General features: G+C 50.3%; 202 protein-coding genes, 2 tRNA genes, 1 pseudogene and 1 riboswitch (2 of these 206 running past the window's edge). Of the genes and pseudogenes, 91 read left to right on the forward strand and 114 right to left on the reverse strand.

Annotated elements, in window-relative coordinates; genetic code table 11:
• The 6 genes in view from AACU19_RS08200 to hyaA are tightly spaced (at most 18 nt apart) and all read right to left on the reverse strand, a layout consistent with a single transcriptional unit that may run on beyond the window.
• A protein-coding gene (locus AACU19_RS08200) for a hydrogenase expression/formation protein (RefSeq protein ID WP_105278077.1) crosses the window boundary here: on the reverse strand, nucleotides 1-414 show its 5' portion. Its footprint begins 444 nt before the window's first position; the window shows 414 of its 858 coding nt (coding positions 1-414); it begins with the start codon at nucleotides 412-414; its stop codon lies off the left edge, out of view.
• Nucleotides 411-809: a hydrogenase-1 operon protein HyaE gene (gene hyaE, locus AACU19_RS08205; RefSeq protein ID WP_000063963.1), complete on the reverse strand. Its 399-nt coding sequence runs from the start codon at nucleotides 807-809 to the stop codon at nucleotides 411-413. Before hyaE ends, AACU19_RS08200 begins: the two co-directional genes overlap by 4 nt.
• Nucleotides 806-1,393 carry a hydrogenase 1 maturation protease gene (hyaD, locus tag AACU19_RS08210; protein ID WP_000003634.1) on the reverse strand — a complete coding sequence of 196 codons (588 nt, stop codon included), beginning with the start codon at nucleotides 1,391-1,393 and terminating at the stop codon, nucleotides 806-808. Before hyaD ends, hyaE begins: the two co-directional genes overlap by 4 nt.
• Nucleotides 1,390-2,097 carry a Ni/Fe-hydrogenase b-type cytochrome subunit gene (gene hyaC / locus AACU19_RS08215; RefSeq protein ID WP_001186429.1) on the reverse strand — a complete coding sequence of 236 codons (708 nt, stop codon included), beginning with the start codon at nucleotides 2,095-2,097 and terminating at the stop codon, nucleotides 1,390-1,392. The genes hyaD and hyaC overlap by 4 nt, the downstream gene beginning before the upstream one ends.
• Before the next feature lie 18 nt (nucleotides 2,098-2,115).
• Nucleotides 2,116-3,909, reverse strand: coding sequence for a Ni/Fe-hydrogenase large subunit (gene hyaB, locus AACU19_RS08220; protein ID WP_105278078.1), 1,794 nt, complete (start codon nucleotides 3,907-3,909; stop codon nucleotides 2,116-2,118).
• Complete coding sequence (gene hyaA, locus AACU19_RS08225; protein WP_001058323.1) at nucleotides 3,906-5,024, reverse strand: hydrogenase 1 small subunit; 1,119 nt, start codon at nucleotides 5,022-5,024, stop codon at nucleotides 3,906-3,908. Before hyaA ends, hyaB begins: the two co-directional genes overlap by 4 nt.
• A gap of 425 nt (nucleotides 5,025-5,449) precedes the next feature.
• On the opposite strand from hyaA, the gene AACU19_RS08230 reads away from it, so the two are divergent.
• The 3 genes from AACU19_RS08230 to tusE all read left to right on the forward strand — a co-directional run bounded on the left by AACU19_RS08230 (nucleotide 5,450) and on the right by tusE (nucleotide 6,823).
• Nucleotides 5,450-5,537, forward strand: a tRNA-Ser gene (locus AACU19_RS08230).
• 206 nt (nucleotides 5,538-5,743) lie between these two features.
• Nucleotides 5,744-6,403 (forward strand): FtsH protease modulator YccA, encoded by a 660-nt coding sequence (gene yccA, locus AACU19_RS08235; RefSeq protein WP_000375136.1) that lies wholly within the window; start codon nucleotides 5,744-5,746, stop codon nucleotides 6,401-6,403.
• Nucleotides 6,404-6,493: 90 nt separating this feature from the next.
• The gene (tusE, locus tag AACU19_RS08240) at nucleotides 6,494-6,823 is read left to right on the forward strand and encodes a sulfurtransferase TusE (RefSeq protein ID WP_000904443.1); all 330 of its coding nucleotides are present in this window, start codon (nucleotides 6,494-6,496) and stop codon (nucleotides 6,821-6,823) included.
• On the opposite strand, the gene yccX is transcribed toward tusE, so the two are convergent.
• Nucleotides 6,820-7,098 (reverse strand): acylphosphatase, encoded by a 279-nt coding sequence (gene yccX / locus AACU19_RS08245; RefSeq protein WP_000048228.1) that lies wholly within the window; start codon nucleotides 7,096-7,098, stop codon nucleotides 6,820-6,822. The two genes, tusE and yccX, sit on opposite strands and share 4 nt — an antisense overlap.
• A gap of 94 nt (nucleotides 7,099-7,192) precedes the next feature.
• On the opposite strand from yccX, the gene rlmI reads away from it, so the two are divergent.
• Both rlmI and hspQ read left to right on the forward strand, forming a co-directional pair.
• Nucleotides 7,193-8,383, forward strand: coding sequence for a 23S rRNA (cytosine(1962)-C(5))-methyltransferase RlmI (rlmI, locus tag AACU19_RS08250; protein ID WP_039020488.1), 1,191 nt, complete (start codon nucleotides 7,193-7,195; stop codon nucleotides 8,381-8,383).
• A gap of 57 nt (nucleotides 8,384-8,440) precedes the next feature.
• The gene (hspQ, locus tag AACU19_RS08255) at nucleotides 8,441-8,758 is read left to right on the forward strand and encodes a heat shock protein HspQ (protein WP_001295356.1); all 318 of its coding nucleotides are present in this window, start codon (nucleotides 8,441-8,443) and stop codon (nucleotides 8,756-8,758) included.
• Nucleotides 8,759-8,802: 44 nt separating this feature from the next.
• On the opposite strand, the gene AACU19_RS08260 is transcribed toward hspQ, so the two are convergent.
• The gene (locus AACU19_RS08260; protein WP_000665218.1) at nucleotides 8,803-9,216 is read right to left on the reverse strand and encodes a CoA-binding protein; all 414 of its coding nucleotides are present in this window, start codon (nucleotides 9,214-9,216) and stop codon (nucleotides 8,803-8,805) included.
• A 172-nt stretch (nucleotides 9,217-9,388) separates the two neighbouring features.
• On the opposite strand from AACU19_RS08260, the gene AACU19_RS08265 reads away from it, so the two are divergent.
• Both AACU19_RS08265 and mgsA read left to right on the forward strand, forming a co-directional pair.
• Nucleotides 9,389-10,051 carry a DUF2057 family protein gene (locus AACU19_RS08265; RefSeq protein WP_000847791.1) on the forward strand — a complete coding sequence of 221 codons (663 nt, stop codon included), beginning with the start codon at nucleotides 9,389-9,391 and terminating at the stop codon, nucleotides 10,049-10,051.
• A 95-nt stretch (nucleotides 10,052-10,146) separates the two neighbouring features.
• On the forward strand, nucleotides 10,147-10,605 hold the full coding sequence (gene mgsA, locus AACU19_RS08270) for a methylglyoxal synthase (RefSeq protein ID WP_000424181.1): 459 nt from the start codon (nucleotides 10,147-10,149) through the stop codon (nucleotides 10,603-10,605).
• A gap of 31 nt (nucleotides 10,606-10,636) precedes the next feature.
• Here mgsA and helD read toward each other — a convergent pair whose 3' ends face one another.
• Nucleotides 10,637-12,691 carry a DNA helicase IV gene (gene helD, locus AACU19_RS08275; protein WP_105278079.1) on the reverse strand — a complete coding sequence of 685 codons (2,055 nt, stop codon included), beginning with the start codon at nucleotides 12,689-12,691 and terminating at the stop codon, nucleotides 10,637-10,639.
• Between the two features lie 122 nt (nucleotides 12,692-12,813).
• On the opposite strand from helD, the gene AACU19_RS08280 reads away from it, so the two are divergent.
• Together AACU19_RS08280 and yccS are read left to right on the forward strand one after the other, a co-directional pair.
• Nucleotides 12,814-13,260 (forward strand): YccF domain-containing protein, encoded by a 447-nt coding sequence (locus tag AACU19_RS08280; protein WP_001261235.1) that lies wholly within the window; start codon nucleotides 12,814-12,816, stop codon nucleotides 13,258-13,260.
• A gap of 9 nt (nucleotides 13,261-13,269) precedes the next feature.
• Entirely contained in the window at nucleotides 13,270-15,432 is a 2,163-nt protein-coding gene (gene yccS, locus AACU19_RS08285; protein WP_000875038.1) for a YccS family putative transporter, read from the forward strand.
• Here yccS and sxy read toward each other — a convergent pair.
• Nucleotides 15,395-16,024, reverse strand: coding sequence for a CRP-S regulon transcriptional coactivator Sxy (gene sxy / locus AACU19_RS08290; protein ID WP_000839153.1), 630 nt, complete (start codon nucleotides 16,022-16,024; stop codon nucleotides 15,395-15,397). The genes yccS and sxy overlap by 38 nt on opposite strands.
• Nucleotides 16,025-16,242: 218 nt before the next feature.
• Between sxy and sulA the strand changes: the two genes are divergently transcribed.
• Both sulA and ompA read left to right on the forward strand, forming a co-directional pair.
• A complete protein-coding gene (gene sulA, locus AACU19_RS08295; RefSeq protein ID WP_000288710.1) occupies nucleotides 16,243-16,752 on the forward strand; it encodes an SOS-induced cell division inhibitor SulA in 510 nt (169 codons plus the stop codon).
• Between the two features lie 356 nt (nucleotides 16,753-17,108).
• On the forward strand, nucleotides 17,109-18,161 hold the full coding sequence (gene ompA / locus AACU19_RS08300) for a porin OmpA (RefSeq protein WP_000750415.1): 1,053 nt from the start codon (nucleotides 17,109-17,111) through the stop codon (nucleotides 18,159-18,161).
• 75 nt (nucleotides 18,162-18,236) lie between these two features.
• On the opposite strand, the gene matP is transcribed toward ompA, so the two are convergent.
• Nucleotides 18,237-18,689 carry a macrodomain Ter protein MatP gene (gene matP, locus AACU19_RS08305; RefSeq protein ID WP_000877161.1) on the reverse strand — a complete coding sequence of 151 codons (453 nt, stop codon included), beginning with the start codon at nucleotides 18,687-18,689 and terminating at the stop codon, nucleotides 18,237-18,239.
• 185 nt (nucleotides 18,690-18,874) lie between these two features.
• Here matP and AACU19_RS08310 point away from each other — a divergent pair, with 185 nt between their 5' ends.
• A complete protein-coding gene (locus AACU19_RS08310; protein WP_105278080.1) occupies nucleotides 18,875-20,635 on the forward strand; it encodes an AAA family ATPase in 1,761 nt (586 codons plus the stop codon).
• A gap of 68 nt (nucleotides 20,636-20,703) precedes the next feature.
• On the forward strand, nucleotides 20,704-21,222 hold the full coding sequence (gene fabA / locus AACU19_RS08315; RefSeq protein ID WP_000227927.1) for a bifunctional 3-hydroxydecanoyl-ACP dehydratase/trans-2-decenoyl-ACP isomerase: 519 nt from the start codon (nucleotides 20,704-20,706) through the stop codon (nucleotides 21,220-21,222).
• 69 nt (nucleotides 21,223-21,291) lie between these two features.
• Here the strand turns inward: fabA and rmf are convergent, their stop codons facing one another.
• The 6 genes from rmf to rlmKL form a co-directional block, all read right to left on the reverse strand.
• Nucleotides 21,292-21,459, reverse strand: a complete 168-nt coding sequence (gene rmf, locus AACU19_RS08320; protein ID WP_000828648.1) for a ribosome modulation factor — start codon at nucleotides 21,457-21,459, stop codon at nucleotides 21,292-21,294.
• Between the two features lie 255 nt (nucleotides 21,460-21,714).
• Complete coding sequence (gene pqiC / locus AACU19_RS08325) at nucleotides 21,715-22,278, reverse strand: membrane integrity-associated transporter subunit PqiC (RefSeq protein ID WP_001602136.1); 564 nt, start codon at nucleotides 22,276-22,278, stop codon at nucleotides 21,715-21,717.
• A complete protein-coding gene (gene pqiB / locus AACU19_RS08330) occupies nucleotides 22,275-23,915 on the reverse strand; it encodes an intermembrane transport protein PqiB (protein ID WP_000445539.1) in 1,641 nt (546 codons plus the stop codon). Before pqiB ends, pqiC begins: the two co-directional genes overlap by 4 nt.
• Before the next feature lie 4 nt (nucleotides 23,916-23,919).
• Nucleotides 23,920-25,173, reverse strand: a complete 1,254-nt coding sequence (pqiA, locus tag AACU19_RS08335) for a membrane integrity-associated transporter subunit PqiA (RefSeq protein ID WP_032302809.1) — start codon at nucleotides 25,171-25,173, stop codon at nucleotides 23,920-23,922.
• Between the two features lie 129 nt (nucleotides 25,174-25,302).
• Complete coding sequence (locus tag AACU19_RS08340) at nucleotides 25,303-27,210, reverse strand: ABC transporter ATP-binding protein (RefSeq protein ID WP_032183876.1); 1,908 nt, start codon at nucleotides 27,208-27,210, stop codon at nucleotides 25,303-25,305.
• An 11-nt stretch (nucleotides 27,211-27,221) separates the two neighbouring features.
• Nucleotides 27,222-29,330 (reverse strand): bifunctional 23S rRNA (guanine(2069)-N(7))-methyltransferase RlmK/23S rRNA (guanine(2445)-N(2))-methyltransferase RlmL, encoded by a 2,109-nt coding sequence (gene rlmKL / locus AACU19_RS08345; RefSeq protein WP_001086495.1) that lies wholly within the window; start codon nucleotides 29,328-29,330, stop codon nucleotides 27,222-27,224.
• Between the two features lie 97 nt (nucleotides 29,331-29,427).
• Between rlmKL and ycbX the strand changes: the two genes are divergently transcribed.
• Complete coding sequence (gene ycbX, locus AACU19_RS08350; RefSeq protein WP_000224279.1) at nucleotides 29,428-30,537, forward strand: 6-N-hydroxylaminopurine resistance protein YcbX; 1,110 nt, start codon at nucleotides 29,428-29,430, stop codon at nucleotides 30,535-30,537.
• Here the strand turns inward: ycbX and zapC are convergent.
• Together zapC and pyrD are read right to left on the reverse strand one after the other, a co-directional pair.
• Nucleotides 30,534-31,076 carry a cell division protein ZapC gene (gene zapC, locus AACU19_RS08355; RefSeq protein WP_001295353.1) on the reverse strand — a complete coding sequence of 181 codons (543 nt, stop codon included), beginning with the start codon at nucleotides 31,074-31,076 and terminating at the stop codon, nucleotides 30,534-30,536. The genes ycbX and zapC overlap by 4 nt on opposite strands.
• A 173-nt stretch (nucleotides 31,077-31,249) precedes the next feature.
• The gene (gene pyrD, locus AACU19_RS08360) at nucleotides 31,250-32,260 is read right to left on the reverse strand and encodes a quinone-dependent dihydroorotate dehydrogenase (protein ID WP_001354889.1); all 1,011 of its coding nucleotides are present in this window, start codon (nucleotides 32,258-32,260) and stop codon (nucleotides 31,250-31,252) included.
• Between the two features lie 236 nt (nucleotides 32,261-32,496).
• On the opposite strand from pyrD, the gene ssuE reads away from it, so the two are divergent.
• The 5 genes from ssuE to ssuB are packed head-to-tail and all read left to right on the forward strand — an operon-like array spanning nucleotide 32,497 to nucleotide 36,732.
• Nucleotides 32,497-33,072 (forward strand): NADPH-dependent FMN reductase, encoded by a 576-nt coding sequence (ssuE, locus tag AACU19_RS08365; protein ID WP_105278081.1) that lies wholly within the window; start codon nucleotides 32,497-32,499, stop codon nucleotides 33,070-33,072.
• Nucleotides 33,065-34,024: an aliphatic sulfonate ABC transporter substrate-binding protein SsuA gene (ssuA, locus tag AACU19_RS08370; protein WP_088541654.1), complete on the forward strand. Its 960-nt coding sequence runs from the start codon at nucleotides 33,065-33,067 to the stop codon at nucleotides 34,022-34,024. Before ssuE ends, ssuA begins: the two co-directional genes overlap by 8 nt.
• The gene (ssuD, locus tag AACU19_RS08375; protein ID WP_105278082.1) at nucleotides 34,021-35,166 is read left to right on the forward strand and encodes an FMNH2-dependent alkanesulfonate monooxygenase; all 1,146 of its coding nucleotides are present in this window, start codon (nucleotides 34,021-34,023) and stop codon (nucleotides 35,164-35,166) included. The genes ssuA and ssuD overlap by 4 nt, the downstream gene beginning before the upstream one ends.
• Nucleotides 35,167-35,176: 10 nt before the next feature.
• The gene (gene ssuC, locus AACU19_RS08380; RefSeq protein WP_105278083.1) at nucleotides 35,177-35,968 is read left to right on the forward strand and encodes an aliphatic sulfonate ABC transporter permease SsuC; all 792 of its coding nucleotides are present in this window, start codon (nucleotides 35,177-35,179) and stop codon (nucleotides 35,966-35,968) included.
• The gene (gene ssuB / locus AACU19_RS08385; RefSeq protein ID WP_105278084.1) at nucleotides 35,965-36,732 is read left to right on the forward strand and encodes an aliphatic sulfonates ABC transporter ATP-binding protein; all 768 of its coding nucleotides are present in this window, start codon (nucleotides 35,965-35,967) and stop codon (nucleotides 36,730-36,732) included. Before ssuC ends, ssuB begins: the two co-directional genes overlap by 4 nt.
• Nucleotides 36,733-36,937: 205 nt before the next feature.
• On the opposite strand, the gene pepN is transcribed toward ssuB, so the two are convergent.
• Nucleotides 36,938-39,550: an aminopeptidase N gene (gene pepN / locus AACU19_RS08390; RefSeq protein ID WP_105278085.1), complete on the reverse strand. Its 2,613-nt coding sequence runs from the start codon at nucleotides 39,548-39,550 to the stop codon at nucleotides 36,938-36,940.
• A 265-nt stretch (nucleotides 39,551-39,815) separates the two neighbouring features.
• Between pepN and pncB the strand changes: the two genes are divergently transcribed.
• The 4 genes from pncB to aspC all read left to right on the forward strand — a co-directional run bounded on the left by pncB (nucleotide 39,816) and on the right by aspC (nucleotide 45,652).
• A complete protein-coding gene (pncB, locus tag AACU19_RS08395) occupies nucleotides 39,816-41,018 on the forward strand; it encodes a nicotinate phosphoribosyltransferase (protein ID WP_105278086.1) in 1,203 nt (400 codons plus the stop codon).
• Between the two features lie 168 nt (nucleotides 41,019-41,186).
• The gene (gene asnS / locus AACU19_RS08400; protein WP_000117877.1) at nucleotides 41,187-42,587 is read left to right on the forward strand and encodes an asparagine--tRNA ligase; all 1,401 of its coding nucleotides are present in this window, start codon (nucleotides 41,187-41,189) and stop codon (nucleotides 42,585-42,587) included.
• Between the two features lie 601 nt (nucleotides 42,588-43,188).
• Complete coding sequence (ompF, locus tag AACU19_RS08405; protein WP_000977917.1) at nucleotides 43,189-44,277, forward strand: porin OmpF; 1,089 nt, start codon at nucleotides 43,189-43,191, stop codon at nucleotides 44,275-44,277.
• Between the two features lie 184 nt (nucleotides 44,278-44,461).
• Nucleotides 44,462-45,652, forward strand: coding sequence for an aspartate transaminase (gene aspC, locus AACU19_RS08410; protein ID WP_000462687.1), 1,191 nt, complete (start codon nucleotides 44,462-44,464; stop codon nucleotides 45,650-45,652).
• A 49-nt stretch (nucleotides 45,653-45,701) separates the two neighbouring features.
• Here aspC and gloC read toward each other — a convergent pair whose 3' ends face one another.
• The 7 genes from gloC to cmoM form a co-directional block, all read right to left on the reverse strand.
• The gene (gloC, locus tag AACU19_RS08415) at nucleotides 45,702-46,349 is read right to left on the reverse strand and encodes a hydroxyacylglutathione hydrolase GloC (protein ID WP_105278087.1); all 648 of its coding nucleotides are present in this window, start codon (nucleotides 46,347-46,349) and stop codon (nucleotides 45,702-45,704) included.
• Between the two features lie 26 nt (nucleotides 46,350-46,375).
• Nucleotides 46,376-46,924, reverse strand: coding sequence for a YcbK family protein (locus AACU19_RS08420; protein WP_001295932.1), 549 nt, complete (start codon nucleotides 46,922-46,924; stop codon nucleotides 46,376-46,378).
• A gap of 180 nt (nucleotides 46,925-47,104) precedes the next feature.
• Nucleotides 47,105-48,952: a L,D-transpeptidase gene (ldtD, locus tag AACU19_RS08425; protein WP_105278088.1), complete on the reverse strand. Its 1,848-nt coding sequence runs from the start codon at nucleotides 48,950-48,952 to the stop codon at nucleotides 47,105-47,107.
• Nucleotides 48,953-49,212: 260 nt separating this feature from the next.
• Entirely contained in the window at nucleotides 49,213-53,673 is a 4,461-nt protein-coding gene (gene mukB / locus AACU19_RS08430) for a chromosome partition protein MukB (RefSeq protein ID WP_105278089.1), read from the reverse strand.
• Nucleotides 53,673-54,377: a chromosome partition protein MukE gene (gene mukE, locus AACU19_RS08435; RefSeq protein ID WP_001295347.1), complete on the reverse strand. Its 705-nt coding sequence runs from the start codon at nucleotides 54,375-54,377 to the stop codon at nucleotides 53,673-53,675. The genes mukB and mukE overlap by 1 nt, the downstream gene beginning before the upstream one ends.
• Entirely contained in the window at nucleotides 54,358-55,680 is a 1,323-nt protein-coding gene (gene mukF / locus AACU19_RS08440) for a chromosome partition protein MukF (protein ID WP_001288850.1), read from the reverse strand. The genes mukE and mukF overlap by 20 nt, the downstream gene beginning before the upstream one ends.
• Complete coding sequence (cmoM, locus tag AACU19_RS08445) at nucleotides 55,677-56,462, reverse strand: tRNA uridine 5-oxyacetic acid(34) methyltransferase CmoM (RefSeq protein WP_001360537.1); 786 nt, start codon at nucleotides 56,460-56,462, stop codon at nucleotides 55,677-55,679. The genes mukF and cmoM overlap by 4 nt, the downstream gene beginning before the upstream one ends.
• A 135-nt stretch (nucleotides 56,463-56,597) precedes the next feature.
• On the opposite strand from cmoM, the gene elyC reads away from it, so the two are divergent.
• Nucleotides 56,598-57,377: an envelope biogenesis factor ElyC gene (gene elyC, locus AACU19_RS08450; protein WP_032183863.1), complete on the forward strand. Its 780-nt coding sequence runs from the start codon at nucleotides 56,598-56,600 to the stop codon at nucleotides 57,375-57,377.
• On the opposite strand, the gene AACU19_RS08455 is transcribed toward elyC, so the two are convergent.
• The 14 genes from AACU19_RS08455 to AACU19_RS08520 all read right to left on the reverse strand — a co-directional run bounded on the left by AACU19_RS08455 (nucleotide 57,354) and on the right by AACU19_RS08520 (nucleotide 73,236).
• The gene (locus AACU19_RS08455; RefSeq protein ID WP_000436900.1) at nucleotides 57,354-58,247 is read right to left on the reverse strand and encodes a YcbJ family phosphotransferase; all 894 of its coding nucleotides are present in this window, start codon (nucleotides 58,245-58,247) and stop codon (nucleotides 57,354-57,356) included. The genes elyC and AACU19_RS08455 overlap by 24 nt on opposite strands.
• Nucleotides 58,248-58,400: 153 nt before the next feature.
• Complete coding sequence (gene kdsB, locus AACU19_RS08460; protein ID WP_000011610.1) at nucleotides 58,401-59,147, reverse strand: 3-deoxy-manno-octulosonate cytidylyltransferase; 747 nt, start codon at nucleotides 59,145-59,147, stop codon at nucleotides 58,401-58,403.
• Complete coding sequence (ycaR, locus tag AACU19_RS08465; RefSeq protein WP_000350058.1) at nucleotides 59,144-59,326, reverse strand: protein YcaR; 183 nt, start codon at nucleotides 59,324-59,326, stop codon at nucleotides 59,144-59,146. The genes kdsB and ycaR overlap by 4 nt, the downstream gene beginning before the upstream one ends.
• Nucleotides 59,327-59,377: 51 nt before the next feature.
• On the reverse strand, nucleotides 59,378-60,610 hold the full coding sequence (ycaQ, locus tag AACU19_RS08470) for a crosslink repair DNA glycosylase YcaQ (protein WP_105278090.1): 1,233 nt from the start codon (nucleotides 60,608-60,610) through the stop codon (nucleotides 59,378-59,380).
• Nucleotides 60,611-60,646: 36 nt separating this feature from the next.
• On the reverse strand, nucleotides 60,647-61,633 hold the full coding sequence (gene lpxK / locus AACU19_RS08475; protein ID WP_105278091.1) for a tetraacyldisaccharide 4'-kinase: 987 nt from the start codon (nucleotides 61,631-61,633) through the stop codon (nucleotides 60,647-60,649).
• Nucleotides 61,630-63,378 (reverse strand): lipid A ABC transporter ATP-binding protein/permease MsbA, encoded by a 1,749-nt coding sequence (msbA, locus tag AACU19_RS08480; RefSeq protein WP_000551273.1) that lies wholly within the window; start codon nucleotides 63,376-63,378, stop codon nucleotides 61,630-61,632. Before msbA ends, lpxK begins: the two co-directional genes overlap by 4 nt.
• A gap of 36 nt (nucleotides 63,379-63,414) precedes the next feature.
• Nucleotides 63,415-65,679: a ComEC family protein gene (locus AACU19_RS08485; protein WP_105278092.1), complete on the reverse strand. Its 2,265-nt coding sequence runs from the start codon at nucleotides 65,677-65,679 to the stop codon at nucleotides 63,415-63,417.
• A gap of 206 nt (nucleotides 65,680-65,885) precedes the next feature.
• Entirely contained in the window at nucleotides 65,886-66,170 is a 285-nt protein-coding gene (gene ihfB, locus AACU19_RS08490; protein WP_000167336.1) for an integration host factor subunit beta, read from the reverse strand.
• A gap of 159 nt (nucleotides 66,171-66,329) precedes the next feature.
• On the reverse strand, nucleotides 66,330-68,003 hold the full coding sequence (rpsA, locus tag AACU19_RS08495) for a 30S ribosomal protein S1 (protein WP_000140327.1): 1,674 nt from the start codon (nucleotides 68,001-68,003) through the stop codon (nucleotides 66,330-66,332).
• Between the two features lie 110 nt (nucleotides 68,004-68,113).
• Entirely contained in the window at nucleotides 68,114-68,797 is a 684-nt protein-coding gene (cmk, locus tag AACU19_RS08500; RefSeq protein WP_000125016.1) for a (d)CMP kinase, read from the reverse strand.
• A gap of 172 nt (nucleotides 68,798-68,969) precedes the next feature.
• Nucleotides 68,970-69,734: a metallopeptidase YcaL gene (gene ycaL / locus AACU19_RS08505; protein ID WP_001353317.1), complete on the reverse strand. Its 765-nt coding sequence runs from the start codon at nucleotides 69,732-69,734 to the stop codon at nucleotides 68,970-68,972.
• A gap of 168 nt (nucleotides 69,735-69,902) precedes the next feature.
• Nucleotides 69,903-71,186: a 3-phosphoshikimate 1-carboxyvinyltransferase gene (gene aroA / locus AACU19_RS08510; protein WP_000445247.1), complete on the reverse strand. Its 1,284-nt coding sequence runs from the start codon at nucleotides 71,184-71,186 to the stop codon at nucleotides 69,903-69,905.
• Between the two features lie 70 nt (nucleotides 71,187-71,256).
• A complete protein-coding gene (gene serC / locus AACU19_RS08515) occupies nucleotides 71,257-72,345 on the reverse strand; it encodes a 3-phosphoserine/phosphohydroxythreonine transaminase (protein WP_000057129.1) in 1,089 nt (362 codons plus the stop codon).
• 198 nt (nucleotides 72,346-72,543) lie between these two features.
• Nucleotides 72,544-73,236, reverse strand: a complete 693-nt coding sequence (locus tag AACU19_RS08520) for a DUF421 domain-containing protein (RefSeq protein ID WP_000642852.1) — start codon at nucleotides 73,234-73,236, stop codon at nucleotides 72,544-72,546.
• A gap of 129 nt (nucleotides 73,237-73,365) precedes the next feature.
• Between AACU19_RS08520 and ycaO the strand changes: the two genes are divergently transcribed.
• The 4 genes from ycaO (at nucleotide 73,366) to pflA (ending at nucleotide 79,657) form a co-directional block, all read left to right on the forward strand.
• Entirely contained in the window at nucleotides 73,366-75,126 is a 1,761-nt protein-coding gene (ycaO, locus tag AACU19_RS08525) for a 30S ribosomal protein S12 methylthiotransferase accessory factor YcaO (RefSeq protein ID WP_105278093.1), read from the forward strand.
• 404 nt (nucleotides 75,127-75,530) lie between these two features.
• On the forward strand, nucleotides 75,531-76,388 hold the full coding sequence (focA, locus tag AACU19_RS08530; protein WP_000642546.1) for a formate transporter FocA: 858 nt from the start codon (nucleotides 75,531-75,533) through the stop codon (nucleotides 76,386-76,388).
• A 54-nt stretch (nucleotides 76,389-76,442) separates the two neighbouring features.
• Nucleotides 76,443-78,725 (forward strand): formate C-acetyltransferase, encoded by a 2,283-nt coding sequence (gene pflB, locus AACU19_RS08535; protein ID WP_001292814.1) that lies wholly within the window; start codon nucleotides 76,443-76,445, stop codon nucleotides 78,723-78,725.
• A 191-nt stretch (nucleotides 78,726-78,916) separates the two neighbouring features.
• Nucleotides 78,917-79,657 (forward strand): pyruvate formate lyase 1-activating protein, encoded by a 741-nt coding sequence (gene pflA / locus AACU19_RS08540; RefSeq protein WP_000111043.1) that lies wholly within the window; start codon nucleotides 78,917-78,919, stop codon nucleotides 79,655-79,657.
• 81 nt (nucleotides 79,658-79,738) lie between these two features.
• On the opposite strand, the gene AACU19_RS08545 is transcribed toward pflA, so the two are convergent.
• Nucleotides 79,739-80,329 (reverse strand): NAD(P)H oxidoreductase, encoded by a 591-nt coding sequence (locus tag AACU19_RS08545; RefSeq protein WP_105278094.1) that lies wholly within the window; start codon nucleotides 80,327-80,329, stop codon nucleotides 79,739-79,741.
• A 99-nt stretch (nucleotides 80,330-80,428) separates the two neighbouring features.
• Here AACU19_RS08545 and AACU19_RS08550 point away from each other — a divergent pair, with 99 nt between their 5' ends.
• Nucleotides 80,429-81,337 carry a LysR family transcriptional regulator gene (locus AACU19_RS08550; RefSeq protein WP_001242673.1) on the forward strand — a complete coding sequence of 303 codons (909 nt, stop codon included), beginning with the start codon at nucleotides 80,429-80,431 and terminating at the stop codon, nucleotides 81,335-81,337.
• Here the strand turns inward: AACU19_RS08550 and AACU19_RS08555 are convergent, their stop codons facing one another.
• On the reverse strand, nucleotides 81,338-82,768 hold the full coding sequence (locus tag AACU19_RS08555) for an APC family permease (protein ID WP_105278095.1): 1,431 nt from the start codon (nucleotides 82,766-82,768) through the stop codon (nucleotides 81,338-81,340).
• Between the two features lie 209 nt (nucleotides 82,769-82,977).
• Entirely contained in the window at nucleotides 82,978-84,126 is a 1,149-nt protein-coding gene (locus tag AACU19_RS08560; RefSeq protein ID WP_088541639.1) for an MFS transporter, read from the reverse strand.
• 314 nt (nucleotides 84,127-84,440) lie between these two features.
• Here AACU19_RS08560 and ycaC point away from each other — a divergent pair, with 314 nt between their 5' ends.
• Nucleotides 84,441-85,067, forward strand: a complete 627-nt coding sequence (ycaC, locus tag AACU19_RS08565) for an isochorismate family cysteine hydrolase YcaC (protein ID WP_000165876.1) — start codon at nucleotides 84,441-84,443, stop codon at nucleotides 85,065-85,067.
• Between the two features lie 35 nt (nucleotides 85,068-85,102).
• Here the strand turns inward: ycaC and dmsC are convergent, their stop codons facing one another.
• From dmsC to lrp, 8 genes are all read right to left on the reverse strand, one after another.
• Nucleotides 85,103-85,966: a dimethyl sulfoxide reductase anchor subunit DmsC gene (dmsC, locus tag AACU19_RS08570; protein ID WP_105278096.1), complete on the reverse strand. Its 864-nt coding sequence runs from the start codon at nucleotides 85,964-85,966 to the stop codon at nucleotides 85,103-85,105.
• A 1-nt stretch (nucleotide 85,967) separates the two neighbouring features.
• Nucleotides 85,968-86,585, reverse strand: a complete 618-nt coding sequence (dmsB, locus tag AACU19_RS08575) for a dimethylsulfoxide reductase iron-sulfur subunit DmsB (RefSeq protein ID WP_105278097.1) — start codon at nucleotides 86,583-86,585, stop codon at nucleotides 85,968-85,970.
• Nucleotides 86,586-86,595: 10 nt separating this feature from the next.
• On the reverse strand, nucleotides 86,596-89,040 hold the full coding sequence (dmsA, locus tag AACU19_RS08580; protein ID WP_000850333.1) for a dimethylsulfoxide reductase subunit A: 2,445 nt from the start codon (nucleotides 89,038-89,040) through the stop codon (nucleotides 86,596-86,598).
• A gap of 238 nt (nucleotides 89,041-89,278) precedes the next feature.
• Complete coding sequence (serS, locus tag AACU19_RS08585) at nucleotides 89,279-90,571, reverse strand: serine--tRNA ligase (RefSeq protein ID WP_000886683.1); 1,293 nt, start codon at nucleotides 90,569-90,571, stop codon at nucleotides 89,279-89,281.
• Nucleotides 90,572-90,661: 90 nt separating this feature from the next.
• Entirely contained in the window at nucleotides 90,662-92,005 is a 1,344-nt protein-coding gene (rarA, locus tag AACU19_RS08590) for a replication-associated recombination protein RarA (RefSeq protein WP_000067755.1), read from the reverse strand.
• Nucleotides 92,006-92,015: 10 nt separating this feature from the next.
• Entirely contained in the window at nucleotides 92,016-92,627 is a 612-nt protein-coding gene (gene lolA, locus AACU19_RS08595; protein ID WP_001295343.1) for an outer membrane lipoprotein chaperone LolA, read from the reverse strand.
• Nucleotides 92,628-92,785: 158 nt separating this feature from the next.
• Nucleotides 92,786-96,931 (reverse strand): DNA translocase FtsK, encoded by a 4,146-nt coding sequence (ftsK, locus tag AACU19_RS08600; protein ID WP_105278098.1) that lies wholly within the window; start codon nucleotides 96,929-96,931, stop codon nucleotides 92,786-92,788.
• Between the two features lie 134 nt (nucleotides 96,932-97,065).
• On the reverse strand, nucleotides 97,066-97,560 hold the full coding sequence (gene lrp, locus AACU19_RS08605; protein ID WP_000228473.1) for a leucine-responsive transcriptional regulator Lrp: 495 nt from the start codon (nucleotides 97,558-97,560) through the stop codon (nucleotides 97,066-97,068).
• 544 nt (nucleotides 97,561-98,104) lie between these two features.
• Between lrp and trxB the strand changes: the two genes are divergently transcribed.
• The 6 genes from trxB (at nucleotide 98,105) to AACU19_RS08635 (ending at nucleotide 104,264) form a co-directional block, all read left to right on the forward strand.
• Complete coding sequence (gene trxB / locus AACU19_RS08610) at nucleotides 98,105-99,070, forward strand: thioredoxin-disulfide reductase (RefSeq protein ID WP_105278099.1); 966 nt, start codon at nucleotides 98,105-98,107, stop codon at nucleotides 99,068-99,070.
• A gap of 122 nt (nucleotides 99,071-99,192) precedes the next feature.
• Complete coding sequence (cydD, locus tag AACU19_RS08615) at nucleotides 99,193-100,959, forward strand: heme ABC transporter permease/ATP-binding protein CydD (protein WP_105278100.1); 1,767 nt, start codon at nucleotides 99,193-99,195, stop codon at nucleotides 100,957-100,959.
• Nucleotides 100,960-102,681, forward strand: a complete 1,722-nt coding sequence (gene cydC, locus AACU19_RS08620) for a heme ABC transporter ATP-binding protein/permease CydC (protein WP_105278101.1) — start codon at nucleotides 100,960-100,962, stop codon at nucleotides 102,679-102,681. It begins immediately after the preceding gene.
• A gap of 41 nt (nucleotides 102,682-102,722) precedes the next feature.
• Nucleotides 102,723-103,427: a leucyl/phenylalanyl-tRNA--protein transferase gene (aat, locus tag AACU19_RS08625; protein WP_032183842.1), complete on the forward strand. Its 705-nt coding sequence runs from the start codon at nucleotides 102,723-102,725 to the stop codon at nucleotides 103,425-103,427.
• Nucleotides 103,428-103,711: 284 nt separating this feature from the next.
• Nucleotides 103,712-103,930 carry a translation initiation factor IF-1 gene (gene infA, locus AACU19_RS08630; protein WP_001040187.1) on the forward strand — a complete coding sequence of 73 codons (219 nt, stop codon included), beginning with the start codon at nucleotides 103,712-103,714 and terminating at the stop codon, nucleotides 103,928-103,930.
• Nucleotides 103,931-104,176: 246 nt separating this feature from the next.
• Nucleotides 104,177-104,264 (forward strand) — tRNA-Ser (locus tag AACU19_RS08635).
• A 343-nt stretch (nucleotides 104,265-104,607) separates the two neighbouring features.
• On the opposite strand, the gene clpA is transcribed toward AACU19_RS08635, so the two are convergent.
• The 3 genes from clpA to yljB all read right to left on the reverse strand — a co-directional run bounded on the left by clpA (nucleotide 104,608) and on the right by yljB (nucleotide 107,408).
• Nucleotides 104,608-106,884: an ATP-dependent Clp protease ATP-binding subunit ClpA gene (gene clpA, locus AACU19_RS08640; protein WP_105278102.1), complete on the reverse strand. Its 2,277-nt coding sequence runs from the start codon at nucleotides 106,882-106,884 to the stop codon at nucleotides 104,608-104,610.
• A 30-nt stretch (nucleotides 106,885-106,914) separates the two neighbouring features.
• Nucleotides 106,915-107,235, reverse strand: coding sequence for an ATP-dependent Clp protease adapter ClpS (clpS, locus tag AACU19_RS08645; RefSeq protein ID WP_000520781.1), 321 nt, complete (start codon nucleotides 107,233-107,235; stop codon nucleotides 106,915-106,917).
• Between the two features lie 98 nt (nucleotides 107,236-107,333).
• Complete coding sequence (gene yljB, locus AACU19_RS08650) at nucleotides 107,334-107,408, reverse strand: protein YljB (protein WP_001406719.1); 75 nt, start codon at nucleotides 107,406-107,408, stop codon at nucleotides 107,334-107,336.
• A 149-nt stretch (nucleotides 107,409-107,557) separates the two neighbouring features.
• On the opposite strand from yljB, the gene cspD reads away from it, so the two are divergent.
• Nucleotides 107,558-107,782 (forward strand): cold shock-like protein CspD, encoded by a 225-nt coding sequence (gene cspD, locus AACU19_RS08655; RefSeq protein WP_000410785.1) that lies wholly within the window; start codon nucleotides 107,558-107,560, stop codon nucleotides 107,780-107,782.
• Between the two features lie 72 nt (nucleotides 107,783-107,854).
• On the opposite strand, the gene macB is transcribed toward cspD, so the two are convergent.
• The gene (gene macB, locus AACU19_RS08660) at nucleotides 107,855-109,801 is read right to left on the reverse strand and encodes a macrolide ABC transporter ATP-binding protein/permease MacB (RefSeq protein ID WP_039020462.1); all 1,947 of its coding nucleotides are present in this window, start codon (nucleotides 109,799-109,801) and stop codon (nucleotides 107,855-107,857) included.
• The gene (gene macA, locus AACU19_RS08665; protein WP_000746460.1) at nucleotides 109,798-110,913 is read right to left on the reverse strand and encodes a macrolide transporter subunit MacA; all 1,116 of its coding nucleotides are present in this window, start codon (nucleotides 110,911-110,913) and stop codon (nucleotides 109,798-109,800) included. The genes macB and macA overlap by 4 nt, the downstream gene beginning before the upstream one ends.
• Before the next feature lie 150 nt (nucleotides 110,914-111,063).
• Between macA and AACU19_RS08670 the strand changes: the two genes are divergently transcribed.
• On the forward strand, nucleotides 111,064-112,020 hold the full coding sequence (locus AACU19_RS08670; RefSeq protein ID WP_138983876.1) for a VirK/YbjX family protein: 957 nt from the start codon (nucleotides 111,064-111,066) through the stop codon (nucleotides 112,018-112,020).
• On the opposite strand, the gene AACU19_RS08675 is transcribed toward AACU19_RS08670, so the two are convergent.
• A complete protein-coding gene (locus AACU19_RS08675; RefSeq protein ID WP_000599806.1) occupies nucleotides 112,017-113,675 on the reverse strand; it encodes an ATP-dependent endonuclease in 1,659 nt (552 codons plus the stop codon). The two genes, AACU19_RS08670 and AACU19_RS08675, sit on opposite strands and share 4 nt — an antisense overlap.
• A 425-nt stretch (nucleotides 113,676-114,100) precedes the next feature.
• Between AACU19_RS08675 and aqpZ the strand changes: the two genes are divergently transcribed.
• On the forward strand, nucleotides 114,101-114,796 hold the full coding sequence (gene aqpZ, locus AACU19_RS08680; RefSeq protein ID WP_001354877.1) for an aquaporin Z: 696 nt from the start codon (nucleotides 114,101-114,103) through the stop codon (nucleotides 114,794-114,796).
• Nucleotides 114,797-115,261: 465 nt separating this feature from the next.
• Here the strand turns inward: aqpZ and AACU19_RS08685 are convergent, their stop codons facing one another.
• The gene (locus AACU19_RS08685) at nucleotides 115,262-116,287 is read right to left on the reverse strand and encodes an IS110 family transposase (RefSeq protein WP_000868863.1); all 1,026 of its coding nucleotides are present in this window, start codon (nucleotides 116,285-116,287) and stop codon (nucleotides 115,262-115,264) included.
• 338 nt (nucleotides 116,288-116,625) lie between these two features.
• On the opposite strand from AACU19_RS08685, the gene lysO reads away from it, so the two are divergent.
• From lysO to AACU19_RS08720, 7 genes are all read left to right on the forward strand, one after another.
• Nucleotides 116,626-117,525 (forward strand): L-lysine exporter LysO, encoded by a 900-nt coding sequence (gene lysO, locus AACU19_RS08690; RefSeq protein ID WP_000491128.1) that lies wholly within the window; start codon nucleotides 116,626-116,628, stop codon nucleotides 117,523-117,525.
• Nucleotides 117,526-117,668: 143 nt separating this feature from the next.
• Entirely contained in the window at nucleotides 117,669-119,321 is a 1,653-nt protein-coding gene (gene hcp / locus AACU19_RS08695) for a hydroxylamine reductase (RefSeq protein ID WP_105278103.1), read from the forward strand.
• 11 nt (nucleotides 119,322-119,332) lie between these two features.
• Nucleotides 119,333-120,301 (forward strand): NADH oxidoreductase, encoded by a 969-nt coding sequence (gene hcr / locus AACU19_RS08700; RefSeq protein ID WP_105278104.1) that lies wholly within the window; start codon nucleotides 119,333-119,335, stop codon nucleotides 120,299-120,301.
• A 132-nt stretch (nucleotides 120,302-120,433) separates the two neighbouring features.
• Nucleotides 120,434-122,152, forward strand: a complete 1,719-nt coding sequence (gene poxB / locus AACU19_RS08705; protein ID WP_105278105.1) for a ubiquinone-dependent pyruvate dehydrogenase — start codon at nucleotides 120,434-120,436, stop codon at nucleotides 122,150-122,152.
• 37 nt (nucleotides 122,153-122,189) lie between these two features.
• On the forward strand, nucleotides 122,190-123,191 hold the full coding sequence (ltaE, locus tag AACU19_RS08710) for a low-specificity L-threonine aldolase (RefSeq protein ID WP_000566406.1): 1,002 nt from the start codon (nucleotides 122,190-122,192) through the stop codon (nucleotides 123,189-123,191).
• 10 nt (nucleotides 123,192-123,201) lie between these two features.
• Nucleotides 123,202-124,632 carry an SDR family oxidoreductase gene (locus AACU19_RS08715; protein ID WP_105278106.1) on the forward strand — a complete coding sequence of 477 codons (1,431 nt, stop codon included), beginning with the start codon at nucleotides 123,202-123,204 and terminating at the stop codon, nucleotides 124,630-124,632.
• A 98-nt stretch (nucleotides 124,633-124,730) separates the two neighbouring features.
• Nucleotides 124,731-125,744, forward strand: a complete 1,014-nt coding sequence (locus AACU19_RS08720; protein WP_024256718.1) for an NAD-dependent epimerase/dehydratase family protein — start codon at nucleotides 124,731-124,733, stop codon at nucleotides 125,742-125,744.
• On the opposite strand, the gene amiD is transcribed toward AACU19_RS08720, so the two are convergent.
• The 3 genes and pseudogenes from amiD to AACU19_RS08735 all read right to left on the reverse strand — a co-directional run bounded on the left by amiD (nucleotide 125,741) and on the right by AACU19_RS08735 (nucleotide 128,902).
• Entirely contained in the window at nucleotides 125,741-126,571 is an 831-nt protein-coding gene (gene amiD / locus AACU19_RS08725; RefSeq protein WP_039020451.1) for an N-acetylmuramoyl-L-alanine amidase AmiD, read from the reverse strand. The genes AACU19_RS08720 and amiD overlap by 4 nt on opposite strands.
• Nucleotides 126,568-126,891, reverse strand: a complete 324-nt coding sequence (locus AACU19_RS08730) for a heavy metal-binding domain-containing protein (protein ID WP_001160732.1) — start codon at nucleotides 126,889-126,891, stop codon at nucleotides 126,568-126,570. The genes amiD and AACU19_RS08730 overlap by 4 nt, the downstream gene beginning before the upstream one ends.
• Nucleotides 126,892-127,100: 209 nt before the next feature.
• Nucleotides 127,101-128,902 (reverse strand): annotated as a pseudogene (locus AACU19_RS08735) (pentapeptide repeat-containing protein).
• Between the two features lie 621 nt (nucleotides 128,903-129,523).
• Between AACU19_RS08735 and AACU19_RS08740 the strand changes: the two are divergent.
• The 6 genes from AACU19_RS08740 (at nucleotide 129,524) to artJ (ending at nucleotide 134,147) form a co-directional block, all read left to right on the forward strand.
• Nucleotides 129,524-130,039, forward strand: coding sequence for a lipoprotein (locus tag AACU19_RS08740; protein ID WP_001270657.1), 516 nt, complete (start codon nucleotides 129,524-129,526; stop codon nucleotides 130,037-130,039).
• Between the two features lie 217 nt (nucleotides 130,040-130,256).
• Nucleotides 130,257-130,985 carry an arginine ABC transporter ATP-binding protein ArtP gene (gene artP / locus AACU19_RS08745; RefSeq protein ID WP_046081564.1) on the forward strand — a complete coding sequence of 243 codons (729 nt, stop codon included), beginning with the start codon at nucleotides 130,257-130,259 and terminating at the stop codon, nucleotides 130,983-130,985.
• Between the two features lie 17 nt (nucleotides 130,986-131,002).
• On the forward strand, nucleotides 131,003-131,734 hold the full coding sequence (gene artI / locus AACU19_RS08750) for an arginine ABC transporter substrate-binding protein ArtI (protein ID WP_000756580.1): 732 nt from the start codon (nucleotides 131,003-131,005) through the stop codon (nucleotides 131,732-131,734).
• Between the two features lie 6 nt (nucleotides 131,735-131,740).
• Nucleotides 131,741-132,457 carry an arginine ABC transporter permease ArtQ gene (gene artQ, locus AACU19_RS08755; RefSeq protein WP_039020450.1) on the forward strand — a complete coding sequence of 239 codons (717 nt, stop codon included), beginning with the start codon at nucleotides 131,741-131,743 and terminating at the stop codon, nucleotides 132,455-132,457.
• On the forward strand, nucleotides 132,457-133,125 hold the full coding sequence (artM, locus tag AACU19_RS08760; protein WP_000895400.1) for an arginine ABC transporter permease ArtM: 669 nt from the start codon (nucleotides 132,457-132,459) through the stop codon (nucleotides 133,123-133,125). The genes artQ and artM overlap by 1 nt, the downstream gene beginning before the upstream one ends.
• A gap of 290 nt (nucleotides 133,126-133,415) precedes the next feature.
• Entirely contained in the window at nucleotides 133,416-134,147 is a 732-nt protein-coding gene (gene artJ, locus AACU19_RS08765; protein WP_001354873.1) for an arginine ABC transporter substrate-binding protein ArtJ, read from the forward strand.
• Nucleotides 134,148-134,321: 174 nt separating this feature from the next.
• Here artJ and rlmC read toward each other — a convergent pair whose 3' ends face one another.
• From rlmC to AACU19_RS08815, 10 genes are all read right to left on the reverse strand, one after another.
• Nucleotides 134,322-135,449: a 23S rRNA (uracil(747)-C(5))-methyltransferase RlmC gene (gene rlmC, locus AACU19_RS08770; RefSeq protein ID WP_001149690.1), complete on the reverse strand. Its 1,128-nt coding sequence runs from the start codon at nucleotides 135,447-135,449 to the stop codon at nucleotides 134,322-134,324.
• Nucleotides 135,450-135,489: 40 nt separating this feature from the next.
• Complete coding sequence (locus tag AACU19_RS08775) at nucleotides 135,490-135,978, reverse strand: YbjO family protein (RefSeq protein WP_000389258.1); 489 nt, start codon at nucleotides 135,976-135,978, stop codon at nucleotides 135,490-135,492.
• Nucleotides 135,979-136,037: 59 nt separating this feature from the next.
• Nucleotides 136,038-136,883: a putrescine ABC transporter permease PotI gene (gene potI / locus AACU19_RS08780; RefSeq protein WP_001061668.1), complete on the reverse strand. Its 846-nt coding sequence runs from the start codon at nucleotides 136,881-136,883 to the stop codon at nucleotides 136,038-136,040.
• Nucleotides 136,880-137,833, reverse strand: a complete 954-nt coding sequence (gene potH / locus AACU19_RS08785) for a putrescine ABC transporter permease PotH (protein WP_000105436.1) — start codon at nucleotides 137,831-137,833, stop codon at nucleotides 136,880-136,882. Before potH ends, potI begins: the two co-directional genes overlap by 4 nt.
• A 9-nt stretch (nucleotides 137,834-137,842) precedes the next feature.
• Nucleotides 137,843-138,976 carry a putrescine ABC transporter ATP-binding subunit PotG gene (gene potG / locus AACU19_RS08790; RefSeq protein WP_000995995.1) on the reverse strand — a complete coding sequence of 378 codons (1,134 nt, stop codon included), beginning with the start codon at nucleotides 138,974-138,976 and terminating at the stop codon, nucleotides 137,843-137,845.
• A gap of 94 nt (nucleotides 138,977-139,070) precedes the next feature.
• Nucleotides 139,071-140,183 (reverse strand): spermidine/putrescine ABC transporter substrate-binding protein PotF, encoded by a 1,113-nt coding sequence (gene potF, locus AACU19_RS08795; protein WP_000126076.1) that lies wholly within the window; start codon nucleotides 140,181-140,183, stop codon nucleotides 139,071-139,073.
• Between the two features lie 350 nt (nucleotides 140,184-140,533).
• Nucleotides 140,534-141,010 carry a YbjN domain-containing protein gene (locus tag AACU19_RS08800; RefSeq protein WP_000203025.1) on the reverse strand — a complete coding sequence of 159 codons (477 nt, stop codon included), beginning with the start codon at nucleotides 141,008-141,010 and terminating at the stop codon, nucleotides 140,534-140,536.
• Nucleotides 141,011-141,097: 87 nt separating this feature from the next.
• Complete coding sequence (gene rimK, locus AACU19_RS08805; protein ID WP_000684325.1) at nucleotides 141,098-142,000, reverse strand: 30S ribosomal protein S6--L-glutamate ligase; 903 nt, start codon at nucleotides 141,998-142,000, stop codon at nucleotides 141,098-141,100.
• Nucleotides 142,001-142,060: 60 nt separating this feature from the next.
• The gene (gene nfsA / locus AACU19_RS08810; RefSeq protein WP_000189133.1) at nucleotides 142,061-142,783 is read right to left on the reverse strand and encodes a nitroreductase NfsA; all 723 of its coding nucleotides are present in this window, start codon (nucleotides 142,781-142,783) and stop codon (nucleotides 142,061-142,063) included.
• The gene (locus tag AACU19_RS08815) at nucleotides 142,767-143,054 is read right to left on the reverse strand and encodes a DUF1418 family protein (RefSeq protein ID WP_001201580.1); all 288 of its coding nucleotides are present in this window, start codon (nucleotides 143,052-143,054) and stop codon (nucleotides 142,767-142,769) included. Before AACU19_RS08815 ends, nfsA begins: the two co-directional genes overlap by 17 nt.
• Before the next feature lie 159 nt (nucleotides 143,055-143,213).
• On the opposite strand from AACU19_RS08815, the gene grxA reads away from it, so the two are divergent.
• Entirely contained in the window at nucleotides 143,214-143,471 is a 258-nt protein-coding gene (gene grxA / locus AACU19_RS08820; RefSeq protein WP_001195228.1) for a glutaredoxin 1, read from the forward strand.
• A 29-nt stretch (nucleotides 143,472-143,500) separates the two neighbouring features.
• Here the strand turns inward: grxA and AACU19_RS08825 are convergent, their stop codons facing one another.
• A complete protein-coding gene (locus AACU19_RS08825) occupies nucleotides 143,501-143,878 on the reverse strand; it encodes an inner membrane protein YbjM (protein ID WP_000681110.1) in 378 nt (125 codons plus the stop codon).
• Nucleotides 143,879-144,147: 269 nt separating this feature from the next.
• On the opposite strand from AACU19_RS08825, the gene AACU19_RS08830 reads away from it, so the two are divergent.
• Entirely contained in the window at nucleotides 144,148-145,833 is a 1,686-nt protein-coding gene (locus AACU19_RS08830; protein ID WP_001024876.1) for an aspartate:alanine antiporter, read from the forward strand.
• Nucleotides 145,834-146,007: 174 nt separating this feature from the next.
• Here AACU19_RS08830 and rcdA read toward each other — a convergent pair whose 3' ends face one another.
• Entirely contained in the window at nucleotides 146,008-146,544 is a 537-nt protein-coding gene (rcdA, locus tag AACU19_RS08835) for a DNA-binding transcriptional regulator RcdA (protein ID WP_001295289.1), read from the reverse strand.
• Nucleotides 146,545-146,627: 83 nt separating this feature from the next.
• Here rcdA and AACU19_RS08840 point away from each other — a divergent pair, with 83 nt between their 5' ends.
• The 3 genes from AACU19_RS08840 to ybjH all read left to right on the forward strand — a co-directional run bounded on the left by AACU19_RS08840 (nucleotide 146,628) and on the right by ybjH (nucleotide 149,021).
• Entirely contained in the window at nucleotides 146,628-147,836 is a 1,209-nt protein-coding gene (locus AACU19_RS08840) for an MFS transporter (RefSeq protein ID WP_000217860.1), read from the forward strand.
• Entirely contained in the window at nucleotides 147,836-148,651 is an 816-nt protein-coding gene (gene ybjI, locus AACU19_RS08845) for a 5-amino-6-(5-phospho-D-ribitylamino)uracil phosphatase (protein WP_001353328.1), read from the forward strand. Before AACU19_RS08840 ends, ybjI begins: the two co-directional genes overlap by 1 nt.
• 85 nt (nucleotides 148,652-148,736) lie before the next feature.
• Nucleotides 148,737-149,021 (forward strand): protein YbjH, encoded by a 285-nt coding sequence (gene ybjH, locus AACU19_RS08850; RefSeq protein ID WP_000605918.1) that lies wholly within the window; start codon nucleotides 148,737-148,739, stop codon nucleotides 149,019-149,021.
• A gap of 40 nt (nucleotides 149,022-149,061) precedes the next feature.
• On the opposite strand, the gene mdfA is transcribed toward ybjH, so the two are convergent.
• Entirely contained in the window at nucleotides 149,062-150,294 is a 1,233-nt protein-coding gene (gene mdfA / locus AACU19_RS08855) for a multidrug efflux MFS transporter MdfA (protein ID WP_001353329.1), read from the reverse strand.
• 285 nt (nucleotides 150,295-150,579) lie between these two features.
• On the opposite strand from mdfA, the gene ybjG reads away from it, so the two are divergent.
• Together ybjG and deoR are read left to right on the forward strand one after the other, a co-directional pair.
• A complete protein-coding gene (ybjG, locus tag AACU19_RS08860; protein WP_000892317.1) occupies nucleotides 150,580-151,176 on the forward strand; it encodes an undecaprenyl-diphosphate phosphatase in 597 nt (198 codons plus the stop codon).
• Nucleotides 151,177-151,233: 57 nt separating this feature from the next.
• Nucleotides 151,234-151,992, forward strand: a complete 759-nt coding sequence (deoR, locus tag AACU19_RS08865) for a DNA-binding transcriptional repressor DeoR (protein WP_000450121.1) — start codon at nucleotides 151,234-151,236, stop codon at nucleotides 151,990-151,992.
• Nucleotides 151,993-152,038: 46 nt separating this feature from the next.
• On the opposite strand, the gene dacC is transcribed toward deoR, so the two are convergent.
• On the reverse strand, nucleotides 152,039-153,241 hold the full coding sequence (gene dacC / locus AACU19_RS08870) for a serine-type D-Ala-D-Ala carboxypeptidase (RefSeq protein ID WP_000195961.1): 1,203 nt from the start codon (nucleotides 153,239-153,241) through the stop codon (nucleotides 152,039-152,041).
• Between the two features lie 246 nt (nucleotides 153,242-153,487).
• Between dacC and gstB the strand changes: the two genes are divergently transcribed.
• Entirely contained in the window at nucleotides 153,488-154,114 is a 627-nt protein-coding gene (gene gstB / locus AACU19_RS08875) for a glutathione S-transferase GstB (RefSeq protein ID WP_000631897.1), read from the forward strand.
• Here the strand turns inward: gstB and yliI are convergent.
• Both yliI and bssR read right to left on the reverse strand, forming a co-directional pair.
• Entirely contained in the window at nucleotides 154,111-155,226 is a 1,116-nt protein-coding gene (gene yliI, locus AACU19_RS08880; protein ID WP_105278107.1) for an aldose sugar dehydrogenase YliI, read from the reverse strand. The genes gstB and yliI overlap by 4 nt on opposite strands.
• A gap of 110 nt (nucleotides 155,227-155,336) precedes the next feature.
• On the reverse strand, nucleotides 155,337-155,720 hold the full coding sequence (bssR, locus tag AACU19_RS08885; RefSeq protein WP_105278108.1) for a biofilm formation regulator BssR: 384 nt from the start codon (nucleotides 155,718-155,720) through the stop codon (nucleotides 155,337-155,339).
• Nucleotides 155,721-155,932: 212 nt separating this feature from the next.
• Between bssR and rimO the strand changes: the two genes are divergently transcribed.
• On the forward strand, nucleotides 155,933-157,258 hold the full coding sequence (gene rimO / locus AACU19_RS08890) for a 30S ribosomal protein S12 methylthiotransferase RimO (RefSeq protein WP_000049367.1): 1,326 nt from the start codon (nucleotides 155,933-155,935) through the stop codon (nucleotides 157,256-157,258).
• A gap of 46 nt (nucleotides 157,259-157,304) precedes the next feature.
• Here rimO and AACU19_RS08895 read toward each other — a convergent pair whose 3' ends face one another.
• The 7 genes from AACU19_RS08895 to iaaA form a co-directional block, all read right to left on the reverse strand.
• Nucleotides 157,305-158,633 carry a GGDEF domain-containing protein gene (locus AACU19_RS08895; RefSeq protein WP_105278109.1) on the reverse strand — a complete coding sequence of 443 codons (1,329 nt, stop codon included), beginning with the start codon at nucleotides 158,631-158,633 and terminating at the stop codon, nucleotides 157,305-157,307.
• Between the two features lie 7 nt (nucleotides 158,634-158,640).
• A complete protein-coding gene (locus tag AACU19_RS08900; RefSeq protein ID WP_105278110.1) occupies nucleotides 158,641-160,989 on the reverse strand; it encodes a sensor domain-containing phosphodiesterase in 2,349 nt (782 codons plus the stop codon).
• A 177-nt stretch (nucleotides 160,990-161,166) separates the two neighbouring features.
• A complete protein-coding gene (gene gsiD, locus AACU19_RS08905; RefSeq protein WP_105278111.1) occupies nucleotides 161,167-162,078 on the reverse strand; it encodes a glutathione ABC transporter permease GsiD in 912 nt (303 codons plus the stop codon).
• A 2-nt stretch (nucleotides 162,079-162,080) separates the two neighbouring features.
• Nucleotides 162,081-163,001: a glutathione ABC transporter permease GsiC gene (gene gsiC / locus AACU19_RS08910; protein WP_000936027.1), complete on the reverse strand. Its 921-nt coding sequence runs from the start codon at nucleotides 162,999-163,001 to the stop codon at nucleotides 162,081-162,083.
• A gap of 17 nt (nucleotides 163,002-163,018) precedes the next feature.
• Nucleotides 163,019-164,557 (reverse strand): glutathione ABC transporter substrate-binding protein GsiB, encoded by a 1,539-nt coding sequence (gene gsiB, locus AACU19_RS08915; protein ID WP_105278112.1) that lies wholly within the window; start codon nucleotides 164,555-164,557, stop codon nucleotides 163,019-163,021.
• 19 nt (nucleotides 164,558-164,576) lie between these two features.
• The gene (gene gsiA, locus AACU19_RS08920; RefSeq protein WP_105278113.1) at nucleotides 164,577-166,448 is read right to left on the reverse strand and encodes a glutathione ABC transporter ATP-binding protein GsiA; all 1,872 of its coding nucleotides are present in this window, start codon (nucleotides 166,446-166,448) and stop codon (nucleotides 164,577-164,579) included.
• Nucleotides 166,435-167,400 (reverse strand): beta-aspartyl-peptidase, encoded by a 966-nt coding sequence (gene iaaA / locus AACU19_RS08925; protein WP_000513792.1) that lies wholly within the window; start codon nucleotides 167,398-167,400, stop codon nucleotides 166,435-166,437. The genes gsiA and iaaA overlap by 14 nt, the downstream gene beginning before the upstream one ends.
• A gap of 203 nt (nucleotides 167,401-167,603) precedes the next feature.
• Here iaaA and moeA point away from each other — a divergent pair, with 203 nt between their 5' ends.
• Entirely contained in the window at nucleotides 167,604-168,839 is a 1,236-nt protein-coding gene (moeA, locus tag AACU19_RS08930; RefSeq protein ID WP_105278114.1) for a molybdopterin molybdotransferase MoeA, read from the forward strand.
• On the forward strand, nucleotides 168,839-169,588 hold the full coding sequence (moeB, locus tag AACU19_RS08935) for a molybdopterin-synthase adenylyltransferase MoeB (RefSeq protein ID WP_105278115.1): 750 nt from the start codon (nucleotides 168,839-168,841) through the stop codon (nucleotides 169,586-169,588). The genes moeA and moeB overlap by 1 nt, the downstream gene beginning before the upstream one ends.
• Before the next feature lie 87 nt (nucleotides 169,589-169,675).
• Here the strand turns inward: moeB and fsa are convergent, their stop codons facing one another.
• Nucleotides 169,676-170,338: a fructose-6-phosphate aldolase gene (fsa, locus tag AACU19_RS08940; RefSeq protein WP_105278116.1), complete on the reverse strand. Its 663-nt coding sequence runs from the start codon at nucleotides 170,336-170,338 to the stop codon at nucleotides 169,676-169,678.
• 130 nt (nucleotides 170,339-170,468) lie between these two features.
• On the opposite strand from fsa, the gene AACU19_RS08945 reads away from it, so the two are divergent.
• The 4 genes from AACU19_RS08945 to AACU19_RS08960 all read left to right on the forward strand — a co-directional run bounded on the left by AACU19_RS08945 (nucleotide 170,469) and on the right by AACU19_RS08960 (nucleotide 176,178).
• Nucleotides 170,469-171,368, forward strand: a complete 900-nt coding sequence (locus AACU19_RS08945; RefSeq protein WP_105278117.1) for a glycyl-radical enzyme activating protein — start codon at nucleotides 170,469-170,471, stop codon at nucleotides 171,366-171,368.
• 5 nt (nucleotides 171,369-171,373) lie between these two features.
• Nucleotides 171,374-173,806: a glycyl radical protein gene (locus tag AACU19_RS08950; protein ID WP_000209386.1), complete on the forward strand. Its 2,433-nt coding sequence runs from the start codon at nucleotides 171,374-171,376 to the stop codon at nucleotides 173,804-173,806.
• Nucleotides 173,807-173,951: 145 nt separating this feature from the next.
• Nucleotides 173,952-174,767, forward strand: coding sequence for a sugar-phosphatase YbiV (gene ybiV, locus AACU19_RS08955; protein WP_039020430.1), 816 nt, complete (start codon nucleotides 173,952-173,954; stop codon nucleotides 174,765-174,767).
• Nucleotides 174,768-174,918: 151 nt separating this feature from the next.
• Complete coding sequence (locus tag AACU19_RS08960) at nucleotides 174,919-176,178, forward strand: DUF1479 domain-containing protein (protein WP_100734016.1); 1,260 nt, start codon at nucleotides 174,919-174,921, stop codon at nucleotides 176,176-176,178.
• A gap of 249 nt (nucleotides 176,179-176,427) precedes the next feature.
• Here the strand turns inward: AACU19_RS08960 and AACU19_RS08965 are convergent, their stop codons facing one another.
• Entirely contained in the window at nucleotides 176,428-178,020 is a 1,593-nt protein-coding gene (locus AACU19_RS08965) for an ABC-F family ATPase (RefSeq protein ID WP_000961458.1), read from the reverse strand.
• A gap of 218 nt (nucleotides 178,021-178,238) precedes the next feature.
• Here AACU19_RS08965 and ldtB point away from each other — a divergent pair, with 218 nt between their 5' ends.
• Complete coding sequence (gene ldtB / locus AACU19_RS08970; RefSeq protein WP_001056376.1) at nucleotides 178,239-179,159, forward strand: L,D-transpeptidase; 921 nt, start codon at nucleotides 178,239-178,241, stop codon at nucleotides 179,157-179,159.
• 57 nt (nucleotides 179,160-179,216) lie between these two features.
• Here ldtB and AACU19_RS08975 read toward each other — a convergent pair whose 3' ends face one another.
• Both AACU19_RS08975 and mntR read right to left on the reverse strand, forming a co-directional pair.
• Nucleotides 179,217-180,335: an anion transporter gene (locus AACU19_RS08975; RefSeq protein ID WP_105278119.1), complete on the reverse strand. Its 1,119-nt coding sequence runs from the start codon at nucleotides 180,333-180,335 to the stop codon at nucleotides 179,217-179,219.
• Entirely contained in the window at nucleotides 180,332-180,799 is a 468-nt protein-coding gene (gene mntR, locus AACU19_RS08980; RefSeq protein ID WP_000091016.1) for a manganese-binding transcriptional regulator MntR, read from the reverse strand. The genes AACU19_RS08975 and mntR overlap by 4 nt, the downstream gene beginning before the upstream one ends.
• A gap of 185 nt (nucleotides 180,800-180,984) precedes the next feature.
• On the opposite strand from mntR, the gene mntS reads away from it, so the two are divergent.
• Both mntS and opgE read left to right on the forward strand, forming a co-directional pair.
• On the forward strand, nucleotides 180,985-181,113 hold the full coding sequence (mntS, locus tag AACU19_RS08985; protein WP_039021128.1) for a manganase accumulation protein MntS: 129 nt from the start codon (nucleotides 180,985-180,987) through the stop codon (nucleotides 181,111-181,113).
• A 269-nt stretch (nucleotides 181,114-181,382) separates the two neighbouring features.
• Entirely contained in the window at nucleotides 181,383-182,966 is a 1,584-nt protein-coding gene (gene opgE / locus AACU19_RS08990) for a phosphoethanolamine transferase (protein WP_039021129.1), read from the forward strand.
• A 48-nt stretch (nucleotides 182,967-183,014) separates the two neighbouring features.
• On the opposite strand, the gene ompX is transcribed toward opgE, so the two are convergent.
• Entirely contained in the window at nucleotides 183,015-183,530 is a 516-nt protein-coding gene (gene ompX / locus AACU19_RS08995) for an outer membrane protein OmpX (RefSeq protein ID WP_001295296.1), read from the reverse strand.
• A gap of 52 nt (nucleotides 183,531-183,582) precedes the next feature.
• Entirely contained in the window at nucleotides 183,583-183,648 is a 66-nt protein-coding gene (locus AACU19_RS09000) for a protein YliM (protein WP_120795379.1), read from the reverse strand.
• Between the two features lie 234 nt (nucleotides 183,649-183,882).
• Here AACU19_RS09000 and rhtA point away from each other — a divergent pair, with 234 nt between their 5' ends.
• The 6 genes from rhtA (at nucleotide 183,883) to ybiO (ending at nucleotide 190,582) form a co-directional block, all read left to right on the forward strand.
• A complete protein-coding gene (rhtA, locus tag AACU19_RS09005) occupies nucleotides 183,883-184,770 on the forward strand; it encodes a threonine/homoserine exporter RhtA (RefSeq protein WP_001295297.1) in 888 nt (295 codons plus the stop codon).
• Between the two features lie 298 nt (nucleotides 184,771-185,068).
• The gene (gene dps, locus AACU19_RS09010) at nucleotides 185,069-185,572 is read left to right on the forward strand and encodes a DNA starvation/stationary phase protection protein Dps (protein ID WP_000100800.1); all 504 of its coding nucleotides are present in this window, start codon (nucleotides 185,069-185,071) and stop codon (nucleotides 185,570-185,572) included.
• A gap of 403 nt (nucleotides 185,573-185,975) precedes the next feature.
• Nucleotides 185,976-186,722, forward strand: a complete 747-nt coding sequence (gene glnH, locus AACU19_RS09015) for a glutamine ABC transporter substrate-binding protein GlnH (RefSeq protein ID WP_000843866.1) — start codon at nucleotides 185,976-185,978, stop codon at nucleotides 186,720-186,722.
• Between the two features lie 139 nt (nucleotides 186,723-186,861).
• Nucleotides 186,862-187,521: a glutamine ABC transporter permease GlnP gene (gene glnP, locus AACU19_RS09020; protein ID WP_001159065.1), complete on the forward strand. Its 660-nt coding sequence runs from the start codon at nucleotides 186,862-186,864 to the stop codon at nucleotides 187,519-187,521.
• Entirely contained in the window at nucleotides 187,518-188,240 is a 723-nt protein-coding gene (gene glnQ / locus AACU19_RS09025; protein ID WP_000569080.1) for a glutamine ABC transporter ATP-binding protein GlnQ, read from the forward strand. Before glnP ends, glnQ begins: the two co-directional genes overlap by 4 nt.
• Nucleotides 188,241-188,356: 116 nt before the next feature.
• Nucleotides 188,357-190,582 carry a mechanosensitive channel protein gene (gene ybiO, locus AACU19_RS09030; protein WP_105278120.1) on the forward strand — a complete coding sequence of 742 codons (2,226 nt, stop codon included), beginning with the start codon at nucleotides 188,357-188,359 and terminating at the stop codon, nucleotides 190,580-190,582.
• On the opposite strand, the gene rlmF is transcribed toward ybiO, so the two are convergent.
• Entirely contained in the window at nucleotides 190,579-191,505 is a 927-nt protein-coding gene (rlmF, locus tag AACU19_RS09035; RefSeq protein ID WP_039021130.1) for a 23S rRNA (adenine(1618)-N(6))-methyltransferase RlmF, read from the reverse strand. The two genes, ybiO and rlmF, sit on opposite strands and share 4 nt — an antisense overlap.
• Before the next feature lie 275 nt (nucleotides 191,506-191,780).
• On the opposite strand from rlmF, the gene mcbA reads away from it, so the two are divergent.
• The 5 genes from mcbA to ybiJ all read left to right on the forward strand — a co-directional run bounded on the left by mcbA (nucleotide 191,781) and on the right by ybiJ (nucleotide 196,172).
• Nucleotides 191,781-192,041: a DUF1471 family periplasmic protein McbA gene (gene mcbA / locus AACU19_RS09040; RefSeq protein WP_000710619.1), complete on the forward strand. Its 261-nt coding sequence runs from the start codon at nucleotides 191,781-191,783 to the stop codon at nucleotides 192,039-192,041.
• 264 nt (nucleotides 192,042-192,305) lie between these two features.
• Entirely contained in the window at nucleotides 192,306-194,588 is a 2,283-nt protein-coding gene (locus tag AACU19_RS09045) for a catecholate siderophore receptor Fiu (RefSeq protein ID WP_105278121.1), read from the forward strand.
• A 41-nt stretch (nucleotides 194,589-194,629) separates the two neighbouring features.
• Nucleotides 194,630-195,307: a PKHD-type hydroxylase YbiX gene (gene ybiX / locus AACU19_RS09050; protein WP_000990144.1), complete on the forward strand. Its 678-nt coding sequence runs from the start codon at nucleotides 194,630-194,632 to the stop codon at nucleotides 195,305-195,307.
• 73 nt (nucleotides 195,308-195,380) lie between these two features.
• Nucleotides 195,381-195,647, forward strand: coding sequence for a C4-type zinc finger protein YbiI (gene ybiI / locus AACU19_RS09055; protein WP_105278122.1), 267 nt, complete (start codon nucleotides 195,381-195,383; stop codon nucleotides 195,645-195,647).
• Between the two features lie 264 nt (nucleotides 195,648-195,911).
• Nucleotides 195,912-196,172: a DUF1471 family protein YbiJ gene (gene ybiJ / locus AACU19_RS09060; RefSeq protein ID WP_000849301.1), complete on the forward strand. Its 261-nt coding sequence runs from the start codon at nucleotides 195,912-195,914 to the stop codon at nucleotides 196,170-196,172.
• A 228-nt stretch (nucleotides 196,173-196,400) separates the two neighbouring features.
• On the opposite strand, the gene hcxB is transcribed toward ybiJ, so the two are convergent.
• From hcxB to rhlE, 5 genes are all read right to left on the reverse strand, one after another.
• On the reverse strand, nucleotides 196,401-197,486 hold the full coding sequence (hcxB, locus tag AACU19_RS09065) for a hydroxycarboxylate dehydrogenase HcXB (RefSeq protein WP_105278123.1): 1,086 nt from the start codon (nucleotides 197,484-197,486) through the stop codon (nucleotides 196,401-196,403).
• 140 nt (nucleotides 197,487-197,626) lie between these two features.
• Nucleotides 197,627-198,589 (reverse strand): DNA-binding protein YbiB, encoded by a 963-nt coding sequence (ybiB, locus tag AACU19_RS09070; RefSeq protein ID WP_105278124.1) that lies wholly within the window; start codon nucleotides 198,587-198,589, stop codon nucleotides 197,627-197,629.
• A 27-nt stretch (nucleotides 198,590-198,616) separates the two neighbouring features.
• The gene (gene dinG, locus AACU19_RS09075) at nucleotides 198,617-200,767 is read right to left on the reverse strand and encodes an ATP-dependent DNA helicase DinG (protein WP_105278125.1); all 2,151 of its coding nucleotides are present in this window, start codon (nucleotides 200,765-200,767) and stop codon (nucleotides 198,617-198,619) included.
• Nucleotides 200,768-201,050: 283 nt separating this feature from the next.
• Nucleotides 201,051-203,063, reverse strand: a complete 2,013-nt coding sequence (locus tag AACU19_RS09080; protein ID WP_105278126.1) for a type III effector — start codon at nucleotides 203,061-203,063, stop codon at nucleotides 201,051-201,053.
• Between the two features lie 607 nt (nucleotides 203,064-203,670).
• On the reverse strand, nucleotides 203,671-205,032 hold the full coding sequence (gene rhlE / locus AACU19_RS09085; RefSeq protein ID WP_046081809.1) for an ATP-dependent RNA helicase RhlE: 1,362 nt from the start codon (nucleotides 205,030-205,032) through the stop codon (nucleotides 203,671-203,673).
• A 228-nt stretch (nucleotides 205,033-205,260) separates the two neighbouring features.
• On the opposite strand from rhlE, the gene cecR reads away from it, so the two are divergent.
• Genes cecR through AACU19_RS09110 form a run of 5 tightly spaced genes read left to right on the forward strand, consistent with a single transcriptional unit; the run spans nucleotide 205,261 to nucleotide 210,902 of the window.
• Nucleotides 205,261-205,932, forward strand: coding sequence for a DNA-binding transcriptional regulator CecR (cecR, locus tag AACU19_RS09090; RefSeq protein WP_105278273.1), 672 nt, complete (start codon nucleotides 205,261-205,263; stop codon nucleotides 205,930-205,932).
• Between the two features lie 2 nt (nucleotides 205,933-205,934).
• Nucleotides 205,935-206,930 (forward strand): secretion protein HlyD, encoded by a 996-nt coding sequence (gene hlyD, locus AACU19_RS09095; RefSeq protein WP_001296990.1) that lies wholly within the window; start codon nucleotides 205,935-205,937, stop codon nucleotides 206,928-206,930.
• Nucleotides 206,923-208,659: an ATP-binding cassette domain-containing protein gene (locus AACU19_RS09100; RefSeq protein WP_105278127.1), complete on the forward strand. Its 1,737-nt coding sequence runs from the start codon at nucleotides 206,923-206,925 to the stop codon at nucleotides 208,657-208,659. The genes hlyD and AACU19_RS09100 overlap by 8 nt, the downstream gene beginning before the upstream one ends.
• Nucleotides 208,652-209,785, forward strand: coding sequence for an ABC transporter permease (locus AACU19_RS09105; protein ID WP_000070131.1), 1,134 nt, complete (start codon nucleotides 208,652-208,654; stop codon nucleotides 209,783-209,785). The genes AACU19_RS09100 and AACU19_RS09105 overlap by 8 nt, the downstream gene beginning before the upstream one ends.
• Before the next feature lie 10 nt (nucleotides 209,786-209,795).
• Nucleotides 209,796-210,902 carry an ABC transporter permease gene (locus tag AACU19_RS09110; RefSeq protein WP_000469031.1) on the forward strand — a complete coding sequence of 369 codons (1,107 nt, stop codon included), beginning with the start codon at nucleotides 209,796-209,798 and terminating at the stop codon, nucleotides 210,900-210,902.
• Here the strand turns inward: AACU19_RS09110 and AACU19_RS09115 are convergent.
• Nucleotides 210,864-211,274 carry a YbhQ family protein gene (locus AACU19_RS09115; RefSeq protein WP_000871982.1) on the reverse strand — a complete coding sequence of 137 codons (411 nt, stop codon included), beginning with the start codon at nucleotides 211,272-211,274 and terminating at the stop codon, nucleotides 210,864-210,866. The two genes, AACU19_RS09110 and AACU19_RS09115, sit on opposite strands and share 39 nt — an antisense overlap.
• 132 nt (nucleotides 211,275-211,406) lie before the next feature.
• Between AACU19_RS09115 and AACU19_RS09120 the strand changes: the two genes are divergently transcribed.
• Genes AACU19_RS09120 through AACU19_RS09130 form a run of 3 tightly spaced genes read left to right on the forward strand, consistent with a single transcriptional unit; the run spans nucleotide 211,407 to nucleotide 214,362 of the window.
• Nucleotides 211,407-212,168 carry an endonuclease/exonuclease/phosphatase family protein gene (locus AACU19_RS09120; RefSeq protein WP_046081814.1) on the forward strand — a complete coding sequence of 254 codons (762 nt, stop codon included), beginning with the start codon at nucleotides 211,407-211,409 and terminating at the stop codon, nucleotides 212,166-212,168.
• Nucleotides 212,165-213,406, forward strand: coding sequence for a cardiolipin synthase ClsB (gene clsB / locus AACU19_RS09125; RefSeq protein ID WP_105278128.1), 1,242 nt, complete (start codon nucleotides 212,165-212,167; stop codon nucleotides 213,404-213,406). Before AACU19_RS09120 ends, clsB begins: the two co-directional genes overlap by 4 nt.
• The gene (locus tag AACU19_RS09130; RefSeq protein ID WP_105278129.1) at nucleotides 213,406-214,362 is read left to right on the forward strand and encodes a lysylphosphatidylglycerol synthase domain-containing protein; all 957 of its coding nucleotides are present in this window, start codon (nucleotides 213,406-213,408) and stop codon (nucleotides 214,360-214,362) included. The genes clsB and AACU19_RS09130 overlap by 1 nt, the downstream gene beginning before the upstream one ends.
• 3 nt (nucleotides 214,363-214,365) lie before the next feature.
• Here the strand turns inward: AACU19_RS09130 and AACU19_RS09135 are convergent, their stop codons facing one another.
• The 11 genes from AACU19_RS09135 to moaA form a co-directional block, all read right to left on the reverse strand.
• Nucleotides 214,366-214,587, reverse strand: coding sequence for a hypothetical protein (locus AACU19_RS09135; protein ID WP_088541621.1), 222 nt, complete (start codon nucleotides 214,585-214,587; stop codon nucleotides 214,366-214,368).
• 13 nt (nucleotides 214,588-214,600) lie between these two features.
• Nucleotides 214,601-214,957, reverse strand: a complete 357-nt coding sequence (locus tag AACU19_RS09140; RefSeq protein WP_088541620.1) for a DUF3969 family protein — start codon at nucleotides 214,955-214,957, stop codon at nucleotides 214,601-214,603.
• Nucleotides 214,958-214,965: 8 nt separating this feature from the next.
• Complete coding sequence (locus AACU19_RS09145) at nucleotides 214,966-215,664, reverse strand: hypothetical protein (protein WP_105278274.1); 699 nt, start codon at nucleotides 215,662-215,664, stop codon at nucleotides 214,966-214,968.
• Nucleotides 215,665-215,687: 23 nt separating this feature from the next.
• A complete protein-coding gene (locus AACU19_RS09150) occupies nucleotides 215,688-216,401 on the reverse strand; it encodes a Bax inhibitor-1/YccA family protein (protein WP_105278130.1) in 714 nt (237 codons plus the stop codon).
• Nucleotides 216,402-216,469: 68 nt separating this feature from the next.
• On the reverse strand, nucleotides 216,470-217,210 hold the full coding sequence (locus AACU19_RS09155) for a Bax inhibitor-1 family protein (protein ID WP_241232088.1): 741 nt from the start codon (nucleotides 217,208-217,210) through the stop codon (nucleotides 216,470-216,472).
• 108 nt (nucleotides 217,211-217,318) lie between these two features.
• On the reverse strand, nucleotides 217,319-218,023 hold the full coding sequence (locus AACU19_RS09160; protein WP_105278131.1) for a Bax inhibitor-1/YccA family protein: 705 nt from the start codon (nucleotides 218,021-218,023) through the stop codon (nucleotides 217,319-217,321).
• Between the two features lie 136 nt (nucleotides 218,024-218,159).
• On the reverse strand, nucleotides 218,160-218,612 hold the full coding sequence (gene moaE, locus AACU19_RS09165) for a molybdopterin synthase catalytic subunit MoaE (protein ID WP_000852287.1): 453 nt from the start codon (nucleotides 218,610-218,612) through the stop codon (nucleotides 218,160-218,162).
• Nucleotide 218,613: 1 nt separating this feature from the next.
• The gene (moaD, locus tag AACU19_RS09170; RefSeq protein ID WP_000598604.1) at nucleotides 218,614-218,859 is read right to left on the reverse strand and encodes a molybdopterin synthase sulfur carrier subunit; all 246 of its coding nucleotides are present in this window, start codon (nucleotides 218,857-218,859) and stop codon (nucleotides 218,614-218,616) included.
• A complete protein-coding gene (gene moaC / locus AACU19_RS09175) occupies nucleotides 218,852-219,337 on the reverse strand; it encodes a cyclic pyranopterin monophosphate synthase MoaC (protein ID WP_000080885.1) in 486 nt (161 codons plus the stop codon). The genes moaD and moaC overlap by 8 nt, the downstream gene beginning before the upstream one ends.
• 2 nt (nucleotides 219,338-219,339) lie before the next feature.
• Nucleotides 219,340-219,852 carry a molybdenum cofactor biosynthesis protein B gene (gene moaB, locus AACU19_RS09180; RefSeq protein ID WP_032183780.1) on the reverse strand — a complete coding sequence of 171 codons (513 nt, stop codon included), beginning with the start codon at nucleotides 219,850-219,852 and terminating at the stop codon, nucleotides 219,340-219,342.
• Nucleotides 219,853-219,873: 21 nt separating this feature from the next.
• The gene (moaA, locus tag AACU19_RS09185) at nucleotides 219,874-220,863 is read right to left on the reverse strand and encodes a GTP 3',8-cyclase MoaA (RefSeq protein WP_105278132.1); all 990 of its coding nucleotides are present in this window, start codon (nucleotides 220,861-220,863) and stop codon (nucleotides 219,874-219,876) included.
• Nucleotides 220,851-220,995, reverse strand: a riboswitch (molybdenum cofactor riboswitch). It overlaps the preceding gene by 13 nt.
• Nucleotides 220,996-221,260: 265 nt before the next feature.
• On the opposite strand from moaA, the gene yvcK reads away from it, so the two are divergent.
• Nucleotides 221,261-222,169: a uridine diphosphate-N-acetylglucosamine-binding protein YvcK gene (gene yvcK, locus AACU19_RS09190; RefSeq protein ID WP_001246025.1), complete on the forward strand. Its 909-nt coding sequence runs from the start codon at nucleotides 221,261-221,263 to the stop codon at nucleotides 222,167-222,169.
• 175 nt (nucleotides 222,170-222,344) lie between these two features.
• On the opposite strand, the gene AACU19_RS09195 is transcribed toward yvcK, so the two are convergent.
• Both AACU19_RS09195 and AACU19_RS09200 read right to left on the reverse strand, forming a co-directional pair.
• Nucleotides 222,345-224,300, reverse strand: a complete 1,956-nt coding sequence (locus AACU19_RS09195; protein ID WP_241957761.1) for a pentapeptide repeat-containing protein — start codon at nucleotides 224,298-224,300, stop codon at nucleotides 222,345-222,347.
• A gap of 71 nt (nucleotides 224,301-224,371) precedes the next feature.
• Nucleotides 224,372-224,641, reverse strand: a complete 270-nt coding sequence (locus tag AACU19_RS09200; protein WP_241957762.1) for a hypothetical protein — start codon at nucleotides 224,639-224,641, stop codon at nucleotides 224,372-224,374.
• Between the two features lie 483 nt (nucleotides 224,642-225,124).
• Between AACU19_RS09200 and AACU19_RS09205 the strand changes: the two genes are divergently transcribed.
• Nucleotides 225,125-226,777, forward strand: coding sequence for a hypothetical protein (locus tag AACU19_RS09205; protein ID WP_039021611.1), 1,653 nt, complete (start codon nucleotides 225,125-225,127; stop codon nucleotides 226,775-226,777).
• A gap of 158 nt (nucleotides 226,778-226,935) precedes the next feature.
• Here the strand turns inward: AACU19_RS09205 and uvrB are convergent, their stop codons facing one another.
• The 3 genes from uvrB to bioC all read right to left on the reverse strand — a co-directional run.
• A complete protein-coding gene (gene uvrB / locus AACU19_RS09210; RefSeq protein WP_000042543.1) occupies nucleotides 226,936-228,957 on the reverse strand; it encodes an excinuclease ABC subunit UvrB in 2,022 nt (673 codons plus the stop codon).
• Nucleotides 228,958-229,535: 578 nt separating this feature from the next.
• Nucleotides 229,536-230,213 (reverse strand): dethiobiotin synthase, encoded by a 678-nt coding sequence (bioD, locus tag AACU19_RS09215; RefSeq protein ID WP_105278133.1) that lies wholly within the window; start codon nucleotides 230,211-230,213, stop codon nucleotides 229,536-229,538.
• Nucleotides 230,206-230,686, reverse strand: the 3' portion of a protein-coding gene (gene bioC / locus AACU19_RS09220) for a malonyl-ACP O-methyltransferase BioC (RefSeq protein WP_000246779.1). 275 nt of this gene lie beyond the right edge of the window; only the last 481 of its 756 coding nucleotides appear in the window; its start codon lies beyond the right edge, outside the window; it ends in the stop codon at nucleotides 230,206-230,208. The genes bioD and bioC overlap by 8 nt, the downstream gene beginning before the upstream one ends.

The following is a 230,686-nucleotide window of genomic DNA, read 5'->3' on the forward strand; positions in this document are numbered from 1 at the left end:
CGCGCAGCCTGCCTCCAGTTTGTCCTCCAGCAACTGTTCATCGCGACGTCTGCGTACCCGCCATAATCCGCAGAAGATCGCCTCCTGTATTTCACTTTCACTGTCGTCAGCCTGCTGAATGCGCACTGACACTTCCCCTTCCCCGAGAAGCGTATTGATAAAGTGACGATCGTCGGCGTTGAGATTGAACAGATCGACTGCCAGCACCTCACCCAGCGGCGGCTGGCGTTCGCTTAGTTGATGTTGTAACTCGTTTAATAGCGCAATCACCTGCGGGCTATGAGCACATTGCTCCAGGGCCGCCATACTCGGTTCATCATTCACCTGACAGGTAATCGGCAGTGGATTCATGCTAAAACTGTCATCGTTCGGTTGCGTTCCGGGTCCCAGTAGATGGAAAAAAGTTTCGCTCATGAGGCACGCTCCTGTTGCGGTTCGACAAGCCCGCGCATCAGGTTTATCAGTTCCGCCCACGGGTGAATACCATTCAGCACGCCGCGATAGCTACCACCGGTAAACACCAGTGTGGCGGGAAAACGAAATACGCCAAAACGATCGCCGATGGCTTCGCTTTGCTCAAGGTCGGCAATCGCTACCTGCCATGTATAATCAGGAAACTCGCGCAGTAATTCGCCAATCATTACCGGATTATCGCTAACCTCTGGCGTGCGTTTCGGGTCACTGCTTAATAACACCACACCGTCTGGCGCTTGCGTAAGCCAGTCGTCAAGACGGGATTCACTGATCGGCGTCCAGCCGCGCGCCAGCATACGTTGCCACAACGCATCAAATGGCGTGTCGTTGCTCATTCCTGCTCCTCCAGCGTCATCCGGTACTGGCGCAAGCGAACGCCTTCGTAGTTTTCCATCGACAGACAGTCATAATTGAGACAGCGCGATTCATTAGCCGGTTGCGGCTCAATTCCCCACGCAGCCAGTTGCGCCAGCGCCCCCTGTTCCGCGGCGGGCAGTTGCTCCCGAGCCAGTTCGCTCAGGCTACCGCCGTAGTCGTCGAGCATCGCGGGTTGCAGGCCGACGAGGGCAATATGTGCTGGCAGATTTCCGCGGATATCTGCCAGCGCCAGTACTTCGGAGAAACTGTTCTGGTGCAGGCTCATTTTCTTCGCGCTGAGATAGGCCGGAATGCGTTCTCCGGCATACGTTCGTAGCGTTCCGGGTTCCAGCCCGTAATCAATGGCGTCGAGAATCAGCAAGTGGCTGGCGCTTTCGACATACCCCAGCAAGTTCAGTCCCTGAGTGCCGCCATCAACAATCTCGACTTCATCGGGCCAGTGGTAATGGGCATACAACCGTTCCGCCACCCGCACGCCGAAGCCTTCATCGGCCCACAGCAGATTGCCCAGCCCCATTACCACCACGCGTTGCTCGCTCATGAACGCTCCTTGTTACTTATTTTGCCAAATTTGTGGCTACGGTAGCCGTTGACCATGGTGGAGATCACTGTGTCGTCGGACATGATGTCTTCACGCAGCGCCATGTAGACATGACCGATCACAAACGCGCCAATCAGCCACATCCCCAGCCGATGCCAGCTGTGAATGTCCATTGAGTTGCCGCCCGTCCAGTAGAAAAATTCCACCACATAACGGAACGGCGCAAAAATAGCGTACTGGCTGTGTTCGCTGTACAGCGCAAAGCCGGTGACGATCATAAAGACCGACATCAGGAAATAGCCGAACATCGCCGCCTGGGCGATGGGGTTATGACCTATATCGGCACTCGGACGTTTTGCCAGAAACAGATACCAGCGGATTTCATACCACACGCCCTGCCACCAGCTTTTACGCCATACCGGCACGATAAACAGCTCGCGTGAGTAGCGATTGCCGACAAAAGCCCAGTAGATCCGCATCAGCAAGACCACGGTAAAAACCATCCCGGCGCTGAAGTGAATTAACCTGATGTAGCCCATATAAAACAGATACGTCGCCTCACCGCTGACCGAAGGCAGCGGCTTGCCGATAAAGTAACCGGTGACCATCAACACCGCCATGCATAACACCGTCAGCCAGTGCCAGATCCGCACTGGCGCTTCGAAGACATAGTGACTGACAACGTTGTCGCTTTTCTGTTGCATGATGATTCTCCTTCGCTGTTAACGCACCTGCACGGAGATCAGCTCGCTACCGTCGTCACCCAGCACATGAGTTGAACAGGCGAGGCACGGGTCAAAGCTGTGCAGAGTACGCAGGATCTCCAGCGGTTGCTCGGGGATCGCCATTTTGGTGTTCATCAGCGCCGCTTCATAAGCGCCAATCTGCCCTTTGGGATCGCGCGGGCTGGCGTTCCAGGTGGTCGGCACCACGCACTGGTAGAGATCTATCTTGCCATCGCGAATGGCAGCCCAGTGGCCTAACGCCCCGCGCGGCGCTTCGGTAAAACCGACACCACGGCACTCTGTCGGCCAGGTTGCAGGTTCCCATTTTTCCGTGGAGGCGGTGGCAAGATTGCCGTTTTTCAGGTTGGTCATCAGCTTGTCGAAGAAATACTGCAACTTACCTGCGGCCCACTGCGCTTCGTGCGCGCGGCACAAAATGCGGCCCAACGTTGACTGGATGCCGGAAAGCGGCAGGTTCAACGCCGACATCATGCGATCGACCGACTCAACGGTCGCAGCATCGCCTTTGTGATAAGCGATCAATGTGCGTGCCAGCGGCCCCACTTCCATCGCGTTACCGCGCCAGCGTGGCGCTTTGATCCACGAGTAGCGTTCCTGTTCATTCAGCTGCTGAATGTTGGTATCGCTGCCTTTGACATCGCCGGGGTTGTACCACGGGTCGGTAATACCATCGAACGGATGACGCCCGACCTGATCGTTGGGATAACGATACCAGGCGTGATCGACAAACTCCTGCACCTGCTGCGGATCAACCAAATCCACTGGCAGCAAATTGTTGAAGTCGCCGTTAATCACCGCGCCGCCAGGCATTAGCAGACTTTTCTCGCCAAAGTCGTTGGCAATATCCGGGAACGCCCCGTAACTAAGGACACATTTATCAGAAAGACCAGTGCCGATTTCGCTCCACGGTTTGTTGAACTGACCGATGGCTAAAGCGTCGGGGATCATCACGTTATTAATGAAATCCGCCGTGCGGGTAATGATCGACTGCACCAGATTCAGGCGCTCCATATTGACCGCCCCGACCGCGCCACTTTCGTCAATGTTGATAGCGCACGGCATCCCGCCAACAATCCAGTTTGGATGTGGGTTTTTACCACCAAAGACCGCGTGGATTTTGACAATTTCACGCTGGAAATCGAGAGCTTCAAGATAGTGAGCAAAGCCCATCAAGTTGGCTTCTGGCGGCAGTTTGTACTGCGGGTGCCCCCAGTAACCGTTACGGAAGATCCCCAACTGGCCGCCTTCAACGAATTTCTTCAGGCGGTTTTGTACGTCGAAGAAATAGCCAGGTGATGATTTCGGCCATGAGGAGAGACTTTGCGCCAGTTCGGAGGTTTTCCGCGGATCGGCTTTCAGCGCATCTAACACATCGATCCAGTCCATCCCGGCAAGCTGATAAAAGTGCACCAGATGATCGTGGCACCAGAGCGTCGCCAGCATAATGTTGCGGATGATATTAGCGTTGTCCGGCACTTTAATGCCGATAGCATCTTCGATGGCATAGACCGAAGCCAGAGCGTGTACGCCGGTACAGACGCCGCAGATACGTTCCACGAACGCCCACGCATCGCGCGGGTCGCGCCCTTGCAGAATGATCTCGAGCCCGCGAAACATGGTGCCGCAGGAGACGGCATTGGTGATCACATTCTGATCGTTAATATTCACTTCACAGCGCATGTGGCCTTCAATGCGCGTAATCGGGTCGACCACCAGGCGGCGTCCGGCATTGTTGATGGTGTATCCCTGAGTTTCGTACTGAGTGCTCATGCCTGTTTATCCTCATTGCCTGGCTGATGTTCGGTTTCTGTAGGTTGCTGGTTATGACGTCTGCGCTGATCAACGGCGCTGGCGACCGCATGTACACCAACAGCCGCAGCCACCACGCCAAGCGCGGTTAAGCCGACGGTATCAGCGGTGGAATGGGTACCCATTTGTGGAATATCGACTACGCGGCTGTAGAATGAACCGCGATCCCAGAAACCATTTTCCGCACAGCCCAGGCAGCCGTGACCAGACTGGATTGGGAAAGAAACGCCATCATTCCAGCGTGTGGAGGAACAGGCGTTATAGGTGGTAGGCCCTTTGCAGCCCATTTTGTACAGGCAGTAACCTTTGCGGGCAGCGTCATCATCCCAGCTCTGCACGAACTCTCCGGCGTCGAAGTGGGCGCGGCGATAGCATTTATCGTGGATACGTTGACCATAGAACATCAGTGGACGCCCCATTCTGTCGACATCCGGCAAGCGATCAAAGGTCACCATGTAGGTAATGATGGCGCTCATCACATCCGGGATCGGCGGGCAGCCCGGCACTTTAATGATCGGTTTGTCGGTGATCACTTTGTCGATTGGTGTGGCCTGCGTTGGATTGGGCCGCGCGGCCTGCACGCAGCCCCAGGACGCGCAGGTTCCCCAGGCGATAATCGCACTGGCTCCGGCGGCGGCGCGTTTGAGTTTTTCAATAAACGGTCGACCACTGCTGATACAGAACATCCCCTGCTCGCCCAGCGGTGGATTACCTTCTACTGCGAGGATATATTTGCCATTGTATTGCGTGATGATGTCTTCAAAGACTTCTTCTGCCTGGGTTCCGGCGGCAGCCATCAGGGTATCGTCGTAATCGAGGGAAATCAGGGAAAGGATGACGTCCTTCGCCAGTGGGTGAGCGGAGCGGATAAAAGATTCGGTACAGCAGGTGCATTCAAGACCGTGGATCCACACCACAGGAATGCGCGGTTTATTCTCCAGCGCCCAAGCAATCTTCGGAGCCATTCCCGCGCCTAATCCCAGCGAGGTGGCAGCCAGACTGCAATATTTGAGAAAGCTGCGCCGGGTAACGCCCTGACGCCGCATGGCCTGGTAAAATGTTTCCTCGTTATTCATATCGCACGTCTCTTCTCCTTGCGACACCGGCAGGACACCGGGCGCTTATGGTCGGCAAGCGACGTCCCTGTAGCAAGGCAAACCATCGCTTCACGTGAGATGCTGAAAACGAAAGCTCATCCTTCTGCACTGGCGCACGTCGCCAGATAGTATTGTTAATAAAGCGTAGTGAAACTTTTGCACAAAACAATACAAACTGTGTGGATTTATCTTTTAGCGATAAAAATGGACCTATTTTTCTTTTGCCGGGCATTGGGGACGTTTAGCCAGTTGCTAAACGAGTAAAAGAGAAGGAATTCATGGTGATGAAATGATCAAACTGCTGTTATTTCACGCTATCAATGCGGTTTTGGCTGTTTTTCAGGCAAACGAACAAATTAGGGGTTTACACGCCGCATCGGGATGTTTATAGTGCGCGTCATTCCGGAAGTGTGGCCGAGCGGTTGAAGGCACCGGTCTTGAAAACCGGCGACCCGAAAGGGTTCCAGAGTTCGAATCTCTGCGCTTCCGCCAAATAAGATAAGGGGTTAGCTAAATGCTAACCCCTTTTTCTTTTGCCTGTCGAAATTCTCAGGGCGTTATATTTGCTTAATGACCTGATAATCCGCTGTTAAACCTGTTCCAGATCAAATGCGTAAAGATGGGTAAAACTTCTGGGTGCCCTTACGCATTATCATTATGCTGCTTAATTAATTACATCTGTCATAGAGAGTGACTCAATGGATCGTATTGTTAGTTCTTCACATGACCGTACATCGCTGCTTAGCACCCATAAGGTGCTGCGTAATACCTATTTTCTGCTGAGCCTGACGCTGGCCTTTTCGGCGATTACCGCAACTGCCAGTACGGTGCTGATGCTGCCATCTCCGGGTCTGATTCTGACGCTGGTGGGTATGTATGGTTTGATGTTCCTGACCTATAAAACGGCGAATAAGCCGACCGGAATTATCTCCGCATTCGCCTTTACCGGTTTTCTGGGTTATATCCTCGGACCAATTCTGAATACCTATCTGTCTGCCGGAATGGGTGACGTAATCGCTATGGCACTGGGCGGAACGGCGTTAGTGTTCTTCTGCTGCTCTGCGTATGTGCTGACCACCCGCAAAGATATGTCGTTCCTTGGCGGTATGCTGATGGCGGGTATTGTGGTGGTGCTGATTGGTATGGTTGCTAATATCTTCCTGCAGCTGCCTGCCCTGCATCTGGCGATCAGCGCGGTCTTCATTCTGATCTCCTCTGGCGCTATCTTGTTTGAAACCAGCAACATCATTCATGGCGGTGAAACGAACTATATTCGTGCCACGGTTAGCCTGTATGTTTCGCTGTACAACATCTTCGTCAGCCTGCTGAGCATTCTGGGCTTCGCCAGCCGCGATTAATCTCACCCGCTAACACTTTCATAGCCTCGCTTTATGCGGGGCTTTGTTTTTTGTTACACTGCCGCCAGTCTGATTAAGGTAGTAATAATTATGCTGATCTTCGAAGGTAAAGAGATAGAAACGGATACCGAAGGCTATCTCAAAGAAAGCAGCCAGTGGAGTGAGCCGCTGGCAGTGGTGATTGCAGAGAACGAAGGGATTACGCTGTCACCAGAACACTGGGAAGTGGTGCGTTTTGTGCGTGATTTCTATCTGGAATTCAATACTTCTCCGGCGATTCGTATGCTGGTAAAAGCGATGGCGAATAAATTTGGCGAAGAAAAAGGTAACAGCCGCTATTTATACCGACTGTTTCCGAAAGGTCCGGCTAAGCAAGCCACCAAAATTGCTGGCCTGCCAAAACCGGTAAAATGTATCTAACGAATACGAAAATCGGTTAATTCCCCCGAGGGATGATGCGGCTCGCTGAGCACCCGTTCCACACGTGCAGAACGCGGGCCGCCACTCTTTAACCACTGCATTAATTTTTCCACCTGCCCTTCTTCACCGCAGGCAACCACTTCCACGCTGCCATCGTCAAGATTTTTGGCGTAGCCGCTTAACCCGAGTTTTTTCGCTTCGTACTGCGTGGTATAGCGAAATCCTACGCCCTGAACTCGCCCGTAAACCCAGGCAATTATGCAGACTTTCGACATTGCTGCTCTCCTTATCCTTAATGGACGCGTTGCAAATCCATGGAAAACTCCGGACAATGACGCCCATTTCTTTGCATCGACAGAAAAGTAAATTATGAGTGTACGTTTAGTGTTAGCCAAAGGGCGCGAAAAATCATTACTTCGTCGCCATCCGTGGGTCTTTTCCGGGGCCGTTGCCCGCATGGAAGGTAAAGCCAGCCTCGGTGAAACCATCGATATTGTTGATCATCAGGGAAAATGGTTAGCACGCGGCGCTTATTCGCCAGCTTCGCAAATCCGGGCGCGCGTCTGGACGTTTGACCCCTCTGAATCCATTGACATTGCTTTTTTTACCCGCCGTTTGCAACAAGCGCAAAAATGGCGTGACTGGCTGGCGCAAAAAGATGGCCTCGACAGCTATCGTTTAATCGCCGGAGAATCTGATGGCCTGCCGGGTATTACTATCGATCGTTTCGGTAATTTTCTGGTACTGCAACTGCTGAGTGCTGGGGCAGAATATCAGCGCGCAGCATTAATTAGTGCCCTGCAAACGCTGTACCCGGAATGTGCAATTTACGATCGCAGCGACGTTGCGGTACGTAAAAAAGAAGGGATGGAACTGACCCAGGGCCCCGTTACCGGAGAGCTACCGCCTGCCCTGCTGCCGATTGAAGAACACGGCATGAAGCTGCTGGTGGACATACAGCACGGGCACAAAACGGGCTACTACCTGGACCAGCGTGACAGCCGCCTGGCTACCCGCCGCTACGTTGAAAATAAACGCGTACTTAACTGTTTCTCCTATACCGGTGGTTTCGCCGTATCGGCATTGATGGGCGGTTGCAGCCAGGTTGTCAGCGTTGATACCTCCCAGGAAGCGCTGGATATTGCACGGCAGAATGTTGAGCTGAACAAACTGGATCTGAGCAAGGCTGAGTTTGTCCGTGATGATGTCTTTAAATTGCTGCGTACTTATCGCGATCGCGGTGAAAAATTTGACGTTATCGTGATGGACCCGCCGAAGTTTGTTGAGAATAAAAGCCAGTTGATGGGCGCGTGTCGTGGCTATAAAGACATCAACATGCTGGCGATTCAGTTGCTGAATGAAGGCGGAGTTCTCCTGACTTTCTCCTGTTCCGGTCTGATGACCAGCGATTTATTTCAGAAAATCATCGCGGATGCCGCAATTGATGCCGGTCGTGATGTACAATTTATAGAGCAGTTCCGTCAGGCAGCCGATCATCCGGTGATCGCTACCTACCCGGAAGGGCTATATCTGAAAGGGTTTGCCTGTCGCGTCATGTAACTTGAAATGTGGAATTTTACCCTTATATCAAAGGTAAAGATTTCCCGGGAGGTGACTATGATTGCCAGCAAATTCGGTATCGGCCAGCAGGTCCGCCATTCCCTGTTAGGTTATCTCGGAGTGGTCGTGGATATCGACCCGGTTTATTCGCTCTCTGAACCGTCGCCTGATGAGCTGGCGGTGAATGACGAGCTTCGCGCCGCTCCGTGGTATCACGTGGTGATGGAGGACGATAACGGCCTACCGGTTCATACCTACCTGGCTGAAGCCCAGCTAAGTAGCGAATTGCAGGATGAACATCCTGAACAGCCATCCATGGATGAGCTGGCGCAGACCATCCGCAAACAACTTCAGGCCCCGCGTCTGCGTAACTAATCCCTGAACAAATCCCCGGAAGGTTTTGGCCTTCCGGGGATTTTTTATTTGGCCAGGCCCAGGCGAGGGATCTCAATAGCCGGGCAGCGATCCATCACCACATTTAACCCGGCATCCCGTGCCAGTACTGCCGCTTGCTCATTAATCACCCCCAGTTGCATCCAGAGGGTTTTCGCGCCAATGGCGATCGCTTCCTGCGCCACGCCCCACGCCGCTTCTGAATTACGGAAAACATCGACCATATCGACTTTTTCCGGAACTTCTGCCAGCGTGCCATATCCCTGCTGGCCCAGCAGCGTTTTGCCGGCAACTTTTGGTGAAACCGGAATGACGTGATACCCCTGGTCGAGTAGATATTTCATCACGCGATAGCTGGGACGATCGGGTTTGTCGCTTGCCCCCACCAGCGCAATGGTGTGAGTGGACGTTAAAATGCCTGCAATATCGGTTTCTTTCATTATTTCCTCCAGACTGTTTAACAAAGTGTACGACAAAGCCGACATGCCAACCATGCAGCTAATACGAATGAATGAGAGCAAAAGCGGGAATTATGTCTATATGTTAGTAAGTATGATTAAAGAAAAATTTTGACACATTATTATTCGGGCGGTCTTTTGACAGGAGCTACCTATGAAAACCGGCATCGTGACCACCTTGATTGCATTATGTTTGCCGGTATCCGTTTTTGCCACCACGCTGCGGCTTTCAACCGATGTCGATCTTCTGGTACTCGACGGCAAGAAGGTTTCCAGCTCTCTGCTGCGCGGTGCGGACAGCATTGAACTGGATAATGGACCACATCAGTTAGTGTTTCGCGTTGAGAAGACGATTCATCTTTCCAATAGTGAAGAACGGCTGTATATCTCCCCACCACTAGTGGTCAGTTTTAATACCCAGCTCATCAACCAGGTCAATTTTCGCCTGCCTCGCCTGGAGAATGAGCGGGAAGCTAACCATTTTGATGCCGCGCCGCGCCTTGAATTGTTGGATGGCGATGCGACGCCGATTCCGGTAAAGCTGGATATTCTCGCCATTACCTCAACGGCAAAAACGATTGATTATGAGGTCGAGGTTGAACGTTATAACAAATCCGCGAAACGCGCTTCACTACCGCAATTTGCCACGATGATGGCAGATGACAGTACGCTGCTTTCGGGTGTTTCCGAGCTGGATGCTATTCCACCGCAGTCTCAGGTGCTCACAGAACAACGGCTGAAGTATTGGTTTAAACTGGCTGACCCACAAACGCGAAATACTTTTCTGCAATGGGCGGAAAAACAACCATCTTCCTGAGATTTTTGTGCCTGTGCGCAGGCTTTTTCGGTCTTTCTCTTGCAGCGATAAGTGCTTACAGTAATCTGTAGGAAAGTTAACTACGGATGTACATTATGGAACTGACGACACGTACTTTACCTGCGCGGAAACATATTGCGCTGGTGGCACACGATCACTGCAAACAAATGCTGATGAGCTGGGTGGAACGGCATCAACCGTTACTGGAACAACACGTACTGTATGCAACAGGCACTACCGGTAACTTAATTTCCCGCGCGACCGGCATGAACGTCAACGCGATGTTGAGTGGCCCAATGGGGGGGGACCAGCAGGTTGGCGCATTGATCTCAGAAGGTAAAATTGATGTATTGATTTTCTTCTGGGACCCACTAAATGCCGTGCCGCACGATCCTGACGTGAAAGCCTTGCTGCGTCTGGCGACGGTATGGAACATTCCGGTTGCCACCAACGTGGCAACGGCAGACTTCATTATCCAGTCACCGCATTTCAACGACGCGGTCGATATTCTGATCCCCGATTATCAGCGTTATCTCGCGGACCGTCTGAAGTAATATTACACAGGTGGCAAACGCCACCTGTTTCCTACGGTTTTCTCGCCACCGGCACATCCAGATTTTTCAGTATTTCGACAAAGGGAGAGGGATTCTCTTTGTTAAACAATGCCCATACCCGATGGCGTGCCCGGGTCAGCGCCACGTACATTAACCGCCGTTCTTCAGCGTCCGGAAAATCCTCAACCGGGGGTAGTAGCGCCTCTTCCATAATCGACTCCCGCGCCGCAGCCGGAAAACCATCACTCCCCTCCTGCAAGCCAACGATGATGACGTAATCCGCCTGTTGCCCTTTGCTGGCATGAATGGTCATAAAATCGATTTGCAACTTCGGCCAGCGTGTTGCCGCTTTTTCCAGGCTGGCAGGCCTCATGTGATGGTAACGCGCCAGGATCAGAATGCGCTCTTCCGGTTTGGCATAACCAGAGAGCTTATCCAGCAAAGCATCAAGCTGGTTCTCATCCAATAACGTGACGGCCTTTTTATCTCCATTGGTTAAGCTGTTTAGCTGCTTTTTCAGCTGGCCAGGGTTCTGCTGAATAAAACGGTTTGCCACCTCACCGATACGACTGTTAAAACGGTAAGTCGTGTCTAAATCACAGCGATCGCCTTCACCAAAGTTTTCATGGAAAGCGGTGGTGAGCGACATTTGCGCCCCGCTGAAACGGTAAATCGCCTGCCAATCATCGCCAACGGCGAACAACGTCGTTTGACTGTTTTGCTTGCGTAATGCCGCTAACAACGCTGCACGCTGCGGCGAGATATCCTGAAATTCATCAACCAGAATATGCTTCCACGGGCTGATAAAGCGACCTTTCTCCAGAATCACAATCGCCTGGTGAATAAGGCCGGAAAAATCGACAGCGTTTTCTGCCCTCAGCGCACCTTTCCAGGCTTTTAATAACGGGGCCATCAACTTGATACGTTTACTGAACAAGTCGCGAATCTCTTCAGGTGCATTGGCAATCATTTCTGCCTGTGCACCGCCGTGCATTCGCATCAGACTTACCCAGCGATCGAGGCGAGAAGCAAGACGACGCTGTAATTTCTCATCATCCCAGAAGTTACCTTCTGGCACTGACCACTGCATTTCTTCCGTCAGCCATTGCCGCCAGCCCTTCGCCTGCGCTTTCTTTTCGCTGCATTGCTTACGCCACTCAGCAATAAAGAGTTCATGACGGGCAGCGGTATCATTTTCTAGTTTGCTGACTGTCGGAACTTTTTTGCTGCCCTGCTGAATAATATGCAGCGCCAGCGCATGAAATGTGCGTGCGGTAATGTCTTCGGTATGTAGTCGTTCTCGGATACGCTCGTCCATCTCTTCAGCTGCTTTGCGACCAAACGCCAGCAATAAAATTTGCTCAGGGGACGCTTCACCACGCGCCAGCAACCAGCCTGCACGGGCCACCAGCACCGACGTTTTTCCGCTTCCTGCACCGGCCAGCACTAACAGAGAATGCTCGCCGTTAACGACTGCCCGGGCCTGCGCCGGATTCAGCGGTGAAGACTCAACCTGACGGAAAAAATCCACATACTCGGTAAGCATAGCTTCGGTATACGCCTGATTATGCTGCAACCGAGCGCCTTCAATATCTTTTAACCAGGCCTGACATTTACGCCACGCCTCACGGCAGTTATCGAATTCTTCCAGTCGGTTGACCGGCAACGGCAACGCCAACAAAGCCTGGCGGATTTGTTGCTGCACGCCAGAAGTTTGCTCACGCGTCAGCCATTTATTTTCTCCGGTACGCGTGGCAATCAAATCCAGTTGCTGGCGTAAAACACCAGCCGCAATTTCGCTCATCTCCCCACTCCACCGCCGCCAGTGAGCATCAAGATGATGGTAAAAACGCTGCGTCTCGCCCCATTCGGTGCCGTGCAGACGCACCACTTTTTCGTCCGGCAGTACAAATTCCAGCTCGCCCCATACCAGACCGCGCTTACAGTGAATTGCCAGTAATTGATTGAAAGGAATAAGGTATTCGTGGCGATCGCCGGAGACTTTAATCCCGGCATTGAGGATCATCGCCCGATCGTAAGGGTGCTGTGCCAGACGTTTTCCAAGCGTTGTCGCTTTCAGTTCCATGACTCTGTAGATCCACACGAAATGATTTCTTATCAGTGTAACCGTCAGAGAAAACGTGCTCCAGCCCAAAAAAACGTTACAATTGCCGCCCATTACTGAAAACCACAGTAAAGCGAGGTTTTATGCGTACCGTTTTGAACATTCTGAACTTTGTGCTTGGCGGATTTGCCACCACTCTGGGCTGGCTGTTGGCGACTTTGGTCAGTATTGTGCTGATTTTTACCTTACCGCTGACACGATCCTGCTGGGAGATCACTAAACTTTCTCTGGTGCCTTATGGCAATGAAGCTATTCATGTCGATGAACTCAACCCGGCTGGCAAAAATGTGCTGCTGAATACTGGCGGTACGGTATTGAATATTTTCTGGCTGATTTTCTTTGGCTGGTGGTTATGCCTGATGCACATTGCAACGGGCATCGCACAATGTATTTCCATCATTGGCATTCCTGTCGGCATTGCGAACTTTAAAATTGCCGCTATTGCACTATGGCCGGTCGGTCGTCGCGTGGTATCGGTAGAAACAGCGCAAGCTGCGCGTGAAGCCAATGCACGTCGTCGTTTTGAATAATCCACTAATATGGCCTTTATGCTAAGTCCTTTGCTCAAACGCTATACCTGGAACAGCGCCTGGCTGTATTACGCGCGTATTTTTATTGCGCTTTGTGGAACCACAGCGTTTCCGTGGTGGCTGGGTGATGTAAAACTGACGATTCCGCTGACGCTGGGGATGGTGGCAGCGGCGCTGACCGATCTCGATGACCGGCTGGCGGGACGTTTGCGTAACCTCATCATTACGCTGTTCTGCTTTTTTATCGCCTCGGCCTCAGTAGAATTGCTGTTTCCCTGGCCCTGGCTATTTGCAATTGGTTTAACGCTCTCTACCAGCGGCTTCATTTTGCTCGGCGGTCTGGGTCAACGCTATGCAACAATTGCCTTCGGTGCGTTACTGATCGCCATTTACACTATGTTGGGGACGTCACTGTATGAGCACTGGTATCAGCAGCCGATGTATCTGCTGGCCGGTGCCGTCTGGTACAACGTCCTGACACTTATTGGTCATCTACTGTTCCCGGTCCGCCCGCTGCAGGACAACCTGGCGCGTTGCTATGAACAACTGGCGCGTTACCTTGAGCTCAAGTCACGCATGTTTGATCCTGATATTGAAGATGAAAGCCAGGCACCGCTGTACGATTTGGCTCTCGCCAACGGTCAGCTGATGGCGACATTGAATCAGACGAAACTCTCGCTGCTGACCCGCTTACGTGGCGATCGTGGTCAACGGGGAACGCGTCGCACGCTGCATTATTACTTTGTCGCGCAGGATATTCACGAGCGTGCCAGCTCTTCTCATATTCAGTATCAAACATTGCGTGAACATTTTCGCCACAGCGACGTGCTGTTCCGTTTTCAGCGACTGATGTCGATGCAGGGCCAGGCGTGCCAGCAACTGTCACGCTGTATTTTGCTGCGTCAGCCTTATCAACATGATCCGCATTTTGAGCGCGCTTTTACGCATATTGATGCTGCGCTGGAGCGGATGCGCGATAACGGCGCGCCTGCCGATTTACTCAAAACACTGGGATTTTTGCTGAACAATTTACGCGCTATTGATGCCCAACTGGCAACAATTGAATCAGAACAGGCCCAGGCACTGCCCCATAATAATGACGAAAATGAGCTCGCTGATGACAGCCCGCACGGATTGAGTGATATCTGGCTGCGTCTTAGCCGTCACTTCACACCGGAATCCGCCCTCTTCCGTCATGCGGTAAGAATGTCGCTGGTGTTGTGCTTCGGCTACGCCATCATTCAGATAACCGGAATGCATCACGGGTATTGGATCTTGCTGACAAGTTTGTTTGTCTGCCAGCCAAACTATAACGCCACGCGCCACCGCCTGAAGTTAAGGATTATTGGTACGCTGGTAGGTATCGCCATTGGCATTCCTGTGCTGTGGTTTGTGCCGTCACTGGAAGGGCAGCTGGTGCTGCTGGTTATTACCGGCGTGCTCTTTTTTGCCTTCCGTAACGTGCAATATGCCCATGCAACGATGTTCATCACACTTTTGGTGCTATTGTGTTTTAACTTGCTGGGTGAAGGTTTTGAAGTGGCGTTACCTCGCGTAATCGATACGCTGATTGGTTGTGCCATTGCGTGGGCGGCGGTGAGCTACATCTGGCCTGACTGGAAGTTTCGCAATCTGCCGCGCATGCTCGAACGTGCCACCGAGGCCAACTGTCGCTATCTCGATGCCATACTGGAGCAATACCATCAGGGGCGTGATAACCGTCTGGCGTATCGTATTGCCCGCCGCGATGCACACAACCGTGATGCTGAACTGGCGTCGGTGGTATCAAATATGTCCAGCGAGCCGAACGTTACCCCGCAAATTCGCGAGGCCGCGTTTCGGTTGCTGTGCCTTAACCATACGTTTACCAGCTATATCTCAGCCCTCGGTGCTCACCGGGAGCAGTTAACTAATCCTGAAATTCTGGCGTTTCTTGATGACGCAGTTTGCTATGTTGATGACGCGCTACATCATCAACCTGCTGATGAAGAACGCGTCAATCAGGCATTAGCTGACCTGAAACAGCGGATGCAGCAACTTGAACCACGGGCAGACAGCAAAGAACCTCTGGTCGTACAACAAGTCGGGTTATTGATTGCATTACTGCCAGAGATTGGTCGTCTGCAACGCCAGATTACTCAAGTTCCGCAGGAAACTCCTGTTTCGGCGTAAGAGAGTCAGCCCATTCTGCAAGCTCCTGGCGGCGTGCCACCGGGAGCGCAGCTTCATGAATGCCGATAATGGCCCCTTCAAGCATAAACAGAATCTTTTCTGTCACCAGACTATTTTGCTGCCGCAGTCGCAACCAACACATTTTTGCCCCAAGTATACGTAACGCCCGTACATCCTTAATCCCCACCTCCCCGAGTATCGCTTCCAGATGAAAAGACATATTGGGCAAATCTTTCAGTCTTTCCCGGGTATTGCGCGTGCTTTTCTCTTTCAGCGCTGCATCGAGAGAATATTTCGACAGACGCACCAGCTTCAGTTGATTTCGCCATAGACTTTCATCAACCCGATAGTAATTGAGGGTAACGGATCGGCCACACTTTTTATATGTCAGCCAGACAGGCGGATGTTTTACACAGTACTGTGCACTTTGCTCACAAGCCCGAAGATACAACTCACCATCAGAAACCATCGCAAACACCGTGTCGTCAACGGTCAGGCTGTAACTACCAAACAATGATCGGTATTCAATTGTGCCCAACGTTGCCAGGTATTCTTGTGATTTATAGATCCGCTTATAGGAGAGGCTTTTCATAAAATTCCTTTTAAAATCATAACATAAAAGAATGATTCACATTAACGGATCCGTTAACTACGAAAATAGGCAACTTATTCTTAAGGGGCAAGATTAATTTATGTTTTCCCGTCACTAACGACAAAATTTGCGAGGCTCTTTCCGAAAATAGGGTTGATCTTTGTCGTCACTGGATGTACTGTACATCCATACAGTAACTCACAGGGGCTGGATTGATTATGTACACTTCAGGCTATGCACATCGTTCTTCGTCGTTCTCATCCGCAGCAAGTAAAATTGCGCGTGTCTCTACGGAAAACACTACAGCCGGGCTTATCAGTGAAGTTGTCTATCGCGAAGATCAGCCCATGATGACGCAACTTCTACTGTTGCCATTGTTACAGCAACTCGGTCAGCAATCGCGCTGGCAACTCTGGTTAACACCGCAACAAAAACTGAGTCGGGAATGGGTTCAGGCATCTGGGCTACCCTTAACGAAAGTGATGCAGATTAGCCAGCTCTCCCCTTGCCACACTGTGGAGTCAATGGTTCGCGCTTTACGCACGGGCAATTACAGTGTGGTGATCGGTTGGTTGGCAGATGATTTGACTGAAGAAGAGCATGCTGAACTTGTTGATGCGGCAAATGAAGGTAACGCTATGGGGTTTATTATGCGTCCGGTAAGCGCATCCTCTCACGCAACGAGACAACTTTCCGGGCTAAAAATTCACTCTAATTTGTATCATTAAGTAAATTTAGGATTAATCCTGGAACTTTTTTTGTCGCCCAGCCAATGCTTTCAGTCGTGACTAATTTTCCTTGCAGAGGCTTGTCTGAAGCGGTTTCCGCGATTTTCTTCTGTAAATTGTCGCTGACAAAAAAGATTAAACGTACCTTATACAAGACTTTTTTTTCATATGCCTGACGGAGTTCACACTTGTAAGTTTTCAACTACGTTGTAGACTTTACATCGCCAGGGGTGCTCGGCATAAGCCGAAGATATCGGTAGAGTTAATATTGAGCAGATCCCCCGGTGAAGGATTTAACCGTGTTATCTCGTTGGAGATATTCATGGCGTATTTTGGATGATAACGAGGCGCAAAAAATGAAAAAGACAGCTATCGCGATTGCAGTGGCACTGGCTGGTTTCGCTACCGTAGCGCAGGCCGCTCCGAAAGATAACACCTGGTACACTGGTGCTAAACTGGGCTGGTCCCAGTACCATGACACTGGTTTCATCAACAACAATGGTCCGACCCACGAAAACCAACTGGGCGCTGGTGCTTTTGGTGGTTACCAGGTTAACCCGTATGTTGGCTTTGAAATGGGTTATGACTGGTTAGGTCGTATGCCATACAAAGGCGACAACATCAATGGCGCATATAAAGCTCAGGGCGTTCAACTGACCGCCAAACTGGGTTACCCAATCACTGACGATCTGGACATCTACACTCGTCTGGGTGGTATGGTATGGCGTGCAGACACCAAGGCTAACGTACCTGGTGGCGCATCCTTTAAAGACCACGATACCGGTGTTTCTCCGGTCTTCGCTGGCGGTGTTGAGTACGCGATCACTCCTGAAATCGCTACCCGTCTGGAATACCAGTGGACCAACAACATCGGTGACGCACACACCATCGGTACTCGTCCGGACAACGGCCTGCTGAGCCTGGGTGTTTCCTACCGTTTCGGTCAGGGCGAAGCAGCTCCAGTAGTTGCTCCGGCACCAGCTCCGGCACCGGAAGTACAGACCAAGCACTTCACTCTGAAGTCTGACGTTCTGTTCAACTTCAACAAAGCAACCCTGAAACCGGAAGGTCAGGCTGCTCTGGATCAGCTGTACAGCCAGCTGAGCAACCTGGATCCGAAAGATGGTTCCGTAGTTGTTCTGGGTTACACTGACCGCATCGGTTCTGACGCTTACAACCAGGGTCTGTCCGAGCGTCGTGCTCAGTCCGTTGTTGATTACCTGATCTCTAAAGGTATCCCGGCAGACAAAATCTCTGCACGTGGTATGGGTGAATCCAACCCGGTTACTGGCAACACCTGTGACAACGTGAAACAGCGTGCTGCGCTGATCGACTGCCTGGCTCCGGATCGTCGCGTAGAGATCGAAGTTAAAGGCATCAAAGACGTTGTAACTCAGCCGCAGGCTTAAGTTATCGTCTGATAGAAAAACCCCGCAGCTGCGGGGTTTTTTTCGCCTTGCGTAAATTGAACTGACTCTCGACAGTTATTCCTTACCCAGTAATGCCTGCAGATCCTGCTTCAAAGAAGACATTTTATTCGCGTATTTCTCTTTGTTTTCCGCATCTTCAATCAGCTGAACAATCGTTTCGGAAAGTGTTTTACCGCGACGCTGCGCAAGACCAGCCAGACGTTGCCAGACAATAAATTCCAGATCGATCGATTTTTTGCGCGTATGCTGGTGTTCCGCATTAAAATGGCGCTTTCGTCTGGCCCGAATGGTCTGCTTCATGCGATTGACCAGTTCCGGATTCATATGCTTGTCAATCCAGCCATTTACCAGCACGGGTTCATTTTCCAGCGAGAGCAACACATCGACGGCTTCCTGGGCGGCACTGGCTTCTATGTAACGGGTGATTAACTCCCCTTCGCGGTGCTTCTTCACCAGATACTTCCATTTCCAACCGCTTTCAAGATTTTCAAGTTGTTGATATTTCATAGCGATCTCAATGTTACCGTGTAACTCTTTACAGAATATCAGCTTTTTAGGCCAGTGAAGAAAAGAATCTCCATCCTGTGAGCTTTAACGCCCATGCCAGGAGTATTGTCGGTGCTTTCTACGTGTGCTGCAGTGCCGGTTACGGTATAATCGCGGCTTTGACAACAGACTAAAAAACATCAACTTTGACCATTACGAAACTTGCATGGCGTGACCTGGTTCCTGATACCGATAGCTATCAGGAAATATTTGCTCAGCCACATTTGATTGACGAAAACGATCCTTTATTCAGTGATACTCAACCGCGACTGCAATTTGCGCTGGAGCAGTTGCTGCATACGCGAGCATCCTCCTCTTTTATGCTGGCGAAGGCCCCGGAAGAGTCTGAGTATCTGAATCTTATTGCCGATGCCGCGCGTGCGCTACAAAGCGATGCAGGCCAACTGGTGGGCGGTCACTATGAGGTTTCCGGCCACACCATCCGCTTACGTAACGCAGTGAGTGCAGATGATAATTTTGCGACTTTAACGCAAGTTGTCGCTGCCGACTGGGTAGAAGCGGAACAACTCTTTGGCTGCCTGCGCCAGTTTAATGGTGACATTACCCTGCAGCCAGGTCTGGTGCATCAGGCAAATGGCGGTATTCTCATCATCTCTTTGCGTACACTGCTGGCGCAACCTCTGCTGTGGATGCGGCTGAAAAATATCGTTAACCGCGAGCGTTTTGACTGGGTTGCGTTTGATGAGTCCCGCCCTCTCCCCGTCTCTGTGCCTTCGATGCCATTGAAGCTGAAAGTCATTCTGGTAGGCGAACGCGAATCATTAGCTGATTTCCAGGAGATGGAGCCAGAGCTTGCTGAGCAGGCTATTTATAGCGAATTTGAAGATACTCTGCAGATTGTCGATGCGGAGTCAGTAAACCAGTGGTGTCGTTGGGTGACATTTACCGCCAGACATAACCACTTACCTGCACCGGGAGCGGATGCCTGGCCGGTACTTATTCGCGAAGCCGCACGCTACACCGGTGAACAAGAAACACTGCCGCTTAGCCCGCAGTGGATCCTCCGCCAGTGTAAAGAGGTCGCCTCACTGTGTGATGGCGACACCTTCTCCGGCGAGCAGCTAAACTTAATGTTACAGCAGCGTGAATGGCGCGAAGGTTTCCTCGCTGAACGCATGCAGGATGAGATCCTTCAGGAGCAAATCCTGATTGAAACCGAAGGCGAACGCATCGGGCAAATTAACGCCCTTTCGGTCATTGAATTTCCGGGTCATCCGCGCGCTTTTGGCGAACCTTCTCGCATTAGCTGCGTTGTACATATTGGCGATGGTGAATTCACTGACATCGAACGCAAAGCGGAGCTTGGCGGCAATATCCATGCGAAAGGGATGATGATCATGCAGGCGTTCCTGATGTCGGAACTTCAGCTTGAGCAACAGATCCCCTTCTCAGCATCGCTGACATTTGAGCAGTCATATAGCGAAGTGGATGGCGATAGTGCCTCAATGGCTGAACTCTGCGCCCTGATAAGCGCCCTCGCCGATGTGCCGGTGAATCAGAGTATTGCTATCACAGGTTCAGTCGATCAATTCGGTCGCGCCCAGCCAGTCGGTGGTTTAAATGAGAAAATCGAAGGCTTCTTTGCTATTTGCCAGCAACGTGAGTTAACGGGGAAACAAGGTGTCATTATCCCCACTGCTAACGTTCGCCATTTAAGTCTTCACAGTGAACTGGTGAAAGCAGTAGAGGAAGGCAAATTCACCATCTGGGCAGTAGACGATGTGACTGAAGCACTGCCGTTATTATTAAATCTGGTGTGGGATGGCGAGGGCCAAACGACGCTGATGCAAACTATCCAGGAACGTATCGCGCAAGCATCGCAACAGGAAGGACGTCATCGTTTTCCATGGCCATTACGTTGGCTGAACTGGTTTATTCCGAACTGATCGGACTTGTTCAGCGTACACGTGTTAGCTATCCTGCGTGCTTCAATAAAATAAGGCTTACAGAGAACATGGTAGATAAACGCGAATCCTATACAAAAGAAGACCTTCTTGCCTCTGGTCGCGGTGAACTGTTTGGCGCTAAAGGCCCGCAATTGCCAGCACCGAACATGCTGATGATGGACCGTGTCGTCAAAATGACCGAAACGGGGGGGAACTTCGACAAAGGGTATGTTGAAGCAGAACTGGATATCAATCCGGATCTGTGGTTCTTCGGATGCCACTTCATTGGCGATCCGGTTATGCCGGGATGCCTGGGCCTGGACGCAATGTGGCAGCTGGTAGGGTTCTACCTCGGCTGGCTGGGCGGCGAAGGTAAAGGCCGCGCACTGGGTGTTGGCGAAGTGAAATTCACTGGTCAGGTTCTGCCGACAGCAAAAAAAGTGACCTACCGTATTCACTTTAAACGCATTGTTAATCGTCGTCTGATTATGGGTCTGGCAGATGGCGAAGTGCTGGTTGATGGTCGTCTGATCTATACCGCCAGCGACCTGAAAGTCGGTCTGTTCCAGGATACGTCTGCCTTCTGATTGAAATCAGACAGAGTATAAAAAGGCGAAACCTCCGCATTGCGGAGGTTTCTTTTTAAAGAGACAGAATCAGGCCATTACTACCCTGTCCGCCATGGCTTCTCGCCAGCCTCCCAGCCATTGTGACCTTTGATTCAGCGTCTGATAGGGACACATTTCTTTTGAGCGTCCGGCGATGCCGGCCTGATAACCACGTTGATGTGCCCGTTCCAGGCGATCTCGTTTTTGTCTCTTCATGCCTCGTTTCCCTCATACTGGTTTCTGGTGGAAAAGAAAACAGTGATTACTAAATGTGCAATCACAGTTAAGCAATACCGCGAATCATAACTGCCGTCAATGCGCAAAATTCACGCCACTGTCATATTTGTGAGCTACACGGGCATGTCGGTTGTACAAAAAATGTGAAGAGGAACAACTTTTTCCGCACGTTAGAAACAAAAAAACCGCCTCAGGCAACATACCGGAGACGGTTATATTTACAAATCTTTATGATTACGGTAGACGCTTTATCTCTTGCGCAATAGAAGCGGCTTCCTGACTCCAGATACTGGCCAGCACTTTAACCATTTCATCGTAACCATCCTGAGTTTGCACCCCTTCCAGACGGAACGGACGTTTGATCAGTTGTCCCTGGTGGTTCAACAGCCACTCACCACTGACAATGACCTTGCCATCATAGCGACCGTTAAACTCTGTTACGGTAACATTGAGCGTGTCCTGGGCGCTTCCCAGAGGCTGGGAGGCAACCACCCAGCCGGGCAGTTGCGTGCTCAGGTTGGCAACCAGGGTGTTGCGCAACTGTTGATCCAGCGGGCTGGCCCACAAGTTGTTGTTGGCAATCACATACTTCACATCACTGGTTTGATAAACCACACCATTCCCCGCCAAATAGTCAGGAACAGCGACCTGCTCTACCCATAACAGGCGATTACCCTGGCTGGCGGTACTTTGTGTACCGCTCTGCACCACAGGTAACTGGTAATAGTTTTTATTGATCTCGCCGGAGCTGCATCCGGCCAGCCACAGTGCCGCAATCGTCACTAGCCACTTTTTCATTGTTTCGCCCTCTTCGGCTCTGGATCTTTTTTGTCCTTCGCTTCAAATACCAGCGCGTTACTCTTCTCGTTGAGCGTTTTCAGCACCGGCTGCAGTTCACGCAACACCTGATCAAGGCGCTGCATATCCGCCACCATCTTGTTGTAGGCTGCGGAGCCAGGCTGGAAGCCCTGCATACTGCGATTCAACTCACGTAATGTTGACTGCATATCGGTCGGCAACTGCTGCATCGACTGGCTGGCGAGGATCTTGTTCATGCTATCCAGTGTCGTTTGCAGGTTTTTCATGGTGCGCTGACTTTCAGAAAGCGTACTGGTCGCCTGCTCAATCATCGGATTCAATGGCAGTTTGTTGATTTTATCCAACGCTTCCATCAGACGCTGCTGGATTTGCGCCAGGCCGCCGCTAACGGTCGGGATAATCTGATAACCATTAAACTCACGAATACCGGTAATAGCAGGGCTATTTGGATAGAAATCGAGATCAACATACAGTGCGCCAGTGACCAGATTTCCGGTCTTCAGCGATCCGCGTAAACCACGTTTCAACAATTCGCCAAGGTGCTCAACAACATCCGCATTTTCACCAAGCTGCATTTTCAGCCGCTCTGGTTCGATACGAATCAGTACCGGAATACGGTAATCATCGTTAAATGTCTGACGCATATTCGGCGCAAAGAATGGCACTTTGCTTACGGTACCCAGGCGAATACCCCTGAATTCTACCGGAGCTCCCGGTTGCAGACCGCGTACCGAATCTTTAAAGAACATCAGATAATCAATGTGATCGGTGTACAACGAATCCTGAATGCTCTTCTGATCATCATACAAAACGAAAGCTGTTTTCGGTGCCACTGGCTGCCCTAAATCCAGACCTTCCGGCACATCAAAGCTGACACCGCCACTAAGCAGCGTTGTCAATGAGCCCATCTCCACACGCATTCCCGCTGACGTCAAATCAACCGCAATGCCACTATCTTTCCAGAAGCGAACATTGCTGGTCACCAATCGGTCATAAGGTGCATTGATGAACAGTTGATAGCTGATATTGCGTTTTTGCGTATCGAAGGTGCTGGTTTCAACCGAACCTACCCGATAGCCACGGAACAGCACGGGATCTCCTGGCGAGAGCTGCCCGGCTTTTTTGCTATCGAGAATCACACGGATACCTTTCGCATCAGGCGGGGCCAACGGTGGCGAGTCCAGCAAATCGTATTTATCCATTTTGCTGCCTTTCGCGCCTGGCTGCAGTTCGATATAAACCCCAGACAGCAGCGTTCCCAGGCCGCTAATCCCTTCTCGACCAATCTGCGGTTTCACCACCCAAAAGACGGTATCTTTATGCAGCAATTTTTCCATACCGGAATTCAGCCGCGCTTTGATTTCAACGTGCGTCAAATCATCAGCCAGTGTGGCGCTTTCAACCACGCCGACGTCAACGCTACGGCTTTTAATGGTGGTTTTACCACCTTCTATTCCTTCCGCATTCGCGGTGATCAGGGTCACTTCCGGCCCCTGATGGCTGTAATGATAAAAAAGAACCCAGGCCCCAATGAGCGCCGTGACGATAGGAAATATCCACACGGGAGACCAGTTCTTCACTTTCTGGATTTTGGCTTCCCCATTATTAGATTCCATACTGTCAGGACTCCTCATGCTCTGATTCAGGTTGACGATCCCACGACAAACGCGGGTCAAACGTCATAGCAGAAAACATTGTCATTATGACGACTAAAGCAAACATTAATGCACCCATTGCCGGATAAATACTCATTAAACCTCCCATACGCACCAGCGCCGAGAGCACCGCGATAACGAAAACGTCAATCATCGACCAGCGGCCTACAAACTCAACAACTTCATAAATCAAATGCATTCTTTCACTGTCGCGCTTGCCATGCCCTTTGGCATCCCAACACAACCACGCGATGGCGATCATCTTTAACGTTGGCACCATAATACTGGCCAGAAAGATAACCGCAGCGACGGGATAAGAGCCTTCGCTCCATAACAGAATAACCCCGGCGAGAATCGTCGACGGCATCTTCGAGCCTAATAAATCCGTCACCATGATGGGCAAAATATTAGCCGGAAGATACAACATGATGGACGTAACAAGCAGTGCGAGTGTCCACTGCAGGCTGTTTCTACGACGAACATACCCTTTGGTACTACAGCGCGGACACACAGGTTCATCAGCAGGAAGGATTGCCGTGCAACAGGAGCACGAACGCAGCCCCTGGCGTATCCCCGTGACGCCCGGTTTTAGCGGCTGGCGCAGTTCTGGCATTGGGGCGATATCGTCCCATAACCAGCGACGATCAACGCACTGAAAGGCGCGCAGTTGCAGGATACAAAATAAACACCAGGGGAGAAAGCTGCTGCCTACACCAATGCTGCCGTAGGCCATCAGTTTAACGAAACTCACCAGCACACCCGCGAGGAAAATCTCCGCCATTCCCCATGTTTTGAGTTGAAAAAGCACCCGTGCCAGTTGCTCTTTTAAACGGACCGGTAATTGTGCGCGATTAACCAGTAACAGAATAGTTATCAGGCAAAACGCGGGAACCAGTTGCACAAACAACAGGAAAAAGGTGCCGAGGCTGGCGTAGTCCTCAGAAAAAAGCACGCCGGGAATTTCCAGTAATGTAATTTCACTGGTGACTCCCGCAACGTTCATATTCACAAAAGGAAACAAGTTGGACAGCAACAGCATGAACAGTGCAGCCAACGCATAGGCGGTAGGACGCTGCCGAGGGGCATCCCACGCCACGGTTAACGTTGTGCCACACCGGGGACATGCCGCTTTCTGACCATGCTCAAGGCGCGGTAACGCCACCAGCATGTCACACTGCGAGCACAGGATGTGCTTCGCGGCATGATGATGTTCGCACATTGGTACTCCTTAATGATGCGCTATTTTACAGATGACGAACAAAGTGTTGGTTTTCATGCCTGATAAACCCAGTGCATCAGGCAATTTTACCGTAGTCAGCTGTCTCTGTTTAAATCGACTATTTTGCGATCAGCCACCATTTTTTAACGCTTCAAGATACTCCCAGCGTTCAAAGGCTTGCTCCAGCTCCTGCTCTGCAGCAGCCATATCGGCGAGCACTTTTTGTGTCTGCTCATGCGGCTGACTGAAGAAGGAAGCATCCGCCACCTGCGTCTGTAGGGCTTCCAGCTTCGCCTCCAGATCTTCGAGCAATTGCGGTAGCTGCTCCAGTTCGCGCTGCAATTTATAGCTTAGTTTGCTACTGCTGCGTTTTACAGTTTCTGCTTTTGGCACGGCGGTTTCTTCGGTTTTTTTCACCGCAGGCTGTTTGAGCGCCACATACTGTTCTTGCTGACCACGGGCATCATGATAACCGCCGACATAACGACCAATTTTACCGCCGCCTTCGAAGATCCAGCATTCTGTAACCGTGTTATCGACAAACTGACGATCGTGGCTCACCAGCAATACCGTGCCCTGGTAGCTGTCGATCAGTTCTTCCAGCAATTCCAGCGTTTCGACATCAAGGTCGTTGGTCGGTTCGTCAAGAATCAATAAGTTGCTTGGTTTGAGGAACAAACGCGCCAGCAGCAAGCGGTTACGCTCACCGCCAGATAGCGCACGTACCGGCGTCATCGCCCGTTTCGGATGGAACAGGAAGTCCTGCAAATAACCCAGTACATGGCGTGGTTTGCCATTAACCATCACCTCTTGTTTGCCTTCGGCCAGGTTATCCATCACCGTTTTATCGGGATCCAGTTCCGCGCGGTGCTGATCGAAATAAGCCACTTCCAGTTTGGTGCCAACGTGAATACGCCCGCTGTCCGCCTGAAGCTGACCGAGCATCAGTTTCAGCAGCGTGGTTTTGCCGCATCCATTCGGACCAATCAGGGCAATTTTGTCGCCACGTAGAACCTGGGCAGAAAAATCTTTCACCAGTTGCTTACCGTCGACCTGGTAGCAAACGTCTTCCATTTCGAAAACGATCTTACCGGAGCGGCTGGCCTCTTCCACCTGCATCTTCGCCGTCCCCATAACCTCACGGCGCTGGCTACGTTCACGGCGCATTGCTTTCAGGGCGCGTACGCGGCCTTCATTACGGGTACGGCGCGCTTTGATCCCCTGGCGGATCCACACCTCTTCCTGCGCAAGTTTGCGATCAAATTCGGCGTTTTGCAGCTCTTCCACGCGCAGGGCTTCTTCCTTTTCTAGCAGATACTGGTCGTAATTCCCCGGATAGGTCACCAGCTTGCCGCGATCCAGATCAACAATGCGCGTCGCCATGTTGCGAATAAATGAACGGTCGTGGGAGATGAAAATAATCGTCCCATTGAAAGTTTTGAGGAATCCTTCCAGCCAGTCGATGGTTTCGATATCAAGGTGGTTAGTCGGTTCGTCGAGCAACAACACGCGCGGATTGCTCACCAGTGCGCGTCCTAATGCCGCTTTACGCAACCAGCCGCCGGAAAGCGACGACAGCGCAACGTTAGGATCTAACCCCAGTTGCGCCAGCACTTCGTTAATGCGGTTTTCCAGCTGCCACAGGTTGTGGTGATCCAACTGTTCCTGAACCTTCGCCAGTTCGTTGAGATTTTTCTCGCTCGGGTCGTTCATCACCAGGCGCGAAATATCGTGATAGCGTTTCAGGTATTCCGCTTGTTCTTCAATGCCTTCGGCAACGAAATCATAAACGCTACCCTCAACGTTACGCGGCGGATCCTGTTGCAGACGAGCGACAATCAAATCTTGCTCGTAAATAATGCGACCGTCATCCAGCCCTTGTTCACGGTTGAGGATTTTCATTAACGTCGATTTGCCTGCGCCGTTACGGCCTACCAGACAAACACGTTCGTTATCTTCGATATGCAGTTCTGCGTTATCGAGAAGCGGCGCGTCGCTGAACGACAGCCATGCGCCATGCATACTGATTAATGACATTACTATTCCTTTCAGGCTGCGGTAATCAGCCAGCAGTTGTGGATCTGGCGGTTACGGGCGAAATCCTGGGAGAGCGTTTTTTGCGTAATTTCTTGTGCTTTCAGTCCCAGTTTTGCCAGTCCGTCAAGATCCATACGGAAGCCACGTTTGTTGTTCGAGAACATGATCGTCCCACCAGCACGCAGCAGACGTTTCAAATCTTTCATCAGCGCCAGATGATCGCGCTGAACATCAAACGCATCTTCCATTCGTTTTGAGTTAGAGAAGGTTGGCGGATCGATAAAGATCAGATCGAACTGTTCATTTGCCTCACGCAGCCACGCCAGGCAATCGGCCTGAATCAGGCGATGCGCACGCCCGGTTAGGCCATTCAGACGCAGGTTGCGTTCTGCCCACTCCAGATAAGTACGCGACATATCCACGGTGGTAGTGCTGCGTGCACCGCCTAATCCCGCGTGCACGGTGGCGCTGCCGGTATAAGAGAACAGGTTGAGGAAATCTTTGCCTTTGCTCATCTGACCGAGCATACGACGGGCGATACGGTGATCGAGGAACAGACCGGTATCGAGGTAATCCGTCAGGTTCACCCACAAGTGAGCGTTATATTCGGTGACTTCGAGAAACTCGCCCTTCTCGCCCAGTTTCTGGTACTGATTTTTGCCCTTCTGGCGTTCACGGGTTTTCAGCACCAGTTTGTTTGGCGCAATCCCCAGTACAGAAATGGTTGCAGCGATAATATCGAACAGACGCTGACGCGCTTTGTGCGCATCAATCGTTTTTGGCGGCGCATACTCCTGCACTACCACCCAGTCGGCATAACGGTCAACGGCAACGTTATACTCCGGCAGATCGGCATCATACAGGCGATAACATTCAATCCCTTCCTGACGTGCCCACTTCTCGAATTTTTTGAGGTTCTTACGCAGGCGGTTGGCGTAGTCTTCCGCTACCATTGCCGGTTTGCTGTCTGGTGTGCTTTCGGCAACGTGATAATTTTTCTGTACGCAGTCCAGCGGGCCGTTTTTCGCCTTGTACTGTTTGTCTGCACGCAGCTGCAGGCAGCTTAGCAGATCCGGCGAGGCACTAAACAAAGAGAGATTCCAGCCACCGAACTGGTTTTTCATGATTCGGCCCAGCAGGCTATGCAGTGCAATCAGCGCCGGTTCGCTGTCCAGACGTTCACCGTATGGCGGATTGCTCAACACTGTACCGTACGGCCCTTTCGGCAGCGGGTTAGTCAGTTGCGCGACATCTTTCACCTCAAAGGTGATCAGTTCACCAATCCCCGCAAGACGGGCGTTAGTGCGCGCACGTTGAATCACCCGGGCGTCGCTGTCCGAACCGTAAAAATGAGAGCTGTACTCCGCCAGGCCTTTACGGGCGCGAGCTTGCGCTTCCGCTTTCACTTCCTGCCAGATAGCTTCATCATGCTGCGCCCAGCCGCTAAAGCCCCAACGCCCACGGTGCAAGCCTGGTGCGCGATCGGTCGCCAGCATCGCCGCTTCAATCAGCAACGTACCGGAACCACACATTGGATCGAGCAGCGGTGTTCCTGGCTGCCAGCCGGATCGCATCACAATCGCGGCTGCCAGGGTTTCTTTGATCGGTGCAATACCGGCACGATCGCGATAGCCACGCAGATGCAAGCCATCACCACTGAGATCAAGGGCAATATTGGCAGTTTCTTTATGCAGCCAGACGTTAACGCGGATATCCGGCGCATCGCGATCAACATTTGGACGCGGCAGATTTTTCCGCGTGAAAGCATCGACGATCGCGTCTTTCACTTTCATCGCGCCGTACTGGCTGTTGCGAATGGTGTCATTTAAACCACTGAAATGGACAGCGAAGGTCGCGCCAGGATTAAACATCTCTGTCCAGTTGATCGCCTGAACGCCGAGATAGAGGTCTAAATCACTGTAAACCTTACACTCGCCCAGCGGCAACATAATACGCGAGGCCAGGCGGCTCCACATCAGGCTCTGGTAAACAAGCCGTGTGTCGCCCTTAAAATGGACCCCACCCTGAACCACCTGGCATTCAACGGCCCCCAGGTTTTCCAGTTCAGTTTTTAACAGCTCTTCCAGCCCACGGGCCGTACTGGCAAACAGAGAATTCATATCGTCACTTTTACTCTAAGAAAATTGTTGCGCATTATAGCTAATAAGCGCGTCATGTCATAAAGTTGAGGGCTTATTTTCATTTGAGGACCGCACCGTGGCGACATTAACCCGGCTTTTTATTCATCCTGTTAAATCGATGCGCGGCATTGGTCTTACACATGCTCTGGCAGATGTCAGTGGTCTGGCCTTCGATCGCATCTTTATGATCACGGAACCTGACGGTACGTTTATTACCGCTCGCCAGTTTCCCCAGATGGTACGGTTTACTCCTTCACCTGTGCATGATGGCTTGCATCTCACCGCACCAGATGGCAGTAGCGCATATGTTCGTTTTGCTGATTTCGCCACACAAGACGCACCAACCGAAGTTTGGGGCACACATTTTACCGCGCGAATTGCGCCAGACGCGATCAACAAATGGTTAAGTGGATTTTTCTCCCGCGAAGTGCAATTGCGCTGGGTGGGGCCACAAATGACCCGGCGCGTGAAACGCCACAACACTGTACCTCTGTCATTTGCTGATGGCTATCCTTACCTTCTTGCTAACGAAGCCTCGTTACGTGATCTCCAACAACGTTGTCCGGCCAGTGTAAAAATGGAGCAATTCCGCCCCAATCTGGTGGTTTCCGGCGCGTCAGCCTGGGAAGAAGATAGCTGGAAAGTGATTCGTATTGGTGATGTGGTGTTTGATGTGGTTAAGCCTTGCAGCCGCTGTATTTTCACCACCGTCAGTCCGGAAAAAGGACAAAAGCATCCGGCAGGTGAACCATTAAAAACATTGCAATCTTTCCGAACAGCCCAGGATAACGGCGATGTCGATTTTGGTCAGAATTTAATTGCCCGTAATAGTGGCGTGATTCGCGTTGGCGATGAGGTGGAAATTCTTGCAACGGCTCCGGCGAAAGTTTACGGCGCAGCTGCCGTGGACGATACCGTCGACGCCGCGCAGCAACCGGACGCAAATGTAGATATTGACTGGCAAGGGCAGGCATTTCGTGGAAATAACCAACAGGTTCTGCTGGAGCAATTAGAAAATCGGGGAATTCGTATCCCTTATTCTTGCCGCGCGGGCATTTGTGGAAGCTGCCGTGTTCAGCTTTTAGAAGGCGAAGTCACACCGCTCAAAAAATCAGCAATCAGCAATGATGGCACCATTCTTTGCTGTAGTTGTGTGCCGAAGACTGCGCTTAAACTAGCGCGTTAAACTGCCTGTTCGAGGCTGAAACTGTCAACATTAACCTGCGGTTTCAGCCTGTCATTCATGATTTTGATGGCGTCCCCCAACTGCATCGCGCGACCAGCAATAACAACGCAGGGTTGCGCCAACAGGCATAGTGCGGCATTTTCGCCAGATTCAACGACCAGCAAATTGACTTGCTCGTGAGTGTCGCTCAACCAAACGCAGGCCGCATCGCCCGGCATGGGCACCCACATTTCACCATGGGAAACAAAATGCCAGCTTTTCGGCATTTGCGGTTTGAGATAACGAATTGCTACCAGCGCATTAAGCACCAGTTCGGCTTTTTGTTCTTTAGATAAATTAAAATCGCGGCATTTTTCTTCAAATGAGAAATAGAGCGCGGCGTCGTCAACGCAAAAGCCTGCGGGAGAAAAGGCATCTGGAGTCAACATTTTGCGCGCAAAACGTGAGCGAAATAGCATACCATTGGCTAAATCGAGCATCATTCGATCGTGCTCTTCATCGTAATACCAACGCCAGTTATCGTCTGGTTTAATTCGCATTTGCCTCTCCCCTACCCTAAAAAACCGCAGCAACACAATCCATTGTCGCTTCGCTTAATAACCTCAACAATAAAAGTACAAAATGTCTAAATAAGCAACAGCGATGAATATAAAACAACCAGGGCTTAAAATAAAGCCCTGATTATCTTATAAAGAGAAATTCAAAGAAATAATTAGATATGGTTAACGATTTCTTTAATCAGCGGCGGTCCTTTAAAAATAAAACCAGAATAAATTTGCACCAGTGAGGCCCCCGCAGCAATCTTTTCACGCGCAGCGATAACCGAGTCAATGCCGCCAACACCGATGATCGGTAAGCGACCGTTTAATTCCTGAGACAAACGGCGAATAATTTCGGTGCTTTTTAACTGTAGCGGACGACCACTTAAGCCACCGGTTTGATCACAATTTTTCATTCCCTGAACCAGAGAACGATCGAGCGTGGTATTGGTTGCAATAACGCCATCAATATTATGGCGAACTAAACTATCGGCAACCTGGATCAATTCTTCTTCAGAAAGATCCGGCGCGATCTTCACTGCGATCGGCACATATTTATGGTGCATCGCTTGCAAATCATTTTGCTTATTTTTAATCGCGGTTAAGAGATCATCCAGCGCTTCGCCATATTGCAGTGTGCGTAATCCTGGGGTATTCGGCGATGAAATATTGATGGCGATATATCCCGCATAGGCATAGATTTTTTCCATACAAATCAGATAGTCATCTTTACCCTGCTCCACCGGCGTATCTTTATTTTTGCCGATATTAATCCCCAGAACACCATCGTAATGAGCTTTTTTTACGTTCTCAACGAGGTTATCAACGCCGAGATTATTAAAGCCCATACGGTTGATCAAACCTTCGGCATCTACCAGACGAAAGAGACGCGGCTTGTCATTACCTGGCTGTGGACGTGGCGTGACGGTACCGATCTCGATAGATCCAAACCCCATCGCGCCTAACGCGTCAATGCACTCCCCGTCTTTATCAAGACCGGCTGCCAGACCAAGCGGATTTTTAAACGTCAGGCCCATGCAGTTAACAGGTTTCGCAGGCACTTTCTGCCGCACCAGTGCTTCAAACGGTGTTCCTGTAATACGGCGTAATTGCTGAAAAGTAAACTCATGAGCGCGCTCTGGATCGAGCTGGAAAAGGGCTTTACGAACGAAGGGGTAGTACATGAACTCTCCTAGATTCCCGGTGTGCAAACCGGGGGCGTATTATGTGCGAGTTCGGACCAAAAGGGAATTGACCTACGGCAATAAATAGCAAACGTTTTCTTATTGCGCTTTTTTTATGCTTTTTTTGGCTTTGCTTCGTCAGATAAATCATTTCGACTCGCGGACGCCCTCTGTCAGACTGACCAAATTGTTATCAATTTTAACAAAACAAGAACAATTGGTTATAAGGAGAGAGTATGCGTGTCATCACCCTGGCGGGTAGTCCTCGCTTTCCTTCTCGCTCCAGCTCCTTGCTGGAATATGCGCGGGAAAAACTGAATGGCCTGGATGTAGAGGTTTATCACTGGAATCTGCAAAACTTCGCCCCGGAAGATCTGCTTTATGCTCGTTTCGATAGTCCGGCACTCAAGACCTTCACCGAACAGCTGCAACAGGCTGATGGACTGATAGTCGCTACACCTGTGTATAAAGCCGCCTATTCCGGTGCGCTGAAAACCCTGCTCGACCTGCTGCCAGAGCGCGCTTTGCAAGGCAAAGTGGTGCTGCCGCTGGCGACGGGCGGCACGGTGGCTCACCTTTTGGCGGTCGATTACGCCCTTAAACCGGTTTTAAGCGCACTGAAAGCCCAGGAGATCCTGCACGGCGTGTATGCCGATGACTCACAGGTGATTGATTACCACCACAAACCCCAGTTCACGCCAAATCTGCAAACCCGTCTTGATACCGCGCTAGAAACTTTCTGGCAGGCACTTCACCGCCGTGATGTTCAGGTTCCTGACCTTCTTTCTCTGCGAGGTAATGCCCATGCGTAACATCATTAAACTGGCGCTGGCGGGATTACTCAGCGTCTCCACACTTGCGATTGCCGCAGAGTCTTCGCCAGAGGCGTTAAGGATTGGCTATCAGAAAAGCAATATCAGTTCGGTACTGGCGAAAAATTACCAAATGCTGGAAAAACGCTATCCGCAAACAAAAATCTCCTGGGTGGAGTTCCCCGCGGGTCCGCAAATGTTGGAAGCGTTAAACGTTGGCAGTATTGATCTCGGCAGTACCGGAGATATTCCGCCAATCTTTGCTCAGGCTGCCGGAGCTGATTTGCTGTACGTGGGCGTCGAACCGCCGAAGCCAAAAGCCGAAGTGATTCTGGTGGCAGATAACAGTCCGATCAAAACCGTAGCCGATCTTAAAGGTCACAAAGTTGCCTTTCAGAAAGGTTCCAGCTCGCACAATCTTTTACTACGCGCACTACGCCAGGCCGGGCTTAAATTCACGGATATCCAGCCCACTTACCTGACGCCTGCCGATGCCCGCGCCGCGTTCCAGCAAGGTAACGTCGACGCATGGGCTATCTGGGATCCCTACTACTCCGCTGCGTTATTACAGGGCGGCGTGCGGGTGCTGAAAGACGGCACCGATCTTAATCAAACCGGCTCGTTTTACCTGGCAGCTCGTCCCTATGCAGAAAAAAACGGCGCATTTATTCAGGGTGTACTGGCAACCTTTAGTGAGGCCGATGCGTTAACCCGCAGCCAGCGCGAGCAAAGCATCGCTTTACTGGCAAAAACGATGGGCTTACCAACGCCGGTGATTGCCTCTTATTTAGATCATCGCCCCCCTACCACCATCAAACCGGTTAACGCCGAGGTTGCCGCCTTACAGCAGCAAACGGCAGATCTGTTTTATGAAAACCGTCTGGTACCGAAAAAAGTCGATATCCGCCAGCGCATCTGGCAGCCCACTCAACTGGAAGGAAAACAATTATGAGTCTGTATATGTTCTGGTTTTTACCGACCCACGGAGACGGACATTACCTGGGATCGGAAGAAGGTTCACGCCCGGTTGATCACGGTTATCTGCAACAAATTGCGCAAGCGGCGGATCGTCTGGGCTATACCGGTGTGCTAATTCCCACAGGGCGCTCGTGTGAAGATGCGTGGCTGGTGGCAGCGTCGATGATCCCTGTGACGCAACGGTTGAAGTTTCTTGTTGCCCTGCGCCCCAGCGTAACCTCACCTACCGTTGCTGCCCGCCAGGCCGCCACGCTGGATCGTCTCTCTAACGGACGCGCGTTGTTTAATCTGGTCACAGGCAGCGATCCGCAAGAGCTGGCAGGCGACGGCGTATTCCTCGATCATTGCGAGCGTTACGAAGCCTCGTCTGAATTTACACAGGTCTGGCGGCGCTTATTGCAGGGCGAAACCGTCGATTTTAACGGTAAACATATACATGTACGCGGAGCAAAACTGCTCTTCCCGCCAATTCAACAGCCCTATCCTCCGCTTTACTTTGGCGGATCGTCAGATGTTGCCCAGGATCTGGCCGCTGAACAGGTTGATCTTTATCTCACCTGGGGCGAACCGCCTGAACTGGTAAAAGAGAAGATCGCGCAAGTGCGGGCGAAAGCTGCCGCACATGGACGCAAAATTCGTTTCGGTATTCGCCTGCATGTGATTGTCCGCGAAACCAACGACGAAGCGTGGCAGGCCGCTGAACGCTTAATCTCCCATCTTGATGATGAGACCATCGCTAAAGCACAAGCCGCGTTTGCCCGCACGGATTCCGTGGGGCAACAGCGAATGGCGGCGCTACATAACGGCAAGCGCGACAATCTGGAGATCAGCCCCAATTTATGGGCGGGCGTTGGCTTAGTGCGCGGCGGTGCCGGGACGGCGTTGGTGGGCGATGGTCCTACGGTCGCCGCGCGAATCAACGAATACGCTGCACTTGGCATCGACAGTTTTGTGCTTTCGGGCTACCCGCATCTGGAAGAAGCGTATCGGGTCGGCGAGTTACTGTTCCCACATCTGGATGTCGCCATCCCGGAAATTCCCCAGCCACAACCGCTGAATCCGCAAGGCGAAGCGGTGGCGAATGATTTTATCCCCCGTAACGTCGCGCAAAGCTAAGGAAGAAATAATGGCAACGCCAGTCAAGAAGTGGTTATTGCGCGTTGCCCCCTGGTTTTTACCGGTGGGCATCATGGCGGTGTGGCAACTGGCCTCCTCAGTTGGCTGGCTGTCGACGCGTATTTTGCCCTCTCCGGAAGGGGTGGTAATGGCGTTCTGGACGCTCTCCGCCAGCGGCGAATTGTGGCAACATCTGGCGATCAGCTCCTGGCGGGCGCTGATTGGTTTTTCAATTGGCGGATCGCTGGGGTTGATTCTGGGACTGATAAGCGGACTGTCGCGCTGGGGAGAGAGGCTGCTGGATACCTCAATTCAGATGTTGCGCAACGTGCCGCATCTGGCGCTGATCCCGCTGGTGATTTTGTGGTTTGGCATTGATGAATCCGCAAAAATCTTTCTGGTGGCGCTCGGCACGCTATTCCCCATTTATATCAACACCTGGCACGGCATCCGTAATATCGATCGCGGTCTGGTGGAAATGGCGCGTAGCTATGGATTATCCGGCATACCGCTGTTTATCCATGTGATCCTGCCTGGTGCCCTGCCCTCAATTATGGTCGGCGTACGTTTTGCGTTGGGCCTGATGTGGCTGACGCTGATTGTTGCCGAAACCATTTCTGCCAATTCCGGCATTGGTTATCTGGCGATGAATGCGCGGGAGTTTTTGCAAACGGATGTGGTGGTAGTCGCCATTATTCTCTACGCCCTGCTCGGCAAACTTGCTGACGTCAGCGCGCAGCTGTTAGAGCGCCTCTGGCTGCGCTGGAATCCGGCTTATCATTTGAAGGAGGCCACGGTATGAATACTGCTCGTCTGAACCAGGGCACACCCTTGTTACTCAATGCAGTAAGCAAACATTACGCAGAAAATATCGTTCTGAACCAACTGGATTTACATATTCCGGCAGGTCAGTTTGTGGCGGTGGTGGGCCGCAGCGGTGGTGGCAAAAGTACCCTGCTGCGCCTGCTGGCAGGTCTGGAAACGCCAACCGCAGGCGATGTGTTAGCGGGTACCACACCGCTGGCTGAGATTAAGGAAGACACGCGAATGATGTTTCAGGATGCGCGTCTGCTGCCATGGAAATCAGTGATTGATAACGTTGGGCTGGGCCTTAAAGGCCAGTGGCGCGATGCGGCGTGTCGGGCGCTGGCTGCGGTAGGACTGGAGAATCGCGCGGAGGAATGGCCTGCCGCACTTTCTGGCGGGCAGAAACAGCGTGTGGCGCTGGCAAGAGCGTTGATTCATCGACCGGGTTTATTATTGCTTGATGAACCGCTCGGGGCGCTGGACGCCTTAACGCGACTGGAGATGCAGGATTTGATTGTGTCACTTTGGCAGGAGCACGGCTTTACCGTACTGTTGGTGACGCATGATGTGAGCGAAGCGGTAGCAATGGCGGACCGGGTGTTGTTAATTGAAGAGGGAAAAATTGGTCTGGATTTGACGGTGGATATCCCCCGTCCGCGCCGGTTAGGGTCGGTGCGATTAGCGGAGCTGGAAGCGGAAGTGTTGCAACGGGTGATGCAGCGTGGGCACTCTGAACAACCGATTCGGCGTCATGGTTAATATGCCGGATGTGGCGCACAAAACCAGCGGTTTCAACGGATTGTAGGCCTGATAAGACGCGTCAAGCGTCGCATCAGGCATTTGGGCACGGCTGCAGGATGCGGCGTGAACGCCTTATCCAGCCTACAAAACCAGCATTTTCAACGGACTTGTAGGCCTGATAAGACGCGTCAAGCGTCGCATCCGGCATTTGGGCTCAAAAGTATCAAGCCAGTGCTTTAGTTATCTTCTCGTACAGATCGCCAGAGAGATTTTCCAGCCCTTTCAACTGCTCCAGCGCCGCGCGCATTTTCTCCTGACGTTTGGCATCGTAACGCTTCAGGCGAATCAGCGGTTCAATCAGACGTGAAGCCACCTGCGGGTTACGGCTGTTGAGGTCGGTAAGCATTTCCACCAGGAACTGGTAACCGCTGCCATCTTCGGCATGGAACGCTGCCGGGTTGCTGCCCGCAAACGCGCCAATCAACGAACGAATGCGGTTCGGGTTGCTCATGGTAAATGAGCGATGCTGCAACAGACCACGCACCGTCTCCAGCACATTCGCCGCCGGGCTGGTGGCTTGCAGGATAAACCATTTATCCATCACCAGACCATCCTGATGCCACTTGTCGTCGTACTCCTGCATCAGCGCGTCACGGCATGGCAGCTGTGCAGCAACCGCCGCAGAAAGCGCGGCCAGCGCATCGGTCATATTGTTTGCTTCATGGAACTGCTTGCTTACCAGCACGTCAGCCAGATGCGTTTCACCAAAAGCGAGGAAGCGCAGGCAGGCATTTCGCAGAGTGCGTTTTGCAATATCTTCATGCTCAACGCGATACTCGTTCTGGTAATTCGCGTTGTAAATAGCCAGCAGCTCATCCGCCAGTTCAGTCGCCAGAGTACGGGTGAGTGCTTCACGCACTTCGGCAATAGCAATCGGATCGATGATATCGAACAGTTCTGCCATTTCATTGACGGATGGCAGCGTCAGAATTTCTGCCGCCAGTGCCGGGTCAATCTTCTCATCCAGCAGCACCGCGCGGAAAGCATCGGCAACGTGTGCGGGTAAAGACAATGGTTGACCTTGCTGATGACGGGCGACGTTCAGTTTGATGTAGGTTGCCAGCAGGCTTTGTGCCGCATCCCAGCGGGAGAAATCATTACGCGCATGACGCATCAGGAAGGTCAGTTGCTGATCGCTCCACTTATATTCCAGTTTCACTGGCGCAGAGAATTCACACAGCAGTGCGGGCACCGGCTGGAAGTAGACATTATCAAAGACAAAGGTCTGTTCCCCCTGGGTGACGTTCAGTACCGAATTCACCGGATGACCGCCTTTCTGCAACGGGATCACTTTGCCTTCGTTATCATACAGTTCGATGGCAAACGGAATATGCAGCGGCTGTTTTTCTGCCTGATCCGGCGTAGCAGGCGTGCGCTGGCTGATGGTCAGGGTGTACTGCTCGGTTTCCGGATTATAGTCGTCTTTGACGGTCACAACCGGCGTACCGGACTGGCTGTACCAACGGCGGAAATGGGAGAGATCGACATTTGACGCATCTTCCATCGCCTGAACAAAGTCGTCGCAGGTTGCCGCACTGCCATCATGGCGCTCGAAATAGAGCTGCATCCCTTTCTGGAAGTTTTCTTCGCCCAGCAGAGTGTGGATCATGCGAATCACTTCCGCGCCCTTCTCATAAACGGTCAGGGTGTAGAAGTTGTTCATTTCAATAACCATATCCGGGCGGATCGGGTGCGCCATCGGGCTGGCGTCTTCCGCAAACTGCAATCCGCGCATGGTGCGCACGTTGTTGATACGGTTTACCGCGCGGGAACCAAGGTCAGAGCTGAATTCCTGATCGCGGAACACGGTTAAACCTTCTTTCAGGCTGAGCTGGAACCAGTCGCGACAGGTCACACGGTTACCGGTCCAGTTGTGGAAATATTCGTGACCAATAACGCGCTCAATATCGAGATAATCTTTATCGGTCGCGGTATCGGTGCGCGCCAGTACATACTTAGAGTTAAAGATGTTAAGACCTTTATTCTCCATTGCGCCCATATTGAAGAAATCCACCGCGACTATCATATAGATGTCGAGGTCATACTCCAGACCGAAGCGTTCTTCATCCCACTTCATGGAATTTTTCAGCGAGGTCATCGCCCACGGCGCACGATCAAGATTGCCGCGATCGACGTACAGCTCCAGCGCTACTTCGCGACCAGAACGCGTGGTGAAGGTGTCGCGCAGCACGTCGAAGTCGCCTGCCACCAGCGCAAACAGGTAGCACGGTTTCGGGAACGGGTCCTGCCACTGTACCCAGTGACGTCCGTTTTCCAGTTCGCCTTGCGCAACGCGGTTACCGTTGGAAAGCAGGAAGGGATATTTGGTTTTATCGGCAATAATTTTGGTGGTAAAACGCGCCAGCACGTCCGGGCGGTCGAGATAATACGTAATATGGCGGAAACCTTCGGCTTCACACTGGGTGCAAAGCGCATCGCCTGACTGATAAAGCCCTTCCAGCGCGGTATTCGTCGCCGGGCTAATTTCATTAACGATCTTGAGCGTAAAACGCTCCGGCAAATTACTGATGACCAGTGCGCCCTCTTCTTCTTCCCAGGCGGTCCATGGCTCATCATTAATATGAACAGAAACCAGTTTGAGATCTTCGCCATTGAGACGAAGCGGAGCATCTGATGCACCATGACGGACAGCCTGGCTGACCGCGGTAACGACCGTCTTTTGCGCGTCCAGGTCAAAGGTCAAGTCAATATCAGTAATCTGGTAATCCGGCGCACGATAATCGTGACGGTATTTGGCTTGTGGCTGTTGAGTCATAAATAACCTTTAGCATCTTTTATAGAGTCTGGTGTTCAGTCTATTCCTGTTGCGTAAATCGCGCTATGCAGAATCTTCATCTTTTCAGGTACAAACGCCTTTATTGCTACATTTTTATAACATACGCAGCGCAATACCATCGACCAGAAAGGTGACATATGGTGTGATCGGGGTTCAATAAATTACGAAACAAGGTATACTCCAGCAGTTCCTGAAGATGTTTATTGTACTAAACGCTCCTGTACGAGGACGCTACTGCGCACCTATGACACAATTCGCTTCTCCTGTTCTGCACTCGTTGCTGGATACAGATGCTTATAAGTTGCATATGCAGCAAGCCGTGTTTCATCACTATTACGATGTGCATGTCGCGGCGGAGTTTCGTTGCCGAGGTGACGATCTGCTGGGTATTTATGCCGATGCTATTCGTGAACAGGTTCAGGCGATGCAGCACCTGCGCCTGCAGGATGATGAATATCAGTGGCTCTCTGCCCTGCCTTTCTTTAAGGCCGACTATCTTAACTGGCTACGCGAATTCCGCTTTAACCCGGAACAAGTCACCGTGTCCAATGATAATGGCAAGCTGGATATTCGTTTAAGCGGCCCGTGGCGCGAAGTTATCCTCTGGGAAGTTCCTTTGCTGGCGGTTATCAGTGAAATGGTGCATCGCTATCGCTCACCGCAGGCTGACGTCGCGCAAGCCCTCGACACGCTGGAAAGCAAATTAGTCGACTTCTCGACATTAACCGCCGATCTTGATATGTCGCGCTTCCATCTGATGGATTTTGGCACCCGCCGACGTTTTTCTCGCGAAGTACAAGAAACCATCGTGAAACGTCTGCAACAGGAATCCTGGTTCGTAGGCACCAGCAACTACGATCTGGCGCGTCGGCTTTCCCTCACGCCAATGGGAACACAAGCACACGAATGGTTCCAGGCGCATCAGCAAATCAGTCCGGATCTTGCCAACAGCCAGCGAGCTGCACTTGCTGCCTGGCTGGAAGAGTATCCTGACCAACTTGGCATTGCGTTAACCGACTGTATTACCATGGATGCTTTCCTGCGAGATTTCGGCGTAGAATTTGCCAGCCGCTATCAGGGCTTGCGTCATGACTCCGGCGACCCGGTTGAATGGGGTGAAAAAGCCATTGCACATTATGAGAAGCTGGGAATTGATCCACAGAGTAAAACGCTGGTTTTCTCTGACAATCTGGATTTACGCAAAGCGGTTGAGCTATACCGCCATTTCTCTTCCCGCGTGCAATTAAGTTTTGGTATTGGGACTCGCCTGACCTGCGATATCCCCCAGGTAAAACCCCTGAATATTGTCATTAAGTTGGTTGAGTGTAACGGTAAACCGGTGGCGAAACTTTCTGACAGCCCTGGCAAAACTATCTGCCACGATAAAGCGTTTGTTCGGGCGCTGCGCAAAGCGTTCGACCTTCCGCATATTAAAAAAGCCAGTTAATATCATCAGGGAGCTAATCGGCTCCCTTTTTTTACCTTTAATTCCGAAATCTTTCGCTGCATTTGCGAATTCTGCTTGTCTGATTGCAGATGCCAGGTAACATAGGTATCCCCCCATTTACGGGTGGACAAGTGTTTATTTTTTCCGACTATTAACAGAGAGAATATTATGAGCGTTGTGCCTGTAGCCGACGTACTCCAGGGCCGCGTAGCCGTTGACAGCGAAGTCACCGTGCGCGGATGGGTACGTACCCGCCGAGATTCAAAAGCTGGCATCTCCTTCCTCGCCGTTTATGACGGTTCCTGCTTTGATCCTGTACAGGCTGTCATCAATAATTCTCTGCCCAATTACAATGAAGACGTTCTGCGTCTGACCACCGGTTGCTCGGTCATTGTGACGGGTAAAGTCGTGGCGTCGCCAGGACAGGGGCAACAATTTGAAATTCAGGCCAGCAAGGTTGAAGTTGCTGGTTGGGTTGAAGATCCAGACACTTACCCGATGGCGGCAAAACGCCACAGCATTGAGTATCTGCGTGAAGTCGCTCACCTGCGTCCGCGCACAAACCTGATTGGTGCCGTCGCGCGCGTTCGCCATACGCTGGCGCAGGCGCTGCATCGCTTCTTTAACGAGCAGGGATTCTTCTGGGTTTCAACGCCACTGATTACTGCGTCTGATACCGAAGGGGCTGGCGAAATGTTCCGCGTTTCTACGCTGGATCTGGAAAACCTGCCGCGTAACGATCAGGGCAAAGTGGATTTCGACAAAGACTTCTTTGGTAAAGAGTCTTTCCTGACCGTATCTGGCCAGTTGAACGGTGAAACCTACGCTTGCGCATTGTCCAAAATTTATACCTTCGGCCCGACTTTCCGTGCTGAAAACTCCAACACCAGCCGTCACCTGGCGGAATTCTGGATGCTGGAGCCGGAAGTGGCGTTTGCTAACCTGAACGATATCGCGGGTCTGGCTGAAGCCATGCTGAAATATGTCTTCAAAGCGGTTCTCGAAGAACGCGCTGACGACATGAAATTCTTCGCTGAACGCGTAGATAAAGATGCCGTTTCACGTCTGGAACGTTTTATTGAGGCCGACTTCGCTCAGGTGGATTACACCGACGCAGTGACCATTCTCGAAAACTGCGGCAAGAAGTTTGAAAACCCGGTTTACTGGGGCGTTGATCTCTCTTCTGAGCATGAACGTTATCTGGCGGAAGAACACTTTAAAGCACCGGTGGTGGTTAAAAACTATCCGAAAGACATTAAAGCGTTCTATATGCGCCTTAACGAAGACGGTAAAACCGTTGCGGCTATGGATGTTCTGGCTCCGGGCATCGGTGAAATCATTGGTGGTTCTCAGCGTGAAGAGCGTCTGGACGTGCTGGACGAGCGTATGCTGGAAATGGGCCTGAATAAAGAAGATTACTGGTGGTATCGCGATCTGCGTCGCTACGGTACTGTTCCGCATTCCGGTTTCGGTCTTGGTTTTGAACGCCTGATTGCTTACGTAACTGGCGTGCAAAACGTGCGTGATGTGATTCCGTTCCCACGTACTCCGCGTAACGCCAGCTTCTAATTTAGCGTCTTCAAGAGCCAGCACCCGCTGGCTCTTTTTTTATCCTTTCTGTCAAGTTATCGGTTTGTTAAGTCAAGCAATCTATTTGCAACCCCGCCATAACGATCATCCTGTTACGGAATATTACACCGCAACATTTGCGCACAAAAAATAATCCGCATTCTTATTGCGGATTAGTTTTTTCTTAGCTGATAGCACAATTTTCATACTATTTTTTGGCGTTCTGGATATCTGAACGAGGATTTAGTGCCAGGTCGATAAAGTTTCCATCAGAAACAAAATTTCCTTTTAGTTAATTTAAATATAAGGAAATCATATAAATAGATAAAAATTGCTGTAAATATCATCACGCTTCTAAGGAAATATGACGGTGTTCACAAAGTTCCTTAAATTTTACTTTTAGTTACATATTTTTTCTTTTTGAAACCAAATCTTTATCTTTGTAGCACTTTCACGGTAGCGAAACGTTAGTTTGAATGGAAAGATGCCTGCAGACACATAAAGACACCAAACTCTCATCAATAGTTCCGTAAATTTTTATTGACAGAACTTATTGACGGCAGTGGCAGGTGTCATAAAAAAACCATGAGGGTAATAAATAATGATGAAGCGCAATATTCTGGCAGTGATCGTCCCTGCTCTGTTAGTAGCAGGTACTGCAAACGCTGCAGAAATTTATAACAAAGATGGCAACAAAGTAGATCTGTACGGTAAAGCTGTCGGTCTGCATTATTTCTCCAAGGGTAACGGTGAAAACAGTTACGGTGGCAATGGCGACATGACCTATGCCCGTCTTGGTTTTAAAGGGGAAACTCAAATCAATTCCGATCTGACCGGTTATGGTCAGTGGGAATATAACTTCCAGGGTAACAACTCTGAAGGCGCTGACGCTCAAACTGGTAACAAAACGCGTCTGGCATTCGCGGGTCTTAAATACGCTGACGTTGGTTCTTTCGATTACGGCCGTAACTACGGTGTGGTTTATGATGCACTGGGTTACACCGATATGCTGCCAGAATTTGGTGGTGATACTGCATACAGCGATGACTTCTTCGTTGGTCGTGTTGGCGGCGTTGCTACCTATCGTAACTCCAACTTCTTTGGTCTGGTTGATGGCCTGAACTTCGCTGTTCAGTACCTGGGTAAAAACGAGCGTGACACTGCACGCCGCTCTAACGGCGACGGTGTTGGCGGTTCTATCAGCTACGAATACGAAGGCTTTGGTATCGTTGGTGCATATGGCGCCGCTGACCGTACCAACCTGCAAGAAGCTCAACCTCTTGGCAACGGTAAAAAAGCTGAACAGTGGGCTACTGGTCTGAAGTATGACGCGAACAACATCTACCTGGCAGCGAACTACGGTGAAACCCGTAACGCTACGCCGATCACTAATAAATTTACAAACATCAGCGGCTTCGCCAACAAAACGCAAGATGTTCTGTTAGTTGCGCAATACCAGTTCGATTTCGGTCTGCGTCCGTCCATCGCTTACACCAAATCTAAAGCGAAAGACGTAGAAGGTATCGGTGATGTTGATCTGGTGAACTACTTTGAAGTGGGCGCAACCTACTACTTCAACAAAAACATGTCCACCTATGTTGACTACATCATCAACCAGATCGATTCTGACAACAAACTGGGCGTAGGTTCAGACGACACCGTTGCTGTGGGTATCGTTTACCAGTTCTAATAGCACACCTCTTTGTTAAATGCCGAAAAAACAGGACTTTGGTCCTGTTTTTTTTATGCCTTCCAGAGCAATCTCACGTCTTGCAAAAACAGCCTGCGTTTTCATCAGTAATAGTTGGAATTTTGTAAATCTCCCGTTACCCTGATAGCGGACTTCCCTTCTGTAACCATAATGGAACCTCGTCATGTTTGAGAACATAACCGCCGCTCCTGCCGACCCGATTCTGGGCCTGGCCGATCTGTTTCGTGCCGATGAACGTCCCGGCAAAATTAACCTCGGGATTGGTGTCTATAAAGATGAGACGGGCAAAACCCCGGTACTGACCAGCGTGAAAAAGGCTGAACAGTATCTGCTCGAAAATGAAACCACCAAAAATTACCTCGGCATTGACGGCATCCCTGAATTTGGTCGCTGCACTCAGGAACTGCTGTTTGGTAAAGGTAGCGCCCTGATCAATGACAAACGTGCTCGCACGGCACAGACTCCGGGTGGCACTGGCGCACTACGCGTGGCTGCCGATTTCCTGGCAAAAAATACCAGCGTTAAGCGTGTGTGGGTGAGCAACCCAAGCTGGCCGAACCATAAGAGCGTCTTTAACTCTGCAGGTCTGGAAGTTCGTGAATACGCTTATTATGATGCGGAAAATCACACCCTTGACTTCGATGCACTGATTAACAGCCTGAACGAAGCTCAGGCTGGCGACGTAGTGCTGTTCCATGGCTGCTGCCATAACCCAACCGGTATCGACCCTACGCTGGAACAATGGCAGACACTGGCACAACTTTCCGTTGAGAAAGGCTGGTTACCGCTGTTTGACTTCGCGTACCAGGGGTTTGCCCGTGGTCTGGAAGAAGATGCTGAAGGACTGCGCGCTTTCGCGGCTATGCATAAAGAGCTGATTGTTGCCAGTTCCTACTCTAAAAACTTTGGCCTGTACAACGAGCGTGTTGGCGCTTGTACTCTGGTTGCTGCTGACAGTGAGACCGTTGATCGCGCATTCAGCCAAATGAAAGCGGCGATTCGCGCTAACTACTCTAACCCACCAGCACACGGCGCTTCTGTTGTTGCCACCATCCTGAGCAACGATGCGTTACGTGCGATTTGGGAACAAGAGCTGACTGATATGCGCCAGCGTATTCAGCGTATGCGTCAGTTGTTCGTCAATACGCTGCAGGAAAAAGGCGCAAACCGCGACTTCAGCTTTATCATCAAACAGAACGGCATGTTCTCCTTCAGTGGCCTGACAAAAGAACAAGTGCTGCGTCTGCGCGAAGAGTTTGGCGTGTATGCTGTTGCTTCTGGTCGCGTAAACGTGGCTGGGATGACACCAGATAATATGGCTCCGCTGTGCGAAGCGATTGTGGCAGTGCTGTAAACGTTAAAAACAATGAAGCCCGCTGAAAAGCGGGCTTTTTTACGCGCCTTTACCAGACGGGCATTTCGTCTTGCAGGAAGGGATTATGCAGGCGCTCATAACCAAGTGTGGATAATGGTCCGTGACCCGGAATAAATGTCACATCATCCCCCATTGGCAGCAATTTATCTTTGATTGAAGAAATCAGTTGATTATGATCGCCACGCGGGAAGTCACTGCGCCCTACTCCACCTTTGAAAATAACGTCGCCAGAAATCAGCAGCCTTGCCCGCTCATCAAAAAACACGACATGACCCGGCGTATGCCCAGGGCAATGTAACACCTGTAAAGTCACATTCCCTATGCTGATGGTATCGCCTTCGTTCAGCCAACGATCTGGCGTCAGCGGCTGGCACTCTTCCAGACCAAACATACGACTTTGCGCAGGCAAGCCTTGCAGCCAGAACTCATCTTCTTTTTCCGGGCCAAAAACCGGCACGCCGTAATGTTGCGCCAGTTCCGCCGCTGCGCCAACGTGGTCCAGATGACCATGAGTCAGCAGGATCTGCATCAGTGTCAGGCCGCTGGCATCAACTTCCTGTTTGATTTTTTCCGCATCGCCGCCAGGATCGACCAGTGCGGCCAGACGGGTTTGTTCACACCAGATCAATGAACAGTTCTGGGAGAATGCGGTGACCGGAATAATACGATAGTTCATACTGCCCCTGTTTCGTTAAGCGATTACTACCAGTGCCGTGCTGGCCCGGTATCAATATGCACAAAGTTACTACGTGGGTAATATCCTACACCACCTGCGCGCATAGATAACGCGGCTTTGCGAATATTGCTTAACGCGATACCTTCAATATGGAAATCCATCGCCTGCCCTTTCGTGTGATAGCTTTTCTTCGCTACTCCACGGCTGCGGGCACGTAGTTCATTGTTGGTATCAATGGAGCGATAACCGGAAATGAGTTGCACCGGTTTGCGGGTGCCTAACAACCCTTGCAGGCGATACAACTGATCGAATAATCCTGGGTCGATGGACTTTATTTTGTTCGCGCGGTAATCGCGGAAAAAATGGTTAAGTTTTGCCAATTCTTCCTGAATATAGCCTCTGCCATCGAAAAACTCCGCTTTGATTGACTCTCCGGTATGGAGATTATTGAGTGTCAAAATACGCGGGCGTGGGGTAGAGAGTGTTGCAAACGCCGGGGTCGGCAGGATGGCGGCACCGAGTGCAACGCCACCAAGCGCCAGCAGTTTGCGGCGATTAGCGTCGAATTTGTCCATGATAATCAAGTCTACAGGTCAATGTTATCGTTTATATGCACTTCTGGCGCACAAGAGGCACCTTAACCGCCCGTAAAGCAGACGTCAAGATGACTCAACCCCAGCAGTGACGGGGGCTGCAGAGAAGCGCCCCCGATCATGCTAATTATTACGACAACTGATTTCCCCGAACTGCTTCATTTACCTGATTAATTGTTCCGCTTTCGATACGATTTGCGAGCTGGATCGCGCAGGCAGATCATAATTGTAAATATCTGTACGATACTGGGTACGACCATCTGCACCAACAAAGGCCGTCAGATAGAAGAGATTCACCGGAATCGACTGCCGAATATTGACGTAACGCGTATCGCCCTGCTTCAGCGCATCAGAAATACGTTTGTCATTCCAGCCTGCATCCTGCAACAGCATATTCGCCAGATCGGAAGCTTTATTCACTCGTACACAGCCTGAGCTCAATGCGCGTGTATCACGCTTGAACAGATTATGGTTCGGCGTGTCATGCAAATAAATGGCCTCTGAACTCGGCATATTGAATTTATAGCGCCCCAGCGAGTTCCGTGGGCCTGGAGCCTGCTGGAAGCGGAACGGTAAATTCGAGGCCGTGATTGTAGACCAGTCAACCTGCCATGGGTCAATCGCTTCTCTGCTGTTCCAGCCGCGCATCACCGTATAGCCATGGCTTTCGAGATACCCAGGATCATTGCGCACTTTCGGCAGAATATCTTTGCGTGCCAGAGTTGGTGGTACGTTCCACGGCGGGTTTACCACCACGTTGTTAAGGGCACTACTCATCATCGGCGTTTTGCGATCGGGGCGACCGACAATGACTCGCGAATCCAGCACCTGATTGCCGTTCTGATAGTAGACCAGCGAATAGGCCGGAATGTTAACCATGATCCCGGTAGAAAGCTCTGTTGGCAGCAAGCGCAATCGCTGGATGTTGAGTGCCAACACGCCAGCACGCTGGGCGGGCGTTACGTTTAACCAGTCACGCGTTGCCGGGCCAATAGCACCATCTGCCCCCAATCCTTGCCATGCCTGAAAACGTTTAACGGCTTCCACCAGTTCATTATCGTAGGCGGCACGAACGACAGGCGCAGGTTTACTACGAGACGTAGTTTGCTGGTCCATCGGCTTAGTTTCTGCTGTTTCAACAGTAACAGCGGATGGGCTGACTACCGCGTCAGTTGGCGTGTCATCGCCAGGTAGAGTAATTTTCGGCCCCCCGTCCAGCATGCCTGTACGCTGCAATATTTCGCGCAACGCCGGTACGTCGTTACTCCACTGCCCTGGGCGCAACGTTGCTTTGCCGGTCAGTTGGGGCCACGGTTTGGTGTCACTGAGTAAGGCCAGTAACGATTCATGCATCGCCGCATATTGCGGATGCTGCGGTGCCAGTCCTGCAACAAACGTCGGCAATTGACCTTTATCCAGCGCCAGCTGCCATTGGTTAATCACCGAGAGCGGCGGCGTGGAAAGCGCATAAGGTTTACTGCTGTATAGCCAGCGAGTGCCTTTGACCGGAATATTTGCAATGAAATGGAGATAGCCCATCATCGCATCAGAGAGCACCACATCGCGTGCCATCCCGTTAATACCAGGATCGGTCAGCAACTCTACCCATTTATTAAACTGCGGCTGGAAACCGGCAATCGCCACCTCTGCCAGCTGTTGCTGGAAGGCTTTAACAGCATCACGGTTTTCCCACATGGGTTGCATATCGCGTGCGGCATACAACAGTTGAAGCTGGTTAAGATAAACCGGCTTATAGCCTGCAGGTAATTGAGATTCGATTTGCGTGCGGGCTTTTTCTGCCGCACCTTCAGGCAATGGCTGGATCCCCGCCATTATTGCCGTGACCTGCGCCTGCGGCAGTGCCTCGCCCTGTTCGCTGACAGCCACCGGGCTGTCGCCAGGGATTACTTCAGGCTCATCGGCCTGAGCATTGAACAGTGGAGCGAATGTTACGGCCACGCACAAACTGATTGCCGACAGCCGACGACCACACATCATATTAAGCAACATCCCTTGCCCCCTGTTTTTATCATACTCTGAATAGCCAGGCTGTTATTTTACGACTTGCCTGTACAACGCCAATACTCACGAAAGTATGACGAGCAAGCCTGTTACTCATCAGGCTTATCTTCAGTATATAAACGCCGATACGTTTTTACATAACCTAATGTAAAGAAGTTTAAAGAAAAGCGCGCCAGAATGTGGCACTTTTTTAGTGCAGAAACGGAGTTTTCAGAAACAGGAAAGGCGGCATCGCTGCCGCCTCAATCTTAACTCGCCTGGGAAGGCGCTTCGTCAGTTCCTGGAAGCGTTTCAGGGAGTTGCGGTGCAAAACCACGCAGACCGACTACGTGAACGTGTTCGGTATTCTGGAAGACTTTACGCACCAGTTTATAGGTGGTGCCTTTTTCCGGGCTGATATTTTCCGGCGCTGCGATGATGAGCTGCATTTGCAAACGCTCACACAATTCAAACAGCGTGGCGATGGAACGGGCATCCAGTCGCGCTGCTTCATCAAGGAACAGCAGACGGCAAGGAGAGATATCTTTACCGCGCAAGCGGCGAGATTCATCTTCCCAACTCTGTACCACCATCACCAGAATCGACATACCGGTACCAATAGCCTCACCGGTCGACAATGCACCAGATTCCGCGCGCAACCAGCCATCGGAACCACGGTTAACCTCAACTTCCATTTCAAGATAGTTACGGTAATCCAGCAGTTCTTCACCGATGGTCTGCGGCGTGCGCTGCCCCATATCAATCTGCGGATTAAGGCGCTGATACAGTTTCGCCAGCGCTTCCGAGAAGGTCAGACGGTTGCTGTTAAACAGATCCTGATGTTGTTCGTGCTGTTCAGAGAGTACATCCAGCAGCATGGCGTGCGTTTCACGCACGTTCACGTTGAGGCGCACGCTGTTCACCTGGCCAAACGATACGCTCTGCAAGCCCTGGTTGAGCATACGGATACGGTTCTGCTCGCGCTGAATGGTTTTGCGAATAATGTTCGCCACGCTGCGGGAACTGATCGCCAGTTTCTGTTCGCGGGAGGTTAACTCTTCAGTCAGACGGCTAAGTTCGATCTCCATCTGCTCGATAGCTTCAACCGGATCATCGGTACGAATAATATCCTGACGAATACGCTCGCGCAGATGCTGATAAACCGCCACGAAGAACTGAATTTTACGTTCCGGACGTTTTGGATCTTCCGACATACGCAGCACGTCGCGCAGATGTTCGTTATCCGCTACCGCGAGACGCAACGCACCCAACGCCTTATCCGACATGGAACGCAAATCATCAGCGGAGAGATAAGCCAGCTCACGACGGTGTAAGCGGCGCTCAACACCGTTATCTTTCACCATGCGCATCACTGCACACCAGCCCGCTTTCGCGGTCACTACCTGCTCGCGCATCTCAAAGTAATCACGCTCCAGCTTGCGCAGTTTGCGGGTCAGGTTGTCCATCTCCGCTTCGCAGAAGGTAAGCGCTTTTTCCAGTTGGTTGCGGCGTGAACGGTTATTGCTCAGTTGCGCGTGCAACTCGTCACGGCGAATACGCGCCCGCTCTTCTGCCCCGCTATCAGCACGCACGCCGATATCCTGCAATTCACGTTGCAGATCGTTGAGTAGCTCTTTTTTGGTGTCGTAAGAACTTTTCAGCGAAGCCAGCACCTGGTTGTACTGACTCAACTGCGCTGCGTGTCCGCGCAACGCTTCACGAGCGCGGGTACGCTCCGCTTCCGCCTGTTCCAGACGTTCACGCAGTTTTTCGTTGAGATCGCTGTTACCGCTAAGCATTTCTGCCGAGTCAGAGTAGCTAAAGTGCGCACGACGCTGCACCACTTCCGTCAGGGCAAACGCCTGCTGACGGGCATCGCGCTGCATCTGCTGAGAGTACGCGTAATCTTCTTTTAACTGTTCGAACTGTTCCGGGTCGCTCTGCAATACCGAAACGATCGGTTCCAGTTTCGCCAGTTGATTGCCAAACTGCTGAACAAAACGCGCGGCTTCCTGGGCTTCATCCAGACGTTCGCGGATTTCATCGACGCGATCTGCCAGGCTGTCATCAGCCAGCAGGTTAAGACGCGGCAGAATGCGGTTCAGGGCCGTAACGCCCTCTTTCGCCTGCTCAAACTGAATACGCTGCTGCTGGTTATCATTTTCATGATTACTCAACGCCCGCTCCAGTTCGACGCGACGGCTGTTCAGTTGACGGATTTCTGCTTCCGGGTCAGACTCAAACGCCACCGCCAGATGACTACCTATAAAGCGGCTGAACGCCTGATGCAGACGCTGGGTTTTCTGTACATCAAAAGAGAGTGTGGCGAAGCGTTCGGAAAGCACTTCACGTTCGGCATGGAGGCTTTCGATGCGGCTTTCGCGAGCAGCACGACCAAACAGCGGCACTTCCGGGAAACGTGAATAACGCCACTGACGATCGGCGATTTTCACCACTACCGCTTTTTCCAGCTCATCAACGCTGAACACGCTGTCATCGAATGACTGCGGATCCCCTTCGATCAGATAGAGATCTTCCGGGCAATCGGTCAAGCCTTCCAGGTGTTCGGTTACCTGTGACAGATCTGACACCACGATGGCGTGGCGTGACGGGCCATACAGTGCTGAGAAGTACGGCGCATCTTCCAGGCTAACGTCGTCATAAATTTCTGACAGCAACACGCCGCCAAAACGCTCCGCCAGCGCATTCAGACGCTGGTCTTCAGAGCCGCCTGGCTGGCTTAAACGTTCGATCTCTTCATCGACGGCGTTTTTGCGTGCGCCAACTTCGTCACGTTCAACAATGGCTTCGCGCTCACGCTCCAGCAACTGTTGCAGATATTCGGTGACGTCCTGGCTTGAGGAGAATTCTTCGCCGCACTGTTCGCTCAACTGGTTGAGACTGTTTTGCGCTGCCAGCCAAACCGGCGCACGCTGCATCAAACTCTGAATGCGAGACTGCAGCTGTTCCTGCTCCTGGCGCAGTGCCATCCGCTCTTCTCGGGCGTTAGAGACGCTATCGGAAAGAGAGGCAATGCGTGCTTCCAGCTCCTGATGCAGAGCTTCCAGTTCATCAATATCAAAATTCTTGCCCTGACGTTTGCAGAAATCTGCCAGCAGACGCTCAGCTTCTTGCTGTTCACGCAGACGCTGTTCCAGTTCGCTTAAGCGCATCCGCAACGGCTGAACCTGCTCTGCCAGGTGACGCTGATCGACCCCTTCGCGCAATAGTTCGCGAGCGACATCCCACGCCTCGTTACGCGCCAGCGGGCCGTTGATTGCCACCACCAGCTGATAAGCCTGCTCAAACTGGCTGTGCGCGGTTTGCGCCATGCTCATTTTCTGCTCAAGAGAGAGCATTTTTTCGGTCGCTTCCAGCTCTTTCGCCTGGAAGGTTTCCAGCCATTCGGCGGCGCTGTCGGCGGTTAAGTCCGGCAGATGGCACAGTTCTTTGGCACGATTAAGCGCAGCAATCGCCTGGTTGTACTGGATCGCGCGCGTTTGCTGGACGTCCAGCGCCTGCTGGTAGTCAGCAAGCTGGCTTTTCAGCTCGTCCACTTCCAGCTCGGCAGCTTCCGCACGAGCCTCGTTCTCTTCCTGGCGTTCGATGGCTTCTGCCACCACTTCGTTTTGCTCTTCCAGACGGATCTGCAGCTCATCGAGATCCGCTTCGTAGCGTTCGATCTTCTCCTGCTGACGTAGTGCGGTTTGCACCAGGTTCAGGTGATCGCTGGCCGCCTGATAATCCGCTTCCAGATCGCCTTCGGCACCATTGTGCTCAGCCAGCTCACGCGCCATATCGACATGCTTGTACTGCTCTGCCGCCAGTTGCTGACGCGAAGTGTGAAGCTCACGACGAAACTCCAGCGCTTTATCCAGGTGAACACGGCGCTCGTTGGCGTGGCGCATGTAGTCCGCCGCCACGTAGTTAGTCGCTTCGCTGATCAGATGCTTGAACAAGTCACGGTCAGACTGGGTAACACGAATCGCTTCCAGCGTCATACGGTTTTCACGCAGCGCCGCTTCCATGTCCTGAAACGCTTTACGCACGCCGCTATTTTCTGGCAACAGGTAGTCGCGCAGAGAACGGGTGATGGCGCTGGAAATCCCGCCGTACAGCGAAGCTTCAATCAGACGATAGAATTTACTACGATCAGACGCTGAGCGCAGACGACGTGCGATGATGCCCAGATCGAACATCAGCGAGTGGTAATCGGTAATAGAGTTGAACTGCTTAAACTGCACGCCTTCCATCGCTTCGAGCTTGTCTTTCAGCTCGTTAAGCGGCAGCACGCGCGCCTGACGTTCATTCAGAGTTTCGGTCACCAGTTGTGTCGGCTGCACCGACATCGGCAAGCCCTGAATGGCAAATGGTTTGATATCAACTTTACGATCGCGCCCGGCAACCTGTTGCAGACGCACACCGACCACTACACGCTGGTGGCGCGAGTTAATGGTGTCGAGCATCGAATAACAGACACCCGCTTTCAGCTTACCGTGCAGACCTTTATCGCGCGAACCGCTGGTGGCCCCGGCTTCCGTAGTGTTACGGAAATGCAGCAGGGTCAGGTCGGGGATAAGCGCCGTAACGAACGCCGCCATGGTGGTGGATTTACCCGCCCCGTTACCGCCAGAAAGCGTCGTGACCAGCTCGTCAAGGTCAAAAGTTCGGGCAAAAAAGCCGTTCCAGTTAATCAGCGTCAGTGAGCGAAATTTACCGCGTTCAATCATTATTCTTCCTCTCCGCTATCTGGCTGATTCTCTTCGGTTTCATCGTTGAGTTGCAGATGATTTTCAATCGGCATTGCTTCGCCATCACGAATCAGGCGACGCTGTGCTTCACGGGGATCGTCGCCAGCACGCACATCGGCTCCGAAGCGGAACACCGATTCGGTAATGCGGAACTTGCTGCTGTCGTGGCCCATAAACCACACCATGCCTAAACGACGCAGACGGTTGAGCGAAGAACGTACTTTCTCCTGCAACTTCTGCCGGTCAACGTCTGAACCGGTTGAACGGTTGTTCACCAGTTTCAGCAGTTTCGCTTCATCGGCCAGGGTGAGCAGTTCATCGTACAGTTCCTGCTGGGTGAAAATCCCCTCATTCGCCAGCCGTTCCGGGCTGAGATAAAGATAACAGAGGATTTTCCCGACCATCATATCCAGTTCCGACAAGACGGAACGAGGGATCAGCGTGGTGGAACGTGGGCGTAAATAGAAGAACCCCTCCGGTGCGCGAATAAGCTCAACGTTATAACGCGCGTAAAATTCTTCCAGATATTCCTGAAAATCCATCAGGAATGCATGATTATCCAGTTCGTCAAGGCCAATATGGCGGCCTGAACGTAAGGCGCTATCCAGCGCCGGAAATAACGGATTCGCCAGCGCCTGCGCCAGCTTAACCGGCATCACTTGTTCAATATTTGTCGATGACATGCGCCTGTACCTTGGCTCCGTAATCATTAATCGGCTGCCATTTCGCTGGCAGTCCGGTGAAATCTGCTTGCGCTACGCCAAGACGTACCGCCTGATCAATAACAATGCGCGCAACGTCAAAGTGACGTGCACGCGGATACTGTGACAGATATTCGCGTACCACCAGACCAAGATCCAACGGCACTTGTCTGGTTTTGTACACGGCAAGTTGTTCTTCGATGATCGCCGCCAGCTGTTCGCGGATCTCGTTAAACTCTTCGTACTCCAGATCCTCAGGAAGTTCCCCAGTCACTTCTTCATCGCGCAGTGCCATCTCTTCGTCACGCATATCCAGCAGACGATCGGCATTGGCATAAGTTAGCGCCCACGGTTCATCAAAATAGGTTTGTACCGACTGACGTAACCGCTGAGCAAAGACGCGGTTTTTATCCATATCGATAGCGGTACGAATAAATTTGTGTACGTGGCGGTCGTAGCCAATCCATAAGTCGATGGATTGCTGGCCCCAGCTGATAATACGGTCAAGTTTGCTTTGCAGATCGAACACCAGACGATCGACGAAATGCAGATCATCATGAGTCATCGTCGCATCCTGAATGCGTAACAGATTAGCCTGCAATTTATCACCTGCCGCTTCCAACGTATCCTGCAATTCACGCAGCGTTCCGGAAGTTTCCGAAAGCAACAATTCACAGCTGGAAATCGCCGCCCGCCAGTCTTTGTTCAACAACTGGGCGATATCATCCTTCACCTGCTGCTGCTGTTCATCCATCAGACGTTGAGTCAGGTCGATACTGTCGAAAATTTCTGCTACCGAATATTTCAGTGGCGCATAGACATTACGGTGCCAGTGAAACTCATCACCGCCCTCTTCGGCGGCATCTGCCGCGCGTTTCAGTTCGCCCGCCACAATCGACAACTGCATAGAAAGGCGCAGCGTCGAAAACTCGCGCTGACGGATGTAGTAATCGGTAATACCGATGCCAAGCGGCGTCAGACGGTAAATTGCGTTCCCTTCAGCCTGCTCGCTGGTAAAGCGGTTCAGCAGACGTTGACGAACCATGTCGTTGATCGCGTTGTTGGCGCGTACGCCGATGGTTTCGCTGGTTTGCTCAAACGCATCACTCACATGGCGGAATGCATCCACCAGCTCGCCTTCACTCATCTCACCATCCAGACGCTCGCCGTTCAGCGTGGCAACCGCCAGCAGAAAAGAGAGTCGGTCTACCGGCAGCGAGATGGAGAAGTCATTTTTTCTGGCCCAGGCAACCAGTTCGGGGACTGTCTGGGAAAATTCACTCATACTTTATCCTTGCTCTGCGGTTTGCGCGCGGTGACATGAATATAACGCCCCAGGGTAATATACGGTTCCTGACGGCAATAACGCGTTTCTAATTCAAGTAATGCTTCATAGCAGTCGCGCTGCTGGTGCTTCTCGCGCAGGTAATCATGAAACACGCGAACGCCGGTCTTACCCATAATTTGCCAACCAGCTTCTTCCAGCCACAGATAAACCTGCGCCGGGTCGCGTGGATAATCTGGCGAAAGCGTCCGTTTTTTCTTTTTCGGCATTCCCGCCTGCACGTAATCAAAATTCCCTGCAACCATGTTATGCATCAGCAAGCCGTGCGCATTGTAGAACATTAACGACAACACACCGCCTGGACGCAACACTGACCACAGGGTCTGCAATACGCTGCGGGGATCGGCCACCCACTCGAGCACCGCATGGAACAATATCAGATCAACGGGCGTTTCCAAATGCGAAGCAACATCCTGAGCGGCGCAATGTATAAATTGCATGTTGTCGCTCACACCTTTTGCTTCTGCCGCCTGTTTTGCGCGGTCGATCATCTGCGCTGAAAGATCGCATAAAATGACCTGATGCCCACGCTCGGCCATTTTGATTGCGGTCTGCCCTTCTCCACCGCCAGCATCCAGCACACGCAGTTTTTGCGAGCCCATTTCCGCCAGCACGCGATCGAGATCCTGCCACAGAATAGCCTGTCGAAGCTGCCCTTTGGTGGTGCCGTAAATGTTACGGGAAAACTTTTCCGCAATATCATCAAAATTGCGATCCTGCATTGCTTTCTCCACCGGTTGGCTAAGACGTTTTCTGATAAAGACGCTATTTTGTCACAGCCACGGCGAGAATGAACCCGTCTGGTGTAATATCGCTGGCGATCCCTTGCTATATGGTCAAAAAAGGAACCAGAAAGGATGCTTTTTACACTGAAAAAAGTGATTGGCGGTATGCTGCTGCCACTTCCGCTGATGTTGTTGATTATTGGCGCTGGCCTGGCGCTGCTGTGGTTTAGCCGTTTTCAAAAAACCGGGAAGATTTTTATTAGCCTTGGGTGGCTGGCGCTCTTGTTATTGAGTTTGCAACCGATAGCCGACCGCCTGCTGCGTCCCATCGAAAGCACCTATCCGACATGGAATAATTCGCAAAAAGTGGACTATATCGTGGTACTCGGAGGTGGTTATACCTGGAACCCACAATGGGCACCGAGCTCGAATTTAATCAATAACAGTCTGCCACGTCTGAATGAGGGTATTCGCTTATGGCGCGAAAATCCGGGATCAAAGCTGATCTTCACGGGAGGCGTAGCAAAAACCAATACGGTGAGTACAGCCGAAGTAGGTGCAAGAGTTGCGCAATCGCTGGGTGTCCCTCGCGAGCAAATTATCACCCTGGATTTGCCAAAAGATACCGAAGAAGAAGCTGCGGCAGTGAAACAGGCGATTGGTGACGCCCCTTTCCTGCTGGTAACCTCCGCATCACATCTGCCGCGCGCGATGATCTTTTTTCAGCAGGAAGGGTTAAATCCGCTGCCAGCCCCGGCGAACCAGTTGGCCATCGACTCGCCGCTTAATCCGTGGGAACGAGCAATCCCTTCTCCAGTCTGGTTAATGCATAGCGATCGTGTTGGCTATGAAACGCTTGGCCGCATCTGGCAGTGGCTGAAAGGTTCGTCAGGCGAGCCACGGCAAGAGTGATTTTGATGCCAGATCGAAGTTACGCCGACTAAATCGTCCGGTGTTGACCAGTTGCGCAACTTCATCCCATAACACATACAACCAACGCCGCCAGATGAACGACTCCGCCACTGGCGCGCGTTGCAGATAACTCCAGAGCAAATCTTCCGCCAGAGAATTATCCATTAGTCGGAACAGTTCGTATTCTCGCGGTGCCCAAAGCATTAGTCCCGGTCCGACCATCGCCAGTAACTGATCGCTGCGCGAATCTTTCAGCATGCTGCGTAAACAGAAGTTACCGTGAATCAGCACACAATTGTCGTTAAAGCCTTCAAATAATGCCGGGAGACATTCACGGGTGCGAAACAGGATCCGCTTATCTTGCATCGTTAGACCGGTGTTATTGAACTGATTGAGCGTAGTCCATAGCACTTCAACATGTTGCCGGTACCATGAGGGCCAGAAATTTTCCTGAGTATTGTCGACCGCGCCGACGCAACCACGACTGTCCTGACGGTGCCAGGCCAGTAAGGCTTCAACGATTTGGTCTTTGAGTTGTTCCCAGCGTTCTGGTGTTCGGGCTGGTGCCTCCACCGAAACACCACGCATTCGCTCCAGTAGCAGGACATCGGGGCCGGGGTGTTCTTCATGCGTCATCACACCATAAATAGTCGGCATACGGACAGTCCCACTTCTTGCCAGCATGGTGGTTTTCCATGCCAGTTGTCGGGCTTTTCCGGGCGCACTAAAGCTTCTTGCCATTAACGGCATTGGGTTTCCCTGGCTGTCATACAAAGCCCACAACGCCGTATCCGCTTTTTCATTGACGCACTCAATACGACTGAGTTTTTCGCCCAGTAAATGGCTTAATTCGGCACGCAGCTGTTCCATTCAGATTACCCTCATAAAAGCTACTGCTTTCATAATGAGCGCCAATATAAAAGATGTCACCTGAATGAGATCAATTGTTGAAAAGAAAAATTGAGGAAAATCGTAACGGTACGACACTCCTCCCAAAATTGGCTGGAGTGTCGTGAAGTGAAATTAGCGCATTTCAGCGCGAACGCGCTCGAGATCTTCAGGGGTATCCACTCCTGTACCAGGAACTTCCTGAGCAACAGCAACGTGGATTTTTTCGCCGTACCACAGAACACGAAGCTGCTCTAACATTTCGATATGTTCTAACGGACTTGGCTGCCAGGTAACATAACGACGGATAAAGCCTGCACGGTAGCCATAAATACCAAGATGACGCAGGAAGTTATCGCCTACGGTTTCAAGGTCTTTTGCAAAACGATCACGATCCCACGGAATGGTGGCGCGAGAGAAGTACAGTGCGTACCCTTCGGCGTCGAGAACCACTTTCACCGCATTCGGGTTAAACGCTTCTTCCGCATTGTGGATTGGCACCGCCAGAGTCGCCATACCCACCTGACGCTGAGCGAGGTTATCAGCAACCTGACGAATGATTGTCGCAGGGATCATCGGTTCATCACCCTGCACATTAACGATCACCGTGTCGTCGCTGAATGCGCATTTTTCGACAACTTCCGCCAAACGTTCTGTACCTGACTGATGATCGGCGCGCGTCATACATACTTCGCCGCCAGCGGCTTCAACAGCGCGGGCAACATCCTCATGATCGGTTGCCACGATGATGCGCTCGGCACCTGATTCGCGCGCGCGTTCAAGAACATGAACAATCATGGGTTTGCCGTTAATATCAACCAATGGTTTACCGGGCAGACGCGTGGACGCGTAGCGCGCGGGAATAATGACCACAAAACTCATGATTTACTCTCATCAGCAGTCAGCACGCGGGCTTCCGTTTCCAGCAACACTGGAATGCCATCGCGCAGCGGGAAAGCCAGGTTGTCCAGTTTGCAAATAAGCTCTTGTTTTTCCTGGTTATACCAAAGTTTTCCGTTGCAAACCGGGCAGGCAATGATTTCAAGCAGACGATGATCCATAGTTCCTCCAGATGGATCGGGTTATGAATGCATAAATCTTATCATAATCATTTATGCGACGGGGTCTATTTCCCAGCCGGCGCGGCAATCAGTAAAGAGGCCTTGCGGGCAGCGTCCTAATGTCACCTGCGTTGCCTGCTGCCAGTTAGCGAAATCAGTAATCGCCTGACGTAACCCTTTTTGCAGCGTTGTCGTTGGTTTAATGCCTTCCTGTAACCACAGAGAGATAACTTCAAGGATGCCTGTCCGGCGATGCATTTTGGCATCCATTCGCCCAACTAATTGCCCACGATGTAATAACGGCAGAACAAAATAGCCATACTGGCGTTTCGGCGCTGGGGTATAGCACTCCAGCCGGTAGCTAAAATCAAAAAGCTGCTCCGCGCGTTTGCGATCCCAGACAACAGGATCAAAAGGCGAAAGTACCGCGCTGTGCGTTGCAGTGAGCTTTCCGGCGAGCGCGCGTTCGAGTAGCGGCAGCAAATCAGCATGCAGCCAAAGATTGCCCAATTTTTCAACATGCACAGCAATGATTTGCTGCTGTTCAGTCCTCGCTTCGCGCCAAGCCGCCAGTGCCGGACGTTTCAGCCGATAGTAATCTGCCAGCCACTGTTCGCGGAATATGCCCAGGCTACGCGCACTGTTATCCAGCATGATGATTTCTGCTTCTGTTTGCGAAACGAGATCGCGCTCATCATCCCAGTCAGGCATGACACGGTGGGTTAAATCATAAACGCGCTGGAAGTTGCGCCGTTCAATCACCATCACCTTTCCGGCAGTAAATAAACCTTCCAGATGCCGTTTATGCGGCTTCCATTCCCACCAGCCGCTTGCACCTTTACGAGAATGCTCGAAATCGGCTGAACGTACCGGCCCCTTATCATGAATATGTTGAATTAACTGTGCAATTTCTGCCGCATGTTCCTGCATCCAGGCGTCTTTGTATTTCCAGCCCATTTTTTCAGGTGTCAGCATGCGGTGGCGAATAAGACGAAAATCGCTACGTGGCATAAAGCAGGCTTCATGCGCCCAGTATTCCATTAATTCGCCACGCGCCAGAGACTCATCCAACCACTGCGCAGGATAATTTCCCAGACGACTGAAAAGCACCAGATATGGGCTACGGGCAACAATATTGATGGTATCAATTTGCAGCAAGGACATGCGGGAAATCGTTGCCAGAATATCTTCCAACGACGCTCGACGGCGGGGTTTGTTTAACAGGCCTTGCGAAGCAAGGTGAAGATTACGCGCATCAGCAAGGGAGAGGTGCGGCAGCGACATTCATGACTCCATCAATCGAACGCTGCCGCGGCGTAACTAGTTGCCAGAAGCCAGCGAGGTTAGTTGCGCAAGCAGTTTCGCTGGTTCATCGCCTGAAAGCTGTGCGTCAACAGGCAAATACCACCAATTTTCATCTGCAAAGGCCCGGCATTTCACCGCATCTTTTTCAGTCATTACTAGCGTTTGCCCGTCGCTTACCAACGCGCTGACATCCTTATAATTCAAAGACTGATGATCGGCCAGTGGTACACATTTTTCCGGTTGTACGCCGCACATCTTCAGCGTGGCAAAAAAGCGCGGCGGATGCCCAATCCCCGCCATCGCCACCACATGTTCAAGTTGAGCAACGTCACAACGCGTACCGGTACGTAAATTCACCGCCTGCCCCGGCAGCAGATGCATGGGGATTTCACCGCTGCGGGGGACACCGCCGTTGACGATTACCGCATCAACCGACTTTAAGCGCCCCGCTCGCTCACGCATTGGCCCCGCCGGCAACCACCAGCCATTGCCAAAGCGACGCACGCCATCAATAACGACGATTTCCACATCACGCGCCAGATGATAATGCTGTAAACCGTCGTCGGTTACGATGATCTGCACATCAGGGTGTTGCGCCAGAATGGCTTTTACCGCATCAGAACGCACGGGAGAAACCGCAACAGGCGCGCCAGTGCGTTGATAAATCAACACAGGTTCATCACCCGCCTGTGCTGTGGTGGTATCTACCGACAATAACAGCGGATAAGATTCAGCCTTACCGCCATATCCCCGGGACACGACTCCCACGCGAATACCGCGCTGTTGCAACTTTTCCACCAGCCAGACAACGACCGGAGTTTTTCCGTTGCCGCCAGCGGTGAGATTACCAACCACGACAACCGGTACGGGGGCACGCCAGGCGCGCTTCAATTTTAATTTATAGCAAAGACGGATCGCGCCACTTATCAGGCCATACAACCAGGAGAGTGGCAGCAATAGCCGCCACAAAGGGGATTCACCAGACCAGATTTTTTCGATCATTGGCCAAACTGCATTTTGTGAAGTTGCGCGTAAACGCCACGGTGCTCAAGCAAATCGTTATGCGTACCGCGTTCCACAATGACACCATCTTCGACGACCACGATTTCGTCTGCTTTTTCAATAGTAGACAAACGGTGGGCAATCACCAGAGAGGTACGGTTTTTCTGCAACTCATCCAGTGCCGCCTGAATCGCACGTTCAGATTCGGTATCCAGCGCCGAGGTAGCTTCGTCCAGAATCAGAATCGGGCTATCACGCAACAAGGCTCGAGCGATGGCAATACGCTGACGCTGACCGCCAGAGAGCAGCACGCCGTTTTCACCAATCACTGTATCGAGACCGTTATCCATCTTATTGATGAAGTCCATGGCGTAGGCCATACGCGCCGCTTCTTCAATTTGCTCACGGCTGTACTGTTCTGTCCGTGCGTAAGCAATGTTGTTGGCAACCGTATCGTTAAACAGATGGACATTCTGCGACACCAGAGCAACCTGGTTACGTAAAGACGCCAGGGTATACTCGCGCAGATCGTGACCATCCATCAGGATTTCGCCTTCATCAATATCGTAAAAACGTGTGATTAGGCTGGCGATGGTTGATTTACCTGAACCAGAGCGTCCAACCAGAGCGACCGTTTTTCCTGCCGGAATTTTCAGGTTGATGTTACGCAATGCGGGTACATCACGTCCCGGATAAGTAAAGGTGACATTGCGGAATTCTACGTCACCAGTCGCACGTTCGAGCACACGCTTACCTTCGTCTTTCTCCTGCTCACTGTCCAGAATGGTAAACAGCGTCTGACAAGCCGCCATACCGCGCTGGAATTGGGCGTTAACGTTGGTCAGCGATTTCAGCGGACGCATCAGCGCAATCATTGAAGAGAAAACAACGGTAATCGTACCGGCAGTCAGGCTATCCATGACGCTAGGGAAGCTCGCCGCATACAGAACAAACGCCAGCGCTAAAGAGGCGATCAGCTGAATGATCGGATCAGAGATAGAAGAGGCTGAAACCATTTTCATCCCCTGAAGACGCATTCGGTTACTGACTTTATCGAAGCGTTTGGTCTCCACCTCCTGACCACCAAAAATCAATACTTCTTTGTGGCCCTTCAGCATCTGTTCTGCGCTGGTGGTCACCTGCCCCATGGTGTTCTGCATGTTTTTACTGATGTTGCGAAAACGCTTCGATACAACGCGAATCGCAATCGAAACAATCGGTGCCAGCACAATCAAAATGATCGACAGTTGCCAACTGTAATAGAACATCATGATGAACAGGCCGATGATCGACGCACCTTCACGCACAACAGTAATCAGTGCGCCGGAAGAAGAAGAAGCAACCTGTTCGGAATCGTAGGTGATACGCGACAACAGCGTACCCGTTGACTGTTTGTCAAAAAATGAAACGGGCATTCCCATCATGTGACCAAACAGGCGGCGACGCATGGTCATTACCACCTTTCCTGATACCCAGGAGATACAGTAGCTGGAAACATAGCTGGTGATACCACGCAAAATCATCAGCCCGATCACCACCAGCGGCATCCACACCAGCACGGAGCGATCTGTTTTACCAAAGCCATCATCAAGAAGTGGCTTAAGGAGCGATAACATGAAGGTATCGCTGGCTGCGTTGAGGATTAACGCTACGCCCGCCACGATCAGACCCGCTTTAAAAGGCGCAATGGTTGGCCACAGTCGGCGGAACGTCTGCCACGTAGAGAGATCTTTGTCGTTATGCATTCAAAAAACCAGCATTTGTTGAAATAGCCGCATATTCTACCCGTTATCCACTGGCACGCCAAACCACTGATGATACCAACGAGGTAAAATTTGCTCTCTGAGGCTGCTAATCCGCCAGCCTTGCGCTGAAAAATTGACCGTTATTTGACCCTGATGTGGAGTATCAAGCCACTTATAACCCTGTTGTTGATAGCGATGTTTAACTTTGCTTGAGGGCAGTCGCCATGCGTTATAGCGCGATGCCGATGCGAGTGCCACTTTTCCATTCACTCGCTGAATTAATGGCAACGATGATGAGGTATTACTGCCATGGTGAGGTACCTGAAGTAATGTTGCCTGCATTTGCTGCCAGTAACGGCTTAGCATCTTTTGTTCAGCGGGGGCTTCAATATCACCGGTTAGGAGAATGCTATTCGTCCCGTCATCAACCTTAACCACACAGGAATGGTTATTTCCTTTATCGTTGCTACCTTGTAAAGGCCAGTGCACGCTGAAACGCAATCCTTGCCATTGCCACGCTTCGCCACGCACACAGGGCTGATGATGTTCCCAGCTTAAAGGGCTTCTGACCCATAACGTCGGCCAGGCTCGTAATATCGAGTCCAGCCCTCCCCGATGATCCAGATGTTCATGACTAAGAATGACGCCTTCTGGTTCAAGATTATGCCAGCGTGGCCAGGGGATAATCAGTTGTTGCCCACTATCCCCCTCCGGCCAGGCCAGTCCGGTGTCATAGAGAATCGCTTTACCGTTTCTGGCTATCACCATTGCCAGCCCTTGCCCGACATCAAGCATGTACACCTGCCACGCGTCAGGCCGAGGTTTTTGCCACAGCGGCCAGCACATCAGCAAGCCTCCAGCCACACACATTGCCGGCAACACTCGCCAGGCGTTTAATCGCCATACCACCAGTAAGAACCATGGGGAAAATGTTAGCCATTGCCAACGTTCAGCAATGTTGATCCACCCTTCCGGCAAACTCTTTAACCCCCAGAAAAGTAAAGCCAAAGACCGGTCGGCAAGAAACCATAACCCTTGTTCCAGAATAAACGGCCCGCTTAAATGCACAACCATCGCGGCGAGAATCAACGGAACCGTGATAAATGTCACCAGGGGAATTGCAAAAAGATTTGCAATAAACGAGGTCAGACTAATGCCATGAAATATGACAATTTGCACGGGCATAAGCAGGAGGGTGATTCCCAGTTGCAGATGGATGAGGGAAACAACCGCGCGCAATGCTGGCGGCAGCTGCCACTCCGGACAGGGAAACCACTGATACCAAAAAATCAGCGCCGCTACCGCAGCGGCAGAGAGCCATAAACTTTGCGAAAGAATGGCAACAGGATCCATCAGCAAAATTGCCGCCAGACAACATATCCATACATCCCAGCCACTCCATTGTCGTCCACTTAACTTAAGCATTCCCCAAATGGCAAGCGCCACCACGGTACGCAATGCAGGAGGCTGCATTCCCGTTAGCCAGGCGTAAAAAGCAGCACAGCAGATTCCACCAATTAATGGCATTTGCCAGTGGATCCAGCACCCAGGCAGAAAAACTTGCCCACCGCGAATGAGTCCTGCAGCCAGCAACGCCGCAAAAGCGATGTGCAATCCTGATATCGCCATTAAATGCGCCGTTCCAGTATCACGCATGATATTTTTGATTTCTTTGGGGACGGATAACCGTTCCCCCATACCTAATCCAAGAATAACCGCGTTCCACATATAGGGTTGCAGCGTTGTTTGTAGTGACGCCAGATACTGTGCACGCAGGCTACAATTCGGTTCAATGACACTTGCCTGCAGAAAACGGCCGGTGAGCGGTTGATGCTGGGCAATGGCATAACGCTGGCTATCAAAGCCGCCATCATTAAGTTGGCCATGAACTGCACGAACTTTGAGTTTCATTGACCATACTTGTCCGGCACAAACCGCTTGCGGAAGATATTCGCCATACAGTACGAGGCCTGGCGCAGGGAATATACGTCGACCTTGTAGATGAGTAATTTGACCGTAATGAGTGGTCATGCCGTCAGTAGCAGTGATCTCAACTATTGCATCCTGCGTCGCGCCAGTTAAGGTTTCTCCTGCCCACAAAATTTGCTTTGCCGCTAATATGCCCCAAAGAAAAAACAGCAGCGTCAGCGCGATATAACGGACGGCTTTAACAGGAATAAATGCCAGTACGCAGGCGAAGACTGTCAGAAACGCAAGGGTTAATGTCCCAGGCAATTGGGGCAAAATCAACAACGGAAAAATTCCGCAAATTATGCTTACGCCGACTGTCGTTATTTTCATGCACCTCTCCCTGTTTATGGAAAGTGTGCAACTTATTTGAACGGCTGTCTGGTGGTAGTTTTATGTTCCCCGAGGTGCGTTCAGAAGAATTTAACGAGAAAGTGAAAACTGCTCAAAACTCTGCGAGGCAGCTTCCAGTTTCAGATTAGAGAAATGAAAAAAGCACCCGACAGGTGCTTTTCTCGCGTTCAAGTTTGGGTAAAAACTTAACCGTAAATATTGGCGCGATCGCGCAGTTCTTTACCTGGTTTAAAGTGAGGAACGTATTTTCCTTCCAGTTCTACTTTATCGCCAGTCTTCGGATTACGTCCGGTACGTGGTGCGCGGTAGTGCAAAGAGAAACTGCCGAAACCGCGGATTTCAATACGCTCGCCCTGCGCAAGAGTCGAGGCCATATGCTCCAGCATCTCTTTTACTGCATCTTCAACCGTCTTGGCGGGAATGTGCGATTGCTGGGTGGCAAGTCTTTCTATCAATTCTGACTTGGTCATGATTCCTCCGGTTCCTTAAAGGCAAATTAAGCGGCTGCTGTTGCTGCATTGATTAAGGGCGGCCGTAGCCGCCCTTAGTGCTTGATTACAGGACGAAACCTGCAATCTGTCAAGTAAACTCAACAAACTTCGGAATAAAAATCCCGAAGAGTCAGAGAATTACTCGCCTTTAGCTGCTTTGAAAGCTTCAGCCATTGCGTTGTTGGAGAAGTTTGCATCTTCCTGTTTGTTAACAGTTGCGATTGCATCTTTCTCATCAGCTTCGTCTTTCGCACGAACAGACAGGCTGATTGCGCGGTTCTTACGATCAACGCCGGTGAATTTAGCTTCAACTTCGTCGCCAACGCTCAGAACCAGGGTAGCGTCTTCAACGCGGTCACGGGATGCTTCAGAAGCACGCAGGTAACCTTCTACGCCGTCAGCCAGTTCTACGGTTGCGCCTTTAGCGTCAACTGCAGTTACTTTACCGGTTACGATAGCGCCTTTCTTGTTCAGAGCAACCCAGTTGTTGAACGGATCTTCTGCGAGCTGTTTAACGCCCAGGGAGATACGTTCACGTTCTGCGTCAACCTGCAGAACAACTGCAGCGATTTCGTCGCCTTTTTTGTATTCACGAACTGCTTCTTCGCCTGCAACGTTCCAGGAGATGTCAGACAGGTGAACCAGGCCGTCGATGCCGCCGTCCAGGCCGATGAAGATACCGAAGTCAGTGATAGACTTGATTTTACCTTCAACACGGTCGCCCTTGTTGTGGGTTTCCGCGAACTGCTGCCACGGATTAGCTTTGCACTGTTTCAGACCCAGGGAGATACGACGACGTTCTTCGTCGATATCCAGAACCATAACTTCCACTACATCGCCAACGTTAACAACTTTGGACGGGTGGATGTTTTTGTTGGTCCAATCCATTTCGGAAACGTGTACCAGGCCTTCAACGCCTTCTTCGATTTCAACGAAGCAGCCGTAGTCGGTCAGGTTGGTCACGCGACCAGTCAGTTTGGTACCTTCCGGATAACGTTTAGCGATAGCTACCCACGGATCTTCGCCCAGCTGTTTCAGGCCCAGGGATACACGGGTACGTTCGCGGTCGAACTTCAGCACTTTAACAGTGATTTCGTCGCCCACGTTGACGATTTCGCTCGGATGCTTAACGCGTTTCCAGGCCATATCAGTGATGTGCAGCAGGCCGTCAACGCCGCCCAGATCAACGAATGCACCGTAGTCAGTGAGGTTCTTAACGATACCTTTAACTTCCATGCCTTCCTGCAGGTTTTCCAGCAGCTGATCGCGCTCTGCGCTGTTTTCGGATTCGATAACGGCACGACGAGAAACAACAACGTTGTTGCGCTTCTGATCCAGCTTGATTACTTTGAATTCAAGCTCTTTGCCTTCCAGGTGCAGAGTGTCACGCACCGGACGAACGTCTACCAGAGAACCTGGCAGGAACGCACGAATACCGTTCAGCTCAACAGTGAAGCCGCCCTTAACTTTGCCGTTGATAACACCGGTAACAGTTTCAGCATCTTCGTAAGCTTTTTCCAGCGTGATCCAGGCTTCGTGACGTTTAGCTTTCTCACGGGACAGCAGAGTTTCACCGAAGCCGTCTTCTACTGCGTCCAGAGCAACGTCAACTTCGTCACCTACCTGGATTTCCAGCTCGCCCTGGGCGTTTTTGAACTGCTCAGCCGGGATGGCGGACTCAGATTTCAGACCAGCGTCAACCAGTACTACGTCTTTGTCGATAGCAACAACAACGCCACGAACGATAGAACCCGGGCGGGTTTCGATTTCTTTTAAGGACTCTTCAAAGAGTTGAGCAAAAGATTCAGTCATGTTTAATCTTCAGGTTTATATTTAACGTCCACCTGGCTCCATGCCGGATGGGGTTGTTTAACATACCCGCTGTCATTCCATTGCAACGGGGGTACTGCAAATTCGGTCGCTTATGCGAGAGCCAATTTCTGGCGCGCGTATTGTAGCGCTTTTTCAATCACTTGCTCAATGCTTAAGGTGGTGGAATCCAACACTAAAGCATCGGCTGCCGGAACCAGTGGCGCTACCGCTCGGTTACGATCGCGGTCGTCGCGTTCTTTGATCTCGGCCAAAAGGCGCTCAAAGTTAACACTAAAGCCCTTCTCCTGCAACTGTAGCATGCGGCGATGCGCACGTTCTTCCGAGGAGGCGTCAAGGAAAATTTTCACTGGCGCATCAGGGAATACCACCGTTCCCATATCGCGGCCATCGGCAATCAAGCCTGGTAATTCGCGAAACGCGCGTTGGCGACGCAATAATGCTTCACGAACGCGTGGGAATGCCGCGACTTGTGAAGCAGCATTCGCCACTTCCTGAGTACGAATTTCGCCGCTGACATCTTCCCCTTCGAGGATCACTTCCAGATTGCCATTGGTCGACACAAAACGTACATCCAGATGGGATGCCAGCGGCACCAGCGCATCTTCCGAAGCAACATCAACATGGTGATGTAATGCCGCCAGTGCCAGTACGCGATAAATTGCACCCGAATCCAGCAGATGCCATTGCAACGCTTCCGCCATAGCCTTACACAAGGTGCCTTTCCCTGCACCGCTTGGGCCATCAATGGTAATAACCGGGGCAATTGCCGTCATCTTTATCTCCTTAAAACAGGCGTACCGTTAACATAACCGCGCGCATTATACGCGCCGACGCCACAAATCGTTAACGTTGTGTGCAAAAACCAGTTTTGTCTGTATTCAGATGGGGATTTATTGCGCAATTATAGCGGGCTGGCAGAAGACCAGCCCAAAAGATGACAATGATTTACTTACCAGAGGCGATACGATCACGGATGTGTTGCGCACGCTCTGTTGATGGTGGGTGAGAGTCAAACATGGACTGGGTGCGACCGCCATCCAGGCTGGCCAGTTTTTCAAAGCTGCCAACCAGCCCCTGGGTGCTGATGCCACGTTTCTTCAACAGATCAAAGGAGAAATCATCTGCTTCGGACTCTTTATCGCGGGAGTATTTCGCATTGATCGCGCCTTCTGCGATATCACCTAATTGTGAGCGAGAAAGCTGGGAAGCCACACCGCTGGTAGCGGAAATCGCATCACGTGCGGCCACGATCGCATAAGAAGCTTTCATTTCAGCCAGAGAGTGACCCAACGCGACGTGGCCCAGTTCATGGCCCAGAACGCCTTCAATTTCGTTGTCGTTCATCATGTCCATCAGGCCACTGTAGACACGAACACAGCCGTTCGCCATCGCCCATGCGTTGACGTCGCTGGTCATATAAACCTTATAGTTGACCGGCGTGCCATTAATATTGTTACCCAATGCTTTGGCGATTTTTGCCAGACGTTTACCGTACTTGCTGGATTTACTTGCGACTTGATTGCCGCTGTCCATTTCGGCACAGCCCTGATTGGCAATCGCTTTTGCATCGGCATCGCTTAATGTTGCTGCTTTATAGGCATTTAAACCGGAGCTGATAGCCATATTGGTATCAATACCGTGGGTATTCTGACACCCTGTCAGTAAAGCTGCAGAGGCCGCAATCGCCAGCAGTAATTTAGTATTCTTCATGTGAATCATCCGTTGATTAATCATATATAAATATTATGTATCAATAACTTACATCGACAAACGACGCTACCATTAATCAAAATGACTCACAAGGTCCGAAAAAAAACGCCGGCAATGTGCCGACGTTTTGATAAAGAAAGATTTGGCTATTTATTGCACGTTGTTCATTCAGGCTGCCTGGCTAATCCGCGCCAGCTGCTCGAAATAATCCGGAAATGTTTTGGCCGTGCATTTGGGATCAAGAATCGTCACTGGTGTATCTGACAACGCCACCAGCGAGAAACACATCGCCATCCGGTGATCATTGTATGTTGCGATCTCGGCAAAGTTCAGTTTTTCCGGTGGAGTGATACGAATGTAATCGTGCCCCTCTTCTACTTCCGCACCAACTTTACGCAGTTCTGTTGCCATCGCAAACAGGCGATCGGTCTCTTTAACACGCCAGTTATAGATATTGCGCAGAGTGGTGGTGCCTTTTGCAAATAACGCCGCCGTGGCAATGGTCATCGCCGCATCAGGAATATGGTTCATATCCATATCAATAGCGTTCAGTTCACCCCGCGTGCAGGAAATATAATCATCGCCCCAGCAAATGGTCGCGCCCATTTTTTCCAGCACATCAGCAAAGCGAATATCACCCTGCATACTGTTGCGTCCAATGCCGGTCACTTTTACAGTGCCGCCTTTGATTGCTGCTGCTGCCAGGAAGTAAGAAGCCGAAGATGCATCGCCTTCGACCAAATAAGTACCCGGAGACTGATAAGACTGCCCGCCTTTTACGACAAATTGTTGATAGTGCTGATTTTCAATTTCAACACCAAACGTCTTCATCAGATTGAGTGTGATGTCGATATAAGGTTTAGAGACCAGATCGCCTTTAATACGAATCACCGTATCTTCCGGTGCAAGAGGCGCAGTCATTAACAGTGCGGTGAGAAACTGACTGGAAACGGAGCCATCAACGTCAACGTTGCCGCCAGTAAAGCCGCCCTGTAAACGCAATGGTGGATAATTTTCTTGTTCCAGGTAAGTGATCTTCGCCCCACCCAGGCGCAGCGCATCCACCAGATGACCAATGGGGCGTTCTTTCATACGCGGTTCACCGGTCAGCACAATATCATTGCTACCCAGACAAAGAGCTGCCGCCAGCGGACGCATTGCCGTTCCGGCGTTACCGAGGAACAACTCCAGGGCACTTTTTGCGTGTAATGGACCGCCGTTACCGATGATTTCGCAACGCGTACGATCGGCTGAAAGCGTATAGCTTACCCCTAACGCTGTTAATGCATTCAGCATATGGCGCACGTCATCGCTATCCAGCAGATTGGTTAATACTGTTTTGCCGTGTGCTAATGCCGCCAGCAATAAAGCGCGGTTAGAAACGCTCTTGGAACCGGGCAGATTAATGGTGCCATCGACACGAGCGATGGGTTGTAACGTCAGGGATTCCATGAACTCAACTCTCTACAACAGAAATAAAAACCCCACAGGCTGGCTGTGGGGATTAAGCAAAATTTCGGCATTAGCCGTGACGGCGTTCGAACTCAATCATGAAGTCTGTCAGCGCTTTAACGCCTTCCAGAGGCATTGCGTTATAAATTGACGCACGCATACCGCCGACCACACGATGCCCTTTCAGGGCATGCAGCCCCGCAGCAAAAGACTCTTCAAGGAACAATTTGTCAAGCGCACTGTCCGCCAACTGGAACGGCACGTTCATCCGCGAACGGTTAGCTTTCGCCACGTCATTGCGGTAGAAATCGCTGTTATCAATCACCCCATACAGCAGTTCTGCTTTTTGCTGATTGATTTTATCCATTGCAGCCACGCCGCCGTTCGCTTTCAGCCATTTGAATACCAGACCGGACAGGTACCAGGCAAATGTCGGCGGCGTGTTAAACATTGAGTCGTTATCGTTAAGGATGGAATAATCCAGAATCGACGGACAAGCGATATTCGCTTTACCCAGTAAGTCTTCACGAACGATGACGATTGTCAGGCCCGCCGGGCCGATATTTTTCTGTGCGCCAGCATAAATCACACCGTAACGACTGACGTCAATTGGACGGGAAAGAATTGTTGAAGAGAAGTCGGCTGCAACCACCACTTCTTTACCAAAGTCTGGCGTTTCGTCGATGGCGATACCATCGATGGTCTCATTTGGGCAGTAATGCATATAAGCGGCATTATCAGAGAGCTGCCATTCACGCATTGGCTTAACCGCACGAAGACCATCAACAGTCACTTTGGCGTCAAAGACATTTGGCTTGCAGTATTTTTTCGCTTCTTTAATGGCACTTGCCGCCCAGTAACCGGCATCAACATAATCTGCAGTGGTTTTATCACCAAGAATATTCAGCGGAACAGCAGCAAACTGACCGCGACCACCGCCGTGGCAGAACAATACTTTATAGTTGGAGGGGATATTAAGAAGATCGCGAAAATCCTTCTCGGCTTCCTCTGCAACCTGAATGAACTCTTTACCACGGTGGCTCACTTCCATCACCGACGTACCAAGACCGTTCCAGTCGCGCAGTTCCTGTTGAGCCTGTTTAAGCACCTCTGCCGGTAGCATTGCCGGACCAGAACTAAAATTGAAGATTTGAGCCATTTCCCCTCACCACGTTGCGTTGCCATTAACCCACGGACAATCGATTGCGACCGCGGGTAATACATTATTCCTGTGGCTATCGGTTTTATCATTCAGTGGCGCGCATCGCAATGGGTAAAACAGTCGAGGGCAAAAATGCGGCACGCGTCACACAATAGAATCTCTCGGATTATTGTCCAAAAACCGATTTTTTTGCTGTCAGGTCACCCGTTTAGCCCGACTTGCCTTCGTCCATTCTGGATTTGCACAGCGCGGACATAATTGTTTTTCCCCTGCATTCATATGAATGATCTCACTGCAACGGATGCAAGCATAGTCCGCCGACTCAGGCACCACTTTGTAACGCTGAGTACAGTCACTGGGTAAAATTAGTAATCCCGGTTTGACCTTGTCATCTTCAAAGAAATAGACACTGATTTGCCCGTTGGTTTCGAGAATCGCCAGACGTACCTGCCCCAACTGCTCCACTCCACGCAGTCGCAGCTCCATAAAGAACTCAAATTCCGTCATGTTGGAGTTATTAAGTTTCGACCAGGCCAGCTCACCATCCTCAATAATGACAACCGGCTTGCCTTCCAGAAGATCCTCCAGTTTTTCACTGTGCGCCATCAACCACATTACCAGACGGTATAACAACGCCAGAGTAATAAAGACGATAAGCACCGGAACCATCGGCACATCATCATAAAACGCCACATCCCCCGCCGCTGACCCCAGCGTCAGAATGATTAACACTTCAAACAGCGACATCTGCCGCACACCGCGTCTGCCGGTCATTTTGAGGAATAAAAAGACCAGTACAAAGGTATAAAGACTACGTAGTGCAACTTCGCCAAGGAAATCAAAAGGCACTTTATCAAATGCCATACGGTGGAGATCGAATGCCTTCATTTTTATGCTCTTATCGTGGTTTATCCGCTAAAAGCATAGTCAACAGTTCATCTGCCTGGCGGCGGTGATAGCGCCTTTGAGATAAAACCCGTATTATTGCGCGCTTTCCGTACGACTAAAGTGATTTTCATGACGCAAACATTTATCCCCGGCAAAGATGCCGCCCTGGAAGATTCCATCGCTCGCTTCCAGCAAAAACTTTCAGACCTCGGTTTTCAGATTGAAGAGGCCTCCTGGCTGAATCCCGTGCCTAACGTCTGGTCTGTGCATATTCGCGACAAAGAGTGCGCACTGTGTTTTACCAACGGTAAAGGCGCAACCAAAAAAGCGGCGCTGGCTTCTGCACTCGGTGAATATTTCGAGCGTCTGTCTACCAACTACTTTTTTGCTGACTTCTGGCTGGGCGAAACCATCGCCAACGGTCCATTCGTGCATTATCCCAACGAAAAATGGTTCCCACTGACCGAAAACGACGATGTACCAGAAGGGCTGCTCGATGACCGTCTGCGCGCATTTTACGATCCGGAGAATGAACTGACCGGCAGCATGCTGATTGACCTACAATCTGGTAACGAAGATCGTGGTATTTGCGGTCTACCGTTTACGCGCCAGTCCGACAATCAGATCGTTTATATTCCGATGAATATCATTGGTAACCTGTACGTTTCTAACGGTATGTCCGCTGGCAATACCCGAAACGAAGCACGCGTTCAGGGGTTGTCCGAAGTTTTCGAACGCTACGTGAAAAACCGGATTATTGCTGAAAGCATCAGCCTGCCAGAGATCCCGGCAGACGTGCTGGCGCGTTATCCAGCGGTGGTTGAAGCGATCGAAACACTGGAAGCGGAAGGTTTCCCGATCTTCGCTTATGATGCCTCGCTTGGCGGTCAATATCCGGTGATCTGCGTGGTACTGTTCAATCCAGCTAACGGTACCTGCTTTGCATCCTTCGGTGCACATCCTGATTTTGGCGTTGCACTGGAACGTACCGTGACCGAGTTGCTGCAAGGCCGCGGTCTGAAAGATTTGGATGTGTTTACTCCGCCAACCTTCGATGATGAAGAAGTCGCTGAACATACTAACCTCGAAACGCACTTTATCGATTCCAGCGGTTTAATCTCCTGGGACCTGTTCAAGCAGGATGCTGATTATCCGTTTGTGGACTGGAGCTTCTCAGGCACCACGGAAGAAGAGTTTGCTACGCTGATGGCTATCTTCAACAAAGAAGATAAAGAAGTTTATATTGCCGATTACGAGCATCTGGGCGTTTATGCTTGCCGCATTATCGTGCCTGGCATGTCCGATATTTATCCGGCAGAAGATCTGTGGCTGGCGAATAACAGCATGGGCAGCCATTTACGTGAAACGATTCTTTCACTCCCAGGCAGCGAGTGGGAAAAAGAAGATTACCTGAACCTCATCGAGCAACTGGATGAAGAAGGTTTTGATGACTTTACCCGCGTGCGTGAGCTATTGGGTCTGGCAACCGGGCCGGATAACGGCTGGTACACTCTGCGTATCGGTGAATTAAAGGCTATGCTGGCGCTGGCTGGTGGCGATCTGGAACAGGCTCTGGTCTGGACTGAATGGACGATGGAATTTAACTCATCAGTGTTCAGTCCGGAACGCGCCAACTATTATCGCTGTCTGCAAACGTTGTTATTACTGGCACAGGAAGAAGACCGCCAACCACTGCAATATCTGAATGCCTTCGTTCGTATGTATGGCGCAGATGCCGTGGAAGCCGCCAGTGCGGCAATGAGCGGCGAAGCGGCATTTTATGGCTTGCAACCCGTAGATAGCGATCTGCACGCGTTTGCTGCACATCAGTCGTTGTTGAAGGCCTACGAAAAGCTGCAGCGCGCCAAAGCAGCATTCTGGGCAAAATAAAATCAAATAGCCTACGCAATGTAGGCTTAATGATTCGTCTGAGTTATATTACGGGGCGTTTTTTAATGCCCCGCTTTACATATATTTGCATTAATAAAATAATTGTAATTATAAAGTTAAATATCGGTAATTTGTATTTAATAAATACGATCGATATTGTTACTTTATTCGCCTGGTGCTCCCTTTTAATTAACTGTTTTAGCGGAGGATGCGGAAAAAATTCAACTCATTTGTTAATTTTTAAAATTTATTTTTATTTGGATAATCAAATATTTACTCCGTATTTGCATAAAAACCATGCGAGTTACGGGCCTATAAGCCAGGCGAGATATGATCTATATCAATTTCTCATCTATAATGCTTTGTTAGTATCTCGTCGCCGACTTAATAAAGAGAGAGTTAGTGTGAAAGCTGACAACCCTTTTGATCTTTTACTTCCTGCAGCAATGGCCAAAGTGGCCGAAGAGGCAGGTGTCTATAAAGCAACGAAACATCCGCTTAAGACTTTCTATCTGGCGATTACCGCCGGTGTTTTCATCTCAATCGCATTCGTCTTCTATATCACAGCAACCACTGGCACAGGAACAATGCCCTTCGGCATGGCAAAACTGGTTGGCGGCATTTGCTTCTCTCTGGGGCTGATTCTTTGTGTTGTCTGCGGAGCCGATCTCTTTACTTCCACAGTGTTGATTGTTGTTGCTAAGGCGAGTGGGCGCATCACCTGGGGTCAGTTGGCGAAAAACTGGCTAAATGTCTATTTTGGCAACCTGGTCGGCGCACTGCTGTTTGTACTTTTAATGTGGCTTTCCGGCGAGTATATGACCGCGAATGGTCAATGGGGACTAAACGTCCTACAAACCGCCGACCACAAAGTGCACCATACTTTTATTGAGGCCGTCTGCCTTGGTATCCTGGCAAACCTGATGGTATGTCTGGCAGTATGGATGAGTTATTCTGGCCGCAGCCTGATGGATAAAGCGTTCATTATGGTGCTGCCGGTCGCGATGTTTGTTGCCAGCGGTTTTGAGCACAGTATCGCAAACATGTTTATGATCCCGATGGGTATTGTAATCCGCGACTTCGCATCTCCGGAATTCTGGACCGCTGTCGGTTCTGCACCGGAAAATTTTTCTCACCTGACCGTGATGAACTTCATCACTGATAACCTGATTCCGGTTACGATCGGTAATATTATCGGCGGTGGTTTGTTGGTTGGGTTGACATACTGGGTCATTTACCTGCGTGAAAACGATCACCATTAATGGTTGTCGAAGTACGCAGTAAATAAAAAATCCACTTAAGAAGGTAGGTGTTACATGTCCGAGCTTAATGAAAAGTTAGCCACAGCCTGGGAAGGTTTTACCAAAGGTGACTGGCAGAATGAAGTAAACGTCCGTGACTTCATTCAGAAAAACTACACTCCGTACGAGGGTGACGAGTCCTTCCTGGCTGGCGCTACTGAAGCGACCACCACCCTGTGGGACAAAGTAATGGAAGGCGTTAAACTGGAAAACCGCACTCACGCGCCAGTTGACTTTGACACCGCTGTTGCTTCCACCATCACCTCTCACGACGCTGGCTACATCAACAAAGCGTTGGAAAAAGTTGTTGGTCTGCAGACTGAAGCTCCGCTGAAACGTGCTCTTATCCCGTTCGGTGGTATCAAAATGATCGAAGGTTCCTGCAAAGCGTACAACCGCGAACTGGACCCGATGATCAAAAAAATCTTCACTGAATACCGTAAAACTCACAACCAGGGCGTGTTCGACGTTTACACTCCGGACATCCTGCGTTGCCGTAAATCCGGTGTTCTGACCGGTCTGCCAGATGCTTATGGCCGTGGTCGTATCATCGGTGACTACCGTCGCGTTGCGCTGTACGGTATCGACTACCTGATGAAAGACAAATACGCTCAGTTCACCTCTCTGCAGGCTGATCTGGAAAACGGCGTAAACCTGGAACAGACTATCCGTCTGCGCGAAGAAATCGCTGAACAGCACCGCGCTCTGGGTCAGATGAAAGAAATGGCTGCGAAATACGGCTACGACATCTCTGGTCCGGCTACCAACGCTCAGGAAGCAATCCAGTGGACTTACTTCGGCTACCTGGCTGCTGTTAAGTCTCAGAACGGTGCTGCAATGTCCTTCGGTCGTACCTCCACCTTCCTGGATGTGTACATCGAACGTGACCTGAAAGCTGGCAAGATCACCGAACAAGAAGCGCAGGAAATGGTTGACCACCTGGTCATGAAACTGCGTATGGTTCGCTTCCTGCGTACTCCGGAATACGATGAACTGTTCTCTGGCGACCCGATCTGGGCAACCGAATCTATCGGTGGTATGGGCCTCGACGGTCGTACCCTGGTTACCAAAAACAGCTTCCGTTTCCTGAACACCCTGTACACCATGGGTCCGTCTCCGGAACCGAACATGACCATTCTGTGGTCTGAAAAACTGCCGCTGAACTTCAAGAAATTCGCCGCTAAAGTGTCCATCGACACCTCTTCTCTGCAGTATGAGAACGATGACCTGATGCGTCCGGACTTCAACAACGATGACTACGCTATCGCTTGTTGCGTAAGCCCGATGATCGTTGGTAAACAAATGCAGTTCTTCGGTGCGCGTGCAAACCTGGCGAAAACCATGCTGTACGCAATCAACGGCGGTGTTGACGAAAAACTGAAAATGCAGGTTGGTCCGAAATCTGAACCGATCAAAGGCGACGTCCTGAACTACGATGAAGTGATGGAGCGCATGGATCACTTCATGGACTGGCTGGCTAAACAGTACATTACCGCACTGAACATCATCCACTACATGCACGACAAGTACAGCTACGAAGCCTCTCTGATGGCGCTGCACGACCGTGACGTTATCCGCACCATGGCATGTGGTATTGCTGGTCTGTCCGTTGCTGCTGACTCCCTGTCTGCAATCAAATATGCGAAAGTTAAACCGATTCGTGACGAAGACGGTCTGGCTATCGACTTCGAAATCGAAGGCGAATACCCGCAGTTTGGTAACAACGATCCACGTGTAGATGACCTGGCTGTTGACCTGGTAGAACGTTTCATGAAGAAAATTCAGAAACTGCACACCTACCGTGACGCAATCCCGACTCAGTCTGTTCTGACCATCACTTCTAACGTTGTGTATGGTAAGAAAACTGGTAACACCCCAGACGGTCGTCGTGCTGGCGCGCCGTTCGGACCGGGTGCTAACCCGATGCACGGTCGTGACCAGAAAGGTGCTGTAGCATCTCTGACTTCCGTTGCTAAACTGCCGTTTGCTTACGCTAAAGATGGTATCTCCTACACCTTCTCTATCGTTCCGAACGCACTGGGTAAAGACGACGAAGTTCGTAAGACCAACCTGGCTGGTCTGATGGATGGTTACTTCCACCACGAAGCATCCATCGAAGGTGGTCAGCACCTGAACGTTAACGTGATGAACCGTGAAATGCTGCTCGACGCGATGGAAAACCCGGAAAAATATCCGCAGCTGACCATCCGTGTATCTGGCTACGCAGTACGTTTCAACTCGCTGACTAAAGAACAGCAGCAGGACGTTATTACTCGTACCTTCACTCAATCTATGTAATTAGTTTTGACTGAAATCGTACAGTAAAAAGCGTACAATAAAGGCTCCACGAAAGTGGGGCCTTTTTTAGCACGAGAGCCTTTTTTGTCAGCTATCTATACTTTAAGGTGACTGCCAAAACAGACTCGACGTAGCCTTCGAGCTGCGCACCAACACGGCCTCAGATGGGCCACATCTGGAGAAACACCGCAATGTCAGTTATTGGTCGCATTCACTCCTTTGAATCCTGTGGAACCGTAGACGGCCCGGGTATTCGCTTTATCACCTTTTTCCAGGGCTGCCTGATGCGCTGCCTGTATTGTCATAACCGCGACACCTGGGACACGCATGGCGGTAAAGAAGTTACCGTTGAAGATTTGATGAAGGAAGTGGTGACCTATCGCCACTTTATGAACGCTTCCGGCGGCGGCGTTACCGCATCCGGCGGTGAAGCAATCCTGCAAGCTGAGTTTGTTCGTGACTGGTTCCGCGCCTGCAAAAAAGAAGGCATTCATACCTGTCTGGATACCAACGGTTTTGTTCGTCGTTACGATCCGGTGATTGATGAACTGCTGGAAGTAACCGACCTGGTAATGCTCGATCTCAAACAGATGAACGACGAGATCCACCAAAATCTGGTTGGAGTTTCCAACCACCGCACGCTGGAATTTGCTAAATATCTGGCGAATAAAAATGTGAAGGTGTGGATCCGCTACGTTGTTGTCCCAGGCTGGTCTGACGATGACGATTCAGCGCATCGCCTCGGTGAATTTACCCGTGATATGGGCAACGTTGAGAAAATCGAGCTTCTCCCCTACCACGAGCTGGGCAAACACAAATGGGTGGCGATGGGTGAAGAATACAAACTTGATGGTGTTAAACCACCGAAGAAAGAGACCATGGAACGCGTGAAAGGCATTCTTGAGCAGTACGGTCACAAGGTAATGTTCTAATTTCCCCGTAAAGCGGCAACTTTATTGAGTTGCCGCTTTGTTATTCCGCGCTTCATTCTGCTACAGCGTTTTTAACACATCTTATAGTGCATCTACCATATCCCGTACCTGAGATAATAACAACTGATAATAGCTCGCGTGAAGTTCTTCCCCATCGAATACCACTGTATTACACAAGAAAGTGACATCGGCATCTTCAATACCAAGATAACTGCACATATTTATCAAATATTCGCTTATATTTTTTTTCCAGCCCATCTGGACAAATGATTCTTTCTCTCCTCCAACCAGCGCCACCCAACGAACTTTATTGAATGGTAATTTGTGCCCATCTCCATAAGCCAGCCCATTATTCCATACTCTGTCAATATATCCTTTTAGCATTGCTGGGAAGCTGTACCACCAGAGAGGAAAAACCACCACTAACGTGTCATGTTCAAGCAGCTCTGAATAAAGCTGATGAACCTCTGGAGAATAACGTTTATCCATATTCTTCCAGTCTGGTTCATCTTCCGGCGTCATCACCGGGTTGAAATTACGCCGATATAAATCGAGTTCCGTCACCTGTATTTTCCGCTCCATTGCCCGCTGATGGATCGCATCAGCAATATGTGCGGTCAATGAATCATGACGAGGATGGGCCCATACCAAATAAATACGTTCAGACTGCATAATTTTACCTCCACGTTAAGTTCTGGAGCGCACTTTACGCAGGCGGCATCATCCTGTAAACGTGATGATTCAGGATGAGTTAATGAAGGATTTTCACTAATGCGGATGAATATGTCTGACTTTGCCACTTTCTTTGCCGTGGCCCGTAATCAAAGCTTTCGTGCAGCAGGCGATGAGTTAGGCTTATCTTCGTCCGCCATTAGCCATAGTATTAAAACACTGGAACAACGTCTTAAAATTCGCTTATTCAATCGGACAACCCGAAGCGTATCGTTAACGGAAGCGGGTTCTAATCTCTATGAACGATTGCGCCCAGCTTTCGACGAAATTCAGATCATGTTAGATGAGATGAATGATTTTCGTCTGACACCGACAGGTACGCTCAAAATCAATGCCGCCCGGGTAGCTGCACGTATATTTTTAATGCCTTTACTGGTTGGTTTCACACGTGAATATCCTGATATTAAAGTCGAGCTCACAACTGACGACTCTCTTGTTGATATCGTCCAGCAGGGCTTTGACGCTGGCGTTCGACTTAGTGGCATCGTCGAAAAAGATATGATCAGCGTGGCGATCGGCCCGCCAGTGAAATTATGTGTAGCAGCAACGCCAGAGTACTTTGCAAGATATGGCAAACCCCGCCATCCTCATGATCTGCTTAATCATCAATGTGTTGTTTTTCGTTATCCCAGCGGCAAACCTTTCCACTGGCAATTTGCAAAGGAGCTGGAAATTGCTGTCGCAGGAAATATCATTCTGGATGATGTTGATGCTGAACTGGATGCCGTTTTGATGGGTGCTGGTATCGGGTATCTGCTCTATGAACAGATCAAGGAGTACCTTGATACCGGTCGTTTAGAATGTGTACTGGAAGACTGGATCACAGAGCGTCCAGGCTTCCAGATCTATTACCCAAACCGCCAGTATATGTCCTGCGGCTTGCGCGCATTTCTCGATTATGTAAAAACGGGTCAGATCTGCCAGAGTCAGCGTCACCGACCACAATAATTATTTGCTATTCGCTTTACGCGCCAGCAGCGGGAATATCAGCCCTAATCCCACCAGCACAAACGGCGTTGCAACATTCAGCGCCAACTGGAATGTCCACTCTGCGGTGAAGGCTTCCATTTTCGGGAAAATACCCGTCAGGCAGGCAAAAGCGGTAAAGGCAAAACACCAAATTCCGACGGTCATTGCCAGCGGCTTATTACGAATAAAAACATATTCCGGCTTATATTTCTGCACCAGGCGAACAACTGCAATAAATGCAACAAATACCCATAAATAACGCAGCGGCATCACTACCGAGTTAAGGTTCAACAGCCATTTATAGAGATTGTTCATATCACCGATGCCGAGAGTCGGCAGCATAATCAGGATCGCCACCAGCACCAGGGTCAGAAAATAGCCATTAACGGGCGTACCAGATGCGTTGGTACGACATAAACTGGCAGGAATATATTTGCTGTCAGCATCGCCTAATAATACTTTAAGCGGCGCATCAATCGAGAATACCAGCGCAGCTACTTGACCCAGAGTATTCGCAATGGCGTAAATCACCATTAAAGTATTACCCATGCTGTAATACTCGCCCAGCTTCTGGAAGGCGTAATACTGGCCGTTGGTCATTAAGTCATCGGGAATATTGCGGGAGTCAAACATCATCCCCATTGCAAGCGATCCAAGGATCGCGCACACCGCAACCATCACCGCCAGGCATAACATCCCTTTTGGAAATTCTTTTCCTGGGTTGCGCGTTTGATTAACGTAGGGAGAAATCTTCTCTGCTCCACCAACCGCAAAGACCAGCATTGAAATAGTGGTAATGTAGGTAAAGTCGATATGAGGAATAAACGTTTCCCAGGTAATGTTTGTGGTCGCAATATGCACTTCAGTAATCGCAGGCGCGGTTACCGCCATCGCCACATACAGGAGCGACATAACAAACATCGCAATCCCTGCCACAGAACCGACGATTTTCAGTGATTTCATACCGCGTGAAGCAACCCACATAAAGAAGACAAACAGCACCAGCGTTAACCCCTGTAACGCTACGACGGAATATTCTTTGATTAGCGAACCGTCGCCTTTCATCGCCCAACCGAGCGCAATCAGTATTGCCTGGGGTTTTTGTGCCAGATAGGGAATATGCACTACCCAGTAGGTCCACGCGGCGAGGTAAGCCAGTCCGGGTCCCATCGTGTGTTTAATCCAGGTACTGACCCCGCCCTTCCCATCTTTGAAGGTCGAGCCTAACTGACCAACAATTAGCGCATAAGGGGTGAAATAGAGCGCAAAGATAAACACCCATGAAAAAACAACCACCAGCCCCTGGTTGGCGTAGTTATTAACAACGTTGCCAAAACCCCAGACAGTGATAAAAGACATCAGCGCAATGTTGTACCATCGCAGCTGTTTTTCCTGAACATTCCCAGCCATAGACAAATCCTTCGCCAAAATTAAAGGGGCATCTGTAAAACGAGGGATTATGCGCGGCAAATAAGAAGTGCGGAAATAGCGAAATGCAAAATTATAACCTGCTGCACATTTTATTTTGAAACGAATAAAATTTTGAAAAAAGCAAGTCAGAGAGAAGAAACAAAAAAGCAGAGTGTGAAACAGTAAGTTCACACTCTGCGTTAATTCATTTACACGTGAGCAACGGGTTTCGGCGTATGACCGGCGTTGCGAAGCAGCATCAGCAAATAGATAAACGATACGCTGGCGATCATGATAAACAATAAATTATCGGAGAAATTCTGCATTAGCATGGCAGTAAATGACGGGCCAAGCAGACTTCCCACAGTATAGCTCAACAGTAAGGCCTGGTTCATCGCCACCAGTTGATGATGTTCAACTTTCTCGCAAGCCCATGCCATCGCCACCGGATATAGCGTAAAGCCAGCGGCACCGAGGATGAATAACGCTGGGGCCATCGCCGCCTGACTAAGCATCGCGATACTGCCGAGAATGACGACAAAGACCTGAACACGCAACACCAGCAGTCGACCAAACTTATCCGCCAGACGTCCAATCGGCCATTGTCCAAGGATACCCGCACTGACCAGTACCGCCATCCAGAAACCAATGCTGGCATTGCTCACCCCTTTGTGATTGAGGTACAGCGGCATCAGGCCATATAGAGATCCCAGAACGATTCCTGAGATAATGCAGCCATTCACGCCAAGCCGCGCCTGACGGAGTTTTAGCATGGACGTAATTGACGTCGAATCATGGTTTTCAGCCTGCTGATTCAGCACACGCGTAAACAACAGCGGTAAGATCCCTGCCAACGTCAAACCTGTAACCCACGGCAATACGGACATCAGCTCGGTTGAAACTTTGCTGACCAGTAACTGGCCTAAAAACGTTCCCACGTAATAAACCATCATATACGCAGCAAGCAAACGCCCACGGTTACGTGACGTCCCACTGCACATCAGCGCGCTCTCAACAACCACCCAAATCATGGCACAGCCGACACCCGCGACAAAACGCCACGCCAACCAGCTCCAGAAACCAATCATCAGGCCAAGACCTGCACAGCCAGCAGCAAAAATGAAGGAGGCCAGATAATAGCTGCGGTTAAAGCCAAGGCGTTTAATGACATACCCTGTCAGCAATGTACCGACCAGGTTGCCGGTAAAATAGGATGAGCTGACAACGCCTACCTGCCATGTGGACATATGTTCCTGGGCGAGCCAAAGCGGCACGAGTGTATTTAACACTGCGATCGCCAAAGTCAACAAAAGCAGGCCAGACAGCAAAAGCATGACAGGCCGGGTATACGTGGACATGAATTAAAACCGTGAGGAAGTTCAAATTTCATGCGCATCATGCCACCGCCAAAAACATTGTCAATGGGTGAAAATACGCGCATATCGCAGCTGAGGTATTATCGATTTATATTACTCATTCATAACGCTAATGCTGGAGAGACGATTAATCTCATCTAATTGTTTTTATTGATCTAACACAAATTTCATACGCTTCGTTCAGTCGAAAAATTTCATGGTCACAGCAAACTCATATTTCCCGTCTATGCTTTCAGAGCAATGCATCGCGTCTGACCGATTTCAGACGTACCGCTGACTCTCGAAAGGAGAAGAGGATGACCAAACCGTATGTTCGTCTTGATAAAAATGATGCTGCCGTTTTGCTTGTTGATCACCAGGCTGGTTTACTTTCCCTTGTACGGGATATTGAACCCGATAAGTTTAAAAATAACGTGCTGGCGCTGGGCGACTTAGCTAAATACTTCAACTTACCAACAATTCTTACTACCAGTTTTGAAACCGGCCCTAACGGCCCATTAGTTCCGGAACTGAAAGCACAGTTCCCTGATGCACCTTACATTGCTCGCCCGGGAAATATTAACGCCTGGGATAACGAAGATTTTGTGAAAGCGGTAAAAGCGACAGGTAAAAAACAATTGATTATCGCTGGTGTGGTAACCGAAGTTTGCGTTGCGTTCCCGGCACTTTCGGCAATTGAAGAAGGGTTTGATGTCTTTGTCGTGACTGACGCGTCAGGAACCTTTAACGAAATTACCCGGCACTCGGCGTGGGATCGAATGTCGCAAGCGGGTGCGCAATTGATGACATGGTTCGGCGTGGCGTGCGAGCTGCATCGCGACTGGCGTAATGATATTGAAGGACTGGCGACGTTGTTCTCTAACCATATTCCTGATTATCGTAATTTGATGACCAGTTATGACACGTTAACGAAGCAGAAATAAAAGAGAACCGGGGCCGAAACCCCGGTTGTTACTCATTAACTTGCGACGGCCATCCCCACGGTCATATGCAAACCATAGAATACGCCACGACCGATTAATTCCCCTGCCAGAAGCAGAATGAATGATACGGAAAGTAGCGGAACCGCAGGCTGATAACCTTTTAGCTGTGGTGCAATCCACAAGCACAGGGCAACAGCCAAAAGCACGATCCGCCAGGACATCAGCGCACCATAGTCCGGCACCAGCGCTGCGGCCTGCTGCACAGAGCTATGAATAGTCGCCAGCTCTGCGCCCTGCATCACTGACACCACGCCACTCACTACCAGGGCCAGTACAGAAATAGCTGGCAGCAGACGCATCGCCCAGCCATCGACGCCAGCCAGACTCAGTAACAGGTAACCCAGTAACGGGCCGCCCATGAACATCGTCAGGAAGAAGCCCATCGGTGTCCAGATACTGTACCAGGTGGGTACGGTATCGATGCTGTTATAGACACGCACCATCATCCAGACAAAGACTACGCCAAGAACCATCGTCACCACCAGCCACAGCGTACGCAATGCCGGTGACAGCTTTTTCAGCATTGCCAGTAACCAGCCGATGCCACCAACAGCAAAAAAGATCGAACCGCTGGCGATTTCGTTACTGAGTGCTGAAGCCCCTACCCGGTTGAGCGAGTTAAAAGCGCGCATCGGCGAACCAAGATGGAGCATAGAGGCGATAAAGCCAATACCCATCAGCACCCATAAGCCAAACATGCAGGCGATAACACGCTGCTGGGCTTCTGCTCGCAGGTCGCCTTTGAGCAGCGCCAAACCCAGAACGATAAAACCACCCGCCACACATTGCCCGAAGACCGTGAAGATCATCAGCGGCCATTCATGCCATCCACTTCCCATCTCACACCTCCTTCGGGTTTGCCAGATAGCCAGTGGTATCCCCGGTCGGGCGGCTGTTGGCATTGGGTTTGATCACAATATTCGGTTTGGTAAAGTGAGCTCGCGGCAACGGCGCAACCGCCGCCAGATCGCCATGTGTTTTACGTAGCTCGTCGATAGGGCCGAAATCCAGCGCCCGCAGCGGGCAAGATTCAACACAGATCGGCTTCTTTCCCTCCGCAACACGGTCATAACAACCATCGCATTTGGTCATATGGCCTTTCGTTTCGTTATATTGCGGTGCGCCATACGGGCAAGCCATATGGCAGTAGCGGCAGCCAATGCACACATCTTCATCGACCACAACAAAACCATCTTCACGTTTATGCATCGCACCGCTCGGGCAGACTTTAGTACAAGCCGGATCTTCGCAGTGGTTACATGAAATCGACAGATAGTAGGCAAACACGTTCTGATGCCAGACACCGTTATCTTCCTGCCAGTCACCGCCAGCATATTCATAAATGCGGCGGAAGCTGACTTCCGGCGTCAGATCTTTATAGTCTTTACAGGCCAGCTCGCAGGTTTTGCAACCGGTGCAACGGCTGGAATCAATAAAAAATCCATACTGGGTTGTCATCGGTTACTCCTTACACCTTTTCAACCTGAACCAGGTTTGTATGTGACGGATTCCCCTTAGCGAGAGGAGACGGACGTTGAGTGGTCAGTACGTTAATACAACCGCCCTTATCGACACGTTTTGCATCCGGGTCATACCAGGCACCTTCACCCAGTGCGACCACACCCGGCATCATTCGTGGCGTCACTTTTGCCTCAATGTGAACCTCACCACGGTCGTTAAAGATCCTGACCTTATCGCCGTTGTTGATACCGCGTTTTTGTGCATCAAGCGGGTTGATCCACATTTCCTGACGGCAAGCTGCTTTCAGTACATCAACGTTGCCGTAAGTTGAGTGAACGCGAGATTTGTAGTGGAAGCCAGTAAGCTGCAGCGGATATTGTTTGTTCAGCGGATCCTGATAACTTTCAAAGCCCGGCGTGTAGATCGGCAGTGGATCGATCACGTCGCCTTCTGGCAATTCCCAGGTCGCGGCAATGTCAGCCAGCGCCTGCGAATAAATCTCAATTTTACCCGATGGCGTGGTCAGCGGATTTGCCTGCGGATCTTCACGGAAAGCTTTATAAGCAACGTGATGCCCTTGTGGGTCGCGCTTTTTAAAGATCCCCTGCTTGCGGAACTCTTCAAACGTTGGCAGTTCAGGAATCGCTTCCCGCGACTGGGCATACAGATGCCGCATCCACTCTTCCTGTGTACGGCCTTCAGTAAACTGTTGCTCAACGCCAAGACGTTTTGCCAGTTCGCTGGTCATTTCATAGATGGTCTTACATTCAAAGCGCGGTTTAATCACCTGATCGTTGAAAATCACGTAAGACATATTCCCGCAGGATGCATCCAGTGCAAAGTCCATCTGTTCGGAAGCGGTGCAGTCAGGCAGCAGGATGTCAGCATATTTCGCTGATGAGGTCATGTGGCAGTCGATAACCACAATCAGCTCGCACTTCTTATCATCCTGAAGGATTTCATGGGTACGGTTGATTTCAGAATGCTGGTTAATCAGGCAGTTACCGGCATAGTTCCAGATCATTTTGATCGGCACATCCAGCTTATCTTTCCCGCGCACACCATCACGCAGCGCTGTCATTTCCGGGCCACGTTCAATGGCATCGGTCCACATAAACATCGAAATGCTGGTCTGGATCGGGTTTTCGAGGGTCGGCATACGGACAAAAGGTAAGCTGTATGAACCTTCACGCGCGCCGCTGTTCCCCCCGTTAATACCAACGTTACCGGTCAGAATCGCCAGCATCGAGATAGCACGGGTTGCGATTTCACCGTTAGCGTGACGCTGCGGGCCCCATCCCTGGCTGATAAACGCCGGTTTGGTACTACCGATTTCACGAGCCAATTTGATGATTTTGTCTGCCGGAACACCGGTGATTTGCGAGGCCCATTCCGGCGTTTTAGCCACGCCATCTGGCCCTTCACCCAGAATATAAGCTTTATAGTGACCATTTTTCGGCGCACTGGCTGGCAGTGTTTTCTCGTCGTAGCCAACGCAATATTTATCGAGGAATGCCTGATCCACCAGGTTTTCGGTGATCATGACATACGCCAGACCGTTAACCAGTGCGGCATCTGTTCCCGGACGAATAGGGATCCACTCATCTTCGCGCCCGGCACCGGTGTCGGTATAGCGCGGATCGATAATGATCATACGAGCATTGGATTTCTGACGAGCCTGCTCAAGGTAATAAGTCACCCCACCACCGCTCATTCGCGTTTCGCCAGGGTTATTACCAAACAGTACCACCAGCTTACTGTTTTCAATATCTGACGGGCTGTTACCATCCGCCCAGCCGCCATAGGTATAGTTCAAGCCTTCTGCAATTTGCGCGGAGGAGTAATCTCCATAATGGTTCAGATAACCGCCACAGCAGTTCATTAGCCGCGCGACCAGGGTATTTCCTGGTGGCCAAGAACGGGTCATGGTGCCGCCCAGCGTACCGGTACCATAGTTCAGATAGATAGACTCGTTGCCGTACTCTTTGATCAGGCGCTGCATATTGGTCGCGATGATGTCGTAGGCTTCTTCCCAGCTAATGCGCTCGAATTTGCCTTCACCGCGCGCCCCGACTCGTTTCATCGGATATTTCAGGCGGTCCGGATTGTAGACACGGCGACGCATGGAACGCCCACGCAGACAGGCGCGCACCTGGTGCAGGCCGTCATAGTTGTCATCGCCGGTATTATCCGTTTCAACATATTTAATTTCACCGTCCACAACGTGCATACGTAGCGGGCAGCGGCTACCACAGTTAACTGTACAGGCGCTCCAGATAACCTTTTCGTCTGACTTTGCCGGAAGGGCACTATCAACAGCGTGCGCAATCCGACTAAAAGGTAAGGTTAATGCGCTGCTGGCCATTGCCAGGCCGCCGATCGCTGTCGTTTTTACCAAACCACGGCGACTCACCTCAGCAGCCAATACCGCATCAGGGATTTTCGTTTTCATAATGGCTCACTCAAGCTTGCTCACGATTGATTCCAGTAACAAACCGTATTGTGTAATTATTTCTATAGCAGTTCGCTATATAGGCTTGTATACATCGAATGATTTGAAAATCAAAGAGATATGTAGATTTTCACTCGAAAGTAGTATTACGTGTAAGTGAGGAGTAATTATTGTTCGGTATCAAAGGGAGACAAAAAAAGCGCCCGAAGGCGCTTTTTAGATTCAGAAAAATTGGGTATTAGCCAATATATTCCAGTCCGTTCATATACGGACGCAGAACTTCCGGTACTTCGATACGACCATCAGCCTGCTGATAGTTTTCCATTACCGCAACCAGCGTACGACCAACAGCCAGACCAGAACCGTTCAGGGTATGAACCAGACGGGTTTTCTTGTCCGACTTGCTACGGCAACGTGCCTGCATACGACGCGCCTGGAAATCCCAAACGTTGGAGCAGGAAGAGATCTCGCGGTAGGTGTTCTGTGCCGGGATCCATACTTCCAGGTCGTAAGTTTTGCAAGCGCCAAAGCCCATGTCGCCGGTGCAAAGAATGATTTTACGGTACGGCAGGCCCAGCAACTGCAGGACTTTTTCCGCATGACCGGTCATCTCTTCCAGTGCCGCCATTGAGTCTTCCGGGCGCACGATCTGCACCATTTCAACTTTGTCGAACTGGTGCATGCGGATCAGACCACGGGTGTCACGACCATATGAACCTGCTTCAGAACGGAAACATGGGGTGTGGGCGGTCATCTTAATTGGCAGATCATCTTCATCGATGATTTCACCGCGTACCAGGTTGGTCAGCGGAACTTCTGCCGTTGGGATCAGTGCATAGTTACTGGTGTCTGCTTCTTCTTCCAGCGGACGAGTATGGAACAGATCGCCAGCAAATTTCGGCAGCTGACCCGTACCGTACAGCGTGTCCTGGTTAACCAGGTACGGAACATAGTTCTCACTGTAGCCATGCTGTTCGGTATGCAGATCCAGCATAAACTGCGACAGTGCGCGGTGCATGCGAGCAATCTGCCCTTTCATTACCACAAAGCGGGAACCAGTCAACTTAACTGCGGCTGCAAAGTCGAGGCCAGAGTGCATTTCACCCAGCGTCACATGGTCACGAACTTCAAAGTCAAACTCACGCGGGGTGCCCCAGCGGCTGACTTCAACGTTGTCATTTTCATCTTTACCTACCGGCACTTCATCTGCAGGCAAGTTAGGGATGGTTAGCGCGATATCGCGAATTTCAGCCTGTAAAGCATCCAGCTCGGCTTTTGCTGCATCCAGCTCTTCGCCCAGTTTGTTCACTTCCAGACGTAAAGGCTCGATATCTTCCCCGCGCGCTTTCGCCTGGCCAATGGATTTCGATCGGGAGTTACGCTCCGCTTGCAGGTTTTCCGTTTTGACCTGCAATACTTTACGACGCTCTTCAAGAGCGCCCAGCTTATCTACATCCAGCTTAAAGCCCCGGCGTGCCAGTTTTTCAGCGACTGCGTCTGGCTCATTACGCAGCAGATTGGGATCGAGCATGCTTATCCTGTGCTTATCGAATTAAATGGGAGATGTGGCCACAGCCTGCGACCACAGGGATACAGTAACAACATTACCGCAACGATAACATTAACGGTAGCGTTTTATGGGGCTATTTTGATCCTGTTCAGCCAGCCAGGCGAGCTTTTCGCCAATCTTGCCTTCAAGGCCCCTGTTTGTCGGGAAATAATAGCGTGTTTGTGCTATTTCCGGCGGGAAGTAAACCTCACCGGCAGCATAAGCGTTTGCTTCATCATGAGCATAACGATATTCCTGACCGTAGCCCATTTCCTTCATTAATTTTGTCGGCGCATTACGCAAATGAACCGGCACGTCATAATCCGGACGTTCGCGAGCATCGGCCAGCGCGGCTTTAAATGCGGTATAGACAGCGTTACTTTTTGGCGCGCAGGCCAGGTAAACAATCGCCTGAGCAATGGCACGTTCACCTTCAGCCGGACCAACTCGAGTAAAGCAATCCCAGGCCGCAATAGCCACCTGCATCGCCCGTGGGTCAGCATTACCCACATCTTCAGACGCAATCGCCAGGCAGCGACGCGCGACATATAACGGATCTCCACCGGCGGTAATAATTCGCGCATACCAGTACAGCGCCGCATCGGGTGCGCTCCCACGCACCGATTTATGCAGTGCAGAGATCAGATCGTAAAAGCGATCGCCTTTGTTATCAAAGCGGGCGCTACGCTCACCGGCGATTTCGGTCAGTAATTCAGGCTTCAGGACCCGCTTACCGCTATCATCGACTTCGGCCATATCCGCCATCATTTCCAGCGTATTTAACGCCCGGCGCGCGTCGCCATTCACCAGTTCAGCAATGGCGCGTCGTGTTTCATCTGGCAGAACAATATCCTGACCACCATAGCCACGGGTTTTGTCTTCCATCGCCTGAGTCAGTACTTGCTCAATATCCTCTGTACTGAGGGATTTCAGCAGATAGACACGGGCACGGGAAAGCAGCGCCGAATTAAGCTCAAATGACGGGTTTTCAGTGGTTGCACCAATAAAAGTGATGGTGCCGTCTTCAATATGTGGCAGAAACGCATCCTGCTGGCTTTTGTTGAAACGATGAACTTCGTCAACAAAAAGAATAGTGCGGCGACCAGCATTGCGGTTTTGCCGAGCGCGCTCGATCGCCTCGCGAATCTCTTTCACGCCAGAAGTAACGGCAGAAATACGTTCCACATCAGCGTTCGCATAGCGGGCAATCACTTCAGCGAGGGTTGTTTTGCCGGTACCCGGTGGCCCCCAGAGGATCATAGAATGCAAATGCCCGGCTTCGATAGCACGCGGCAACGGCTTCCCCGCAGCCAGCAAATGTTGCTGGCCGATATACTGTGCTAAATTTTCTGGCCGCATACGCGCGGCCAGAGGTTGAAAAGTATTATCCGAAAAATCGAGCGACAGATTGCTCACTCAGGTGCCTCTACTTACGTTGATCATCTACCGTGACGCCTTGCGGCGGGGTGAAGGTAAATTTCGCTGCATCCACAGCCCCATTTTGCTGGGATTTCAGTTGATAACTGCTGCGCTGATCGTCCTGCTCCACCGCGCTAAACTGATGGATTGTGCCATCACGCCCCACGTTAATGGTGAACTGCTTCAGATTGCCATTGCTGGCTTTCGGCGTCAGGACAAAGTCATCGCCATTCTGTTTGATATTGTACTGCTGCCAGTCGCTGGACTGGTTGCGGGCAATCAGCATAAACGGCGTATTACCGGTGGCATCTTTCAGCCAGGTTGCCGTAGCTTGCTCAACGAACGGGTTATAGAACCACAGTGTTTTACCGTCAGAAACCAGAATGCTTTCGTCAGGTTGAGTCATATGCCAGTTGAATAAGTTTGGACGTTTCACCCACAGATCGCCCTGACCTTCCTGCACCGCAGCGCCGCTACCGTCAGTCACTTTTTGTGTGAAGCTGGCGTGGAAGCTGCTGACTTTATCCAGGCGGCTTTTCAGATCGCTTGCGGCATCAGCCCAAACGCTGCTTGCTACTAAGCTTGAGAGTAATGCACAGGTGATGGCAATTTTTTTCATCATTATTCCTCAAATTACGTCACTCCCGACCGGGAGCTCCCTCTACTCTCTATTCCAGGCTAATAATCAGCTTGAGGAAAGAAGAAAATACTGAATTTTCAGTTACCAGATTGCCGGATGCGACGCTACCGCGCCTTATCCGGCCTACGATGCATTAATTAGTCAAACGGCGGTGGGGCCAGCACTTCACGATTACCGTTGTGCCCCTGTTCGCTGACAATCCCTTGCGCTTCCATCTGTTCGATAATACGCGCTGCACGGTTATAACCAATGCGGAACTGACGCTGTACGCCTGAAATTGACGCTTTGCGTTTTTCAGTGACAAACTGCACTGCCTGATCGAACAACGGATCCAGTTCTTCAGCGCCATCGAAACCACCCGCACCACCTTCGCTTTCGCTGTCGGAGGTGATGCCATCAACATATTGTGGGCGACCACGCGCTTTCCAGTCCTGTACTACGGCATGAACTTCCTGATCGCGAACAAAAGCACCGTGGACACGTACTGGCAGCGTGGAGTTCGGCCCAGAGTAGAGCATATCCCCCATACCCAGCAGGGATTCCGCGCCAGCCTGATCAAGAATGGTACGTGAGTCAATCTTACTGGATACGGTAAAGGCGATACGGGTCGGAATATTCGCTTTAATCAGACCAGTAATAACATCAACCGATGGACGTTGAGTTGCCAGTACGAGGTGGATACCCGCGGCACGGGCTTTTTGCGCCAGACGTGCTATCAGCTCTTCCACTTTTTTACCTACCGTCATCATCAGGTCGGCAAATTCGTCCACCAACACCACAATGTACGGTTCTTTTTTCAGCACCGGATGCTGGGCATCCATACTGTCACCCGGCTTCCAGTACGGGTCTGGAATCGGACGCATCATGCGATCGGCTTCAGCAATTTTTTCGTTATAACCCGCCAGATTACGCACACCCAGCGCAGACATCAGTTTATAACGACGCTCCATCTCGTTAACACACCAGCGCAGCGCGTTGGCGGCATCTTTCATATCAGTAACAACTTCCGTTAACAGATGCGGAATGCCTTCATAAACCGAAAGCTCCAGCATTTTCGGGTCGATCATGATGAAACGCACATCTTCTGGCTGTGCTTTATAAAGCATGCTCAGGATCATCGCGTTCACACCGACAGATTTACCGGAACCAGTAGTCCCCGCAACCAACAAGTGCGGCATCTTCGCCAGATCGGCAACCACCGGCTCACCGGCGATATCTTTACCCAGCACCACAGTTAATGGTGACGGATTATCGCGGAACTTCGCATTATCAAGCACTTCGCGCAGATAAACGGTTTGTCGTTTTTTATTCGGTAACTCCAGACCTACATAAGGTTTGCCAGGAATAACTTCAACGACACGCACCGCCACCGTCGAAAGTGAACGGGCAAGGTCACGAGACAAGTTAGAAATGCGCGCCGCTTTTACGCCCGGTGCCAGGTTTAATTCAAAGCGAGTGATAACCGGTCCCGGAGAGTAATTGACGACATCGGCTTTAATACGGAAATCAGCCAGACGCGCTTCCACCAGGCGCGCCATTTGTTCAAGCGCAAAGGTATCTACCGGCTCCACTTCGCTCGGCGGCGGTGTCAGCAAATCCAGAGAAGGCAGCGGCGTCGTCGGTTTATGCAACGGACGGCTGTCGCCATTGCGCATCAACAGTGGATGAAGCAGGGTATCCTGCGGCTGCGGCGCAACCGGTTGTTGTGGCTGCTGATACTGCGGCTGCGGCGCAATTGGCTGTTGCGGCTGCTGATATTGCTGCTGTGGTGCAACCGGCTGTTGTGGCTGCTGATACTGCGGCTGTGGTGCAACCGGCTGTTGCGGCTGCTGATATTGCGGCTGCTGTGCAACCAGTTGTTGCGGCTGCTGATATTGCTGCTGCGGCGCTACAGGTTGTTGTGGCTGCTGGTATTGCTGCTGCGGCGCTATCGGTTGTTGCGGCTGCTGGTATTGCTGCTGCGGCGCTATCGGTTGTTGCGGCTGCTGTACAGGTTCAACAATTGGCGTAAACAGCGGTTCGTGTGGCCCATCATCCAGCAAAGCTTTCATTGGCGAAAATTCGAAATCATCCAGCGAGAACGGATTCGCCCCAGCCGGTTGTTCGCCCGAATAACGTTGCTGTTGAGTTTGAGCAAACTGACGAGCCAGTTCTGCCTCTGCTGCAGCATCTGTATCTTCTGCGTTGACTGGCACATCATGTTGATACTGTTCGCCATAGCGTTGCTGCTGCGTCTGGGCGAACTGACGCGCCAGTTCATCCTGCTGCATCGCATCGATTTCATCATCGTTATAATGATCGCCGGAATCGTACTGATTGCGCTGGGCTTCACGGGCTTTTTCTTCTGCCGCACGCTGTGAGGGCAGCTTAATACCGTAAGACGCCAGTTCACGACGAGTTGGCACGCGGATGCGTTTCGGTCGTGGCAACTGCGGGCCAATCCCCTCTTTGACCTGCGGACGCGGTCCAGCGCTATTTGCCAGACTGAAAACTGGCGCGGCAACGGTTGCGGCAGCCCCCGTCGCCAGTGTCGCTTTTTTCACACCAGATGCCAGCGGAGAAACAGCAGCAGCGGCTTCCACTGGAGGTACTGCTGCAACAGAAGGTGCTTTCAGCGAAGATTTGATCGGTTCTGGTTCTTTAACCGGTTCAGGAATCGGTTGATACCAAGCCGCAAGTTGTTCACGTTCACGGGCACGCTTCTCTTCCACTTCTTCAAAATAGTAAAGCGGCGGACGTGCGGGTTTTGTCTCTTCTACAATGGGTTCAGGCTCCACAACAGGCTGCTGTTCAACGGGTTGCGGCTGTTGGTACAACGGCTCCTGAGCGGCTGGCTGCTGATAAGTTTGCTCAGTCTGGTATGTAGACTGTGGAGCAAAAGTAGATTGCTGCTCTTCGGCTTGCCAGGCGTTACCTGCCATCGATTGTTCTGGCGCAGGGGCGTAATACGGCTGTTGCGCAGACTGTTCCGCCGCAGTTGTGTAATACGGCTGCTGAACAGGTTGTTCCGCCGCAGGAGCGTAGTAAGGTTGTTGCACAGGTTGTTCCGCCGCAGGCGCATAATACGGCTGCTGTGGCTGTACAGGTTGTTGCAGCGGCTCATTATATTGCACTTCAGGCTGCGCATATTGTGGCTGCTGAGGGTAACCTTCCGGTGCAGGAGCAATAACCGGCTCTCCCGTTTGTGGCCCCGGTACAGGCTGCCAGGCTACTGTAGGTTGCGCAGGTGGAACATCAACAGAGGCAACTGGCGGCGTCTGAGTCACAGGTTCAACCGGTGCAGCCCAGCTTTGTGTCGCCGTGGTAGCAGCAGCTGCTACAGCAACAGGTTCGGTAATTGGCGCACCGTTTAATAATGGATCGTATTCGTCATATTCTGGCTGCGTTGCACGATTGCCCGAAAAGAGGACGTCGTCAGGGTCGGCAGCCACACCGCGTGCAGTGTAGGTAATCTCTTCTTCATCATCCATCCGCTTACCGGAGAACAACGCAGCATCTGTTTGCCGCCCCATCGGATTAATGAATTTTTCCGCCAGACGTTTACGACGCGCTAACGCGCCGCGAAGAATACGGGCACGGCGTGATTCATGCTGTTTGCCGTGATTTTCATCTTCATATTCTTCGTCGTCTTCATACTCATCTTCATCGACCCAGGTATCATCGCGACGAGTACGATTACTGGCGAAGGTGAGAATGTTTAAAATCCAGCCGCCGAGTTTTTCAGCAATGGTCACCCATGACCAACCGGTGAACAACGTCAGGCCCGCAGCCCAAACGCAGAGCAGCGCAATAGTTCCTCCGCTACTGTGTAGCAGTGGTTGTAGCGTAGTGCTTAGTAAGCTGCCGATGACGCCACCGGAGGCAAAATACCAGATATCGTCAGCGTTGATTGCCGCCAGACCACAAGAGGTAAGGATGAGCGCCAAAACGCCAATGATGCGTAGCGAAACGGCAAAATAATCAATGTATTCGTCACTGGACTGATGACGCCAGGCAAACCAACAGCCGCCGACGATAATGACGGGAATGGTGTAAGCCATCACGCCAAAAATAAAGAACAGCGTATCTGCCAGCCACGCACCGGGCATTCCACCTAAATTATGGATAGGCTCATGCCAGGCCGTTTGCGACCAGCTGGGGTCCGAAGGGTTAAAGCTTAGTAAGGCAGCCATCAACCAGACGGCAAACAGGACAATAAGGATCAGCAACGCCTCCAGAAGGCGGCGGCCGCTACTTAACTTTGTCAATGTGACTTCTTTGTCTTCAGTGTATTCCTGGCTCAAGAAAGGCTCTCCAGGTTACAGGCTTTTCCTGCCCGATGCTAAAACGGACAACAGTACCAGGTTACCCCAGTACTGTTGCTGTATGGATTAACAGGAGTGTAATCAAAATACGCCGATTTTGCACCTGTTCCGTGTTAGCGCGTCTTAATAACCAGACGATTACTCTGCTTGACTTCTTCCATAACAACGTATGTCCGCGTGTCATTGACGCCAGGCAGACGCAGCAGGGTTTCCCCTAGCAACTTACGGTAAGCCGACATATCCGGCACGCGTGTTTTCAACAGGTAGTCGAAATCACCGGATACTAAATGACACTCCTGAATTTCTTCAAGTTTTTGTACAGCGGTATTGAATTGTTCAAACACATCCGGTGCGCCACGATTCAGAGTAATCTCAACGAATACCAGAAGTGATGCATCCAGATAATGGGGGTTCAGCAGCGCTGTATAGCCCTGAATAAACCCTTGTCTTTCCAGCCGACGCACACGCTCAAGGCACGGCGTTGGGGAAAGTCCCACACGTTTAGAAAGCTCGACGTTAGAAATACGCCCATCCTTTTGCAACTCATTAAGAATGTTACGATCGATACGGTCGAGATCTTTGCCAGGGCGCTTCTTGCTATCTACCATTATTATTGTCTCTCTGTATTCCTTCCCTACTCCTGTCTGACCCTGAAACATCACTGTTCAGAGTCGCTACCCGTCACGATAGACCGAAATCATTAAGATTCACGGCGCGCAATGCCTGGTCTACGGTGAGAAGACCGTTGCCTGGTGGCAGCTATCGACATCACGAATGGCGTCTGTCCACGCCATACGTAGATTTCACTAGCACGGTAAACATGGTATTTACATGCATGGTTATGCGCATATAAGAATACTGTTTTTTTTCTTCCTCGAATGTTTTCGCAAAACACCAGGGGATTGTCAAAGCAAAACATCGATTTTTAGTACAACATGCCAGATATTCATTAACAGGGGCGTTTATTCATCATTTAATCGGCTTATAACGCGGGAAATTTAAGTAGCAGAGGTGATAATGCCGGAGGGAGTTTGACCTGCTTATCGATACTGCCGATTGCACAAATTGTTAACAAAATCGTCATACTCTTTTTTTACGTCTGTAAATTCCCTACAATCCTGCCCATTGTCTGCCAACAACTATGGGGATCTCATGGGCACGACCAAACACAGTAAACTGCTTATCCTGGGTTCAGGCCCGGCGGGATACACCGCTGCTGTCTACGCGGCGCGCGCCAACCTGCAACCTGTGCTGATTACCGGCATGGAAAAAGGCGGCCAACTGACCACCACCACGGAAGTGGAAAACTGGCCAGGCGATCCAAACGATCTGACCGGTCCGTTATTAATGGAGCGCATGCACGAACATGCCGCTAAATTTGAAACTGAAATCATTTTTGATCACATCAGCAAAGTAGATTTGCAGAATCGTCCGTTCCGTCTTACTGGCGATAGCGGCGAATACACTTGTGATGCGCTGATTATTGCCACTGGAGCTTCTGCTCGCTATCTCGGCCTGCCCTCTGAAGAAGCCTTTAAAGGGCGTGGAGTTTCTGCTTGTGCAACCTGCGACGGTTTCTTCTATCGCAACCAGAAAGTTGCGGTCATCGGCGGCGGCAATACCGCGGTTGAAGAGGCGCTGTATCTGTCTAACATCGCTTCGGAAGTGCATCTTATCCACCGTCGTGACAGTTTCCGTGCGGAAAAAATCCTCATTAAGCGTCTGATGGATAAAGTGGAAAACGGCAACATCATTCTGCACACCAACCGTACGCTGGAAGAAGTGACCGGCGATCAGATGGGCGTCACTGGCGTTCGTCTGCGCGATACACAAAACAGCGAAAACATCGAATCACTCGACGTTGCCGGTCTGTTTGTTGCTATCGGCCACAGCCCGAACACGGCTATTTTCGAAGGGCAGTTGGAACTGGAAAACGGCTACATCAAAGTGCAGTCGGGTATTCATGGTAATGCCACCCAGACCAGCATCCCTGGCGTCTTTGCCGCAGGCGACGTGATGGATCATATTTATCGCCAGGCCATTACATCTGCCGGTACAGGCTGCATGGCGGCACTTGATGCGGAACGCTACCTCGATGGTTTAGCTGACGCAAAATAATTTTACAAATCAGTAACAAAAGTAAAGAAGGCGACACCATGCGACTATGGGTCGCCTTTATTTTTTCCCCGTTGTAACATTGCTCTGCAAATAATTCTGATAACTCACCTGCTAAGCGTGCAATGAATAAATCCCGTCAAAAAGAGTTAACCCGCTGGTTAAAACAGCAAAGCGTCATCTCCCAACGTTGGCTGAATATTTCTCGTCTGCTGGGCTTTGTGAGCGGCATATTGATCATTGCCCAGGCCTGGTTCATGGCGCGAATTCTGCAACATATGATTATGGAGAATATTCCCCGTGAAGCCCTGCTGCTTCCCTTTACGTTACTGGTTCTGACCTTTGTACTGCGCGCATGGGTGGTCTGGTTACGAGAACGGGTGGGTTATCACGCCGGGCAGCATATCCGCTTTGCTATCCGACGTCAGGTTCTCGACCGTCTGCAACAAGCAGGGCCAGCGTGGATTCAGGGTAAACCGGCGGGGAGCTGGGCGACGTTGGTACTCGAGCAAATTGACGATATGCATGATTACTATGCACGCTACCTGCCGCAAATGGCGCTGGCAGTGTCGGTGCCGTTGCTGATTGTGGTGGCGATCTTCCCCTCTAACTGGGCTGCGGCGCTCATTCTGCTGGGCACTGCTCCGTTAATTCCGTTATTTATGGCGCTGGTTGGAATGGGGGCTGCCGATGCTAACCGACGCAACTTTCTCGCTCTTGCTCGCTTAAGTGGACATTTCCTCGATCGCCTGCGCGGCATGGAAACATTGCGTATTTTTGGTCGTGGCGAAGCTGAAATTGAAAGTATTCGTTCTGCTTCGGAAGATTTCCGCCAACGGACAATGGAAGTGTTACGGCTGGCGTTTTTATCCTCCGGCATTCTGGAATTCTTTACCTCGCTGTCGATTGCTCTGGTGGCGGTCTATTTTGGTTTCTCCTATCTCGGCGAGCTGGATTTTGGTCACTATGATACTGGTGTGACGCTGGCTGCGGGTTTTCTGGCCCTGATCCTTGCGCCGGAGTTTTTCCAGCCATTGCGCGATCTGGGTACGTTTTATCATGCTAAAGCCCAGGCTGTTGGCGCGGCGGACAGTCTGAAAACGTTTATGGAAACCCCGCTCGCCCATCCGCAGCGCGGTGAGGCTGAATTAACGTCGGCCGATCCGGTGACCATTGAGGCCGAGGATCTGTTTATCACGTCGCCGGAAGGTAAAACGCTGGCAGGTCCGTTGAATTTTACTTTGCCAGCAGGCCAACGAGCGGTGTTGGTTGGTCGTAGCGGTTCAGGTAAAAGCTCACTACTGAATGCGCTTTCCGGTTTTCTTTCATATCAGGGATCGCTACGAATCAACGGAATAGAATTACGTGATTTATCACCAGAATCATGGCGTAAGCATCTCTCCTGGGTTGGTCAAAATCCACAATTACCAGCAGCAACATTACGGGATAACGTACTGCTGGCACGACCTGATGCCAGCGAACAAGAGTTACAAACAGCACTGGATAACGCGTGGGTCTGTGAGTTTCTACCGCTCCTGCCACAAGGAGTTGATACGCCTGTTGGCGACCAGGCTGCCCGCCTTTCCGTAGGCCAGGCACAACGTGTGGCGGTGGCGCGTGCATTACTGAATCCCTGTTCGCTATTACTGTTGGATGAACCCGCAGCAAGCCTTGATGCTCACAGTGAACAGCGCGTAATGGAGGCGCTGAATGCCGCCTCTCTGCGCCAGACAACGTTAATGGTCACCCACCAGTTAGAAGATCTTGCTGACTGGGATGTCATTTGGGTAATGCAGGATGGTCAGATTATCGAGCAAGGACGTTACGCGGAATTAAGCGTGGCTAACGGTCCTTTTGCCACATTGCTGGCCCATCGTCAGGAGGAGATTTAAATGCGCGCTTTGCTACCCTATCTGGCTCTGTATAAACGTCATAAATGGATGTTAAGCCTTGGCATTGTGCTGGCAATTGTCACACTGCTCGCCAGTATCGGTCTGTTGACACTTTCCGGCTGGTTCCTCTCCGCCTCAGCAGTGGCGGGCGTTGCAGGACTGTACAGCTTCAACTATATGCTACCCGCTGCGGGCGTGCGTGGCGCAGCAATCACCCGTACTGCCGGGCGCTATTTTGAACGTCTGGTAAGTCACGACGCGACTTTCCGCGTGTTGCAGCATCTGCGCATTTACACCTTCAGCAAATTGCTCCCCCTCTCCCCAGCCGGACTGGCGCGCTATCGTCAGGGCGAATTGCTCAACCGCGTGGTGGCGGATGTTGATACGCTCGATCATCTTTACCTGCGCGTTATCTCGCCGCTGGTGGGCGCTTTTGTGGTGATTATGGTGGTGACAATCGGGTTAAGTTTCCTTGATTTCACCCTCGCCTTTACGCTGGGTGGCATTATGTTACTGACGCTTTTCCTGATGCCACCGCTGTTTTATCGTGCGGGAAAAAGCACCGGGCAAAATCTGACTCATCTTCGCGGGCAGTATCGCCAACAACTGACAGCCTGGCTGCAAGGGCAAGCTGAGCTGACCATTTTTGGTGCCAGCGATCGTTATCGCACGCAATTAGAGAATACTGAAATTCAGTGGCTGGAAGCGCAACGCCGTCAATCTGAACTGACAGCTTTGTCGCAAGCAATAATGCTGTTAATTGGCGCGTTAGCGGTGATCCTGATGCTGTGGATGGCGTCTGGCGGCGTTGGTGGCAATACTCAACCAGGCGCGTTAATTGCCCTGTTTGTCTTCTGTGCGTTAGCCGCGTTTGAAGCACTGGCACCAGTAACGGGTGCATTTCAGCATCTGGGGCAAGTCATTGCCTCTGCCGTACGGATCACTGATTTAACGGATCAAAAACCGGAAGTCACCTTCCCTGATAGCCAAACTCATGTTGCCGATCGTGTTTCGCTGACGTTACGGGATGTTCAGTTCACTTATCCGGAGCAATCCCAACAAGCACTGAAAGGGATTTCTCTTCAGGTAAACGCCGGAGAACATATGGCGATTCTCGGGCGAACCGGATGCGGTAAATCAACATTGTTACAACTGCTGACCCGCGCATGGGACCCGCAACAGGGCGAGATTTTACTTAACGATAGTCCCATAGCCAGCCTGAACGAAGCAACTCTGCGCCAGACCATCAGCGTTGTGCCACAGCGAGTGCATCTGTTTAGCGCCACGCTGCGTGATAATCTGTTACTCGCCTCGCCTGGCAGTAGTGATGAAGCTCTGGCGGAGATCTTGCGTCGAGTTGGTCTGGAGAAGCTGCTCGAGGATGCAGGTCTCAACAGTTGGTTAGGTGAAGGCGGACGCCAGCTCTCCGGTGGTGAACTGCGCCGTCTGGCTATCGCCCGTGCGCTGTTACATGATGCGCCACTGGTATTGCTGGATGAACCTACCGAAGGCTTAGATGCCACAACTGAAAGTCAGATCCTTGAATTACTTGCAGAAATGATGCGTGAGAAAACGGTGTTAATGGTCACCCATCGACTTCGCGGGCTCTCTCGTTTCCAGCAAATAATAGTGATGGACAACGGGCAAATTATTGAGCAAGGTACTCACGCAGAACTGCTTGCCCGACAGGGGCGTTATTACCAGTTTAAGCAGGGTTTGTAAGCTATTATTGAACGATCCGACTTGCGTGGGGTTTTGCGGTCATGCGCCTGGTTCAGCTTTCTCGCCATTCAATAGCCTTCCCTTCCCCGGAAGGCGCATTACGTGAGCCTAACGGCCTGCTGGCACTGGGGGGCGATCTTAGCCCTGCGCGCCTGTTAATGGCTTATCAGCGTGGTATTTTTCCGTGGTTTTCTCCAGGCGACCCCATCCTCTGGTGGTCGCCCGATCCTCGCGCGGTACTATGGCCTGAATCATTGCATATCAGCCGTAGTATGAAACGATTTCATAAACGCTCGCCCTATCGTGTCACGATGAATTACGCCTTTGGTCAGGTCATTGAAGGCTGTGCCAGCGATCGCGAAGAAGGAACCTGGATCACGCGTGGCGTGGTCGAAGCCTACCATCGCCTTCACGAACTCGGTCATGCCCACTCCATCGAAGTCTGGTGTGAAGATGAGCTTGTCGGCGGTATGTACGGCGTGGCCCAGGGAACGCTATTTTGTGGCGAGTCTATGTTCAGCCGGATGGAAAACGCGTCCAAAACAGCGCTACTGGTCTTCTGTGATGAATTTATCCGTCACGGTGGCAAACTTATCGACTGCCAGGTCCTTAACGATCACACAGCTTCGCTTGGTGCCTGCGAAATTCCCCGCCGGGATTATCTAAATTATCTCAATCAAATGCGCCTCGGACGATTGCCGAATAATTTCTGGGTACCACGGTGCTTGTTTTCACCACAAGAATGAATGTTTTCGGCACATTTCTCCCCAGAGTGTTATAATTGCGGTCGCAGAGTTGGTTACGCTCATTACCCCGCTGCCGATAAGGAATTTTTCGCGTCAGGTAACGCCCATCGTTTATCTCACCGCTCCCTTATACGTTGCGCTTTTGGTGCGGCTTAGCCGTGTGTTTTCGGAGTAATGTGCCGAACCTGTTTGTTGCGATTTAGCGCGCAAATCTTTACTTATTTACAGAACTTCGGCATTATCTTGCCGGTTCAAATTACGGTAGTGATACCCCAGAGGATTAGATGGCCAAAGAAGACAATATTGAAATGCAAGGTACCGTTCTTGAAACGTTGCCTAACACCATGTTCCGCGTAGAGTTAGAAAACGGTCACGTGGTTACTGCACACATCTCCGGTAAAATGCGTAAAAACTACATCCGCATCCTGACGGGCGACAAAGTGACTGTTGAGCTGACCCCGTACGACCTGAGCAAAGGCCGCATTGTCTTCCGTAGTCGCTGATTGTTTTACCGCCTGATGGGCGAAGAGAAAGAACGCGTAAAAGGTCGGTTTAACCGGCCTTTTTATTTTGTACGAAGAACGTTGGAAGTATAAGTACATAACTTGTCTCGATGTAGATATACTGCACAACTTGTTTACAGTATGAGCAAACGAGAATTGTCAGTAAAATTCTTCTTGACCGTTTTACTCCAACTCCCTATAGTAGCGCCCCGTTGCCCCCCATGAGGTCAGGCAGCAAAACAATTTGGTGAGGTGTCCGAGTGGCTGAAGGAGCACGCCTGGAAAGTGTGTATACGGCAACGTATCGGGGGTTCGAATCCCCCCCTCACCGCCATATTTGAAGAAGAGCTCGTACGAAAGTACGGGCTTTTTTTTCGCATTTTATCTGCCTGTACGGCAGTGAACGGTATAAAAATCGAGTTTTTCTTTCGGTTGGCTTTCTAAGCTGCCTGTACGGCAGTGAACTCAAATACTACACGTTTAGCTCGTTGTTAATAAAGAAAAATCATCTCATTTTCCTGCTGCCACCCTTTTTTATTCTTACCTTCCAGCACCATTAATTATCAACAACTTACCTTCACCTCCAAAAATAGGGTTTTCACCATTCCACCCTACAAATAAAAAGTCCGTAACCTCTTTCGAGATTACGGACTTCACCAACCTACCTAACAATTAGATTAATGCGCTGCTTCCGCCTTGTGCTTTTGTGCACTCTGAAATCCGTAAGTCAGCTCATTTTTCTCTTTATCCAGCGCAACCGTCACCTGACCGCCGTCCACCAGCGAACCAAACAACAGTTCGTTGGCGAGCGGTTTTTTCAGGTTGTCCTGGATGACACGCGCCATCGGACGTGCGCCCATTGCCCGGTCGTAACCTTTCTCGGCCAGCCAGTCACGCGCTTCCTGGCTCACTTCCAGAGAAACACCTTTCTGATCCAACTGAACCTGCAACTCGACGATGAATTTATCCACTACCTGATGGATCACGTCGGTGGAGAGATGATCGAACCAGATAATGTTGTCGAGACGGTTACGGAATTCCGGTGTAAAGATCTTCTTGATCTCTTCCATCGCATCGGTGCTGTTATCCTGGTGGATAAGACCAATGGATTTACGCTCAGTTTCCCGCACCCCGGCATTAGTGGTCATCACCAGCACCACGTTACGGAAGTCCGCTTTGCGTCCGTTGTTATCGGTCAGCGTACCGTTGTCCATCACCTGCAACAGAATATTGAACACGTCCGGGTGCGCTTTCTCGATTTCGTCCAGCAGCAGCACCGCATGAGGATGCTTGATGACCGCATCAGTCAGCAAACCGCCCTGATCAAAACCAACGTATCCCGGAGGCGCACCAATCAGACGGCTGACGGTATGGCGTTCCATATACTCGGACATATCAAAGCGCAGAAGCTCAATGCCCAAAGCTTTCGAAAGCTGTACCGTCACCTCTGTTTTCCCGACCCCGGTAGGGCCGGCAAACAGGAACGAACCGACTGGTTTATGTTCGTGACCTAAACCTGCACGCGCCATCTTAATGGCTTCAGTCAGCGCCTCAATGGCTTTATCCTGACCGAAGACCAGCATTTTCAGGCGATCGCTGAGGTTTTTCAGGGTATCGCGGTCACTCTGAGAAACACTCTTCTCTGGAATGCGCGCAATACGGGCCACCACGGACTCAATATCCGCCACATTAACGGTTTTCTTGCGTTTGCTTACCGGCATCAGGCGTGCGCGAGCGCCCGCTTCGTCGATAACGTCAATGGCTTTATCCGGCAGATGACGATCGTTAATGTATTTCACCGCCAGCTCTACCGCTGCACGCACCGCTTTTGCGGTATAACGCACGTCATGGTGCGCTTCGTACTTCGGTTTCAGGCCGTTGATGATCTGTACGGTTTCTTCGATCGACGGTTCAGTAATATCAATTTTCTGGAAGCGACGCGCCAGAGCACGGTCTTTCTCGAAAATGTTGCTGAACTCCTGATAGGTTGTCGAACCAATTACGCGAATTTTACCGCTTGAGAGCAACGGTTTGATCAGGTTAGCCGCATCAACCTGACCACCAGAGGCTGCACCCGCACCGATAATGGTGTGGATCTCATCAATAAACAGGATGCTGTTAGTGTCCTGCTCCAGCTGCTTGAGCAACGCTTTAAAACGTTTTTCAAAGTCGCCGCGATATTTTGTGCCCGCTAACAGAGAACCGATATCGAGAGAGTAAATCGTACAGTCAGCCATCACTTCCGGCACATCGCCCTGAACAATTCGCCAGGCAAGACCTTCCGCAATCGCGGTTTTGCCGACACCGGATTCCCCCACCAGCAGCGGGTTGTTTTTACGGCGACGGCAGAGAACCTGAATAGCACGCTCCAGCTCCTTCTCACGACCAATCAGTGGGTCGATTCCGCCCACACGCGCAAGCTGATTCAGGTTCGTCGTGAAATTCTCCATACGTTCCTCCCCACCAGCTTGTTCTTCGCTGTTTGGCTGGCTGCCAGGATCAGAAGACTGTGTCGGCTCGTCTTTACGCGTGCCATGAGAGATAAAGTTCACCACATCGAGACGGCTGACTTCATGTTTGCGCAACAGATATGCCGCCTGCGACTCCTGTTCGCTAAAGATAGCGACCAGAACGTTTGCACCGGTAACCTCATTGCGACCGGAGGACTGGACATGGAAGACCGCACGTTGCAGTACACGCTGAAAACTCAGCGTTGGCTGTGTGTCGCGCTCCTCTTCACTGGCAGGCAGAACGGGTGTGGTTTGTTCAATAAAGGCTTCCAGTTCCTGACGGAGCGCAACCAAATCCACGGAACACGCTTCCAGCGCCTCCCGGGCAGATGGGTTACTGAGCAGCGCCAGTAACAAGTGCTCGACGGTCATAAACTCATGACGGTGCTCGCGCGCTCTGGCGAAAGCCATATTTAAACTGAGTTCCAGTTCTTGATTGAGCATAGGCACCTCCCCCAATTTTTATGCCTGCATTCAGGCTTTTTCTAGCGTACACAGCAATGGATGCTCATTCTCCCTCGCGTACTTGTTCACCATCGCCACTTTGGTTTCTGCAACCTCGGCGGTAAAGACTCCGCAAATGGCCTTCCCCTGGTAGTGAACAGCGAGCATCAATTGCGTTGCACGTTCTACATCATAAGAAAAGAATTTTTGTAACACGTCAATAACAAACTCCATCGGAGTGTAATCATCATTGACTAATATCACTTTATACATAGATGGCGGTTTTAGCGCGTCGCGAACTTTTTCTTCCGCCAGTTGATCAAAGTCCAGCCAGTCGTTCGTTTTACCCATTGTCAGTTATCATCTTCGGTTACGGTTATCGGCAGAACGCCCTGCCGCTGACAAGAGCTTATTTGCCTGACCAATCTACTCCACATGATAGATAACTATCATCTATCGTTGGCATCAGCGACATCTGTCACATTCCTGTCAATAGCGTTAACTGCTTCAAATTTTTGATTCATACCTGCCCCCTGGCCCCTGTCAAATGCTTGACGGCTCGCCCTAATTCTCTAAATTGTATTTCTAGAGTTGGCGAGGTTTTGAACAGCCCCCTCTCTGACCCCGGTTTATTCCATCTTACTTGTATAAGATTTGCGAAGGATGTCGAAGCATGGAAAAGGGTACTGTTAAGTGGTTCAACAATGCCAAAGGGTTTGGTTTCATCTGCCCTGAAGGCGGCGGCGAAGATATTTTCGCTCATTATTCCACCATTCAGATGGATGGTTACAGAACGCTAAAAGCTGGACAATCCGTTCAGTTTGATGTCCACCAGGGGCCAAAAGGCAATCACGCCAGTGTTATTGTGCCCGTCGAAGTAGAAGCGGCAGTCGCATAGCTCTTCTGTCTCATTGTGTACATCCTACAGGCAAAATGCCAGCCCGATCGGCTGGCATTTTTATCTCAAAAATTACTCTCGTGCCAAAGCATCTACTGGATCCAGTCGTGCCGCATTTCGTGCGGGTAACCAGCCAAATAAAATCCCGGTGACCGTCGAGCAGAGAAACGCCAGCAGCAGTGCCAACGGTGAAAAACCGATCTCCCAACCGGGTAAGAAAAGCTGCAAGGTGAAAGCAATTAACAGTGACAGTGTTATTCCCAACGCACCGCCGACCAGACAAACCAGCACGGCTTCGATCAGAAACTGTTGCAAAACATCGCTTGCTCGCGCACCTACAGCCATGCGAATGCCAATTTCCCGCGTCCGCTCGGTCACTGACACCAGCATAATATTCATTACACCAATACCGCCCACCACCAGCGAAATCACCGCCACCAGCGTCAGAAACAGTTGTAAAGTACGTGTGGTCTTTTCAACGGTTTTCAAGACGCCGTCCATGTTCCAGGTAAAGAAATCCTTCTTACCGTGGCGCAGTGAAAGTAAACGCGTGAGTTGCTGTTCCGCCTCGGCGCTGTCAAAGCCCTCTTTCACCCTGACAGTAATAGAGTTCAGCCACGACTGGCCCATAACTCGCCCGGACATCGTGCTGTAAGGTAGCCAGACACGCAGCACTTTACTGCTACCAAACATCGACTGTTTTTCCTCTGCCACGCCGATGACTCTCGCTGGCATATTACCAACCAAGATAACCTCGCCAACCACATTTGCTTTATGGGGGAAAAGCTGACGGCGAGTATTGCTGTCGAGAACCACGACTTGCGCACGGCCATTCAGCTGTTCCTGATTAAAGGTATTCCCTTCGCTGAAGGTCATGCCATAGACATTGAAATAATCGCCGCTCACGCCATTGGCACTGGCAGCCACATCGACATTGTTATAACGCAGGCGCAGGTTTTGCGAGACGGCAGGTGTGGCTGAGGCGACCCACGGTTGTTTTTGGATGGCGATTAAGTCGTCGTACTTCAGCGCCTGCTGATATTGCGGATCGTCATCGCCAAAATCTTTCCCGGGATAGACATCAATAGTATTCGTACCAATAGAACGAATATCCGCCAGCACCATTTGTTTGGCGGCGTCGCCGACCACGACAATGGAAACCACCGACGCAATACCGATAATAATCCCCAGCATGGTCAGTAAAGTACGCATTTTATTCGCTGCCAGCGCCCGCCACGCCATCGTCAGCGCCTCGTTAAAACCGCTGACAAACTGCCGCCAGCCAGACGCCGTGTTGATAACAGGCTCCGTCCCGCCAGCAACATTCACTTTTTCAATGGCGGGAGGATTGCGCACAATTTCGCCGTCGCGAATTTCGATCACCCGCTCGGCCTGAGCAGCGACCTGCGGATCGTGGGTAACGATAATCACCGTATGCCCGCGATCGCGCAGCTGATGCAGGATCGCCATCACCTCTTCGCCAGAATGACTGTCCAGTGCGCCGGTTGGTTCATCGGCAAGAATTACCTGACCGCCGTTCATCAATGCCCGCGCGATGCTGACGCGCTGTTGCTGACCACCCGAAAGCTGTGCCGGGTAATACTCTGTACGGTCTTCCAGCCCCAGTCGTTGCAGTAACTCCTGGGCGCGAAGCAACCGCTGTTTCCGCTCAAGACCGGCATAGACGGCGGGTACTTCAACGTTCTGCTCGGCGGTTAAATGTGAAAGCAAATGGTAACGCTGGAAAATAAAGCCGAAGTGTTCGCGACGCAGTTGCGCCAGCGCATCGGCGTCCAGCATGGCAACATCCTGACCGGCGACGCGATAGGTGCCGCTGGTGGCCTTATCCAGGCAGCCGAGAATATTCATCAGGGTCGATTTACCGGAACCCGAAGCGCCGACAATCGCCACCATCTCACCAGCATAAATATCGAGGCTGATGCCCTTCAGCACCTCAACCTGCTCGTCACCGGCAGGATAGCTGCGACGAATATCCTTTAATTCGAGCAAGGGCGTCATTGTGCAGCTCCTGGTTTGGCCTCACCAATCACCACTTCATCGCCCGCTTCCAGCCCTTTGACAATCTCAACATCGGTATCGTTACGTGCGCCAATCGTCACTTCACGCTCGCGTGTTTCACCATTACGCAACAATTTGACTTTATAACGATTATCACCGACTGGATCGCCTAACGCCGACAGAGGGATCGTCAGCACATTTTTCACATCGGTGAGCTGAATATGCACTTGCGCGGTCATATCCAGCCGCAGCAAACCATTGGGGTTTGGAACTTCAAAACGGGCGTAATAGAAAATAGCGTCATTAACCTTTTCCGGCGTCGGTAGCACATCCTTGATTTGCCCCTCGTAGCGCGTCAGCGGATCGCCAAGCACTGTAAACCAGGCTTTTTGCCCCGGCTTCAGGTGAATTACATCCGCTTCAGAAACTTGCGCTTTTACCAGCATGGTACTCATATCTGCCAGCGTCAAAATGTTCGGTGCTTGTTGTGCGGCAATCACCGTCTGACCTTGCAGAGTGGTGATTTGCGTGACTTCCCCGGCCATCGGGGCAACGATGCGGGTGTAATCGAGATTGGTTTTAGCCGTATCGAGTGAGGCCTGATTGCGCTTGATTTGTGCGTCAATGGTGCCAATTTGCGCCTGTTTCACAGCCATCTCCGTCGCGGCGGTATCGAGATCCTGCTGTGAAACCGCCTGCGTTTGTGCAAGACGTTGCTGACGGGAATACGTCACCCGCGCCAGTTTCAGCTCCGCTTCCGCCTGCTGCCGCTGCGCGCGTAGCTCCATCAGCGTTGCTTCCACCTCCTTGATCTGGTTTTCAGCTTGTTCAGGATCAATAACCCCTAAAAGCTGGTCTTTTTTTACTTTATCGCCAATCGCCACCGACAGCGTTTTCAACTGACCGCTGACCTGCGCGCCCACATCAACCTTACGCAGCGCGTCCAGCTTTCCGGTCGCCAGCACGCTTTGCTGTAAATCACCGGGGCGCACAATCAGCGTCTGATAAGTCGGCACGGGTGCGTTAAGAATTCTCCATAACGTAATCAGCCCGGCAATGACTATCACCAGCGCAATAACGTAACGCTTCTTCACGGTTTTCCGCTTTTTCATAAATATTCTGAATACTCCATATGCCAATCCGGGTCATTAACTTCAACGAAATATCAACAAAACCCTAAAATTTACGTTAGTAATCACACTATTGATGTTTGGTTAAGATACGCCATGGTGAAATCGACGTTATGTATAACCATTGATTTCATGAATATGTCGCAGCTAACTGAACGGACCTTTACGCCATCTGAATCTCTCAGCAGCCTGTCACTTTTTCTTAGTCTGGCACGTGGACAGTGTCGGCCGGGTAAATTTTGGCATCGCCGTAGTTTTCGCCAGAAATTTTTGCTGCGCTCGTTGATTATGCCGCGTTTAAGCGTTGAGTGGATGAACGAACTTTCCCACTGGCCGAATCTCCATGTGTTGTTAACGCGCCAGCCGCGACTGCCTGTGCGTCTGCATCGCCCTTACCTTGCGGCGAATCTTAGCCGCAAGCAATTGCTGGAGGCGTTACGTTACCATTATGCATTGCTTCGTGCCTGCATGTCGGCAGAAGAATTCAGCTTATATTTGAATACTCCCGGGCTGCAACTGGCGAAGCTGGAAGGCAAAAACGGCGAGCAGTTCACACTTGAGCTGACCATGATGATCTCAATGGATAAAGAAGGTGACAGCACAATCCTGTTCCGCAACAGCGAAGGTATTCCTCTGGCAGAGATCACCTTTACTCTGTGTGAATACCAGGGGAAAAGAACAATGTTTATTGGCGGGCTGCAAGGTGCGAAATGGGAAATTCCACATCAGGAAATCCAGAATGCGACGAAAGCCTGCCACGGGCTATTTCCCAAACGTCTCGTGATGGAAGCGGCCTGTCTGTTTGCCCAACGTTTGCAGGTAGAGCAGATCATTGCCGTCAGCAATGAAACGCATATTTACCGCAGCCTGCGTTATCGCGATAAAGAGGGCAAGATCCATGCAGATTACAACGCTTTCTGGGAATCGGTTGGCGGCGTATGTGACGCTGAACGCCATTACCGCCTTCCGGCACAGATAGCACGAAAAGAGATTGCCGAAATCGCCAGTAAAAAACGGGCTGAATATCGTCGGCGCTATGAGATGCTCGACACTATTCAGCCACAAATGGCCACGATGTTTTGTAGTTAATCTGCCCGACCGCGCGCCAGCCACAGCACGCGTGAGAACATTTTTTTCAGCAGCGTCGGTACGGAGTCCACACCACGACGGCCGGCCTCCATTGCCACTTCAATGGCAAGATCGGGTTTGGAAGAGCGATGGATCGCTTTCGAGATAATTTTACGCAGATTCATCGGCACATTTTCCGGGATCTGCGCCACGCGGTGGAACACATCAGAAAATCCCTGGCGATACATAAAATGTTCCATATCCAGCGCCGGTAACGCCGTTAAATGTTCTCGTTCGGCTTCCCGATCGTTATTCAACAGGCTGCGTACCGTAGCGGCATACTTCTTCCCGGCTTCATCGCCATCGACCAGTACATGCCATTCAATCCCCATTCGACGGGCAAATTTAACCAGTGGCTTTAGCCCGGACTGGGCAAACTCAATGACCTTGATCCCTTCGGCATCAAAATGATGTCCACACTGACGCGCCAGTTCATTGATAACCCAGGTTTCCGTTTCGCCTTCCACCAGCAGCCAGCAGCGAGCAAACAGCGATGACGGACGGTTAAAACGAATGTGGAAAGAGATACGTCGGCTGTCTTCGGTACTCAAGCCACTCGGCCCCAGACGCCAGGCGGCAACGCGAGAGGACTCACGTACCAGACGGCAAACATGCTCTACCGGCGTTAACGAAAGCAACTCACCCGAGTTGGTGGTGGCAATGCGCTGCAATGGCAGAAGATTCAACAGATGCCAGGCAACTGAAAGCATAATAGGGTGTAAACGCGTTTCTGGATCTTCAATCAGCAATAATGGACGTGCGTCTTTATCCAGCCGCAATGTGCCTTTTGCCTGCAATAAAGTAGCAAACAGGCCGAGCAAAATAACCCGATACGAGCGCCCTCCAGGCCGGTCAATCATCCGGTTGATGATATCCAGATAGCGCCAGCTTCGTTGCTCATTACTGGCCCGCCGCCGCATTAAACGATATCGCGCTTGTCCAGCCCCCTGCTCAGAGAAATAATGCTCAAGCAGCTGCACCATTGCGGAAAGTCCCTGACGAATCTGTCCATCAGAGAGATTTTGCGGATGTGAGGATAATTCACGGGCGAGGAAATCGAGTTGGCGCGCGGTGACTTCCACATTAGGGACATTTGGCACCGTGCCGTTACGAATACGGCGCATAAAACGGGCATCACGCAAGCGCAGCACCGGCATTAAACGCACCAGATGGCGTGCCTGATCGTTAATATCCTCGACATCAATCGGATGTCCGTCTTTATCGAGAAAACTGCGGAGTGTCATCACACTGCCATCTTCCGCACTCTCCCCTTCCAGGCGATAAAAAATTCGATGATAACCATCGGTGCATGGCGTCCAGCATGCTTCCAACGGTCGATAGCGGCGTACCCGATGACGGCCTGGCAGCGATTCGCGGAAGGTCAAAATAATATGCAGATGATGTTCCCGCCCGTTGATATCTCCCGGCGGAAACCAGAAATCGTCGCGCTCAAAATGGTAGAGATCTGATTCTGGCGATAGCAGCAGGGTTAAGGCGTCCAGCAAGCTGGATTTACCCCACGCGTTCTCCCCAATCAGGACGTTGTTTTGTTCCAGCATCAACGATAAACGGTTGATACCGCGAAAACCCACAATTTCAACGCGCTCAAGAATCATATCCCCTCCAGAAATATGTGACTTATCCTTTACGCTGGCAGTATAACGGGAAAGGCCGTGCTAATACGTGATGACATCACATTTAAGCATGGCAAATGTCTGAAAAATGAGCGAATAATCGCGTTATACTCCCTCTTGCTGATAAGTCTGCAAAAACAACAAAATCAAATAATTAGCATGATAAATTATTTTTTATTACGCCTAAAGGATTAAATCTTTTGCTTGCACTACACTGTCAATCAGACAAATGACTATATGGGGCAACCCGCTGTTGCCCTAAATCAAATTTACTGGATTTATTTATCTGGTGAATGACTCGCCTTCGTTTTTAAAATAGCCGCGCATTATTTCCGTCGTCACTTTTTTACGACGCCCCTATAAAACGACCATATTTTTCACAGGGTCAATTTTTAATTGAGGTGGATATGTTCAGAAAATTAGCAGCTGAATGTTTTGGTACTTTCTGGCTTGTTTTTGGTGGCTGTGGTAGTGCCGTACTGGCCGCAGGCTTCCCGGAATTAGGCATTGGTTTTACCGGCGTAGCGCTGGCATTCGGTTTAACCGTTCTGACGATGGCCTTCGCTGTTGGTCATATTTCTGGTGGTCATTTTAACCCGGCGGTCACTATTGGCTTATGGGCTGGCGGACGTTTTCCGGCAAAAGAAGTCGTTGGCTACGTAATTGCCCAGGTTGTCGGCGGTATTGTTGCAGCGGCGCTGCTGTATTTAATTGCCAGTGGTAAAACGGGATTTGACGCGGCAGCCAGCGGTTTTGCTTCTAACGGTTATGGCGAGCATTCACCAGGCGGTTATTCCATGCTTTCCGCGCTGGTAGTTGAACTGGTATTGAGTGCAGGTTTCTTGCTGGTGATCCACGGCGCAACCGACAAATTCGCTCCGGCGGGTTTTGCACCAATTGCCATTGGTCTGGCATTAACGCTGATTCACTTAATCAGTATTCCGGTGACTAACACTTCCGTTAACCCGGCGCGCAGTACTGCGGTTGCCATCTTCCAGGGCGGCTGGGCGTTAGAACAACTGTGGTTCTTCTGGGTAGTGCCAATTATCGGCGGTATTATCGGTGGTCTGATTTACCGGACTCTGCTGGAAAAACGTAATTAATTAACGCAGAAGGCCTGGCGCAATGTCAGGCCTTTTTTAAATATATTGATTCATCTTCCTGTTGCGCTCCTTGATGTGTTAAGCCACATATAGTCACTGGCGCAGGGAGCGCGCAGGGGGCGGCCAATCGCCGCTAGCGCGGTCCCCTCATCTTATTCCTTTCGGCTATCGGGTACGGGCGCGAGGTAACATATATGGACGCTCCCGGAATGCAATGCATTCTTCAGTTATGTAATAAAACGGGTAGGTGCAGCCATATATCCGGTTTCTGATGGGATTTTTATCCCGAACCATGATGAAATCCGCCAGGCAGGTACCAATCATCCTCTACGGGCTAACTTGCCCTTGTTACCTCTCGGTGTATCCTGCCTGCGGTCTTACCTGTTTTGCCATCTTCTGAAGTCACCTGCACCTACCAGGACGTTAACTTTTTTTCAGCACCTCGTCAGATTGACTGACCTTGTGTCAGGCGAGCTGCCGAGGTTGATATTCAGTATTGTGTGACAACATTGACCACATGATCCTCGCTGTTTTTGCCGCCATGGCGACAACAGCTACATTGTAGTGCTTCCGCTCAAGGAGTCCCTGAAGCCAGGAATTCTCCTCAACCGCACCGTTTCGGTTGACCCAGGCGGTAAGTGCGCGTGCGCCGTGAACCAGCAGGTATCGGAAATATCCATCTCCACGTTTGCTGATCCCTCCAAGTTGCTGTTTCCCGCCGCTGGAATGTTCCTTTGGTGTCAGCCCCAGCCATGAAGCGAACTGCTTTGCGGTACTGAATTGTCGGGCATTACCCACTGCTGCTACCACATAAGTGGCCGTTAGCATGCCAACCCCCGGGATCTTGGCCATTCTCTGGCAGGCTTCCTGCGTTCTATACCAGGAGGCCAGAGCTTCTTCTACCTGTTTAACTTGTTCTTCAAGTTCCCGGATATGTTTAGACTGTCTGTAGATGCTGGTTCTGACAAAGGGAGATAAACCATTTTCGCCATCCTCCAGAATGGCTGGCAGCTCACGTGTTAAATGGCTTTGTCCGGCCGCAATCGTAATACCAAACTCAGCAAGTGTGGCTCTTAAACTATTGGCACAGGCAATCCGCTCACGGATAAGTATTCCCCGTTCAGTGTGTAACGCTAAAACGGCCTGCTGCTCTTCGGTTTTTATCTGAACAAAACGCATATTCGGGCGGGTTACCGCTTCGCAGATTGCTTCAGCATCTGCTGCATCCGTCTTGTTCGTTTTCACATAAGGCTTCACATACTGCGGAGGTATGAGTTTTACCTCATGACCATAGCGGGTGAATAATCGCGCAAAATAATGACTGGATGAGCAGGCTTCCATGCCAATCAGACAAGGTTCCAGTTGAATCACAAACTGAACAAACTTAGCCCGGGTGAGCTTTTTACGCAAAATAGTATGGCCTTCATGATCGACACCATGAAGCTGAAAAACGTTCTTTGCCAGGTCGATACCAAGAGTTGATACTTTCATGTGGACGCTCCTAATTTTTCAGGACGTATTGCAACGATCCAGTCTGGTACTTTGATACCGTAAAATCTGGAGCGTCCATCTCATTATCCCGGTAAAACGCGCCCTCAGCCCACATCCATGTGGGCTGCCCCGGCCTTCAGGGAACGCCTCGGCGATTTTGACGCCACCAACACCGGTGCGGTTTGTAATTAAAGCGCAAGAATATCTTTAAATGAAAATGAATACCCTACCGATCCTTATGCATAACATTTCCTTTTAATTGCAACTTTACTCGTCCTTCTGCTTTCAGTAGTGTGTCATCGCGCATTTCGAATCTTCTTTGCAAGGACTGGGTTTTCATGTTTTCTGGGCTGTTAATCATTCTGGTTCCCCTGATTGTGGGTTACCTCATTCCGCTTCGCCAAAAAGCTGCATTAAAGGTTATTAATCAGCTATTAAGCTGGATGGTTTACCTTATTCTCTTTTTTATGGGTATCAGTCTGGCGTTTCTCGATAACCTCGCCAGTAACCTGTTGGCGATTCTGCATTATTCCGCCGTCAGTATTACCGTTATTTTACTGTGTAATATTGCCGCCCTGATGTGGCTGGAGCGAGGCCTACCGTGGCGCAACCACCATCAGCAAGAAAAACTCCCGTCACGTATTGCGATGGCGCTGGAGTCCCTCAAGCTCTGCGGTGTGGTGGTGATTGGCTTTGCTATTGGCCTTAGCGGATTAGGTTTCTTACAACACGCTACGGAAGCCAGCGAATACACGTTAATTCTGCTACTTTTCCTCGTCGGTATTCAGTTGCGCAATAATGGCATGACCTTAAAGCAGATTGTCCTTAATCGCCGGGGAATGATTGTCGCTGTGGTGGTGGTGGCCAGTTCTTTAATTGGTGGTTTAATTAACGCCTTTATTCTTGATCTTCCCATCAATACCGCGCTGGCAATGGCTTCCGGTTTCGGCTGGTATTCTCTTTCCGGTATTTTATTGACCGAATCTTTTGGTCCGGTAATCGGGAGCGCGGCGTTTTTTAATGATTTGGCCCGTGAGCTGATTGCTATTATGTTGATCCCTGGGCTGATTCGCCGTAGCCGCTCGACTGCACTGGGCTTATGCGGTGCAACCTCGATGGATTTCACCCTGCCCGTTCTTCAACGTACTGGCGGGCTGGATATGGTCCCGGCGGCGATTGTTCACGGTTTTATTCTCAGCCTGTTAGTACCTATCCTCATCGCCTTTTTCTCCGCGTAATACCTCTCTGGCGGTAGATCCCTGCCGCCAAAATTGCGCTAAATCAATCTCCCTTAAAGTTGCATGAAAAATCCCTTTTATCCCCGTGTTAAGCGTCTTAATCTTAAACATGTATATTAAATATAACTTTAAAGGGTGTGATCATGTTTTGTGTGCAATGTGAACAAACTATCCGTACTCCGGCAGGAAACGGCTGCTCATACGCGCAGGGGATGTGTGGTAAAACGGCGGAAACCTCTGACCTTCAGGATTTACTCATCGCGGCGCTGCAAGGGCTTTCAGCCTGGGCGGTAAAAGCGCGTGAATACGGCATCATCAACCATGACGTTGACAGCTTCGCGCCGCGCGCATTTTTCTCAACCCTGACCAACGTTAACTTCGATTCTCCGCGTATTGTCGGCTACGCCCGTGAAGCAATTGCCCTGCGTGAGGCGCTGAAAGCACAGTGCCTGGTTGTAGATGCCAACGCCCACGTCGATAACCCGATGGCTGACCTGCAACTGGTGAGTGACGATCTCGGCGAGCTGCAACGTCAGGCGGCGGAATTTACTCCCAATAAAGATAAAGCGGCGATTGGCGAAAACATTCTCGGCCTGCGTCTGCTCTGCCTTTATGGCCTGAAAGGTGCTGCCGCCTATATGGAACACGCGCACGTTCTCGGTCAATATGACAACGATATTTACGCCCAGTACCATAAAATCATGGCATGGCTGGGTACCTGGCCTGCCGATATGAACGCACTTCTCGAGTGCTCCATGGAAATCGGCCAGATGAACTTCAAAGTGATGAGCATTCTGGACGCAGGCGAAACCGGTAAATACGGTCACCCGACGCCAACTCAGGTCAACGTCAAAGCAACGGCGGGTAAATGCATTCTGATTTCCGGTCACGATCTCAAAGATCTCTACAACTTGCTGGAACAGACCGAAGGCACGGGCGTTAATGTCTACACTCACGGCGAAATGCTGCCTGCCCACGGCTACCCGGAGCTGCGTAAATTCAAGCATCTGGTCGGTAACTACGGCAGCGGCTGGCAGAATCAGCAAGTAGAGTTCGCTCGTTTCCCTGGCCCCATCGTGATGACCTCGAACTGTATCATCGATCCAACCGTAGGGGCTTATGACGATCGTATCTGGACCCGCAGCATCGTTGGCTGGCCGGGTGTGCGTCATCTGGATGGTGATGATTTCTCAGCAGTTATTGCCCAGGCACAACAAATGGCGGGCTTCCCGTACAGCGAAATTCCGCACCTGATCACCGTGGGCTTTGGTCGTCAGACGCTGCTTGGCGCAGCCGATACGCTGATTGATCTGGTAAGCCGTGAAAAACTGCGTCATATCTTCCTGCTCGGTGGCTGTGACGGCGCACGCGGCGAGCGCCACTACTTCACCGATTTCGCCACCAGCGTGCCAGATGACTGCCTGATCCTGACTCTCGCCTGCGGTAAATATCGCTTTAACAAACTTGAGTTCGGCGATATCGAAGGTCTGCCGCGTCTGGTAGATGCTGGTCAATGTAACGATGCTTACTCAGCGATTATTCTGGCTGTCACTTTGGCAGAAAAACTGGGCTGCGGTGTCAACGATCTGCCGTTGTCGCTGGTACTCTCCTGGTTCGAACAAAAAGCGATTGTTATTCTGCTGACGCTGCTTTCTCTGGGCGTGAAAAATATCGTTACCGGCCCGACTGCACCTGGCTTCCTGACGCCAGACCTGCTGGCGGTGCTGAACGAGAAATTCGGCCTGCGTTCTATCACCACTGTTGAAGAAGACATGAAGCAACTGTTGAGCGCGTAAGGAGTTTGTCGATGACGATGCCAACCAATCAATGCCCGTGGCGGATGCAGGTTCATCATATTGCGCAAGAAACGCCGGATGTGTGGACGATTTCCCTGATTTGCCACGATTACTACCCATATCGCGCCGGGCAATATGCACTGGTCAGCGTGCGAAACTCAGCGGAAACGCTGCGTGCTTACACCATTTCCTCCACGCCAGGCGTGAGTGAATACATCACTCTGACCGTGCGGCGGATTGATGACGGTGTCGGTTCCCAGTGGCTGACCCGCGATGTAAAACGCGGTGACTACCTCTGGCTTTCGGACGCGATGGGGGAATTTACCTGCGACGATAAAGCAGACGATAAATTCCTGTTGCTGGCGGCCGGCTGCGGCGTCACGCCGATTATGTCGATGCGTCGCTGGCTGGCGAAAAACCGTCCGCAGGCTGATGTGCAGGTGATCTACAACGTGCGTACGCCGCAGGATGTCATTTTCGCGGATGAGTGGCGTAATTACCCGGTGACACTGGTGGCGGAAAATAATGTTACCGAGGGATTCGTTGCCGGACGCCTGACTCGCGAACTGCTGGCCCGCGTTCCTGATTTAGCCTCGCGTACTGTAATGACCTGTGGCCCGGCTCCGTATATGGATTGGGTAGAACAGGAAGTGAAAGCGCTCGGCGTGAAGCGTTTCTTTAAAGAGAAGTTCTTTACGCCAGTGGCGGAAGCAGCAACCAGCGGTCTGAAATTCACCAAACTGCAACCGGCGCAAGAATTTTACGCACCTGTTGGCACCACACTGCTGGAGGCTTTGGAAAGCAACAAAGTTCCGGTTGTCGCCGCCTGCCGTGCAGGTGTTTGCGGCTGCTGTAAGACGAAAGTAGTTTCCGGTGAATATACGGTGAGCAGCACGATGACGCTGACCGACGCCGAAATCGCAGAAGGTTATGTACTGGCCTGCTCCTGCCATCCGCAGGGGGATTTGGTTCTCGCATAATCGTATTATGCCCGATGATATACCTGTCATCGGGCAGTTTAACCGTTAGTGCCTCATTTTTCTCCCATCTCTTCCCCCTCCGTCAGATGAACTAAACTTGTTACCGTTATCACATTCAGGAGATGGAGAACCATGAAACAAACGGTTGCAGCTTATATCGCCAAAACACTCGAATCAGCAGGGGTAAAACGCATTTGGGGAGTCACGGGCGACTCTCTGAACGGTCTTAGCGACAGTCTTAATCGCATGGGCACCATAGAGTGGATGTCCACCCGTCATGAAGAAGTGGCGGCCTTTGCCGCTGGCGCTGAAGCCCAACTTAGCGGGGAACTGGCGGTCTGCGCCGGATCATGCGGACCTGGCAACCTGCACTTAATCAACGGTTTGTTCGATTGTCACCGTAATCACGTTCCGGTACTGGCAATTGCCGCTCATATCCCTTCCAGCGAAATTGGCAGCGGCTATTTCCAGGAAACCCACCCGCAAGAGTTATTCCGTGAATGTAGCCATTATTGCGAGCTGGTTTCCAGCCCGGAGCAGATCCCACAAGTGCTGGCGATTGCTATGCGTAAAGCGGTGCTAAACCGTGGCGTTTCGGTTGTCGTTTTACCGGGCGACGTGGCGCTAAAACCTGCACCGGAAGGGGCAACTACCCACTGGTATCACGCCCCCTTACCCGTTGTCACACCTGAAGAAGAAGAGTTACGCAAACTGGCGCAACTGCTGCGTTACTCAAGCAATATCGCCCTGATGTGCGGTAGCGGCTGCGCGGAGGCGCATAAAGAGCTCGTCGAGTTTGCCGGAAAAATTAAAGCGCCTATTGTTCATGCCCTGCGCGGTAAAGAACATGTCGAATACGATAATCCGTATGATGTCGGAATGACGGGATTAATCGGCTTCTCGTCAGGTTTTCATACCATGATGAACGCCGACACGTTAGTGCTGCTCGGCACCCAATTCCCCTACCGTGCGTTCTACCCGACCGATGCCAAAATTATTCAGATTGATATCAACCCGGCCAGCATCGGCGCACACAGTAAGGTGGATATGGCACTGGTCGGTGATATCAAATCGACTCTGCGTGCATTGCTGCCTTTAGTGGAAGAAAAAACCGATCGCAAATTTCTGGATAAAGCGCTGGAAGATTACCGCGATGCCCGCAAAGGGCTGGACGATTTAGCTAAACTGAGTGAGAAAGCCATTCACCCGCAATATCTGGCGCAGCAAATTAGCCATTTTGCTGCCGATGACGCCATTTTCACCTGTGATGTCGGCACACCAACGGTATGGGCGGCGCGTTATCTGAAAATGAACGGCAAGCGCCGCCTGTTAGGTTCGTTTAACCACGGTTCAATGGCCAACGCCATGCCGCAGGCGCTGGGTGCTCAGGCGACAGAGCCAGAACGTCAGGTGGTCGCCATGTGCGGTGATGGTGGTTTCAGTATGTTGATGGGCGATTTTCTCTCAGTGGTACAAATGAAGCTGCCAGTGAAAATTATCGTCTTTAACAACAGCGTGCTGGGCTTTGTAGCGATGGAGATGAAAGCCGGAGGCTACCTGACAGACGGCACCGAACTGCACGACACCAACTTTGCCCGTATCGCTGAAGCGTGCGGTATTACGGGCATCCGCGTAGAAAAAGCCGCTGAAGTCGATGAAGCCTTGCAACGCGCCTTTTCCATCGACGGCCCGGTGCTGGTGGATGTGGTAGTCGCGAAAGAAGAGTTAGCCATTCCGCCGCAGATCAAACTCGAACAGGCCAAAGGATTTAGCCTGTATATGTTGCGCGCAATCATCAGCGGACGCGGTGACGAAGTGATCGAACTAGCGAAAACGAACTGGCTAAGGTAAAAAGGGTGGCATTTCCTGTCATAAATAAGGACATGCCATGATTGATTTACGCAGTGATACCGTTACCCGACCGAGCCGCGCCATGCTCGAAGCAATGATGGCCGCCCCGGTTGGGGACGACGTTTACGGAGACGACCCTACCGTTAATGCTCTGCAGGACTATGCGGCAGAGCTTTCCGGGAAAGAAGCCGCCATTTTTCTGCCTACCGGCACTCAGGCCAACCTGGTCGCTCTGCTCAGTCACTGCGAACGCGGCGAAGAGTATATTGTCGGTCAGGCCGCGCATAACTATCTTTTTGAAGCCGGTGGCGCAGCGGTGCTGGGCAGTATTCAGCCGCAACCCATCGATGCTGACGCCGACGGTACGCTACCGCTGGATAAAGTCGCCATGAAAATCAAACCCGACGATATCCATTTCGCCCGCACCAAATTACTCAGTCTGGAAAACACCCACAATGGAAAAGTGCTGCCGCGGGAATACCTGAAAGAAGCATGGGAATTTACTCGCGAGCGCAATCTGGCACTGCATGTTGACGGTGCGCGCATCTTTAATGCCGTGGTGGCTTACGGCTGCGAACTGAAAGAGATCACGCAATATTGTGATTCGTTCACCATTTGTCTGTCGAAAGGTCTTGGTACGCCAGTCGGTTCATTACTTGTCGGTAATCGTGATTACATTAAACGCGCCATCCGCTGGCGGAAAATGACTGGCGGCGGGATGCGTCAATCCGGCATTCTGGCCGCCGCCGGAATGTATGCGCTGAAAAATAACGTTGCACGCTTGCAGGAAGACCACGATAACGCTGCCTGGATGGCGGAGCAACTGCGTGAAGCAGGCGCGGATGTGATGCGTCAGGACACCAATATGCTGTTTGTTCGCGTCGGACAAGAAAATGCTGCCGCGTTAGGCGAATACATGAAAGCGAGAAACGTACTGATTAACGCCTCGCCGATTGTCCGCCTGGTAACCCATCTTGATGTCTCGCGTGAACAACTGGCAGAAGTCGCAGCCCACTGGCGCGCTTTCCTGGCGCGTTAAGGAGAGAGACGTGCCGCAACGCATTTTAGTTCTCGGTGCCAGTGGCTACATTGGTCAGCATCTGGTGCACGCGCTTAGCCAACAAGGGCATCAGATCCTGGCGGCGGCACGTCACATCGACAGACTTGCAAAGCTGCAACTGGCAAACGTCAGTTGCCATAAAGTCGATCTCAGCTGGCCGGATAACCTTCCGGCCCTGTTGCAGAATATCAATACCGTCTATTTTCTGGTGCACAGCATGGGCGAAGGCGGTGATTTTATCGCTCAGGAACGCCAGGTAGCTCTTAACGTCCGCGATGCGCTGCGCGAAGCACCGGTTAAACAATTAATCTTTCTCAGTTCATTGCAGGCCCCGCCTCACGAGCAGTCGGACCATCTGCGCGCCCGTCAGGCTACGGCGGATATTCTTCGTGAAGCGGGTGTCCCAGTGACCGAATTGCGCGCCGGAATTATCGTTGGTGCAGGTTCAGCAGCGTTCGAAGTCATGCGCGATATGGTCTACAACCTGCCAGTGTTAACGCCGCCACGCTGGGTTCGTTCACGCACCACGCCCATCGCGCTGGAAAACTTGCTGCACTATCTGGTGGCGCTGTTAGATCATCCGGCCAGCGAACACCGCATCTTCGAAGCCGCCGGACCAGAGGTGCTCAGTTATCAACAACAGTTTGAACATTTTATGACGGTGAGCGGTAAGCGCCGCTGGTTAATCCCCATCCCCTTTCCCACCCGCTGGATTTCGGTGTGGTTTCTTAATGTGATTACCTCCGTACCGTCAACCACCGCCAAAGCGTTGATTCAGGGGCTGAAACATGATCTGCTGGCGGATGACACCGCGCTACGTGCACTCATTCCACAACAATTGATCGCTTTCGATGACGCGGTACGTCGCACCCTGAAAGAAGAAGAAAAACTGGTCAACTCCAGCGACTGGGGATACGACGCTCAGGCCTTTGCCCGCTGGCGACCGGAGTACGGTTATTTCGCCAAACAGGCGGGGTTTACCGTTAAAACGTCCGCCAGCCTTGCGGCTTTATGGCAGGTGGTGAATCAAATCGGCGGTAAAGAGCGTTATTTCTTTGGCAATATTTTGTGGCAAACCCGGGCGTTGATGGACCGCGCGATCGGTCATAAGCTGGCGAAAGGCCGCCCGGAGCGTGAATATTTGCAGACCGGAGATGCGGTGGATAGCTGGAAAGTGATTGTCGTTGAACCGGAAAAACAACTTACGCTGTTATTTGGCATGAAAGCGCCGGGGCTGGGACGACTGTGTTTTACCCTGGAAGATAAAGGTGACTATCGTACTATCGATGTTCGCGCATTCTGGCATCCGCACGGTATGCCGGGGCTGTTTTACTGGTTACTGATGATCCCCGCGCATCTGTTTATTTTTCGCGGAATGGCAAAACGAATCGCCAGACTGGCAGAACAAAGCACAGATTAATCGACAAAACCTGCGTTATTCTTTCACGTTTCCCATTGCATCAAGGGGGAAATCACGGAAGAATGCGCACGTCATTTTCTCAACAACAGTGGATTGATATGAAGGTACTGGTTACCGGCGCCACCAGCGGCTTAGGTCGAAACGCGGTAGAGTTTTTATGCCAGAAAGGCATCAGCGTGCGTGCGACCGGTCGCAACGAGGCAATGGGTAAATTGCTGGAAAAAATGGGCGCAGAGTTTGTTCCGGCGGATCTGACCGAGCTGGTCTCATCACAAGCTAAAGTGATGCTCGCAGGCATTGATACGTTGTGGCACTGCTCCAGCTTTACCTCTCCGTGGGGGACACAACAGGCTTTCGATCTGGCTAACGTTCGCGCCACTCGCCGTCTGGGTGAATGGGCTGTCGCCTGGGGAGTACGTAACTTTATTCATATCTCTTCCCCCTCCCTGTACTTCGATTATCACCACCATCGCGATATTAAAGAAGATTTTCGCCCTCACCGCTTCGCTAACGAGTTTGCCCGCAGCAAGGCGGCCAGCGAAGAAGTGATCAATATGCTTTCGCAGGCGAATCCACAAACACGCTTTACTATTTTACGCCCACAAAGTCTGTTCGGGCCGCACGATAAAGTCTTTATTCCCCGTCTGGCGCATATGATGCACCACTACGGCAGCATTCTGTTACCACACGGCGGCAGTGCGCTGGTCGATATGACGTACTATGAAAATGCCGTGCACGCCATGTGGCTGGCAAGTCAGGAAGCCTGCGATAAGCTGCCTTCCGGGCGAGCATATAACATTACCAACGGCGAGCATCGCACTCTACGCAGCATCGTGCAAAAACTGATCGACGAGTTGAATATTGATTGCCGTATTCGCTCGGTGCCTTACCCGATGCTGGACATGATCGCCCGCAGCATGGAGCGTTTAGGTCGCAAGTCAGCAAAAGAGCCGCCGCTGACCCACTACGGCGTCTCTAAGTTGAATTTTGACTTTACGCTGGATATGACGCGTGCACAGGAAGAATTAGGCTATCAGCCAGTCATCACTCTGGATGAAGGCATTGAGAAAACTGCTGCCTGGCTGCGCGACCACGGAAAACTGCCGCGCTAATCCTGCCCGTATTTCTCCAGCAACGCTTCGGCAATCGCCTGAGTTTCTGCATCCGCTTCGCCGTTGTATAACGTCGGGCGGAAATGCATCTGGAACGCCATAATCACGCGCCGCTGCTCGCGCGGTGTCATATCAGGTTTTACGTCATAACCATAGCGCGCCAACAGTTCCAGCAATGGCGCAGTATCTACTGGCGTGTGCGGCGCACGCCCGGCAAGGTAAAAGTTCACCCGCTGCGCATCTGGCCAGGCACCAATCCCCTGCTGCGCCAGTTGCTGCCAGGGGAATAACGGCCCCGGATCGTCTTTGCGCTGCGGCGCAATATCCGCATGCGCCACTACGTTTTCCGGCTTGATGTGATAACGGGCAATAATATCTTTCGCCAGCGGAATAAGCGCCTGAATCTGTGCCTGTTCAAACGGGGCAAAATATTTCACTCCGGATGATTTTTGCCAGCCTCGGTTTTCCAGCTCAATGCCAATAGAGGTGTCGTTAAGGCGTGTTGCCCCGCGCCAGGCGCTAATCCCCGCATGCCAGGCCAGTTCCTGTTCCGGCACCAGTTGCCAGATGCGCGGTTTACCGTTGTATCGCGGTGGCACAGCAGGAACCAGATAATGCGAGCTGACCTGTTTATCGGTCAGTGTCGCCAGCGAGCTATCAAAATCATCTGCGGTGTAGTGGATCACCAGCACTTTAATGCGCGGATACGCCGCCTGCGCCTGGCGTCGGGTATCAAGCTGATATCCCTCTTTCTCAACAATGCCTTTTTCGCCTGCACACCCTGCAAGTAACAAAGCAGCGGCGACCAACCAGAAGACTCTTCTCATCGACGCGTTTTCACCGCCGTTCCGCTGACGCTAACCATCAGCATACTGCCATTTTGCCCGACCGTTTCGTAGTCGATATCAATACCGACTACGGCATCAGCCCCCAACGCCCGCGCCTGCTCACCAAGTTCCTCAAAGGCAATCTCCCGCGCTTTACGCAATTCTTTTTCATAAGCCCCGGAGCGTCCGCCAACGATATCGCGGATACCGGCAAAGAAATCACGGAAAATATTGGCACCTAAAATCGCTTCGCCTGTCACCACACCGCAATATTCAACGATGGTCTGGCCTTCCAGAGTTGGGGTTGTAGAAAATTGCATGATCGATCTCCTTGTTTGCTAATCCTTCGATCTCAAAGCATTATCGGGCTGATATGCCATGTTGGGAAGAAGGTTTTGATCAGTTTAGGAAATCATCTCATTGTGTCAAAAACAAGCGCATATGCCTTTACGATTACCCGTCTCCTAACCCGATATTGGTTTCATTATGGGATAGCGCTGACCTGCTATATTATGTTGTACCTGCAACATTAATGAATGGGAAGAGTCACCTTATATTGTAAATTATTCCAAAATTTTTCCGCATCTTGAGGCTGAGGAATATACCTCTGAATTCTTGTTTGATCGGTCTCCGCAAAACATGAAAGTAATGTAACCTCAAGACTTCTATCATTAATATAAGCAAAGATCATTTTTGCAAATTCGTAAATAAATGCCCGATCCTGAGCGCTTAATAGCTTAATACAATATTTATTCTTTAGAGAGTAAAGGATTTCAATGAAAGCATCCGCTGCAACCTTTACGTTATTCCCAACGGTCATATTAAATATATCCCTTACACAGATAGAGTACAGTGATAGTAAACAACCATACAAATAATCATTTATTAATTCTTTTGTCCATTTTACTGGTAACCATGGTTTTATCTTGACATCATGCATACTACACTCATGAAAAAGACATTTATAGAGATTAACTCTTATCATATCAACACTGTAAAAATGGCAATGGACAAATTTTGAAGAATGAGCATTTACATTATTAATTTTAGTCGCTCTAAACGTAAAGTTACTGAATACGTTTTTCGTTAAATTACTATTTGTTATCTTAACATCACCTAAACTGCCGTTCTCAAAACAACATCCCTTCAATATACTTTCATTTACAAGAGAATGTGATAAATACAGATGATTTAAGTTTTTCTTCATTAAACCCACAGCATCAAAATGACTATATTTAATAAAACAACCATCATTGAGTAGCGTTTTTAGATTGACTAAATTACTATCATGTTCACGTGCCATAGTTGTGATAGGGGTTGGAAGAGACATGAAAACCTCTTCATTGACCATCAAGTGAATCATGCATTGCTTGCCTTTTGTCATATCCACACTTACACTACAAATATCGTTGTAATGCGATGAATGCATTTCCGGACACAGATTCAATACAATATTTTGAAAGGAGTAAAATCGTGTTAATACTTCCGAATAAGTAATTGGATTAAACTTAAGATCGTCATTAGCAAAACCAAGTGTTATTGTATGTTCTACATTTAGGTCAGGTTCAGGTGAGTCTTCAAGAGCAATATCATCACTGAAAATTTCACCTGATGTATTATCACTGTTACAAAAGGCGCTCATCAATGCAATGGTATTTATAACGGACTCTTTGTCGATATCCTCACTCATTGTATATCGCCTGCTATAATCATAGAAATGAATAAATGCGTCTTTTATAATTGTTATATATTGTTCCTTATTAAATACAATTCGATTGTATACTTTTTCAAAGATCGCATTCGCGATCTTACAACCAAGGGTATACCTATATAACAATGGATAAGAATCAATAGTAAAATTCTTCTCCAATTCACATTGCAGTTTATTTTCGTAATGCAGAGGAAAAAGAAATTCTTGTCTTTCCATTTTTCCGCTGACTTTATTTCGCACCCCAATGGTGATTCTTTCATTGCCAATTTTTATTTCAACTTCATTGTTTTGTGATGTACCAAGGTATGTTTTAGTACCAGTTTCGAAAGCACTACTAAAAAAAGAATTAAAATAATTATTTGCTGAATAAATAATGTTACCGAGCGACATATCATTTTTAATAGTTTCACTATCAGCATTTATTGCTAATACTAGATTCAAGTAGATGGTGTCCCATGTAGATAACTCATCCTTATGACTGGATTTTAATATGGTAAAAAATTCCCTCAGCGAGGCCATGAGATTATCACTTTGATTCGGTTGTGTGCTTAGAAATGATGACGATTGTTCAGAGACATTATTTATCATATAAAAATCACCCAAAAAAAACGATAACCCACTGTACTCCCTGTGCTTTATAAACATAAAGTCACAACACATTCTATATTCATATTAATTAATGGCGCATTAAAAAAATTATATTATTCTTAACTCAAATCCATTAGCTAAATAAGATTATATTCTTCACTCACAACCGTAACAAAAATAATATTATCGAAAGTTAAAGTTGGGACTATCAAATTTCGCTCATTTCAAACATACATTGTGATTTTTGCAATCATCTTAATCTTAGGGCCTATCATCATATGTTAAAATTTTGTCAATCATAGAAAAGAATCTTGGTCATCTATCATGCGTTATAAATGTGCAACTGGCTTCCTGCAGATGCTCTTGACTTCTACAGCAGGATTTATACCAGCGTTTCAGAACTATCATATTTACCTTAAATGATCATTTCAGTCTTATAACACGCTCAGCCTCACAAATGGTTTACACTGTCTATTGTTTGGGTAATTTAAGTAAGTCAGCTACGATCAACCTTGAATGGGGAGCCAGCAATGGACTTAAGCCTAATCGGGTCTTCAGATTGTTTCAGAATTGTATAAAAAACAATGTATTAAATAATCTGATTGTTTTTGGTCATAGTGTGACGCAGAAAGCAAGCCAATAAGGAAATGATTATGCGCTACCGTTCACTATCTCTACTTATTCCATGTGCACTGCTGCTGAGTGCCTGTACCACCGTCACGCCAGCTTATAAAGATAACGGCCCCCGCACCGGTTCCTGTGTCCAGGGTGGACCTGACAGCGTGGCTCAACAATTCTATGACTACCGCATTCAACATCGCAGCAATGACATTACCGCTCTGCGCCCCTATTTGAGTGACAAACTGGCAACCCTACTTAGCGATGCCAGCCGCGATAATAGTCATCGTGAATTGTTAAGCAGCGATCCGTTCTCCAGTCGAACCACCTTGCCAGACAGCGCCCACGTTGCCAGTGCATCTACTATCCCTAATCGTGATGCCCGTAACATTCCTTTGCGCGTGGATCTCAAACAGGGTGACCAGGGCTGGCAGGATGAAGTGTTAATGATTCAGGAAGGCCAGTGTTGGGTCATCGACGATGTGCGTTACTTAGGCGGTAGCGTTCATGCCACAGCAGGTACACTCCGTCAGTCAATCGAGAATCGCTAACGCCTTGATCAACCAATAACCCCCGTAAATTGTCCGGCATTTCGCGAGGAATGCCGACATTTATGCTCGCCGCCCACCGCCCCCGTTATTTTGTGCTATGTTTAGTGAATAATGCGCTTTGCTTTTAACTTTTAAAGCAGAAATATTGCATAATTATTCTGTCAAAGGTACTATCTTCGACCTCAATAGCTATCAGACTGCCAGTATACGAGTGTCAATGAGTATTCAATTAAACGGCATTAATTGCTTTTACGGCGCGCATCAGGCGCTGTTCGATATCACGCTGGATTGCCCACAGGGCGAAACGCTGGTGTTACTTGGCCCCAGTGGCGCGGGTAAAAGCTCGCTGCTGCGTGTACTCAATCTGCTTGAGATGCCGCGCTCCGGTACGCTCAACATTGCAGGCAACCATTTCGATTTCACCAAAACGCCCTCAGACAAAGCGATTCGCGATCTGCGTCGTAACGTCGGTATGGTGTTTCAACAATACAACCTGTGGCCGCACCTCACCGTGCAGCAAAACCTGATTGAAGCGCCCTGTCGTGTACTGGGGTTGAGTAAAGATCAGGCGCTGTCCCGTGCAGAAAAACTGCTGGAGCGTTTGCGTCTAAAACCTTATAGCGATCGTTATCCGCTGCATCTTTCTGGTGGTCAGCAGCAGCGTGTTGCTATCGCGCGTGCGCTGATGATGGAACCGCAGGTGCTGCTGTTCGATGAACCAACTGCCGCACTGGACCCGGAAATTACGGCGCAAATCGTCAGCATCATTCGTGAACTGGCAGAAACGAATATTACCCAGGTGATCGTCACCCACGAAGTAGAAGTGGCGCGTAAAACCGCCAGTCGTGTGGTGTATATGGAAAATGGTCACATCGTAGAACAAGGCGACGCGCGCTGCTTTACCGAGCCGCAAACCGAAGCATTTAAAAACTATCTCTCTCACTAAGATTCGGGATAACAACAATGAAAAAAGTTCTGATTGCCGCGTTAATTGCAGGTTTTAGTCTTTCCGCCACAGCTGCCGAAACTATTCGTTTTGCCACCGAAGCCTCCTATCCTCCGTTTGAATCAATGGATGCAAACAACCAGATCGTTGGTTTTGACGTCGACCTGGCGCAGGCATTGTGTAAAGAGATTGATGCGACCTGCACTTTCTCTAACCAGGCGTTTGACAGCCTGATCCCAAGCCTGAAATTCCGTCGCGTAGACGCAGTGATGGCTGGGATGGATATCACCCCGGAGCGTGAAAAGCAGGTGCTGTTTACCACGCCGTACTATGACAACTCTGCCCTGTTTGTGGGTCAACAAGGTAAATACACCAGCGTTGATCAGCTGAAAGGCAAAAAAGTCGGCGTTCAGAACGGGACGACGCACCAGAAATTCATTATGGATAAACATCCGGAAATCACCACGGTTCCTTATGATAGCTACCAGAACGCGAAACTCGATCTGCAAAACGGTCGTATCGACGGCGTTTTTGGTGACACCGCAGTGGTAACCGAATGGCTGAAAGATAACCCGAAACTGGCGGCTGTCGGCGACAAAGTGACCGATAAAGATTACTTCGGTACTGGCCTCGGCATCGCGGTACGTCAGGGCAACACTGAACTGCAGCAGAAATTCAACACTGCGCTGGAAAAAGTGAAGAAAGATGGCACTTACGAAACCATCTACAACAAATGGTTCCAGAAGTAATACCTGATGAATGAATTTTTTCCTTTAGCAAGCGCCGCCGGGATGACCGTCGGCCTTGCCGTTTGTGCATTGATTGTCGGACTGGCGCTGGCGATGTTCTTTGCGGTGTGGGAGTCAGCAAAATGGCGTCCTGTCGCGTGGGTAGGTTCAGCACTGGTGACGATTCTGCGCGGTCTGCCAGAAATTCTGGTGGTGCTGTTTATCTATTTTGGCTCCTCGCAGTTACTGCTGACGCTTTCGGATGGCTTCACCATCAATCTTGGGATCGTACAGATCCCGGTGCAGATGGACATTGAGAACTTCGACGTTAGCCCGTTCCTGTGTGGGGTTATCGCCCTGTCGCTACTGTATGCCGCCTATGCCTCGCAAACCCTGCGTGGCGCACTGAAAGCGGTGCCGGTGGGCCAGTGGGAATCCGGTCAGGCGCTGGGGCTGTCGAAATCGGCTATCTTTTTCCGCCTGGTGATGCCGCAGATGTGGCGTCATGCGCTGCCTGGTCTCGGTAACCAGTGGCTGGTACTGCTGAAAGATACCGCGCTGGTCAGTTTGATAAGTGTGAATGATTTAATGCTGCAAACTAAAAGCATTGCCACTCGTACTCAGGAGCCGTTTACCTGGTACATTGTGGCAGCAGCGATCTATCTGGTGATTACCCTGTTGAGTCAGTACATTCTCAAACGCATTGACCTGCGCGCGACACGTTTTGAGCGGAGGCCTGGCTGATGCTTGAGTATTTACCCGAACTAATGAAAGGGCTACATACCAGCCTGACGCTGACGATTGCCTCGCTGATTGTGGCGCTAATTCTGGCGTTGATTTTTACCATCATCCTGACGCTGAAAACGCCGGTACTGGTGTGGCTGGTGCGGGGCTATATCACGCTGTTTACCGGTACGCCGCTGCTGGTGCAGATCTTTCTGATTTACTACGGGCCGGGCCAGTTCCCGACGTTACAGGAATATCCGGCACTGTGGCATCTGTTATCAGAACCGTGGTTATGCGCGCTGATTGCATTGTCACTGAACAGTGCCGCGTATACTACGCAGCTGTTTTACGGTGCAATTCGTGCGATCCCGGAAGGCCAGTGGCAATCCTGTAGTGCCCTGGGGATGAGCAAAAAAGATACGCTGGCGATCCTGCTGCCGTATGCCTTTAAACGCTCACTCTCTTCTTATTCCAACGAAGTGGTGCTGGTGTTCAAAAGTACCTCTCTGGCTTACACCATTACGCTGATGGAAGTGATGGGATACAGCCAGTTGTTGTACGGGCGCACTTACGATGTCATGGTGTTCGGTGCGGCGGGGATTATTTACCTGGTCGTCAACGGCCTGCTGACACTGATGATGCGTTTGATCGAGCGCAAAGCGCTGGCGTTCGAGCGACGGAATTGACATGGCTGCATGCTGATGCCGGATGATTTGTAGGTCTGATAAGACGCGCCAGCGTCGCATCAGACACCAGCACGGTGCCTATGCCGGATGCGGCGTGTACGCCTTATCCGGCCTACATAGTGCATAGATTAATATAATAAAGACGGGCAACCCACTAAGTTGTCCGTCTTTTTTTATTCATTACGAATTATTTAATCATATTTATTGCATATAAATTCACTTAATGGCATTGTTATCTCATGCCGCAGACACGGCCAAAAATCATAAGATTGACAGACGGGAGTTCCATCATGAAAAAGTTAGTTCTTGCCGCTTTACTTTCATCCTGTGCATTCGGCGCTTCTGCCGCAGAGAAAATCAATTTCGGCGTATCAGCGACCTATCCTCCCTTTGAATCTATAGGTGCTAATAATGAGATTGTCGGCTTTGATATCGACCTGGCAAAAGCGTTATGCAAACAGATGCAGGCAGAATGTACTTTTACCAATCACGCTTTCGACAGCCTCATCCCGTCACTGAAATTCAGAAAATATGACGCCGTTATCTCCGGTATGGATATCACGCCGGAACGTAGCAAGCAGGTATCATTTACCACGCCCTACTACGAAAACTCAGCTGTTGTGATTGCCAAAAAAGATACCTACAAAACGTTTGCCGACCTGAAAGGCAAACGCATTGGGATGGAAAACGGTACAACGCACCAGAAATATATTCAGGATCAACACCCGGAAGTAAAAACTGTATCCTATGACAGTTATCAAAATGCCTTTATCGACCTGAAAAATGGTCGTATTGATGGGGTATTTGGTGACACAGCGGTGGTAAACGAATGGCTGAAAACCAATCCGCAACTGGGCGTTGCTACTGAGAAAGTGACCGACCCGCAGTACTTCGGCACCGGTCTGGGCATCGCTGTACGTCCGGATAATAAAGCCCTGCTGGAAAAACTGAATAACGCACTGGCAGCGATTAAAGCAGATGGTACGTATCAGAAAATCAATGACCAGTGGTTCCCGCAGTAATCGGGACTGATGACAAAAGTAAGATTGCCTGATGCGCTACGCTTATCAGGCCTACATTTACCCTGCAATGCATTGATTTAGCACGATTTTGTAGGCCGAACAAGGCGCTCACGCCGCATCCGACATGAACAACGCGCACCTTATCAGCAATCTGAAGCCGCACCTGCGGCTTTTTTATTGCTTCACCAACAGTGTCAGCACTTCATAGTGCGCGGTGTGCGGGAACATATCAAAAAGCTGTACCCGTTCAATACGATAACCTGACAGTTCGCGGATATCTTTGGCCATCGTTTGGGCGTTACAGCTGGAGTAGATGATAAAACGCGGTGCCATCGTTGAAAGATAATCACACAGCGGTTTACCAATGCCGCGGCGCGGCGGGTTAACCAGCACCAGCTCCGGCACCTCCCCCTGAGCGGTGGCAAACTGAGTGGAATCCAGCGCCTGAAATTGCAAACGCGTTAAGCCCAGTTCAGCGGCTGACTGCTTCGCACAGGCAATGGCCTCTGGCGCAATTTCGATCCCGGTTAACTGCATGTCAGGCGTCGCGCAGTGTAAACCAAAGCCGCCCACGCCACAGAACAGATCCCACATATGTTTAACCGGCAACTGTCGTACCCAGTCGCGCGCAGTAGCGTACAGCTGGCTGGCGACCACCGGATTAGTCTGGAAGAAACTTTGTGGACGGATCCACAGCGGCACATCGTTAAAACGCTCAGCCAGCGCCTGTTGTTCGCTCAGATAAATCTCCGTCTCCCCTTCCATAATCGCCATATGTACCGGCTGAATATTGACGGTAATAACTTTCAGCTGCGGCAGTTGTGCCTGTAACCACGGCAGCGCCTTACGCAGTTGTGCCAGCTTAGTGTCAGAACGCAGTACAAAGCGCAGCATCATGCCGCCATCACTTTGGCTTTCAGTCAGCAGAATGTATTTCAGTTCGCCACGCTTACGCGCCACGTTGTAGGGTGTTAACCCCGCACGGGCGATAAACGGTTTTAACGCCGCAAAAACGGGCGCAAATGAGGAGGGATAAAGCGGACAATCGCAAAGGTCTTCTGGTGTGCCGTCGCGATGCAGCATACCGAGCAGTGGTTTTTCAACGCTACCACTCACCACCATTTTGGCTTTATTACGAAACCCTTGCTCCGGGCCTGACACCGGCTCGCACCATTCCTCAACCGAAAAGTCGGCGAGCAGATTTTTAAGATCGGCGGTTTTAGCGGAGAGTTGCTCTGGAATCAGCTGCGTTATCCACTGACAGGAACGACAGCGACCCGCGTCGTAAAGTGCGCACTGCATACATTGACCTTCACATCATCAGGGGCGACGATTATACACATTATTGCAACTGGAAGAACCGCCGACTGGTCGAGGGAACGAACAGTAGCAACAGGATGAGCATATCCGGCAACTTCTGCAGCATCAGGCTATGGAAGATTTCACGTTTTGATTCACCGGGAATGCTGAACAGCTCCGGATAACCATACCCCAGCGAAGCCGCCCACAAATAACTGGCGGCCGTGATTTGTGTCAACAGATACAGCCAGCGCGCCCAGCGACGCCCTTTCACCAGTGAAAACGCACACCAGATCTCAATGAAAACCAGCACCAGGCTGCTTAAAAAGACCAGTGTTAAACTCCAGGTTTGTACGCTGCGATGAATGAACTCGCCAATACCGCGCACGCCCAGCGTATTGAAAATCATCAGCACGTCGAGGCCACGGATCATAATAATGGCGAGCGCCGCCACCTGCACCAGCGCAGGCACATTCAGGCGAGCATGAGATGAAGATGTTTTCTTAAAAAATCCCAACGTTTCGTCTTCCATGAAAACAATGCCGCGACATGCGCGGCATTATGTAGCCAGGTTGGCAAATTTTAGTGTCTTCAGCCACGTCTTGCACGCTGGATGTCGCGTATCCGCTGTTTTTCTGCGCGCGCCATCAGATACCAGGCGATAAATCCGACAATTCCGACCGCACCGAGGATCAATGTTGCCAGGGCGTTGATTTCCGGATTCACCCCCATCCGCACGCTGGAAAAGACCAGCATCGGTAACGTGGTGGCTCCCGGCCCGGAAACAAAGCTGGCGATAACCAGATCATCAAGCGACAAAGTAAAAGCCAGTAACCAGCCAGAAATGATCGCGGGCATGATCATCGGTAGCGTAATGACGAAAAACACTTTCAGCGGCGTCGCACCGAGATCCATCGCTGCTTCTTCAATGGAACGGTCCAGCTCCCGCAGACGCGACGAAATAACGACTGCCACATAAGCCGTACAGAAAGTGACATGCGCCAGCCAGATGGTGAGCATGCCTCGCTCCGCAGGCCAGCCGATGGCATGTGCAAGTGCGACGAATAACAACAACAGCGACAAGCCCGTGATCACATCCGGCATTACCAATGGCGCAGTGATCATAAAGGCAAAGCCATTTGATCCGCGAAACCGACCAAAGCGTACCAGTACCACTGCCGCAATCGTCCCGAGGATCGCCGCCGCCGTTGCCGCACAGGCAGCTATTGTCAGGCTTAAACCAACCGCACTCATCATCGCGTCATCGCGCAATAATTCGCCATACCAGCGCGTTGACCAGCCGGCCCACACCGTCACCAGCTTCGAGCTGTTGAATGAATAGATCACCAGCATCAGCATTGGCGCGTAGAGAAAGGTGAAGCCCAACAGCAAAATCACAATTCGCCAGGGCGAACGAACCACCGGTAAATTATTCATCCGTGTTCTCCCACGCTTTTTTGCTGATGCTTGTGGAACCACATTATCGGCACAATTAACAGCAACAACATGATGATCGCTACCGCCGAGGCCACCGGCCAGTCGCGGTTATTGAAAAACTCCTGCCACAGCACGCGCCCGATCATGATGCTGTCCGGGCCACCGAGCAGTTCAGGGATCACAAACTCGCCCACAGCCGGGATAAACACCAGCATCGATCCGGCAATAATCCCGCCTTTGGTCAGCGGCACGATCACAGTAAAGAACGTTTTCAGCGGTCGTGCACCGAGATCCAGTGCCGCTTCCACCAGCGAATAATCAATACGAATCAACGCGGTATAAATCGGCAGCACCATAAACGGTACATAGGCATAAACAATGCCGATATAAACAGCCAGGTTTGTATGCAGAATGGTCAGCGGCTGGTCGATAACTCCCAGCCATAGCAGAAAGTTATTCAGCACGCCGTTATTTTTTAATATTCCCATCCAGGCATAGACGCGGATCAGAAACGAGGTCCACGACGGCAGGATCACCAGCAGCAATAAGATATTGCGGGTCGAAGGCTTACTGTGCGCCACCGCCCACGCCAGCGGATAGCCGATCAGTAAACAACAAATTGTCGAAATCGCCGCCACCTGTAACGACTGGAGATATGCATCGAAATAGAGCGGATCGTCAGTCAGTTGCAGGAAATTACCAAGATTGAGGGTGATGGAAAGTTGCCCGTCAGCCCACTCCATCAGTTCGGTATAAGGTGGAATAGCGCGCGCCATCTCCGCCAGACTTATTTTAAAGACGATCAGAAATGGCAGCAGAAACAGTAAGATCAACCAGATATACGGCAACGCAATGACCAGTTTTCTCCCATGCTTCATTTGCAGCTGCGACAACCACAGCTTAAATCCGCCCGGCGGTTTCGACTGGGCAGCAGGTTCAAGTGTACTCATCTTTGCTCCTTAAACCGTCAGCACCACACAACTGTCCACTTCCCAGCACAAACGCACTTCGTCGCCCCAGGTCGGTAACCCTTTGCGATAACGATGGGCGTTTTGTAGCTGGGCGCTAATCATCTGCCCGCTTTTTAGACGAACGTGATAGACCGAAAGATCGCCGAGATAGGCAATGTGCATCACCTCCCCTACCGCGAAGTTACAACCATTGGCGGGCGGCTCCTCGCAGAGCATGATTTTTTCCGGACGCAGCGCCACATGCACCGGCACGTTATCGACCACCGAAGCATCTACATCAACTTTCAGTGGATGCACCAGCCCCGGCGAATAAAGCACCAGACCATCTTCCTGACGCTCTTTGAGTACACCTTCAAAGACGTTTACCGAACCGATAAATTCAGCGCTATAGCGGGTGGTCGGATGCTCGTAGATCTCTTCCGGCTCGCCAATCTGGACAAATTTCCCACGATTCATAATGGCAATACGCCCCGCCATGGTCATCGCCTCTTCCTGATCGTGGGTGACCATCACACAAGTCACACCAACGCGCTCCAGAATATCCACCACTTCAAGCTGCATCCGGTCACGCAGTTTTTTATCCAGCGCGCCCATCGGCTCGTCGAGCAGTAATAGTTTCGGACGTTTGGCGAGGCTTCGGGCCAGCGCCACACGCTGTCGCTGACCGCCGGAAAGCTGGTGCGGTTTGCGTTTGGCGAACTCCTGCATATGTACCAGGTCGAGCATCTCGTTGACCCGGCTGGCAATTTCTGCTTTCGGCAGTTTGTCCTGTTTCAGGCCAAAGGCGATGTTCTGCTCCACGGTCATATGCGGAAACAGCGCGTAAGATTGAAACATCATATTGATGGGACGCAGATAAGGCGGCACCTGTGACAAATCGACGCCATCAAGCATAATCTGCCCGGCAGAAGGTTGTTCGAAACCTGCCAGCATACGCAGTAGCGTGGACTTGCCACAGCCGGATGCGCCCAGCAGCGCGAAGATTTCGCCTTTATAGATGGTCAGGCTGACATCATCGACCGCATGCTGACCATCGTAAGATTTAGTCAGATTACGGATTTCTAATAGCGGCGTCAGCGCCTTACGGGTTTTCGCCTGGGGGCGAGGGATAGCGTCATTCACGGCTGCTCTCCGGCATTGAATGTGTGCAAGCGCACCCTGATGGTGCGAATTGCCGGCGGGTGTGGTGCGCCCGTCCGGCATCTACGGCTGCGGATTATTTTCCGCTCTTCACTTTGGTCCACGCGCGGGTGCGCACACGGTCGATTTTCGGATCCTGCACTTTCAGAGTGAACAGCTTCGCACGGACATCCGCAGGCGGGTAAATACCGGGGTTATCACGCACTTCCGCGCTTACCAGCGACGTAGCTTCTTTGTTCGCGTTGGCATAGAACACATGGTCAGAGATATGCGCTACGACATCCGGACGCAGCAGGTAATTCAGGAACTGATAAGCTTCGTCTTTATTTTTGGCATCCGCAGGCATGGCAAATACATCAAAGAATGCCATCGCCCCTTCTTTCGGAATCGAGAACGAGACATTCACGCCATTCTTTGCTTCCTTCGCGCGGTTTGACGCCTGCCAGACATCGCCCGCCCAGCCAATAGCGACGCAGATATCGCCGTTTGCCAGGTCGTTAATGTATTGAGATGAATGGAAATAACGAATGTTCGGGCGCAACTTTAACAGCAGATCGGTTGCCGGTCCGGTGTAATCATCTGCTTTAGTGCTGTTGGGATCTTTACCGAGATAATTCAGCACGGTAGCAAACACTTCTTCCGGTGCATCAAGGAAAGAGACGCCGCAGCTTTTCAGTTTTTCCAGATTTTCAGGTTTGAGGATCAAGTCCCAGCTATCGACGGGCGCGTTTTCGCCCAGCACCGCTTTAACTTTATCGACGTTATAACCAATCCCGGTCGTCGCCCACATATAGGGCATAGCAAATTTATTGTCGGGATCGTGTTTGGCGACCAACTTCAGCAGTTCCGGGTCGAGATTCTTCCACTCCGGCAATTTGCTTTTATCCAGCGGCTGGAAAACTCCCGCAGTCAACTGGCGCTCCAGAAAGCTGGCAGATGGAACCACCAGGTCAAAGCCGGTGCTCCCTGCCATTAATTTGCCTTCCAGTACTTCGTTAGAGTCGAAAACATCGTAGACGACTTTAATACCGGTTTCTTTTTCAAAATTGGCCACCGTGTCCGGGGCGATATAATCAGACCAGTTATAAATGTGGAGTGTTTTTTGTTCAGCCGCGAGCGTGCCGACAGAGACGGCCATCAGAGCACCCGCAACCAGACCCGATAGCCATTTTTTATTTAAGGCGGTCATATCTCTTTCCTTCTGAAAGTTCGTTAACAAACGAACAAAAGTTGTCACACTGAAAGATATGCAATATTCGTGCATATTTTTTATCGGCTCGGTGTAAGAAAAGAGAACTCTCTCCCGGCCAGCACTGCTCGCTATATAAAAGCATCGCAAGAATAACTTTAGCCAGGGTTTGAGACTATAGCTCGGATTAAAAAACGGTATTTAACAAATTTTTATGCGTATTTGCTCTATGTGATAAAGCCAAATCGGCACAAGGGAAGTGAAATAATCTTTAAGAAAAGGTTAAAAACAGCAGATAATTTTGCAGCACGCAGTCACTGCGGCAGCGACTGCGTACTCGAAAGGAGTTATCAGTGGAGGAAATAGTTTTCGGTAACGTTGTTTTGCCCTTCATCGTCAGTCGGTAACAGCAGTTGATGGGCATTAGCTTCAAGAATGACCATCGAAATCTGCTCTTCGCTCTGACGCACGAACCATGCAAACTGCTCATAGGTTACGCCCTGCATAACGGATAAAGACTGGCAAACCACCAGCTTTGGCAGATTATCATCCTGCATATCAAGAAATGCTTTCACGGTCAGCGAACTGGCATTGATGGCTGATAAATCCGCCGCCAGCGGCAATACGGCTGAAGGTCGGACTTCCGCCATGGCAGAAAACAGGATCGTGTTATCGATCAGATCGATTTTGGCATCAAAGACACCGTCGAAATTCTGCATATGGGGCAGATGCAGAGCCTGACAGTTATCACATTCAAAAAAACTCATCCCCAGGTCATCGAGCCATTGACGCAACGTATCCAGACCAGGAACGACCAGCGATGTCATAATTTTGTACAACCTCTTCCGATAAAAAGACCGGCACAGCTTACGCAAAAAGCGCAGGCAAAACCATGATCAGTAATGTGATTGCGACTAACCACCCGTTTTCAGGCAATATTCTGTCGTGGCGTGGCGTTCGATCCAACGGATCATTTTACTCGCGATGTCGATACCGGTGGTTTTTTCTATTCCTTCCAGCCCCGGCGACGCATTCACCTCCATCACCAATGGCCCGCGATTAGCACGCAGAATATCCACACCAGCAACGTCCAGCGCCATCGTTCGCGCGGCTTTTATCGCGATTTCACGCTCCTGTGGTGTGATACTGGCGACGCTTGCCGCGCCTCCACGATGCAAATTGGAACGAAAATCGCCCTCTTTCGCCCGCCGTTCAATCGCAGCGACCACTTCATCGCCAACAACCAGACAGCGGATATCGCACCCTTGCGCCTCTTTGATATATTCCTGCACCAAAATATGCGCGTTCAGACCGCGGAAAGCGTCAATCACGCTTTCCGCCGCCTGACGCGTCTCCGCCAGCACGACACCAATTCCCTGCGTACCTTCAACCAGCTTAACCACCAGCGGCGCACCACCGACCATGTCGATTAAATCGCTGGTATCATCCGGCGAATGCGCAATGCCCGTGACAGGCAGGTCGATGCCCTGACGCGCCAGCAGTTGCATGGAACGCAATTTGTCACGCGCCCGGGCAATGGCGACCGACTCATTGAGCGGATAGCTCCCCAGCATCTCGAACTGGCGCAGTGCCGCCGTCCCATAAAAGGTAATGGCGGTGCCAATACGCGGGATCACTGCGTCAAAATGGGGTAACTTGCGGCCTTTGTAGTGAATAGAAGACGCCGCAGGATTTATGTTCATGTAGCAAGAAAGCGGATCAAGAATTTCAACCAGGTGACCACGCTGTATAGCGGCTTCACGCAGCCGCTTACACGAATAGAGCGTTCCATCCCGGGACAATATGGCAATTTTCACCCTGCACCTCTCTGTCAGACCTGGTCAAAAGCCCGCGTATCATACATCGGCGTGGCGGTTTTAGCGCGTAGCCCAACCCTGTTTGTGCAAATAATCCAGTATAAATGGGCGGCTTTCTTTAATGATTGTTCGGCGGATATGATCGCTCCAGGTATCCCGGCGATTATTGCTGCCACGGGTGAGGTAATATTCCGCCAGCTGCTCGTCATACTGCGCCAGTGCGTCTTTATCCAGCGGTTGATAGCTGTTTTCATGCACCAAAATGGAAGCCGGTAAACGCGGCTTAAGATCCGGATTATCCGCAGGCCAGCCAAGGCACAGCCCAAACAGCGGCAGAACATGCTGCGGTAATTTCAGCAGTTCCGTCACCGCTTCAATATTATTGCGCAGGCCGCCGATATATACCCCGCCCAATCCCAGCGATTCCGCTGCGGTTAACGCATTCTGCGCCATCATTGCCGTATCAACGACACCGAGCAACAGTTGTTCCGCCAGGCCAAGTTGTGCATCCGGACAGATCTGTAAATGGCGGTTAAAGTCGGCACAGAACACCCAAAACTCCGCCGCTTTCGCTACGTGTTTTTGCCCGCCGGTCAGCGTCACCAGTTCATCACGTAACGCTTTGTCGGTAATGCGAATAATGCTACTGCACTGCAAAAAACTGGAACTGGACGTCGCACGGGCGCTGTTAATAATCGCCTCACGCTGCGCTTCGGAAATGGGTTCATCAGTGAAATGGCGAATGGAGCGATGGCCACAAATAAGTTCAATGGTTGGCGTCATTATCTTTTTCTCTTTCTGAACGTGAATATTGCGGTGGACGGTTCATCAGCTGTGGGGCAAGACGTTTTGCCACCTGAAGAATAACCACCACCGCAGCGGGAAGCATGAGCAAAACACCGAGAAAAATCATCAGAATCTGCACCTCTGGCCGAGAAAATGGCTCAGGCAGCGACAGGGAGCCGCTTACCGACAGCAGCGCCACCGCCAGCAACATCATTCCGATAAATTCCAGTATCAACACGCTTTTAGGCAATTTACCGATCGCGCGCATACGCTTCCCTCTGCAAAGTGAGCCTTCAGTCTAAAACTTTTCACTGTACTGTGTTTAACAGTTATAGCTTTTAGCAATTAATGCAACAGGTTAAACCTACTTTCAGCGAATACATTTTAGCGTGATCATTACAGGCATAAGTCTATGAGGAGAGAAACAATGCAAACCGTTATTTTTGGTCGTCCGGGTTGCCCTTACTGTGTGCGCGCAAAAGATCTGGCTGAGAAGTTGAGCAATGAACGCGATGATTTTCAGTATCAGTATATAGATATTCGTGCGGAAGGGATCACTAAAGAAGATCTACAACAAAAGGCAGGTAAACCCGTAGAAACCGTGCCGCAAATTTTTGTCGATCAGCAACATATCGGCGGCTATACCGATTTTGCTGCATGGGTGAAAGAGAATCTGGACGTCTGATCGTCTGATAAGCCCTCGTGTTGAGGGCTTCATTGATTTTTTCTGTGCTGTGATTTAAACAAACTGCTGATAAATAAGAAACACAATGCCCCCAACGCACACCAGAACACCGCACTTAATAACCATGCCAGCTCTTGCCAGAATGAGCGCGTTGGTGAAAAAAACAGCCGCATTATGAGCATCGAACAGGGTGCCGCCAGCATTGCGCCAAATAGAGGTTTCAGGACTTCTCTACGCTGTGAAAAGAAGCTGGCAACCGCTCCAGGAAGAATGAAAAACAGCAAGCCAATTTCAGGATGCCCGGCAGCCCGAAAAGCGCCTTTCATGTGCGTCGCCAGAAAAAGGCACACCACAATGAAGAGGACAAAACAGCAGATTGCCCCCGCCCAACGTTGTTTATGTTTCACTCGTTCCTCCTGACACTGCGTCTATCGAACACATTTTTCGCCAGTGTGGCGTTCAGTAAGATAAAGCCGCTTCGCATTCCATGCTAATATAGGCCAACGCAATTCATATAGCCGTTGATACCTAATGTGATTACACTAGTAAAATATATTGTTACTTTACTATCGTTTAGGTGCGCTGAATGAATCTGCGCCCTGAATTCTGGTAAAAAACATTATCGTAAATTACCATTTCTTTCAACAGCTTACTAGTAAACAAGAAGTTAGCCTCCGTGAATATAAACGTCGCCGAATTGTTAAATGGGAATTACATTCTGTTATTATTTGTGGTCCTCGCGCTTGGGCTATGTCTCGGAAAATTACGGCTTGGTTCGATCCAACTGGGTAATTCCATTGGCGTTTTAGTCGTATCGCTGTTATTAGGCCAACAACATTTCAGCATTAACACCGACGCGCTTAATCTTGGCTTTATGCTGTTTATTTTCTGCGTCGGGGTCGAAGCTGGACCGAACTTTTTTTCCATTTTTTTTCGCGATGGGAAAAATTACCTAATGTTAGCACTGGTGATGGTTGGCAGTGCGCTGGTGATCGCCTTAGGGTTAGGTAAGCTGTTTGGCTGGGATATTGGCCTGACGGCCGGTATGTTAGCAGGCTCTATGACCTCGACACCGGTTCTGGTCGGTGCTGGCGATACACTGCGTCATTCCGGCATGGAAAGCAGGCAGCTCTCACTGGCACTGGATAATCTGAGCCTCGGGTATGCCTTAACCTATTTAATTGGTCTGGTGAGTTTGATTGTTGGTGCGCGTTACTTGCCGAAATTGCAGCATCAGGACTTACAGACCAGCGCCCAGCAAATCGCCCGCGAACGTGGCCTGGACACAGATGCCAACCGTAAGGTTTATTTGCCGGTGATCCGCGCCTACCGCGTCGGCCCGGAGCTGGTAGCCTGGACCGACGGCAAAAATCTGCGTGAACTGGGTATTTATCGACAAACTGGCTGTTACATTGAACGTATTCGGCGTAACGGGATTCTGGCAAATCCAGACGGTGATGCCGTGCTGCAAATGGGCGATGAAATAGCGTTGGTAGGCTATCCCGACGCCCACGCCCGACTCGATCCCAGTTTCCGTAATGGCAAAGAAGTTTTTGATCGCGACCTCCTCGACATGCGTATCGTCACTGAAGAAGTGGTCGTTAAAAACCATAACGCTGTTGGCAAACGTCTCGCACAACTGAAGTTGACCGATCACGGTTGCTTCCTTAACCGCGTCATTCGTAGCCAGATTGAGATGCCGATTGATGACAACGTCGTGCTTAACAAAGGTGACGTTTTACAAGTCAGCGGCGATGCCCGTCGCGTAAAAACCATCGCCGATCGCATCGGCTTTATCTCGATTCACAGCCAGGTCACTGACTTGCTGGCATTCTGCGCCTTCTTTGTTATTGGGCTGATGATCGGGATGATCACCTTCCAGTTCAGCACATTCAGCTTCGGCATGGGGAACGCTGCCGGTTTGCTATTCGCCGGAATTATGCTGGGCTTTATGCGTGCTAACCATCCGACATTCGGTTACATTCCGCAGGGTGCGTTAAGTATGGTGAAAGAGTTCGGCTTGATGGTATTTATGGCAGGTGTTGGACTAAGCGCTGGTAGCGGTATTAATAACGGCCTGGGCGCAATTGGCGGTCAGATGTTGATTGCCGGATTGATTGTCAGTCTGGTGCCAGTGGTTATCTGCTTCCTGTTCGGTGCTTATGTATTGCGAATGAACCGCGCACTGTTGTTCGGCGCAATGATGGGCGCACGCACCTGCGCGCCGGCAATGGAGATCATCAGTGATACAGCTCGCAGTAATATCCCGGCGCTGGGCTATGCGGGCACTTACGCAATCGCCAACGTCCTGCTGACGCTGGCAGGGACAATCATCGTCATGGTATGGCCAGGATTAGGATAAAACTGAAGTTGCCCTGAAAATGAAATTTTTTTGCACAACCGCAGAACTTTTCCGCAGGGCATCAGTCTTAATTAGTGCCACTGCTTTTCTTTGATGTCCCCATTTTGTGGAGCCCATCAACCCCGCCATTTTGGTTCAAGGTTGGTGGGTTTTTTGTTATCTAAAATTTATCTACTACCCGGCAACCCTCTCAACCATCCTCAAAATCTCCTCGCGCGATAGCGGCTTACGGTCGGTGACAAAATGCAGCGTCATCCCCTCAATAAACGCATCAAGCGCGCGGGCGGTTCCGGGTTCAAACCATTGTTCGAGCGTTTGCTGACTGCGCTGCATCCAGTTTTGCATTACCGTTTTTAATAGCGGTTTTCGGCTAGCCAGCGCGTAGAGCTGGTACATCAGCTCCATGTTATCCGGCGTTGCAACCTGTGAGCTGTAGATCATATCGGTGATAGCCTGGCATGCGCCCGGAGCATCACTAACATCGCTAAAAAATGCCTGATATTGCCGGGACATGATCTCGGTAAAACTGCTGAACGCCTCCAGCAACAACTCATCAATCCCTGAAAAATAGTAGGTCATCGATCCTAATGGTACCCCGGCAAGGGTAGCGATTTTGCGGTGCGTAACGGCATGTATTCCGTAAAGTTTCACCGCCTCCAGTGTGGCCTGGATGATTTTTTCTCGCCGTTGCGGATCGTTAGCGCGACGCATGTCATTTCCTCTCTCTGCAATTGTGTACAAATGTACACAACCTTGCTAATGTTGTCTTCCCTCTTCTTATTTTGACGTGATCTATGACCGTAAATTCTTCACGTAATGCATTGAAACGCCGAACCTGGGCGCTGTTTATGTTCTTCTTTTTGCCGGGCCTGTTAATGGCGTCCTGGGCAACTCGTACACCTGCTATCCGCGATATTCTTTCTGTTTCGATCGCTGAAATGGGCGGAGTCCTCTTTGGTCTGTCGATCGGTTCAATGAGCGGTATTCTCTGCTCGGCGTGGTTAGTGAAACGCTTTGGGACGCGTAATGTCATCCTGGTCACGATGTCCTGCGCATTGATCGGGATGATGATATTAAGTCTGGCACTCTGGCTGACATCGCCCCTGCTCTTTGCCGTTGGTCTCGGCGTCTTTGGGGCAAGTTTTGGTTCTGCAGAAGTGGCGATAAACGTTGAAGGTGCCGCCGTTGAGCGAGAAATGAATAAGACGGTTTTGCCGATGATGCACGGTTTTTATAGCCTGGGCACGCTGGCAGGCGCTGGTGTCGGGATGGCACTGACGGCCTTTGGCGTTCCGGCAACGGTGCACATTTTATTGGCGGCGCTGGTAGGCATCGCGCCTATTTATATCGCCATTCAGGCAATCCCTGACGGTACGGGCAAAAATGCTGCCGATGGCACCCAGCATGGTGAAAAAGGCGTACCTTTTTATCGCGATATCCAGTTGCTGCTGATTGGTGTCGTGGTTCTGGCGATGGCCTTTGCCGAAGGTTCTGCCAACGACTGGTTACCCTTATTAATGGTTGACGGTCACGGTTTTAGCCCTACTTCCGGCTCGCTGATTTATGCCGGTTTTACCCTGGGGATGACTGTTGGACGCTTTACCGGCGGTTGGTTCATCGACCGTTATAGTCGCGTTGCCGTGGTTCGGGCCAGTGCACTGATGGGAGCGTTGGGTATTGGGCTGATTATTTTTGTCGATAGCGCCTGGGTCGCTGGGGTGTCTGTTGTACTTTGGGGACTGGGTGCCTCGCTGGGCTTCCCGCTGACCATTTCTGCCGCCAGCGATACCGGCCCCGATGCACCGACCCGCGTCAGCGTGGTAGCAACGACCGGTTATCTGGCTTTCCTCGTCGGGCCGCCGCTGCTGGGCTATCTCGGCGAACATTATGGATTACGTAGTGCAATGCTGGTTGTACTGGCGCTGGTTATTCTTGCGGCTATTGTCGCGAAAGCCGTCGCCAAACCCAATACCAAAACGCAGACGGCGATGGAGAATAGTTGATGAGCATTAAATTAATTGCGGTAGACATGGATGGTACTTTCTTAAGCGATCAAAAAACCTATAACCGTGAGCGGTTTATGGCTCAGTATCAGCAGATGAAAGCACAAGGCATTCGCTTTGTGGTCGCCAGCGGGAATCAATATTATCAGTTGATCTCTTTCTTCCCTGAAATTGCTAATGAAATTGCCTTTGTGGCTGAAAACGGCGGTTGGGTTGTAAGCGAAGGCAAAGATGTTTTTAATGGCGAGCTGTCGAAGGATGCGTTTGCTACTGTGGTGGAACATTTACTGACGCGCCCAGAAGTGGAAATTATTGCCTGCGGAAAAAATAGCGCCTATACCCTCAAAAAATATGACGATGCCATGAAAACGGTGGCGGAAATGTATTATCACCGTCTGGAATACGTCGATAACTTTGATAATTTAGAAGATATCTTCTTTAAGTTTGGCCTGAATCTTTCCGATGAACTGATTCCACAAGTGCAAAAAGCATTACATGAGACCATCGGCGATATTATGGTGCCGGTCCACACCGGCAACGGCAGCATCGATCTGATTATCCCCGGCGTACATAAAGCGAATGGCCTGCGCCAACTTCAGAAATTATGGGGAATAGACGACAGCGAAGTGGTGGTCTTCGGCGATGGTGGTAACGATATTGAGATGCTGCGTCAGGCAGGCTTTAGTTTTGCGATGGAAAATGCCGGCAGCGCGGTCGTCGCAGCGGCAAAATACCGGGCAGGCTCCAATAATCATGAAGGTGTACTGGATGTGATCGATAAAGTTCTTAAACACGAAGCGCCTTTTGATCAATAAAAACGGTAGCACGCCCGGCAACACAAAGCCTGAATGAAGGCTGCATAATTCGCAGAAATTAACCCGCTGCATTATTTCAGGCGAAATGATTATGAGAAATTGTCTACTGTTGGGCGCGCTTTTAATGGGCTTTACTGGTGTGGCGATGGCGCAAAGTGTCACCGTCGATGTGCCGAGTGGATACAAAGTGGTTGTGGTCCCTGATTCAGTCAGCGTTCCACAAGCAGTCAGCGTCGCGACTGTGCCGCAAACCGTCTATGTGGCTCCTGCGCCAGCTCCGGCTTACCGCCCGCATCCGTATGTTCGCCATCTTGCCAGCGTAGGTGAAGGGATGGTTATCGAACACCAGATTGATGACCATCACCATTAATTTGAAAATGCCTGATTGCTTTGCGCAACCAGGCATTTTTTTACCCTTCGTGCGAATTACCCATCTGTTTATCTTTTAAAAAGATAACCATCAGCAGCAGCCACAAAATCCCGTTGGCAAGGTTGAAGAGATTAAACAGGCCGTTGCCCCCATTCAGCCAGGCATGTTTGCTGATTTCAATACCGACGGTAAAAATAAGCATTTGCAACATTCCCATCGCCGCAGAAACCGTACCTTTACTCATATCGCTGGCAAACAGGGTCAATCGCACCAATCCCGCATTCGCCAGGCCAATACCGAAAGCATAAATACTTAACCCGGCGGTCATCCACAAATACGCGTGCGATGAGATAACCGTTGCCGCAGCAGCGACCAACAGGCCAATCATAATCGGCCAGCCGCCCATAATAATCAACGAACGTACGGTGCGGCGCGAGGTCAGACGCGCTAGCAGCAAGTTACCCGCAATTAATGCCCCGAAAATAGGCACTTGCAGCAAGCCATATTCATAGCTACTCAACTGCTCGCCGGTAATGATGATAATCGGCGACTGGGCGATCCACGCCAGCAACGGCAGGCTAACAAAACCCAGCGCCAGTGCCCCTGCCACAAAGCGACCGTTCTTCAGCACCAGCTTATAGTCACGACCGAGTTCTTTCAGCGACAGTTTCTCGCCTATACGCGTGGCGGTTTCAGGCATGGCGCGTTGCAGACCGAAAAAGGAGATCGCTGCCAATGAGGCAAACAAGACGAACATCCCTTCCCAGGGCAGCACATGGATCCACGCCGCGCCCACCAGCGGACCAAGTAGCGGAGCAATCAGCGCCACGTTCGCCATCAGCGCGGTGATCTTGATACAAACCGCCTCTTCGAAGGACTCCTGAATTGCGGCGTAACCCACAGCGCCAATGAAACAGAGGCTTATGCCCTGCAAGAAGCGCAACAGCGTGAATTGTTCAATGTTTTGCGCCAGTAATATCGCCAGACAAGTGATGATAAACCACACTACTCCCGCCAGCATCACCGGACGGCGACCAATACGATCCGACAGTGGTCCCAGCAGCCACTGTAAAAACATCCCGCCCGCCAGATACGCGGTCATCGAAGTAGGAACCCAATCAATGCCCGCCTGATATTGTTCCACCACGGCCAACATACCGGGTTGAATCATATCGTTGCCGATATAGGTTGAAAATTCGTAAAGCACCAGACAGAGAGGGAAAAGTAACGCCTGACGTCCAAGCCTGGCACCGGAAGCTAATCTATTTTGCATGCAATTTCTTCGCCAATAATAATCGCGCAAAGTTTAATAAAAGCGCAGCTAACGAGAAAGCGAATTTTGTAGCTGAAACTTCGGTTAAGCACATTCTTACATTATTGCGAGTATAGCTACGCTTTCTTTAAGTTTTATTTAACCTATGCTCGTTACAATCAGCCACCGTAAACAGGGCCGCTTGAGGGAAATAAGACGATGCCGCTTTACCCAGTTTAACCTGCACTTTATTCTCAACGACTTGCCTGTATTGGCTCCCTTTTAATCACTTTGCGTCGGGAAGTTATGCTGGAAAATTTGAATCTCTCTCTATTCTCTCTTATTAACGCGACGCCAGACTCGGCTCCGTGGATGATCTCGTTGGCGATTTTTATTGCTAAAGATTTGATTACCGTGGTGCCGCTGCTGGCCGCAGTACTTTGGTTGTGGGGGCTTACAGCACAACGGCAACTGGTGATAAAAATCGCTATCGCGCTGGCGGTCAGCCTGTTTGTGTCCTGGACGATGGGGCATCTTTTTCCGCACGACCGACCCTTTGTCGAGAATATCGGCTATAACTTCCTGCATCATGCGGCGGATGACTCATTCCCGAGCGATCATGGTACGGTAATTTTCACCTTTGCACTGGCATTTTTATGCTGGCATCGCCTGTGGTCCGGTTCCCTTTTAATGGTACTGGCTGTTGTCATTGCCTGGTCGCGCGTTTATCTTGGCGTGCACTGGCCGCTGGATATGCTCGGTGGATTGCTGGCAGGTATGATTGGCTGCCTTAGCGCTCAGATTATCTGGCAAGCGATGGGGCATAAACTCTATCAACGTCTGCAATCGTGGTATCGTTTCTGTTTTGCATTACCGATCCGCAAAGGCTGGGTGCGTGACTGATCTCTGCTAAAAAGTGTAGTATTGAGCGGCTCGCTTCAATAACTATTCAGAGGGATTATGGAAACACGTCGCGAAGAGCGTATCGGGCAGCTGCTGCAAGAATTAAAACGCAGCGATAAGTTACATCTTAAAGACGCCGCCGCCCTGCTTGGGGTTTCGGAGATGACGATTCGTCGCGATCTGAACAACCACAGTGCGCCCGTCGTTTTGCTCGGCGGCTATATTGTTCTGGAACCGCGCAGCGCCAGCCATTACCTGTTAAGCGATCAAAAATCCCGCCTGGTGGAAGAAAAACGCCGGGCGGCAAAACTGGCTGCGACGCTGGTAGAACCCGATCAGACCCTCTTTTTTGACTGTGGCACCACCACACCGTGGATTATTGAAGCGATTGATAATGAAATCCCTTTCACCGCCGTTTGTTATTCGCTAAATACCTTTCTGGCACTGAAAGAGAAACCTCATTGCCGCGCGTTTCTTTGCGGTGGTGAATTTCACGCCAGCAACGCCATTTTCAAACCCATCGATTTTCAGCAAACGCTGAATAATTTTTGCCCGGATATCGCTTTTTATTCCGCGGCGGGGGTGCATGTCAGTAAGGGCGCTACCTGTTTTAATCTTGAAGAGTTGCCGGTAAAACACTGGGCCATGTCGATGGCGCAAAAGCATGTGCTGGTTGTCGACCACAGTAAATTTGGCAAGGTGCGTCCGGCACGCATGGGTGACCTGAAACGCTTTGATATTGTAGTGAGCGATTGTTGCCCGGAAGATGAGTATGTGAAGTACGCGCAGACGCAGCGTATTAAGTTGATGTATTAACAACGAATAACCGGATGACGTTTCGCGCCATCCGGTTATCAGAAGATTAAGAGAACCAGCTGCCGAACCACTGATGGAATTTCATCATCACGAAATCCCACATCCGACCAAAGAATCCGCCCTCTTCCACATTTTCCATCACGATCAGCGGACGCTGCTCAATGGATTTACCGTTAAGCTGGAAATCAATGGTGCCGACAACCTGACCTTTTTTCAGCGGTGCGGTAAGCTGCGGTTCCGTTAACGTATAACTCGCTTTCAGGTTTTTCAGCTGCCCACGCGGTATGGTCACGGATCCCGCTTCGCCTGCCCCGAGATTCACTTCGCTCTTATCACCAAACCAGACGCGCTGAGTCACAAAGGTGGCATCAGGTTTAATTGGCGTCACGGTTTCAAAGAAGCGGAAACCCCAGGTCAATAATTTCTCAGACTCATTAAAACGGATACGGTCAGTTTTCGCCCCCAGCACTACGGAGATTAAACGCATATCGCCCTGGGTAGCCGAAGCAACCAGATTATATCCCGCGCCTGCCGTGGTTCCTGTCTTCATGCCATCAACATTCAGATTGCTGCTCCATAGCAGACGGTTACGGTTAGGCTGACGAATTTTGTTGAAGGTGAACTCTTTCTCTTTATGAATGGCGTACTCTTCTGGCACATCGTGGATCAATGCTTTACCCAGCAATGCCATATCGCGCGCGGTACTGAACTGCCCCGGCGCATCCAGACCGTGCACCGTCTGGAAGGTCGTGTTGGTCAGCCCCAGTTTTTTGGCATAACCATTCATCAAACCAATAAATGACTCCTGGCTCCCGGCAACGTAATCAGCCAGCGCAATACAGGCGTCATTACCGGACTGGATAATCACGCCTTTGTTCAAGTCTGCCACCGAAACCTGATCGCCTGGTTTGAGGAACATTACCGACGAACCACGCAGTGCCGGGTTTCCCGTCGCCCAGGCATCTTTACCGACCGTCACCATATCGGTGAGTTTAATCTTATCGGCCTTAAGCGCCTGCCCAACCACATAGCTGGTCATGATTTTAGTCAGGCTCGCGGGGTCCAGTTTCTCATCCGCATTGCCTTCTGCCAGCACTTTACCGCTGGCGTAATCCATTAAAATCCATGCACGCGCATCCACGCTCGGCGCTTCAACGGTTTGTTCCGCCGCGAATGCCGTTGGGGCAAAAAGGAATAAAAATGCAGAACCCGCTGCAAGACCACGAAGGAGAGAGGAGTATTGCGTCATAAATGCCACCCGAGTATCCATTCAAAAAAAATACGTTATATCACCGTATGATAAGTTCGGTGATTAATAACGCACACACAAACTTAAAGAAACCGTAAGTTGGTAAAGTTTTTAAAGTTTATGCAATATCCTGCCGCTTCGCTGCTTCTGCCGTCATTTTTTTGCCAGCTGTTGCTTAAAAGTTAACTTTACTTCACCATCAAAGTCCTGTTCAGCCTGTGGCTGCCTGTCGGAAAAGGGGTAAGTATGATTACGCTGTGGGGTCGGAATAATTCAACCAACGTAAAAAAAGTATTGCTGACGCTCGAAGAACTGGAACTACCTTATGAGCAAATTCTCGCGGGCCGTGAGTTTGGGGTAAACCACGATGCTGATTTTCTGGCGATGAACCCTAACGGGCTGGTGCCGTTGTTGCGTGACGACGAAAGTGATCTCATCCTTTGGGAATCAAATGCCATTGTCCGCTATCTGGCGGCACAGTATGGGCAAAACCGCCTGTGGATCGACTCACCGGCACGCCGTGCAGAAGCGGAAAAATGGATGGACTGGGCAAACCAGACGCTCAGTAATGCCCACCGCGGGATCCTGATGGGATTAGTCAGAACACCACCGGAAGAGCGCGATCAGGCCGCCATTGATGCCAGTTGCAAAGAGTGCGACGCCCTTTTTGCCCTGCTCGATGCGGAACTGGCAAAAGTAAAATGGTTCTCTGGCGACGAGTTTGGTGTGGGCGATATCGCTATCGCTCCGTTCATCTACAATTTGTTTAATGTTGGCCTGACCTGGACACCGCGTCCAAATCTGCAACGCTGGTATCAGCAACTCACTGAACGCCCCGCAGTGCGCAAAGTGGTGATGATCCCCGTTAGCTAATTGCGTGGGCTAACTTTAAGTAATTCCCCACTGGACTCGTCGGTGAGAACGTATAAATAACCGTCGGGTCCAGTACGAACATCACGAATTCGCTGCCCTCTGTCCGTTAAAATACGGCCATCTTCTGTCACTTTGTCGCCGTTGACGCTCATCACAATGACATCTTTATCTTTCAGCGCGCCAATAAATAATTTTTGCTGCCACTGGGGGAATTTATCGCTGTTATAGAAGGCCATGCCGCTCACGGCGGGCGAATCTTTCCAGTAAAAAATAGGTTGCTCGGTCCCGGCGACGATCTCCCCTTTCGCTTCCGGTATTTTAAAGCCTGAATAATTGATTCCCCAGGTTGCCAGCGGCCAGCCGTAGTTTTTGCCTTTTTGCGGGATATTAATTTCATCACCACCGCGTGGGCCATGTTCATTCAGCCACAGTGCATTACTCCACGGATTCATCGCCATTCCTTGCGGGTTACGAATACCATAAGACCAGATCTCGGCGCGTGCATCGGATCTCCTGGCAAAAGGATTATCATCCGGGATCTCGCCCTGGTCAGTAAGACGCACCAATTTGCCCTGTAATTTATCCAGATCCTGCGCCGTCGGGCGCTGATTGTTTTCGCCCAGAGCAATAAAAAGATAACCTTTACCGTCGAATACCAGCCGCCCGCCAAAATGGTTGCCGGTAGACAGTTTTGGCATCTGGCGAAAGACGGTGCGGAAGTCGGTCACTTTTGAGAGATCATCACTTAAGCGGCCATAACCCACAGCAGTTCCGGCTTTGCCATCATCGCCAACTTCGGAATAACTTAACCAGATGCGGCGCGACTGGGCAAAATCAGGCGCTAAAACCACGTCCAGCAGACCGCCCTGCCCGTGCGCCCAAACGTCCGGCACTCCGGAAAGCGGCGCAGATAATCCTTTTCCTGCTTGCCAGTGACGCAACTCGCCGCCGCGCAGAGTGATTAACATACCGTGATTATCGGGTAAAAAGGCCAGCGCCCAAGGGTGATCGAGTTTGTCTTGCAGTACTTCGACATTTACCGTTGCAGGAGCTGCCCAGAGAGCAGAAGAAAGACAGATAAGGGGCACAAGGAAAAAGGATTGTCTCTGCATAACGCCTCCAGATTGACTCTGGCTTAAAGCGTAGTCAGTGGAGGAGATAACAAATTCATTTTTACAAAAACTTAAACATGAAGGGGGAGACGCTTTCTCCCCCTTAGTTTTCAGGCCTTCTCAAGCATGGCGTGCTTCTGCAGGCTCTGGATACTCAGCGTTAAGCTCATCAGACAATTTTCAAGCTTATCGGCGTTGACGGTAATAACAGTCGGGCAATCATGGTGCCCACTCATCAAACATACTGCGGCTGTCGCTAATGCTTCTTCAGCATGATGAAGAGCACTCCACTCTTCCTGATCCAGATGAAGATTCAACCGCAGCGATTGATCGTGCAGTTCGCGATTCAGTTTAAAAAAGTTATCTCGTAGATGATTGCTTTCGCTGACGGACATGTATCCTTTTGCCTTCCTCAGTTGCACGTATGCGGCGAGGTCAACGCGTGCGTCGATCAACCGGTTCAGCAGGTCGATTCGCTGTCTGTCAACGAACATACTTCGCTCCTCCTCTTTCCAGCCTTGTTGCAATTAAATAGTATGGCTATTTTTTGAGCAAAATGCTGTCCAGGATCAATTCTTCACGCCGAATTAACAAAATTTACATTTCCTTCGCCTCCGCCAGCGAATGAGATTGCGATACAAATTTTATCCAGAACTCTGTAGAATCCCTGCCCTGACCTTTCCTGTAACTGAATATTTTTTAAGCTATGAGCAAAGTAACTCCCCAGCCGAAAATCGGCTTTGTTTCCCTTGGCTGTCCGAAAAACCTTGTCGATTCAGAGCGTATTCTCACCGAACTACGCACCGAAGGTTATGACGTGGTACCGAGCTATGACGATGCGGACATGGTGATCGTCAATACCTGCGGCTTTATTGACAGCGCGGTACAAGAATCACTGGAAGCCATTGGCGAAGCGTTGAATGAAAACGGCAAGGTAATTGTGACCGGTTGTCTGGGGGCGAAAGAAGATCAGATCCGCGAAGTCCACCCGAAAGTGCTGGAAATCACCGGGCCTCATAGCTATGAGCAGGTTCTGGAGCACGTTCATCACTACGTGCCAAAACCGAAACACAACCCGTTCCTGAGCCTGGTGCCAGAACAAGGTGTCAAACTGACGCCGCGTCATTATGCCTATCTGAAAATTTCTGAAGGCTGTAACCACCGCTGCACCTTCTGCATTATTCCGTCTATGCGCGGCGATCTGGTGAGCCGTCCGATTGGCGAAGTGTTAAGTGAAGCGAAACGACTGGTTGATGCGGGCGTTAAAGAGATTCTGGTGATCTCGCAGGATACTTCCGCCTATGGCGTCGATGTTAAACATCGTACTGGCTTCCACAACGGCGAGCCGGTAAAAACCAGCATGGTCAGCCTGTGTGAACAGTTATCGAAACTGGGGATCTGGACACGTCTGCACTACGTTTACCCTTATCCACACGTGGACGACGTCATCCCACTGATGGCGGAAGGCAAAATCCTGCCGTATCTGGATATCCCGTTGCAACACGCAAGCCCGCGCATTCTCAAACTGATGAAGCGTCCGGGTTCTGTAGATCGCCAACTGGCGCGCATCAAACAGTGGCGCGAAATCTGCCCGGAACTGACCCTGCGCTCAACCTTTATTGTCGGCTTCCCTGGCGAGACAGAAGAAGATTTCCAGATGCTACTCGATTTCCTGAAAGAAGCACGTCTGGATCGCGTTGGCTGCTTTAAATACAGCCCGGTTGAAGGCGCAGATGCCAATGCCCTGCCTGACCAGGTTCCGGAAGAAGTGAAAGAAGAACGCTGGAACCGTTTCATGCAGCTACAGCAGCAGATTTCCGCCGAGCGCCTGCAGGAGAAAGTGGGCCGTGAAATTCTGGTGATTATCGACGAAGTGGACGAAGAAGGTGCGATTGGCCGCAGCATGGCAGATGCACCAGAAATCGACGGCGCGGTTTATCTCAATGGTGAAACTAACGTTAAGCCGGGTGATATCTTGCGAGTGAAAGTCGAGCACGCCGATGAGTACGATTTGTGGGGTAGCCGGGTTTAATTAATTCAGGCAGGGCAACATCATTTGCCCTGCCTGCTAATAATGATTACTGCCAGCTAATCTGCGCCCTGCCGTTTTTCTTACTCTTATACAGCCGCTCATCCGCCAGCATTTTCAAACGTTCAACGGTGGTACATTCATTTGAATGCGCTACGCCGATACTGGTGCTCAAGTTAATACTCCCCACCTGGAAATGGACGATTTCTTTTAGAATCGATAGCAACTCCTCCAGCGTTCCGCCAGTATAAATCACCGCAAATTCGTCACCGCCGAAGCGGTAGACTTTACCTTTATCTACCGGGATTTGTGATTTAAGGATTTTCACCACTTTCATCAACACTTCATCGCCCAGCAAATGACCGAAGGTGTCGTTAATGTTTTTGAATTTATCGACATCAAAAAGACACAGATAGCCCCCTTTTTCCGGCAGGGCTTTTAAATCTTCATCAAAGGATTTTCTGCCCATTGCTTTGGTCAGGTCGTCCAGAAACGCCGAGTTATACATACTGTAGAGTTTTTTGACATCGGCAGCCGAGAAGAAAAGCCCACCGTCCAGGACGCGTTCAAAATGGTTATTAATAATGGCTTCTTTCTCCACAATGCCACGATTAATCACTCTGCGCACCAGATAAAGGCAGCTAGCACCCGATATCACTGCCACCAATGCAGCAAAGAAAATAATCAACATACATACCTGAAAATAAACGTCTTTTTTATACGAAAATACGTACAATCCGGTCGGCAAATAGGCGAAGTGCTCCATTGCTTCCGAAACGGTGAAGATGGCGTTTTTAGCATTATATTCATCACCGGTCACCGGTTTACCGTTCTTAAACAGAGAGAACATCAGGTTCTCGCTATCCATCGCCAGCGATTTTGACAGTAAAGAAAAACGCTCCAGACCAAGCAAAAATATCAGACTGCGATTGTGAGTTACCGGATAGAGGTAATAGACGAAGGTTTTACCGTCAAAAGAGATAAACCCTGTATTTTTGACATGTCGATACTTAACAACCTGCATAATATCTGCACAATAATTTTTCTCGAACTCCTTTACCTGAATACATTCGTCACTGGAAATCAGATAAGGACCGACATCGTACAAATAAGAGGGTGAAACCGAGTCGGCGTAAGCTGTGCGCAAGCCAACCAACAGCTGTTCCTCCGTGGGATTTAGCGTGTTGATGAGATCAATTGCCACGCTACGCCGATATTCAGCAATATTTGCCACCGCAAAAGCAGTATCAATAACGGACTGTTTCAGGCTATACACCCGTTCCTTTACCATTTGAGTGTAGATCCCGCAGGCAACTGCTGAAATCATGATAAAAATCAGCAGACTGACTGTAAGTACGAACTTATTGATTCTGGACATACGTAAACTACTCTTTTACTAATTTTCCACTTTTATCCCAGGCGGAGAACGGCATGGGTTTCTGGTACAGATACCCCTGAGCCTGAACACATCCTAATTTGATTAATTCGCGCGCAACGTCTTCGCTCTCTACGCCTTCCGCAATCACCGGGATCCGGTTATAGCGTGCCAGATCGAAAATAATGCGCACAATTTTCCCCGCAGTACCGAAAATATCGCCGGTAAATTGCGAGTCCACTTTTATACTGTCTGGATTAATTTCATAAAAACGTTTCAGGTTTGACAAACCGGTGCCAAAGTCATCAATCGATATCCGTACCCCTTGTTTACGCAGTTGTTCAATATTGAGATAAAAATGTTCATTAATTCGCTCGATCACAGTTTCAGTGATCTCAACACAGAGGCTGTTCGCCTTCAGGCCATTTTCTTTCATGATGGTGGTAAAACGCTCATGAAAGTGTGGTTCGTTTAACTGCCAGGGCGAAACATTAATATGCAGTAAGAAACCGTCCTTCAGCGACGCACGCTGACTAAAATGTCTGAATTCACCCATTGCCGTTTTAATAATCTGATAACCTAGCTCATTGATAAACCCGATATCTTCAGCAATGGTAATGAACTTCAGCGGTGAAATGATCCCCCGCTCCGCAGACACCCAACGGCACAACGCCTCCGCGCCCAGAATGGCGTGGGTGTTAATATCAACAATCGGTTGATAGACCAGGAATAGTTCGCCAATTTCCATTGCATGGCGAATATTACGCGCAATCCAGATATTCTCTTCTATTTCGTTGAGTTTCGCGTCATCACAGAAAATAAACTCTGAGAACATATGGTCACGGATGCTGGAAATCGCCAGTTTCAGTTTTTCTGCGTAACTCCAGGCGTTTTCTCCCTGCAAAGGTTCACAAATAGCAGACTTATGGATGCGCAGATTGCGGTAGCCAAAGCTGCTGTCAAAATCGTTTATCGTCGCTATCTTACGGGTAAACGTCTGGACATTTTCCCGGCACAGGAGTAAATAAAGATCGGCATTGAATGTCACGATATCGCAGCATTGCGCATATTTCTCGGCAATTCGCTGACACAATTTCCTGACGATTTTATTGCGTTCATCAACACCAAACACCGCTTCCACGGCTTCCAGACCACACAGTTTGATGATCCCCACAGCCAGATACTGATTATTGTTTGACTCAATAATCGCCATATTTTTAATAAAACCGCTTTCCTGATCGTAAGAGATCAGTGAGAGCAATTTATTTGACCGTTCAATTTCGGCATCTTTCATTTCCGCGATCGAATTTTTGATGCTGATAATCTCTTTCGCATCGCCTTCGCGAATTTTCAGAGCCTCGATTTGATCCGTTGAGTCGGGCAAAAATGCCAGCGTATTAACCAGCTCGGTCATTTCAGAAAATTGCCGACGGAACACACGAGTGGTCATTAAATAAACCACCAGCAATACGATAATAATGAAAGCAAACGGCAGATAAAAAAGTTTATCTGATGCGTTCAATAAATTACCGCCAGGATAATAAAAATAGATTTCGAATAATGCGTTGTTTGGCACCGCTGATGTTTTTTCGATATATTCAGTATCGACAGAATCAATAATATTATAATTGCCTTCGCTATTATAAATAATCAGTTTTTCACGAGCGAGTTGATTCTTGGCAATGATCTCATGGCCTTGTTTCAAAAATAGAACTTCATCATTAGCGCTGATTTGATCAAGATACTCGTTCAGATATCGCCAGTTTAAATCGACATGAATTTTATCCACCACTAACAAATCGTGATCTTTGCCGTTGATGCGTAGCGTAAAAGAGATACATTTTTTACCCGGACGATCAAAGCAATTGTATGCCGGATTCCAGCTGTTGTTAGAGTCATCTGAAGCCACAGACCACGGTCGTTTCGATGGGTTAAAATCGGCAAAAATAACCCGCCCTGACTCGTCGACAAGCGGTCCATTTACTTGTTCCTGATGATAAACAGCGATTTTATCATTTGCCCTCCGCGAAAAGAGATAATATTTATTATCATCAAGTACCAGTCCCACCGAGTCTAAAAATGGCATCATTTCCATTTTAAGGATCACAGCGCGTTGAATCTCCTCTGTATTTTTTAATAAATACAGTGAGTCCTTTAATGTCAGGGCCGAACGTTCAATATCTTTAAAGAAATAGCCAACGTTTTTCTGAATAAGTTCAAAGCGGCTATCGGCACGTTTTACCGCGCGTTCCGATACCAGTTGATAGTTAATGATGAAAAAAAGACCAATAAATGACAGCGCTGCCAATAAAAATAAAATTATCAACCTTATTTTTATCTTTTCGTATAAACTCAGCATGTTAATACATTTAACAAAATAACTATCTGAACGCCGTGCCGCTGCAAAAACAGTCCCTTGCTGCGGCTTTTTAACCAAATTACCCGATTCTACAAAATCAGCAGAAAGTTACAACACTTGCTTAGGGCAATAATTTCCTGTGAGGTGATTACCCTTTCAAGCAATATTCAAACGTAACTATCCTTTAATTTTCGGATCCAGCGCATCGCGTAAACCATCCCCCAGCAAATTGAACGCCAGTACGGTCAAAAAAATAGCCAGGGCCGGAAAAACAGCGACATGCGGCGCGATAACCATATCCGCTCGAGCCTCATTGAGCATCGCTCCCCACTCTGGTGTCGGCGGCTGCGCACCGAGGCCGAGAAATGACAGGCTGGCGGCAGAGATAATCGAGGTGCCGATGCGCATGGTGAAAAACACCACGATAGAAGAGACGGTCCCAGGCAAGATATGACGCAATAAAATGGTCATATCGCTGGCACCAATACTGCGTGCTGACTCAATAAAGGTTTGCCGTTTCAACACCAGCGTGTTGCCGCGCACCAGGCGGGCAAACGCGGGGATGGAAAAAATGGCAACGGCGATAATCACGTTAGCGATGCCGCTTCCCAACACCGCAACAACAGCGATGGCCAGCAAAATACCCGGGAAGGCAAACAGCACATCGCAAATGCGCATGATCAGCCGATCCCACCAGCCTTCATAATATCCCGCCAGCAAGCCCAGCAACGTCCCGATCGCCGCACCGATAAACACGGCAAACACGCCCGCCGCCAGCGAGATTTGCGCACCAACCAGGACACGGCTGAAAATGTCGCGTCCCAGTGAATCGACGCCAAACCAGTGCTGCAAAGAAGGTCCGTTATTCAGATTGTCATAATCGAAAAAATTTTCGGCGTCATAGGGGGCGATCCAGCGTGCAAAAATGGCCACCACAATCAATAAAATGACGAATAATGCGGCGGCCATCGCCATATGCTGATGGCGAAATCGTCGCCAGAATTCATGCCACGGTGTACGTACCTGGTCAGGTTTAACCAATGGCATGGCGTTTAACACCGCCTGACGTCGCCAGTTAAATAGTCGCATCCTTACTTGTACCTGATAGCCGGGTTAATGGCGGCATAAAGCACATCCACCACTAAGTTGATAAGAATAAATTCCAGCGAGAAAAGCAGAATTTCCGCCTGAATCACCGGGTAATCGCGCATTTCTACGGAGTCGACGAGTAAGCGTCCAAGTCCGGGCCAGTTGAAGACTTTCTCCACCACAATGGAACCACCGAGTAAAAAGCCAAACTGTAAGCCCATCATGGTCACTACCGGGATCATCGCATTGCGTAACCCGTGTTTGAGGATGACCCAGGTTTCGCTCACCCCTTTCGCCCTCGCGGTACGCATATAATCTTCGCTTAAGACGTCGACAAACGATGCGCGGGTAAAGCGCGCCATCACGGCTGCCACTGCCGCGCCGAGCGTCAAGGAGGGTAAAATGTAGTGCTGCCAACTGTCTGCTCCTACGGTGGGTAACCAGCCAAGTTCAACTGAGAAAACCTGAATCAACAGTATTCCTAACGCAAATGCCGGGAATGAAATCCCTGATACCGCGATAGTCATACTTAATCGATCCGGCCAACGGTTACGCCAGACAGCGGCGATAATACCAGCCCCCATGCCGAACAGCACCGCCCAGGTCATACTGGTAATAGTCAACCATAGAGTAGGCATGAAGCGGCTGGCAATCTCATTGGCAACGGGACGACGCGACACCATCGACAGGCCAAAATCGCCCTGTACGGCATTGGTGATATAGTGCCAGAACTGGTGATACAGTGGCTTATCCAACCCCAGTTGCTGACGCACCAGCTCGATGACCTGCGCATCGGCTTCTGGTCCGGCAATCAATCGCGCTGGATCGCCGGGCAGCATATGAACAAACAAAAACACCAGCACCGAGACGATAAACAGCGTCGGAATCAACCCCAGTAAGCGTTTGATAACGTAATTAAGCATTCCACTCCCTGCGTTGCTTATTGCAAATCCGCGTCTTCAAAGCTGAAACCGGTGTCTGGCATGATCCAAAAACCGGTCAGGTTTTTACTGTGTGCCGACACCAATTTTTCTACCACCAGCGGGATCCACGGCGACTCTTGCCAGATGATATCCTGCGCCGCCTTATATAAACGGGTCTTTTCTGCCGGATCATTAGTTTTCAGTGCCTGAGCCAGGAAGTCATCCACCTGTTTATTGCTGTAAAACGCGGTATTAAACAGCGTCGGTGGCCAGTTCTGCGAGGCAAACAGCGGCGATAGTGCCCAGTCAGCTTCGCCGGTTGAAGCCGACCAGCCAGTGTAGAACATCCGCACGCCGCTCTCTTTTTGCCCTTTACCTTCAACTTCTGCCGCCCGCTGCCCGGCATCCATCGCAGTCACCTGGGCTTTAATCCCCACCTGCGCTAACTGCTGCTGGGTAAATTGCAGCACTTTCTGCGCGGTGCTGTGGTTATGTGACGACCACAGCGTGGTGCTGAAACCGTTGGGATATCCCGCCTCTTTCAGTAATTCGCGCGCTTTCACTGGATCGTAAGGCCACGGTTTATAACTTTGCGCGTAGGCGATACTCGGCGGTACCACACCAGTAGCTGGCGTTGCATAGCCCGCGAAGGCTACTTTCACCAGCGCCGGGCGGTTAATGGCGTAATTCAGCGCCTCACGGACCTTCGGGTTATCGAACGGCTTTTGCGTCACGTTCATACTGATATAACGCTGCATAATTGACGGACTGGCCATCAACTCGATATTTTTGTTTTTCTCCAGCAGTGCGGCCTGCTCGTAGGGAATGGGGAAAGCAAACTGCGCTTCACCGGTTTGCAGCATTGCCGCACGGGTGTTGTTATCCGCCACCGGACGCCAGGTTATGCTGTCCAGTTTGGGCAATCCTGGCTGCCAGTACCCCGCGAATTTTTTCACCTTCACAAAATCGGTCTGATTCCAGGTATCCAGTTCATACGGTCCGGTGCCAACCGGATGAAAACCAATCTCCTTGCCATATTTTTCCAGCGCTGCCGGTGAAATCATCGCGGTCGCCGGATGGGCAAGAATATTAATAAACGCTGAAAACGGCTGTTTGAGGGTAATCTTTACCGTTGTCGGATCGATCGCTTCCGTTTTGGCAATATTCTTATACAGGTTATAGCGTTTAAGATGATTCGCCGGATCGCTGGCCCGGTCCAGATTCGCTTTTACCGCCGCTGCGTTGAAATCGGTGCCATCCTGGAATTTAATTCCTTCCCGCAGTTTCACGGTGTAAGTAAGGCCGTCAGCGGAAACGGTATAACTCTCCGCCAGCACGTTTTTCAGTTTCATCTCTTTATCGAGACCGAACAGCCCCTGGTAAAACGATTTCGCTACGGCCTGAGATAACGTGTCATTCGCGTCATATGGATCGAGCGTGGTGAAGTTCGATCCTACCGCCACCACCACATCTTTGGCAGCGAATGCACAAGATGCCATCAACGCTGTCGCAATGCTCAGCGCCACTAACCCACTACGGTGTACAGCTCTTGCCATTTTATTCTCCGCCTGAATGTTATCTACGCATGAATGCGTATTCTGATTGTGGTTGTGCGACGTAATGCCCCGGCCCGACGCATTGCAACGAGACGGCTGCAACCTCTTCACCACGCAGATGAATATTGCTGGGAAGATCGTCCGACAGCAGCACACGCTGCGGTCGTTGTCGGGACGGTTCAGCGACCGGAACTGCCGCCAGTAATTTACGCGTATAAGGATGCTGCGGGTTTTCAAAGACCGCGCGCCGTGGACCAATTTCAACAATTTGTCCGAGATACATCACCGCCACACGATGACTAATCCGCTCTACCACGGCCATATCGTGGGAGATAAACAGATACGCAATGCCGAAATCACGCTGGAGATCGAGCAACAAGTTGATAATCTGCCCGCGAATAGAAACATCCAGCGCCGAGACGGCTTCGTCGGCAATGATCACTTTTGGATTCAATGCCAACGCGCGAGCAATGCAGATGCGCTGGCGCTGACCGCCGGAAAACTCATGCGGGTAACGCCAGGCATGTTCAGGTAACAGGCCCACGCGCTCCAGCAACCACGCAACGCGTGCAGCCGCTTCTTTACCTGGCAATAAACCGTGTACGCGCAGCGGTTCGATAATCGAATCACCGATGGTCTGACGTGGGTCCAGCGAAGCGTAAGGGTCCTGAAAAATAAACTGAATATCGCGGCGCAATGCCTGAAGTTTACCGGATGACAAGGTATCGATTCGCTGACCGTTAAAGATAATTTCGCCGCCCTGCGATTCGACCAAGCGCAGCAACGCCCGCCCGGTAGTGGATTTACCGCTGCCAGACTCGCCCACCAGCGATAGCGTTTCGCCAGGCCAGAGATCAAAACTGACTTTCTCAACGGCATGCACTTCCCGCGTTACGCGATTCAACAAACCACTGCGCAAAGGGAAACGGGTGACCAGATTACGCACCCGTAAAACAGGTTCGCCATCCACCACCGTTTTCTGCTCGATGGGTGGCTCCTGTTTCGCTGGATGTTCAAGCGATATCAATGGGAAACGTCGTGGATAATCTAACCCTTTCATCGCACCAAGTTGCGGAACAGCAGCTAACAGCGCACGGGTATAAGGATGTTGCGGTGCATTAAAAATCTGTTCGACGCTACCCGTTTCCACCGCCTCGCCCTGATACATCACCAGTACCCGATCGGCAATCTCTGCCACCACACCCATATCGTGAGTGATAAAGATAACGCCCATCGACATCTCTTTTTGCAATACTTTGATTAATTGCAGGATTTGCGCCTGAATAGTGACATCCAGCGCGGTGGTTGGCTCATCGGCAATCAGCACCGCCGGGCGGCATGACAGTGCCATCGCAATCATCACTCGCTGGCGCATCCCGCCAGAGAGTTGATGCGGATAACGTGAAAGAATGGTTTGTGCCTCCGGAATGCGTACCTGATCCAGCATCCGCTTCGCCTCGACCATCGCTTCTTCACGACTGGCGTTCTGATGCAGACGAATAGATTCAGCAATCTGTTCACCCACAGTAAATACCGGGTTCAGCGATGTCATCGGCTCCTGAAATATCATCGCCATATCCGCACCGCGCACATGGCGCATTTGTGCAGCGCTCTGCTCGCTAAGTTCAATTACTTCGCGACTGCGCCGCTGCAACAGCATTTTATCACACTGCACTAAACCGCCCGCCTGTTCCAACAGGCGCATCAATGCCAGCGCAGTCACTGACTTACCGGAGCCGGATTCGCCAACAATTGCCAGCGTCTCACCACGTTGCAGGCTAAAAGAGAGATTGCGGACCGCAGCTATTTTCTGCTGCTCCTGCATAAAGGCAATATTCAGATTTTCAACCGCCAGCACATCACCGGCATCAAGTTCATCACTGTGTGGCAACGGTGTCCCCTTTTTCACGGTAGATACCGGTGGTTGGCGTATCGCCTGCGTAGCCCCAGGCGCGATACATTCCTTCGGTGTTAAACGGTAGCGCGACGTTACCTTCATGGTCGATAGCGATTAAGCCACCGCTACCGCCAAGCGCAGGGAGTTTTTCCATTACTACCCGCTCGCAGGCTTCCGCGAGACTTAATCCGCCGTAATCCATTAACGCGGCGATGTCATATGCCGCCAGCGCGCGGATGAAGACTTCGCCCGTGCCGGTACAAGAAACCGCCACACTGGCGTTATTGGCGTAGCATCCGGCGCCCACTAAGGGACTATCGCCAACTCGTCCGGGTAATTTATTGGTCATTCCGCCTGTGGACGTGGCTGCCGCCAGATTGCCGTCTAAATCCAACGCCACGGCCCCCACGGTGCCCATTTTCTGTTTTTCATCCAGTGGCGCACCGCTATGGTCGAGGACCATAGCCCCTTCCTCGCGCGCTGCCAGTAGTTGTTCATAGCGCAAAGGCGTGGAGAAAATCTCCGGCGAGACGCGCTCCATGCCATGAGCAAATGCAAAATTTTCTGCCCCTTCGCCAATCATCATCACATGCGGGCTTTGCTCCATCACCAGCCGGGCGGCAAGAACCGGATTACGCAGATGACTCACGCCCGCCACCGCACCGGCTTTCAGGGTGTTACCATCCATCACACAGGCGTCGAGTTCATGCGTTTCATCTCGCGTAAAGACTGCGCCAATTCCGGCGTTAAACAGTGGACACTCTTCCAGTAGACGCACCGTTTCCGTCACCACATCCAGCGCACTTTCGCCCGCTTCCAGCATTTTCTGCCCGGTTTCAACAATGGCAGACAGCGCCTCGATGTAGCGTAATTCCTGTTGCAGACTCATCTGCGCGCGGCTAATTGCACCTGCGCCACCATGAATTGCAATGACTGCTTTGCCCATAGTATTCGTCCATTAAGGGTGGCTCGCCACTTTTGCTATAAATATCAGAATTTTTATGAATTACTCATTCAATTTTTGAATATAGAAAGATGGATATGGCATGTAAAGGCAGGAGCCAGCGCTACGCCCGAGGTGGCATACAGTCTGTGGCGTTTTTCTGACATAATAGGCAAATTCGATTTTGCCTCCGCAGGAGTGTTTTCATGGAATTTACCACCGGATTGATGTCGCTCGACACCGCGCTTAATGAGATGCTTTCTCGCGTTACCCCACTGACCGCCCAGGAAACGCTGCCACTGGTACAGTGTTTTGGTCGTATTCTGGCGAGCGATGTCGTTTCGCCACTGGATGTCCCGGGGTTTGATAACTCCGCTATGGACGGCTACGCGGTGCGTTTAGCCGATATTGCCTCCGGGCAACCGCTGCCCGTTGCCGGTAAATCCTTTGCCGGTCAGCCGTACCATGGTGAATGGTCTGCGGGTACCTGCATTCGTATTATGACCGGTGCGCCGGTGCCGGAAGGCTGCGAAGCGGTGGTGATGCAGGAACAGACCGAACAGACTGACGCTGGCGTGCGTTTTACTGCTGAAGTGCGTAGCGGGCAAAATATTCGCCGTCGCGGTGAAGATATCTCTGCGGGTGCGGTTGTTTTCCCAGCGGGAACACGCCTGACTACCGCAGAGCTGCCAGTGATTGCTTCGCTGGGAATTGCCGACGTTCCGGTGATTCGTAAAGTGCGAGTAGCGCTGTTTTCCACCGGTGATGAACTCCAGTTGCCAGGCCAGCCGCTGGGCGACGGCCAAATCTACGATACCAACCGTCTCGCCGTGCACCTGATGTTAGAACAGCTGGGATGCGAGGTAATCAACTTAGGGATTATCCGCGACGATCCCCATGCCCTGCGCGCCGCTTTTATTGAAGCCGATAGCCAGGCGGATGTGGTGATCAGTTCCGGCGGTGTTTCAGTGGGTGAAGCGGATTACACCAAAACCATTCTTGAAGAGCTGGGGGAGATCGCCTTCTGGAAGCTGGCGATTAAACCAGGTAAACCGTTCGCGTTCGGTAAACTCAGCAATAGCTGGTTCTGCGGCCTGCCGGGCAACCCGGTTTCAGCAACGCTGACCTTCTATCAACTGGTACAGCCTTTGCTGGCAAAACTAAGCGGCAATACCGCCAGCGGCCTGCCCGCGCGCCAGCGTGTGCGCACGGCATCGCCTCTGAAGAAATCGCCAGGACGCCTTGATTTCCAGCGCGGCGTGCTGCAACGCAACGCCGATGGCGAACTGGAAGTGATGACCACCGGACATCAGGGTTCACATATATTTAGCTCCTTTAGCCTCGGCAACTGCTTTATCGTACTGGAGCGCGAGCGCGGCAATGTGGAAGTGGGCGAATGGGTGGAAGTAGAACCGTTTAACGCGTTGTTCGGAGGCCTGTAATGGCGGAACTCAGCGATCAGGAGATGCTGCGCTACAACCGGCAAATCATTCTGCGCGGTTTTGATTTTGACGGTCAGGAGGCGCTAAAAGATTCTCGTGTGCTGATCGTCGGGCTGGGTGGGCTCGGCTGCGCGGCCTCGCAATATCTGGCAAGCGCCGGTATCGGCAACCTGACGCTGCTCGACTTCGACACGGTTTCGCTTTCAAATCTGCAACGCCAGACACTGCATAGTGATGCCACGGTCGGGCAACCGAAGGTGGAATCCGCCCGAGACGCCCTGGCGCGGATCAATCCACATATCGCGATTACGCCGGTAAATGCGTTGCTTGATGACGCGGAGCTTGCTGCGTTGATTGCTGAACACAATCTGGTGCTCGACTGCACGGATAACGTTGCGGTACGTAATCAATTGAACGCTGGCTGTTTTGCCGCAAAGGTGCCGCTGGTTTCCGGGGCGGCAATTCGTATGGAAGGGCAAATCACGGTCTTCACTTATCAGGACGGCGAACCTTGCTACCGCTGCCTTAGCCGTTTGTTTGGCGAAAATGCGTTAACCTGCGTAGAAGCAGGCGTGATGGCACCCTTGATCGGGGTGATTGGTTCGTTGCAGGCAATGGAAGTGATCAAACTGCTGGCAGGTTATGGCAAACCTGCCAACGGAAAAATCGTGATGTACGATGCGATGACTTGCCAGTTTCGCGAAATGAAACTGATGCGTAATCCGGGGTGCGAGGTGTGCGGGCAGTAATTGCCACCTCCAGGTCTGATAAGACGCGGCAAGCATCGGTGCACTCCACCACGTCATCAGCAATTGATGAGGATGCAGAACGTCCGGTTAAATCGACGTTCTGCCAAAAGCCCCCTGCCAGTCCTGCTCAAACTTCGCCACGGCGGCATCAACTGCCGGATAGCTAATCATCTGCTGCGCCACATCCAGTGGCAGCGTGATTGATTCACATCCTGCCAGTAAGCAATCCAGCGCCTGACGCGGGGTTTTGAAACTCGCGGCTAACACTTTCGCCTGCGGCGCATGCATTTTCAATAACTGGTGCAAATCGGTCACAGTTTGAATACCGCTACCGCCCTGAGCATCAATTCGGTTGACGTAAGGCGCAACGTACTCCGCACCTGCCAGCGCCGACAGCAGCCCTTGTGCCGCGCCATACACTGCCGTACCCAGCGTCGGAATACCTTCTGCTTTTAACATTTTAATAGCAGCCAGCCCCTCGGCAGTCACCGGGACTTTCACCACGATATCTGCAATAATAGAATGCAGTTGACGTGCATCATTCACCATCCCTTCGGCAGTGGTAGCCATTACCTGGGCAAACAGACGCCCCTGACCGCCCATCGCTTCGTGAAGCTCCGGAAGTACAACGTCCAGCGGTTTTTTACCCGCGGCGATAATGCTTGGGTTAGTAGTCACACCCGCCAGCGGAAAAATACGTGACAGTGTCTTCACCGCAACAACGTCTGAAGTATCCAGATACAGTTCCATAACCATCCTCAAAATGTACTTTTTGTCTGAATGTAGACTATCACGGGAAAACTCTCTGAACTGTTGACGCACATCAATCTAACTTTCATTCGAAAGTATTTTAATGTTTGAACGAAACAGAGAGGCAACTATGATTTTCAATATTCAGCGCTACTCGACCCATGATGGCCCCGGTATCCGCACGGTCGTATTTCTTAAAGGCTGTTCGCTGGGCTGCCGATGGTGTCAGAACCCGGAAAGCCGCACCCGCACGCAGGATCTGCTGTATGACGCACGTCTGTGCCTGGAAGGCTGCGAGCTGTGCGCTAAGGCCGCGCCGGAAGCGATTGAGCGCGCGCTGAATGGTTTGCTTATTCATCGGGAAAAGTTAACCCCGGAGCATCTGACGGCGTTAACCGACTGCTGCCCGACACAGGCGTTAACCGTGTGTGGTGAAGTGAAAAGCGTTGAGGAGATCATGGCGACCGTTCTGCGCGACAAACCGTTTTACGATCGCAGCGGCGGCGGCTTAACGCTTTCCGGTGGTGAGCCGTTTATGCAGCCGGAAATGGCGATGGCGCTACTGCAAGCCAGCCACGAGGCTGGCATTCATACTGCGGTAGAAACCTGTCTGCATGTGCCGTGGAAATATATCGCCCCTTCTCTGCCCTATATCGATCTGTTTCTTGCCGATTTAAAACACGTTGCCGACGTGCCGTTTAAACAGTGGACCGACGGTAACGCCGCCAGAGTGCTGGATAACCTGAAAAAACTCGCAGCGGCGGGGAAAAAAATCATCATCCGCGTGCCGTTGATTCAGGGCTTTAATGCCGATGAAACCTCTGTGAAAGCCATTACCGATTTTGCCGCCGACGAGCTGCACGTCGGCGAAATTCATTTCCTGCCCTACCACACGCTGGGCATTAACAAATATCACTTACTTAATCTGCCCTATGACGCCCCGGAAAAACCGCTTGATGCGCCAGAACTGCTCGACTTTGCCCAGCAGTATGCCTGCCAGAAAGGGTTAACCGCGACCTTACGAGGATAACAACCATGACCACACTGAAACTGGACACGCTCAGCGACCGCATTAAAGCGCACAAAAATGCACTGGTGAATATTGTGAAACCGCCGGTCTGTACCGAGCGCGCGCAGCACTATACCGAGATGTATCAACAACATCTCGATAAGCCGATCCCGGTACGTCGCGCTCTGGCGCTGGCCCATCACCTGGCGAATCGCACTATTTGGATCAAGCACGATGAGTTGATCATCGGCAACCAGGCAAGCGAAGTTCGCGCCGCGCCGATCTTCCCGGAATATACCGTCTCCTGGATCGAAAAAGAGATTGATGATCTGGCGGATCGTCCGGGTGCAGGTTTTGCGGTGAGCGAAGAGAACAAACGCGTTCTGCATGAAGTGTGCCCGTGGTGGCGCGGTCAGACCGTACAGGATCGCTGCTATGGCATGTTTACCGATGAGCAAAAAGGCCTGCTGGCGACCGGTATCATTAAAGCGGAAGGTAATATGACCTCCGGCGATGCGCACCTGGCGGTCAATTTCCCGCTGTTGCTGGAAAAAGGGCTTGATGGTCTGCGCGAGAAAGTGGCGGAGCGCCGCTCGCGTATTAACCTGACCGTGCTGGAAGATCTGCACGGCGAGCAGTTCCTGAAAGCGATTGATATCGTGTTGGTGGCGGTCAGTGAACATATTGAACGTTTCGCTGCCCTGGCGCGTGAAATGGCCGCTACCGAACCCCGCGAAAGCCGTCGCGATGAACTGCTGGCGATGGCCGAAAACTGCGACCTTATCGCCCACCAGCCGCCGCAGACTTTCTGGCAGGCGCTGCAACTGTGCTACTTCATCCAGTTGATTTTGCAGATTGAATCTAACGGTCACTCGGTATCGTTTGGTCGTATGGACCAGTATCTCTACCCGTACTATCGCCGCGACGTTGAACTGAACCAGACGCTGGATCGCGAACACGCCATCGAGATGCTGCATAGCTGCTGGTTAAAATTGCTGGAAGTGAACAAGATCCGCTCCGGCTCACACTCAAAAGCCTCTGCGGGAAGTCCGCTGTATCAGAACGTCACCATTGGCGGGCAAAATCTGGTTGATGGTCAACCAATGGACGCGGTGAATCCACTCTCTTACGCGATCCTCGAATCCTGCGGTCGCCTGCGTTCCACTCAGCCTAACCTCAGCGTGCGTTACCATGCAGGAATGAGCAACGATTTCCTCGACGCCTGTGTGCAGGTGATCCGCTGCGGCTTCGGGATGCCGGCGTTCAACAACGACGAAATTGTCATCCCGGAATTTATTAAACTCGGTATTGAACCGCAGGACGCTTACGACTACGCAGCGATTGGTTGTATCGAAACCGCCGTCGGTGGCAAATGGGGCTATCGCTGCACCGGGATGAGCTTTATCAACTTCGCCCGCGTGATGCTGGCGGCGCTGGAAGGCGGTCGTGATGCCACCAGCGGCAAAGTGTTCCTGCCACAAGAAAAAGCGTTGTCAGCGGGTAACTTCAACAACTTCGATGAAGTGATGGACGCGTGGGACACGCAAATCCGTTACTACACCCGTAAATCAATCGAAATCGAATATGTCGTCGACACCATGCTGGAAGAGAACGTGCACGATATTCTCTGCTCGGCGCTGGTGGATGACTGTATTGAGCGAGCGAAAAGCATTAAACAAGGCGGCGCGAAGTATGACTGGGTTTCTGGCCTGCAGGTCGGCATTGCTAACCTCGGCAACAGCCTGGCGGCAGTGAAGAAACTGGTGTTTGAACAGGGCGCGATTGGTCAGCAACAACTGGCTGCCGCACTGGCGGATGACTTCGACGGCCTGACGCACGAGCAGTTGCGTCAGCGGCTGATTAACGGCGCGCCGAAGTACGGCAACGACGATGATACTGTCGATACGCTGCTGGCTCGCGCTTATCAAACCTATATCGACGAACTGAAGCAGTACCATAACCCGCGCTACGGTCGTGGTCCGATTGGCGGCAACTATTATGCGGGCACATCGTCTATCTCCGCTAACGTACCGTTTGGCGCGCAGACTATGGCAACGCCGGACGGACGTAAAGCACATACCCCGCTGGCAGAAGGCGCTAGTCCGGCCTCCGGTACTGACCATCTCGGCCCAACGGCGGTCATTGGCTCGGTGGGTAAACTGCCTACGGCAGCGATTCTCGGCGGCGTGTTGCTCAACCAGAAACTGAATCCGGCAACGCTGGAGAACGAATCTGACAAGCAGAAACTGATGATCCTGCTACGTACCTTCTTTGAGGTGCATAAAGGCTGGCATATTCAGTACAACATTGTTTCCCGCGAAACATTGCTGGAGGCGAAGAAACATCCGGATCAATACCGCGATCTGGTGGTACGCGTAGCGGGTTATTCCGCCTTCTTCACCGCGCTCTCTCCAGACGCACAGGACGATATCATCGCCCGTACCGAACACATGCTGTAATCCCCTCAGCCCGGCGGCGTCGTCGCCGGGCCAAATCATTCACATCATCAATTCCGCTCTCACTTTCATTCGAAATATAATTTGTGCTCTGCGTCACATTGTTATTACACTGTTACGGTTTCATTTTCGAGCCAGGAGCACACCTATGAGCGTAAAAGTTATCGTCACAGACATGGACGGTACTTTTCTTAACGACGCCAAAACGTACAACCAACCACGTTTTATGGCGCAGTATCAGGAACTTAAAAAGCGCGGCATTGAGTTCGTTGTCGCCAGCGGTAATCAGTATTACCAGCTTATTTCGTTCTTTCCTGAGCTAAAGGATGAGATCTCTTTTGTCGCGGAAAACGGCGCACTGGTTTACGAACATGGCAAGCAGTTGTTCCACGGCGAATTAACCCGACATGAATCGCGGATTGTTATTGGCGAATTGCTAAAAGATAAGCAACTCAATTTTGTCGCCTGCGGTCTGCAAAGTGCATATGTCAGCGAAAATGCCCCCGAAGCATTTGTCGCACTGATGGCAAAACACTACCATCGCCTGAAACCTGTAAAAGATTATCAGGAGATTGACGATGTGCTGTTTAAATTTTCGCTCAACCTGCCAGATGAGCAGATCCCCTTGGTCGTCGACAAACTGCACGTTGCGCTCGACGGCATTATGAAGCCGGTTACCAGTGGTTTTGGCTTTATCGACCTGATTATTCCTGGCCTGCATAAAGCGAATGGTATTTCGCGGTTACTGAAACGCTGGGATCTGTCACCGCAAAATGTGGTAGCGATTGGCGACAGCGGTAACGATGCGGAGATGCTGAAAATGGCGCGTTATTCCTTTGCGATGGGCAATGCTGCGGAAAACATTAAACAAATCTCCCGTTACGCTACCGATGATAATAATCATGAAGGCGCGCTGAATGTGATTCAGGCGGTGCTGGATAACACCGCTCCTTTCAATAAGTAACCTTTTCCCGGCCGGAGCAATCGTTCCGGCATCTCTCTTTTTTGCTCACTTTGTGCACTTACTCAAGATTTTCATCTTGCGTTAACTTATTTTTAACTTAAAGTATCAATCATAACTATTTTCACTTTCGAACGAAAGCTGTGAGGTTGATATGACTTTTACCTATGAGACACTGCCAACAGATGCGAAAACGGCTATCCGTAAGATGAAAGCGGAGCTGCGACAACAGATCGGCGATTTACAACAGGTCTTCGATAAACTCTCTGCAAAAATCGAAGCACGTGTAGCAGAAATAGACGCCCTCAAAGGGCAAGGATTACCGGTTTGGCCGGAAGTCCCATATAGCGACGTTGCAGCAGGTACAGTGAGTGAAGCCACGCGCAATGAAATTAAACGTCGCGGCTGTGCAGTAATTAAAGGCCATTTCCCCCGCGAACAGGCACTGGCATGGGATCGCGCAATGCTTGACTATCTTGATGCCAATCATTTTGATGATGTTTATAAAGGTCCCGGCGACAGCTTCTTTGGATCGCTGGAGGCATCTCGTCCTGAAATCTACCCTATTTACTGGTCGCAGGCACAAATGCAGGCGCGACAAAGTGACAATATGGCGGCGGTGCAATCTTTCCTTAACCGCCTGTGGAAGTCTGAAAGCAACGGCAGGCAGTGGTTTGATCCCGATATTAGCGTGATCTATCCGGACAGGATCCGCCGCCGCCCACCAGGCACGACGTCTAAAGGTCTGGGTGCACACACTGATTCTGGGGCGCTGGAACGTTGGTTATTACCCGCTTATCAGCGTGTTTTTGCCCATGTTTTCAACGGTAATGTCGACGATTACGATCCGTGGGATGCTGCATACCGTACTGATGTTGAAGAGTACACGGTGGATAACACCACAAAATGTTCGGTGTTCCGCACTTTTCAAGGCTGGACGGCGCTTTCCGATATGTTACCAGGACAGGGATTATTGCATGTGGTGCCAATCCCGGAAGCGATGGCGTATGTTTTATTGCGCCCACTGCTGGATGACGTACCGGACGATGAGTTGTGTGGGGTCGCTCCTGGCAAAGTTCTGCCCATTTCAGAGAAATGGCATCCACTACTGATTAAAGCACTCACTTCCATTCCAGCTATTACAGCGGGGGATTCCGTCTGGTGGCACTGCGACGTGATCCACTCCGTCGCACCGGTAAATAATCAACAAGGCTGGGGGAACGTGATGTATATCCCTGCCGCGCCGATGTGTGAGAAAAACCGGGCTTATGCGCATAACGTCAGGAAAGCACTGGAAAAAGGGGCATCACCGGGCGATTTCCCTCGAGAAGATTATGAAGCAAACTGGGATGGCCGATTTACGCTGGATGATCTGAACATTCACGGTAAGCGCGCGCTGGGCATGGATGTTTGAGAGGTGATGGATTAGTAGAAGTGAATTGATGTGAGGTTAAGAAAGCAGGTTCGGTGTTGCTCTGATTGCTGACAAAGTGCACTTTGTTCATGACGGATGCGGCGTTAACGCCTTATCCGGTCTACAAAGTCCTGAAAATTCAATATATTGCGGTACACTGTCAGGCCTGATAAGCGTAGCGCATCAGGCAATTTTGCATTTGTCATCAGTTTCAGTAGCCCTGACCCTATCAGGGCTACTGATAATAACTTACTCGATCCCTTTACTACGCAGGTAATCTTCGTAATTACCGCTAAAGTCGATCACGCGTTCCGGGGTGATTTCCAGAATGCGAGTCGCCAGCGAGCTTACAAACTCACGGTCGTGAGAAACAAAGATCAGCGTTCCCTGATACAATTCCAGCGCCATGTTCAGCGACTCGATAGATTCCATATCCAGGTGGTTGGTCGGTTCGTCCATGATCAGAATATTCGGCTTCTGCATCATTAACTTACCAAACAGCATCCGCCCTTTTTCTCCACCGGAAAGCACTTTCGCTGGCTTTTTGATGTCGTCCTGGCTGAACAGCAAACGACCGAGAATGCTGCGTACCGCCTGCTCGTCATCGCCTTCCTGCTTCCACTGACTCATCCATTCGAATACGGTCAGATCATTTTCGAACTCATATTCGTGGTCCTGGGCGTAGTAACCAATGCGCGCGTTTTCAGACCATTTTACGGTGCCGCTGTCCGGTTGCAGATCGCCCACCAGCGTTTTCAGCAGCGTTGATTTACCGACGCCGTTGGTACCCAGTACCGCCAGTTTTTCACCCACTTCCAGCAGCAGGTTGAGATTTTTAAACAGGGGACCGTTATCAAACCCCTTGGTCAGACCTTCCACTTCCAGCGCGTTACGGAACAGTTTCTTATCCTGTTCAAAACGGATGAACGGGTTCTGACGGCTGGAGGCTTTCACCTCTTCAAGTTTGATTTTATCAATCTGGCGTGCGCGCGAAGTTGCCTGGCGAGATTTCGAGGCGTTGGCACTAAAGCGGCTAACGAAAGATTGCAACTCAGCAATCTGCGCTTTCTTCTTGGCGTTATCAGCCAGCAGACGTTCACGCGCCTGAGTCGCCGCCGTCATGTACTCATCGTAGTTGCCCGGATAAACGCGCAGTTCACCGTAATCCAGATCCGCCATGTGGGTACAAACCATGTTAAGGAAGTGACGGTCGTGCGAGATGATGATCATGGTGCTGTCACGCTCGTTCAGCACCTGTTCCAGCCAACGAATGGTGTCGATGTCGAGGTTGTTGGTCGGTTCGTCGAGCAGGAGAATGTCCGGATCAGCAAACAGCGCCTGCGCCAGCAGCACACGCAGCTTCCAGCCAGGAGCAACTTCACTCATCGGGCCGTAGTGCTGTTCCACTGGAATTCCCACGCCAAGCAACAGTTCACCGGCGCGAGCTTCCGCAGAGTAACCGTCCATTTCGCCGTATTTCACTTCCAGATCGGCCACTTTATAGCCGTCTTCTTCACTCATTTCCGGCAAAGCATAGATGCGGTCACGCTCCTGCTTCACTTCCCACAACTCTTTATGCCCCATGATCACCGTATCCAGCACGGTGAACTCTTCAAAGGCAAACTGATCCTGACGCAGCTTACCAATGCGCTCATTGGGATCGAGGGAAACGTTACCCAACGTCGGCTCTAAGTCGCCGCCGAGGATCTTCATAAAGGTGGATTTACCACTACCGTTCGCGCCAATCAGGCCGTAACGGTTGCCGCCGCCAAACTTGACGGAAATGTTTTCAAACAACGGCTTACTGCCGAACTGCATGGTGACGTTACTGGAAACTAACACAGGCGTATCCTGAAAAGAGATATGACAAACCGCGTATTATGCCATAAGTCTGAAAGAAGATCCCGTCCCCCGCTTAAGGTCTACACTCTTCCCAAAGGCAAAAAATGTGATTTCGTACACATCTGATTTCACTGTGAGCTGGAATGAACTTATAATGCGCTTCCAATACTCTAATATTCTCAACCCAATGGCCTGCCAGGCACAAAATCTCGCTTAACATGAATATGAAATTGAAAACATTATTCGCAGCGGCCTTCGCTGTTGTCGGCTTTTGCAGTACCGCCTCTGCGGTAACTTATCCTCTGCCAACCGACGGGAGTCGCCTGGTTGGTCAGAATCAGGTGATCACAATTCCTGAAGGTAACACTCAGCCGCTGGAGTATTTTGCCGCCGAGTACCAGATGGGTCTTTCCAACATGATGGAAGCTAACCCGGGTGTGGATACCTTCCTGCCGAAAGGCGGTACTGTACTGAACATTCCGCAGCAGCTGATCCTGCCGGATACCGTTCATGAAGGCATTGTCATTAACAGCGCAGAGATGCGTCTCTATTACTATCCGAAAGGCAGCAACACCGTTATCGTGCTGCCCATCGGCATTGGTCAGTTAGGCAAAGACACGCCTATCAACTGGACCACCAAAGTTGAGCGTAAGAAAGCAGGCCCGACCTGGACGCCGACCGCCAAAATGCACGCAGAGTACCGCGCTGCGGGCGAACCGCTTCCGGCTGTCGTTCCGGCAGGTCCGGATAACCCGATGGGGCTGTATGCACTCTACATCGGTCGCCTGTACGCTATCCATGGCACCAACGCCAACTTCGGTATCGGTCTGCGTGTAAGTCATGGCTGTGTGCGTCTGCGTAACGAAGACATCAAATTTCTGTTCGAGAAAGTACCGGTCGGTACTCGCGTACAGTTTATTGATGAGCCGGTAAAAGCGACCACCGAGCCAGACGGCAGCCGTTATATTGAAGTCCATAACCCGCTGTCTACCACCGAAGCCCAGTTTGAAGGTCAGGAAATTGTGCCAATTACCCTGACGAAGAGCGTGCAGACAGTGACCGGTCAGCCAGATGTTGACCAGGTTGTTCTGGATGAAGCGATCAAAAATCGTTCCGGGATGCCGGTTCGTCTGAATTAATCGTCAAAACGTAAAACAGAGGCGGACTCATCATCCGCCTTTTTTATTTGCCAGACCCTACCAGGCCGGGAGCATAACGAATAAAACGTATCCCACCAGCGCCGCCCACAACAGCATCGGTATTGAATAGAGATGGAAACGCCACCAGATACGGCGATCGTTTGCCATCCGTAACGCAATCAAATTTGCCAGCGATCCGGGTAATAAACCAAAGCCACCCACGTTTACCGCCCATGCCAGTAATAAAGACGGTGGCACATAATTGAGGAGCAAAATCGTGCTCGGCACGTTACTGATCACCTGCGATAAACCAATCGCCGTTAACCATAATCCGGGTTCGGATAAATGACTCACGTTACTTAACACCCCCTGCAAAGCTGGCAGTTGGGTTAGTAAATGGACGTCGATAAACATCGCCATAAACACCAGCAGCAGCGTCCAGTCCACACTGAGCACCACGCGACGAGCCAGCAGCGCAAAGCCCGCCGCTACAATCACCAGTCCCCACAGCTCTTGTTTTAACTCCAGCGCCGTCAGAAAGACGATATACAGCCCCAGACAACTCCACACCAGCCGCGGTTTCCACTCAGGTGTTTGCGCCCCCGTATGATATTGCAGCGCCTTTCCAGGAAAACAACACCAGCACAGTAGCAGGAGTGTCAGCATCATTGCGCCAGCCAGCGGTGCCATTTGGGCAATAAACCCGGCAAACGAAAGACCAGAACGACCCCAGATAAGAATATTTTGCGGGTTGCCAATCGGCGTCAGTAGCGAACCCGCATTGACTGCCAGCGCCTCAAAAATAATCAGTCGATTAATCGGGATCTCACACAGTCTTTTTAGTGTGATTGTCAGCGGAACAACAATAAACAGCGCGACATCGTTGGTCAGAAATGTTGAAAGCAACGCCGCCGCCAGCACCATAAACATCGCCAGCCGTCGCTCCGTAGCAAAGCGGCGCACCATTTTGCGCCCCAGCACATCAAAATAACCGCTTAACTCCACACCTTTGGTCAGCAGCATCAGACCGCTTAAGGTGATGATGGTGTGCCAGTCGATAGCAGCAAGCCAGGATTTCGGTGCAAAGGGAACGAAAAAACTTAATCCGATGCCAACAAGAATTAATAACTGAAAAAAGCGATCGCCTTGCAGCGTGCGTAAAAAAGGCAGGCTCATTTGGCACCGTGTTTCTGGGTAAACAAACGAAAGGCATCCAGCGTCTCTTCACTGACATGGTGCTCCATGCCTTCCGCGTCGCGACGAGCGATTTCCGGGCTGACGCCCAACACCAACAAGAAATTTTCGACTATCTGATGTCGCTCGCGGCTTTCCTGCGCCAGCTTCTCTCCTTCTGCCGTTAAAAACACGCCACGCCAGGGGATCATTTCAATCAGCCCCATGGTTGCCAGTCGCTTAAGCATTTTAGCCACCGTCGGTTGCGAAACGCCCAGACGAGCAGCCATGTCCACCTGACGAGCTTCCCCCACTTCCCTGATCAAGTCAGAAATCAGCTCAACGTAATCATCAATAAGCTCGCGCCGGTGCGCCTCTCTGACCTGGCGGAACCCTTCAACGTGCTCTTCCACGTTCACTAACTGCGTCACTTTTTTTGCTGTTGGCGTACCTGCGCGACGACTCATTGTGCTTCCTCATTATGGTGACGCATACATAGCGTTCTCATTTCGTGCGCACATTGTAAACCAGAGTTGCGAAGGTACAAAAAATTAACGTTTTAGCAATAGCTATATAATATAGCCTGTGCTATATCTGTATGTAATGCAATCATCCCTCAAGGATCGACGGGATTAGCAAGTCAGGAGGTCTTATGAATGAGTTCAAGAGGTGTATGCGCGTGTTTAGTCATTCTCCCTTTAAAGTACGGTTAATGCTGCTCTCTATGTTGTGCGATATGGTCAACCACAAACCGCAGCAAGATAAACCTTCCGATAAATAGCGGCGTCGCGGTACGCCGCCTCACTCTTGTTTTCATACAGGTATAACGTGTTTGGCCTGAAAACCCCACTTTTTGTCGGATTTGCAATCCCCTTCGCAAAAGATTTGTTCGTCAGTAGTTGACCTTAACGGCTGCTCGCTCTATCTTCTTGCAGCCCTGCGTATATTGCGGCTCGCGGATGCGGACCCTTTTCCCCTCTTCACGCACTCTTGCAGGTATTGACCCTTGACGCCAGGGTAAGCACATGGCGTTTGTTACGATAGTGGCATATGAATTTAACCCTCAAAGAATCGCTTGTTACCCGTAGCCGGGTATTTAGCCCGTGGACTGCGTTCTACTTTTTACAGTCGCTATTAATTAACCTCGGCTTAGGTTACCCCTTCAGTTTGCTATACACCGCCGCATTTACGGCTATTTTGCTTTTGCTATGGCGAACATTGCCTCGCGTACAAAAAGTTCTGGTCGGTGTCAGTTCGCTGGTGGCAGCTTGTTATTTCCCTTTTGCTCAGGCCTACGGCGCGCCTAACTTCAATACATTGCTGGCATTGCACTCCACCAATATGGAAGAGTCGACCGAAATCCTGACGATTTTTCCGTGGTATAGCTACCTGGTCGGCTTATTTATTTTTGCACTCGGCGTAATAGCAATCAGGCGGAAAAAAGAGAGCGAAAAAGCGCGCTGGAATACCTTCGACAGCCTGTGTCTGGTATTCAGTGTGGCGACATTTTTTGTTGCTCCCATGCAAAACCTGGCCTGGGGCGGCGTATTTAAACTGAAAGATACTGGCTATCCGGTATTTCGTTTTGCTAAGGATGTCATCGTCAATAATAACGAGGTGATTGAAGAGCAAGAACGGATGGCAAAACTTTCCGGAATGAAAGATACCTGGACGGTCACTGCCGTTAAGCCGAAATATCAGACCTATGTGGTGGTGATCGGTGAAAGTGCGCGTCGCGATGCCCTCGGTGCCTTTGGCGGTCACTGGGATAATACCCCGTTTGCCAGCAGCGTTAACGGTTTGCTTTTTGCTGACTACATTGCTGCCAGTGGCTCCACGCAGAAATCGCTTGGCTTAACACTCAATCGCGTAGTCGATGGCAAACCACAGTTTCAGGATAACTTTGTCACCCTGGCAAATCGCGCGGGCTTTCAGACGTGGTGGTTTTCCAATCAGGGCCAAATCGGAGAATACGATACCGCCATCGCCAGCATCGCCAAACGGGCAGATGAAGTGTATTTCCTGAAAGACGGTAATTTTGAAGCAGATAAAAACACGAAAGACGAAGCGTTACTGGATATGACCGCTCAAGTGCTGGCGCAAGAACACTCGCAACCGCAACTGATTGTTTTACATCTGATGGGCTCACATCCGCAGGCCTGCGACCGGACACAAGGCAAATACGAAACCTTTGTGCAATCGAAAGAAACGTCATGCTATCTCTATACCATGACACAAACGGACGATTTGTTGCGTAAGCTGTACGACCAGTTACGCAATAGCGGCAGCAGCTTCTCGCTGGTTTACTTTGCGGACCACGGTCTGGCCTTTAAAGAACGCGGCAAAGACGTGCAATACCTTGCCCATGATGATAAGTATCAGCAAAATTTCCAGGTGCCTTTTATGGTCATTTCGAGCGACGATAAAGCGCATCGGGTGATTAAAGCCCGCCGTTCAGCCAATGACTTTTTAGGCTTTTTCTCGCAGTGGACGGGAATTAAAGCGAAGGAAATTAACATCAAATACCCGTTTATATCTGAGAAGAAAGCCGGGCCGATATACATCACCAACTTCCAGTTACAGAAGGTAGATTACAACCATCTCGCAACCGATATTTTCGACCCGAAACCTTAAAAACAAAAATCCGCCCCGAGAGGCGGATTTTTTATATCACCGAAGTGATTAGAAGCGGTAACCAACACCGGCAATCCAGGTGCCTACGTCAACGCTACGAATACGGCTCTGCTCGTAAGAGAAGTCCAGAGCAACGTTTTCCATCGGGTTAAACTGCAGACCTGCACCGTAGGAGAAACCGTAGTCGCTGGTGTCGTGTTTGTAGGTCGGGTATTCAGTGGTCTGGAATTTACCATAACCCACACCCACTACACCGTAGATGCTTGCCCAGTCGTTAATGCGGTAAGCCGGACCAGCAGTGATGCCGTAGTACTGGTTTTTGTTGTAGTCACCAGAGCTTGCAGTACGGCTTTTCTCGGTGTAAGTGAAAGAACCGATCACACCCAGCGGGCTGTTGTCTTCTTCATAGCGGTATTTCAGGTTGAAACCGCCCATTTTGTTCATTTGGCCCTGAGCGTCGCTCTGTGCGTAACCGCCAGTTACGGTAGAAGTCGCAGCTACGGAAGTACCTGCGGTGAAAGCCAGAACTGCGGCCAGTGCTGAAAGACATGCAATTTTTTTCATAACCACCTCAAATGTGATTCAAATAAGTCCTAAGTTTTAAATATATCAAAAATTAATGGGAAACTCTTCGCGATTTATGATGTCTAACGGGCCATTTCATGTAACAGAACGTTTCCATACACCGCTATCCATCTAAATTTAAATCACTTTTTCAGAGAACTGCGTAAGTATTACGCATGTATTCCCTGTCATTCATCCAGATTATTCCTAATCACCAGACTAATGATTCCATCAATCCTGGCGCATTTTAGTCAAAACGGGGGAAAATTTTTTCAACAAATGCTCAACCAGCATTGGGTATATCCAGTACACTCCACGCTTTACTTAGGTTTAGATATTTGTGGGAGAAAGGATGCCTGGTTCATTACGTAAAATGCCGGTCTGGTTACCAATAGTCATATTGCTCGTTGCCATGGCGTCTATTCAGGGTGGAGCCTCGTTAGCTAAGTCACTTTTTCCTCTGGTGGGCGCACCGGGTGTCACTGCGCTGCGTCTGGCATTAGGAACGCTGATCCTCATCGCGTTCTTTAAGCCATGGCGACTGCGCTTTGCCAAAGAGCAGCGGTTACCGCTGTTGTTTTACGGCGTTTCGCTGGGTGGGATGAATTATCTTTTTTATCTTTCTATTCAGACAGTACCGCTGGGTATTGCGGTGGCGCTGGAGTTCACCGGACCACTGGCGGTGGCGCTGTTCTCTTCTCGTCGCCCGGTAGATTTCGTCTGGGTTGTGCTGGCGGTTCTTGGTCTGTGGTTCCTGCTACCGCTGGGGCAAGACGTTTCCCATGTCGATTTAACCGGCTGTGCGCTGGCACTGGGAGCAGGGGCTTGTTGGGCTATTTACATTTTAAGTGGGCAACGCGCAGGAGCGGAACATGGCCCTGCGACGGTGGCAATTGGTTCGTTGATTGCAGCGTTAATTTTCGTGCCAATTGGAGCGCTTCAGGCTGGTGAAGCACTCTGGCACTGGTCGGTTATTCCATTGGGTCTGGCTGTCGCTATTCTCTCGACCGCTCTGCCTTATTCGCTGGAAATGATTGCCCTCACCCGTTTGCCAACGCGGACATTTGGTACGCTGATGAGCATGGAACCGGCGCTGGCTGCCGTTTCCGGGATGATTTTCCTCGGAGAAACATTGACACCCATACAGCTGCTGGCGCTCGGCGCTATCATCGCCGCTTCAATGGGTTCTACGCTGACAGTACGCAAAGAGAGCAAAATAAAAGAATTAGACATTAATTAAATTTACATTTCTGCATGGTTATGCATAACCATGCAGAATTTCTCGCTACTTTTCCTCCACACCGTCTTTATATATCGAATTATGCAAAAGCATATTTATTCCGAAAATTCCTGGCGAGCCAATAAATAAGAATTGTTCTTATCAATATATCTAACTCATTGAATTTTTATTAGTTTTGTTTTTCACGCTTGTTACCACTATTAGTGTGATAGGAACAGCCAGAATAGCGGAACACATAGCCGGTGCTATACTTAGTCTCGTTAATTACTGGGACATAACATCAAGAGGATATGAAATTATGAGTACCGCTAAATTAGTTAAATCAAAAGCGACCAATCTGCTTTATACCCGCAACGATGTCTCTGACAGCGAGAAAAAAGCAACAGTAGAGTTGCTGAATCGCCAGGTTATCCAGTTTATTGATCTTTCTTTGATTACCAAACAAGCGCACTGGAACATGCGCGGCGCTAACTTCATTGCCGTACATGAAATGCTGGATGGCTTCCGCACCGCACTGATCGATCATCTGGATACCATGGCAGAACGTGCAGTGCAGCTGGGCGGTGTAGCTCTGGGGACCACTCAAGTTATCAACAGCAAAACCCCGCTGAAAAGTTACCCGCTGGACATCCACAACGTTCAGGATCACCTGAAAGAACTGGCTGACCGTTACGCAATCGTCGCTAATGACGTACGCAAAGCGATTGGTGAAGCGAAAGATGACGACACCGCAGATATCCTGACCGCCGCGTCTCGCGACCTGGATAAATTCCTGTGGTTTATCGAGTCTAACATCGAATAAATCCATCGCTGATGGTGGAGAACTTTAGTACCCGATAAAAGCGGCTTCCTGACAGGAGGCCGTTTTGTTTTGCAGCCCACCTCAACGCACTTATTTAGTGCATCCATCTGCTATCTCCAGCTGATTAAGTAAATTTTTTGTATCCACATCATCACACAATCGTTACATAAAGATTGTTTTTTCATCAGGTTTTACGCTAAATAATCACTGTGTTGAGTGCACAATTTTAGCGCACCAGTTTGGTGCCCCAGAATGGTGCATCTTCAGGGTATTGCCCTATAAATCGTGCATCACGTTTTTACCGCATCTCGATAAATCAATGAGTTGCAAAACTGGCACGATTTTTTCATATATGTGAATGTCACGCAGGGGATCGTCCCGTGGATAGAAAAAAGGAAATGCTATGAAGTCTGTATTAAAAGTTTCACTGGCTGCACTGACCCTGGCTTTTGCGGTTTCTTCTCATGCCGCGGATAAAAAATTAGTTGTCGCGACGGATACCGCCTTCGTTCCGTTTGAATTTAAACAGGGCGATAAATACGTGGGCTTTGACGTTGATCTGTGGGCTGCCATCGCTAAAGAGCTGAAGCTGGATTACGAACTGAAGCCGATGGATTTCAGTGGGATCATTCCGGCACTGCAAACCAAAAACGTCGATCTGGCGCTGGCGGGCATCACCATTACCGACGAGCGTAAAAAAGCGATCGATTTTTCTGACGGCTACTACAAAAGCGGCCTGTTAGTGATGGTGAAAGCTAACAATAACGATGTGAAAAGCGTGAAAGATCTCGACGGGAAAGTGGTTGCTGTGAAGAGCGGCACTGGCTCCGTTGATTACGCGAAAGCAAACATCAAAACTAAAGATCTGCGTCAGTTCCCGAACATCGATAACGCCTATATGGAACTGGGCACCAACCGCGCAGATGCCGTTCTGCACGATACGCCAAACATTCTGTACTTCATCAAAACCGCCGGTAACGGTCAGTTCAAAGCGGTAGGTGACTCTCTGGAAGCACAGCAATACGGTATTGCGTTCCCGAAAGGTAGCGACGAGCTGCGTGACAAAGTCAACGGCGCATTGAAAACCCTGCGCGAGAACGGAACTTACAACGAAATCTACAAAAAATGGTTCGGTACTGAACCGAAATAATAATGCTACGCCTGTAAAGCGCACTGGCAGTCCCCTCTCCCCTCTGGGGAGGGGGGGTTGGGTAAGGGGCGCAAACCCGCTCCGACGCAATTAATTACCCTAACTTTGATTATTTACACCACGGTAACAGGAACAACATATGCAGTTTGACTGGAGTGCCATCTGGCCTGCCATTCCGCTTCTGATTGAAGGTGCCAAAATGACCCTGTGGATTTCGGTCCTCGGTCTGGCTGGCGGCCTGGTGATCGGATTGCTGGCAGGTTTTGCACGCACCTTCGGTGGTTGGATAGCCAACCACGTCGCGCTGGTCTTTATTGAAGTGATCCGCGGCACACCTATCGTCGTCCAGGTGATGTTTATCTACTTTGCCCTGCCGATGGCGTTTAACGACTTACGCATCGACCCGTTTACTGCGGCGGTGGTCACCATCATGATCAACTCCGGCGCGTACATTGCAGAAATCACGCGTGGTGCGGTGCTGTCTATTCACAAAGGTTTTCGTGAAGCAGGACTGGCGCTCGGTCTTTCACGTTGGGAAACCATTCGCTACGTCATTTTACCGCTGGCACTGCGTCGTATGCTGCCGCCGCTGGGTAACCAGTGGATCATCAGCATTAAAGACACCTCGCTGTTTATTGTTATCGGCGTGGCGGAACTGACCCGTCAGGGGCAAGAAATTATTGCCGGTAACTTCCGCGCCCTTGAGATCTGGAGCGCCGTGGCGGTGTTCTATCTGATTATTACCCTGGTGCTGAGCTTTATTCTGCGTCGTCTGGAAAGAAGGATGAAAATCCTGTGATTGAATTTAAAAACGTCTCCAAGCATTTTGGTCCAACCCAGGTGCTGCACAATATCGATTTGAACATTGCCCAGGGCGAAGTCGTGGTGATTATCGGGCCGTCCGGTTCCGGTAAATCTACCCTGCTGCGTTGCATCAACAAACTGGAAGAAATCACCTCCGGCGATCTGATTGTCGATGGCCTGAAGGTTAACGATCCGAAAGTTGACGAGCGCCTGATTCGCCAGGAAGCGGGTATGGTGTTCCAGCAGTTTTACCTCTTCCCGCATCTGACGGCGCTGGAAAACGTGATGTTTGGTCCGCTACGCGTGCGTGGCGCGAACAAAGAAGAGGCGGAAAAACTGGCGCGTGAGCTGCTTGCGAAAGTCGGTCTGGCAGAACGTGCACATCACTACCCTTCCGAACTTTCTGGTGGTCAACAGCAGCGTGTGGCGATCGCCCGCGCGCTGGCGGTGAAGCCGAAAATGATGCTGTTTGATGAACCGACTTCCGCTCTTGACCCGGAACTGCGCCATGAAGTGCTGAAGGTTATGCAGGATCTGGCTGAAGAAGGGATGACGATGGTGATCGTGACCCACGAAATCGGTTTTGCCGAGAAAGTCGCTTCGCGCCTTATCTTTATCGACAAAGGCCGGATTGCGGAAGATGGCGACCCGCAGGTGTTGATCAAGAACCCGCCGAGCCAGCGCTTGCAGGAATTTTTGCAGCACGTCTCTTAACTTCTCAGCCTCCCTTTCCCCCGAAAGGGAGGCACACCAGATTCCTCTCATTTAAAATCGCCCCTCCCCCAGCATCTATACTTATCTTTTTGCTCTGTTTTCTCACTGGAGGAGTCATGCGGTGGATCCTGTTCATCCTCTTCTGCTTGCTGGGCGCACCTGCCCACGCGGTATCCATACCCGGCGTTACAACCACAACGACAACGGACTCAACGACTGAACCGGCCCCGGAACCGGATATCGAACAAAAAAAAGCGGCCTATGGCGCACTGGCGGATGTGCTGGATAACGACACCTCACGTAAAGAGTTGATCGACCAGTTGCGCACCGTCGCCGCGACGCCCCCAGCAGAACCCGTACCAAAGATCGTGCCGCCGACGCTGGTTGAAGAGCAAACCGTGCTGCAAAAGGTCACCGAAGTCAGCCGCCATTATGGTGAAGCCCTTTCTGCCCGCTTCGGACAACTTTATCGCAATATCACCGGCTCCCCGCATAAGCCGTTTAATCCAAAAACCTTCAGCAATGCGTTGACCCATTTTTCAATGTTAGCGGTATTAGTGTTTGGTTTTTACTGGCTGATTCGCCTGTGCGCACTGCCGCTGTATCGAAAAATGGGCCAGTGGGCGCGGCAAAAAAATCGTGAACGCAGTAACTGGTTGCAGCTTCCGGCGATGATTATCGGGGCGTTTATTATCGACCTGCTGTTACTGGCACTGACATTATTTGTCGGCCAGGTCTTAAGCGACAACCTGAATGCGGGCAGTCGCACCATCGCTTTCCAACAAAGTTTGTTTCTCAACGCCTTTGCCCTGATTGAATTTTTCAAAGCCGTACTACGCCTGATTTTTTGCCCCAACGTGGCGGAGCTGCGCCCGTTCACGATTCAGGACGAAAGCGCCCGTTACTGGAGTCGTCGCCTGAGCTGGTTAAGCAGCCTGATTGGCTATGGCCTGATTGTGGCCGTGCCGATTATCTCTAATCAGGTGAATGTGCAAATCGGTGCGCTAGCGAACGTCATCATTATGCTATGCATGACGGTCTGGGCGTTGTACCTGATCTTTCGTAATAAAAAAGAGATTACCCAGCATTTGCTCAACTTCGCGGAGCATTCGCTGGCCTTTTTCAGCCTGTTTATTCGCGCTTTTGCGCTGGTGTGGCACTGGTTGGCAAGCGCCTATTTTATCGTGCTGTTTTTCTTTTCGTTGTTCGATCCGGGCAACAGCCTGAAATTTATGATGGGTGCAACGGTACGCAGCCTGGCGATTATTGGTATCGCCGCGTTTGTTTCCGGTATGTTTTCCCGCTGGCTGGCGAAAACCATCACTCTCTCGCCACATACTCAGCGTAATTATCCGGAACTGCAAAAACGGCTGAACGGCTGGCTGTCGGCGGCACTGAAAACGGCGCGTATTCTGACCGTCTGCGTGGCGGTGATGTTGCTGTTGAGCGCATGGGGATTGTTCGATTTCTGGAACTGGCTGCAAAACGGCGCGGGGCAGAAAACCGTAGATATCCTGATCCGTATCGCACTCATCCTTTTCTTCTCGGCGGTTGGCTGGACGGTGCTCGCCAGTTTGATCGAAAACCGGCTGGCTTCGGATATTCATGGCCGCCCGCTACCGAGCGCCCGCACGCGTACTCTGCTGACGCTGTTTCGCAACGCGCTGGCGGTGATTATCAGTACCATCACCATCATGATTGTGTTGTCAGAAATCGGCGTTAATATCGCGCCATTGCTGGCAGGTGCCGGTGCATTGGGGCTGGCTATCTCTTTTGGTTCGCAAACGCTGGTGAAAGATATCATCACCGGCGTGTTTATACAGTTTGAAAACGGCATGAACACTGGAGATTTGGTGACTATCGGGCCGCTGACCGGCACTGTGGAACGGATGTCGATTCGCTCCGTGGGAGTGCGTCAGGATACCGGGGCGTATCACATCATTCCGTGGTCTTCGATTACCACCTTTGCTAACTTTGTCCGCGGCATTGGTTCGGTAGTGGCAAATTACGATGTTGATCGCCATGAAGATGCTGATAAAGCCAATCAGGCACTGAAAGAGGCGGTAGCGGAATTAATGGAAAACGAAGAAATTCGCGGGTTGATTATCGGTGAACCGAACTTTGCCGGGATTGTCGGCTTAAGCAATACCGCGTTTACACTGCGTGTTTCATTCACCACGCTGCCTCTCAAACAGTGGACGGTCCGCTTTGCCCTCGACAGCCAGGTGAAAAAGCATTTCGACCTGGCTGGTGTTCGCGCGCCGGTACAGACTTATCAGGTGCTGCCCGCTCCGGGCGCGGCCCCGGCTGAACCGCTGCCACCGGGAGAACCAACGCTTTAACGCTGGCGATTGACAAAACGACGGCGTTGCTCGTCGTTCATAAAGGTCCAGGCAATAAAGCGACTCTGCTTTTGCCCCTGGGCCATCTCTTTTTTAACCACTTTCACCGCGCCCACGTCCGTCAGAGCACGATACAACGGCGGTAAGTTTTCGCCACGAGATACCAGTGAGGTAAACCACATCACCTGCTTCGCGAAGCCTTTGCTCTCTTCAATCATCTTTTTGATAAAAGCCACTTCACCGCCTTCACACCACAACTCCTGTTGCTGACCACCAAAGTTCAATGCATCGTCTTTGTTCAGCCCCAGATTACGCCGTTTACGCTCACTACCCGCCCGTGCCGCAGCGGCGGAATCGTGGAATGGCGGGTTACACAAGGTCGCGTCGTATTGCTCGTTTTTGTGGATAATACCGTTAAAAATCGCCCCGCTCTCTTTTTGCCGACGCAGACGAATGGCGCGATTAAGCCCCGGATTAGCGCTGATGATCGCCTGCGCGCTGCTTAACGCCTGGCTGCTGGTTTCACTACCGGTAAAACGCCAGCCATATTCATGTACGCCAATCAGCGGGTAAATACAGTTCGCACCAACGCCGATATCCAGAATGCTGGCATTAGCTGGAATTGTTCCGCTTGCTTCAGCCAGTAAATCGGCAAGGTGATGAATGTAATCTGCCCGACCTGGCACTGGCGGGCAGAGAAAACCGTCCGGGATATCCCAGTTCGCTACGGCGTAAAAATGGGCCAGCAACGCCTTATTGAGCGCCTTCACCGCCAGCGGATTGGCAAAGTCTACGCTTTGCTCCCCGGCAGGTGTAAGCGTGAGGAATTGCCTGAGTTCAGAATTGACCTGACAAAGCGTGGCAAGATCGTAGCGGCTGTGATGACGGTTGCGCGGATGCAACCCCGGTTTCTGGGCGGACATAGCATTCTCCTTTAAGCAGCGGCGTAAGATACCCGCATAACGCGACAGGGTAAATATCTGGCGTCGTGTATCATGCGCAAAATATGCCACTTATCTTGTTACCCCATCAATTCATCATAAAAATCAGCATCATGCATGTCATTGATTTGTCTTATTTTGTAAAAATATATCGTTCAAAAAACAAGCACATCTCTGTCAATTTTTTGCGTCATTTTCATCGTCCAGGCGACCTACACTTATCAGGCACTACCCGTTGTATTTATGAGGATGTCATTATGAAAAAGTGCCTCACACTACTGATTGCCACCGTCCTGAGCGGAATCTCTCTCACGGCTTATGCCGCACAACCAATGAGTAACCTGGACAGCGGTCAGCTACGGCCCGCCGGTACCGTTTCGGCAACTGGCGCATCAAATCTAAGCGATCTGGAGGATAAACTGGCAGAAAAAGCGCGCGAACAAGGCGCGAAAGGTTATGTCATTAATTCCGCAGGCGGAAATGACCAGATGTTCGGTACTGCAACCATCTACAAATAACCCCACCAACGTAACTGCATTCGCCTCTGGATGCAGTTTTCGCCTGTTTTGTAATCAAAAAACATCAAATATGAACGCAATGTAAATAAATGTATTTCTTTTTCGCGCAATGGGTGATAGAAAATCGAGCCAAGTGATAATGCTTATCAAAATTATTATCACTTGCACGAACACTATCACGGGATTAACAGTGGCATCGCATCCGCAGAGAGGCTTTCTCGTGACAGTGAAAATTTCAACATATAAGAAAAAGTCACCTGCAAAATGGAAAACAATCGCAATTTCCCTGCCAGACAATTTCATTCGCTCACGTTCTTTGCCGGTCTTTGTATTGGTATTACGCCTGTGGCACAGGCACTCGCCGCCGAAGGGCAAACTAACGCGGATGACACGCTGGTTGTCGAAGCATCAACGCCTTCGCTTTATGCACCACAACAATCTGCCGATCCGAAATTCTCGCGTCCGGTAGCGGATACGACCCGCACGATGACGGTGATTTCTGAACAAGTGATTAAAGATCAGGGCGCAACCAACCTTACCGATGCGCTCAAAAACGTCCCCGGAGTGGGTGCGTTTTTTGCTGGTGAGAACGGTAACTCCACCACTGGCGACGCCATTTATATGCGCGGTGCCGATACTTCTAACAGTATTTATATTGATGGGATTCGCGATATCGGCAGCGTCTCACGCGACACCTTCAATACCGAACAGGTCGAAGTGATTAAAGGGCCGTCCGGCACCGACTACGGGCGCAGCGCGCCGACGGGCTCGATCAATATGATCAGCAAGCAGCCGCGCAATGATTCAGGCATTGACGCTTCCGCCAGTATTGGCAGCGCCTGGTTCCGCCGCGGCACGCTGGACGTCAATCAGGTCATTGGTGATACCACCGCGGTGCGCCTGAATGTGATGGGTGAAAAAACGCACGATGCCGGACGCGACAAAGTTAAAAATGAGCGTTACGGCGTCGCCCCTTCTGTAGCTTTTGGCCTTGGCACAGCGAATCGTTTGTATCTTAATTATCTGCATGTCACCCAGCACAACATGCCAGACGGCGGCATTCCGACCATCGGTTTGCCGGGCTATTCTGCCCCATCTGCGGGAACGGCGGCCCTGAATCATTCCGGAAAAGTTGATACGCATAACTTTTACGGCACGGATTCCGATTACGACGATTCGACCACCGACACCGCTACCATGCGTTTTGAGCACGACATTAGCGAGAACACCACTATTCGCAACACTACGCGTTGGTCGCGCGTGAAGCAGGATTACCTGATGACGGCGATTATGGGCGGGGCGTCGAATATTACCCAGCCCACCAGCAATGTGGATAGCTGGACCTGGTCCCGTATTGCGAATACTAAAGATGTGAGTAATAAAATTCTCACCAACCAGACCAACCTGACCTCGACGTTCTATACCGGCTCTATCGGTCATGATGTCAGTACCGGCGTGGAATTTACCCGTGAAACACAAACCAACTACGGCGTTAATCCGCTGACGTTACCCGCGGTGAATATTTATCATCCTGACAGCAGCATTCATCCTGGCGGCCTGACGCGCAACGGCGCAAACGCCAATGGTCAGACGGACACCTTCGCAATTTATGCTTTCGATACGCTGCAAATCACCCGTGATTTTGAGTTGAACGGCGGGATCCGTCTGGATAATTATCATACTGAATATGACAGTGCCACCGCCTGCGGCGGCAGTGGCCGAGGTGCCGTTACCTGCCCAGCTGGCGTGGCGAAAGGTTCTCCGGTCACCACTGTTGACACCGCCAAGTCTGGCAATCTGGTGAACTGGAAAGCCGGGGCGCTGTATCACCTGACGGAAAACGGCAATGTCTATATTAACTATGCCGTTTCCCAACAGCCGCCGGGCGGAAACAACTTCGCCCTTGCGCAGTCTGGCAGCGGTAACAGTGCCAACCGTACCGATTTTAAACCGCAAAAAGCCAACACCAGCGAGATTGGCACCAAATGGCAGGTTCTGGATAAACGCCTGTTGCTCACCGCCGCGCTGTTCCGTACTGATATCGAAAATGAAGTTGAGCAAAATGATGACGGAACTTACTCGCAATACGGTAAGAAACGCGTCGAAGGCTATGAGATATCCGTGGCCGGGAATATCACTCCCGCGTGGCAGGTGATTGGCGGCTATACCCAGCAAAAAGCAACCATCAAAAACGGCAAAGATGTTGCCCAGGATGGCTCCTCATCGCTGCCGTATACCCCGGAGCACGCCTTTACCTTATGGAGCCAGTATCAGGCAACCGATGATATTTCCGTTGGTGCGGGCGCACGCTATATCGGCAGTATGCATAAAGGTTCTGACGGCGCGGTGGGAACGCCAGCGTTTACCGAAGGTTATTGGGTCGCCGACGCTAAACTGGGGTATCGGGTTAATCGCAATCTCGACTTCCAGCTAAACGTCTACAACCTGTTTGATACCGATTACGTCGCCTCAATCAACAAGAGCGGCTACCGTTATCACCCGGGCGAGCCAAGAACCTTCTTGCTCACGGCCAATATGCATTTCTGATTCAGATGTGGGGCGCAGGCCCCACTTTTTGGAGAACTTGTATGATGTACCACATTCCCGGCGTGCTATCGCCAAAGGACGTCGCCCGGTTTCGCGAACAACTGGAACAAGCCGAATGGGTGGATGGACGCGTCACCACCGGCGCACAAGGTGCGCAAGTTAAGAACAATCAACAGGTAGACACCCGCAGCACGTTATACGCCGCCCTGCAAAATGAGGTGCTGAACGCGGTTAACCAACATGCATTGTTCTTTGCCGCTGCCTTGCCGCGTACCCTTTCCACGCCGCTGTTTAATCGTTATCAGAACAATGAAACTTACGGTTTTCATGTGGATGGCGCAGTACGCAGTCACCCACAAAACGGCTGGATGCGCACTGACCTTTCTGCCACGCTGTTTTTAAGCGATCCAGAAAGCTACGACGGCGGCGAACTGGTCGTTAATGACACCTTCGGACAACATCGGGTAAAACTCCCGGCAGGCGATCTGGTGTTGTACCCTTCCAGCAGCCTGCACTGCGTGACACCCGTAACCCGCGGCGTACGAGTGGCATCATTTATGTGGATCCAGTCGATGATCCGCGATGATAAAAAGCGCGCCATGCTGTTCGAACTGGACACCAATATTCAGTCGCTGAAAAGCCGACATGGCGAAAGTGAAGAGATCCTGTCGCTGCTCAATCTTTATCATAATCTGCTGCGGGAATGGTCGGAGATCTGACGCTTGAACTGCCCGAGTTCGCCCCTATATTAGCTACACTTAACTGTACAAGTATTGATATGGGGAGGACGATATGGCATCCGGTTGGGCTAACGATGACGCCGTCAACGAACAGATCAACAGTACAATTGAAGATGCGATTGCCCACGCTCGGGGTGAAATTCCGCGTGGCGAAAGCCTGTATGAATGTGAAGAGTGCGGAGCCCCCATCCCGCAGGCCCGTCGGGAAGCCATTCCTGGCGTGCGCTTATGCATTCATTGCCAGCAGGAGAAAGATTTACAAAAACCAGCTTATACAGGGTATAATCGCAGAGGTTCGAAAGACAGCCAGTTACGTTAACTGCAACTGTCGGGATGTATAGTGAGTATAATTTGTATTTTGCGTGGCATTCCGTGCCTTTAACGCTGCCGTGACTGCCACGCTGCATAAAACACGTCCATAAGTACAACAAATAAATGGTTTATCAGTATGTTAGATATCAATCAATTTATTTGAACAAGGCGGTCAATTCTCTTCGATTTTATCTCTCGTAAAAAAACGTGATACTCATCACATCGACGAAACAACGTCACTTATACAAAAATCACCTGCGAGAGATTAATTATGAAAACTATCAATACTGTTGTTGCTGCTATGGCTCTTTCAACTCTGTCCTTTGGCGTGTTCGCGGCGGAACCGGTAACGGCATCCCAGGCACAGAACATGAATAAAATCGGCGTGGTTTCTGCCGATGGTGCATCCACCCTCGATGCCCTGGAAGCGAAACTGGCTGAGAAAGCTGCGGCTGCTGGTGCCAGCGGATACAGCATCACTTCTGCCACCAACAACAATAAATTAAGCGGAACTGCGGTTATCTATAAGTAATTCGTAGGCCGGATAAGGCGTTCACGCCGCATCCGGCAACAGGTGCCTGATGCGACGCTACAGCATCTTATCAGGCCTACAAAATCCGAACCATTGGACGGATAAGGCGTTGACGCTACGTCCAGCAAAAGTATTTCCCTGTCTGTTTGCCGACAGACGCATATGCTCTAACCCTCATTGATCCTATGTTACCCTTGTTTGCCCGTCCGTCACTGGACGGGCTTTTTTTTAGCTGGCTAACTGCTGAAAGAAAGCCTGCAACACCTCTTCCGGCATACCAATCTGCCGTGCCGCATCACAAATGGCCTGCCAGCTTCCCGCATCCAATGGAATCCCCTGCTCCTGCCGTTCGCGACGCGTGTTAACTTCCCACTCGCCCGGTAGCAAAATCGGCTTATCGTCATCATGCGGCGAGGCTTTCACCCACTCGGCAAAGGCTTCGGTCTGCGCGCTACAATCCGGCGCGCCGAACAGTTCCGGGTTGATGATGATAGTGGTCATGCAGTTAAGAATGGCATCGGGACTGGTTTGTAACGTTTCCTGATGCGTCGTTTTACCGCCGGAAAGCGCCCCACCAAGAATTTCACACATCGCTGCAAGGGCGTAGCCTTTATGTTCGGCAAAGGTCAACAGCGAACCCAACGGCGACTCCTGCATTACCGCCGGATTTGTTGTCGGTACGCCGTTAACGTCAATCAGACAGCCTGGCGGCACGGGTACGCCTTTATGCCAGGCGACGCGAGTTTTCCCAAATGCGATGGCGCTGGTGGCGTAATCGAGCAACAGCGGGAAATTATCTTTACGTGGGAAAACCACACAGAACGGGTTGGTGCCAAAGCGGCTGTCGCGGCCGTGGAACGGCGCGACCATTGGAATACCCACCACGCTAACAAAGTGGATAGAGACAAACCCCGCCGCCGCGCACTGTTCTGCCCAGTAACCAATACGACCGATGTGATGCGAGTTATGCAGCGCCACGGCGGCTATGCCGTGCTGATGCGCTTTCTCAATCCCCAGCGCCATCGCTTCGTGTGCCGCGACCTGACCAAATGCGCGATCGCCATCAAGCGTAACCACCGCGCCCGCTTCTTTAACGATTTTGGCATGGTGGTTAATTTGCAGATGCCCCTGACTCCAGGAACGCACATAGCTTGGGATCATGCCAATACCATGTGAATCATGCCCTGCCAGGTTTGCCGCGATTAAATGATCGGCAACTAATTTCGCTTCTTGTTCCTCGCTACCCATCTGACGAAATACAGCCTGAATAAAACTGTGCAGCGTCTGAGCATCAAAGCGATGACCACTTTCCATGATTAACTCCTGTTTATGTTATGTGTTTGTTGTTTTTTTATGCTGCACGCCGGGCGCGGGAAGGTCAATAAAGATGCAGGAATTTCATATTGCGGTGGGGTAAAAGCCGGATGACATGGATCATCCGGCTGAGAAAGAAATTAAAATGCCTGATGAACGCGCGCCAGGGCGTCGCTAATAGTTGCCGCTTCACCTGTTGCCACCAGGCAGCAAGCCATCTGGATTTTCAGCGATTCGGGAATCGGCTCGCTGCCAGCCAGACAACGCTCAATCCACTGCACCGTGGTTTCCGGGTCTTTTGCTTGTGGCAGTCGCTCGCTGCCAGCAGAGTCTTGTTTTTCATACAGCACCCGCATTCCTTCGCGGTCAATGAGATTGATCTGCGGGCAGCGCTGCGGATTAGCATACACTTCACCTTCAGTACCATGCATTAGTAGCGCTCGCCCGCCGATATCGCTAAAGAACTTCGCGACGCGTCCAATGTATTCCGGATGCGAAACGCTGGAAAGACGCAGCGCCTCACCTTCGGCAAATGGTGTTGCCAGTTTCGCCAGGGTATGCGCACTGTTACGCACGCCCATCCGCCAGCGCATCGCCAGTTGTTTTTCCAGCGGCGGGCAAAACGCGCCGACTGGCATAAACACCGGTTGATGTTCGTCGAGCTTCGCCTGCGCCTGCCCGCCGTGCAACGTTGGCGCAATACCCATCAGTTCGAAAATGGTTTCTGTCAGCACGCGAGTTGGATCTTCGCTAACCCCGTGAACCACCACAGGAAAACCGAGTTTGTGCAGCAGAATCGCCAACAACGGCGTCAGGTTGGCCTGTTTACGCGCGCCGTTGTAACTAGGGATGACAATCGGCATCGGCTTGCTAACAGGCGGCGTCAGTTTGATGGTGTGATTTTGCATGGCTTCGTAAAAGCCGAGCATCTCTGCTTCCCCTTCCCCTTTGATACGCAGCGCAATCAATACGCCGCCCAACTCAAGGTCAGGGACTTCACCATTGAGCATATGGGCATACAGACCGCGCGCAGTATCCCGGTCTAAATCGCGCGCGTGGTTTTTCCCGCGCCCGATCTCTTTAATGATTTTGCGATAGTCCATTTACGACTCCTTACCTGACTCACATCATTAACGCCGCCGACGGCGTGGGGATTTCGTTTTTTCTTTCTTTTTAACTATACCTTCAGGGACTTCCGGTTGCTCTATCGGAAATACCGGTAATGCATCCAGTAGCCGCTTGCCGTAGTTTTTGGTGAGCAAGCGTTTATCGTAAATCACCACTTCGCCCCAGCAACCGTGGCTTCGAATCAGTCGCCCAACCTGCTGAATCAGGTTAAACGAGGCGCTCGGCAGGCTTTGCACCTCAAACGGATAGCGGTTGAGGCTTTTCAGCCATTCCCCTTCGGTGATCACCACTGGGCTGTCGATGGGCGGAAAAGCGATTTTGTGGATATGCACCTGGCTTAACAGATCACCTTTCAAATCAAGCCCTTCGGCAAATGACTGTAAACCCACCAGCACGCTGCGCTCACCGTTGGCGACGCGTTTGCGGTGCAGTTCAACTAAACGGTAACGCGGCTGATCGCCCTGCACCAGCAACATCAGGCGTAAATCCGTCACATAGTCGAGAAATCGCTGCATTGCCCGTCCGCTGGCAAACAGCACCAACATACCGAGATGTTTTTTGCTCTCCACCTGTTCACGGAAAAAGGCCGCCATTTCGGCAATGTGCTGTTCTTCGTTGTCGATGGAAGGCTCAAAGCGCATCCGGGGAATAACAATTTTGCCCTGTTCGCAGTGGTTAAAGGGCGAATCCAGCGCCACAAAGCGGTCACCCGCTTTCTCTTTCAGCCCGCTCATCTCCTGCAAACGCGAAAAACTGTTCAGCGAACGCAAGGTTGCGGAGGTAACAATAATGTGCGGAATACTGCGCCACAGCAGCCTTTCCAGTTGGTCGCTAACACGAATACCCACGCAGTGAAACCAGAGATGCAGCTGCCCTTCGCGCTCTTCCCGCGTCGCCCATTTGGTCACCGGCGCACCGGAAGATTGCGCCAGAGAAGCCAGCCGCCAGAGTTTGCTTTGCGCCTCGAACATCCCCAACGCGCGGTTCATCTGCAAAATCAACCGATGCAGGCGTACAATGTCATGGCTGCCGGTTTTCTCACTTAAATCGTTGAGAAATAACTCCGCCAGACCACGCAGCATCTCGGTGAGCTTTGCCAGCCGCTGACAGATTTCCAGCACTTCCTCAGGCAGTTCCCCCATTGCAAAACGGTGCTCCGCCTCCTGACCGGCTGGCATGTAGAGATTGAGAATGTTGTTTAACGAAGCGATAAGCTCATACAACTCTTCACTATGCGCATTCAAACGTTCAGGGATTGCCAGCGGTGGGATCGTCTTCGGGCGAAACTGCTCCATACAGGTAGCAACAAGCTTCGTAAACAAGTCCAGCTGCAGCCGATACCACGGCGCGGTAATTTCGGCGCTCATCTCCAGCGCATCCCGTGCCACATCAGGCAGGTGATGGCCTTCGTCCAGCACCAGCAGTAAATTTTTCGGGTCAGGCAATACCGCTTCGCTTTCCATCGCCGCCATCACCAGCGCATGGTTTGCCACCACCACTTCCGCTTCCTGAATCTCCCGACGAGCAACAAAAAACGGGCATTCACGATAGTAGTAACAGTTGCGGTTGAGGCAGCTGGCTTTGTCGGTACTTAAACGACGCCAGAGATCATCATCAATGGCGATATCCGTATGATCGCGCAGACCATCCCATTTATAAGTGTCGAGATCGCCCTTCAACTTTGCACAACGCTTTTGCTCTTCCTGATTGTTCGGCGTCAGCTCGTCGTCAAGAAACGCCAGCAGATCCTGTTGCGTGGGTTCAGTACTGGCGAGCGCCGTCAGATTACGCGGGCAAACGTAGCGCCCACGCCCGAAAGCAGCGGTGAATTTAAGATCGGGAATGATCTTTTTCAGCAGCGGTAAATCTTTGCTGTAGATCTGATCCTGCAATGCCACGTTGGCGGTACTCACCACCAGCGTTTTTTGCTCTTCGCGGGCAATGGCGATGCCGGGGATCAAATAGGAGAGCGTTTTCCCAACGCCGGTGGGTGCTTCAATCGCCAGATGCCGCCCTTCTTCTCCGGCCAGCGTTTTGGCGACGTCCGCAATCATCTGCCGCTGCGGCGCACGGGGAATAAAGTCGGGGATCTGTTCCTGAAGCGCCTTATACCAGGCGGCAATTTGCGCTTTAAGCGCGGCGGTTAATGCCATGAGAAAACCTGAAATACTGTATAAACAGCCAATATTGTGGCATTTTTCGGTTTTCAGCGGTAATGGTTTTTCTGTTTCTGGAAAGCGGCTCGCAAACACGCCCTCACACAATATAGTTGATTGAAAGTTCGACGGCACGGTGAGCGCCAGTCTTCAGGGCAGAAAACAGCAAGTGATACCTCATTTCGTGGTTACACTTGCCGCCGTCATCGCTTCGCAGGAACCGGTATTGCCCGCCCTGGCCTGAGCCAGGGCCATCAATGCCATTATCCTGTTGGGATCTTTACAGCCATGCGTCTGGCGTCCACTCGGATAAAACTTTAGAAAAACGATATTGTGCGTAGCGGACCATATCACGATATAACGAACTTATACGCAGCTGGTTGGCCTCTTCATTAGACAGATTATTGAAATCAAGCAATACCGCTTTGTATGTATTAAAAGTTTGACTGCTTATCATATTTTCATCTAAAGAGTGAGCTTTAGCCAATAAAGCAAATGCATAACGTTTTAAAATTTTTGACGCATCAGGAATACCGTAAAAGACATTACTGTGAGAAATATTTGCAAATACGGCAGACAGACAAAAAAATATTTTAGACTTATCACTTTCACTGGCCTCTTTGAGATCCAGCATCGTTAATAGATTAGTGTAATGTTTTTCTTTCAAAGTATGCTGTTGCCATTGGTCTGAATCGGTCATCAAAGAGGAAAATAATGATTTAAATTCTGTCGGTTGATTATCCGATTCTGGCACAAAGTCTGTTTTTCGCATTATTGCTGACATAAATACATCACGAATATAACCTTTCAATCCAAGAGCATTGAGAATCAATTGGTGTTTCTTATTTTTCTGCGCATATTCCCATCCTTTTGCAAATAAAGGAAATGCACACGTACAAATCGTTTCTGGATCATCTCTGACAACTTCATGGGTATCCTGCAAAGATGGATAAATAGAGTAATTATTCCAGATGGTCTTTTTCTTAACTTCTGGCTCAAGCATTGAGATTAACGCCTGGTGCGATAAGCGCATTACTCGCCCGGAGTTATCGGATGATAACAGGATATAACATTTATTATTTTTATCTAACAATCCTTGCTGCTCATTGAAATTCAATTTTATTTCTGCAGTAACGAATTGTTTTATTTCAGGTAATACCTGATAATTGTGATAAAGGTCAAATGCTAAGTTTTTCTCTTCAACACTTCTGTTTTCAAAAAGCAAATCAATAAATTGAATAAATCTATAATTTTCAGAAACCATCAACTCTGGTCTCTTTAAAAAGAGAGCATGGAAAAAGTTAATTATTTCCGCATCGTTACTCAGATTTTTATTTCTGAAGTAGCACAGATACGTATCCAATGCGCGCATAACAAGTTCATGATCGCTATTAAGTGGGGATTTTAATAGTTTTGCTATTATGGACGATGGGAATGCTACCATGTCCCGCAGCGTGAAGAGTTCCATGCCATCAGTTAATTGCGTTAGCAAATCTTTTACTGTTTTTATGTTATCAGTATTATCATTGAAAGATTCGTCTGCCAGAGACTCTAGTTTTTCTATCATCCCCCCGATTACAAATATATCTTTTTCGCTCTCCACGTCATGATTAGACATATCATCGACGATATCTTTAACTTTACTATCACTTTCATATAGTTTTTCTCTCACAATATTATTAGCGTTTACTGCAGAAGTCGCATCATAATAGGATGGCGGAATAATAACAGAGAATTCGTTAGTGAATATAGAATGATATGCAAGATTATCATCATTCAATTTCTCACCAACGTTAAGCGAATTAATATCCCTCAGAATATGCGTCTCAATCTGACTGTCAAAAAGACTTTTAGAAAAACCACTACCTTCAGTCAGTTCAATTTTCATCCTGAGTATTTTATTTTTGAGGTCAGAAAATGTATTTACATAAGGAATAAAAACATCTGATGAATTAGAGTTATTTTTCTTTCCATTAATATTATCTATTCTGACGGTGATCCCTTTCTCATCACGATGAATTGCATTATTCATATTTATAGAGATCACATTTTCATGTCTGGATTGCCCGGTTTTAATCGTCATATTGATATCATTTGCGCTGATCTCCGAAATCTCACTGACGAATTTTTTAAATGCATTATAGCGCTGGTGGCCAGCATTAAATTTGCCAAATGAAACATAATATGCGAAGTGTTCAAGGAAACCATGTAATTCCAGTAAATTAACCGGGTCAGAACCCTGCACCATATTTAATAACATCGTCGCATAACCATTGCATTTTGAACAATCCATACACCGCTCCTTTGCACATGAATGATCTGCGGATCATAAGCCTGGCAAAATAGGGAATCTTACAGAAATCGCTCATTTTTAACTTTTCGCACAGTAAACTCAGGATAACCTGGTTATGAAAGTTTGCTGCTGCACCGCTCTAAACAGACTGGCGATCAATCTTTCTATCAATAAGCAGAAATGAGCGATTTTTGATAGTTTATTGGAAATGCTAAAGATATACGGTAATGAAACGACTGCACACTTTATTTTGCTTAGGGAGATAGTCGGATACACTATAGACAATGAAAATAATAAAATCAGGGACAGAATCAAGCTAATACTAAATCACATATCTCATAATAATTTTCCAGATGATGAACAAACACTTTATGCAATAGCATGTTTATTCCAGACTTTCCCAAAATTTGTTTATGAATATCAACCAATGTTATTAACAATAAGTGAAATTGCAAGAAGAAATAATTTCATTGCCATTTTAAATACACTAGATAGATCATAAAGCAAATTTATTAAAAACAATAAAATCAGACATGACATGCATGTCTGACCGTGTTACCTGAATAAAGGGCAAAAGCCTGTGATACTCTTTTGCCCTTACATGGTATTACTGCGCAGCGGCAGGTTTACGCGGACGGCGGCGACGTTGTTGTTCGCCTGCCGGTTTGGCATCGCCGAGACGACGAGACGGTTTTTCTGCGGGCTTCGCGTTACCAGACTTCGCACCACTTTCCGCACGGCGTGGTTGCTGTTGACCGCGACCACCGCCTTGTCCACGACCGCCTCCACGTTGCTGGCGACCGTTCTGTATCGGTTCGGCCTTGATTGACGGGTCCGGCTCATAACCCGGAATCGCAATGCGTGGAATCTCTTTTTTCAGCAGTTTTTCGATATCACGCAGAAGTTTGTGTTCATCCACACACACCAGAGATAACGCTTCACCAGTTGCCGCTGCACGACCGGTACGCCCGATACGGTGGACGTAATCTTCCGGTACGTTTGGCAGTTCATAGTTGACGACGTGCGGCAACTCTTCGATATCCAGACCGCGTGCAGCGATGTCAGTTGCCACCAGAACACGAATATCGCCCGATTTAAAATCGGCCAGCGCACGAGTACGCGCACCTTGCGATTTATTACCGTGGATCGCCGCACTGCGGATACCATCTTTATTGAGCTGTTCAGCCAGATGGTTAGCACCGTGTTTGGTACGGGTAAACACCAGCACCTGCTGCCAGTTCCCTTTACCAATCATGTGCGACAGTAATTCGCGTTTACGTTTCTTATCGACAAAGTGAACGTGCTGGGTCACCTGATCAGACGCGGTATTGCGGCGTGCCACTTCAATTTCCAGTGGGTTATGCAGCAGTTTTTCCGCCAGGTTTTTAATATCGTCTGAGAAAGTGGCGGAGAACAACAGGTTCTGGCGCTTCGCTGGCAGCTTAGTCAACACACGACGGATATCGTGGATAAAGCCCATGTCGAGCATACGGTCAGCTTCATCGAGGACCAGGATTTCTATCTGGTCCAGCTTCACTGCATTCTGATGTTCCAGGTCCAGCAGACGTCCCGGCGTTGCCACCAGCACATCAACGCCGCCACGCAGCTTCATCATCTGCGGGTTAATGCTCACACCGCCAAATACGACCAGCGAACGAATGTTCAGGTATTTGCTGTAATCACGGACGTTTTCGCCAATCTGTGCAGCCAGTTCACGGGTTGGAGTAAGAATGAGCGCACGGACCGGACGACGCCCTTTGGCGTGCGGCTGGCGGGTAATCAAATGTTGCAACAGGGGCAGCGTAAAGCCTGCCGTTTTGCCAGTGCCGGTCTGGGCGCTAGCCATCAGGTCGCGGCCTTCAAGCACCGCTGGGATCGCCTGCTGCTGAATAGGGGTGGGTTCACGGTAACCTTGCTCGGCAACGGCGCGCAGGATATCAGGGCTTAAACCCAAAGAATCGAAAGACATAACTACTCCGAACCGCCCCGACCGTTACCGGTGTAGTTTTCAGGGAGATACTGAAAAGGAAAATGACAAAAACCACAATGTCATGAGGGGGCGGAGTGTAGCAGTTTTTGTGACCCAGCGCATAAATTATCCCTGTGACTGGCGTAGCTAAAATTCTTAGCCATACTGGACAACTCCAGGATGGAGACATAATCTTAATCAATCATTTGATTAAGAATGGACTGTGCGATGAATAATCCTGCCATGACAATCAAGGGTGAACAGGCGAAAAATCAGCTGATTGCTGCCGCACTGGCGCAGTTTGGCGAATATGGAATGAACGCCACCACCCGCGAGATAGCCGCCCAGGCCGGGCAGAATATCGCTGCCATCACCTATTACTTCGGTTCGAAAGAAGATTTATATCTCGCCTGCGCCCAATGGATTGCCGATTTCATTGGCGAGCAGTTCCGTCCGCACGCTGAAGAAGCCGAACGCTTGTTCGCACAACCACAGCCGGATCGCGCAGCTATTCGTGAACTGATCCTTCGTGCCTGCAGGAACATGATTAAGCTGCTCACCCAGGATGACACCGTCAACCTCAGCAAGTTTATCTCCCGTGAGCAACTCTCTCCTACGGCAGCCTACCACCTGGTGCATGAACAGGTGATTAGCCCGCTACACAGCCACCTTACACGCCTGATTGCCGCCTGGACCGGCTGCGACGCCAACGACACCCGCATGATCCTCCATACCCATGCGTTGATTGGCGAGATTCTGGCGTTTCGTCTTGGCAAAGAAACTATTTTGTTACGTACCGGCTGGACCGCGTTCGATGAAGAAAAGACCGAACTGATCAACCAGACGGTGACCTGTCATATCGACCTGATTTTGCAAGGATTATCGCAAAGGAGTTTGTAGTGATGAAAAAACCTGTCGTGATCGGACTGGCGGTAGTGGTACTTGCCGCCGTGGTTGCCGGAGGCTACTGGTGGTATCAAAGCCGCCAGGATAACGGCCTGACGTTATATGGCAACGTGGATATTCGCACCGTGAATCTTAGCTTCCGTGTCGGTGGTCGCGTTGAGTCGCTGGCCGTGGACGAAGGTGATGCGATTAAAGCGGGCCAGGTGCTGGGTGAACTGGATCATAAGCCGTATGAAATTGCCCTGATGCAGGCAAAAGCGGGTGTTTCGGTGGCACAGGCGCAGTATGACCTGATGCTTGCCGGGTATCGCGATGAAGAAATCGCTCAGGCCGCCGCCGCCGTAAAACAGGCGCAGGCCGCATATGACTATGCGCAGAACTTCTACAACCGCCAGCAAGGGTTGTGGAAAAGTCGCACTATTTCGGCAAACGACCTGGAAAATGCCCGCTCCTCGCGCGACCAGGCGCAGGCAACGCTGAAATCAGCACAGGATAAATTGCGTCAGTATCGCTCCGGTAATCGTGAACAGGACATCGCCCAGGCGAAAGCCAGTCTCGAACAGGCGCAGGCGCAACTGGCGCAGGCGGAGCTGAATTTACAGGACTCAACGTTAATAGCACCGTCTGATGGCACGCTGTTAACCCGCGCGGTAGAGCCTGGCACGGTGCTCAATGAAGGTGGCACAGTCTTTACCGTCTCACTGACACGTCCGGTGTGGGTACGTGCTTATGTTGATGAACGTAATCTCGACCAGGCCCAGCCGGGGCGCAAAGTGCTGCTTTATACCGACGGTCGCCCGGACAAACCGTATCACGGGCAGATTGGTTTCGTTTCGCCTACCGCTGAATTTACCCCGAAAACTGTCGAAACGCCGGATCTGCGTACCGACCTCGTCTATCGCCTGCGTATTGTGGTGACCGACGCCGATGATGCCTTACGCCAGGGAATGCCGGTGACGGTGCAATTCGGTAACGAGGCAGGACATGAATGATGCCGTTATTACGCTGAACGGTCTGGAAAAACGCTTTCCGGGCATGGACAAGCCCGCCGTCGCGCCGCTCGACTGTACCATTCATGCTGGTTATGTAACGGGGCTGGTGGGGCCGGATGGCGCAGGTAAAACCACACTGATGCGCATGCTGGCGGGATTACTGAAACCCGATAGCGGCAGCGCCACGGTGATTGGCTTTGATCCGATCAAAAACGACGGCGCGCTGCACGCCGTTCTCGGCTATATGCCGCAGAAATTCGGCCTGTATGAAGATCTCACGGTGATGGAGAACCTCAATCTGTACGCGGATTTGCGCAGCGTCACCGGTGAAGCGCGGAAGCAGACTTTTGCTCGCCTGCTGGAGTTTACATCTCTTGGCCCGTTTACCGGACGTCTGGCGGGCAAGCTCTCCGGTGGGATGAAACAAAAACTCGGTCTGGCCTGTACCCTGGTGGGCGAACCGAAAGTGTTGCTGCTCGATGAACCCGGCGTCGGCGTTGACCCTATCTCACGGCGCGAACTGTGGCAGATGGTGCATGAGCTGGCGGGCGAAGGAATGTTAATTCTCTGGAGCACCTCGTATCTCGACGAAGCCGAACAGTGCCGTGACGTGTTGCTGATGAACGAAGGCGAGTTGCTGTATCAGGGAGAACCGACGGCCCTGACACAAACCATGGCCGGACGTAGCTTTCTGATGACCAGCCCGCACGAGGGCAACCGCAAATTGTTGCAACGCGCCTTGAAACTGCCACAGGTGAGCGACGGCATGATTCAGGGGAAATCGGTACGTCTGATCCTCAAAAAAGAGGCCACACCAGACGATATTCGCCATGCCGACGGAATGCCGGAAATCAATATCAACGAAACCACGCCCCGCTTTGAAGATGCGTTTATTGATTTGCTGGGCGGTGCCGGAACCTCAGAATCACCGCTGGGCGCAATATTGCATACGGTGGAAGGTACGCCTGACGAGACGGTGATCGAAGCGAAAGAACTGACCAAGAAATTTGGTGATTTTGCCGCCACCGATCACGTCAACTTTGCCGTTAAACGTGGAGAGATTTTTGGTCTGCTCGGGCCAAACGGCGCAGGGAAATCGACCACCTTTAAGATGATGTGCGGTTTGCTGGTGCCAACATCCGGCCAGGCGCTGGTGCTGGGAATGGATCTGAAAGAGAGTTCCGGTAAAGCACGCCAGCATCTCGGCTATATGGCGCAAAAGTTTTCGCTCTATGGCAACCTGACGGTCGAACAGAATTTACGCTTTTTTTCTGGTGTGTATGGCTTACGCGGGCGGGCGCAGAACGAAAAAATCGCCCGTATGAGCGAGGCGTTTGGCCTGAAAAGTATCGCCTCCCACGCGACCGATGAACTGCCATTAGGTTTTAAACAGCGTCTGGCGCTGGCCTGTTCGCTAATGCATGAACCGGACATTCTGTTTCTCGACGAACCGACTTCCGGCGTTGATCCCCTCACCCGCCGTGAATTTTGGTTGCATATCAACAGCATGGTAGAGAAAGGCGTCACGGTAATGGTCACCACCCACTTTATGGATGAAGCAGAATATTGTGACCGCATCGGCCTGGTGTATCGTGGGAAATTAATCGCCAGCGGCACGCCAGATGATTTGAAAGCGCAGTCGGCCAACGACGAGCAACCCGATCCCACAATGGAGCAGGCCTTTATTCAGTTGATCCACGACTGGGATAAGGAGCATGGCAATGAGTAATCCGATCCTGTCCTGGCGTCGCGTGCGGGCGCTGTGCGTCAAAGAGACGCGGCAGATCGTTCGCGATCCGAGTAGCTGGCTGATTGCAGTGGTGATCCCACTGTTGCTGCTGTTTATATTTGGCTACGGCATTAACCTCGACTCCAGCAAGCTGCGGGTTGGGATTTTGCTGGAACAGCGTAGCGAAGCGGCGCTGGATTTCACCCATACCATGACCGGTTCGCCCTACATCGACGCCACCATCAGCGATAACCGTCAGGAATTGATCGCCAAAATGCAGGCGGGAAAAATTCGTGGCCTGGTGGTGATTCCGGTGGATTTCGCCGAACAGATGGAGCGCGCCAACGCTACCGCGCCGATTCAGGTGATCACCGACGGCAGTGAGCCGAATACCGCTAACTTTGTGCAAGGTTATGTCGAAGGGATCTGGCAGATCTGGCAAATGCAGCGGGCAGAGGACAACGGGCAGACTTTTGAACCACTTATCGACGTCCAGACTCGCTACTGGTTTAACCCGGCGGCGATTAGCCAGCACTTTATTATCCCCGGTGCGGTAACCATCATCATGACGGTTATCGGCGCGATTCTCACCTCGCTGGTGGTGGCGCGAGAATGGGAACGCGGCACCATGGAGGCGTTACTCTCTACGGAGATAACCCGCACGGAACTGTTGCTGTGTAAGCTGATCCCTTATTACTTCCTTGGGATGCTGGCGATGTTGCTGTGTATGCTGGTGTCGGTGTTTATTCTCGGCGTGCCGTATCGCGGGTCACTGCTGATTCTGTTTTTTATCTCCAGCCTGTTTTTGCTCAGTACTCTGGGGATGGGGCTGTTGATTTCCACGATTACCCGCAACCAGTTCAATGCCGCTCAGGTCGCCCTGAACGCCGCGTTTCTGCCGTCGATTATGCTTTCCGGCTTTATTTTTCAGATAGACAGTATGCCCGCGGTGATCCGCGCGGTGACGTACATTATTCCCGCACGTTATTTCGTCAGTACCCTGCAAAGCCTGTTCCTCGCCGGGAATATTCCAGTGGTGCTGGTGGTGAACGTGCTGTTTTTGATCGCTTCGGCGGTGATGTTTATCGGCCTGACGTGGCTGAAAACCAAACGTCGGCTGGATTAGGGAGAAGAGCATGTTTCATCGCTTATGGACGTTAATCCGCAAAGAGTTGCAGTCGCTGCTGCGCGAACCGCAAACCCGCGCGATTCTGATTTTGCCCGTGCTGATTCAGGTGATTCTGTTCCCGTTCGCCGCCACGCTGGAAGTGACTAACGCCACCATCGCCATCTACGATGAAGATAACGGCGAGCATTCGGTGGAGCTGACCCAACGTTTTGCCCGCGCCAGCGCCTTTACCCATGTGCTGCTACTGAAAAGCCCACAGGAGATCCGCCCAACCATCGACACGCAAAAGGCGTTATTGTTGGTGCGTTTCCCGGCTGACTTCTCACGCAAACTGGATACCTTCCAGACCGCGCCATTGCAGTTGATCCTCGACGGACGCAACTCCAACAGTGCGCAAATTGCCGCCAACTACCTGCAACAGATTGTCAAAAATTATCAGCAGGAGCTGCTGGAAGGAAAACCGAAACCCAACAACAGCGAGCTGGTGGTACGCAACTGGTATAACCCGAATCTCGACTACAAATGGTTTGTGGTGCCGTCGCTGATCGCCATGATCACCACTATCGGCGTAATGATCGTCACTTCACTTTCCGTCGCCCGCGAACGTGAACAGGGTACGCTCGATCAGTTACTGGTTTCTCCCCTCACCACCTGGCAGATATTTATCGGCAAAGCCGTACCTGCGTTAATTGTCGCCACGTTTCAGGCAACCATTGTGCTGGCGATTGGTATCTGGGCGTATCAAATCCCCTTCGCCGGATCGCTGGCGCTGTTCTACTTTACGATGGTAATTTACGGTTTATCGCTGGTGGGATTCGGTCTGTTGATTTCATCACTCTGTTCAACACAACAGCAGGCGTTTATCGGCGTGTTTGTCTTTATGATGCCCGCCATTCTCCTTTCCGGTTACGTTTCGCCAGTGGAGAACATGCCGGTGTGGCTGCAAAACCTGACGTGGATTAACCCTATCCGCCACTTTACGGACATTACCAAGCAGATTTATTTGAAGGATGCGAGTCTGGATATTGTGTGGAATAGTTTGTGGCCGCTACTGGTGATAACGGCCACGACAGGGTCAGCGGCGTACGCGATGTTTAGACGTAAGGTGATGTAACTTCTTATCTTTCGCCAGTAAAGACACTACTGCCGGGCCAGCAAGGATCGCCAGCCCTGCAATCGCCAGCAAAAAGTTGTTTTCCAGTACGCGGGATAACAGCCACAGCACAATCAGCGCTGCGCCAAAATACCAGGTTGTGGTCAGTTCTTCCAGCACGTCTGCCACCTCACGCCAGCGTTGCTCGGGGTGGCGCTGAAACACCAGCATCATCACTACCGTGACACAATACAGTGCGCATAATCCTACGCCAACGTGAACCAGAGTTTTACTCATCCAGCCCACCACCAGCAGCGCCACTACCAGTAAATGCAACATAATCTGCCAGCAACTTAGACCCGTTGCGACACGAACACGTTGTTGCCACTTCATGGCTTCTCTCCTGAAGAATTTATCTCTACTTACTCAGAGTACCGAACTTTACGGAAAATTCCGTAAGACCGCACCTTTTTGTGACGCCGACTACACTATTTCAATGAGATAAGAGGCAAAGACAGGAAAATTATGCCCGTTCAAACACAACAATTTTCGTTCAAGGTGCTCACCATCAATATTCACAAAGGCTTTACCGCGTTTAACCGACGCTTCATTTTGCCGGAACTTCGCGACGCCGTGCGTACCGTCAGCGCCGATATTGTTTGCCTGCAGGAAGTGATGGGCGCGCACGAAGTTCATCCGCTGCATGTGGAAAACTGGCCCGATACCTCGCACTACGAGTTTCTCGCTGACACTATGTGGAGCGATTTTGCCTACGGTCGCAATGCGGTGTACCCGGAAGGGCATCATGGAAACGCCGTACTATCGCGCTATCCCATTGAACATTATGAGAATCGTGATGTTTCGATCGATGGTGCAGAAAAGCGCGGCGTGCTCTACTGCCGTATTGTGCCGCCGATGACCGGAAAAGCGATTCATGTGATGTGCGTACATCTGGGCCTGCGTGAAGCGCACCGTCAGGCGCAGCTTGCGATGCTCGCTGAATGGGTGAATGAGCTGCCGGACGGCGAACCGGTATTAGTGGCAGGTGATTTCAACGACTGGCGGCAAAAAGCCAATCATCCCTTAAAAGTGCAGGCCGGGCTGGATGAGATATTTACCCGCGCCCACGGACGCCCGGCGCGCACGTTTCCGGTGCAATTTCCTCTACTACGTCTGGACAGGATCTATGTCAAAAATGCCAGCGCCAGCGCGCCAACTGCGTTGCCGCTGCGGACATGGCGACACCTTTCTGATCATGCCCCTTTAAGTGCGGAGATTCATTTATGAAATGTAGCTGGCGCGAAGGCAATAAGATCCAGTTGCTGGAAAACGGCGAGCAATATTATCCCGCGGTGTTTAAGGCGATTGGCGAGGCGCAAGAACGCATCATTCTTGAAACGTTTATCTGGTTTGAGGATGACGTCGGCAAACAGCTGCATGCGGCGCTACTGTCAGCAGCGCAACGCGGGGTAAAAGCGGAAGTCTTGCTGGATGGCTACGGTTCACCGGATCTCAGCGATGAGTTTGTCAATGAACTGACTGCGGCTGGCGTGGTATTTCGTTATTACGATCCCCGCCCTCGCCTGTTCGGTATGCGTACTAATGTATTCCGCCGGATGCATCGCAAAATTGTGGTGATCGACGCACGTATCGCCTTTATTGGTGGGCTGAATTACTCCGCCGAGCATATGTCCAGCTACGGTCCAGAGGCTAAACAGGATTACGCAGTGCGCCTTGAAGGGCCGATTGTCGAAGATATTCTCCAGTTTGAACTGGAAAACCTGCCAGGACACAGCGCAGCACGACGCTGGTGGCGACGTCATCACAAAGCGGAAGAAAACCGCCAGCCGGGAGAAGCGCAGGTATTATTGGTTTGGCGCGATAACGAAGAACATCGTGATGATATCGAACGCCACTATCTGAAAATGCTCACTCAGGCGCGTCGGGAAGTGATTATCGCCAACGCCTACTTCTTTCCTGGCTATCGATTTTTGCACGCCTTACGTAAAGCGGCACGGCGCGGGGTGCGGATCAAGCTGATCATTCAGGGCGAACCGGATATGCCCATTGTCAGAGTCGGCGCGCGTTTACTGTACAACTATCTGGTTAAAGGCGGCGTTCAGGTATTTGAGTACCGCCGCCGCCCGCTCCACGGTAAAGTGGCATTGATGGACGATCACTGGGCGACGGTAGGGTCCAGTAATCTCGATCCGCTCAGTTTGTCGCTGAATCTCGAAGCAAACGTCATCATCCACGATCGTAATTTTAACCAGACGCTACGCGATAATCTGAACGGCATCATCGCCGCCGACTGTCAACAGGTGGATGAATCCATGCTGCCGAAACGCACCTGGTGGAACCTGACCAAAAGCGTGCTGGCATTCCATTTTTTACGCCACTTCCCGGCGCTGGTGGGCTGGCTTCCGGCGCACACGCCGCGTCTGGCGCAAGTTGATCCCCCCGCACAACCGACAATGGAAACGCAGGATCGGGTAGAAACTGAAAATACGGGGGTGAAATCCTGATGAGTAAATCACGCCCGCGCTGGCGCTTAGCAAAGAAGATCCTCACCTGGCTGTTTTTTATCGCGGTGATTGTGTTGCTGGTGGTCTACGCCAAAAAAGTGGACTGGGAAGAGGTCTGGAAGGTCATCCGCGACTACAATCGCGTTGCGTTGCTCAGTGCGATTGGGCTGGTGGTCGTCAGCTATCTGATATATGGCTGCTATGATCTGCTCGCCCGCTTCTACTGCGGTCATAAACTGGCAAAACGCCAGGTCATGCTGGTGTCGTTTATCTGTTACGCCTTCAACCTGACGCTCAGTACCTGGGTCGGCGGCATTGGTATGCGCTATCGTTTGTACTCCCGACTGGGGTTACCGGGCAGCACTATTACGCGGATTTTTTCGCTCAGTATTACCACCAACTGGATGGGATATATTTTGCTAGCGGGGATTATCTTTACCGCAGGCGTGGTGGAGCTGCCGGATCACTGGTATGTCGATCAAACTACGCTGCGTATTCTCGGCATTGGCTTACTGATGATTATCGCGGTTTATTTGTGGTTTTGCGCTTTCGCGAAGCACCGCCATATGACCATCAAAGGGCAGAAGCTGGTGCTACCCTCATGGAAATTCGCCCTCGCCCAGATGCTGATTTCCAGCGTTAACTGGATGGTCATGGGGGCGATTATCTGGCTGTTACTTGGTCAAAGCGTGAACTATTTCTTTGTACTGGGCGTGTTGCTGGTTAGTAGTATTGCTGGCGTCATCGTGCATATTCCGGCGGGAATTGGTGTACTGGAAGCGGTGTTTATTGCGCTACTGGCAGGTGAACATACATCAAAAGGAACGATTATCGCCGCCCTGCTCGCTTACCGTGTTCTGTATTACTTTATCCCACTGCTGCTGGCGCTGATCTGTTACCTGTTACTGGAAAGCCAGGCGAAGAAGCTACGAGCGAAAAATGAAGCGGCGATGTGAAGTTCAGTTAAGTTCTTTTGGTTTAAGTTCGGGATGCTGTTTATAGATGGGGTTCATGATATCGATTAACATGCGCCCCATAATTTCCCCGACGGCGGAACTATAAATATTAAGCTCAGATTCATCGCAAGCTTGCTGAACATATAATACTGATGCATCTAATTGAGAACCAATATTGAGCATTAATGCGCTGATATCTGCTGCCAGAGTCTTATCTTTGAACATTTTATAAACCTTTTCAATTTCTAAACATAAAAGATACTGCATGTTCCATTTTATTACCTACGGGATAATTATCTTTTATTGCATATGTAAAATCACTTGTTTTGGTTATTAAATTTTTTAAAGCATCATCAAGATACTCAGGAACCAATGACTCAATATCTTCAAGAACACAACCAAGATCAATTATCTCTATTAGCTCTTTATCACAATTATTTTTGTGTAAAACCCTGGAAATAAAAGGTCTGAAAACTAAGAGTTCAGATTCATCTATAGTTATCGTGCCTTCTTTCAAGGAATGTAACACTCCTGAAAGCAGTATAGCCATAAATTTATCCACATATTTATTATCGATGGTGTAAACTAATTGCATACTATTCCTTATGACTTTCGCAACCATTGTCTGACGTTGAGCAACTCAAAAACCATTACAACAATTGACCAAAAGAAGCAGACAAAATCAAAGTAAAGCATTAATGCCCCAGCAATGACACAATGCTTCAACGTCCAGGGTTCATCGCTATATAACTTGCGCACATAAAGCTTCAGTACATTTAATTTCATTAAGACAATATATGACCATAATAATACAAAGAAAAAACTCATTACCCAAAGATACAAACTATTCAACAAGACGAAATTAGAAACAAAAGAAATACTCCAACCGCCCCCAAATAATAATAAAACAAACCAACGTGAGACCATATTGATACTAAAACTCAAAGCCAGCAGTGTACTAAGAAAGAACATTGCCCCACCGATGCCCAATAATAGCCTGACAAACGCAATCGAAAAAAGGCTTGCAATAAATATTGAGAATAGACTGATTATGGAAAAATAAACAATACATATTGTTAATGTGTTTATTTTCTCAATTTTAGTCCTTAATCCGTATCCAAAAATAAGAAGCAAGACAACGGCTAAAAAGAATGGTGCGGTATGTTGATGCGTTGCGGTAATGTTATAATAGTCTGCTATCCATGCAAATCCTGCAGTTACCCATAAACCAACCGCTGTTATCAACCAGATACAGGCCATCATTCTGGTCATTAAAGGCTGTTTTTTCATTAAACCTGTCATTGTGATTTTTCCATAAATCATGACTACCACTGAAACCGTGAATGCCTTTGCCAGACAAGCGTTATAGCTATAGCGGCAAGAATCCCAAAGAAGCCGATAAAATAGTAATAGAGTGTTAATGCACCTATAAAAGCACAACGAACCGGACTCCATAATTCTTCACTATGGCTTTTTCCTGTCAGTTCAAGGAGCTTATTTCGTCCATGCGAGATAATGCCTGACCATAAGACAATCATTAAGCAACTTATTACCCAAACAGGCCGTTCACTCATTAATGCGGTATTCACGATGATCACTAGGGCCAACCCTGTCAACGTCATCATAATGATGAAACGGTGAGAACCAGGATCAACATTAAATAATAAACTGGCCAGCATACTGATTAAAAACATCGCGCCCGCAGTGCTGAACACAAGGATAATGGCAGATACAGGAGCTAAAATAGCAACGACAATCGCCACCAAAGAGATTAAAAACAGATACATTACGCCTGCGATGGCGGCATTTATCTTGTTGATATCTTTACTTAAGCCATACATACAAAGTAATAATAATCCTATGACAACATACATTGGTGGTGAATCATATTTGGTTGCCGTAATTTCGAGATAATTAGCTATCCAGGCCAGTCCTGCGGTTGCCGCCAAACCGACAGCGGTAATGAGCCATATGGCATTTAATATCCTGGCCTCGTACTGAAAATCATTAGTTATGTTTTTTGATGAGTACGATTTCATTATTTTTATATCCTTAAGTTGAATATCAATATCTATTGCAATTAACGCAAAAAACTCATCAATTCACGCTACCACACTAAACCATTAATAAAGTCAAGAACCGTTACAGCAAGTCTAAAAAGGACGCTTAGGATACTGAAATAGAGTGTTATTGCCCCTACAACAATACAGCGAAGAACACCTGAAAATTCAGAGTTGTCGGCAACACGGATCAAATCTTCCAGTGTTGTTGCTTCACAGGCAGCCGTAACGCCCCAGATAACGACAGTCAAAATACTCGCTAACCATACGGAAAAACTGCTGGTAAGAATCAGGTTAACAACAAAAGCAATACTCAAACCACAGAAGATATATAAACATAACTGTCTTACTGGTGGGATAACCCTATTAATACAACAGCATATTAGCGCCATAGCGGCAAACATCCCTCCCGTAATTCCCATTACCCTCGCTATGCTCGAAAAGGTAAAAAGTCTGGAGAAGAGAAAGCCATTAAGTAGGATTATTAGCAGATAGACCAGACATGCGCCTGATGCCTCGAGCCTTTTCAGGGCATCGTTTAACCAGAAACCAATTATTATCAGCGCAGATAAAGCGAAGACAAACGCGCCTGGAGATTCTAGTGAAGCAACCCAATGCAAGTGCTGAAATATCCAGGCACAGCCTGCCGTAGCCCATACTCCAGCAGCTGTTAACCACCAAATGAGGAACAGCATTTTGCTGAGCGAAGCGCTTTTTTGCTGTAATTGAGTAGCAGTGGATCGTCTGTTCAAATGCGTTATCTGCCCCTGAAATTGCGTAGTGGACATAGTCTGGCATTTGCGGCGATTCAGTTCTCATGTAAATGAGCGGAATAGTCTTTATAAAATCCGAAAAAAATCCCGACACATGGCCGGGATATTGATGGTGAAAAAGAATTAACGGCGGTTGCCGAAGATCCGCAGCAACATCAGGAACAGGTTGATGAAGTCCAGATATAAGGTTAACGCGCCAAGAATGGAATATTTGCGCAGGTTCGACGTGTCGCGGGTATCAATCTGCTCACCCATATTTTTCAGTTTCTGCGTGTCATACGCCGTCAATCCGACAAAGACAATCACGCCGATGTAGGTAACTGCCCACATCAACGCTTCGCTTTTCAGCCAGAAGTTCACCAGCGATGCCAGCACAATGCCGATCAACGCCATAAACAACATATTGCCGAAGCCACTTAAATCACGTTTGGTGGTGTAACCGTACAGGCTCATTGCGCCGAACATCCCGGCAGTAACGACGAAAGTACTGGCAATCGAGGCGGCGGTATAGACAATGAAAATACTGGAAAGCGTCAGACCCGTCAGCGCCGAATAAAGCATAAAGAGCATGGTCGTTACACTTGCGCTCAGCTTTTGAATCATCGCTGATAACACAATAACCAGTGCTAATTGCGCGATGATCAGACCGATTAAAAAAACACGGTTAGTGAACAATAGCTCCATCACGGCCGCAGAATTAGCCGCATACCAGGCAACAAATGCGGTCAGCAACAAGCCAACGGTCATCCAGCCATAGACTTGCACCATATAAGTTTGCAAGCCAGCCCGGGGTTGTACAATTGAATCAGAACGTGGGAATCTGTCCATGACGATCTCCTGAAGATATAAGGAATATCTTAAGGATACTGCAAAATGATGAGGCTGTGCATCGACGCAGCGTAAACGCATATACTGAGCGGTGAAATTGCCGGACGCAGCGGTGCCTTATCCGGCTAACAAAAAACTACCAGCGTTTTGCTGCCTGCTGATCGCTCTCCCGAGCTTCAACCCAGCGGTCGCCTTCCGGCGTGGCTTCGCGCTTCCAGAACGGTGCGCGGGTTTTGAGATAATCCATAATAAACTGCCCGGCTTCAAACGCACTGCTGCGATGCGCACTGGTGACACCGACAAAAACGATTTCATCGCCCGGCCATAATTCCCCAATGCGGTGAATCACCGTGACGCGCCCCAGCGGCCAGCGGTTACGCGCTTCATCGACAATTTCTGCCAGTGCTTTTTCAGTCATCCCCGGATAGTGTTCGAGGGTTAATGCTTTGACGCTGTCGCCAAGGTTATGGTTGCGCACCTTACCGGTAAAGGTGACTACCGCACCGTCTTCATCACGCTCCGCCAGCCACGGATACTCTTCTCCTACGCTGAATGGCTGCGGGCCGACAACAATTTTGGTTTCTGCCATCTTAACCTCCGGTTACCGGCGGGAAGAAAGCCACTTCGTCGCCGTCAGTCAGCGGATGGTCAAAACTCACCAGCGTCTGGTTGACGGCAGCCAGCAATTTGCCATCTTCCAGCGCCAGCGCCCAGCGATCGCTCTGCGCAGCCAGATGTTGGCGTAACGCTTCAACGGTTGGGAAATCCGCAGCCACTTCGCTTGCATCTGTTCCCACCAACTCGCGCACCTGGGCGAAAAAAAGAACTTTAATCATCCGCTTCCACCTTAAAGTCACCTGACTTGCCGCCGCTCTTCGCCAGCAAACGTACCGGACCAATTACCATATCTTTTTGCACCGCTTTGCACATGTCATAAATGGTCAGCGCCGCCACGGAGGCCGCGGTTAACGCTTCCATTTCAACGCCGGTTTTCCCGGTCAGGCGGCATAAGGTTTCTATACGCACCCGATTGTGCTCCGGCTCGGCCTGCAAATTGACTTCAACTTTACTGAGCATCAGCGGATGACACAGCGGGATCAAATCCCATGTGCGTTTTGCTGCCTGAATACCGGCGATACGCGCAGTGGCAAATACGTCGCCTTTGTGGTGGCGACCATCAATAATCATCGCCAGCGTCTCGCTGCGCATGGTGACAAAGGCTTCGGCGCGTGCTTCACGCACGGTTTCCGCTTTGGCGGAGACATCCACCATGTGCGCTTCGCCAGCGGCGTTGATATGGGTCAGTTGCGACATACTTATTTCTTCAAATGTGGATGGAAATTACACGGACGCGTACGGGCATCCAGCTGCGGCGCGATGATATTTTCCCATGCGGTACGGCACGCTTTGGTCGAACCCGGCATGGCGAAAATCAGCGTTTTGTTAGCGACGCCCGCTACCGCACGAGATTGCAACGTTGAGGTGCCAATCTCTTCGAACGACAACATCCGGAACACTTCACCAAAACCTTCAACTTCACGGTCGAACAGCGGCAGCAGTGCTTCAGGGGCCTGATCGCCTTCGGTCAGGCCAGTACCACCCGTAATCAACACCACTTGTACATCGTCGCTGGCGATCCACGCAGATACCTGAGCACGAATCGCATAGCGGTTTTCTTTCACAATGGCTTTATCGACAACGTGATGACCCGCGTCCTGCGCCGAGTCGCGCAGATAGTGACCGGAGGTATCGTCTTCTTCGCCGCGACGATTAGAAACCGTAAGAATAGCAATACGGGTCGGGATAAATTCAGTGCTTACCTGACTCATCTGATCTCTCCTTTTGACGTTTTAGCCGCCAATGTACGATAAGTTTTGCGTAATACCGGTGTTATTTTGATGCAGGAAATGGGTCTGTTTTTTCTCCCGCAGCGCCGCTGAAATACGTGCTTCCAGCGCCTGTTGCTGGGTATCGTCTTCCAGTAAATCGCGCAGGTTAACGCCGCCTTCACCGAACAGGCAGAGATGGAGTTTACCAATGGAGGAGACGCGCAGGCGGTTGCAAGTGGCGCAGAAGTCTTTTTCATACGGCATGATAAGGCCAATTTCTCCGGCGTAATCCGGATGACAAAAGACTTGCGCGGGACCGTCGCTGCGTTGACGTAATTGGTGGATCCAACCGCGACGCAGTAGCTCGTCACGCAGAACCTGCCCAGAGATATGATGCTTGCGGAAAAGCTCGCTGCCCTCGCCCGTTTCCATCAGTTCGATGAAACGCAGCTGGATGGGGCGATGCTGGATCCAGTTCAGAAAGGTGTCGAGTTGGTGATGATTAACATCACGCATCAGCACGGTATTGACTTTGACCTTCTCAAAACCGGCCTCAAATGCAGCATCGATCCCTGCCATGACCTGATTGAATTTATCCTGTCCGGTAATAGCATAAAACTGGCGAGCGTCGAGGCTATCGACACTAACGTTGATACCAGTAAGACCAGCATCACGCCAGTTCGCTACATCGCGTTCCAGACGGTAACCATTGGTGGTGACCGCTATCTGGCGAATAGCGTCGTTTTCTCGCACAGCGGCGATGATATCGGTAAAGTCGCGACGCAAAGACGGCTCTCCGCCCGTCAGACGGACTTTTTCGGTGCCCAGACTGGCGAAGGCGCGCGTAACCCGGCGAATTTCATCGACGGTCAGAAAGCCTTTATTGGTGACGCCGCTCGGTTTGTAGCCATCCGGCAGGCAGTAGGTGCAACGGAAGTTGCACACATCGGTAATCGACAGGCGCAAGTAGTAAAACTTACGCGCAAATGCATCAGTCAGTTGTGAAGCCATGTACACCTTTCCAGATACGGGAGGCGAAGTCATTTCTTCCTTCGCCCTGGTGGCAATCTTTGTAAGCATTGTCACGGCCAAAGCACCGTATCAGTTGACCCAGGTGCAGAGGCTAGAGTGTTTAGTGGTTAAGCCGATACTAGCGTGTAAACAGGATTTTTACCATCCACACTTTCGCTATATAATCATATATATAGCGTCATGATCGTGCTATTTCGCTACAGAATAAGGGAAAATAGCGGTTTTACTTTGATATACATCATCACGGATGCATAGCGTACATCGTCCTTTAGAGGTAGAAGAAAATAGTTTGTATCCTCAATATTGGCAGGTTAATTGCTGTTTCCCCGCAATTTGCGCTACTGTAGCGCGGAAAATCTGACTCCAGGAAACTATAATGCGCAATCGTACGTTGGCTGACCTTGATCGTGTCGTTGCTCTCGGCGGAGGGCATGGACTGGGACGCGTTCTCTCATCACTTTCGTCTTTGGGTTCTCGTTTAACGGGTATCGTGACCACCACGGATAACGGTGGTTCAACGGGGCGTATTCGCCGCTCAGAAGGTGGAATTGCCTGGGGCGATATGCGCAATTGCCTTAACCAGTTGATAACGGAACCCAGCGTCGCTTCCGCAATGTTTGAATATCGTTTCGGCGGTAATGGCGAACTTTCCGGGCACAACCTTGGAAACCTGATGTTGAAGGCACTGGATCACCTTAGCGTGCGGCCTCTTGAAGCGATTAATCTGATTCGCAATCTGTTGAAAGTGGACGCACATTTGATTCCGATGTCGGAGCATCCTGTTGATTTAATGGCGATTGACGATCAGGGGCATGAAGTATACGGCGAGGTCAATATTGACCAGCTCACTGCGCCGATACAGGAGCTACTCTTAACCCCCAACGTACCTGCCACACGTGAAGCGGTGCTGGCGATTAATGAGGCGGATCTGATCATTATTGGGCCAGGGAGTTTTTATACTAGTCTTATGCCCATTCTGCTGCTCAAGGAAATGGCTCAGGCATTACGCCGAACGCCTGCCCCGATGGTGTATATCGGTAATTTGGGGCGAGAATTAAGCCTGCCTGCTGCAAATCTCAAGCTGGAAAATAAGCTGGCGATTATGGAGCAGTATGTTGGTAAAAAAGTGATTGATGCGGTAGTTGTTGGACCGAAAGCTGATGTATCCGCAGTTAACAACAGAATTGTGATTCAGGAAGTACTGGAGGCCAGCGATATTCCTTATCGTCATGACCGCCAGTTGCTGCATAACGCACTGGAAAAGGCATTACAGGCACTAGGTTAAGCGCCTGTGCCGGGGGCAGAAAAATACGACTGTGACTATGGCGTTTTAAATTATAGAAGGCCATAGTCACCTTTTTTTGGCACAACCCCATTGTTAGCAGCTCATTTATCTTTCCACTTTCTGGAATTTAGTTTTGCTTCTTGATGTTTCTTGTGCCATGACTATTCTAATAATGTTATAATCCCCATGCTTTGGGAGCCACCGAATCTAAATATTTATCAATATGATGAGAACGAGTATAATCTGCTATATTTTTTGATAAAATAGCCGTGCAATTTAAACCAGAGCCTAATCCCAGTAGTACCGTTAACCAGTTATCCAGAGCTTCAGATTCAACAATCGAGTTTTCCAGTTCATATGCTTTTAGTAAAAGAGCAGCAGAGTAAATTCTGAGGATTTGCGGAGAATTGTATTCCGTTCCTAAACTTGAAGCTGAAGAATATCTTGCGAACACGACAGCAAAACTTATCAGAAGCATTGCTTGTTCCGTTTTATTTGCATTTTCCATTCTGCAAGCCTTCATTAAATCTTTATAATGGTTTCCCTTAATATTTAAACAAGACTTATACTTCAATAGTTCGCTAACATTCTTTTTTTGTTTTATCTTTTTATTTTTACTTAACATTTCGTAACCCGCACCTTCTATAGATTGCGCCTGCAATGAGTAATTATCTATGAGTTTCATAAGAGGCGCAAAAATTTCATTTAATTTTATTTGTTCATCAATACCATCCATTTTGGTTTGAGAACAACAACTTTGTGATGCAGTGACAAATGGTTCGTATAGATCACCAAGCTGAAGGATTTTGAGATAATTTTTTAATAAAATATTATGTTGTGACCGTTTCCATGGGTAGGAAAACACTGGGAATTCGGTCATCAATACGGTATTAAGATTAATATCTGCAAGCGAGCACACTTGTTCTGGTGCTGCATATAGATAAAAATGGTCCCAGTCCTTATTTTTAATAGTGGTATCCAACATTTTATTTAAGGCATTAGATGAAAGACGCATTGCACGATTATTTTGCTGTGCTGAAAACAATACGTACCAAGCATCATCATGATCTTGTTGTTTACGCCATTCCGAGAAGTCTGGATAATCATTTCCTTCAGTATAAGGTTTAACATCCTTATGTTGTAAATATGTTTTATAAATATTATATGCTTTTTCTGCCAATATATTATTTTTACTTTTTAGTGCCAGGTCAGTCATCATTACATATGCAGTACTAAATGATAACATTAATGTAGGTTGTTCTGTAAAGCGATCTAAATAATAATTAATCCTCTCTTCACTAAGATTAAACAAAAAAGAAGAAGAGATACAGCAATCAACTGTAATTAATGACAAAATAAAGTTATCAAATATATTTATATCATCATTTTGCAATATATCATTTAATCCCTCTGGTGGTCTGTTAGACGTATAGTATTTTGCTAAGCAATTAATTTCTGATACATCCTTTTTTAATTTTGCAAGGTCATAGATACAATTTTTTGTACTCAGTTCGTTGGCGAGGATTTTTTTTATTTCAGGCATTGAATCTTCAGAGATATCTTCAAAGATTTGATAAATTTTCTGGATATGTTCTTTTGCTTTACATATATCAACCCTGATTAAATCTTGTAATGGAGGAGTATCGTCAAAGAAAAATTTCCGCATAGATCCCGTATGCATTTTTATTATTTTCGCTTCACGCAACACTATATTTTTTAAAATACAAGTACTAAAGTCACCTCTCTCTATAGTTGCGTATTCAAAATTTACCCCCGACATATTCGTACCAGCAACATCACAGGAAAATAAAGTGGCATTCTTGAATGAACTATTTTCAAACTGTGCGCCATTCAATATGGCATACTCCATATAACATCCTGAAAAATCTGCACAACCCTTGGCTTCTGTTAGATCTGTCCTTACAAAACTAGCACCGCTCAATTTGCAATCCATGAGTGTTGCTCTCTTCATATTAGCATCATTAAAATTAACGTTAGAAAAATTTGATTCACCGAATTCAGTATCTTCAAAATTGAGCCTCGAAAAATCAAAGCGCCCATTGGGATCCTGCAAAATAATTAGTTGTCGAGTTCTGACTGGTTTATCTCCAATAAAATAAGTTGTTGTCATCACACTGTCTGAAAATTCTATCTTGCACTTAAAAAGCTCATGCATGTGCGGAGGACAAAAATTTTTCAGGGTCAAAAACTCATTACGTTCTTTATTATATTCTTTTTTTCATCGGTAAGGTAAGGTGATAAAAACAATCCATAGCGAGAATGGATATCATTATACATTCTACTTAAAAAATCTTTTTTCGTTTCGAAACCCAAAATGAATCGCAGCACATCAAAAAGCCGCTCCCATTTACTCATATAAAAAGTATGGTCATTGTCAGCAAGAAGCAATTGCTCTGCGCGCTTTTCATCAATTTCAAAAGATGACTGTCGATGATTAACTGATAACATCATGCTGCCTCCATCAGATAAACAATTAATTGCTGCAGTCTTCCTGAATACAGTTTATTTACTATCAAAAATCGCTCATTTCAAATAGGCTTGTTCCCGATTACACAAATAAAAGCATATTATTTATTAACTTTTAAATAATTACACCTATAATTATAACAATTAATATATATGCATTATCATTATATTAAACTTAAGATAATTGAGATAAAGAGTATTGTCGTTAATATAAATTGAGTCCATTGGATAAACTTGACTCATGTTATGTCTTGCGTAGAAGGATCTAAACACACTTAACTTCGAACTTTCATTAACACATTAATTTTGTCCGACTAAATGAGCGATTTTTGATAGAAAAATATCTTTACTTGTTTAAAAAATTACTCAATTTGATAACAAACGATTGAGTAAGTAAGTACCCTCAAAAAGCAACGATTATCTTATTATGCGGCGAATTTAGTACTTTAACATTAAAAGGAAATAATTATGCACCCTAGATTTTTTACATCATGCACTCCCCGTCTTCCGGAAAGATTTCCAGAAAAATGCCCCCCAAAAGTTTTGCATTCATGGTTTGATAATGGCGCAAAAAAATTTAATGAGGAATTTGCACGCTGGAAAGAGCTCGGGCGTGAAAATGATTTCAATAATCAGCTTATAAGTTCATATATAAATAATAATATCAGCACCTACCAGAATATATCAAATGGTTTACATAATAATATTAATACAATACATGATTTATTAATTGAAAACACATCAAGAATGCCGCTTTCGGAAAGTTTAGACACATTATTAGTTATGGGACAGTTATTTGAAAGTGAATATAACAGAATATTCGCAAATATACCTTTGTTTGCAAACCTCTTTAAAGCAGCCCTAATACAATATATAACAAACAATAACACACTACTAATTGAAATATATAAAAACGCTCTAAATAAAATTCATAATAAAGAGGCCATAAGTTTCATTATTCAGAATATTTTTACTCAATCGATAGATGATCCCTGCTTTTACGAACCGTGCAATTTACATTTTTTACTTGATATCGCTAACAATTATGTCTTTTCTTTTAAAAAAGAGATGTTATTATCAGAACCACACTTACAAAACTCATTCCTGGAAATAATCAATCATTTTAATAATGATGAAGACAAAATAAGAGGTATTATTTTATTTATTTCTTATCTTGAAAATCTAGCTATTAAAATCAAGATTAACTTAAAGGATTTCCTGGAGAAGCTAAGATTTTCTAATATAAAAATTAAGATTGAACTCTATACCCATTTATTCAAAGCATTACCTGAAATAAAAGGGAGCGATATTATATCACTATATTTTACTATTGAATCAGCCTATAAAGAAGATATGCCAAAACAATTAACTGAACTATTAAATTTAGTTACAAACATTCCTGACATTGAAGATAAATTTCAATTCATAACTAAATTGGGTCATGCCTACTGCCTCTCCGGAATTAATCTTTCAGATTACTCAACCTTTCTTTTAAAATTATTTCAGGATACTAAAGTAAACAGATTATGTGATTATTATAAGTTAAGAGTTCCTGGTGAACCAGAGTATCAACTTAGAATACCTTTAGATGGGTTGACATTTCAAATGCTTAGTGAACTGTACAGAGTATCGCCAGAAAACGTTTTCATTTTCGATGAACTTTTTCGAGAAATGATTGATTTCAGCACATTCGAAGGACGAGTGAGTTATTACAACACCATACTTTATTTAATAAACCAGAATACCGAAAGCATCAATAAAATAAATCTATTTAGCCATTTGATTAAACGTCTTCCATTATGTAATTTCAAAACTCAAGACTTTGAAACAAGATTAATACTTGCATTGCCTGAGTTAACAATCGAGCATGTGAATAAAACCGTATTAGAATATTTAAACGAGCTTACTGATATGTACAAAAGAAAACCATATTTAATTCTCACTGACCATGATAAATATTTTAGCTTTATCAAATATGCATTTAACAATGGAAATATTAAGATATCAAATGCCTTGATTGACGTCATAGAGAAAATAAATACAGAAAATCCTACTTCCCAGAGAACAAAAAGAAATCTTTCTGTATTAACGCAACCATTCAAAACATGCCAAATTTTATGAATAACGTAAATAAGTAATGAGTTTTAGTTTAGCACATCAACGTACCAGAGCCGCTTGCAACTCTGGTACGCTTCCTTTTTCACCAGTGTAACTGCACTATGCATGTTAACTGCTTTTGAACATAACAAGCGAAACCGAGCATTTTCCCATCTCCAACATCACGAAGCCGCAATGAACAACTCACGTAGCTGATGCAACTGGTCACGAATTTGCGCCGCTTCTTCGAACTCCAGATTTTGCGCGTGTTGCATCATCAGCCCTTCCAGTTCATGGATTTTCTGCTGCAACGCCTTCGGCGACATATCCATCGGCACATTATCCGGCTCAACAATCGGTCGTGATTTTCCTCTGCCCTTCGCTTTGGTTTTGGCAATGTTCTGCCCCAGCGCCAGGATATCGACCACTTTCTTGTTTAATCCTTGTGGCGTAATGCCGTGCTCTTCGTTGTAGCGTTGCTGTTTCTCGCGGCGACGTTCGGTTTCGCCAATCGCTTTCGCCATTGATGGGGTGATCTTATCGCCGTAGAGAATCGCTTTACCGTTAACGTTACGTGCCGCACGACCAATGGTCTGGATCAACGAACGTTCAGAACGCAGGAAGCCTTCTTTGTCGGCGTCGAGGATCGCCACCAGCGAAACTTCCGGCATATCCAGACCTTCGCGCAGTAAGTTGATCCCTACCAGCACGTCGAACTCACCCAGACGCAAGTCGCGGATGATTTCCATGCGCTCGACGGTATCGATATCTGAGTGAAGATAACGCACACGCTCGCCGTGTTCTTCGAGATATTCCGTAAGATCTTCCGCCATCCGCTTAGTCAATGTTGTGACCAGTACACGCTCGTTAATTGCCGCTCGCTGGCGAATCTCCGAAAGAAGATCATCAACCTGTGTTGCCACCGGTCGCACTTCGATAATCGGGTCAAGCAATCCGGTTGGACGTACGACCTGATCCACCACATCACCACCGGATTTTTCCAGCTCGTAATTACCCGGCGTCGCCGAAACATAGATGGTTTGTGGCGCTAATGCTTCGAACTCTTCAAACTTCAGCGGACGGTTATCCAGCGCTGATGGTAGGCGGAAACCGTACTCCACCAGCGTCTCTTTACGCGCCCGGTCACCGCGATACATGCCGCCAATTTGTGGAATGGTGACGTGAGATTCATCGACGACCAGCAACCCATCGGCAGGCAGGTAATCAAACAGCGTCGGCGGTGGCTCACCTGGTCCACGGCCGGAGAGGAAGCGTGAGTAGTTTTCAATGCCCGAGCAATATCCCAGTTCGTTCATCATCTCCAGGTCAAACTGGGTTCGCTGAGTCAGCCGCTGCTCTTCCAGAAGTTTGTTGTTCTCTAACAGCACTTTGCGTCTGGCGGCCAGTTCTTCTTTGATCTCTTCCATCGCCTGTACGATGCGCTCGCGCGGCGTGACGTAGTGCGTTTTCGGGTAGATGGTAAAACGTGGAATAGTAGAAACAATCTGCCCGGTTAGCGGGTCAAATAACGACAATCGTTCAACTTCCTCATCAAACAGCTCCACGCGAAGTGCAATGTCATCCGATTCTGCCGGGAAGATATCAATCACCTCGCCACGAACGCGGAAAGTGCCACGCTGGAAGGCTTGATCATTCCGGGTGTATTGCAGCTCCGCCAGTCGACGCAGGATCGCGCGCTGATCGATAATCATACCGACCGTAAGATGGAGCATCATCTTGAGATATAAATCAGGATCGCCCAGACCATAAATCGCGGAAACCGATGCCACCACAACCACATCACGCCGCTCCAGCATCGCTTTGGTGGCGGACAAACGCATCTGCTCGATATGTTCGTTTACCGAGGCATCTTTCTCAATGAAGGTGTCGGAACTCGGTACATAGGCTTCCGGCTGATAATAGTCGTAGTAGGAGACGAAATATTCCACCGCGTTTTCCGGGAAGAACTCTTTCATTTCGCCGTACAGCTGGGCCGCCAGCGTTTTGTTGGGCGCCAGTACCATGGTTGGGCGCTGAAGGTCAGCAATGACATTGGCAATGGTGAAGGTTTTCCCGGAGCCAGTTACACCGAGTAACGTCTGGTGCGCCAGGCCATCTTCCAGCCCCTCTTCGAGACGTCGAATCGCCTCTGGCTGATCGCCAGAAGGTTTAAAAGCGGAATTCAGTTTGAACGGTTTACTCATGAGTCGCTACCTGAAGGAGTTGGGCGGGCAGGTATGTAATTTTACTCGTCGTACTTAATTATGCCAACAAATTATACTGGATAAAAAAACAGTTTCTCACCATAATATTTCTGTTACAACGTAAACTCAGCTGTCAATCATGAGCAAAATTTACTCTGTGGCGAGATAAAACTCCGGCCTTACGGGGTTATCCCCAAAGCAACGGCTTTTTTAACATTTGTCAAGATGAGTGATGACAGTTTTATGGCAAGAGATGCCTCTTCAGTGACTGCCATTGCAATTATCTAACCAGTTAAAAAATAAAAGATATTTCTTTGAGCCGTCTTTAACGCCAATTCGCGTGCAAGCCGCGTATTCTCTCGCTTGCCTCGTGTTTTCTAACTCTAATACACATGGTTATCCACAGGAATAGTGGATAACTGTCTGCAGCCCCTATCCCCCGCCGCCTGGGCAATTCCCACATTCACCGCATGATGCGGAAGTAAAATTTTTTTCGTGATTATTTTAGAATTTAATTGGTTAAATTGCAGTCAACCGAAGACGCGATCTCGCTCGCAATTTAACCAAATACAGGATGACTACAACAAGGCAAGATTTATGTACTTTCCGGTTGCCGCATTTTCTGGATTTTCTGCAAGCCAGGGAATTTCACCCAGCAGCGGCGCGGGAAGCATGCGGGTGAGCGTGGTCATATATTCAGCGTGACGTTTTCCAGGAGGCGTGACATTATTCGCCACCCAACCCGCCAGAGTCAGTCCGGCGTGTTGTATTGCCTGTGCCGTCAACATCGCGTGATTAATACAGCCGAGTTTCACACCAACTACCAGTATCACCGGCAGTTGTTCCTGTGTTACCCAATCCGCAAAAGTGAAAGTGTCAGAAAGCGGCGTAAACCAGCCGCCAGCACCTTCCACTAACACCCAGTCAGCCTGTTGTTCAAGCGCGCGTAATCCGTCGCTCATTACCAATGATTCTATCGGCCTGCCCTCTTGCGCGCTGATGATGTGCGGTGAAGTGGGTTCTGCGAAGGTGTAAGGATTTACCGTTGCGTAATCCAGCTGCAGGCTGCTGTTGTGCTGTAACGCCAGCGCGTCACTATTACGTAAGCCTTCCGGGGTCTTTTCGCTGCCAGAGGCGACAGGTTTATAACCTGCCGTCCGATAACCTGCTGCCTTCGCGGCTTGTAAAAGTGCACAACTGGCGACAGTTTTCCCCACTTCGGTATCCGTTCCGGTGACAAAATAACGTTTACTCACGAGCAATCACTCCCAAAAAAAGATGATACGTCAGAGGATATCGCCCCTGTTGTTGCGGCCAGGCCAGTTGCAATCGCTGCAACTGCGAACGCGTTAATATTCGTGGGTAGCGCCCTTCATGAAGATGCGTTGCACCGATGCCTTTCAGCGAACGCATGGCACTGAGCGCATCATCAAACCAAAGCGTGATGGGCAGAATATGGTGTTGATAATTAACGCCGTTCAGCGACTGTTCGATTTCATCTGGCGGTAAAAAGCGATTAGCATGCGGGCGCTCGTCCACCGCCTGCCACGCCTGATGCAGTTCGGGGAGCGATCCCTGCACCAGCGTGGTAAACGCGACCACGCCTCCGGGGCGCACCACGCGATACAGCTCGCGAAGTGCCGTGGATAAATTACCGCACCACTGCACCGCGAGATTGCTCCATGCAAGATCGAAGGTTGCAGTCGCTAACGGCAGGGATTCGATATCT

Origin of the sequence: Escherichia sp. MOD1-EC4550, from assembly GCF_963876935.1 — a bacterium.
Lineage (GTDB): Bacteria > Pseudomonadota > Gammaproteobacteria > Enterobacterales > Enterobacteriaceae > Escherichia > Escherichia coli_F.

Coding starts and splice junctions, on each gene's coding strand:
- hyaE (WP_000063963.1), bottom strand. CDS start 809: ATGAGCAACGACACGCCATTTGATGCGTTGTGGCAACGTATGCTGGCG.
- hyaD (WP_000003634.1), bottom strand. CDS start 1,393: ATGAGCGAGCAACGCGTGGTGGTAATGGGGCTGGGCAATCTGCTGTGG.
- hyaC (WP_001186429.1), bottom strand. CDS start 2,097: ATGCAACAGAAAAGCGACAACGTTGTCAGTCACTATGTCTTCGAAGCG.
- hyaB (WP_105278078.1), bottom strand. CDS start 3,909: ATGAGCACTCAGTACGAAACTCAGGGATACACCATCAACAATGCCGGA.
- hyaA (WP_001058323.1), bottom strand. CDS start 5,024: ATGAATAACGAGGAAACATTTTACCAGGCCATGCGGCGTCAGGGCGTT.
- yccA (WP_000375136.1), top strand. CDS start 5,744: ATGGATCGTATTGTTAGTTCTTCACATGACCGTACATCGCTGCTTAGC.
- tusE (WP_000904443.1), top strand. CDS start 6,494: ATGCTGATCTTCGAAGGTAAAGAGATAGAAACGGATACCGAAGGCTAT.
- yccX (WP_000048228.1), bottom strand. CDS start 7,098: ATGTCGAAAGTCTGCATAATTGCCTGGGTTTACGGGCGAGTTCAGGGC.
- rlmI (WP_039020488.1), top strand. CDS start 7,193: ATGAGTGTACGTTTAGTGTTAGCCAAAGGGCGCGAAAAATCATTACTT.
- hspQ (WP_001295356.1), top strand. CDS start 8,441: ATGATTGCCAGCAAATTCGGTATCGGCCAGCAGGTCCGCCATTCCCTG.
- AACU19_RS08260 (WP_000665218.1), bottom strand. CDS start 9,216: ATGAAAGAAACCGATATTGCAGGCATTTTAACGTCCACTCACACCATT.
- AACU19_RS08265 (WP_000847791.1), top strand. CDS start 9,389: ATGAAAACCGGCATCGTGACCACCTTGATTGCATTATGTTTGCCGGTA.
- mgsA (WP_000424181.1), top strand. CDS start 10,147: ATGGAACTGACGACACGTACTTTACCTGCGCGGAAACATATTGCGCTG.
- helD (WP_105278079.1), bottom strand. CDS start 12,691: ATGGAACTGAAAGCGACAACGCTTGGAAAACGTCTGGCACAGCACCCT.
- AACU19_RS08280 (WP_001261235.1), top strand. CDS start 12,814: ATGCGTACCGTTTTGAACATTCTGAACTTTGTGCTTGGCGGATTTGCC.
- yccS (WP_000875038.1), top strand. CDS start 13,270: ATGGCCTTTATGCTAAGTCCTTTGCTCAAACGCTATACCTGGAACAGC.
- sxy (WP_000839153.1), bottom strand. CDS start 16,024: ATGAAAAGCCTCTCCTATAAGCGGATCTATAAATCACAAGAATACCTG.
- sulA (WP_000288710.1), top strand. CDS start 16,243: ATGTACACTTCAGGCTATGCACATCGTTCTTCGTCGTTCTCATCCGCA.
- ompA (WP_000750415.1), top strand. CDS start 17,109: ATGAAAAAGACAGCTATCGCGATTGCAGTGGCACTGGCTGGTTTCGCT.
- matP (WP_000877161.1), bottom strand. CDS start 18,689: ATGAAATATCAACAACTTGAAAATCTTGAAAGCGGTTGGAAATGGAAG.
- fabA (WP_000227927.1), top strand. CDS start 20,704: ATGGTAGATAAACGCGAATCCTATACAAAAGAAGACCTTCTTGCCTCT.
- rmf (WP_000828648.1), bottom strand. CDS start 21,459: ATGAAGAGACAAAAACGAGATCGCCTGGAACGGGCACATCAACGTGGT.
- pqiC (WP_001602136.1), bottom strand. CDS start 22,278: ATGAAAAAGTGGCTAGTGACGATTGCGGCACTGTGGCTGGCCGGATGC.
- pqiB (WP_000445539.1), bottom strand. CDS start 23,915: ATGGAATCTAATAATGGGGAAGCCAAAATCCAGAAAGTGAAGAACTGG.
- pqiA (WP_032302809.1), bottom strand. CDS start 25,173: ATGTGCGAACATCATCATGCCGCGAAGCACATCCTGTGCTCGCAGTGT.
- AACU19_RS08340 (WP_032183876.1), bottom strand. CDS start 27,210: ATGTCATTAATCAGTATGCATGGCGCATGGCTGTCGTTCAGCGACGCG.
- rlmKL (WP_001086495.1), bottom strand. CDS start 29,330: ATGAATTCTCTGTTTGCCAGTACGGCCCGTGGGCTGGAAGAGCTGTTA.
- zapC (WP_001295353.1), bottom strand. CDS start 31,076: ATGCGAATTAAACCAGACGATAACTGGCGTTGGTATTACGATGAAGAG.
- pyrD (WP_001354889.1), bottom strand. CDS start 32,260: ATGTACTACCCCTTCGTTCGTAAAGCCCTTTTCCAGCTCGATCCAGAG.
- ssuE (WP_105278081.1), top strand. CDS start 32,497: ATGCGTGTCATCACCCTGGCGGGTAGTCCTCGCTTTCCTTCTCGCTCC.
- ssuA (WP_088541654.1), top strand. CDS start 33,065: ATGCGTAACATCATTAAACTGGCGCTGGCGGGATTACTCAGCGTCTCC.
- ssuD (WP_105278082.1), top strand. CDS start 34,021: ATGAGTCTGTATATGTTCTGGTTTTTACCGACCCACGGAGACGGACAT.
- ssuC (WP_105278083.1), top strand. CDS start 35,177: ATGGCAACGCCAGTCAAGAAGTGGTTATTGCGCGTTGCCCCCTGGTTT.
- ssuB (WP_105278084.1), top strand. CDS start 35,965: ATGAATACTGCTCGTCTGAACCAGGGCACACCCTTGTTACTCAATGCA.
- pepN (WP_105278085.1), bottom strand. CDS start 39,550: ATGACTCAACAGCCACAAGCCAAATACCGTCACGATTATCGTGCGCCG.
- pncB (WP_105278086.1), top strand. CDS start 39,816: ATGACACAATTCGCTTCTCCTGTTCTGCACTCGTTGCTGGATACAGAT.
- asnS (WP_000117877.1), top strand. CDS start 41,187: ATGAGCGTTGTGCCTGTAGCCGACGTACTCCAGGGCCGCGTAGCCGTT.
- ompF (WP_000977917.1), top strand. CDS start 43,189: ATGATGAAGCGCAATATTCTGGCAGTGATCGTCCCTGCTCTGTTAGTA.
- aspC (WP_000462687.1), top strand. CDS start 44,462: ATGTTTGAGAACATAACCGCCGCTCCTGCCGACCCGATTCTGGGCCTG.
- gloC (WP_105278087.1), bottom strand. CDS start 46,349: ATGAACTATCGTATTATTCCGGTCACCGCATTCTCCCAGAACTGTTCA.
- AACU19_RS08420 (WP_001295932.1), bottom strand. CDS start 46,924: ATGGACAAATTCGACGCTAATCGCCGCAAACTGCTGGCGCTTGGTGGC.
- ldtD (WP_105278088.1), bottom strand. CDS start 48,952: ATGTTGCTTAATATGATGTGTGGTCGTCGGCTGTCGGCAATCAGTTTG.
- mukB (WP_105278089.1), bottom strand. CDS start 53,673: ATGATTGAACGCGGTAAATTTCGCTCACTGACGCTGATTAACTGGAAC.
- mukE (WP_001295347.1), bottom strand. CDS start 54,377: ATGTCATCGACAAATATTGAACAAGTGATGCCGGTTAAGCTGGCGCAG.
- mukF (WP_001288850.1), bottom strand. CDS start 55,680: ATGAGTGAATTTTCCCAGACAGTCCCCGAACTGGTTGCCTGGGCCAGA.
- cmoM (WP_001360537.1), bottom strand. CDS start 56,462: ATGCAGGATCGCAATTTTGATGATATTGCGGAAAAGTTTTCCCGTAAC.
- elyC (WP_032183863.1), top strand. CDS start 56,598: ATGCTTTTTACACTGAAAAAAGTGATTGGCGGTATGCTGCTGCCACTT.
- AACU19_RS08455 (WP_000436900.1), bottom strand. CDS start 58,247: ATGGAACAGCTGCGTGCCGAATTAAGCCATTTACTGGGCGAAAAACTC.
- kdsB (WP_000011610.1), bottom strand. CDS start 59,147: ATGAGTTTTGTGGTCATTATTCCCGCGCGCTACGCGTCCACGCGTCTG.
- ycaR (WP_000350058.1), bottom strand. CDS start 59,326: ATGGATCATCGTCTGCTTGAAATCATTGCCTGCCCGGTTTGCAACGGA.
- ycaQ (WP_105278090.1), bottom strand. CDS start 60,610: ATGTCGCTGCCGCACCTCTCCCTTGCTGATGCGCGTAATCTTCACCTT.
- lpxK (WP_105278091.1), bottom strand. CDS start 61,633: ATGATCGAAAAAATCTGGTCTGGTGAATCCCCTTTGTGGCGGCTATTG.
- msbA (WP_000551273.1), bottom strand. CDS start 63,378: ATGCATAACGACAAAGATCTCTCTACGTGGCAGACGTTCCGCCGACTG.
- AACU19_RS08485 (WP_105278092.1), bottom strand. CDS start 65,679: ATGAAAATAACGACAGTCGGCGTAAGCATAATTTGCGGAATTTTTCCG.
- ihfB (WP_000167336.1), bottom strand. CDS start 66,170: ATGACCAAGTCAGAATTGATAGAAAGACTTGCCACCCAGCAATCGCAC.
- rpsA (WP_000140327.1), bottom strand. CDS start 68,003: ATGACTGAATCTTTTGCTCAACTCTTTGAAGAGTCCTTAAAAGAAATC.
- cmk (WP_000125016.1), bottom strand. CDS start 68,797: ATGACGGCAATTGCCCCGGTTATTACCATTGATGGCCCAAGCGGTGCA.
- ycaL (WP_001353317.1), bottom strand. CDS start 69,734: ATGAAGAATACTAAATTACTGCTGGCGATTGCGGCCTCTGCAGCTTTA.
- aroA (WP_000445247.1), bottom strand. CDS start 71,186: ATGGAATCCCTGACGTTACAACCCATCGCTCGTGTCGATGGCACCATT.
- serC (WP_000057129.1), bottom strand. CDS start 72,345: ATGGCTCAAATCTTCAATTTTAGTTCTGGTCCGGCAATGCTACCGGCA.
- AACU19_RS08520 (WP_000642852.1), bottom strand. CDS start 73,236: ATGAAGGCATTCGATCTCCACCGTATGGCATTTGATAAAGTGCCTTTT.
- ycaO (WP_105278093.1), top strand. CDS start 73,366: ATGACGCAAACATTTATCCCCGGCAAAGATGCCGCCCTGGAAGATTCC.
- pflB (WP_001292814.1), top strand. CDS start 76,443: ATGTCCGAGCTTAATGAAAAGTTAGCCACAGCCTGGGAAGGTTTTACC.
- pflA (WP_000111043.1), top strand. CDS start 78,917: ATGTCAGTTATTGGTCGCATTCACTCCTTTGAATCCTGTGGAACCGTA.
- AACU19_RS08545 (WP_105278094.1), bottom strand. CDS start 80,329: ATGCAGTCTGAACGTATTTATTTGGTATGGGCCCATCCTCGTCATGAT.
- AACU19_RS08550 (WP_001242673.1), top strand. CDS start 80,429: ATGCGGATGAATATGTCTGACTTTGCCACTTTCTTTGCCGTGGCCCGT.
- AACU19_RS08555 (WP_105278095.1), bottom strand. CDS start 82,768: ATGGCTGGGAATGTTCAGGAAAAACAGCTGCGATGGTACAACATTGCG.
- AACU19_RS08560 (WP_088541639.1), bottom strand. CDS start 84,126: ATGTCCACGTATACCCGGCCTGTCATGCTTTTGCTGTCTGGCCTGCTT.
- ycaC (WP_000165876.1), top strand. CDS start 84,441: ATGACCAAACCGTATGTTCGTCTTGATAAAAATGATGCTGCCGTTTTG.
- dmsC (WP_105278096.1), bottom strand. CDS start 85,966: ATGGGAAGTGGATGGCATGAATGGCCGCTGATGATCTTCACGGTCTTC.
- dmsB (WP_105278097.1), bottom strand. CDS start 86,585: ATGACAACCCAGTATGGATTTTTTATTGATTCCAGCCGTTGCACCGGT.
- dmsA (WP_000850333.1), bottom strand. CDS start 89,040: ATGAAAACGAAAATCCCTGATGCGGTATTGGCTGCTGAGGTGAGTCGC.
- serS (WP_000886683.1), bottom strand. CDS start 90,571: ATGCTCGATCCCAATCTGCTGCGTAATGAGCCAGACGCAGTCGCTGAA.
- lolA (WP_001295343.1), bottom strand. CDS start 92,627: ATGAAAAAAATTGCCATCACCTGTGCATTACTCTCAAGCTTAGTAGCA.
- lrp (WP_000228473.1), bottom strand. CDS start 97,560: ATGGTAGATAGCAAGAAGCGCCCTGGCAAAGATCTCGACCGTATCGAT.
- trxB (WP_105278099.1), top strand. CDS start 98,105: ATGGGCACGACCAAACACAGTAAACTGCTTATCCTGGGTTCAGGCCCG.
- cydD (WP_105278100.1), top strand. CDS start 99,193: ATGAATAAATCCCGTCAAAAAGAGTTAACCCGCTGGTTAAAACAGCAA.
- cydC (WP_105278101.1), top strand. CDS start 100,960: ATGCGCGCTTTGCTACCCTATCTGGCTCTGTATAAACGTCATAAATGG.
- aat (WP_032183842.1), top strand. CDS start 102,723: ATGCGCCTGGTTCAGCTTTCTCGCCATTCAATAGCCTTCCCTTCCCCG.
- infA (WP_001040187.1), top strand. CDS start 103,712: ATGGCCAAAGAAGACAATATTGAAATGCAAGGTACCGTTCTTGAAACG.
- clpA (WP_105278102.1), bottom strand. CDS start 106,884: ATGCTCAATCAAGAACTGGAACTCAGTTTAAATATGGCTTTCGCCAGA.
- clpS (WP_000520781.1), bottom strand. CDS start 107,235: ATGGGTAAAACGAACGACTGGCTGGACTTTGATCAACTGGCGGAAGAA.
- cspD (WP_000410785.1), top strand. CDS start 107,558: ATGGAAAAGGGTACTGTTAAGTGGTTCAACAATGCCAAAGGGTTTGGT.
- macB (WP_039020462.1), bottom strand. CDS start 109,801: ATGACGCCCTTGCTCGAATTAAAGGATATTCGTCGCAGCTATCCTGCC.
- macA (WP_000746460.1), bottom strand. CDS start 110,913: ATGAAAAAGCGGAAAACCGTGAAGAAGCGTTACGTTATTGCGCTGGTG.
- AACU19_RS08670 (WP_138983876.1), top strand. CDS start 111,064: ATGAATATGTCGCAGCTAACTGAACGGACCTTTACGCCATCTGAATCT.
- AACU19_RS08675 (WP_000599806.1), bottom strand. CDS start 113,675: ATGATTCTTGAGCGCGTTGAAATTGTGGGTTTTCGCGGTATCAACCGT.
- aqpZ (WP_001354877.1), top strand. CDS start 114,101: ATGTTCAGAAAATTAGCAGCTGAATGTTTTGGTACTTTCTGGCTTGTT.
- AACU19_RS08685 (WP_000868863.1), bottom strand. CDS start 116,287: ATGAAAGTATCAACTCTTGGTATCGACCTGGCAAAGAACGTTTTTCAG.
- lysO (WP_000491128.1), top strand. CDS start 116,626: ATGTTTTCTGGGCTGTTAATCATTCTGGTTCCCCTGATTGTGGGTTAC.
- hcp (WP_105278103.1), top strand. CDS start 117,669: ATGTTTTGTGTGCAATGTGAACAAACTATCCGTACTCCGGCAGGAAAC.
- hcr (WP_105278104.1), top strand. CDS start 119,333: ATGACGATGCCAACCAATCAATGCCCGTGGCGGATGCAGGTTCATCAT.
- poxB (WP_105278105.1), top strand. CDS start 120,434: ATGAAACAAACGGTTGCAGCTTATATCGCCAAAACACTCGAATCAGCA.
- ltaE (WP_000566406.1), top strand. CDS start 122,190: ATGATTGATTTACGCAGTGATACCGTTACCCGACCGAGCCGCGCCATG.
- AACU19_RS08720 (WP_024256718.1), top strand. CDS start 124,731: ATGAAGGTACTGGTTACCGGCGCCACCAGCGGCTTAGGTCGAAACGCG.
- amiD (WP_039020451.1), bottom strand. CDS start 126,571: ATGAGAAGAGTCTTCTGGTTGGTCGCCGCTGCTTTGTTACTTGCAGGG.
- AACU19_RS08730 (WP_001160732.1), bottom strand. CDS start 126,891: ATGCAATTTTCTACAACCCCAACTCTGGAAGGCCAGACCATCGTTGAA.
- AACU19_RS08740 (WP_001270657.1), top strand. CDS start 129,524: ATGCGCTACCGTTCACTATCTCTACTTATTCCATGTGCACTGCTGCTG.
- artP (WP_046081564.1), top strand. CDS start 130,257: ATGAGTATTCAATTAAACGGCATTAATTGCTTTTACGGCGCGCATCAG.
- artI (WP_000756580.1), top strand. CDS start 131,003: ATGAAAAAAGTTCTGATTGCCGCGTTAATTGCAGGTTTTAGTCTTTCC.
- artQ (WP_039020450.1), top strand. CDS start 131,741: ATGAATGAATTTTTTCCTTTAGCAAGCGCCGCCGGGATGACCGTCGGC.
- artM (WP_000895400.1), top strand. CDS start 132,457: ATGCTTGAGTATTTACCCGAACTAATGAAAGGGCTACATACCAGCCTG.
- artJ (WP_001354873.1), top strand. CDS start 133,416: ATGAAAAAGTTAGTTCTTGCCGCTTTACTTTCATCCTGTGCATTCGGC.
- rlmC (WP_001149690.1), bottom strand. CDS start 135,449: ATGCAGTGCGCACTTTACGACGCGGGTCGCTGTCGTTCCTGTCAGTGG.
- AACU19_RS08775 (WP_000389258.1), bottom strand. CDS start 135,978: ATGGAAGACGAAACGTTGGGATTTTTTAAGAAAACATCTTCATCTCAT.
- potI (WP_001061668.1), bottom strand. CDS start 136,883: ATGAATAATTTACCGGTGGTTCGTTCGCCCTGGCGAATTGTGATTTTG.
- potH (WP_000105436.1), bottom strand. CDS start 137,833: ATGAGTACACTTGAACCTGCTGCCCAGTCGAAACCGCCGGGCGGATTT.
- potF (WP_000126076.1), bottom strand. CDS start 140,183: ATGACCGCCTTAAATAAAAAATGGCTATCGGGTCTGGTTGCGGGTGCT.
- AACU19_RS08800 (WP_000203025.1), bottom strand. CDS start 141,010: ATGACATCGCTGGTCGTTCCTGGTCTGGATACGTTGCGTCAATGGCTC.
- nfsA (WP_000189133.1), bottom strand. CDS start 142,783: ATGACGCCAACCATTGAACTTATTTGTGGCCATCGCTCCATTCGCCAT.
- AACU19_RS08815 (WP_001201580.1), bottom strand. CDS start 143,054: ATGCGCGCGATCGGTAAATTGCCTAAAAGCGTGTTGATACTGGAATTT.
- grxA (WP_001195228.1), top strand. CDS start 143,214: ATGCAAACCGTTATTTTTGGTCGTCCGGGTTGCCCTTACTGTGTGCGC.
- rcdA (WP_001295289.1), bottom strand. CDS start 146,544: ATGCGTCGCGCTAACGATCCGCAACGGCGAGAAAAAATCATCCAGGCC.
- AACU19_RS08840 (WP_000217860.1), top strand. CDS start 146,628: ATGACCGTAAATTCTTCACGTAATGCATTGAAACGCCGAACCTGGGCG.
- ybjI (WP_001353328.1), top strand. CDS start 147,836: ATGAGCATTAAATTAATTGCGGTAGACATGGATGGTACTTTCTTAAGC.
- ybjH (WP_000605918.1), top strand. CDS start 148,737: ATGATTATGAGAAATTGTCTACTGTTGGGCGCGCTTTTAATGGGCTTT.
- mdfA (WP_001353329.1), bottom strand. CDS start 150,294: ATGCAAAATAGATTAGCTTCCGGTGCCAGGCTTGGACGTCAGGCGTTA.
- ybjG (WP_000892317.1), top strand. CDS start 150,580: ATGCTGGAAAATTTGAATCTCTCTCTATTCTCTCTTATTAACGCGACG.
- deoR (WP_000450121.1), top strand. CDS start 151,234: ATGGAAACACGTCGCGAAGAGCGTATCGGGCAGCTGCTGCAAGAATTA.
- dacC (WP_000195961.1), bottom strand. CDS start 153,241: ATGACGCAATACTCCTCTCTCCTTCGTGGTCTTGCAGCGGGTTCTGCA.
- gstB (WP_000631897.1), top strand. CDS start 153,488: ATGATTACGCTGTGGGGTCGGAATAATTCAACCAACGTAAAAAAAGTA.
- yliI (WP_105278107.1), bottom strand. CDS start 155,226: ATGCAGAGACAATCCTTTTTCCTTGTGCCCCTTATCTGTCTTTCTTCT.
- bssR (WP_105278108.1), bottom strand. CDS start 155,720: ATGTTCGTTGACAGACAGCGAATCGACCTGCTGAACCGGTTGATCGAC.
- rimO (WP_000049367.1), top strand. CDS start 155,933: ATGAGCAAAGTAACTCCCCAGCCGAAAATCGGCTTTGTTTCCCTTGGC.
- AACU19_RS08895 (WP_105278109.1), bottom strand. CDS start 158,633: ATGTCCAGAATCAATAAGTTCGTACTTACAGTCAGTCTGCTGATTTTT.
- AACU19_RS08900 (WP_105278110.1), bottom strand. CDS start 160,989: ATGCTGAGTTTATACGAAAAGATAAAAATAAGGTTGATAATTTTATTT.
- gsiD (WP_105278111.1), bottom strand. CDS start 162,078: ATGCGACTATTTAACTGGCGACGTCAGGCGGTGTTAAACGCCATGCCA.
- gsiC (WP_000936027.1), bottom strand. CDS start 163,001: ATGCTTAATTACGTTATCAAACGCTTACTGGGGTTGATTCCGACGCTG.
- gsiB (WP_105278112.1), bottom strand. CDS start 164,557: ATGGCAAGAGCTGTACACCGTAGTGGGTTAGTGGCGCTGAGCATTGCG.
- iaaA (WP_000513792.1), bottom strand. CDS start 167,400: ATGGGCAAAGCAGTCATTGCAATTCATGGTGGCGCAGGTGCAATTAGC.
- moeA (WP_105278114.1), top strand. CDS start 167,604: ATGGAATTTACCACCGGATTGATGTCGCTCGACACCGCGCTTAATGAG.
- moeB (WP_105278115.1), top strand. CDS start 168,839: ATGGCGGAACTCAGCGATCAGGAGATGCTGCGCTACAACCGGCAAATC.
- fsa (WP_105278116.1), bottom strand. CDS start 170,338: ATGGAACTGTATCTGGATACTTCAGACGTTGTTGCGGTGAAGACACTG.
- AACU19_RS08945 (WP_105278117.1), top strand. CDS start 170,469: ATGATTTTCAATATTCAGCGCTACTCGACCCATGATGGCCCCGGTATC.
- AACU19_RS08950 (WP_000209386.1), top strand. CDS start 171,374: ATGACCACACTGAAACTGGACACGCTCAGCGACCGCATTAAAGCGCAC.
- ybiV (WP_039020430.1), top strand. CDS start 173,952: ATGAGCGTAAAAGTTATCGTCACAGACATGGACGGTACTTTTCTTAAC.
- AACU19_RS08960 (WP_100734016.1), top strand. CDS start 174,919: ATGACTTTTACCTATGAGACACTGCCAACAGATGCGAAAACGGCTATC.
- ldtB (WP_001056376.1), top strand. CDS start 178,239: ATGAATATGAAATTGAAAACATTATTCGCAGCGGCCTTCGCTGTTGTC.
- AACU19_RS08975 (WP_105278119.1), bottom strand. CDS start 180,335: ATGAGCCTGCCTTTTTTACGCACGCTGCAAGGCGATCGCTTTTTTCAG.
- mntR (WP_000091016.1), bottom strand. CDS start 180,799: ATGAGTCGTCGCGCAGGTACGCCAACAGCAAAAAAAGTGACGCAGTTA.
- mntS (WP_039021128.1), top strand. CDS start 180,985: ATGAATGAGTTCAAGAGGTGTATGCGCGTGTTTAGTCATTCTCCCTTT.
- opgE (WP_039021129.1), top strand. CDS start 181,383: ATGAATTTAACCCTCAAAGAATCGCTTGTTACCCGTAGCCGGGTATTT.
- ompX (WP_001295296.1), bottom strand. CDS start 183,530: ATGAAAAAAATTGCATGTCTTTCAGCACTGGCCGCAGTTCTGGCTTTC.
- rhtA (WP_001295297.1), top strand. CDS start 183,883: ATGCCTGGTTCATTACGTAAAATGCCGGTCTGGTTACCAATAGTCATA.
- dps (WP_000100800.1), top strand. CDS start 185,069: ATGAGTACCGCTAAATTAGTTAAATCAAAAGCGACCAATCTGCTTTAT.
- glnH (WP_000843866.1), top strand. CDS start 185,976: ATGAAGTCTGTATTAAAAGTTTCACTGGCTGCACTGACCCTGGCTTTT.
- glnP (WP_001159065.1), top strand. CDS start 186,862: ATGCAGTTTGACTGGAGTGCCATCTGGCCTGCCATTCCGCTTCTGATT.
- ybiO (WP_105278120.1), top strand. CDS start 188,357: ATGCGGTGGATCCTGTTCATCCTCTTCTGCTTGCTGGGCGCACCTGCC.
- rlmF (WP_039021130.1), bottom strand. CDS start 191,505: ATGTCCGCCCAGAAACCGGGGTTGCATCCGCGCAACCGTCATCACAGC.
- mcbA (WP_000710619.1), top strand. CDS start 191,781: ATGAAAAAGTGCCTCACACTACTGATTGCCACCGTCCTGAGCGGAATC.
- AACU19_RS09045 (WP_105278121.1), top strand. CDS start 192,306: ATGGAAAACAATCGCAATTTCCCTGCCAGACAATTTCATTCGCTCACG.
- ybiX (WP_000990144.1), top strand. CDS start 194,630: ATGATGTACCACATTCCCGGCGTGCTATCGCCAAAGGACGTCGCCCGG.
- ybiI (WP_105278122.1), top strand. CDS start 195,381: ATGGCATCCGGTTGGGCTAACGATGACGCCGTCAACGAACAGATCAAC.
- ybiJ (WP_000849301.1), top strand. CDS start 195,912: ATGAAAACTATCAATACTGTTGTTGCTGCTATGGCTCTTTCAACTCTG.
- hcxB (WP_105278123.1), bottom strand. CDS start 197,486: ATGGAAAGTGGTCATCGCTTTGATGCTCAGACGCTGCACAGTTTTATT.
- ybiB (WP_105278124.1), bottom strand. CDS start 198,589: ATGGACTATCGCAAAATCATTAAAGAGATCGGGCGCGGGAAAAACCAC.
- dinG (WP_105278125.1), bottom strand. CDS start 200,767: ATGGCATTAACCGCCGCGCTTAAAGCGCAAATTGCCGCCTGGTATAAG.
- AACU19_RS09080 (WP_105278126.1), bottom strand. CDS start 203,063: ATGGATTGTTCAAAATGCAATGGTTATGCGACGATGTTATTAAATATG.
- rhlE (WP_046081809.1), bottom strand. CDS start 205,032: ATGTCTTTCGATTCTTTGGGTTTAAGCCCTGATATCCTGCGCGCCGTT.
- cecR (WP_105278273.1), top strand. CDS start 205,261: ATGAATAATCCTGCCATGACAATCAAGGGTGAACAGGCGAAAAATCAG.
- hlyD (WP_001296990.1), top strand. CDS start 205,935: ATGAAAAAACCTGTCGTGATCGGACTGGCGGTAGTGGTACTTGCCGCC.
- AACU19_RS09100 (WP_105278127.1), top strand. CDS start 206,923: ATGAATGATGCCGTTATTACGCTGAACGGTCTGGAAAAACGCTTTCCG.
- AACU19_RS09105 (WP_000070131.1), top strand. CDS start 208,652: ATGAGTAATCCGATCCTGTCCTGGCGTCGCGTGCGGGCGCTGTGCGTC.
- AACU19_RS09110 (WP_000469031.1), top strand. CDS start 209,796: ATGTTTCATCGCTTATGGACGTTAATCCGCAAAGAGTTGCAGTCGCTG.
- AACU19_RS09115 (WP_000871982.1), bottom strand. CDS start 211,274: ATGAAGTGGCAACAACGTGTTCGTGTCGCAACGGGTCTAAGTTGCTGG.
- AACU19_RS09120 (WP_046081814.1), top strand. CDS start 211,407: ATGCCCGTTCAAACACAACAATTTTCGTTCAAGGTGCTCACCATCAAT.
- clsB (WP_105278128.1), top strand. CDS start 212,165: ATGAAATGTAGCTGGCGCGAAGGCAATAAGATCCAGTTGCTGGAAAAC.
- AACU19_RS09130 (WP_105278129.1), top strand. CDS start 213,406: ATGAGTAAATCACGCCCGCGCTGGCGCTTAGCAAAGAAGATCCTCACC.
- AACU19_RS09135 (WP_088541621.1), bottom strand. CDS start 214,587: ATGTTCAAAGATAAGACTCTGGCAGCAGATATCAGCGCATTAATGCTC.
- AACU19_RS09140 (WP_088541620.1), bottom strand. CDS start 214,957: ATGCAATTAGTTTACACCATCGATAATAAATATGTGGATAAATTTATG.
- AACU19_RS09145 (WP_105278274.1), bottom strand. CDS start 215,664: ATGACAGGTTTAATGAAAAAACAGCCTTTAATGACCAGAATGATGGCC.
- AACU19_RS09150 (WP_105278130.1), bottom strand. CDS start 216,401: ATGAAATCGTACTCATCAAAAAACATAACTAATGATTTTCAGTACGAG.
- AACU19_RS09155 (WP_241232088.1), bottom strand. CDS start 217,210: ATGTCCACTACGCAATTTCAGGGGCAGATAACGCATTTGAACAGACGA.
- AACU19_RS09160 (WP_105278131.1), bottom strand. CDS start 218,023: ATGGACAGATTCCCACGTTCTGATTCAATTGTACAACCCCGGGCTGGC.
- moaE (WP_000852287.1), bottom strand. CDS start 218,612: ATGGCAGAAACCAAAATTGTTGTCGGCCCGCAGCCATTCAGCGTAGGA.
- moaD (WP_000598604.1), bottom strand. CDS start 218,859: ATGATTAAAGTTCTTTTTTTCGCCCAGGTGCGCGAGTTGGTGGGAACA.
- moaC (WP_000080885.1), bottom strand. CDS start 219,337: ATGTCGCAACTGACCCATATCAACGCCGCTGGCGAAGCGCACATGGTG.
- moaB (WP_032183780.1), bottom strand. CDS start 219,852: ATGAGTCAGGTAAGCACTGAATTTATCCCGACCCGTATTGCTATTCTT.
- moaA (WP_105278132.1), bottom strand. CDS start 220,863: ATGGCTTCACAACTGACTGATGCATTTGCGCGTAAGTTTTACTACTTG.
- yvcK (WP_001246025.1), top strand. CDS start 221,261: ATGCGCAATCGTACGTTGGCTGACCTTGATCGTGTCGTTGCTCTCGGC.
- AACU19_RS09195 (WP_241957761.1), bottom strand. CDS start 224,300: ATGACAACAACTTATTTTATTGGAGATAAACCAGTCAGAACTCGACAA.
- AACU19_RS09200 (WP_241957762.1), bottom strand. CDS start 224,641: ATGATGTTATCAGTTAATCATCGACAGTCATCTTTTGAAATTGATGAA.
- AACU19_RS09205 (WP_039021611.1), top strand. CDS start 225,125: ATGCACCCTAGATTTTTTACATCATGCACTCCCCGTCTTCCGGAAAGA.
- uvrB (WP_000042543.1), bottom strand. CDS start 228,957: ATGAGTAAACCGTTCAAACTGAATTCCGCTTTTAAACCTTCTGGCGAT.